At 68.0% G+C, this 209,999-nt stretch carries 190 protein-coding genes, 1 tRNA gene, 1 pseudogene and 1 riboswitch; of the genes and pseudogenes, 107 read left to right on the top strand and 85 right to left on the bottom strand.

The window, feature by feature from the left end; translation table 11 throughout:
• Positions 1–41: 41 nt before the first annotated feature.
• The 4 genes from ACV22W_RS20050 to ACV22W_RS20035 are packed head-to-tail and all read right to left on the bottom strand — an operon-like array spanning position 42 to position 4,744.
• Entirely contained in the window at positions 42–1,742 is a 1,701-nt protein-coding gene (locus ACV22W_RS20050) for a lactate permease LctP family transporter (RefSeq protein WP_448021237.1), read from the bottom strand.
• A 49-nt stretch (positions 1,743–1,791) separates the two neighbouring features.
• Positions 1,792–3,237, bottom strand: coding sequence for a LutB/LldF family L-lactate oxidation iron-sulfur protein (locus ACV22W_RS20045; RefSeq protein ID WP_448021235.1), 1,446 nt, complete (start codon positions 3,235–3,237; stop codon positions 1,792–1,794).
• Positions 3,234–3,947 (bottom strand): LutC/YkgG family protein, encoded by a 714-nt coding sequence (locus tag ACV22W_RS20040; protein WP_448021233.1) that lies wholly within the window; start codon positions 3,945–3,947, stop codon positions 3,234–3,236. The genes ACV22W_RS20045 and ACV22W_RS20040 overlap by 4 nt, the downstream gene beginning before the upstream one ends.
• Entirely contained in the window at positions 3,944–4,744 is an 801-nt protein-coding gene (locus ACV22W_RS20035) for a (Fe-S)-binding protein (RefSeq protein WP_448021231.1), read from the bottom strand. Before ACV22W_RS20035 ends, ACV22W_RS20040 begins: the two co-directional genes overlap by 4 nt.
• Positions 4,745–4,876: 132 nt before the next feature.
• Here ACV22W_RS20035 and ACV22W_RS20030 point away from each other — a divergent pair, with 132 nt between their 5' ends.
• The 5 genes from ACV22W_RS20030 to ACV22W_RS20010 all read left to right on the top strand — a co-directional run bounded on the left by ACV22W_RS20030 (position 4,877) and on the right by ACV22W_RS20010 (position 10,301).
• Complete coding sequence (locus ACV22W_RS20030) at positions 4,877–5,593, top strand: FadR/GntR family transcriptional regulator (protein WP_448021229.1); 717 nt, start codon at positions 4,877–4,879, stop codon at positions 5,591–5,593.
• 225 nt (positions 5,594–5,818) lie between these two features.
• The gene (locus ACV22W_RS20025) at positions 5,819–7,444 is read left to right on the top strand and encodes a phospholipase D-like domain-containing protein (protein ID WP_448021227.1); all 1,626 of its coding nucleotides are present in this window, start codon (positions 5,819–5,821) and stop codon (positions 7,442–7,444) included.
• Positions 7,445–7,664: 220 nt separating this feature from the next.
• Positions 7,665–8,438: a class II aldolase/adducin family protein gene (locus tag ACV22W_RS20020; RefSeq protein WP_166893983.1), complete on the top strand. Its 774-nt coding sequence runs from the start codon at positions 7,665–7,667 to the stop codon at positions 8,436–8,438.
• A gap of 362 nt (positions 8,439–8,800) precedes the next feature.
• Complete coding sequence (locus ACV22W_RS20015) at positions 8,801–9,235, top strand: CHRD domain-containing protein (RefSeq protein WP_448021225.1); 435 nt, start codon at positions 8,801–8,803, stop codon at positions 9,233–9,235.
• A 103-nt stretch (positions 9,236–9,338) separates the two neighbouring features.
• The gene (locus ACV22W_RS20010; RefSeq protein WP_448021223.1) at positions 9,339–10,301 is read left to right on the top strand and encodes an alpha/beta hydrolase; all 963 of its coding nucleotides are present in this window, start codon (positions 9,339–9,341) and stop codon (positions 10,299–10,301) included.
• On the opposite strand, the gene ACV22W_RS20005 is transcribed toward ACV22W_RS20010, so the two are convergent.
• Complete coding sequence (locus ACV22W_RS20005; protein ID WP_448021221.1) at positions 10,271–11,113, bottom strand: EcsC family protein; 843 nt, start codon at positions 11,111–11,113, stop codon at positions 10,271–10,273. The genes ACV22W_RS20010 and ACV22W_RS20005 overlap by 31 nt on opposite strands.
• A 107-nt stretch (positions 11,114–11,220) precedes the next feature.
• On the opposite strand from ACV22W_RS20005, the gene ACV22W_RS20000 reads away from it, so the two are divergent.
• Positions 11,221–12,816 carry an MDR family MFS transporter gene (locus tag ACV22W_RS20000; protein WP_448021219.1) on the top strand — a complete coding sequence of 532 codons (1,596 nt, stop codon included), beginning with the start codon at positions 11,221–11,223 and terminating at the stop codon, positions 12,814–12,816.
• A gap of 33 nt (positions 12,817–12,849) precedes the next feature.
• A complete protein-coding gene (locus ACV22W_RS19995) occupies positions 12,850–13,296 on the top strand; it encodes a MarR family winged helix-turn-helix transcriptional regulator (RefSeq protein WP_059607688.1) in 447 nt (148 codons plus the stop codon).
• A 120-nt stretch (positions 13,297–13,416) separates the two neighbouring features.
• Here ACV22W_RS19995 and ACV22W_RS19990 read toward each other — a convergent pair whose 3' ends face one another.
• Both ACV22W_RS19990 and ACV22W_RS19985 read right to left on the bottom strand, forming a co-directional pair.
• Positions 13,417–13,998 (bottom strand): DJ-1/PfpI family protein, encoded by a 582-nt coding sequence (locus tag ACV22W_RS19990; RefSeq protein WP_014896064.1) that lies wholly within the window; start codon positions 13,996–13,998, stop codon positions 13,417–13,419.
• A 163-nt stretch (positions 13,999–14,161) separates the two neighbouring features.
• Positions 14,162–15,442, bottom strand: a complete 1,281-nt coding sequence (locus tag ACV22W_RS19985; RefSeq protein ID WP_448021217.1) for an amino acid deaminase — start codon at positions 15,440–15,442, stop codon at positions 14,162–14,164.
• A gap of 119 nt (positions 15,443–15,561) precedes the next feature.
• Between ACV22W_RS19985 and ACV22W_RS19980 the strand changes: the two genes are divergently transcribed.
• From ACV22W_RS19980 to ACV22W_RS19970, 3 genes are all read left to right on the top strand, one after another.
• Complete coding sequence (locus tag ACV22W_RS19980; RefSeq protein WP_448021215.1) at positions 15,562–16,494, top strand: MurR/RpiR family transcriptional regulator; 933 nt, start codon at positions 15,562–15,564, stop codon at positions 16,492–16,494.
• A gap of 2 nt (positions 16,495–16,496) precedes the next feature.
• Positions 16,497–17,978: an N-acyl-D-amino-acid deacylase family protein gene (locus tag ACV22W_RS19975; protein WP_448021213.1), complete on the top strand. Its 1,482-nt coding sequence runs from the start codon at positions 16,497–16,499 to the stop codon at positions 17,976–17,978.
• Positions 17,979–18,101: 123 nt separating this feature from the next.
• Positions 18,102–18,488: a RidA family protein gene (locus tag ACV22W_RS19970; protein ID WP_006751946.1), complete on the top strand. Its 387-nt coding sequence runs from the start codon at positions 18,102–18,104 to the stop codon at positions 18,486–18,488.
• 84 nt (positions 18,489–18,572) lie between these two features.
• Here ACV22W_RS19970 and queF read toward each other — a convergent pair whose 3' ends face one another.
• Positions 18,573–19,397: an NADPH-dependent 7-cyano-7-deazaguanine reductase QueF gene (gene queF, locus ACV22W_RS19965; protein ID WP_448021212.1), complete on the bottom strand. Its 825-nt coding sequence runs from the start codon at positions 19,395–19,397 to the stop codon at positions 18,573–18,575.
• Between the two features lie 12 nt (positions 19,398–19,409).
• On the bottom strand, positions 19,410–20,933 hold the full coding sequence (gene ilvA, locus ACV22W_RS19960; protein WP_448021210.1) for a threonine ammonia-lyase, biosynthetic: 1,524 nt from the start codon (positions 20,931–20,933) through the stop codon (positions 19,410–19,412).
• Between the two features lie 576 nt (positions 20,934–21,509).
• On the opposite strand from ilvA, the gene ACV22W_RS19955 reads away from it, so the two are divergent.
• From ACV22W_RS19955 to ACV22W_RS19870, 18 genes are all read left to right on the top strand, one after another.
• Entirely contained in the window at positions 21,510–25,526 is a 4,017-nt protein-coding gene (locus tag ACV22W_RS19955) for a DUF3683 domain-containing protein (protein ID WP_448021208.1), read from the top strand.
• A gap of 87 nt (positions 25,527–25,613) precedes the next feature.
• On the top strand, positions 25,614–26,057 hold the full coding sequence (locus ACV22W_RS19950; RefSeq protein ID WP_044846840.1) for an HIT family protein: 444 nt from the start codon (positions 25,614–25,616) through the stop codon (positions 26,055–26,057).
• Positions 26,054–26,467: a gamma-butyrobetaine hydroxylase-like domain-containing protein gene (locus ACV22W_RS19945; RefSeq protein ID WP_011886002.1), complete on the top strand. Its 414-nt coding sequence runs from the start codon at positions 26,054–26,056 to the stop codon at positions 26,465–26,467. The genes ACV22W_RS19950 and ACV22W_RS19945 overlap by 4 nt, the downstream gene beginning before the upstream one ends.
• Before the next feature lie 52 nt (positions 26,468–26,519).
• A complete protein-coding gene (gene ubiE / locus ACV22W_RS19940) occupies positions 26,520–27,251 on the top strand; it encodes a bifunctional demethylmenaquinone methyltransferase/2-methoxy-6-polyprenyl-1,4-benzoquinol methylase UbiE (protein WP_059528209.1) in 732 nt (243 codons plus the stop codon).
• Positions 27,252–27,292: 41 nt separating this feature from the next.
• Positions 27,293–28,327, top strand: coding sequence for a TIM44-like domain-containing protein (locus ACV22W_RS19935; RefSeq protein ID WP_448021206.1), 1,035 nt, complete (start codon positions 27,293–27,295; stop codon positions 28,325–28,327).
• A 164-nt stretch (positions 28,328–28,491) separates the two neighbouring features.
• Positions 28,492–29,118 (top strand): ubiquinone biosynthesis accessory factor UbiJ, encoded by a 627-nt coding sequence (locus tag ACV22W_RS19930; protein WP_448021204.1) that lies wholly within the window; start codon positions 28,492–28,494, stop codon positions 29,116–29,118.
• A 12-nt stretch (positions 29,119–29,130) separates the two neighbouring features.
• Positions 29,131–30,708, top strand: coding sequence for a ubiquinone biosynthesis regulatory protein kinase UbiB (gene ubiB / locus ACV22W_RS19925; protein WP_448021202.1), 1,578 nt, complete (start codon positions 29,131–29,133; stop codon positions 30,706–30,708).
• A gap of 17 nt (positions 30,709–30,725) precedes the next feature.
• Positions 30,726–31,352, top strand: a complete 627-nt coding sequence (locus ACV22W_RS19920; protein WP_448021200.1) for a methyltransferase domain-containing protein — start codon at positions 30,726–30,728, stop codon at positions 31,350–31,352.
• 95 nt (positions 31,353–31,447) lie between these two features.
• Positions 31,448–31,789, top strand: coding sequence for an FmdB family zinc ribbon protein (locus ACV22W_RS19915; RefSeq protein ID WP_448021198.1), 342 nt, complete (start codon positions 31,448–31,450; stop codon positions 31,787–31,789).
• A gap of 61 nt (positions 31,790–31,850) precedes the next feature.
• Positions 31,851–32,501 carry a DUF502 domain-containing protein gene (locus ACV22W_RS19910; RefSeq protein ID WP_006477842.1) on the top strand — a complete coding sequence of 217 codons (651 nt, stop codon included), beginning with the start codon at positions 31,851–31,853 and terminating at the stop codon, positions 32,499–32,501.
• Positions 32,502–32,568: 67 nt separating this feature from the next.
• Positions 32,569–34,371, top strand: coding sequence for an aspartate--tRNA ligase (gene aspS / locus ACV22W_RS19905; RefSeq protein WP_059528194.1), 1,803 nt, complete (start codon positions 32,569–32,571; stop codon positions 34,369–34,371).
• A 156-nt stretch (positions 34,372–34,527) separates the two neighbouring features.
• Entirely contained in the window at positions 34,528–35,022 is a 495-nt protein-coding gene (gene nudB / locus ACV22W_RS19900; RefSeq protein ID WP_448021196.1) for a dihydroneopterin triphosphate diphosphatase, read from the top strand.
• Entirely contained in the window at positions 35,019–36,293 is a 1,275-nt protein-coding gene (clsB, locus tag ACV22W_RS19895; RefSeq protein WP_448021194.1) for a cardiolipin synthase ClsB, read from the top strand. The genes nudB and clsB overlap by 4 nt, the downstream gene beginning before the upstream one ends.
• 199 nt (positions 36,294–36,492) lie before the next feature.
• The gene (locus ACV22W_RS19890) at positions 36,493–37,092 is read left to right on the top strand and encodes a TetR/AcrR family transcriptional regulator (RefSeq protein WP_006751498.1); all 600 of its coding nucleotides are present in this window, start codon (positions 36,493–36,495) and stop codon (positions 37,090–37,092) included.
• Between the two features lie 58 nt (positions 37,093–37,150).
• Positions 37,151–38,938 (top strand): acyl-CoA dehydrogenase C-terminal domain-containing protein, encoded by a 1,788-nt coding sequence (locus tag ACV22W_RS19885; RefSeq protein WP_448021193.1) that lies wholly within the window; start codon positions 37,151–37,153, stop codon positions 38,936–38,938.
• Positions 38,939–39,051: 113 nt separating this feature from the next.
• On the top strand, positions 39,052–41,487 hold the full coding sequence (locus tag ACV22W_RS19880) for a 3-hydroxyacyl-CoA dehydrogenase/enoyl-CoA hydratase family protein (RefSeq protein WP_448021192.1): 2,436 nt from the start codon (positions 39,052–39,054) through the stop codon (positions 41,485–41,487).
• A 76-nt stretch (positions 41,488–41,563) separates the two neighbouring features.
• Complete coding sequence (locus ACV22W_RS19875) at positions 41,564–42,763, top strand: acetyl-CoA C-acyltransferase (RefSeq protein WP_448021190.1); 1,200 nt, start codon at positions 41,564–41,566, stop codon at positions 42,761–42,763.
• Positions 42,764–42,853: 90 nt separating this feature from the next.
• Positions 42,854–43,621, top strand: a complete 768-nt coding sequence (locus ACV22W_RS19870) for an enoyl-CoA hydratase (protein ID WP_448021189.1) — start codon at positions 42,854–42,856, stop codon at positions 43,619–43,621.
• 22 nt (positions 43,622–43,643) lie between these two features.
• Here ACV22W_RS19870 and fdhD read toward each other — a convergent pair whose 3' ends face one another.
• The gene (fdhD, locus tag ACV22W_RS19865) at positions 43,644–44,474 is read right to left on the bottom strand and encodes a formate dehydrogenase accessory sulfurtransferase FdhD (protein ID WP_448021187.1); all 831 of its coding nucleotides are present in this window, start codon (positions 44,472–44,474) and stop codon (positions 43,644–43,646) included.
• 113 nt (positions 44,475–44,587) lie between these two features.
• On the opposite strand from fdhD, the gene ACV22W_RS19860 reads away from it, so the two are divergent.
• Positions 44,588–45,070: a nitrate reductase associated protein gene (locus tag ACV22W_RS19860; protein WP_059528173.1), complete on the top strand. Its 483-nt coding sequence runs from the start codon at positions 44,588–44,590 to the stop codon at positions 45,068–45,070.
• Between the two features lie 32 nt (positions 45,071–45,102).
• Here ACV22W_RS19860 and ACV22W_RS19855 read toward each other — a convergent pair whose 3' ends face one another.
• Positions 45,103–45,498 carry an acyl-CoA thioesterase gene (locus tag ACV22W_RS19855; RefSeq protein ID WP_059528170.1) on the bottom strand — a complete coding sequence of 132 codons (396 nt, stop codon included), beginning with the start codon at positions 45,496–45,498 and terminating at the stop codon, positions 45,103–45,105.
• Between the two features lie 176 nt (positions 45,499–45,674).
• Here ACV22W_RS19855 and ACV22W_RS19850 point away from each other — a divergent pair, with 176 nt between their 5' ends.
• On the top strand, positions 45,675–47,546 hold the full coding sequence (locus ACV22W_RS19850) for an ABCB family ABC transporter ATP-binding protein/permease (RefSeq protein WP_448021185.1): 1,872 nt from the start codon (positions 45,675–45,677) through the stop codon (positions 47,544–47,546).
• Between the two features lie 212 nt (positions 47,547–47,758).
• On the opposite strand, the gene murU is transcribed toward ACV22W_RS19850, so the two are convergent.
• Both murU and ACV22W_RS19840 read right to left on the bottom strand, forming a co-directional pair.
• Positions 47,759–48,481, bottom strand: a complete 723-nt coding sequence (gene murU, locus ACV22W_RS19845; RefSeq protein WP_448021183.1) for an N-acetylmuramate alpha-1-phosphate uridylyltransferase MurU — start codon at positions 48,479–48,481, stop codon at positions 47,759–47,761.
• 22 nt (positions 48,482–48,503) lie between these two features.
• Positions 48,504–49,553, bottom strand: coding sequence for an aminoglycoside phosphotransferase family protein (locus tag ACV22W_RS19840; protein WP_448021181.1), 1,050 nt, complete (start codon positions 49,551–49,553; stop codon positions 48,504–48,506).
• A gap of 223 nt (positions 49,554–49,776) precedes the next feature.
• Here ACV22W_RS19840 and ACV22W_RS19835 point away from each other — a divergent pair, with 223 nt between their 5' ends.
• Genes ACV22W_RS19835 through rsmA form a run of 4 tightly spaced genes read left to right on the top strand, consistent with a single transcriptional unit; the run spans position 49,777 to position 55,435 of the window.
• Positions 49,777–52,137, top strand: coding sequence for an LPS-assembly protein LptD (locus ACV22W_RS19835; protein WP_448021180.1), 2,361 nt, complete (start codon positions 49,777–49,779; stop codon positions 52,135–52,137).
• Between the two features lie 52 nt (positions 52,138–52,189).
• Positions 52,190–53,548 carry a peptidylprolyl isomerase gene (locus tag ACV22W_RS19830; RefSeq protein ID WP_448021178.1) on the top strand — a complete coding sequence of 453 codons (1,359 nt, stop codon included), beginning with the start codon at positions 52,190–52,192 and terminating at the stop codon, positions 53,546–53,548.
• A gap of 11 nt (positions 53,549–53,559) precedes the next feature.
• Positions 53,560–54,549, top strand: a complete 990-nt coding sequence (gene pdxA / locus ACV22W_RS19825; RefSeq protein ID WP_448021177.1) for a 4-hydroxythreonine-4-phosphate dehydrogenase PdxA — start codon at positions 53,560–53,562, stop codon at positions 54,547–54,549.
• Positions 54,550–54,604: 55 nt separating this feature from the next.
• Positions 54,605–55,435 (top strand): 16S rRNA (adenine(1518)-N(6)/adenine(1519)-N(6))-dimethyltransferase RsmA, encoded by an 831-nt coding sequence (gene rsmA / locus ACV22W_RS19820; RefSeq protein ID WP_448021176.1) that lies wholly within the window; start codon positions 54,605–54,607, stop codon positions 55,433–55,435.
• Between the two features lie 124 nt (positions 55,436–55,559).
• Here the strand turns inward: rsmA and ACV22W_RS19815 are convergent, their stop codons facing one another.
• Positions 55,560–56,495, bottom strand: a complete 936-nt coding sequence (locus ACV22W_RS19815; RefSeq protein WP_448021174.1) for a DMT family transporter — start codon at positions 56,493–56,495, stop codon at positions 55,560–55,562.
• 359 nt (positions 56,496–56,854) lie between these two features.
• Here ACV22W_RS19815 and gloA point away from each other — a divergent pair, with 359 nt between their 5' ends.
• Positions 56,855–57,244 (top strand): lactoylglutathione lyase, encoded by a 390-nt coding sequence (gloA, locus tag ACV22W_RS19810; RefSeq protein ID WP_448021173.1) that lies wholly within the window; start codon positions 56,855–56,857, stop codon positions 57,242–57,244.
• Positions 57,245–57,352: 108 nt separating this feature from the next.
• Here gloA and ACV22W_RS19805 read toward each other — a convergent pair whose 3' ends face one another.
• From ACV22W_RS19805 to glyQ, 5 genes are read right to left on the bottom strand one after another with little or no spacing between them, the layout of a single operon-like run.
• Entirely contained in the window at positions 57,353–58,261 is a 909-nt protein-coding gene (locus ACV22W_RS19805; protein WP_448021171.1) for a M48 family metallopeptidase, read from the bottom strand.
• Positions 58,262–58,307: 46 nt separating this feature from the next.
• Positions 58,308–59,072 carry a lysophospholipid acyltransferase family protein gene (locus ACV22W_RS19800; RefSeq protein WP_448021170.1) on the bottom strand — a complete coding sequence of 255 codons (765 nt, stop codon included), beginning with the start codon at positions 59,070–59,072 and terminating at the stop codon, positions 58,308–58,310.
• 43 nt (positions 59,073–59,115) lie between these two features.
• Positions 59,116–59,679: a D-glycero-beta-D-manno-heptose 1,7-bisphosphate 7-phosphatase gene (gene gmhB / locus ACV22W_RS19795; RefSeq protein ID WP_059528142.1), complete on the bottom strand. Its 564-nt coding sequence runs from the start codon at positions 59,677–59,679 to the stop codon at positions 59,116–59,118.
• Positions 59,680–59,689: 10 nt separating this feature from the next.
• Complete coding sequence (gene glyS, locus ACV22W_RS19790) at positions 59,690–61,789, bottom strand: glycine--tRNA ligase subunit beta (RefSeq protein WP_448021169.1); 2,100 nt, start codon at positions 61,787–61,789, stop codon at positions 59,690–59,692.
• A gap of 22 nt (positions 61,790–61,811) precedes the next feature.
• A complete protein-coding gene (gene glyQ / locus ACV22W_RS19785) occupies positions 61,812–62,816 on the bottom strand; it encodes a glycine--tRNA ligase subunit alpha (RefSeq protein ID WP_080294533.1) in 1,005 nt (334 codons plus the stop codon).
• A 343-nt stretch (positions 62,817–63,159) separates the two neighbouring features.
• On the opposite strand from glyQ, the gene ACV22W_RS19780 reads away from it, so the two are divergent.
• The gene (locus ACV22W_RS19780) at positions 63,160–64,797 is read left to right on the top strand and encodes a hypothetical protein (RefSeq protein WP_448021167.1); all 1,638 of its coding nucleotides are present in this window, start codon (positions 63,160–63,162) and stop codon (positions 64,795–64,797) included.
• Positions 64,798–64,834: 37 nt separating this feature from the next.
• Here the strand turns inward: ACV22W_RS19780 and lnt are convergent, their stop codons facing one another.
• The 8 genes from lnt to ACV22W_RS19740 form a co-directional block, all read right to left on the bottom strand.
• Positions 64,835–66,526 carry an apolipoprotein N-acyltransferase gene (gene lnt, locus ACV22W_RS19775; protein ID WP_448021165.1) on the bottom strand — a complete coding sequence of 564 codons (1,692 nt, stop codon included), beginning with the start codon at positions 66,524–66,526 and terminating at the stop codon, positions 64,835–64,837.
• A 52-nt stretch (positions 66,527–66,578) separates the two neighbouring features.
• A complete protein-coding gene (locus tag ACV22W_RS19770) occupies positions 66,579–67,466 on the bottom strand; it encodes an HlyC/CorC family transporter (protein ID WP_059447841.1) in 888 nt (295 codons plus the stop codon).
• A 285-nt stretch (positions 67,467–67,751) separates the two neighbouring features.
• Complete coding sequence (locus ACV22W_RS19765) at positions 67,752–67,901, bottom strand: hypothetical protein (RefSeq protein ID WP_179949148.1); 150 nt, start codon at positions 67,899–67,901, stop codon at positions 67,752–67,754.
• Positions 67,902–67,953: 52 nt separating this feature from the next.
• A complete protein-coding gene (locus ACV22W_RS19760) occupies positions 67,954–68,586 on the bottom strand; it encodes a gamma-glutamylcyclotransferase (RefSeq protein WP_448021163.1) in 633 nt (210 codons plus the stop codon).
• Positions 68,587–68,599: 13 nt separating this feature from the next.
• Positions 68,600–69,385, bottom strand: a complete 786-nt coding sequence (gene ybeY, locus ACV22W_RS19755; RefSeq protein ID WP_448021161.1) for an rRNA maturation RNase YbeY — start codon at positions 69,383–69,385, stop codon at positions 68,600–68,602.
• A gap of 151 nt (positions 69,386–69,536) precedes the next feature.
• Positions 69,537–70,583, bottom strand: a complete 1,047-nt coding sequence (locus tag ACV22W_RS19750; protein ID WP_059820376.1) for a PhoH family protein — start codon at positions 70,581–70,583, stop codon at positions 69,537–69,539.
• 33 nt (positions 70,584–70,616) lie between these two features.
• On the bottom strand, positions 70,617–71,990 hold the full coding sequence (gene miaB, locus ACV22W_RS19745; protein ID WP_448021160.1) for a tRNA (N6-isopentenyl adenosine(37)-C2)-methylthiotransferase MiaB: 1,374 nt from the start codon (positions 71,988–71,990) through the stop codon (positions 70,617–70,619).
• Between the two features lie 272 nt (positions 71,991–72,262).
• The gene (locus ACV22W_RS19740) at positions 72,263–73,195 is read right to left on the bottom strand and encodes a LysR family transcriptional regulator (protein ID WP_448021158.1); all 933 of its coding nucleotides are present in this window, start codon (positions 73,193–73,195) and stop codon (positions 72,263–72,265) included.
• 147 nt (positions 73,196–73,342) lie between these two features.
• Between ACV22W_RS19740 and ACV22W_RS19735 the strand changes: the two genes are divergently transcribed.
• The 3 genes from ACV22W_RS19735 to ribB all read left to right on the top strand — a co-directional run bounded on the left by ACV22W_RS19735 (position 73,343) and on the right by ribB (position 76,573).
• Complete coding sequence (locus ACV22W_RS19735; RefSeq protein ID WP_448021156.1) at positions 73,343–74,518, top strand: MFS transporter; 1,176 nt, start codon at positions 73,343–73,345, stop codon at positions 74,516–74,518.
• Positions 74,519–74,729: 211 nt separating this feature from the next.
• A complete protein-coding gene (locus tag ACV22W_RS19730; protein ID WP_448021154.1) occupies positions 74,730–75,413 on the top strand; it encodes a helix-turn-helix domain-containing protein in 684 nt (227 codons plus the stop codon).
• Positions 75,414–75,595: 182 nt separating this feature from the next.
• Positions 75,596–75,744: riboswitch (FMN riboswitch) on the top strand.
• Positions 75,745–75,862: 118 nt separating this feature from the next.
• Complete coding sequence (gene ribB / locus ACV22W_RS19725) at positions 75,863–76,573, top strand: 3,4-dihydroxy-2-butanone-4-phosphate synthase (protein WP_448021152.1); 711 nt, start codon at positions 75,863–75,865, stop codon at positions 76,571–76,573.
• A 90-nt stretch (positions 76,574–76,663) separates the two neighbouring features.
• Here ribB and ACV22W_RS19720 read toward each other — a convergent pair whose 3' ends face one another.
• On the bottom strand, positions 76,664–77,350 hold the full coding sequence (locus tag ACV22W_RS19720; protein ID WP_448021150.1) for an HAD family hydrolase: 687 nt from the start codon (positions 77,348–77,350) through the stop codon (positions 76,664–76,666).
• Between ACV22W_RS19720 and ACV22W_RS19715 the strand changes: the two genes are divergently transcribed.
• The gene (locus tag ACV22W_RS19715; protein ID WP_448021148.1) at positions 77,349–77,528 is read left to right on the top strand and encodes a hypothetical protein; all 180 of its coding nucleotides are present in this window, start codon (positions 77,349–77,351) and stop codon (positions 77,526–77,528) included. The two genes, ACV22W_RS19720 and ACV22W_RS19715, sit on opposite strands and share 2 nt — an antisense overlap.
• A gap of 71 nt (positions 77,529–77,599) precedes the next feature.
• Here ACV22W_RS19715 and ACV22W_RS19710 read toward each other — a convergent pair whose 3' ends face one another.
• The 3 genes from ACV22W_RS19710 to glpD form a co-directional block, all read right to left on the bottom strand.
• On the bottom strand, positions 77,600–78,316 hold the full coding sequence (locus ACV22W_RS19710) for an MIP/aquaporin family protein (protein ID WP_448021146.1): 717 nt from the start codon (positions 78,314–78,316) through the stop codon (positions 77,600–77,602).
• A gap of 96 nt (positions 78,317–78,412) precedes the next feature.
• Positions 78,413–79,915 (bottom strand): glycerol kinase GlpK, encoded by a 1,503-nt coding sequence (gene glpK, locus ACV22W_RS19705; RefSeq protein WP_059465737.1) that lies wholly within the window; start codon positions 79,913–79,915, stop codon positions 78,413–78,415.
• Between the two features lie 105 nt (positions 79,916–80,020).
• Positions 80,021–81,544, bottom strand: coding sequence for a glycerol-3-phosphate dehydrogenase (gene glpD, locus ACV22W_RS19700; RefSeq protein ID WP_448021144.1), 1,524 nt, complete (start codon positions 81,542–81,544; stop codon positions 80,021–80,023).
• 162 nt (positions 81,545–81,706) lie between these two features.
• On the opposite strand from glpD, the gene ACV22W_RS19695 reads away from it, so the two are divergent.
• A complete protein-coding gene (locus ACV22W_RS19695; RefSeq protein ID WP_448021142.1) occupies positions 81,707–82,075 on the top strand; it encodes a hypothetical protein in 369 nt (122 codons plus the stop codon).
• Positions 82,076–82,163: 88 nt separating this feature from the next.
• Here ACV22W_RS19695 and ACV22W_RS19690 read toward each other — a convergent pair whose 3' ends face one another.
• Complete coding sequence (locus tag ACV22W_RS19690; RefSeq protein ID WP_040144790.1) at positions 82,164–82,361, bottom strand: hypothetical protein; 198 nt, start codon at positions 82,359–82,361, stop codon at positions 82,164–82,166.
• Between the two features lie 302 nt (positions 82,362–82,663).
• Entirely contained in the window at positions 82,664–83,443 is a 780-nt protein-coding gene (locus ACV22W_RS19685) for a DeoR/GlpR family DNA-binding transcription regulator (protein ID WP_044846783.1), read from the bottom strand.
• Between the two features lie 223 nt (positions 83,444–83,666).
• Between ACV22W_RS19685 and ACV22W_RS19680 the strand changes: the two genes are divergently transcribed.
• The 3 genes from ACV22W_RS19680 to ACV22W_RS19670 all read left to right on the top strand — a co-directional run bounded on the left by ACV22W_RS19680 (position 83,667) and on the right by ACV22W_RS19670 (position 87,011).
• On the top strand, positions 83,667–85,307 hold the full coding sequence (locus ACV22W_RS19680; protein ID WP_448021141.1) for a gamma-glutamyltransferase family protein: 1,641 nt from the start codon (positions 83,667–83,669) through the stop codon (positions 85,305–85,307).
• A gap of 295 nt (positions 85,308–85,602) precedes the next feature.
• Positions 85,603–86,430, top strand: coding sequence for a ferritin-like domain-containing protein (locus tag ACV22W_RS19675; RefSeq protein ID WP_448021140.1), 828 nt, complete (start codon positions 85,603–85,605; stop codon positions 86,428–86,430).
• A 71-nt stretch (positions 86,431–86,501) separates the two neighbouring features.
• Complete coding sequence (locus ACV22W_RS19670; RefSeq protein ID WP_448021138.1) at positions 86,502–87,011, top strand: hypothetical protein; 510 nt, start codon at positions 86,502–86,504, stop codon at positions 87,009–87,011.
• Here the strand turns inward: ACV22W_RS19670 and ACV22W_RS19665 are convergent.
• The 3 genes from ACV22W_RS19665 to ACV22W_RS19655 all read right to left on the bottom strand — a co-directional run bounded on the left by ACV22W_RS19665 (position 87,005) and on the right by ACV22W_RS19655 (position 90,664).
• Positions 87,005–88,453: a DEAD/DEAH box helicase gene (locus ACV22W_RS19665; protein WP_448021136.1), complete on the bottom strand. Its 1,449-nt coding sequence runs from the start codon at positions 88,451–88,453 to the stop codon at positions 87,005–87,007. The genes ACV22W_RS19670 and ACV22W_RS19665 overlap by 7 nt on opposite strands.
• A gap of 128 nt (positions 88,454–88,581) precedes the next feature.
• Entirely contained in the window at positions 88,582–89,880 is a 1,299-nt protein-coding gene (locus ACV22W_RS19660) for a c-type cytochrome (RefSeq protein WP_059528091.1), read from the bottom strand.
• 19 nt (positions 89,881–89,899) lie between these two features.
• Entirely contained in the window at positions 89,900–90,664 is a 765-nt protein-coding gene (locus ACV22W_RS19655; protein WP_059528087.1) for a c-type cytochrome, read from the bottom strand.
• A gap of 377 nt (positions 90,665–91,041) precedes the next feature.
• Between ACV22W_RS19655 and ACV22W_RS19650 the strand changes: the two genes are divergently transcribed.
• The gene (locus tag ACV22W_RS19650; RefSeq protein ID WP_448021135.1) at positions 91,042–91,974 is read left to right on the top strand and encodes a copper resistance D family protein; all 933 of its coding nucleotides are present in this window, start codon (positions 91,042–91,044) and stop codon (positions 91,972–91,974) included.
• 136 nt (positions 91,975–92,110) lie between these two features.
• Here the strand turns inward: ACV22W_RS19650 and dgoD are convergent, their stop codons facing one another.
• Positions 92,111–93,259, bottom strand: coding sequence for a galactonate dehydratase (gene dgoD / locus ACV22W_RS19645; protein ID WP_448021133.1), 1,149 nt, complete (start codon positions 93,257–93,259; stop codon positions 92,111–92,113).
• Positions 93,260–93,378: 119 nt separating this feature from the next.
• Between dgoD and ACV22W_RS19640 the strand changes: the two genes are divergently transcribed.
• On the top strand, positions 93,379–94,098 hold the full coding sequence (locus tag ACV22W_RS19640) for a FadR/GntR family transcriptional regulator (RefSeq protein ID WP_448021131.1): 720 nt from the start codon (positions 93,379–93,381) through the stop codon (positions 94,096–94,098).
• 21 nt (positions 94,099–94,119) lie between these two features.
• On the opposite strand, the gene ACV22W_RS19635 is transcribed toward ACV22W_RS19640, so the two are convergent.
• A complete protein-coding gene (locus ACV22W_RS19635; RefSeq protein WP_059528077.1) occupies positions 94,120–94,365 on the bottom strand; it encodes a DUF1272 domain-containing protein in 246 nt (81 codons plus the stop codon).
• 156 nt (positions 94,366–94,521) lie between these two features.
• Between ACV22W_RS19635 and ACV22W_RS19630 the strand changes: the two genes are divergently transcribed.
• The gene (locus ACV22W_RS19630) at positions 94,522–94,869 is read left to right on the top strand and encodes a GFA family protein (protein WP_448021129.1); all 348 of its coding nucleotides are present in this window, start codon (positions 94,522–94,524) and stop codon (positions 94,867–94,869) included.
• A gap of 34 nt (positions 94,870–94,903) precedes the next feature.
• Here ACV22W_RS19630 and ACV22W_RS19625 read toward each other — a convergent pair whose 3' ends face one another.
• Positions 94,904–98,011 (bottom strand): transglycosylase domain-containing protein, encoded by a 3,108-nt coding sequence (locus tag ACV22W_RS19625; protein WP_448021127.1) that lies wholly within the window; start codon positions 98,009–98,011, stop codon positions 94,904–94,906.
• A gap of 400 nt (positions 98,012–98,411) precedes the next feature.
• Here ACV22W_RS19625 and ACV22W_RS19620 point away from each other — a divergent pair, with 400 nt between their 5' ends.
• From ACV22W_RS19620 to ACV22W_RS19610, 3 genes are all read left to right on the top strand, one after another.
• The gene (locus ACV22W_RS19620; RefSeq protein ID WP_448021126.1) at positions 98,412–98,804 is read left to right on the top strand and encodes an MAPEG family protein; all 393 of its coding nucleotides are present in this window, start codon (positions 98,412–98,414) and stop codon (positions 98,802–98,804) included.
• A 63-nt stretch (positions 98,805–98,867) separates the two neighbouring features.
• Positions 98,868–99,122, top strand: a complete 255-nt coding sequence (locus ACV22W_RS19615) for a hypothetical protein (RefSeq protein WP_448021124.1) — start codon at positions 98,868–98,870, stop codon at positions 99,120–99,122.
• Positions 99,119–99,403 (top strand): PAAR domain-containing protein, encoded by a 285-nt coding sequence (locus ACV22W_RS19610; protein WP_011657840.1) that lies wholly within the window; start codon positions 99,119–99,121, stop codon positions 99,401–99,403. Before ACV22W_RS19615 ends, ACV22W_RS19610 begins: the two co-directional genes overlap by 4 nt.
• A 9-nt stretch (positions 99,404–99,412) precedes the next feature.
• Here the strand turns inward: ACV22W_RS19610 and ACV22W_RS19605 are convergent, their stop codons facing one another.
• Complete coding sequence (locus ACV22W_RS19605) at positions 99,413–99,724, bottom strand: cupin (RefSeq protein ID WP_448021122.1); 312 nt, start codon at positions 99,722–99,724, stop codon at positions 99,413–99,415.
• Between the two features lie 94 nt (positions 99,725–99,818).
• Positions 99,819–100,502: a DJ-1/PfpI family protein gene (locus tag ACV22W_RS19600; RefSeq protein ID WP_448021120.1), complete on the bottom strand. Its 684-nt coding sequence runs from the start codon at positions 100,500–100,502 to the stop codon at positions 99,819–99,821.
• Positions 100,503–100,618: 116 nt separating this feature from the next.
• Here ACV22W_RS19600 and ACV22W_RS19595 point away from each other — a divergent pair, with 116 nt between their 5' ends.
• Positions 100,619–101,587 (top strand): GlxA family transcriptional regulator, encoded by a 969-nt coding sequence (locus ACV22W_RS19595; RefSeq protein WP_059528054.1) that lies wholly within the window; start codon positions 100,619–100,621, stop codon positions 101,585–101,587.
• 196 nt (positions 101,588–101,783) lie between these two features.
• Positions 101,784–102,758 carry a LysR family transcriptional regulator gene (locus ACV22W_RS19590; RefSeq protein ID WP_448021119.1) on the top strand — a complete coding sequence of 325 codons (975 nt, stop codon included), beginning with the start codon at positions 101,784–101,786 and terminating at the stop codon, positions 102,756–102,758.
• 111 nt (positions 102,759–102,869) lie between these two features.
• Here the strand turns inward: ACV22W_RS19590 and ACV22W_RS19585 are convergent.
• The 4 genes from ACV22W_RS19585 to ACV22W_RS19570 form a co-directional block, all read right to left on the bottom strand.
• Positions 102,870–102,946: transfer RNA gene (locus ACV22W_RS19585), tRNA-Met, on the bottom strand.
• A gap of 110 nt (positions 102,947–103,056) precedes the next feature.
• On the bottom strand, positions 103,057–104,715 hold the full coding sequence (locus tag ACV22W_RS19580) for an MFS transporter (RefSeq protein WP_448021118.1): 1,659 nt from the start codon (positions 104,713–104,715) through the stop codon (positions 103,057–103,059).
• Between the two features lie 222 nt (positions 104,716–104,937).
• Positions 104,938–106,491 carry a sensor histidine kinase gene (locus ACV22W_RS19575; protein WP_059690627.1) on the bottom strand — a complete coding sequence of 518 codons (1,554 nt, stop codon included), beginning with the start codon at positions 106,489–106,491 and terminating at the stop codon, positions 104,938–104,940.
• Positions 106,492–106,508: 17 nt separating this feature from the next.
• A complete protein-coding gene (locus ACV22W_RS19570; protein WP_059528042.1) occupies positions 106,509–107,237 on the bottom strand; it encodes a response regulator transcription factor in 729 nt (242 codons plus the stop codon).
• Between the two features lie 190 nt (positions 107,238–107,427).
• On the opposite strand from ACV22W_RS19570, the gene recA reads away from it, so the two are divergent.
• The 9 genes from recA to ACV22W_RS19525 all read left to right on the top strand — a co-directional run bounded on the left by recA (position 107,428) and on the right by ACV22W_RS19525 (position 116,560).
• A complete protein-coding gene (recA, locus tag ACV22W_RS19565; RefSeq protein ID WP_059465716.1) occupies positions 107,428–108,501 on the top strand; it encodes a recombinase RecA in 1,074 nt (357 codons plus the stop codon).
• Entirely contained in the window at positions 108,501–109,370 is an 870-nt protein-coding gene (gene recX / locus ACV22W_RS19560; RefSeq protein ID WP_448021117.1) for a recombination regulator RecX, read from the top strand. Before recA ends, recX begins: the two co-directional genes overlap by 1 nt.
• Positions 109,371–109,516: 146 nt before the next feature.
• Complete coding sequence (locus ACV22W_RS19555) at positions 109,517–110,125, top strand: DUF2889 domain-containing protein (RefSeq protein ID WP_059528036.1); 609 nt, start codon at positions 109,517–109,519, stop codon at positions 110,123–110,125.
• A gap of 68 nt (positions 110,126–110,193) precedes the next feature.
• Complete coding sequence (gene sucC / locus ACV22W_RS19550; protein WP_059528034.1) at positions 110,194–111,360, top strand: ADP-forming succinate--CoA ligase subunit beta; 1,167 nt, start codon at positions 110,194–110,196, stop codon at positions 111,358–111,360.
• A gap of 64 nt (positions 111,361–111,424) precedes the next feature.
• A complete protein-coding gene (sucD, locus tag ACV22W_RS19545; RefSeq protein WP_010090788.1) occupies positions 111,425–112,306 on the top strand; it encodes a succinate--CoA ligase subunit alpha in 882 nt (293 codons plus the stop codon).
• Positions 112,307–112,465: 159 nt separating this feature from the next.
• On the top strand, positions 112,466–113,170 hold the full coding sequence (locus ACV22W_RS19540; RefSeq protein WP_448021116.1) for a TerC family protein: 705 nt from the start codon (positions 112,466–112,468) through the stop codon (positions 113,168–113,170).
• Between the two features lie 97 nt (positions 113,171–113,267).
• Positions 113,268–113,864: a pilin gene (locus ACV22W_RS19535; protein WP_448021114.1), complete on the top strand. Its 597-nt coding sequence runs from the start codon at positions 113,268–113,270 to the stop codon at positions 113,862–113,864.
• A gap of 156 nt (positions 113,865–114,020) precedes the next feature.
• Complete coding sequence (locus tag ACV22W_RS19530) at positions 114,021–115,799, top strand: PglL family O-oligosaccharyltransferase (protein ID WP_448021113.1); 1,779 nt, start codon at positions 114,021–114,023, stop codon at positions 115,797–115,799.
• 410 nt (positions 115,800–116,209) lie between these two features.
• Positions 116,210–116,560, top strand: a complete 351-nt coding sequence (locus tag ACV22W_RS19525) for a TonB family protein (protein ID WP_448021112.1) — start codon at positions 116,210–116,212, stop codon at positions 116,558–116,560.
• 130 nt (positions 116,561–116,690) lie between these two features.
• Here ACV22W_RS19525 and ACV22W_RS19520 read toward each other — a convergent pair whose 3' ends face one another.
• From ACV22W_RS19520 to moaC, 4 genes are all read right to left on the bottom strand, one after another.
• Positions 116,691–117,851: a WD40/YVTN/BNR-like repeat-containing protein gene (locus tag ACV22W_RS19520; RefSeq protein WP_448021241.1), complete on the bottom strand. Its 1,161-nt coding sequence runs from the start codon at positions 117,849–117,851 to the stop codon at positions 116,691–116,693.
• 76 nt (positions 117,852–117,927) lie between these two features.
• A complete protein-coding gene (locus tag ACV22W_RS19515; protein ID WP_448021110.1) occupies positions 117,928–118,836 on the bottom strand; it encodes a hypothetical protein in 909 nt (302 codons plus the stop codon).
• Positions 118,829–121,516: a type VI secretion system Vgr family protein gene (locus ACV22W_RS19510; protein ID WP_448021109.1), complete on the bottom strand. Its 2,688-nt coding sequence runs from the start codon at positions 121,514–121,516 to the stop codon at positions 118,829–118,831. The genes ACV22W_RS19515 and ACV22W_RS19510 overlap by 8 nt, the downstream gene beginning before the upstream one ends.
• 216 nt (positions 121,517–121,732) lie before the next feature.
• The gene (gene moaC, locus ACV22W_RS19505) at positions 121,733–122,221 is read right to left on the bottom strand and encodes a cyclic pyranopterin monophosphate synthase MoaC (RefSeq protein WP_448021108.1); all 489 of its coding nucleotides are present in this window, start codon (positions 122,219–122,221) and stop codon (positions 121,733–121,735) included.
• Between the two features lie 275 nt (positions 122,222–122,496).
• Between moaC and ACV22W_RS19500 the strand changes: the two genes are divergently transcribed.
• A complete protein-coding gene (locus ACV22W_RS19500; protein WP_448021107.1) occupies positions 122,497–124,191 on the top strand; it encodes a M48 family metalloprotease in 1,695 nt (564 codons plus the stop codon).
• A 31-nt stretch (positions 124,192–124,222) separates the two neighbouring features.
• Here ACV22W_RS19500 and ACV22W_RS19495 read toward each other — a convergent pair whose 3' ends face one another.
• From ACV22W_RS19495 to ACV22W_RS19470, 6 genes are all read right to left on the bottom strand, one after another.
• A complete protein-coding gene (locus tag ACV22W_RS19495) occupies positions 124,223–124,828 on the bottom strand; it encodes a DUF2946 family protein (protein ID WP_448021105.1) in 606 nt (201 codons plus the stop codon).
• On the bottom strand, positions 124,821–125,858 hold the full coding sequence (locus ACV22W_RS19490; protein WP_448021103.1) for a hydrolase: 1,038 nt from the start codon (positions 125,856–125,858) through the stop codon (positions 124,821–124,823). Before ACV22W_RS19490 ends, ACV22W_RS19495 begins: the two co-directional genes overlap by 8 nt.
• Before the next feature lie 33 nt (positions 125,859–125,891).
• Positions 125,892–126,338: a nuclear transport factor 2 family protein gene (locus ACV22W_RS19485; RefSeq protein WP_006749968.1), complete on the bottom strand. Its 447-nt coding sequence runs from the start codon at positions 126,336–126,338 to the stop codon at positions 125,892–125,894.
• 115 nt (positions 126,339–126,453) lie between these two features.
• Positions 126,454–127,491: a lipopolysaccharide heptosyltransferase II gene (gene waaF / locus ACV22W_RS19480; RefSeq protein WP_059527997.1), complete on the bottom strand. Its 1,038-nt coding sequence runs from the start codon at positions 127,489–127,491 to the stop codon at positions 126,454–126,456.
• Positions 127,492–127,628: 137 nt separating this feature from the next.
• Positions 127,629–127,823, bottom strand: coding sequence for a zinc-finger domain-containing protein (locus ACV22W_RS19475; protein WP_006749970.1), 195 nt, complete (start codon positions 127,821–127,823; stop codon positions 127,629–127,631).
• Positions 127,824–127,873: 50 nt separating this feature from the next.
• Entirely contained in the window at positions 127,874–128,797 is a 924-nt protein-coding gene (locus tag ACV22W_RS19470) for a branched-chain amino acid transaminase (RefSeq protein ID WP_124613662.1), read from the bottom strand.
• Between the two features lie 204 nt (positions 128,798–129,001).
• On the opposite strand from ACV22W_RS19470, the gene ACV22W_RS19465 reads away from it, so the two are divergent.
• The 3 genes from ACV22W_RS19465 to ACV22W_RS19455 all read left to right on the top strand — a co-directional run bounded on the left by ACV22W_RS19465 (position 129,002) and on the right by ACV22W_RS19455 (position 131,554).
• Entirely contained in the window at positions 129,002–129,757 is a 756-nt protein-coding gene (locus tag ACV22W_RS19465) for an AzlC family ABC transporter permease (protein WP_448021101.1), read from the top strand.
• The gene (locus tag ACV22W_RS19460) at positions 129,754–130,077 is read left to right on the top strand and encodes an AzlD domain-containing protein (RefSeq protein ID WP_448021099.1); all 324 of its coding nucleotides are present in this window, start codon (positions 129,754–129,756) and stop codon (positions 130,075–130,077) included. Before ACV22W_RS19465 ends, ACV22W_RS19460 begins: the two co-directional genes overlap by 4 nt.
• Positions 130,078–130,357: 280 nt before the next feature.
• The gene (locus tag ACV22W_RS19455; protein ID WP_448021097.1) at positions 130,358–131,554 is read left to right on the top strand and encodes a phosphoglycerate kinase; all 1,197 of its coding nucleotides are present in this window, start codon (positions 130,358–130,360) and stop codon (positions 131,552–131,554) included.
• A 157-nt stretch (positions 131,555–131,711) separates the two neighbouring features.
• Here the strand turns inward: ACV22W_RS19455 and ACV22W_RS19450 are convergent, their stop codons facing one another.
• A complete protein-coding gene (locus tag ACV22W_RS19450) occupies positions 131,712–131,840 on the bottom strand; it encodes a hypothetical protein (protein ID WP_256097633.1) in 129 nt (42 codons plus the stop codon).
• Here ACV22W_RS19450 and pyk point away from each other — a divergent pair.
• The 6 genes from pyk (at position 131,839) to ACV22W_RS19420 (ending at position 138,643) form a co-directional block, all read left to right on the top strand.
• Positions 131,839–133,275: a pyruvate kinase gene (pyk, locus tag ACV22W_RS19445; protein WP_059447904.1), complete on the top strand. Its 1,437-nt coding sequence runs from the start codon at positions 131,839–131,841 to the stop codon at positions 133,273–133,275. The two genes, ACV22W_RS19450 and pyk, sit on opposite strands and share 2 nt — an antisense overlap.
• Before the next feature lie 309 nt (positions 133,276–133,584).
• On the top strand, positions 133,585–134,649 hold the full coding sequence (gene fba, locus ACV22W_RS19440) for a class II fructose-bisphosphate aldolase (RefSeq protein WP_014896168.1): 1,065 nt from the start codon (positions 133,585–133,587) through the stop codon (positions 134,647–134,649).
• A 239-nt stretch (positions 134,650–134,888) separates the two neighbouring features.
• On the top strand, positions 134,889–135,779 hold the full coding sequence (locus tag ACV22W_RS19435; protein ID WP_059820348.1) for a phosphoribosylaminoimidazolesuccinocarboxamide synthase: 891 nt from the start codon (positions 134,889–134,891) through the stop codon (positions 135,777–135,779).
• A 17-nt stretch (positions 135,780–135,796) separates the two neighbouring features.
• Positions 135,797–136,318, top strand: a complete 522-nt coding sequence (gene purE, locus ACV22W_RS19430) for a 5-(carboxyamino)imidazole ribonucleotide mutase (RefSeq protein ID WP_012364611.1) — start codon at positions 135,797–135,799, stop codon at positions 136,316–136,318.
• Between the two features lie 88 nt (positions 136,319–136,406).
• On the top strand, positions 136,407–137,603 hold the full coding sequence (locus tag ACV22W_RS19425) for a 5-(carboxyamino)imidazole ribonucleotide synthase (protein WP_059701768.1): 1,197 nt from the start codon (positions 136,407–136,409) through the stop codon (positions 137,601–137,603).
• A gap of 11 nt (positions 137,604–137,614) precedes the next feature.
• Complete coding sequence (locus ACV22W_RS19420) at positions 137,615–138,643, top strand: L-threonylcarbamoyladenylate synthase (RefSeq protein ID WP_175911275.1); 1,029 nt, start codon at positions 137,615–137,617, stop codon at positions 138,641–138,643.
• Positions 138,644–138,730: 87 nt separating this feature from the next.
• Here the strand turns inward: ACV22W_RS19420 and ACV22W_RS19415 are convergent, their stop codons facing one another.
• From ACV22W_RS19415 to dacB, 3 genes are all read right to left on the bottom strand, one after another.
• Positions 138,731–139,873 (bottom strand): SGNH/GDSL hydrolase family protein, encoded by a 1,143-nt coding sequence (locus tag ACV22W_RS19415; protein ID WP_448021095.1) that lies wholly within the window; start codon positions 139,871–139,873, stop codon positions 138,731–138,733.
• A gap of 94 nt (positions 139,874–139,967) precedes the next feature.
• Positions 139,968–140,882, bottom strand: coding sequence for a sterol desaturase family protein (locus ACV22W_RS19410; RefSeq protein ID WP_448021094.1), 915 nt, complete (start codon positions 140,880–140,882; stop codon positions 139,968–139,970).
• A 416-nt stretch (positions 140,883–141,298) separates the two neighbouring features.
• Positions 141,299–142,831 (bottom strand): D-alanyl-D-alanine carboxypeptidase/D-alanyl-D-alanine endopeptidase, encoded by a 1,533-nt coding sequence (dacB, locus tag ACV22W_RS19405; RefSeq protein ID WP_448021092.1) that lies wholly within the window; start codon positions 142,829–142,831, stop codon positions 141,299–141,301.
• Positions 142,832–143,014: 183 nt separating this feature from the next.
• On the opposite strand from dacB, the gene ACV22W_RS19400 reads away from it, so the two are divergent.
• The 6 genes from ACV22W_RS19400 to ACV22W_RS19375 all read left to right on the top strand — a co-directional run bounded on the left by ACV22W_RS19400 (position 143,015) and on the right by ACV22W_RS19375 (position 148,376).
• Entirely contained in the window at positions 143,015–143,677 is a 663-nt protein-coding gene (locus tag ACV22W_RS19400; protein WP_040141750.1) for a response regulator, read from the top strand.
• A gap of 3 nt (positions 143,678–143,680) precedes the next feature.
• Positions 143,681–145,027, top strand: coding sequence for an ATP-binding protein (locus ACV22W_RS19395; protein WP_448021090.1), 1,347 nt, complete (start codon positions 143,681–143,683; stop codon positions 145,025–145,027).
• 101 nt (positions 145,028–145,128) lie between these two features.
• Positions 145,129–146,613, top strand: coding sequence for a DegQ family serine endoprotease (locus tag ACV22W_RS19390; RefSeq protein ID WP_448021088.1), 1,485 nt, complete (start codon positions 145,129–145,131; stop codon positions 146,611–146,613).
• A 94-nt stretch (positions 146,614–146,707) separates the two neighbouring features.
• Positions 146,708–147,145, top strand: a complete 438-nt coding sequence (locus ACV22W_RS19385) for a carboxypeptidase-like regulatory domain-containing protein (protein WP_448021086.1) — start codon at positions 146,708–146,710, stop codon at positions 147,143–147,145.
• 132 nt (positions 147,146–147,277) lie between these two features.
• Positions 147,278–147,637 (top strand): DUF427 domain-containing protein, encoded by a 360-nt coding sequence (locus ACV22W_RS19380; RefSeq protein ID WP_448021084.1) that lies wholly within the window; start codon positions 147,278–147,280, stop codon positions 147,635–147,637.
• Positions 147,638–147,665: 28 nt separating this feature from the next.
• Complete coding sequence (locus ACV22W_RS19375) at positions 147,666–148,376, top strand: CoxG family protein (protein ID WP_448021082.1); 711 nt, start codon at positions 147,666–147,668, stop codon at positions 148,374–148,376.
• Positions 148,377–148,429: 53 nt separating this feature from the next.
• On the opposite strand, the gene ACV22W_RS19370 is transcribed toward ACV22W_RS19375, so the two are convergent.
• Positions 148,430–149,431 (bottom strand): helix-turn-helix domain-containing protein, encoded by a 1,002-nt coding sequence (locus ACV22W_RS19370; RefSeq protein WP_448021080.1) that lies wholly within the window; start codon positions 149,429–149,431, stop codon positions 148,430–148,432.
• Between the two features lie 152 nt (positions 149,432–149,583).
• On the opposite strand from ACV22W_RS19370, the gene ACV22W_RS19365 reads away from it, so the two are divergent.
• A complete protein-coding gene (locus tag ACV22W_RS19365) occupies positions 149,584–150,237 on the top strand; it encodes a cysteine hydrolase family protein (RefSeq protein ID WP_448021078.1) in 654 nt (217 codons plus the stop codon).
• Positions 150,238–150,355: 118 nt separating this feature from the next.
• Here ACV22W_RS19365 and ACV22W_RS19360 read toward each other — a convergent pair whose 3' ends face one another.
• On the bottom strand, positions 150,356–150,997 hold the full coding sequence (locus tag ACV22W_RS19360) for a TetR family transcriptional regulator (protein ID WP_448014016.1): 642 nt from the start codon (positions 150,995–150,997) through the stop codon (positions 150,356–150,358).
• Between the two features lie 396 nt (positions 150,998–151,393).
• Between ACV22W_RS19360 and ACV22W_RS19355 the strand changes: the two genes are divergently transcribed.
• Genes ACV22W_RS19355 through ACV22W_RS19345 form a run of 3 tightly spaced genes read left to right on the top strand, consistent with a single transcriptional unit; the run spans position 151,394 to position 157,410 of the window.
• Positions 151,394–152,671: an efflux RND transporter periplasmic adaptor subunit gene (locus ACV22W_RS19355; RefSeq protein ID WP_448021076.1), complete on the top strand. Its 1,278-nt coding sequence runs from the start codon at positions 151,394–151,396 to the stop codon at positions 152,669–152,671.
• Between the two features lie 15 nt (positions 152,672–152,686).
• On the top strand, positions 152,687–155,887 hold the full coding sequence (gene bpeB / locus ACV22W_RS19350) for an efflux RND transporter permease BpeB (RefSeq protein WP_448021074.1): 3,201 nt from the start codon (positions 152,687–152,689) through the stop codon (positions 155,885–155,887).
• The gene (locus ACV22W_RS19345; protein WP_448021072.1) at positions 155,887–157,410 is read left to right on the top strand and encodes an efflux transporter outer membrane subunit; all 1,524 of its coding nucleotides are present in this window, start codon (positions 155,887–155,889) and stop codon (positions 157,408–157,410) included. The genes bpeB and ACV22W_RS19345 overlap by 1 nt, the downstream gene beginning before the upstream one ends.
• Before the next feature lie 261 nt (positions 157,411–157,671).
• Here the strand turns inward: ACV22W_RS19345 and ACV22W_RS19340 are convergent, their stop codons facing one another.
• Positions 157,672–159,048: a nucleobase:cation symporter-2 family protein gene (locus ACV22W_RS19340; RefSeq protein WP_059527937.1), complete on the bottom strand. Its 1,377-nt coding sequence runs from the start codon at positions 159,046–159,048 to the stop codon at positions 157,672–157,674.
• A 450-nt stretch (positions 159,049–159,498) separates the two neighbouring features.
• Here ACV22W_RS19340 and ACV22W_RS19335 point away from each other — a divergent pair, with 450 nt between their 5' ends.
• From ACV22W_RS19335 to fghA, 3 genes are read left to right on the top strand one after another with little or no spacing between them, the layout of a single operon-like run.
• A complete protein-coding gene (locus tag ACV22W_RS19335) occupies positions 159,499–160,935 on the top strand; it encodes a xylulokinase (RefSeq protein WP_448021071.1) in 1,437 nt (478 codons plus the stop codon).
• The gene (locus tag ACV22W_RS19330) at positions 160,898–161,167 is read left to right on the top strand and encodes a hypothetical protein (RefSeq protein WP_448021069.1); all 270 of its coding nucleotides are present in this window, start codon (positions 160,898–160,900) and stop codon (positions 161,165–161,167) included. Before ACV22W_RS19335 ends, ACV22W_RS19330 begins: the two co-directional genes overlap by 38 nt.
• 15 nt (positions 161,168–161,182) lie before the next feature.
• Positions 161,183–162,031 (top strand): S-formylglutathione hydrolase, encoded by an 849-nt coding sequence (fghA, locus tag ACV22W_RS19325; protein ID WP_448021068.1) that lies wholly within the window; start codon positions 161,183–161,185, stop codon positions 162,029–162,031.
• Positions 162,032–162,134: 103 nt separating this feature from the next.
• Here fghA and ACV22W_RS19320 read toward each other — a convergent pair whose 3' ends face one another.
• From ACV22W_RS19320 to ACV22W_RS19305, 4 genes are read right to left on the bottom strand one after another with little or no spacing between them, the layout of a single operon-like run.
• Positions 162,135–162,917 (bottom strand): metal ABC transporter permease, encoded by a 783-nt coding sequence (locus ACV22W_RS19320; RefSeq protein ID WP_448021067.1) that lies wholly within the window; start codon positions 162,915–162,917, stop codon positions 162,135–162,137.
• Positions 162,910–163,800, bottom strand: coding sequence for an ABC transporter ATP-binding protein (locus ACV22W_RS19315; RefSeq protein WP_448021065.1), 891 nt, complete (start codon positions 163,798–163,800; stop codon positions 162,910–162,912). Before ACV22W_RS19315 ends, ACV22W_RS19320 begins: the two co-directional genes overlap by 8 nt.
• A gap of 13 nt (positions 163,801–163,813) precedes the next feature.
• Entirely contained in the window at positions 163,814–164,728 is a 915-nt protein-coding gene (locus ACV22W_RS19310) for a metal ABC transporter solute-binding protein, Zn/Mn family (RefSeq protein ID WP_448021063.1), read from the bottom strand.
• A 48-nt stretch (positions 164,729–164,776) separates the two neighbouring features.
• Positions 164,777–165,238 carry a Fur family transcriptional regulator gene (locus tag ACV22W_RS19305; RefSeq protein ID WP_059527909.1) on the bottom strand — a complete coding sequence of 154 codons (462 nt, stop codon included), beginning with the start codon at positions 165,236–165,238 and terminating at the stop codon, positions 164,777–164,779.
• A 328-nt stretch (positions 165,239–165,566) separates the two neighbouring features.
• On the opposite strand from ACV22W_RS19305, the gene ACV22W_RS19300 reads away from it, so the two are divergent.
• The 9 genes and pseudogenes from ACV22W_RS19300 to ACV22W_RS19260 all read left to right on the top strand — a co-directional run.
• Positions 165,567–166,343, top strand: a complete 777-nt coding sequence (locus ACV22W_RS19300; protein WP_448021061.1) for an L-iditol 2-dehydrogenase — start codon at positions 165,567–165,569, stop codon at positions 166,341–166,343.
• 72 nt (positions 166,344–166,415) lie between these two features.
• A complete protein-coding gene (locus tag ACV22W_RS19295; RefSeq protein WP_448021240.1) occupies positions 166,416–167,372 on the top strand; it encodes a sugar kinase in 957 nt (318 codons plus the stop codon).
• Positions 167,360–168,712: a D-tagatose-bisphosphate aldolase, class II, non-catalytic subunit gene (locus tag ACV22W_RS19290; RefSeq protein WP_448021059.1), complete on the top strand. Its 1,353-nt coding sequence runs from the start codon at positions 167,360–167,362 to the stop codon at positions 168,710–168,712. The genes ACV22W_RS19295 and ACV22W_RS19290 overlap by 13 nt, the downstream gene beginning before the upstream one ends.
• A gap of 68 nt (positions 168,713–168,780) precedes the next feature.
• Positions 168,781–170,106: an ABC transporter substrate-binding protein gene (locus ACV22W_RS19285; RefSeq protein ID WP_448021057.1), complete on the top strand. Its 1,326-nt coding sequence runs from the start codon at positions 168,781–168,783 to the stop codon at positions 170,104–170,106.
• 102 nt (positions 170,107–170,208) lie between these two features.
• The gene (locus ACV22W_RS19280) at positions 170,209–171,153 is read left to right on the top strand and encodes a carbohydrate ABC transporter permease (RefSeq protein ID WP_448021056.1); all 945 of its coding nucleotides are present in this window, start codon (positions 170,209–170,211) and stop codon (positions 171,151–171,153) included.
• Positions 171,150–172,001 (top strand): carbohydrate ABC transporter permease, encoded by an 852-nt coding sequence (locus tag ACV22W_RS19275; RefSeq protein WP_059820330.1) that lies wholly within the window; start codon positions 171,150–171,152, stop codon positions 171,999–172,001. The genes ACV22W_RS19280 and ACV22W_RS19275 overlap by 4 nt, the downstream gene beginning before the upstream one ends.
• Entirely contained in the window at positions 171,998–172,726 is a 729-nt protein-coding gene (locus tag ACV22W_RS19270) for an HAD family hydrolase (protein ID WP_448021054.1), read from the top strand. Before ACV22W_RS19275 ends, ACV22W_RS19270 begins: the two co-directional genes overlap by 4 nt.
• A gap of 59 nt (positions 172,727–172,785) precedes the next feature.
• A complete protein-coding gene (locus ACV22W_RS19265; protein WP_059528326.1) occupies positions 172,786–173,895 on the top strand; it encodes an ABC transporter ATP-binding protein in 1,110 nt (369 codons plus the stop codon).
• Between the two features lie 98 nt (positions 173,896–173,993).
• Positions 173,994–174,179, top strand: a pseudogene (locus ACV22W_RS19260) (MFS transporter); the annotation flags it as partial.
• Between the two features lies 1 nt (position 174,180).
• Here the strand turns inward: ACV22W_RS19260 and ACV22W_RS19255 are convergent.
• The 4 genes from ACV22W_RS19255 to ACV22W_RS19240 all read right to left on the bottom strand — a co-directional run bounded on the left by ACV22W_RS19255 (position 174,181) and on the right by ACV22W_RS19240 (position 179,331).
• Positions 174,181–175,137: a sugar-binding transcriptional regulator gene (locus ACV22W_RS19255; RefSeq protein WP_059528324.1), complete on the bottom strand. Its 957-nt coding sequence runs from the start codon at positions 175,135–175,137 to the stop codon at positions 174,181–174,183.
• Positions 175,138–175,239: 102 nt separating this feature from the next.
• Positions 175,240–176,721, bottom strand: a complete 1,482-nt coding sequence (gene xylB, locus ACV22W_RS19250; protein WP_448021053.1) for a xylulokinase — start codon at positions 176,719–176,721, stop codon at positions 175,240–175,242.
• Positions 176,722–176,847: 126 nt separating this feature from the next.
• The gene (dalD, locus tag ACV22W_RS19245; protein ID WP_448021051.1) at positions 176,848–178,242 is read right to left on the bottom strand and encodes a D-arabinitol 4-dehydrogenase; all 1,395 of its coding nucleotides are present in this window, start codon (positions 178,240–178,242) and stop codon (positions 176,848–176,850) included.
• 177 nt (positions 178,243–178,419) lie between these two features.
• Positions 178,420–179,331 (bottom strand): LysR family transcriptional regulator, encoded by a 912-nt coding sequence (locus tag ACV22W_RS19240; protein WP_059690592.1) that lies wholly within the window; start codon positions 179,329–179,331, stop codon positions 178,420–178,422.
• A gap of 99 nt (positions 179,332–179,430) precedes the next feature.
• On the opposite strand from ACV22W_RS19240, the gene mdlC reads away from it, so the two are divergent.
• The 4 genes from mdlC (at position 179,431) to ACV22W_RS19220 (ending at position 185,138) form a co-directional block, all read left to right on the top strand.
• Complete coding sequence (gene mdlC, locus ACV22W_RS19235) at positions 179,431–181,047, top strand: benzoylformate decarboxylase (protein WP_448021050.1); 1,617 nt, start codon at positions 179,431–179,433, stop codon at positions 181,045–181,047.
• A gap of 29 nt (positions 181,048–181,076) precedes the next feature.
• The gene (locus tag ACV22W_RS19230; protein WP_448021048.1) at positions 181,077–182,528 is read left to right on the top strand and encodes an aldehyde dehydrogenase family protein; all 1,452 of its coding nucleotides are present in this window, start codon (positions 181,077–181,079) and stop codon (positions 182,526–182,528) included.
• A 13-nt stretch (positions 182,529–182,541) separates the two neighbouring features.
• Positions 182,542–183,486, top strand: a complete 945-nt coding sequence (locus tag ACV22W_RS19225; protein WP_448021046.1) for a ketopantoate reductase family protein — start codon at positions 182,542–182,544, stop codon at positions 183,484–183,486.
• Positions 183,487–183,746: 260 nt separating this feature from the next.
• Positions 183,747–185,138, top strand: coding sequence for an MFS transporter (locus tag ACV22W_RS19220; RefSeq protein WP_448021045.1), 1,392 nt, complete (start codon positions 183,747–183,749; stop codon positions 185,136–185,138).
• Positions 185,139–185,171: 33 nt separating this feature from the next.
• Here ACV22W_RS19220 and kynA read toward each other — a convergent pair whose 3' ends face one another.
• From kynA to kynB, 3 genes are all read right to left on the bottom strand, one after another.
• Positions 185,172–186,098: a tryptophan 2,3-dioxygenase gene (gene kynA, locus ACV22W_RS19215; protein ID WP_448021239.1), complete on the bottom strand. Its 927-nt coding sequence runs from the start codon at positions 186,096–186,098 to the stop codon at positions 185,172–185,174.
• 94 nt (positions 186,099–186,192) lie between these two features.
• Positions 186,193–187,446 carry a kynureninase gene (gene kynU, locus ACV22W_RS19210; RefSeq protein WP_059527860.1) on the bottom strand — a complete coding sequence of 418 codons (1,254 nt, stop codon included), beginning with the start codon at positions 187,444–187,446 and terminating at the stop codon, positions 186,193–186,195.
• A gap of 40 nt (positions 187,447–187,486) precedes the next feature.
• Positions 187,487–188,128 carry an arylformamidase gene (gene kynB / locus ACV22W_RS19205; RefSeq protein WP_448021043.1) on the bottom strand — a complete coding sequence of 214 codons (642 nt, stop codon included), beginning with the start codon at positions 188,126–188,128 and terminating at the stop codon, positions 187,487–187,489.
• Positions 188,129–188,258: 130 nt separating this feature from the next.
• On the opposite strand from kynB, the gene ACV22W_RS19200 reads away from it, so the two are divergent.
• On the top strand, positions 188,259–188,759 hold the full coding sequence (locus ACV22W_RS19200) for an Lrp/AsnC family transcriptional regulator (protein ID WP_044844460.1): 501 nt from the start codon (positions 188,259–188,261) through the stop codon (positions 188,757–188,759).
• Here ACV22W_RS19200 and ACV22W_RS19195 read toward each other — a convergent pair.
• The 3 genes from ACV22W_RS19195 to ACV22W_RS19185 all read right to left on the bottom strand — a co-directional run bounded on the left by ACV22W_RS19195 (position 188,746) and on the right by ACV22W_RS19185 (position 191,598).
• On the bottom strand, positions 188,746–189,255 hold the full coding sequence (locus tag ACV22W_RS19195) for a flavin reductase family protein (protein WP_059465659.1): 510 nt from the start codon (positions 189,253–189,255) through the stop codon (positions 188,746–188,748). The two genes, ACV22W_RS19200 and ACV22W_RS19195, sit on opposite strands and share 14 nt — an antisense overlap.
• Positions 189,256–189,529: 274 nt before the next feature.
• Positions 189,530–190,195, bottom strand: coding sequence for a hypothetical protein (locus ACV22W_RS19190; protein WP_059690586.1), 666 nt, complete (start codon positions 190,193–190,195; stop codon positions 189,530–189,532).
• Complete coding sequence (locus ACV22W_RS19185; protein ID WP_448021042.1) at positions 190,192–191,598, bottom strand: selenium-binding protein SBP56-related protein; 1,407 nt, start codon at positions 191,596–191,598, stop codon at positions 190,192–190,194. Before ACV22W_RS19185 ends, ACV22W_RS19190 begins: the two co-directional genes overlap by 4 nt.
• 585 nt (positions 191,599–192,183) lie before the next feature.
• Here ACV22W_RS19185 and msrA point away from each other — a divergent pair.
• The gene (gene msrA, locus ACV22W_RS19180) at positions 192,184–192,744 is read left to right on the top strand and encodes a peptide-methionine (S)-S-oxide reductase MsrA (RefSeq protein WP_059527848.1); all 561 of its coding nucleotides are present in this window, start codon (positions 192,184–192,186) and stop codon (positions 192,742–192,744) included.
• Between the two features lie 54 nt (positions 192,745–192,798).
• Here msrA and ACV22W_RS19175 read toward each other — a convergent pair whose 3' ends face one another.
• From ACV22W_RS19175 to pdxH, 3 genes are all read right to left on the bottom strand, one after another.
• Entirely contained in the window at positions 192,799–194,118 is a 1,320-nt protein-coding gene (locus ACV22W_RS19175; protein ID WP_448021040.1) for a DUF72 domain-containing protein, read from the bottom strand.
• A 23-nt stretch (positions 194,119–194,141) separates the two neighbouring features.
• Positions 194,142–195,362 carry a class I SAM-dependent methyltransferase gene (locus ACV22W_RS19170; protein WP_448021039.1) on the bottom strand — a complete coding sequence of 407 codons (1,221 nt, stop codon included), beginning with the start codon at positions 195,360–195,362 and terminating at the stop codon, positions 194,142–194,144.
• A gap of 130 nt (positions 195,363–195,492) precedes the next feature.
• The gene (gene pdxH / locus ACV22W_RS19165) at positions 195,493–196,137 is read right to left on the bottom strand and encodes a pyridoxamine 5'-phosphate oxidase (protein ID WP_059527840.1); all 645 of its coding nucleotides are present in this window, start codon (positions 196,135–196,137) and stop codon (positions 195,493–195,495) included.
• 128 nt (positions 196,138–196,265) lie between these two features.
• Between pdxH and tcdA the strand changes: the two genes are divergently transcribed.
• Entirely contained in the window at positions 196,266–197,123 is an 858-nt protein-coding gene (tcdA, locus tag ACV22W_RS19160) for a tRNA cyclic N6-threonylcarbamoyladenosine(37) synthase TcdA (protein WP_448021037.1), read from the top strand.
• 103 nt (positions 197,124–197,226) lie between these two features.
• Here the strand turns inward: tcdA and trxA are convergent, their stop codons facing one another.
• Together trxA and ACV22W_RS19150 are read right to left on the bottom strand one after the other, a co-directional pair.
• Entirely contained in the window at positions 197,227–198,075 is an 849-nt protein-coding gene (trxA, locus tag ACV22W_RS19155; protein WP_448021035.1) for a thioredoxin, read from the bottom strand.
• A gap of 52 nt (positions 198,076–198,127) precedes the next feature.
• Positions 198,128–199,009: a pirin family protein gene (locus ACV22W_RS19150; RefSeq protein WP_448021034.1), complete on the bottom strand. Its 882-nt coding sequence runs from the start codon at positions 199,007–199,009 to the stop codon at positions 198,128–198,130.
• A gap of 246 nt (positions 199,010–199,255) precedes the next feature.
• On the opposite strand from ACV22W_RS19150, the gene ACV22W_RS19145 reads away from it, so the two are divergent.
• Complete coding sequence (locus tag ACV22W_RS19145; protein ID WP_448021238.1) at positions 199,256–200,134, top strand: EamA family transporter; 879 nt, start codon at positions 199,256–199,258, stop codon at positions 200,132–200,134.
• Positions 200,135–200,179: 45 nt separating this feature from the next.
• On the opposite strand, the gene ACV22W_RS19140 is transcribed toward ACV22W_RS19145, so the two are convergent.
• Positions 200,180–201,706, bottom strand: a complete 1,527-nt coding sequence (locus ACV22W_RS19140; protein WP_448021033.1) for an N-acetylmuramoyl-L-alanine amidase — start codon at positions 201,704–201,706, stop codon at positions 200,180–200,182.
• Positions 201,688–202,239 (bottom strand): tRNA (adenosine(37)-N6)-threonylcarbamoyltransferase complex ATPase subunit type 1 TsaE, encoded by a 552-nt coding sequence (gene tsaE, locus ACV22W_RS19135; protein WP_448021032.1) that lies wholly within the window; start codon positions 202,237–202,239, stop codon positions 201,688–201,690. Before tsaE ends, ACV22W_RS19140 begins: the two co-directional genes overlap by 19 nt.
• A gap of 17 nt (positions 202,240–202,256) precedes the next feature.
• On the opposite strand from tsaE, the gene queG reads away from it, so the two are divergent.
• The 3 genes from queG to xerD all read left to right on the top strand — a co-directional run bounded on the left by queG (position 202,257) and on the right by xerD (position 204,991).
• Positions 202,257–203,492: a tRNA epoxyqueuosine(34) reductase QueG gene (queG, locus tag ACV22W_RS19130; RefSeq protein ID WP_448021031.1), complete on the top strand. Its 1,236-nt coding sequence runs from the start codon at positions 202,257–202,259 to the stop codon at positions 203,490–203,492.
• A 63-nt stretch (positions 203,493–203,555) separates the two neighbouring features.
• Positions 203,556–204,023: a methylated-DNA--[protein]-cysteine S-methyltransferase gene (locus ACV22W_RS19125; RefSeq protein WP_448021029.1), complete on the top strand. Its 468-nt coding sequence runs from the start codon at positions 203,556–203,558 to the stop codon at positions 204,021–204,023.
• Positions 204,023–204,991, top strand: coding sequence for a site-specific tyrosine recombinase XerD (gene xerD / locus ACV22W_RS19120; RefSeq protein WP_448021028.1), 969 nt, complete (start codon positions 204,023–204,025; stop codon positions 204,989–204,991). The genes ACV22W_RS19125 and xerD overlap by 1 nt, the downstream gene beginning before the upstream one ends.
• A gap of 46 nt (positions 204,992–205,037) precedes the next feature.
• On the opposite strand, the gene ACV22W_RS19115 is transcribed toward xerD, so the two are convergent.
• The gene (locus ACV22W_RS19115; protein ID WP_448021027.1) at positions 205,038–206,600 is read right to left on the bottom strand and encodes a class I adenylate-forming enzyme family protein; all 1,563 of its coding nucleotides are present in this window, start codon (positions 206,598–206,600) and stop codon (positions 205,038–205,040) included.
• A 279-nt stretch (positions 206,601–206,879) separates the two neighbouring features.
• On the opposite strand from ACV22W_RS19115, the gene ybaK reads away from it, so the two are divergent.
• Both ybaK and plsY read left to right on the top strand, forming a co-directional pair.
• On the top strand, positions 206,880–207,371 hold the full coding sequence (gene ybaK, locus ACV22W_RS19110) for a Cys-tRNA(Pro) deacylase (protein WP_059527812.1): 492 nt from the start codon (positions 206,880–206,882) through the stop codon (positions 207,369–207,371).
• 182 nt (positions 207,372–207,553) lie between these two features.
• Entirely contained in the window at positions 207,554–208,192 is a 639-nt protein-coding gene (plsY, locus tag ACV22W_RS19105) for a glycerol-3-phosphate 1-O-acyltransferase PlsY (RefSeq protein WP_059465644.1), read from the top strand.
• Between the two features lie 94 nt (positions 208,193–208,286).
• Here plsY and ACV22W_RS19100 read toward each other — a convergent pair whose 3' ends face one another.
• Positions 208,287–208,772, bottom strand: a complete 486-nt coding sequence (locus ACV22W_RS19100) for a YajQ family cyclic di-GMP-binding protein (RefSeq protein WP_006762345.1) — start codon at positions 208,770–208,772, stop codon at positions 208,287–208,289.
• 136 nt (positions 208,773–208,908) lie between these two features.
• On the opposite strand from ACV22W_RS19100, the gene murB reads away from it, so the two are divergent.
• Positions 208,909–209,958, top strand: coding sequence for a UDP-N-acetylmuramate dehydrogenase (gene murB, locus ACV22W_RS19095; protein WP_448021025.1), 1,050 nt, complete (start codon positions 208,909–208,911; stop codon positions 209,956–209,958).
• Positions 209,959–209,999 lie beyond the last annotated feature (41 nt).

Raw genomic sequence — 209,999 nt, 5'->3', positions numbered from 1 at the left:
TTTTGTTTTTCGGCGAACCGGAAAGCGGCCGAGCCGCTTGCTTACGGCACCATCCCCGGCAGCACGTAGGCCTGCACGAGCGTGATCAGGCCGACGATCACCGCGAACAGCAGGCTGTGGCGCAACGTGAAGCGGAACAGCTCCGATTCCTTGCCGACGAGGCCGGTCGCCGCGCAGGCCACCGCAATCGACTGCGGCGAGATCATCTTCGCGGTCACGCCGCCCGTGGTGTTCGCGGCGACGGCGAGCGTCTCGGGCACGCCGAGCTGGTGCGCGGTCGCTTGCTGCAGCGAGCAGAACAGGGCGTTCGACGACGTATCCGAGCCGGTCAGGAACACGCCGAGCCAGCCGAGGAAGGGCGAGAAGAACGGGAACGCGGCGCCGGTCGCGGCCAGCATCAGCGCGAGCGTCGACGACATCCCCGAGTAGTTCGCGACGAACGCGAACGCGAGCACGAGGCCGATCGAGAGGATCGGGCGCGTGAGTTCCTTCAGGGTCTCGCCGAACGTGACGAGCGCGTCGCGCGGCTTCATCCGCAACAGCGCCATCGAGATCAGCGCGGTCACGAGGATCGCGCTGCCCACCGCCGACAAGAGGTCGATCTTCAGCACCGCGTCGAGCACCTTCGGCGTCGCGGCGATCGGCGCCGTCTTCACGACGAGCTGGTCGAGCCCGGCCACATGGAACTTCAGGACGGTCGACGCGAGCGCGCCGTGCGCGGCGAACAGCGCCTTGAACGGCGCGAGGCTCCACACGGTGACGACGGCCGTCAGGATCAGGAACGGCGACCACGCGCGCACGGTCTGCGCGAGCGTGTACGGCGACGCCTGGCGGCTCGCCCCCGAGCCATTGCCGCCCGCGCCGAATCCCGCGAGCGCCGCGCCGCCGCCGGACGCGACGAGGCCGCCGGCTGTCTGCTTCGCGCTGCTCGGCTGCCAGACCTTCAGGAACGCGGCAAGCGATACGAGGCTGACGAGCGACGACGTGATGTCCGGCAGCTCGGGCCCGATATGGTTCGACGTGAAGTACTGCGTGATCGCGAAGCTGCCGCCGGCGACGAGCGCGGCCGGCCAGGTCTGCCGCACGCCGCGCAGCCCGTCCATCATGAACACGAGCCAGAACGGCACCGCGAGCGACAGCAGCGGCAACTGGCGGCCCGCCATCGCGCCGATGTGGAACGCGTCGATGCCGGTCACCTGTCCGGCGACGATGATCGGAATGCCCATCGCGCCGAATGCAACCGGCGCGGTGTTTGCAATCAGACACAGTCCGGCCGCGTGCAGCGGCTTGAAGCCGAGGCCGACGAGCAGCGCGGCCGTGATCGCGACGGGCGCGCCGAAGCCGGCCGCGCCCTCGAGGAACGCGCCGAACGAAAAGCCGATCAGCAGCATCTGCAGCCGCTGGTCGTCGGTAATCGACAGCACCGACGCACGGATGATGTCGAACTGTCCGGTCTTCACGACGATCTTGTACAGGAACACGGCCGCGACGATGATCCACGCGATCGGCCACAGGCCGTACGCGAAGCCGAAGCCGGCCGCCGCGAAGGCCTGCGGCACGGGCATGCCGTAAGCGAGGATCGCGACGCCGAGCGCCAGCAGCAGCGTGATCGCGGCGGCGACGTGCCCCTTCATCCGCAACGCGGCGAGCGCGACGAAAAAGAAGATGATCGGGATCGCGGCGACGAGCGCCGACAGCCCGAGGCTGCCGAGCGGGGTGTAGATCTGATGCCAAACCTGCATGGGTGTCTCCTCCATGGATTTCTATTGGTACGGGTTTGAAAGCGGGGGGCTATTCAGGCTGGCCGCGTGCGCGCAGCAGGTCGGACAGGCTGCGCGGCGCCGGTTCGAGCGGTGTGCGGTGTTGCGTCCAGCCCATTTGCTTGGCCGGCGTGAGCGCGCGCAGCCGCGTCGCGGCCCAGCGGAATGCGCGATACGCGCGCGGATGCGCGAACGCGCCCGACCAGAAGCGCCACACGAGGTCTTCCGCGCGGTTGTAGTTCGCGCCCTGGCCACGCAGCGGATGCGCAACGGGTTCGTCGGGCTTGCGGTTCGCCTCGGTGCGCAGCCGCACGAGCAGTTGCGGGATCGGAATCCGGACCGGGCACACCTCGCCGCACGCGCCGCACAGCGTCGATGCGGTCGGCAGGTCGGCCGTCGCGTCGAGGCCGAGCAGGTGCGGCGAGATGATCTTGCCGATCGGGCCCGGGTAGGTCGTTCCGTATGCGTGGCCGCCGATGCGCGTATAGACGGGGCAGTGATTCATGCACGCGCCGCAGCGGATGCATTGCAGCGTCGCGCGCAGCTGTTCATCCGCGTAGGCCTGTGTGCGGCCGTTGTCGAGCAGCACGAGATGCAGCTCGCGCGGGCCGTCGCGTTCGCCGTCGCGGCGCGGGCCCGAGATCAGGTTGAAGTAGGTCGTGATCGCCTGGCCTGTGGCAGAGCGCGTCAGGAGGCTCGACAGCGGCACGATGTGCTCGAGTTTCTCGACGACCTTCTCTATGCCCATGATCGCGACGTGCGTGTCGGGCACGGTGGTCGACAACCGCCCGTTGCCCTCGTTCTCGACGAGCCACAGCGTGCCCGTGTCGGCCGCCGCGAAGTTCACGCCGGACAGACCGATGTCGGCTTCCGCGAACGCGCGGCGCAGCGCGCGCCGGCCGGTCTGGATCAGTTCGTCGACGTCCTCCGTGTAGCGCGTGCCGGGGATGTGCTCCTCGAACAGCTCGGCGATGTCGCCGCGCGTCTTGTGGATAGCCGGCATCACGATGTGCGACGGCTTCTCGCCCGCGAGCTGCACGATGAACTCGCCCATGTCGGACTCGATGCAGTCGACGCCGTGATCCGCGAGGTAATGGTTCAGCTCGATTTCCTCGCTTGCCATCGACTTGCCCTTGATCACGCGGCGCGCCTTCTTCGCCTGGGCGATGCCGAGCACGATCGCGTTCGCGTCGGCGGCCGTCTCGGCCCAGTGCACGTGCACGCCGGCCGCCGTGAGCTTCGCCTCCAGCCGCTCGAGCAGCGCGGGCAGTTGCGCGAGCGCGTGCTGCCGCACGGCTTCGCCGAGATCGCGCAGCTGCTGCAGCTCGGTGTCGTCGGGGAACTGGGTCGCGCGCTTGCCTTGCAGGAAGTCCATCGCGCCGCGAAAGCTCCGGCGCAGTGCGGGATCGTCGAGCGCGGCGCGCGCGCGGGCCTTGAAGTCGCCGGGGGCGACGAATTGCAGCGGTTGGTCGCTCATCGCGGCAGGTCCTGGCAGGCGGTTGCGGTCGGTTCGGTGACGATCACGACCCAGAGGTTGCGCGGCCCGTGTGCGCCATACGCGAGTGTCTGCTGGATGTCGGAGGTTTTCGACGGGCCCGACACCAGCACGACGTTGGCCGGCATGCCGGCGTGCCAGCGTTCCGCGTGCACGGCCGCGTGGAGGTCCGCGTGCAGCGTGTTCGCATGGACGAGCGCGACGTGCAGCGGCGGCACCAGCGACACCGTGCGCGGCGTGCCGGCATCGGGCGCGAGCACGACGGTGCCGGTCGCCGCGATGCCCGAGCGCGCGACGGTGAAGCCCGCGTCGATCGTGTCGAACAGCTCGGCTTTCCACGCGTCGATCGGCCGGTCGAACGGCACCGGTGCGACCGCGTCGGGCAGCGCGCGCGCGAGGGCAGCGGATTCGGCGCGGGCCGGGTCGAGCAGCAGACGGCGCACGCCGGCGTCGGCGAGCCGTGCGGCAAGCTGCGCGGGCCACGCATCGGCGGTGGCGCACCAGACGTCGGCGTGCGACGCGGCGAGCGCGGCCTGCATCGTCTGCACGAGCGCATGGGAATCGGGGGTGACCGGTGCGCGGCGCGCCGCGTAATGCGTGTCGATGCGCGCATCGAGGGCGGGCGCGGCGTTCGCGGCGACGCCGGGCGCGGCGGCGCGCAGGCGCGCGAGGATGGCGTCGCGCGCGCTCATTGCGCGTCTCCGCGCAGCGAGCCGGCGCCTGCCGTGCGGCGCCACAGGAAGCTTGCGAGATGCTCGACGGGCAGCGTCGCGCCGGCCTTGGTCGCAGCGTGGCCGATGTTCAGCAGGCAGCCGCAGTCCGCCGACACGAGCCGGTCGCAGCCCGTCGCGCAGGCTGATGCGACCTTGTCGCGCACCATCGCGCCGGAGATGTCTGGGTGCTTCAGCGAGAACGTGCCGCCGAAGCCGCAGCATTCCGATTCGCGTTCGTGTTCGATGCGCGTGACGCCCGGCAGCGCGTCGACGAGCGCGACGCCGTGCACGCGCGTGCCCATCTCGCGGCGGGCCGCGCACGACGTGTGCAGCACCACGCGCTCGTCCGGGCCGGCGTTCGTGTCGATGCGGTCGAGCCGCACGTCGAGCACATGGACGAGGAATTCGGCGAGTTCGTAGGTGCGCTCCGCGATCGCACGCGCCTTCGGGCCTTGCACGGGATCGTCGGCGAACAGGGCCGGCCAATGGTGCCGGATCATGCCCGCGCACGAGCCGGACGGCACGATCACGGGCCACGGCTCGGCGAACAGATCGAGCTGCGCGGCCGCGACGCGGCGAGCCTCGTCGGGATTGCCGCTGCTGTAGGCCGGCTGCCCGCAGCAGCTCTGGCCGCGCGGATAGTGGACGGTCAGGCCTTCGCGTTCCAGCAGGCGGACCGCGTCGAGCCCGGCTTCGGGGACGAACAGGTCGACCAGGCAGGTCGCGAACAGATAGACGTGCGCGGGTGTGGCGGCGGGGTAGTGCCTTTCGTTCATGTCTCGCTCCAGGTTGCCGGCCCGGCAAGCGAATGCGGGACGACGATTTCGCTGCATAATTCCTGCGACGGCGCCGTAGCTCAAATTGGTTGGGCCAATCGGCGTGGCGGGTAGTCCGATGGAGAGACGGCGATGGCGGCGATGACGGCACGGGGCCGGACCGAAGTGGTGATGCGCAAGATCGAGACGGCGCTGCTCGACGGCACCTGGCCGGCTGGCGTGCGGCTGCCGGCCGAGCGCGTGCTCGCGCAGCAGTACGGCGTGGCGCGCAATACGGTGCGCGAGGCGACGCAGCGGCTCGTCGCGCGCGGGCTGCTGCAGAGCCGGCGCGGCGCGGGCGTGTACGTGACGGACCAGTTGCGCTCGGGCATCGCATCGCCGTGGGGCCAACTGGTCGCCGACCACCCGGCGCTGCGCGACGACATACTCGAATTCCGTCGCGTGCTCGAAGGCGCGACGGCGTATTTCGCCGCGCTGCGCGCGGATGCGAACGACCGGCGCCGGATCCGTACGCTGCTGCGCGAGCTCGAGACCGCGCACGCGAACGACGACGCGGCCGTCGAGGCATCGACTGACGCGAAGCTGCACGAGGCGATCGCGCTGGCGTCGCACAACACGATGTTCCTGCACCTGCACACGAGCGTGATCGGGATGCTGCGCGAGCACATCTCGATCAACGTCACGGGGATGACGACGCACGACGAGCAGGCGTCCGAGCAGCTGTTGCTGCAGCACCGGGTAGTCTGCGAGGCGATCTGCGCACACCGGCCCGAGGAGGCGCGCACCGCGATGCAGACCCATATCGACTATGTGCGCAGCCACTTCGAGGGAAGCGGCGATATGCCGTGAAATTGGTTGGACCATGGGTGCCACGTGCCCGTCTGGCGGCCCAGCCGGGGCTGCCGTTTCAGGATGCCCTCGCTGGCGGCGCGCGTAGCGGTTGCACGGCGCCGCATGCGCGAGCCGCGCGATTGACCGGTTCATCGGGCGCCCACTAGAATCGATTGGAACCACCCGTCAGCCGCATGCTGCGGCGATTGCGGACCTGTTGATCCGCCTGTCGAGGAAGTTTCCGTGCTTACGTCTTTGATCCGGCGCGCGCCGGCCGCGCTGTCCTGGCGCGCCGCCTGCCGCCCGGCCCGCGCGCTCGCCGTCTGCGCGCTGCTGTCGCTGGTCGCCGCCTGCGCGACGCATCCGCCGGCCACCACGCTCGATCGCCCCGTCTCGCACGCATTGCCGACCAATACCGCGACGCCTCTGCGCAACGCGCTGGCCGCACCGGAAGCCGCGCATCCGGGGCAATCGGGCTTCCGGCTGCTGCCTGACGGCGCGACCGCGCTGCAGATGCGCATCGCGCTCGCGCGCGCGGCGACGCAGACGCTCGACATGCAGTACTACATCGCGACCGAGGACACGACCGGCAAGCTGCTGCTCGGCGCGGCGCTGTATGCGGCCGATCGCGGCGTGCGTGTGCGGATGCTGGTCGACGACCTGAATTTCCGCGACATCGACCGCGTCATGGCCGCATTGAATACGCACCCGAAGATCGAGATTCGCGTGTTCAACCCGTTCGGCGCGTCGCGGTACGGGATGGTCGAGCGCACGGCCAACTCCCTGACGCGGATCGACAGCTTTACGCGGCGGATGCACAACAAGGCGATGATCGCGGACAACCAGATCGCGATCGTCGGCGGCCGCAACCTCGGCGACGAATACTTCAGCGCGAGCCCGACGCTGCAGTTCCGCGACCTCGACGTGCTCGCGGCCGGCCCCGTGACGAACGAGATCTCGACGAGCTTCGACGACTACTGGGCAAGCGCGAGCAGCTATCCGCTGCGGGTGCTGAATCATCAGAAGTTTGATCCGAAGGATCTCGACGCGATGCGCGACGAGTTGCGCGACCACTGGCGCAAGAACGCCGACCCGTACAACGCGAAGCCGCTGAACGCGACGCCGCTCGCGCAGCAGATCGCGCGCGACGAGCTCGAGCTGGTGTGGGCGCCGGCCGAGTTCAAGGTCGACGCACCGGACAAGGTCACGCGGCCGGCCGGCGCGTACGTGAGCCCGCCGATGCAGCGCCTCGTCGAGCTGACGCGCGCCGCGCAGCAGGAGTTCCTCGCGTTTTCGCCGTACTTCGTTCCGCACGACGCGGGCGTGAAGATCCTCGGCGACACGGCCGCGCGCGGCGTGCGCGTCGCGATCCTGACCAATTCGCTCGCCGCGACCGACGCGGTCGCCGTGCAGGCCGGCTACGCGCCGTACCGCGTGCCGCTGCTGCAGCACGGCGTCGAACTGTACGAATTCAAGGCGCGGCCGAACCCGCCGCGCGCGGGCCTGTTCGGTTCCCGCTCGCGTGCGAGCCTGCATGCGAAGGCGTACGTGATCGACCGCAAGATCCTCGTGATCGGGTCGCTGAATCTCGATCCGCGTTCAGCGTACCTGAACACGGAACTCGCGCTCGTGATCCACAGCCCGAAGATCGCGCAGCAGGCCGCGGCGATCTTCGGGCGCGTGACGCAGCCCGACGAAAGCTACCGCGTGAGCCTCGCGACGCCGGCGGGCGGCGGCACGCCCGAACTCGAGTGGACAGGCGCCGACAACGGCGAGCCGGCCACCTATCACGTCGATCCGCATGCGGGGCTGCTGCGCAACCTGATGACCGGCCTCTTCATGCTGCTGCCGGTCGACGACCAGTTGTAAGGGCCGGAACGGCTCGGGCCAAACCCGCGATACCGGTGCGCGGGGAAAGGTGATATGGTTGTGCGCGCAACGATATGTGTATCGTGACGGGTGCCGCCGGACGGCTCGTGCAACGTGGGCCGCGGCGGTGCCGAACGACGCGGCGCACGCACCTGCGCGCCGCGTGCGCCGCCAAAAGACGAGGGGCGATGCGCGAGCCGCCCGCAACCGGAGTGCCCCCATGCAACGAGTACCAAACCAGCCGTTCACGCGTCCCGCCCGCTTCTCCGAAGCCGAATGGCAGGCGCGCGTGCAGCTCGCGGCCGCCTACCGGATCTTCGATCATCTCGGCTGGACCGAGCTGATCTACAACCATATCTCGCTGCGCGTGCCGGGCGAGGACGGCCATTTCCTGATCAATCCGTTCGGGCTCCATTACCGCGAGGTATGCGCGTCGAACCTCGTGAAGATCGACATCGACGGCAATGTGATCGGCCATTCCGACTGGCCGATCAATCCGGCCGGCTTCACGTTCCACAGCGCGATCCATGCGGCGCTGCCCGACGCGCACTGCGTGATGCACGTGCACACGACGCCGACGATGGCCGTGTGCTGCTCGCGCGACGGGCTGTCGTTCTCGAACTTTTATTCGGCGCAGTTGTACGGGAAAGTCGCGTATCACGATTTCGAGGGCATCACGGTGCATCTCGAGGAAGGGCGGCGCATCGTCGAGAGCGCCGGCGGGCGGCCCGTGCTGCTGCTGCGCAACCACGGGCCCGTGACGATCGGGGCGACGCTCGCGCAGACCTTCTCGTTGATGTGGCTGCTCAATCGCGCGTGCGAAGTGCAGGTCGCGACCCACGCGATCGGAGACGCACTGCCGATCGCGCCGCCGGTGCTCGAGGGCTGCGTGCGCGATTCGCTGAATTTCGATCCGAAGCACGGCGCGGGGCAGGACGCATTCGACGCGTTGCAGCGCATCGTCGATCGGATCGATCCGGGCTATCGCGCGTGAGGGCGCGGGGGCGGCACGACGTCGGACTCGATCGCCGCGGCGACAATTGATTCGTGATGCTTGACGGCCCGAGCAGCGATATTTACCCGACGCGTGCGTGCATGCCGCCCGGGCACAGGCAAAAAAAACGCGGCCGGATGGCCGCGTGAATACTCGCAGACTCCTTCGGACGAAGGAAACAAGCAACTGTGAGACGAAGTGTAGCGAAAGGCCGCGCGCGGATTCAGGGCTCCCGTTGCAAAGGTCTCTTCCAGGTTCCGTCAGGCTGGCGAGCGACGCTGCAGTGCCGGATCGACGGCGATCGACTACCATCATGGAACGTCCCCGTCCGGGTGGCGTATCCCGTCGTACAAGGAGGATTCATGCCGAAGCTGCGTTTGCTCCAGGTGGCGTTGCTGGCGGGTGTGCTGGCCGCCGGCAGTGCCGCCGCCGAAACGGTGCGCCTGTCCGCCAGCCTGCAGCCGTCGAGCGAAGTGCCGCCCACCGCGACCAAGGGCGCCGGCGCCGTCGCTGCGACTTACGACACGGCCACCCACATGCTGCAGTGGACGGTGACTTACGAACACCTCACGGGACCGGCCACCGCCGCGCATTTTCACGGGCCCGCGCCGGTCGGCCAGAACGCCGGCGTGCAGGTGCCGATCCCGAAGGACGCGCTCGCGAGCCCGATCAAGGGTTCGAAGGAGCTGACCGACTCGCAGGTGACCGACCTGATGGCCGGCAAGTGGTACTTCAACGTGCACACGAAGGAGCATCCGTCCGGCGAGATCCGCGGCCAGATGATGCCGGCGAGCTGAGGCCGGCGAGCCGCGCGCCGGCGTTTGATATAGAGGCTCCCGTCGAGCGGCGCGGCGACGATCGCACGTACCATCGTCACACTGTGACGATGGAGTGTGTTGGATGAGTTGGCAAAGCAAGTTCGCGTGCTGGCTGCTGCGCCGGCAGTTTCGTCCCGAGACCACGCGCCCGGTGCTCGACCCTGCCCGCGCGCGGCGCTTTACCGATCTGAGGATGATCGTGCCGCGTCGCGCACCGTCGGGCTACCGGCTGCGCGAATGCTACGGTCCCGGCGACGCGCCGCTGCGCGGCGAATGGCTCGAACGCACCGATGCGACCGCCGCTCGCGGGCCCGGCCGCACGCTGCTGTACTTCCACGGCGGCGGCTACTACTTCTGTTCGACGAAAACCCATCGGCCGCTCGTGTTCGGCCTCACGAAGCGCGCGGGCGTGCGCTCGTTCTCGCTCGACTACCGGCTCGCGCCCGAGAACCGCTTCCCGGCCGCGCTCGACGACGCGCTGGCCGCGTACCGGCAATTGCTCGCGCTCGGCACGCCGCCCGAGTCGATCGTGTTCGGCGGCGATTCGGCGGGCGGCGGCCTCGCGCTCGCGACGCTCGTCGCGCTGCGCGATCGCGGCGAACCGTTGCCGGCCGGCGCGATCCTTTTCTCGCCGTGGACCGACCTGGCCGGCACCGGCGACACGATGCGCAGCAACGACGGCCTCGACCCGATGTTCTCGGCCGCGGCGCTGCCGAGGGCGGCGAAGCTGTATCTGGGAGACGAATCGGCGACGCATCCGTATGCGTCGCCGCTCTATGCGGACTTCGCCGGGCTGCCGCCGCTCTTCATCCAGGCCGGCAGCACCGAGGTGCTCCTCGACGATTCGCGCCGCGTCGCCGACAACGCGAAGGCGGCCGGCGTGCCGGTGGAGATCGAGGTGTGGCCCGACATGCCGCACGTGTGGCAGCTCTACACGCCGATGGTGCCGGAGTCGCGCGACGCGCTCGACCGTGCGGCCGCATTCCTGCGCCGCGTCGCCGTCGAGCGGGCGGTTCAGCGCGTGGGCGAGCCGTCGATCGCCTGATACGCGACCTTCACGGCGACCGGGCCGTACTTGCGCTCGAGCCGGCGCACGGTGAAGTGGCCGTGCGCCATCTGCTGGAAGTGGTCGATGAACAGCGTGTTGACGGTCGCCCCGAGCACCGCGCCGATCGCCGGGATCGACTTCGCGGCCATCTGCTCGGTGACCTGCACCGAGAAACGTGATGCCACCGTCTGCACGAGCTTGAACACCGCCGCCGAGCTGTGCGCGGTGATCCCTTTCGTCGTGATGTCCGACGACGCCTTCGAAATCGCCTGCGCGAGCGCGCCGCGCAGCACGAAATAGCCGAGATCGGCGTCTTCTTCCCGCTTGTCCGCGTTGCCGCCCATGCCGAGCACGGCCAGGCACTGCAACTGCGTATCCACCGAGCCCAGGTCCTCGCCCTCGCTGCGCGCGATGTCGCACACCGAGCGGAAGATCAGCGTGGTCGTCACCGGCAGCTCGACCGGCAGCGCGAGGAAGCCGAACGCGCCGCCCGCCGCGCCGGTCGTCGCGACCGCGAGCTTGTGCAGCAGGTTGCTCGGCTTGTCCGGCTCGGCATCGGGCGTCTGCGGCTTGCCGAGCGTGCGCAGCGCGATGTTCAGGCACTTGCGCAGCGCAAGCTGTGTCGCGTCGTTGATCTTGCCGGTCGCGAAGTCGGGCAACCGCGCGATCATCTTCTCGACCGGCGCGCCCAGCACACCCGTCAGCTTCATGGTCAGCGACGGGCTATCCAGCACCTGCTTCGCTCGCCGCAATGCGTCCTGGTCGTCCGGCGACAGCGTCGCGGCAGGCGTGATTGAAATCGGTTCCATCGTTCTCCCTGGCGGCCACAGGCCCCAAATCCATCGCCAGCCTAGATTACTCCGGCGTGCTAGAATTTTGAGATTGTTTGACTCGTCAAAAGTTGCATCAACAAAAAATGGCCGTCCATACTGCCGCCCACCATTCGAGCGGGCAAGTCCTGCCGTTCCGCGAATCGCTGCTGGCGATGATCGGGATTTCGTTCGTCACCATGCTCGTCGCGCTCGACCAGACGGTCGTCGGCACCGCGTTGCCGACCATCGTCGCCGAGCTCAAGGGGTTCGACCTGTATGCGTGGGTCGCGACCTCGTACCTGCTCAGTTCCGTGATCACCGTGCCGATCTTCGGCCGGCTCGGCGATTATTACGGCCGCAAGCCGTTCGTGACCGTGTCGATCGTCGTGTTCACCGGCGCGTCGGTGCTGTGCGGGATGGCCAACGACATGCTGTTCCTGGTGCTCGCGCGCGGCCTGCAGGGGATCGGCGGCGGGATGCTGGTCGGCACCGCGTTCGCGTGCATTCCCGATCTGTTCCCCGATTCCGTCGTGCGGCTGCGCTGGCAGGTATTGATGAGCTCCGCGTTCGGCATCGCGAACGCGGTCGGGCCGTCGCTCGGCGGGATCCTGACCCAGTCGTTCGGCTGGCGCTCCGTGTTCTACGTGAACCTGCCGGTCGGCCTGCTGTCGCTGTTCTTCGTGTGGCGCTACCTGCCGCATCTGCGCCATGTCGAGCACGACCGCAAGATGCGGCTCGACTGGCCCGGCGCGCTGCTGATCGCGCTGTCGCTCGGCGCGCTGCAGCTGTTCGTCGAATGGCTGCCGAAGTACGGCGTCATGAGCTGGGCGTCGCTGCTGCTGATCGTCGCGGTCGGCGCCGGCGTCGGCTTGTGGCATTGGGAAAAGCGCTGCGCGCAGCCGATTCTGCCGTTCGACATGTTCGGCAACCGCGCGCTGTCGGCGCTGTTCGTGCTCGCGATCCTCGCCGGCTTCTCGATGTTCTCGCTGCTGTTCTACGCGCCGCTGCTGTTCCAGGGCGGCTTCGGCATGTCGCCGAAGGAGGCGGGGCTCGTGATCACGCCGCTCGTCGTGTTCATCACGATCGGCAGCATCATGAACGGCCGCGTCGTCACGCGCATCCGCAATCCGAATACGATGCTGCACGTCGGTTTCGTGCTGTTCGCGATCGCATGCGCGGGCATCGTCGTGTCGACGCACACGACGCCGACCTGGGTGCTGATGGCGCTGATGGTCGCCGGCGGCATCGGCCTCGGCTTCGTGCTGCCGAACCTCACCGTGTTCGCGCAGCAGACGGCCGGCCGCGAGCACCTCGGCATCGCGACGGCGCTGCTGCAGTCGCTGCGGATGGTCGGCGGGATGATCGGCACCGCGCTGACGGGCACGCTGGTCAACCAGATGTATTCGAGCGGCGTGCGCGATGCGTTGTCGGGCGACCACGCGCTGCAGTGGCACGCGCAACTCGCCGATCCGCAGATCCTGATCGACCGCGCCGCGCAGGGCAGTCTCGTCGCGGAGCTGACCCGCGCCGGGCATAATGGCGCGCTGCTGCTGGAAGCGGCCCGCGAATCGCTGGTCGGCGCGATTCACCTGGGGGTCGCGATGGCGGCCGTCGTCGCCGTGGTGTCGGTGTGGCAGTGTCGCCGCGTGCCGCCGATCGCGCTGCGGCACAAGATCGAACCGCATGTCGCGGCCGATTGAACGAGCACCGATTGAACGAGTAGGCATCAGCGCATGGAAGAACAGGACCGCGTCGCGATCTTGCAGCAATTCGGACGCACGTATCGCGCGTTCATGAGCGCGTTCGAAACGCACGTCGGGCAGCCGATGCCGCGCTGGCGCATCATGGTCGCGCTGCACACGATGGGCGGGCATTCGTCGCAGAAGAAGCTGGTCGAGGTGCTGCGCATCGATCCGGGCGCGCTCACGCGCCAGCTGAAATCGCTCGACGCGCTCGGCTGGATCGAGCGCGCGTCCGACGCCCGCGACAACCGCGTGACCAACGTCACGCTGACCGAAGACGGCCGCGCCGCGTTCGACGCGTGCCTGCCGCGCCGCAAGGCGTTTCTCGACCAGACGATGGCGCAACTGCCGGACGACGTGCTGACCGCGCTGTCGGGTGCGCTGGCGATGCTGGAGTCGCGGATCGCGGAAGTCGGCTCGACGCCGGCGCAGCACTGAAGGGCAGGGCGGAAGCGGCACGACGGGGCGCGCCCCGTCGACCGATCCTGATCGGCACGGCATGCGGGTCGCACGAACCCGTTGCCGACCGGCGTTTCACTTCATTTCATTCAACTTCGTTCACAGCTCGATGCGCGTGCCCAGCAGCGCGAGGAACTGAGCGAGCCATGCCGGATGCGCGGGCCACGCGGGCGCGGTGACGAACGGTGCGTCGGTCACGGCCGCATCGACGGGGATGTCCGCGTACTCGCCGCCCGCGAGCTTTACTTCCGGCGCGCAGGCCGGGTAGGCCGAGATGCGCTTGCCGCGGATCACGTCGGCGGCCGCGAGCAGCTGCGCCGCATGGCAGATCGCGGCGATCGGCTTGCCGGCTTCGGCGAACGCGCGCACCAGCGCGATCACCTTCGCATCCAGACGCAGGTATTCGGGCGCGCGGCCGCCCGCGATCGCGAGCGCGTCGTAGGCCGACGCATCGACGTCGTCGAACGTCGCGTTCAGCGTGAAGTTGTGGCCGGGCTTCTCGGTGTAGGTCTGGTCACCCTCGAAATCGTGGATCGCGGTCTTGACCTTGTCGCCCGCGCGCTTGCCCGGGCAGACTGCATCGACGTGATGGCCGACGGCCTGCAGCGCCTGGAACGGCACCATCGTTTCGTAGTCTTCGGCGAAATCGCCGGTCAGGAACAGGATCTTCTTCGCGGCCATGGCTTTCTCCATTGAACAGCGTTGAGGGTCCGTTCGCGCCGCATGCGGCAGACGGTGCTGCGGCGGCGAAGCGGCCCCGAGGACGAAAGCGCAGTGTACTCCGGCCGCTTGAAGCGCGCGTGACGGCCGCCCCGCGCGGCGGCGGGGCGAGGCGCGCGGGGCGTCAGAAGAAGGTTTCGACGACTTCCGTCACGCGGAACTGCGGATCGAGGACGAGCAGCTGGCGCCACTTGTCGAACGTCAGGCACGGGTGCGAGATGTCGAACGCGACCATGTCGCCGACCTTCACGTCCGCGCCCGGCGGGATCTGCAGATACGCGTGCTGGTCCATCATCCCGGTGACGGCCCAGCCTTCGCTCGCGGCGACATCGCGCGGTGCGCTGTCGCGGCCCGGGCGGAAGTGGCGCGCCGGCTCGGGCAGGCCCGCGTCGAACGCCGCATCGCGCTTGCCGAGCGCGATGATCGCGCGGTCCTGCTCGGGCACCGACTGCACGTACGCCCACAGCTGCAGCGCCGGCAGCAGCCCTTCGCCCATCCTGCGGGCGATCGGGTTGCGCGCGAACACGTCGGTCTGCGCCTTCTTGTAGATGCCGACGTCGTGCGTCAGGTAGCAGCCCGGACGCAGCACGACTTCCGCGAAACCGGCGTCGGACGCCTTCGCGAATTCCTCCGCGACCACGTCGTACCACGCCGAACCGGCGCCCGACAGGATCGCCGGCGTGCGCGCGAAACGGCCGGCTTCGGCCAGCTCCCGTGTGAGTGCGACCGCGTCCTGCAGGAACGCGCGGATCTCGCCTTCCTCCTTCAGCACGCCTTCGTAGAGTTCGATGCCGGCCAGCTTCAGCGTGTCCGGATAGCGCGCGATCGCGTCGAGCACGGCCTGGCGTTGCGCGGCGTCGCGCACACCCGCGCGGCCGCCCGGCACGCCGAGCTCGAGCAGGACGTTCAGCGTTTTCTTCGCGTCGCCGAAGAAGCGGCCGAGCTGGTCGACGCCGTCGGCCGAATCGACGAGGCAGAAGAATTCGAACTCGGGATCGGACAGCAGCTGCGCGATGATCGCCATGTTCTGGCGGCCGACCAGCTGGTTCGCGAGCAGCACGCGCCGCACGCCGCCGTGATACGCGGCCTGCGTCTGGTGCGCGGTCGCGAGCGTGATGCCCCACGCGCCGGCGTCGAGCTGGCGGCGGAACAGTTGCGGCGCCATCGTCGTCTTGCCGTGCGGCGCGAACTTCACCCCGTACTGCTGGACGAACGCCTGCATCCAGTTCAGATTGTGTTCGATGCGATCCGCGTACAGCACGGCGGCCGGCAGGCTGACGTCTTCCGCGAGCAGGTTCCACTCGAGGCGGCCCGCGTCGTCGAGCGGCACGCTCGCGCTCGGCAGGTTGCCGAGGCCCTTGCCCAACGGATTGATTGTCGGTTCCTGATAGTTTGTAACTTTCATGTCATCCCGCTCCATCATCACTATGCATTGCACTGAAGTTGACATGCAGATGGTACAGAAAGTAGCATCGGCGCGGTAATGTTATTTAGTAACATGAGACGCCAGATCCCTTTCAGCAGATGAATTCGTCCGCCACTCCGTCCGCTCCGTTCGCAGCCGAATCGGCTTCGGTCGCCCAGCCGGTCCTCGACATCGTCGCGCGGATCGCCGAATGCGCGCCCGAGTTGCGCGAGGCCGAACGCAAGGTCGCCGCATTCATCCTCGCCGATCTCGCGCGCGCCGCGCATGCGAGCATCGGCGCGCTCGCGCGCGACGCGGGGGTCAGCGCCGCGACGGTCACGCGCTTCGCGAAGGCCGTCGGCTGCCGCGACGTGCGCGAACTGAAGGTGCTCGTCGCGCAGGCGGCGGCCGTCGGCCAGCGCTTTCTCGTGCCGGCCGACGAGCATCCCGAGGAAGACGCGAGCCCCGCATCGGTCGTCTACGACGAAATCCGCGTGGCGCTCGCGCACAATCACCAGCTGCTGCGCAACACGTCGTTCGACGCGGCGGCCGACCTGCTCGCCGGCGCGAAGATGATCTACGTGTACGGGCAGGGCGGCGGCTCGACTGCACTCGCCGACGAATTGCGCTTCCGGCTCGTGCGCTTCGGCCGGCCGGTCGCGAGCTACCAGGACAGCCTGCTGCAGCGGATGGTGGCGGCGACGCTGTCGCGCGACGGCGTGGTCGTCGCGCTGTCGGTGAGCGGGCGCGTGCCCGAGCTGCTCGAGAGCTGCCGTCTCGCGAAGCGCTACGGCGCGAAGCTGATCGCGATCACCGCGCCGGCTTCGCCGCTCGCGAAGCTTGCCGACCATCTGATCCCGGTCGTCGCGTTCGAAACCGATTTCATTTACAAGCCTTCGACGTCGCGCTACGCGATGATGATGGCGATCGACGTGCTCGTCACCGGAGTCGCACTGCGGCTCGGCGATGCGGGCCGAGAATCGCTGCGCCGCATCAAGCATGCGCTCGATGCGCACCGCGGCGGCGGAGACCGTCAACCGGTAGGAGACTGACCATGCATTCGCATCCCGAAGCCGCCGATACGCTGATCGTCGGCGCGCAGCTGTACGACGGCACCGGCGCGCCGCCCGTCACGCGCGACGTCGCGATCCGCAACGGCGTGATCGCGGCGATCGGCAATCTGTCGAACTGGCTCGCCGAGACCGTCGTCGATGCGAACGGCCGCGCGCTCGCGCCGGGCTTCGTCGACGTGCACACGCACGACGACACGCACGTGATCCGCGCGCCGGAGATGCTGCCGAAGATCTCGCAGGGCGTGACGACCGTGATCGTCGGCAATTGCGGGATCAGCGCGTCGCCGGTGACGCTCGCGGGCGATCCGCCGGACCCGATGAACCTGCTCGGCGATCGCGACGCGTTCCGCTATCCGACCTTCGCCGCCTATGTCGCGGCCGTCAACGACGCGCGTCCGGCCGTCAACGTCGCGGCGCTCGTCGGGCACACCGCGCTGCGCAACAACCAGATGGACCGCCTCGACCGCGCGGCGACCGACGGCGAAATCGCCGGAATGCGCACGCAGCTCGAGGAGGCGCTCGCGAACGGCGCGCTCGGGCTGTCGTCGGGCCTCGCGTACGGCTCCGCGTTCGCGGCGCCGGCCGAGGAGGTGATGGCGCTCGCCGAACCGCTCGCGAATGCGGGCGCGCTGTACACGACGCACATGCGCACCGAGTTCGACGCGATCCTCGACGCGATGGACGAGGCTTATCGTGTCGGCCGTCACGCGCAGGTGCCGGTCGTGATCTCGCACCTGAAATGCGCGGGCCCGTCGAACTGGGGGCGCAGCACCGAGGTGCTCGCGTCGCTCGAAGGCGCGCGCCGCTACCAGCCGGTCGGCTGCGACTGCTATCCGTACAGCCGCAGCTCGTCGACGCTCGACCTGAAGCAGGTGACGGGCGACATCGACATCACGATCACGTGGTCGGAGCCGCATCCGGAAGTCGCGGGCAAGCTGCTGAAGGCGATCGCGGCCGACTGGGGCGTGACCGAGCAGGAAGCCGCGCAGCGGATCCGCCCGGCCGGCGCCGTGTACCACAACATGTCCGAGGACGACGTGCGGCGGATCCTGTCGCATCCGGCGACGATGGTCGGCTCGGACGGCCTGCCGAACGATCCGCTGCCGCACCCGCGGCTGTGGGGCGCATTCCCGCGCGTGCTCGGCCATTACGTGCGCGACACGAACCTGCTGCCGCTCGAGGAAGCGATCCGCAAGATGACGACGCTGTCCGCGCGCCGCTACGGGATCGCGCGGCGCGGCGAAGTGCACGTCGGCTACCACGCGGATCTCGTGCTGTTCGATCCGGCGCGCGTGATCGATGCCGCGACGTTCGAGAAGCCGCAGCAGCCCGCGCACGGGATCGATGCGGTGTGGGTGAACGGCGTGCTGACCTACGAGAATGGCCAGCCGACCGGCGCGCGCGCCGGTGGTTTCGTCGCGCGCGGAGAGCGCGTGCCGGCGAGTGCCGACGCCGCGTTCTGAACGCGGTCCCGATCCGATTTGCCGCGTGCGCCATGTCGGCGCGCGCATCCGCAACCGTGCGTTGCATGGGACCGGCGCTGGCGCTTGCGCGCCGATGCCGGTCGACAATCAAGGAGTGAAACGATGAAGCGATATGGCGTGGGCGAAGCGAAGGGCACCGGCGGCCAGGTGATGCCGTTTGCACGCGCGGTCGAGGCCGATGGCTGGCTGTACGTGTCGGGCCAGACGCCGATGGTGAACGGCGAGGTCGTCGAAGGCGGGATTGTCACGCAGTCGAAGCAGACGATCGAGAACGTGATCGCGATCCTGAAGGAAGCCGGCTACGGCCTCGAACACGTCGTGCGCTGCGGCGTGTGGCTCGACGACGCACGCGATTTCGCGTCGTTCAACAAGGTGTTCGTGTCGTACTTCGGCGAGCATCCGCCGGCACGCGCGTGCGTGCAGTCGAGCATGGTCATCGACTGCAAGGTCGAGGTCGATTGCATCGCTTACAAGGCGCCGGCGAAGTAACGCGCCCGCGCAATCCGCTGCGCACAGTGAAACAGCCCCGTCGGCGCGAGCCGGCGGGGCTGTTTCGTTTCGGGCAGGCCGGTGTTACTGCCGTGCGGTCCGCGCGTTGTCCGGCATCGGCTGGTTGTAGTTCGTGCGGAACGGATTGATGTCGAGCCCGCCGCGGCGCGTATAGCGCGCATACACCGCGAGCTTCACCGGTTTGCAGGCATGCAGGATGTCGAGGAAGATCCGCTCGACGCACTGCTCGTGAAAGCCCGTGTGGTTGCGGAACGAGATGATGTAGCGCAGCAGCCCCGCGTGATCGATCTGCGGCCCGACGTAGTGAATTTGCACGCTGCCCCAGTCGGGCTGGCCGGTGACCGGGCAGTTCGAGCGCAGCAGGTCGGACACGAGCGTTTCCTCGACCGGCGCTTCGTCCTCGGCGGCCGACAGCAGCGACGGATCGGGTTCGTACACGTCGGTGTCGAGGTCGAGCCGGTCGAGCGACAGCCCGTCGAGCTCTTCCATCTCGAGCTTGCCGAAATCGTGCGGCGACACGAGCTGCACCGACACGCTCGCGCCGCACGCGGCCGACACGTCGCGTTTCAGCACGTCGCGCACCGCGTCGACCGAGTCGAACTTCGATTGCGCGAACGAGCCGAGATACAGCTTGAACGACTTCGATTCGACGATGTTCGGCGATTCGGCCGGCACGAAGAAGGTCGCGACCGCGAGCTGCGGCTTGCCGCGCGCGTTGAGCCACGACAGCTCGTACGCGTTCCAGATGTCGGTGCCGAAGAACGGCGGCGCCGACATGATGCCGAGCTGCTCGCGCGCCCCGGCGCGCGGGATCGGGAACAGCAGCGACGCGTCGTACTGCGCTGCGTAGACGGTCGCCTTGCCGAGCGGGGAATGTTCAGGATTCATTGCACGAAGCCTTTACGACAGGAAGAGGCGGTAAGCCGGATTGGCGCTCTCCTCGACGTACGGATAGCCGAGCGCCGCGAGGAAGCGTTCGAATTCGGCGCGATCGGCCTGCGGCACCTGCAGCCCGACGAGGATCGAGCTGTAGTCCGCGCCCTGGTTGCGGTAGTGGAACAGGCTGATGTTCCAGTCCGGCGCCATCGACGACAGGAACTTCATCAGCGCGCCCGGCCGCTCCGGGAATTCGAAGCGGAACAGGCGTTCGTCGAGCGCGAGCGGCGAGCGGCCGCCCACCATGTAGCGGATGTGTTCCTTCGACAACTCGTCGTGCGTGAGGTCGACGGTCCTGAAGCCGTGCGACTCGAAGTTCGCGGCGATCTCGGCCGATTCGCCGCGCCGCTTGATCTGCACGCCGACGAAGATGTGCGCGGATTGCGCATCGGCGATCCGGTAGTTGAACTCGGTCACGTTGCGATCGCCGACGAGCGAGCAGAAGCGCTTGAAGCTGCCGCGCTCCTCGGGGATCGTGACGGCGAACACGGCTTCACGCGCCTCGCCGACTTCCGCGCGCTCGGCGACGAAGCGCATCCGGTCGAAGTTCATGTTCGCGCCGGACGTGACCGCGACGAGCGTCTGGTTCTCGATGCCTTCGCGTTCCGCATAGCGTTTCGCGCCCGCGACCGCGAGCGCGCCGGACGGTTCGAGCACGCTGCGCGTATCCTGGAACACGTCCTTGATCGCCGCGCACAGCGCGTCGGTGTCGACCGTCAGCACGCCGTCGATGAATTCGCGGCAGAGCCGGAAGGTTTCCTCGCCGACGAGCTTCACCGCGGTGCCGTCCGCGAACAGGCCGACCTCGCTCAGCTCGACGCGCTCGCCCTTCTGCAGCGACTGCGCCATCGCGCACGAATCCTCGGCCTGCACGCCGAACACCTTGATTTCCGGCCGCACCGCCTTGACGTACGCCGCCACGCCGGCCGCGAGCCCGCCACCGCCGATCGGCACGAAGATTGCGTGAATCGGCCCCTGGTGCTGACGCAGGATTTCCATCGCGATCGTGCCCTGGCCGGCGATCACGTACGGATCGTCGAACGGGTGGACGAACGTGAGGTCGCGCTCCGCCTGCACCTTGACCGCGTGCGCGTACGCATCGCTGTACGACTCGCCCGCCTGAATCACCTCGACGCTCGGGCCGCCGTGCGCGCGTACCGCGTCGACCTTTACCTGCGGCGTCGTGACGGGCACGACGATCACGGCCTTGACGCCCATCCGTGCCGCCGAGAACGCGACGCCCTGCGCATGATTGCCGGCCGATGCCGTGATCACGCCGCGCGCGAGCGCGTCGGCCGGAATGTGCGCCATCTTGTTGTATGCGCCGCGCAGCTTGAAGGAGAACACCGGCTGGTTGTCCTCGCGCTTCAGGTATACGGGGTTGCGCAGTCGGGCCGACAGGTTGCGGGCGGGTTCGAGTTCCGTCTCGAACGCGACGTCGTAGACGCGCGCGGTAAGGATTTTCTTCAGGTAATCGTGGGATGCCATGGGCGCTCGCGTGCAGTGCGGAAGCAGACGATAAAAGATCAATGATAGCGCCAAGGGTCCGTCCGCACGCAAGCGGCATGCCGGGCGCACGGTCGCGGAACCGCGCCGGCGGGCGTGTTTGCCGCGCGGAGCGTCCGTTTTTTACCGGTTTAACTGAATCGTTACCGACCGGACGGACGGCGAATGCGAGCGCGAAATCGCGCCGAAGCAGGCCCGGCGCGGGTTGCGGCGAAAGCCCCACGACCTGTCCGGCGTCTCACGGGCGGGCCGATCATGGGTTAGAATTCCGTTTTGAATCAAGGATCGGAAGATGCAGAGGCACCCTCGGATCGCCCCGTTGAAGCCGACGCCGCGCGCAGCCAGCCCCGCGGCGGAGCGGCATGCGCGCCGCGCGCGATCGTGCTGATGGCTCCGAGTGCCGCCAGGCCACGCCGGCCCGGAACGGTGAGTCCAGACCCGCTCCGGCCCCATGCGAGATAGTCGCGCGCCTGGCACCAGAACAGATTTCCCCAAGATTGCGCCTACGCGCTTGCCGACGCCCGTGCACGGTGTATCGGCCCTCCGAGTCGTCCGAACATGAACGCACCACAAGTTTTCGATCCGCATGGCGCGGCCGCCGCCGTCGCCGCCGACCCCGCGCCCCGTCTGCGCGAGATTCCCTACAACTACACGTCCTTCTCCGACCGCGAGATCGTGATCCGCCTGCTCGGCGAGGAGGCGTGGTCGGTGCTCGACGAACTGCGCGCCGAACGCCGCACGGGCCGCTCGGCACGGATGCTGTACGAAGTGCTCGGCGATATCTGGGTCGTGCGCCGCAATCCGTACCTGCAGGATGACCTGCTCGACAACCCGAAGCGCCGCGCACTGCTGATCGAGGCACTGAACCACCGCCTGACCGAGATCGGCAAGCGCCGTCGCGCCGACCTGACCGAGCACCGCGACGACGCGGGCCGCGAACGTGCCGGACGCGTCGAGATGCTGGAAGCCGCCGCGCAGCGCGCGGTCGACGAGTTCGCCGACGAATTCGACAAGATGGCCGACCTGCGCCGCCGTGCGACCAAGGCGCTCGGTCGCTGCACGCAGAAGGACAACATCCGCTTCGACGGGCTGTCGCGCGTGTCGCACGTGACCGACGCGACCGACTGGCGCGTCGAATACCCGTTCGTCGTGCTGACCCCCGATACCGAAGCCGAAATCGCGGGCCTGATCAAGGCGTGCTTCGAGCTCGGCCTGACCGTGATCCCGCGCGGCGGCGGCACCGGCTACACGGGTGGCGCCGTGCCGCTCACGCCGTTTTCCGCGGTGATCAACACCGAGAAGCTCGAACAGCTCGGCGCGGTCGAGCTCACCGAATTGCCGGGCGTCGCGCACAAGGTGCCGACGATCTTCTCCGGCGCGGGCGTCGTCACGCGCCGCGTGACGGAAGCGGCCGAAGCGGCCGGCTACGTGTTCGCGGTCGATCCGACCTCGCTGGACGCATCGTGCATCGGCGGCAACGTCGCGATGAACGCGGGCGGCAAGAAGGCCGTGCTGTGGGGCACCGCGCTCGACAACCTGGCCTGGTGGCGGATGGTCGATCCGGACGGCAACTGGCTCGAAGTCACGCGCCACGAACACAACCAGGGCAAGATCCACGACATCGCGGTCGCGCGTTTCGAGCTGAAGTGGTTCGACGGCGCGTACGCGCCGGGCGAGAAGCTGCTGAAGAGCGAGATGCTCGAGATCGAAGGCCGCCGATTCCGCAAGGAAGGCCTCGGCAAGGACGTCACCGACAAGTTCCTCGCCGGGCTGCCGGGTGTGCAGAAGGAAGGCTGCGACGGGCTGATCACGTCCGCGCGCTGGGTGCTGCACAAGATGCCCGCGCACACGCGCACCGTCTGTCTCGAATTCTTCGGCCAGGCGCGCGAGGCGATCCCGAGCATCGTCGAGATCAAGGATTACCTGTTCGAGACGTCGAAGCAGGGCGGCGCGATTCTCGCGGGCCTCGAGCACCTCGACGAGCGCTACCTGCGCGCGGTCGGCTACGCGACCAAGAGCAAGCGCAACGCATTCCCCAAGATGGTGCTGATCGGCGACATCGTCGGCGATGACGCCGATGCGGTCGCGCACGCGACGTCCGAAGTGATCCGGATGGCGAACGGCAAGAGCGGCGAAGGCTTCGTCGCGATCAGCGCGGAGGCGCGCAAGCGCTTCTGGCTCGACCGCAGCCGCACGGCCGCGATCGCGAAGCACACCAACGCGTTCAAGATCAACGAGGACGTCGTCATCCCGCTGAACCGGATGGGCGAGTACACCGACGGCATCGAGCGGATCAACATCGAGCTGTCGCTGAAGAACAAGCTGCAGCTGGTCGACGCGCTCGAAGCGTTCTTCCGCGCCGGCAACCTGCCGCTCGGCAAGACCGACGACGCGAACGAAATCCCGAGCGCCGAACTGCTCGAGGATCGCGTGCAGCAGGCGCTGGAGCTGCTCAAGCGCGTGCGTGCGCGCTGGGAATTCGTGCGCGACCGGCTCGACCAGCCGCTGCGCGAGGCACAGCACTATCTCGTGCAGCTCGGCTACGAGGCGCTCGCCGAGAAGTTCGCCGATCGCGCGGACGATCAGCCGGGCGCGACCGTGTTCCACGTCACGCAGGATCGCACGGTCCGCATCTCGTGGAAGCAGGAGATCCGCGCGGAGCTGCGCGCGATCTTCAACGGCGGCGCGTTCAAGCAGATCCTCGACGAGGCGCAGGCGATCCACAAGCAGGTGCTGCGCGGTCGCGTGTTCGTCGCGCTGCACATGCATGCCGGCGACGGCAACGTCCACACGAACCTGCCGGTCAACTCCGACAACTACGAGATGCTGCAGGACGCGCACGCGGCGGTCGCGCGCATCATGACGCTTGCACGCTCGCTCGACGGCGTGATTTCCGGCGAACACGGGATCGGCATCACGAAGCTCGAGTTCCTGACCGACGACGAGATCGCCGAATTCCGCGCGTATAAGCAGCGTGTCGATCCGAGCGGCCGCTTCAACAAGGGCAAGCTGCTCGACGGCGCCGACCTGCGCAACGCATACACGCCGAGCTTCGGGCTGATGGGCTACGAGTCGCTGATCATGCAGCAGTCCGACATCGGCGCGATCGCCGATTCGGTGAAGGACTGCCTGCGCTGCGGCAAGTGCAAGCCGGTGTGCGCGACGCACGTGCCGCGCGCGAACCTGCTGTACAGCCCGCGCAACAAGATTCTCGCGACCTCGCTGCTGGTCGAGGCGTTCCTGTACGAGGAACAGACGCGCCGCGGCGTGTCGATCAAGCACTGGGACGAGTTCAACGATGTGGCCGACCACTGCACGGTGTGCCACAAGTGCGCGACGCCGTGCCCGGTGAAGATCGACTTCGGCGACGTCACGATGAACATGCGCAACCTGTTGCGCAAGATGGGCAAGAAGAAATTCAACGCCGGCAATGCGGCCGGCATGTTCTTCCTGAACGCGACCAATCCGCAGACGATCAACGCCGCGCGCAGCGTGATGATGGGCGTCGGCTACAAGGTGCAGCGCTTCGCGAACGACATGCTGAAGAAGGTCGTGACGAAGCAGACCCAGCATCCGCCGGCGACGGTCGGCAAGCCGCCCGTGGTCGAGCAGGTGATCCACTTCGTCAACAAGAAGATGCCGGGCAACCTGCCGAAGAAGACGGCGCGCGCGCTGCTCGACATCGAGGACAACAAGATCGTGCCGATCATCCGCAACCCGAAATCGACGACCGTCGATTCGGAAGCGGTGTTCTACTTCCCGGGCTGCGGCTCCGAGCGCCTGTTCTCGCAGGTCGGGCTCGCCACGCAGGCGATGCTGTGGGAGGCGGGCGTGCAGACCGTGCTGCCGCCGGGCTACCTGTGCTGCGGCTATCCGCAGCGCGGCTCGGGCCAGTACGACAAGGCCGAGAAGATCGTCACCGACAACCGCGTGCTGTTCCACCGGGTCGCGAACACGCTGAACTACCTCGACATCAAGACGGTGGTCGTGTCGTGCGGCACCTGCTACGACCAGCTCGCGGGCTACGAATTCGACAAGATCTTCCCGGGCTGCCGGATCATCGACATCCACGAGTTCCTGCTAGAGAAGGGGATGAAGCTCGATGGCGTAACGGGTACCCGCTACATGTATCACGACCCGTGCCACACGCCGATCAAGACGATGGATCCGGTGAAGCTCGTCAACGAGCTGATGGGCACGGAGAAGGACGGCTACAAGATCGAGAAGAACGAGCGCTGCTGCGGCGAATCGGGCACGCTCGCGGTCACGCGTCCGGACGTGTCCACGCAGGTCCGCTTCCGCAAGGAAGAGGAAATCCGCAAGGGTGCCGCGAAGCTGCGCAGCATCCCGGTCGTGGCCGGCGACACGCCGGCGCCGGCCGCGAACGGCCCGGACGTGAAAATCCTGACGAGCTGCCCGTCGTGCTTGCAGGGCCTGTCGCGCTACAACGAGGATGCGAACCTCGAGGCCGACTACATCGTGGTCGAGATCGCGCGCCAGGTGCTCGGCGAGAACTGGATGGCCGATTATGTCGCACACGCGAACAATGGCGGGATCGAGCGCGTGCTGGTCTAATGCGGGCATGACGACCGCCCGGCCGGGCGAGGGATGAGAGCGGGCGCCTGCGCTGAAGCGCCGGCGCCCGTCCACATGGGAGCGACGATGGAATGCGTGTTTTGCCGTGAAGACGGCGGCGAGGTGCTCTGGCAGGACGATGCGCTGCGCGTCGTGCTTGCGACGGGCGAGCACGACTACCCGGGCTTCTGCCGGGTGATCTGGGGCACGCACGTGGCCGAGTTCTCCGATCTCGGCGAGCCCGAGCGGGCACATCTGATGCGCGTGGTGTACGCGGTGGAGCGGGCCGTGCGCCGCGTGATGCAGCCGAACAAGGTGAATCTCGCGAGCCTCGGCAACATGGTGCCGCACGTGCACTGGCACGTGATCCCGCGCTTCTCCAACGACGCCCATTTCCCGCAGCCCGTCTGGGCGCCGCGCCAGCGCAGCGTGTCCGAGGCGCTGCTGCGCACGCGCGCGGCGCAGGCCTCGCTGCTGCACAATGCGGTGCGCGAGGAAATTCAACGCATGACCGATTCGAGGCAGCCATGAGCGGTTTGACTTCCACGACGCCGATTCCGTCCGGCGTCGTCGTGCACGCGGTGTCGCGCGTGCTCGAATTGCAGTACCCCAACGGCGAGAGCTACCGGATTCCGTTCGAGCTGATGCGCGTTTATTCGCCGTCGGCCGAGGTGCGCGGCCACGGGCCTGGCCAGGAGACGCTGCAGACCGGCAAGCGCGAAGTGACGATCACCGCGCTCGAGGGCGTGGGCAACTATGCGCTGCAGCCGACGTTCTCGGACGGCCATTCGACCGGCATCTACTCGTGGGATCTGCTGTACGAACTGGCGACACAGCAGGACGCGCTGTGGCGCGACTATTTCGACAAACTGAAGGCGGCGGGCGTCGAGCGCGACGCGCCGATGCAGGCGGCGCCCGCGCCGCACGGCCACTGCCACTGAAATCGACGGCGCCCGCTCGGCGCCGTCTTGCCATTTACTGAGGATCAACGCGATGAGCAAAACCCACTTCGGCTTCGAAAGCGTCGAGGAAACTGAAAAAGCGAAGAAAGTGGCGGGCGTGTTCCATTCGGTCGCGAGCAACTACGATCTGATGAACGACCTGATGTCGGCCGGCATGCACCGCGCGTGGAAGGCGTTCACGATCGCGCAGGCGAACGTGCGCCCCGGCTTCAAGGTGCTCGACATCGCGGCCGGCACGGGTGACCTGACCAAGGCGTTCGCCAAGGCGGCGGGCCCGACGGGCGAAGTCTGGCACACCGACATCAACGAATCGATGCTGCGCGTCGGCCGCGACCGATTGCTCGACAAGGGCATCGTGACGCCGTCGCTGTTGTGCGACGCCGAGAAAATCCCGTTTCCCGACAACTACTTCGATGTGGTCACGGTCGCGTTCGGGCTGCGCAACATGACGCACAAGGACGCCGCGCTGGCCGAGATGCGCCGCGTGGCGAAGCCCGGCGGCCGCGTGATGGTGCTGGAATTCTCGAAAGTCTGGGATCCGCTGAAAAAAGCGTACGATCTGTATTCTTTCAAAGTATTACCGTGGCTTGGCGACAAGTTCGCGAAAGATGCCGAAAGTTACAAGTATCTTGCTGAATCTATCCGGATGCACCCCGATCAGGACACGCTGAAGACGATGATGGAACAAGCGGGCCTCGACGCTGTCAAATATTACAATTTGTCAGGTGGCGTGGTAGCGTTACACCTAGGAACCAAGTACTAAGGGGTTCTTTCCATACATTCGCCTTACATCTGGAGAAGCTGATGTCCGAATCGCGTTCGTTGTTCAACCGTAGCAAGCCGTCGAAGCCGTGGGCTCGACGGGTCGGCACGCTGCTGATGGTCGGCCTGCTCACGGCCGGCACGTTCGCATCGCTCGACGCTGAAGCCAAGCGCATGGGCGGCGGGCGCAGCATCGGCCGTCAAAGCTCCACCGTTACGCAGCGCCAGGCCACGCCGCCCGCTCAGCAGCCGATGCAGCAGGCCGCGCCGGCGCAGGCGCAGCGCACGAATCCCGCCGCACCGGCTCCGGCCGCGCAGCCGAACCGCTCGCGCTGGCTCGGGCCGATCGCCGGTCTCGCGGCCGGTCTCGGCATCGCGGCGCTGCTGTCGCACTTCGGCCTGGGCGGCGCGTTCGCGAGCATGATGGCGAACGTCATCGTGATCGCCCTGCTCGCGATGGTCGGCATCTGGCTGATCCGCAAGTTCATGAACCGTCGCCGTCCGCACGAACCGGCGTACTCGGTGGGCGGTTCGGCATCGTCGTCGGGCGGCTACTCGCAGAGCCCGTCGTTCCAGCAAGGCAGCACCGGCAACAACTATGCCGGCAGCGGCAGCAGCTATGCGAACGAAGCGCAAGGCGTGTTCGGAGGCGGCGCGGCCGCCGCCGGCGCGGCGGGCGCGATGGCGGCCGCGCCGCTGCAGGTGCCGGCCGGCTTCGACACCGAAGCGTTCCTGCGCAGCGCGAAGGTCTACTTCGTGCGCCTGCAGGCAGCCTGGGACCAGGGCAACCTGGCCGACATTCGCGAGTTCACGACGCCGGAAATGTTCGCCGAGATCAAGATCGACCTCGACTCGCGCGGCAACGAGGCGAACCAGACCGATGTCGTGCAGCTCGACGCGGAACTGGTCGCGATCGAGGATCGCGGCATCGAGCAGTCGGCGAGCGTGCGCTTCCACGGGCTGATCCGCGAATCCGCGAATGCGTCGGCGGCACCGTTCGACGAGGTGTGGAACCTGTCGAAGTCGGGCAGTCAGGGCTGGCTGCTCGCGGGTATCCAGCAGCTCAACACGCACTGAACGTGACCGGGCGGCCGGCTTGCCGGCTGCCCGGGCGACGGCCGCCGCACTGCGACCGCTTGCCGCCCGGGTGTGCGGTTGGCCGCGGTCTGCCGACGATCCGACGTTACAATAGAAACCCGCGTGGGCGCCCGGCCCGCGCGGGTTTTTTCTTTCCCAGCCCGATGACCTTTGCCGCCAAGCCTTTTGCTGCTGCTGTCAATCACCTGCTCGCGCGCGAATCGTGGGCGCGCGACCGCCTGATCCCCTACACGGGCAAGACCGCCCGGCTCGACGTGCCGCCCGTCACGCTCACGCTGCTCGTGCAGCCCGACGGCTATCTGTCCGCTGTGGAAGCGCACGATGCGCAACACGTCGACGTGTCGATCGCGCTTGCGGGCGACACCGTCGCAGCATTCCTGCAGGGCGGCCAGGCGGCCGTGATGAAGCACGTGAAGATCGAGGGCGACGCGGAGTTCGCGACGCAGATCGCGAAGCTGGCCGAGCACCTGCGTTGGGAAGCTGAGGAAGATCTCGCGAAGCTGGTCGGCGACGCGGCGGCGCACCGGATCGCGACGGTCATGCGCGACGCCGGCGCGCGCGCGCGCCGCACCGGCCGCAACGTGCTCGATTCCGTCGTCGAATACTGGCTCGACGAAAACCCGCAAGTCGTCCGGCGCACGGTGCTCGGCGGCTTCGACGCCGAACTGGCGCGTGCGCGCGATGCGCTCGCGCGGGTCGAGAAACGGGTCGAGCGACTCGAACAAAAAATCGGCGCGCGCACGGGCTCAGGCCCGCGCGGCGCGCACTGAGGGCCGCAGGGCATGCGCATTTTCCGTTTCATCAAGATTGTCTACACCGTCATCCGCTTCGGCCTCGACGAAGTGATGCTGTCCCGGATCGACGACCGGCGCGTGAAACTGCTGTTGCGGATCACGACGATCGGCCGCCGCTATTCCGATCCGCCCGCCGTGCGGCTGCGTCACGCGCTCGAAAGCCTCGGCCCGATCTTCGTGAAGTTCGGCCAGGTGCTGTCGACGCGCCGCGACCTGCTGTCGGTCGATTTCGCGAACGAACTCGCGAAGCTGCAGGACCAGGTGCCGCCTTTTGATTCGGCGGTCGCGATCGCGATCATCGAGAAGTCGCTCGGCGCGCCAGTCGACGAGCTGTTCGACGAATTCGAGCGCGAGCCGATCGCGAGCGCGTCGATCGCGCAGGTGCATTTCGCGAAGCTGAAGCAGGGCCCGCACGCGGGCAAGGCCGTCGCGGTCAAGGTGCTGCGCCCGAACATGCTGCCGGTGATCGATTCGGACCTCGCGCTGATGCGCGACATCGCGACGTGGACGGAGCGCATGTGGGCCGACGGCCGGCGCCTGAAGCCGCGCGAAGTCGTCGCCGAATTCGACAAGTACCTGCACGACGAGCTGGACCTGATGCGCGAGGCCGCGAACGGCAGCCAGCTGCGCCGCAACTTCGCGGGCCTCGATCTGCTGCTCGTGCCCGAGATGTTCTGGGATTTCTCGACGTCGCAGGTTCTCGTGATGGAGCGCATGACCGGCGTGCCGATCAGCCAGGTCGAGACGCTGCGCTCGGCCGGCGTCGACATCAAGAAGCTCGCGCGCGAAGGCGTCGAAATCTTTTTCACGCAGGTGTTCCGCGACGGTTTCTTTCATGCGGACATGCACCCGGGCAACATTCAGGTGAGCCTCGATCCGAACACGTTCGGCCGCTATATCGCGCTCGATTTCGGGATCGTCGGCGCGCTGTCGGATTTCGACAAGAACTACCTCGCGCAGAATTTCCTCGCGTTCTTCAAGCGCGATTACCACCGCGTCGCGACGCTGCACCTCGAATCGGGCTGGGTGCCGCCCGAGACGCGCGTCGAGGAACTCGAAAGCGCGATCCGCGCGGTGTGCGAACCATATTTCGACCGCGCGCTGAAGGACATCTCGCTTGGCCAGGTGCTGATGCGCCTGTTCTCGACGTCGCGCCGGTTCAACGTCGAGATCCAGCCGCAGCTCGTGCTGTTGCAGAAGACGATGCTGAACGTCGAGGGGCTCGGCCGTTCGCTCGATCCCGACCTCGACCTGTGGAAGACGGCGAAGCCGTATCTCGAGCGCTGGATGACCGAGCAGATCGGCCTGCGCGGCTGGTACGAGCGCTTCAAGGTCGAGGCGCCGCAATGGAGCAAGACGCTGCCGCAACTGCCGCGCCTGATCCACCACGCGATGGCGGCGCGCCACGACGCGCCGCGCGCGGCGAGCGAAGACCTGATGCGTCAGATCCTTATCGAGCAGAAACGTACCAACCGGCTGCTGCAGGCATTGCTGATCTTCGGGCTTGCCGTCGGCGTCGGGGCGCTCGTCGCGCGCGTGCTGCTCGCGCTCGCGTACGGCACATGAACGAAGGAAGCCGCGCGATGTCCGAACCGAAACGACCGTCCGCACCGAGCGCCGCCGAGTTTACGACGCGCGACCCCGGCAACGCCGCATTCTGGGACGAGCGTTTCGCGCGCGGCGTGACGCCATGGGAGTTCGGCGGTGTGCCCGACGGGTTTCGTGCGTTTGCACAGCGCCTCGGGCCGTGTGCGGTGCTGATTCCCGGCTGCGGCAGTGCGCAGGAGGCCGGCTGGCTCGCGCAGGCCGGCTGGCCCGTGCGCGCGATCGATTTCTCGGCGCAGGCGGTGGCGACGGCGAAGGCGCGGCTTGGCGCGCATGCGGACGTCGTCGAGCAGGCTGATTTCTTCGCATACCGGCCGCCGTTCGACGTGCAGTGGGTATACGAGCGCGCGTTCCTGTGCGCGCTGCCGCCGAGCCTGCGCGCCGGCTATGCGGCGCGGATGGCCGAATTGTTGCCGGCCGGAGCGTTGCTGGCCGGCTATTTCTTCGTAACGGCGAAACCGAAGGGGCCGCCGTTCGGCATCGAGCGAGCCGAACTCGATGCGCTGCTCGCGCCGCACTTCGAACTGATCGAGGATCTGCCGGTGACCGATTCGCTGGCCGTGTTCGAAGGGCACGAGCGCTGGCTCACGTGGCGCCGTCGCTGAAGCCAGGGCGTCGCGGCCGTTGCCGGAGCGCGCCGGGGTTTCGGCTATAATTCAAGGTTTTGCAAGCCGTTTCCAGTTTCTGCGGGAAAAATATCATGCCGATCTACGCCTATCGATGCGAAGCGTGCGGTTTCGCGAAGGACGTGCTCCAGAAGATGAGCGACGCGCCGCTGTCGCAGTGCCCCGAATGCGGGAAGGATGCTTTTCGCAAGCAGGTCACCGCCGCCGGCTTCCAGCTGAAGGGCTCCGGCTGGTATGTCACCGATTTCCGCGGTGGCTCGGGCGGCACCAGCGCGCCGGCGACGGCGTCCGGCGACACGCCGGCAGCACCGGCCGCTGCGGCGCCGGCGGCAGCCGCGCCCGCTGCCGCGAGCTCCGAAAGTACGACGACGAGCGCCGCGCCCGCCCCGGCTGCGGCGCCCGCCGCCGGCAGTTGACCGTCGCGGCCCGGCCGGGCCACGACCAACCCGCGCTTCCGGCGCGGTTCATTGACGGCAGATGATGAAAAAGACGACCCTGAAAACGGTGTTCCTGACCGGCCTGCTGGTTCTCGTCCCGCTCGCGATCACGCTGTGGGTGCTCGGCCTCATCATCGGCACGATGGACCAGACGCTGCTGCTGCTGCCCGAATCGTGGCAGCCGGAGCGGATGCTCGGCTTCCACCTGCCGGGGATCGGCGCGGTGCTGACGCTCGCGTTCATCTTCGTCGTCGGGCTCGCCACGCAGAACTTCATCGGCCAGAAGCTCGTCACGTGGTGGAACGCGGTCGTGCGTCACATCCCGGTCGTCGGGCCGATCTACACGAGCGTCAAGCAGGTGTCGGACACGCTGCTGTCGAGCAGCGGCAATGCATTCCGCAAGGCGCTGCTGATCGAATACCCGCGGCGCGGCTCGTATACGATCGCGTTTCTGACGGGCACGCCCGGCGGCGACGTGGTCAACCATCTGACGGAAGAGTACGTGAGCGTGTACGTGCCCACGACGCCGAACCCGACGTCGGGCTTCTTCCTGATGCTGCCGAAGAGCGAAGTCATCGAACTCGACATGTCGGTCGATGCCGCGCTCAAGTACATCGTCTCGATGGGCGTCGTGGCGCCTTCGGCGCCGGCTCCGGCGCCCGCCCGCCGTCCCGTCGAGCCGCCGCTGTAAGTAAAGAATCATCGCCCGGGCCGCGCGTTGCGGCACCCGTTGATCAAACCGAACGAAAGCAAACATCATGTCGATGCGTACTGAATACTGCGGTCTCGTGACCGAACACCTGCTGGGCCAAACCGTGTCGCTGTGCGGCTGGGTGCAGCGCCGCCGCGATCACGGCGGTGTGATCTTCATCGACCTGCGCGATCGTGAAGGCCTCGTGCAGGTGGTGTGCGACCCGGATCGCGCGGAAATGTTCGCGACCGCCGAAGGCGTGCGCAACGAGTTCTGCGTGCAGATCAAGGGTCTCGTGCGCAACCGTCCGGAAGGCACGGTCAACGCCGGCCTGAAGAGCGGCAAGATCGAAGTGCTGTGCCATGAGCTGATCGTGCTGAACGCGTCGATCACGCCGCCGTTCCAGCTCGACGACGACAACCTGTCGGAAACGACGCGCCTCACGCACCGCGTGCTCGACCTGCGCCGTCCGCAGATGCAGCACAACCTGCGCCTGCGCTACCGCGTCGCGATCGAAGCACGCAAGTACCTCGACGAGCAGGGCTTCATCGACATCGAAACGCCGATGCTGACCAAGAGCACGCCGGAAGGCGCACGCGACTACCTCGTGCCGTCGCGCGTGAACGCAGGCCAGTTCTTCGCGCTGCCGCAGTCGCCGCAGCTGTTCAAGCAGCTGCTGATGGTCGCGAACTTCGACCGTTACTACCAGATCACCAAGTGCTTCCGCGACGAGGACCTCCGTGCCGATCGTCAGCCGGAATTCACGCAGATCGACTGCGAGACGTCGTTCCTCGGCGAGCAGGAAATCCGCGACCTGTTCGAAGACATGATCCGTCACATCTTCAAGACGACGATCGACGTCGAACTCGACGCGAAATTCCCGGTGATGCCGTACTCGGAAGCGATGGCGCGTTTCGGTTCGGACAAGCCGGACCTGCGCGTGCAACTCGAATTCACCGAGCTGACCGACGCGATGAAGGACGTCGACTTCAAGGTGTTCAGCACGCCGGCCAACGCGAAGGACGGCCGTGTCGCGGCGCTGCGCGTGCCGAAGGGCGGCGAGCTGTCGCGTGGCGACATCGACGGTTACACGGAATTCGTGCGCATCTACGGCGCGAAGGGCCTCGCATGGATCAAGGTCAACGAGAAGGCGAAGGGCCGCGACGGCCTGCAAAGCCCGATCGTCAAGAACCTGCACGACGCGTCGATCGCGGCGATCCTCGAGCGCACCGGCGCTGAAGACGGCGACATCATCTTCTTCGCGGCCGACCGCGCGAAGGTCGTCAACGACAGCCTCGGCGCACTGCGCCTGAAGATCGGCCATTCGGAATTCGGCAAGGCGAACGGCCTCGTCCAGGCCGGCTGGAAGCCGCTGTGGGTCGTCGACTTCCCGATGTTCGAATACGACGACGAAGACGCGCGCTACGTCGCCGCGCACCACCCGTTCACGAGCCCGAAGGACGAGCATCTCGAGTACCTCGAGACGGATCCGGGCCGTTGCCTCGCGAAGGCATACGACATGGTGCTGAACGGCTGGGAAATCGGCGGCGGCTCGGTGCGTATCCACCGTGAGGAAGTGCAGAGCAAGGTGTTCCGCGCGCTGAAGATCGGCGCGGAAGAAGCGCAACTGAAGTTCGGCTTCCTGCTGGACGCGCTGCAGTACGGCGCGCCGCCGCACGGCGGTATCGCATTCGGCCTCGACCGCATCGTCACGATGATGGCCGGCGCCGACTCGATTCGCGACGTGATCGCGTTCCCGAAGACGCAGCGTGCGCAGGATCTGCTCACGCAGGCGCCGAGCCCGGTCGACGAGCGTCAGCTGCGCGAGCTGCACATCCGTCTGCGTCAGCCGGAACAGCCGAAGGCGTAACGGGTGCCACAGGTCGTGTGCGCGGCGACGCGCGCACGACATCCAGCGAAAAAGGCGCCGTGGTGCGCCTTTTTCGTTTTTTGCGGTACAGTCGCAGCACTTGCCGCACGTTCCGGCACAGGCCCGGCGCCCGGCCCTGTGCCGCATGAAACAAAGATGACGAAGCCGCTGAAAATCCCCGAATCCGTTCTCGTCGTGATCTACACGCCCGAACTCGACGTGCTGGTGATCAAGCGTGCCGACCAGCCCGATTTCTGGCAATCGGTGACCGGATCGAAGGACGCGCTCGACGAGCCGCTCGCGCTCACGGCCGCGCGCGAAGTCGCCGAGGAAACCGGCATCTCGGTCGGTACGCACGACGTGCCGGTTACCGCGCTGGTCGACTGGCACCACCGAATCGAATACACCATCTATCCGCAATACCTGCATCGCTATGCGCCGGGCGTCACGCGCAACGTCGAGCACTGGTTCGGCCTGTGTGTGCCGCGCCGCGTCGACGTGACGCTGTCGCCGCGCGAGCATGTCGACCATGCGTGGTTGCCGTACCGCGAAGCGGCCGCGCGCTGCTTCTCGCCGTCGAATGCCGAGGCGATCCTGCAATTGCCCGTGCGCGTGTCGCTCGCGCGGGTGCCGCACGGCTCGTCCGCATGAATGCGGAAACCCGCAAGCGCTTCGCGCAATTGCGGCAGATGTTCCTGCAGGAGCGCGGCTCCGCGTCGCGGCTTGCGTTCACGGCCGGCAACACGGTGCGGCTCTGCGAGACCGGCAGCGAATTCTTCCACGCGCTGATCGAACGGATCGATGCGGCGCGCGAGCAGGTGATGCTCGAAACCTACATCTTTTGCGATGACGCGGCCGGTCGGCCGGTGTCGGATGCGCTGATCCGCGCGGCGCAGCGCGGCGTGCGCGTGCGCGTGATCACCGACGGCGTCGGCACCGCGCGCCTGCCGCTGTTCGATGCGTGGGCCGAGGCCGGTGTCGAGCACTGCATCTACAACCGCTACCTGTTCGGCCGCTTCGGCTTCTCGCGCACCCACCGCAAGCTCGCGGTGATCGATCATGCGGTCGCGTTCTGCGGCGGCATCAACATCGTCGACGACTACGCGCAGGGCAGCGCGACGCTGCCGTTCCCGCGCTGGGATTTCGCGGTCGAGATGGCCGGGCCGGCGGTGTCGGACGTGCGCGCCGCATTCGAACTGCAGTGGCACCGCATCCAGTTCGGCCACAAGCCGTACGCGCAGTACGCGGCCGGGTTGCACGGCGGCGAGGCGTTCCCGGACATGTTCCGGCGCTGGATGCGCAGCCACCGGTGGATCAAGGCCGGTGCGCTGAGGGTCGTGACGGAGCCGAGCGTCGCGTTCGTCGCGCGCGACAACGTCGTGAACCGCCGCGCGATCGAGAAGGCGTATCTCGCCGCGATCGGCCGGGCGCGCCACCGGATCCTGCTCGCGAATCCGTATTTCATGCCGGGCCGCAAGCTGCGCCGCGCGCTGACGGGCGCTGCACGCCGCGGCGTCGACGTGCGGATCCTGATCGGTCGCAACGAGTTCACGGCGCTCGATACGGCCGTGCCGTTCCTGTATCACGCGCTGCTGCGCGCGGGCGTGCGCGTGGCGGAATACGACAAGACGATCCTGCACGGCAAGGTCGCGGTGATCGACGACAACTGGGCGACCGTCGGCTCGTCGAACCTCGACGCGTTGAGCCTGATGCTGAACAATGAGGCGAACGTCGTCTTGGTGCGCTACGATGCGGTCACCAACGAACTGCGCGATGCGATCACGGCCGCCTTCACCGAAGGCCGTGAAATCGACGCCGCCCGGTATGCCGCACGGCCGCGCATCGAGCGTATGCTGAACTGGCTCGCGTACAACACGTACCGCATCGTGATGAAGGCGCTGACGGTCGGTGGTTACGACTGATACGGACTAAGCATCCGCTTCAAAAATCTGTCCGCACGTTCGTGCGGAAAAGCCGCTCCGGTCCCGCCGGAATCGCGCAAAATAGCGGCTCGGTTAGACACCGGTTTCTAATAATTTCCTTGTTTCGCGAGCGGCCGCACTCAATAATAGTACGGCCGTTCGATTTTATTCGAACCCCCGAACGGTTACAGAAATAGCTATGCGAAAAGGCGAACAGACGCGTGCCGCGATACTCGAAGCTGCTTTGGACCTCGCCAGCCGTGACGGGCTGGAGGGGCTGACGATCGGCCTGCTGGCCGAGCGCATGCAGATGAGCAAGAGTGGTGTGTTCGCGCACTTCGGATCGCGCGAAGACCTGCAGGTCGAGGTCGTCCGCGAGTATCACCATCGTTTCGAAAACGAGGTGTTCTTTCCGAGCCTGCGCGAGCCGCGAGGCTTGCCGCGCCTTCGGGCGATGCTGGCCCGCTGGACGGAGAAGCGCATCCAGGAGGTGACGACCGGATGCATCTACATCAGCGGCGCCGTCGAGTACGACGACCGGCCTGACAGCCCCGTGCGCGAGCAGTTGATCGCGAGCGTGACGGCCTGGCGTGCCGCGATGCTGCGTGCCATTTCGCAGGCGAAGGAAGAAGGCCATCTGCGTGCGGACACCGATCCGGACCTGATGCTCTTCGAGTTGTACAGCTTCACGCTCGGCCTGCATCACGACGCACGATTCCTGCACTCGCCGGATGCCGTGCGCCTCACGTGGGCCGCGCTGGAAAAAACGATCGTTTCGTATCAGAGCGAGAGCCGTTAGCGGCGCGTGATCCGCCCGCCAGGAGCTCGAGCCGTTTTGCCCACCTTTGGAGAGAGTCATGGGACAGTACGCCGCGCCGCTGCGCGACATGCAATTCGTGTTGCACGAGCTTCTGAACGTCGAAGCCGAGGTCAAGCAAATGCCGCGGCATGCGGACCTCGACGCCGACACGATCAACCAGGTCCTCGAGGAGGCGGGCAAGTTCTGCTCCGAGGTACTGTTCCCGCTGAACCAGGTCGGCGACCGTGAAGGCTGCACGTATGAAGGCGACGGCGTCGTGAAGACCCCGACCGGCTTCAAGGAAGCGTATCGGCAGTACGTCGAGGCCGGCTGGCCTGCGCTCGGCTGCGATCCGGACTACGGCGGCCAGGGCCTGCCCGCGTTCGTGAACAACGCGCTCTACGAAATGCTGAACTCGGCGAACCAGGCATGGACGATGTATCCGGGCCTGTCGCACGGCGCCTACGAATGCCTGCACGCGCACGGCGCGCCGGAACTCCAGAAGCAGTATCTGCCGAAGCTCGTGTCGGGCGAATGGACGGGCACGATGTGCCTGACCGAGCCGCACTGCGGCACCGACCTCGGCATCCTGCGCACCAAGGCCGAGCCGAACGGCGACGGCTCGTACTCGATCAGCGGCACGAAGATCTTCATCTCGAGCGGCGAGCACGACATGTCGAAGAACATCGTCCACCTCGTGCTCGCGCGCCTGCCCGACGCGCCGCAAGGCACGAAGGGGATCTCGCTGTTCATCGTGCCGAAGTTCGTTCCGGACGCCGCGGGCGAGCCGGGCGAGCGCAACGGCATCAAGTGCGGCTCGATCGAACACAAGATGGGCATCCACGGCAACTCGACGTGCGTGATGAACCTCGACAACGCGAAGGGCTGGATGGTCGGCGAGCCGAACAAGGGCCTCAACGCGATGTTCGTGATGATGAACGCCGCGCGCCTGGGCGTCGGCATGCAGGGCCTGGGCCTCACGGAAGTCGCGTACCAGAACTCGCTGACGTACGCGAAGGAGCGCCTGCAGATGCGCTCGCTGACGGGCCCGAAGGCACCGGAAAAGCCGGCCGACCCGATCATCGTGCACCCGGACGTGCGTCGCATGCTGCTCACGCAGAAGGCCTACGCGGAAGGCGCGCGCGCATTCACGTACTGGTCCGCGCTGCAGATCGACAAGGAGCTGTCGCACGGTGACGAAGCGGTGCGCAAGGAAGCGGCCGACCTCGTCGCGCTGCTCACGCCGATCATCAAGGCGTTCCTGACCGACAACGCGTTCGAGTCGACCAACCACGCAATGCAGATCTACGGCGGCCACGGCTTCATCTCCGAGTGGGGTATGGAGCAGTACGTGCGCGACGCGCGGATCAACATGATCTACGAAGGCACGAACTCGATCCAGTCGCTCGACCTGCTGGGCCGCAAGGTGCTCGGCGACATGGGCGCGAAGCTGAAGAAGTTCGGCAAGCTCGTCACCGAATTCGCGGAAGCCGAAGGCGTGAAGCCCGAGATGGCCGAGTTCATCAACCCGCTCGCCGACATCGGCGACAAGGTGCAGAAGCTGACGATGGAAATCGGCATGAAGGCCATGCAGAACCCGGATGAAGTCGGCGCAGCCGCCGTGCCGTACCTGCGCACCGTCGGCCATCTCGTGTTCTCGTACTTCTGGGCGCGCATGGCGCGTCTCGCCCTCGACAAGGAAGCGTCGGGCGACCCGTTCTACAAGTCGAAGCTCGCGACCGCACGCTTCTATTTTGCGCGCCTGCTGCCCGAGACGGCGGCGACGATCCGCGCCGCGCGCGCCGGTTCGAAGACGCTGATGGAAGTCGACGAATCGCTGTTCTGACGCGAGTCCGGGCGGTGCGCGCCGCGCGCCGCCCGAACGCAACGGTTCCTGGTACTCACTTCGCCGTGCAGCCCTCACAACCCGCGCTGCACGACATTATCCGGAGACATCCCGTGAGCAATTTCCTGATTCGCAAGGTCGCCGTGCTGGGCGCCGGCGTGATGGGCGCGCAGATCGCCGCGCACCTCGTCAACGCGCGCGTGCCGGTGCTGCTGTTCGACCTGCCGGCCAAGGAAGGCCCGAAAAACGCGATCGCGCTGAAGGCGATCGAGAACCTGAAGAAGCTGTCGCCCGCGCCGTTCGGCGTGAAGGACGATGCGAAATACCTCGAAGCCGCGAACTACGAAGACGACATCGCGAAGCTCGCCGAATGCGACGTCGTGATCGAGGCGATCGCCGAGCGAATGGACTGGAAGCACGACCTGTACAAGAAGGTCGCGCCGCACATCGCGCCGAACGCGATCTTCGCGACCAACACGTCGGGCCTGTCGATCACGAAGCTGTCCGAAGGTTTCTCGGACGAGCTGAAGTCGCGCTTCTGCGGCGTGCACTTCTTCAACCCGCCGCGCTACATGCACCTCGTCGAGCTGATCCCGACCGCGCACACGCGTCCGGAGATCCTCGACCAGCTTGAGACCTTCCTGACGAGCATCGTCGGCAAGGGTGTCGTGCGCGCGAAGGACACGCCGAACTTCATCGCGAACCGCGTCGGCATCTTCTCGATCCTCGCGGTGATCACCGAGGCCGCGAAGTTCGGCCTGCGCTTCGACGAAGTCGATGACCTGACGGGCAGCCGCCTCGGCCGCGCGAAGTCGGCGACGTTCCGCACCGCGGACGTGGTCGGCCTCGACACGATGGCGCACGTGATCAAGACGATGCAGGACAACCTCGCCGACGATCCGTTCTTCCCGGTCTACCAGACGCCTGCCGTGCTCGCCGAACTGGTGAAGCAGGGCGCGCTCGGCCAGAAGACCGGCGGCGGCTTCTACAAGAAGGAAGGCAAGGCGATCAAGGTGCTCGACGCGAAGACGGGCACTTACGTCGATTCGGGCGCGAAGGCGGACGAAACCGTCGGCCGCATCCTGAAGCGCCCGCCGGCGGAACGCCTGAAGCTGCTGCGCGAGACGGACCATCCGCACGCGCAGTTCCTGTGGTCGATCTTCCGTGACGTGTTCCACTACATCGGCGTGCATCTCGAGTCGATCGCCGACAACGCGCGCGACGTCGACCTCGCGATCCGCTGGGGCTTCGGCTGGAACGAAGGCCCGTTCGAAGGCTGGCAGGCTGCCGGCTGGAAGCAGGTCGCCGAGTGGGTGCAGGAAGACATCGCGGCCGGCAAGGCGCTCGCGAACGTGCCGCTGCCGTCGTGGGTGCTCGAAGGCGCGGTTGCGGAGAAGGGCGGCGTGCACACGGCCGAAGGCTCGTGGGCGCCGGCGTCGAAGCGCTTCGTGCCGCGCTCCGACCTGGCCGTCTACGGCAAGCAGGTGTTCCGCGCGCCGCTCGTCGGCGAAGCAGGCGCCGACCCGAAGACGTACGGCAAAACGCTGTTCGAAACCGACGCCGTGCGTGCATGGGTCGACGATCGCGCAGGCGAGGACGACGTCGTGATCGTGTCGTTCAAGTCGAAGATGAACACGATCGGACCGAGTGTGATCGACGGCCTCGTGCAGGCGATCGAACTCGCGGAGAAGGACTACAAGGGCGTGGTGATCTGGCAGCCGACGTCGCTGAAGCTCGGCACGCCGGGCGGCCCGTTCTCGGCCGGTGCGAACCTCGAAGAGGCGATGCCCGCGTTCATGATGGGCGGCGCGAAGGGTATCGAGCCGTTCGTGAAGAAGTTCCAGGAAGGCATGCTGCGCGTGAAGTACGCGAACGTGCCGGTCGTCGCGGCCGTGTCGGGCATCGCGCTCGGCGGCGGGTGCGAGCTGATGCTGCACAGCGCGAAGCGTGTCGTGCACATCGAGAGCTACATCGGTCTCGTCGAAGTCGGCGTCGGCCTCGTGCCGGCGGGCGGCGGCCTGAAGGAAGCGGCGCTGCGCGCGGCGGATGCGGCAACGGCCGCGAACGCGACCACCGACATCCTGAAGTTCGTCACGAAGTCGTTCGAGAACGCGGCGATGGCGAAGGTATCGTCGTCGGCGCACGATGCCCGTGCGATGGGCTACCTGAAGCCGTCGGACACGATCATCTTCAACGTGTTCGAGCTGCTCGACACCGCGAAGAAGGAAGCACGCGCGCTGGCGGCCGTCGGCTACCGTGCGCCGCTGCGCGCGAAGGACGTGCCGGTCGCGGGCCGTTCGGCGATCGCGACGATCAAGGCATCGCTCGTCAACATGCGTGACGGCCGCTTCATCAGCGACCACGACTACCTGATCGCGAGCCGCATCGCCGAAGCCGTGTGCGGCGGCGACGTCGAAGCCGGCAGCCTCGTCGACGAGCAGTGGCTGCTCGCACTCGAGCGCCGCGCGTTCGTCGAGCTGCTCGGCACGCAGAAGACGCAGGAACGGATCATGGGCATGTTGCAGACCGGCAAGCCGGTGCGTAACTGAGCGAGTGCGATGCATGGGGCCAGAGCAAGTGCTGAAGCGCCAACTCTGGTCGACACGCCAAGGCAAGGAGTCTGAAATGAGCAAACAACTGCAAGACGCATACATCGTCGCCGCCAGCCGCACCCCGATCGGCAAGGCCCCGCGCGGTGTCTTCAAGAACACGCGCCCCGACGAGCTGCTGGTTCACGCGATCAGGTCGGCGGTCGCGCAGGTGCCCGGCCTCGACACGAAGGTGATCGAGGACGCGATCATCGGCTGCGCGATTCCGGAAGCCGAGCAGGGCCTGAACGTCGCCCGCATGGGCGCGCTGCTCGCGGGCCTGCCGCAGACGGTCGGCGGCGTGACGGTCAACCGCTTCTGCGCGTCGGGCATCACGGCGCTGGCGATGGCGGCGGACCGCATCCGCGTCGGCGAATCGGACGCGCTGCTCGCGGGCGGCTGCGAATCGATGAGCATGGTGCCGATGATGGGCAACAAGCCGTCGATGTCGCCGCACATCTTCGATCGCAGCGAGGATTTCGGCATTGCATACGGGATGGGCCTGACGGCCGAGCGCGTCGCCGAGCAGTGGAAGGTGAGCCGCGAAGACCAGGACGCGTTCTCGGTCGAGTCGCACCGCAAGGCGCTCGCCGCGCAGCAGGCCGGCGAGTTCGGCGACGAAATCGCTGCGTACACGATCACCGAGCGTTTCCCGAACCTCGCGACGGGCGAAGTCGACGTGAAGACGCGCGAGATCGCGCTCGACGAAGGTCCGCGCGCGGACACGTCGCTCGAAGGCCTCGCGAAGCTGCGCACGGTGTTCGCGAACAAGGGCTCGGTCACGGCCGGCAACAGCTCGCAGACGTCGGACGGCGCGGGCGCGCTGCTGGTCGTGTCGGAGAAGGTGCTCAAGGAATTCAACCTGACGCCGCTCGCGCGCTTCGTGAGCTTCGCGGTGCGCGGCGTGCCGCCGGAGATCATGGGCATCGGCCCGAAGGAAGCGATCCCGGCCGCGCTGAAGGCCGCGGGCCTGAAGCAGGACGATCTCGACTGGATCGAGCTGAACGAGGCGTTCGCCGCGCAGTCGCTGGCGGTGATCCGCGATCTCGGCCTCGACCCGTCGAAGGTCAACCCGGTCGGCGGCGCGATCGCGCTCGGCCACCCGCTCGGCGCGACCGGCGCGATCCGCGCGTCGACCGTCGTGCACGGCCTGCGCCGCCGCAACCTGAAGTACGGGATGGTCACGATGTGCGTCGGCACCGGCATGGGTGCGGCCGGCATCATCGAACGCCTGTAAGCGGAGCGGGACAGTAGCAATCACGGTGCGCGAGCCACGAGCTTGCGCACCGTTTTTCATTCCGGAAGAGGAAAGTCAAAGGAGACGGTTGTGGCCGAAATTCAAGTGGAACGCGCCGACGGCGTGATGACGATCACGATCGCGCGCCCGGCGAAGAAGAACGCGCTGACGGCGGCGATGTACCAGGCGATGGCCGATGCGCTCGCCGACGCGCAGGAAGACAAGGCGATCCGCGTGATTCTGCTGCGCGGCAGCGACGGCAACTTCAGCGCGGGGAACGATCTCGAGGATTTCCTGAAGGCGCCGCCGAAGGACGAGAATGCGTCGGTATTCCAGTTTCTCGCGCGGATCAGCAGCGCGACCAAGCCGATCGTCGCCGCGGTGCCGGGCATCGCGGTCGGTGTCGGCGTGACGATGCTGCTGCACTGCGATCTCGTCTACGCGGCGGACACCGCGACATTCTCGCTGCCGTTCGCGCAGCTCGGGCTGTGCCCGGAAGCCGCATCGAGCGTGCTGCTGCCGCGCCTGGCCGGCCATCAGGTCGCCGCTGAAAAGCTGCTGCTCGGCGAAGCGTTCGACGCGCTGGAAGCGCACCGCATCGGCATCGTCAATCGCGTGCTGCCGGCCGCCGAGCTCGACGCATTTGCGGCGAAGCAGGCCGCGAAGCTCGCGGCGCTGCCGGCGTCGTCGCTGCGCGTGACGAAGGCGTTGCTGAAGGAGACGGGCGGGGTGGCCGTTGCCGCGCGGATGAACGAGGAAGCCGGCCACTTCTCCGCGATGCTGCGCGCGCCGGAAGCCCGCGAGGCGATGACCGCGTTCTTCGAGAAGCGCAAGCCGGATTTCCGTCAGTTCGACTGACGGAGCGGCCGGGCGGCCTGCATCAGGCCGTGCCGTAATCGACGTGGCCGGTTTCACGGCAGAAGCAGACCAGCCGCAGGCCGGCCGCCTTCGCGATCTCGATCGCGAGCGACGACGGCGCGGAGATCGTCGCGACCATCGGGATCCCGACCCGCGCCGACTTGCGCACGAGCTCGTAGCTCGCGCGGCTCGACAGGAACACGAAGCCGTCGGTCGCGTCGGCGCGCGACAGCACGAGCGAGCCGATCAGCTTGTCGAGTGCGTTGTGGCGGCCGACATCCTCGAACGCCATCCGGATCGCGCCTGTTGCGTCGCACCACGCGGCCGCGTGCAGGCCGCCGGTGAGCTGCGTGAGCGCCTGGTGCACCGGCAGCGCGTGGGCCGCGCGCGCGAGCGCGTCGGGCGCGAGGCGCGCGAGAAAGCCGGTGTCGGGCACCCGTTCGGGCGCGAGGTCGAGCAGGTCGATGCTCTCGATCCCGCACACGCCGCAGCCGGTACGCCCCGCGAGCGCGCGGCGACGGTCCTTCAGCGCGGCGAAGGCCTGCTGGACGACCTCCAGATGCACCTCCGCGTGCGGCAGCGATGCATTGGCGTGCAGGATCACCTCGATGTCCTTGATGTCGCTGCCGCGTTCGACGATCCCTTCCGAGATCGCGAAGCCGACCGCGAACGCCTCGAGGTCGCGCGGCGTGCACATCATCACCGCGTGCGAGATGCCGTTGAAGACCAGCGCGACCGGCCATTCCTGGCCGACGTAATCGTGCGCGGTTTCGACGGCGCCGCCGCGCGTGCGGCGCACGGACAGCTCGATCGCGCCGCGCGGTTCTTCTGTTTCAGTCGGATTCACGAGCACTCCCGTTGATTCGTGGCAGGGCGGCGACGATCGTGTCCGCCGCTCGCGCGCAGAGGTTCTAAAATACCTCAGGCAGGCCGGCCGCGCCGGCATCCGCCACTCAGGTAACGACCATGGGACTCAGCGACGCTCCGCTGCTATTCAATTTCGAACACGATTCGTCGGAAAACCTGACGTACATCCCGATGATCGTGCGTTTCAATCTCGACCGTTTCGGTCTGCGGATTTCACTGGAGCAATGGCAACTCCTGCCGCTCGAGGACCGCAAGCTGCTCGCACGCTTCCCGGCCGACGACGACACCGCGATCGAGCCCAATTTCGATCACGCGCTGTTCGAAATGCTGCGCACGCACGCCGACCTCGAACCGTCGTGGTTCCAGCCCGACGAGCAGCCGAGCTGGCGCGCGACCGATTCGGTGCCGGACGCGCTCGTGCAGCAGAGTGCGCTGGCCGGGCTGCCGGCGCCCGCGCTCGCGCAGTGGCAGCGGCTCGCGCCGTTCCAGCGCTACGTGCTGATGAAGCTGTCGCGCAAGCCGAAGCTCAATCACGACTTCCTGCCCGCGATGCGGGAGTTCGGGCTGACGGCCACGCACTGACGGGCCGCGTGCGGCGCCGCGGCGCGCGCCGGTCAGAGCGGCGGCAGTGGCCGCGGCTTGCGGTCGGGGCCGGTCGCGACGTAGGTGAGCGTTGCTTCGGTGACCTTCACGATTTCGCCCATCAGGCGCATGCGCTGCGCGTACACCTCGACGTCGACCGTCACCGACGTGTTGCCGGTGCGCATGATGGTGGCGTAGAAGCTCAGCAAATCGCCGACGAACACCGGCTGCTTGAACACGAATGAATTGACCGCGACCGTCGCGACGCGGCCGTTCGCGCGCTGGCTCGCGGGGATCGAGCCGGCGATATCGACCTGCGACATGATCCAGCCGCCGAACACGTCGCCGTGGACGTTCGCGTCGTGCGGTTGCGGGACGACGCGCAGCGCGGGCTGCTTTTGCGGAAGTTCGAGGGTCGAATCGGTCATGGCGGGGGCTTTCATCCTGTAATAAATGTGCCGCCGCGTGCAGGCCGGCCGGCGAGGCCGCCGGCAGCGGCGCGTAGCGGCTTCTGCGACAATACAACGTTCGCAAATTGTACGAGAAAGCGGGCGACCCGGCCGCCGCCGCAATGCGTGCCGCACCGCCGCCGATCCTTCCCCCCATGCGCCGATATTCCGCTTCCGGCGAGCCCGCGCCGGCTCCGACCGGGCCCCGCAACGACTGGCAGACCATCCGGTCGCTGCTGCCGTACCTGGCCACCTATAAATGGCGCGTCGCGCTCGCACTCGGCTGCCTGATCGGCGCGAAGGTCGCGAACCTCGGCGTGCCGGTCGTGATGAAGCGCATCGTCGATCATCTGTCGGCCGTGCAGCAACTCACCGCGCTCGGCCGCGCGGAGCAGTCGGCCGGCATCGTGCTGGCGGGCGGCGTCGGCCTGCTGGTCATCGCCTATGCGCTCGTGCGGCTGTCGACGTCGCTCTTCACCGAGCTGCGCGAGATCCTGTTCTCGAAGGTCACCGAGAGCGCGGTGCGCCAGCTCGCGCTGCAGGTGTTCCGGCATCTGCACGGGCTGTCGCTGCGCTTCCATCTCGAACGCCAGACAGGCGGCATGTCGCGCGACATCGAGCGCGGCACGCGCGGCATCCAGCAGCTGATTTCCTATTCGCTGTACAGCATCCTGCCGACGCTCGTCGAGGTCGGGCTCGTGCTCGGCTTCTTCGTGGTCAAGTACGAGGCGTACTACGCGTACGTGACGTTCGCGGCGCTCGTCACGTACATCGTGTTCACCGTGAAGGTCACCAACTGGCGCACGCATTTTCGCCGCACGATGAACGAACTCGATTCGCGCGCGAACTCGCGGGCGATCGATTCGCTGATCAACTACGAGACGGTGAAGTACTTCGGCAACGAGGAGTGGGAGGCGCAGCGCTACGACGAGAACCTGAAGCGCTACCGCAAGGCAGCGATCCGCTCGCAGAATTCGCTGTCGGTGCTGAACTTCGGCCAGCAGGCGATCATCGGCACCGGGCTCGTGTTCATCCTGTGGCGCGCGACGCAGGGCGTGCTGGCCGGCAAGCTGACGCTCGGCGATCTCGTGCTGATCAACACGTTCATGCTGCAGTTGTACATCCCGCTGAATTTTCTCGGCGTCGTATATCGCGAACTGAAGCAGAGCCTCACCGACATGGACCGCATGTTCGGACTGCTGTCGGCCGCGAAGGAAGTCGCGGATGCGCCCGACGCGCGGCCGCTCGCGGTGGCCGGCGCGCAGGTCCGCTTCGAGCACGTGAACTTCGCGTACGAAGCGTCGCGGCAGATCCTGCACGACGTGACGTTTACGATCGACGCGGGCACGACGACCGCGGTGGTCGGGCACAGCGGGTCAGGCAAGTCGACGCTGTCGCGGCTGCTGTTCCGCTTCTACGATCTCGACCGGCAGGCGGGCGGTGCGATCCGGATCGACGGCCAGGACATTCGCGACGTCACGCAGGACTCGCTGCGCGCATCGATCGGGATCGTGCCGCAGGACACCGTGCTCTTCAACGACTCGATCTACTACAACATCGCATACGGCCGCCCGACCGCGAGCCGCGACGAAGTGATCGCGGCCGCGCGCGCCGCGCACATCCACGACTTCATCGAGAGCTTGCCGAAGGGCTATGACACGCCGGTCGGCGAGCGCGGGCTGAAGCTGTCGGGCGGCGAGAAGCAGCGCGTCGCGATTGCGCGCACGCTGTTGAAGGATCCACCGGTGCTGCTGTTCGACGAGGCGACGTCGGCGCTCGATTCGCGCTCGGAGCGCGCGATCCAGCACGAGCTCGAGCAGATCGCGCGGCACCGCACGACGCTCGTGATCGCGCACCGGCTGTCGACGGTCGTGCATGCGCAGCAGATTCTCGTGATGGACCATGGGCGGATCGTCGAGCGCGGCACGCACGACGAACTCGTGCGCGCGGACGGGCTGTATGCGCAGATGTGGGCGCTGCAGCAGCAGCGCGCGGCGGCGGGCGGAGAAGCGGCCGAGGCCGCGTGAGCGTGGATGCCGCGCCGGGCGGCGCGGGAACGGTTGGTTCGCCGGCCGTTCGGCATCGGGCGGCGCTGTGCCGCCGTCACCGCCGGGCGCTCCGGCGCAGCGTTCGCGGCATTTGATTCAGGAGCGGCCTGTCGGCGATCGGCCGGGCCGTCATCGGCCTTGCGGGCCCTTGGCCGCCGCGCCCTGTGGCTCGACGGCCAGCCGCGAAACGATCAGCCTGCGGCGGCACGCAGCCGCGCATCCAGTTCGCCCAGCTGCGCGGGCGTGCCGACGTTCTCCCAGATACCTTCATACAATTCTCCGCTCGCGCGGCCGGCCTCGATGGTCGCCTTGAAATACGGCGTCAGCGGCCGATGCGTGCCGGGCACGATGTCGCGAAACATCCGCGTGTCGTACACGGCGATGCTGCCGAACGTGACGCGCGGGGCGCCGGCGAGCGCCAGCCGGCCGTCGTCGTGGAGCACGAAATCGCCGTCCGGATGGAACGGCGGGTTCGGCACCATCACGAGATGCATCGCAGGCGCGTCGAGCGCGGCCATCCGCGCGGCGCGGGCGGCAAGCGTCCGGTAGTCGAATGCGCAGTACACGTCGCCCGCGACCGCCGCGAACACCGTCGGCCGGCCGTCGCGCTCGAGCAGCGGCAGCGCCTGTGCGATGCCGCCGGCGGTTTCCAGCGCGTCGCCTTCGGCCGAATACGCGAGCCGCACACCCCAGCGCGAGCCGTCGCCGAGCGTCGCCTCGAGCTGTTCGCCGAGCCATGCGTGGTTGATCACGATCGTCTCGATGCGCGCGCGCGCGAGCGCCTCGATCTGCCAGACGATCAGCGGTTTGCCGCCGACTTCGAGCAGCGGCTTCGGGCGGGTGTCGGTCAGCGGGCGCATCCGTTCGCCGCGCCCGGCGGCGAAGATCATCGCCGTGGTCAGGGTAGTGCTCATGTTCGGCTGAATGTGAGGGCGGTCAGAACGTATAGCCGACGTCTGCCGCGCCCTTGCCCTCGAGCTCGTCGAGCAGCTTCGCGAACGGCACGAGCGGGCGGTAGCGCAGCGCGACCTTGCGCGCGTACGCGAGGAAGCGCGGCAGATCGTTCAGGTAATGCGGCTTGCCGTCTCGGTAGTTGATCCGTGCGAACAGGCCGAGGATCTTGATGTGGCGCTGCAGCCCCATCCACTCGAGCTGGCGGTAGAACTCGCCGAAGTCCGGATCGACCGGCAGTCCGGCCTTCTTCGCCTTTTCCCAGTAATACGCGAAGCAGTCGAGCTCGAACTCCTCGTCCCAGCTGATGAACGCGTCGCGCAGCAGCGACACGACGTCGTACGTCAGCGGCCCGTACACGGCGTCCTGGAAGTCGAGCACGCCGGGGTTCGGCTCGCAGACCATCAGGTTGCGCGGCATGAAATCGCGCAGCATGAAGCCCTGCGGCTGCGCATGGGCGCTCGCGACCAGCAGTGCGAAGGTGCGGTCGAGCGTGCCGCGCATTGCGTCGGTGACGGGCTTGCCGAGGTGCCGGCCGACGAACCATTCGGGCAGCAGCTCCATCTCGCGGCGCAGGAATGCCTCGTCGAACGGCGGTAGCACGTCGGGCTTCGAGTTCAGCTGGAAGCGGATCAGCGCGTCGAGCGCGTCGCGCATCAACGGGCGCGCCGCGACCGGGTCGGCCGGATCGAGCACCGAGATGTACGACGTGCGGCCGAGGTCGGTGACGAGCATGAAGCCCGCGTCGAAATCGTGGGCCAGCACGTCCGGCACGTGGTCGCCGGCCGCGGCGAGCAACTGCGCGACCTGAACGAATTCGCGACACTTCTCGGGCGGCGGCGCGTCGACCGCGATCAGCGAGCCGCCGGGGCGCGTGGTCGACGCGACCCGGAAATAGCGGCGGAAACTGGCATCCGACGACGCGGGTGCGAGGGTCGACAGGTCGAGGGCGAAGCGCTCGGCGAGCGGGCGCAGCCACGCGGTCAGTGCGTCGAGGCGGGCGTCGGGCTGGGATGCGGCGGATGGGGGTGTCATGAAACTCGGCGGAGGGGGGAACGTCTTGCCATATAATACCCCACGACTTTTTTGACGCGCCCCGCGTCAGCTTCCGCCGTGCAGGCTTGCCGCCTGTCGCGCCGTCCGCCCGATCGCCTCCCCGGTTTGCGCTCAGCCGCAGTCGCGGTGCGACGGCGCGGCCCGCCGCGCGCGAATGTGCCGTGCAGGAGCGGTTGACAAGGGGCGATTCGCCAAACGATAGATGCCGCCCAAACCGCTATTCCCGAATGTCTTCCCCGGTGACGGGGCGCCGCGCAAACGGCGGCTCGCGCTCGCGCTGCTGGCCGTGCCCGGCCTCGTGCCGGCCGTGTCGTACGCGCAGCTGTCGGGCGCGGCCGCGCAGCCGCAGCCGCTCGACTCGCCGTGGGACCTGCGTCTCGCCCCGCAGCTCGAAGATCATCCGCTGAAGGACGGCGCGAAGCCGGCCGCCTTCGTGATTGCCGACCGTACGAGCGGCACGGCCGATCAGGACCTCGCCGCAAAGGGCTCGGCCGAGCTGCGCCGCGGCGACGCGGTCGTGAAGGCGGACGCGATCCACTACGATCAGGATACCGACATGGCCGATGCGTACGGCCAGGTCAAGGTGATCAATGGTGGCACGTCGTTCGCGGGCCCCGAGGCGCATCTGAAGGTCGAGGCGAACCAGGGCTTCATGACGGCGCCGAAGTACCACTTCAACGTGACGGGCGGGTCCGGCAGCGCGGAGCGCGTCGACCTGCTCGACAGCGAGCGCTCGGTGTTCGTCAACGGCACCTACACCGCGTGCCAGTGCTCGACGAACCCCGCGTGGTACATCAAGGGCAGCCGTTTCGACTTCGACACGGGTGCCGACGAAGGCACCGCGCGCAACGGCGTGCTGTTCTTCCAGGGCGTGCCGATCTTCGCGAGCCCGTGGATGACGTTCCCGCTGTCGGGCGAGCGGCGCAGCGGCCTCTTGCCGCCGACGTTCTCGATGAACTCGAACAACGGGTTCGAGCTGTCGCTGCCGTACTACTTCAACATCGCGCCGAACCGCGACCTGACGATCACGCCGCGCATCATCTCTCGGCGCGGCGTGCAGACGGAAGCGACGTTCCGCTACCTGTCGCCGTCGTATTCGGGAACGTTTACGGCCAATTACCTGCCGGACGACCGGCTCGCGCACCGCAACCGCTACGCGATCTACTGGCAGCACCAGCAGAACTTCGGTGGCGGTTTCGGCGGCTACGTCTACTACAACAAGGTCTCGGACAATACGTATCCCGAAGACCTTGGGTCGATGAACCAGTTCGTCAACGGGACACAGACGCTGTACCAGCAGGAAGCCGGCCTCACGTACAACAACGGCCCGTGGTCGGTGCTCGCGCGTTACCAGCACTGGCAGACGCTGCCGCCGTCGATCGCGCCGTACAGCCGCGAGCCGCAGCTGAACGTGAAGTACACGAAGTACAACGTCGGCGGCTTCGACTTCGGCGCGGAAGCCGACTATTCGCGGTTCCGCATCACGACCGCCGATGCGACCGAAGGCGACCGGATCGTCTTCAACCCGTACATCGCATACGGTGTGTACGGCCCGGGCTACTTCGTCGTGCCGAAGGTCCAGTATCACTTCGCCTCGTACGACCTGAACCACCTGTCGGCGAGCTCGCTGAACCGCCCGAAGCACTTCACCGAGTCGATCCCGACCGTGAGCTTCGATACGGGCCTGATCTTCGACCGCTCGGTGCGCCTGTTCGGCCAGGACTTCATCCAGACCCTCGAGCCGCGCCTGTACTACGTGTACACACCGTATCGAGACCAGTCGAACGCGCCGCTGTTCGACACCGCGGAATCGGACTTCGGGCTCGCGGAGATCTACCAGCCGAACACGTTCGTGGGCAACGACCGGATCGCCGATGCGAACCGGATCACGGCCGGCCTGACGTCGCGCTTCATCGATCCGCGCACCGGCGACGAGCGTGCGCGTTTCGTGATCGCGCAGCAGTACTATTTCGCCGACCAGCGCGTGACGCTGAACTCCGGCCAGAGCGCGGTGCAGGCGCGCCACTCCGACCTGATCGTGGGCGCAGCGCTGAAGCTCGGTTCCGGCTTCATGTCGGAGACGGCGTTCCAGTACAACCAGAACAACAACCAGCTCGTGAAGTCGAGCATCGGTTTCGGGTTCAGCCCGGGCGAGCGCCGCGTGATCAACGTCGGCTACCGCTATACGCGTGCGAACACGACGCTCGACAACCAGCCGATCAACCAGTTCCTGGTGTCCGCCCAATGGCCGCTCACGCGCCGCCTGTATGCGATCGGCCGCTTCAACTACGACCTGGCCGCCGACCGGGTCGTCGACGGTCTGCTCGGCTTACAATACGACGCGGATTGCTGGGCGCTCGGAGTCGGGGTGCAGCGGTTTGCGAACGGCATCAACTCGTCGGGGCAGCAGAACTCGTCGACGCGATTCATGGCGCAACTGACGCTCAAGGGCTTGTCGACGGTCGACAACGGGCTCGTATCCGCATTCCGCGCCGGAGTGCCGGGCTATACGCCGTTGCCGCCGCCGCCGCCGCCGATGTCCCGCTTCAGCAACTACGAGTAACGCCGGCTTTGTCTGCACCGGTCAGCACGATTTCAATGGAGTATCAGTGGCAATGAAGAAAAACCTTCGTTTCGCGGCAGTCGTGTCCAGCCTCGCCGCGTCCGCCGCGCTGCTCGCCGCCGCGCCGGCCGCGGCGCAGGCGCTCGGTTCGCAAGGCGCGCAGCTCGCCGACGAAGTCGTCGCGGTCGTCAACAACGACGTGATCACGGGCCGCGAACTCGATCAGCGCGTCGGCCTGATCTCGCGCCGGCTGCAGCAGCAGAACGCACCCGTGCCGCCGGCCGACCAGCTGCGCGCGCAGGTGCTGAACCAGATGGTGCTCGAACGCATCCAGGTGCAGAAGGCCAAGGATGACGGGATCCGAATCGACGACGCAACCGTGCAGTCCACGCTGCAGCGCCTCGCGCAGGCGAACGGGATGACGCTCGAGCAGTATCGCGCGCGGATCGTGGCGCAAGGCGTGCCCTGGAGCGTGTTCACGAGCGACGCCCGCACCGAGCTGATGCTGTCGAAGCTGCGCGAGCGCGAGGTCGACGGCAAGATCACCGTGTCGGACGCCGAGGTGGCGAACTACATCGCGAGCCAGCGCGGGCCGAACGCATCGCAGCAGCAGGACCTGCGCTTCCAGCACATCTTCATCAAGGCACCGACCAACGCGCCGCAGGCCGACATCGAAGCCGCGCAGAAGAAGGCAGAAGCGCTGCTGCAGCAGGCCACGTCGGGCGCCGATTTCGAAAAGCTCGCGAAGAACAATTCGGAAGCGAACGACGCGAAGAAGGGTGGCGACCTCGGCTTCAAGGCACCCGGCGCGCTGCCGGCCGACGTCGTCGACGCCGCATCGAAGCTGCGTCCGGGCCAGGTCAACCCGACGCTGATCCGCGTGCCGGACGGCTTCGAGATCGTGCGTCTCGTCGACCGCCGCCAGAGCCAGGGCGCAACCGCCGCGGCACCGAAGATCGTCCAGACGCACGTGCGCCACATCCTGTTGCGTGTCGGAGAAGGCAAGTCGGAAGGCCAGGCGCGCCAGCAACTGCAGGACATCCGCCGCCAGGTCGAGGCGGGCGGCGATTTCGCGAAGTTCGCGCGCACCTACTCGCAGGACGGTTCGGCGTCGCAGGGTGGCGATCTCGGCTGGATCAGCCCGGGCGAGACCGTGCCGGAATTCGAGCGCGCGATGAACAATCTGCAGGACGGCCAGATCAGCCAGCCGATTCGTACCGAGTACGGCTACCACCTGATCCAGGTGATGGAGCGCCGCGAAGCGGAAGGCTCGGTGCAGCAGCAGATGGATATCGCGCGCCAGGCGATCGGTCAGCGCAAGGCCGAGCAGGCGTATGCCGACTGGCTGCGCGAGCTGCGCGATTCGTCGTACGTGCAGTACAAGATCGGCGGCGTCGGCCCGGCGAACTGAGCGAGCTTCACATGACGGCATCCGCGCTGCAGATCGCGATCACGACCGGCGAACCCGCGGGTGTCGGCCCGGAACTGACCGTGCAGGCGTTGCAGGATGCCGCGCGGCGCTGGCCGGGCGCGCATTTCACCGTGCTCGGCGACGCCGCGCTGCTCGACGCGCGCGCGGCGGCTGTCGGTGTCGACCGGGCAGTGCTCTCCGGCGGCGGGCCGGTGTCGGTCGAGCACCATCCGCTCGCCGTGCCCGCGCAGGCAGGCAAGCTCGATGCGGCCAACGGCCGCTACGTGCTCGCGCTGCTCGATGCCGCGATCGACGGCGCGTCGGCGGGCCGGTTCGACGCGATCGTCACCGCGCCACTGCAGAAGAGCACGATCAACGATGCCGGCGTGCCGTTTACCGGCCATACCGAATACCTTGCGGAACGCACGCACACGCCACGTGTCGTGATGATGCTGGCGGGCACGGGCGAGCGGCCGCTGCGCGTCGCGCTCGCGACCACGCACCTGCCGCTGAAGGACGTGTCGGCCGCGCTGACGACCGATGGGCTCGTCGAGACGCTGGCGATCGTCGATCGCGACCTGCGGCGTGACTTCGGCCTCGCCGCGCCGCGCATCCTCGTGACGGGACTGAACCCGCACGCGGGCGAGAACGGCTATCTCGGGCGCGAGGAGATCGACGTGATCTCGCCGGCGCTCGCGCGCGCGCAAGCGCAGGGCATCGACGCGCGCGGCCCGTATCCGGCCGATACGCTGTTCCAGCCGCGCTATCTCGAGGACGCCGATTGCGTGCTCGCGATGTTCCACGATCAGGGCTTGCCCGTGCTGAAGTATGCGACCTTCGGCGAGGGCATCAACGTCACGCTCGGGCTGCCGATCATCCGCACGTCGGTCGATCACGGCACCGCGCTGGATCTGGCCGGCACGGGCCGCGCGGATCCGGGCAGCATGGTCGCCGCGCTCGACACGGCCGTCACGATGGCACGGCATCGCCGCGTGGCCTGACGCGCACGGCCCCAGCCCTGACTTCATTCGTCGTATTTTTCGTTTTTCTCAGTCGATGTCGAACAGCAGACAGCACCAAGGCCACTTCGCGCGCAAGCGCTTCGGGCAGAACTTCCTCGTCGATCACGGCGTGATCGACTCGATCGTCGCGACGATCGGCCCCGCGCGCGGCCAGCGAATGGTCGAGATCGGCCCCGGCCTCGGCGCGCTGACCGAGCCGCTGATCGCGCGTCTCGCGACGCCCGAGTCGCCGCTGCACGCGGTCGAGCTCGACCGCGACCTGATCGGGCGCCTGAAGCAGCGCTTCGGCGCACTGCTGGAGCTGCACGAGGGCGACGCGCTCGCGTTCGACTTCGGCTCGCTCGCGGCGCCCCGCGACAAGCCGTCGCTGCGGATCGTCGGCAACCTGCCGTACAACATTTCCAGCCCGCTGCTGTTTCACCTGATGACGTTCGCCGGTGTGGTCATCGACCAGCATTTCATGCTGCAGAACGAGGTCGTCGAACGGATGGTCGCGGAGCCGGGCACGAAGGCGTTCTCGCGGTTGTCGGTGATGCTGCAGTACCGCTACGTGATGGACAAGATGCTCGACGTGCCGCCGGAGTCGTTCCAGCCGCCGCCGAAGGTCGATTCGGCGATCGTCCGGATGATTCCGTACGAGCCGCACGAACTGCCGGACGTCGATCCCGTGCTGCTCGGCGAAGTGGTCACGGCTGCGTTCTCGCAGCGTCGGAAGATGCTGCGCAACACGCTCGGCGACTACCGCGAGACGATCGATTTCGACGGGCTCGGCTTCGACCTCGCGCGACGCGCGGAGGATGTGAGCGTGGCCGAATATGTCGCCGTCGCGCAGGCGCTTGCGAAGGTGCGCAAGGCCGCGGAGTAGCAGGACCACGCGGGCACAACGCGCGTGGCGTCCGCCGGCTCGAGATTCATGAGGCTGCCCTGACGGGCAGCCTTTTTGTTGTTCCGCGCACTTCGCGTCGAGGGCGGGCCTCGGCCGGGCGGCGTTACGCGCGCCCGCGCGGCGGCGCGTTGACGAGCGCGATCCCGGTCAGCACCAGCGCGGCCGCGGACATGAAGCGCCAGCCGACCGATTCGCCGAGCAGCAGCACGCCGAACGCGACGCCGAACAAGGGCGACAGGAACGTGAATACCGACAGCCGCGACGCGCTGTAGCGCGTCAGCAGCCAGAACCACGACAGATAGCTGACGAACGCGACGATCACCGACTGGTACGCGAGGCTCGCGAGCGCGATCGGCGTGACCTGCGCGAACGACGTCTGGCCGAGCAGCGCGGCGAGCGCGATCAGCACGACGGCCGACACCGCGAGCTGGTAGAACAGCGTCTTGCTCGCGCTGGTCCGCGCGAGCGACGTCGAGCGCACGACGACCGTCGTCGCGGCCCACATCGCGCCGCCGAGGATGCCGAGCGCGTCGCCGGCGAGCCCGGCCAATACCGATGCGCCGGGCGCGCGCGGCTTGAGGAAGCCGTCCGCGAACGCGAGCGCGATGCCGGCGAACGCGAGCCCGACGCCGGCCCACTGGACGCGCTGCAGCCGCTCGCCCGGCGCGAACAGGTGCAGGCCGAGCGCCGTGAAGCACGGGGCCGTGTACAGGAAGATCGCCATGTGCGACGCGCTCGTCAGCGTCAGCCCGAAGAACACGCAGACGAACTCGCCGGCGAACAGCGCACCCGCCGCGATGCCCGCGCCGAGCGTGCCGTCCGCGCGGAACAGCGGCGTGCCGCGCGAGCGGGCCCAGCCCCACAGCAGGAGCGCGGCGATCACCGAGCGCAGCCCGGCCTGGAACATCGGCGGGATCGCGGCGTTCGTGCTCTTGATCGCGACCTGCTGGAAGCCCCAGATCGCGCACAGCAGCAACATCACACCGATGGCGCGCGTGTCGAGCGGCCGGCGCGCGGGCGTGCCGGCGAGCGCGGTCATCGACGGACCTCGCCGATGCGGCGGGAAGGGGGCACGGACATGGGCAGCGGTGGACGGAGGTCGCGTCCGGCGCGCTCGATTCGGCGGTTTCGCACGGCAGGCTGTGTGGCTGAATGAGGTGGTGGTCGCGTTCAAGCGGTGGACGGCATGCCCGCTTTTGGTGCGAGGTGGGAGGATGTTACCCGATCGGTGGACTTGCAGGGTGCCGTCGGGTGCGGTGATGACTGCCGCCGCACGGGCATCGGGCGCGCCCTCAGGAAGCCCGGTAGCGGCCGACCGCGGACGGGGCGCCGGCGGCGGGATTCACCCGACTCCGGTAGAATTTCCGCTTCTGGAAAGTCCCCACAGGAGTACAACACATGCGTTTGCTGCATACGATGCTGCGAGTCGGCGATCTCGACCGCTCGATCAAGTTCTACACCGAATTGCTCGGCATGAAGCTGCTGCGTCGCGAGGATTATCCGGAAGGCAAGTTCACGCTCGCGTTCGTCGGCTATGAAGCGGAAAGCACGGGCACCGTGATCGAGCTGACCCATAACTGGGATACGTCGTCCTACGATCTCGGCAATGGCTTCGGCCACCTGGCGGTGGAAGTCGACGACGCGTACTCGGCCTGCGACAAGATCAAGGCGCAAGGCGGCAAGGTGACCCGCGAAGCGGGGCCGATGAAGCACGGCACGACCGTGATCGCTTTCGTCGAGGATCCGGACGGCTACAAGATCGAGTTCATCCAGAAGAAGGCGCACTGAGCGCGGGATGAGCGGCGCGCGACGCACGATGGGCGTGGCGGGCAAGAAAAACGGGCGATGCGGAGGAATCCGCATCGCCCGTTCGTATTTTCGGTGCGGCCGATCGCGTTACAGCGATGGCAGCAGCTCGGGCGGGTGATGCTTGAGCGTGTGCCGCGCTTCGCGGAATTCCGGAAAGATCGATTCGACGGTCTGCCAGAAGGCCGGGCTGTGGTTCATTTCGCGCAGGTGCGACAGCTCGTGCGCGACGACGTAGTCGATGATCGACATCGGGAAATGGATCAGCCGCCAGTTCAGCCGGATCTTGCCGTCGCTCGAGCAGCTGCCCCAGCGTGTCGCGGCCGACGACAGCGCATACATCGAATACGTGACGCCGAGCATTTCCGCATAGACGACGAGGCGTTCGCCGAAAATCCGCTTCGCTTCGCCCTGCAGCCAGCCCTGCACGCGATCCTTGATCTGCTGCATGTCGGCTTGCGCCGGCAGCGGCAGCGACAGCCGCTGCGCATCGGCGTCGAAGGCGAGCGCACCGGCGCCGAGCGCGATCGTGATCGTCTTGCCGAGATACGGCAGCTGCGCGCCGTCGCGCCAGTCGATCTGCGGCAGCGCGCGCTGCTCGGTGCGGGTTTTCCACTCCGTGAGCTTCGCGAAGATCCAGCGCTGCTTCTCGGCGATGGCGGCTTCGATGTCGGCGAGCGTGACCCAGCGCGGCGCGGTGATCGACAGCCCGCTGCCGTCGATCGTGAAGCCGATCGTGCGGCGCGCGGAGCGCTTCAGCCGATATTCGAGCACACGGCTGTCGAGTGCGAATGTGCGGACGCGGGAGCGATCGGGCGCAGGGCCCGGATCGAGCGGCGCCGTGGGCACCGCGGGAGCAGCAGCCGCTTCAGGCGGCGAGGGCGGTGCGGCGGGCGCCGACGGTGCCGGCGATGCCGCCGGCCCGTCGAAGAGCGGCAGGTCCATCTGGCGATGATCGAGGGCCACGACGGCAGGCCGTGGCCGCGGACGCTTTTTCATCAGTTCGCTTCGTTTCGTCGTTCGCAACGGCTGCAATCCGGGTGATTCAGACGCGCGCGGCATCGCGCGCGCCGGCATTGCCCGGCTGGCGATAGGAGTCGGGATCGATGCGGCGCATTTCCGCTTCGATCCATGCTTCGACCTGCGAGTTCAATACGTCGGGCGTCTTGCCGTCGACGGGAATCGGCTTGCCGATCGACACGGTGACGACGCCCGGGAATTTCGTGAACGAATTGCGCGGCCACACGCGACCTGCATTGTGCGCGATCGGCACGACCGGCGTGCCGGTTTCGATCGCGAAGCGCGCGCCGCCCGTCTTGTACTTGCCCTGCTTGCCGACCGGCGTGCGTGTGCCTTCCGGGAACATGATCATCCAGGCACCTTGAGACAGGCGCTTCTTGCCCTGACGGATCACCGACGCGAACGCGTTCTTGCCTTCCTTGCGGTTGATGTTGACCATGTGCAGCAGCCCGAGCGCCCAGCCGAAGAACGGCACGTACAGCAGTTCGCGCTTGAACACGTAGCAGAGCGGCTTCGGCATCAGCGCCGGAAACGCGAGCGTCTCCCACGCGGACTGGTGCTTCGACAGCAGCACGGCCGGGCCGTCGGGCAGGTTTTCCATCCCTTCGATGCGGTAGCGGATGCCGTTCAGCCAGCGCACGACCCACAGCGTCGACTTGCACCAGCCGGCCGCCATCCAGTAGCGCGCGTCGGGACGCATGAACGGGAACGCGATGAAGCACGCGGTGGCGTAAGGCACCGTGTACACGATGAAGTAGATCAGCAGCAGCAGGGAGCGGACGAAGCGCATCGGCGTGGGTCTGACAGTAGGGAGGATGCGCGCGGCGGCCGCATCACTCGTGTTCGTGTGAAAGGAAGTCGAGCGCGAACGCGCGCAGGTCGTCGTGGACCTTCGTGCCGTCCGGCAGATTGCCCGCGGCGAGCGTCTTTTTGCCCTTGCCGGTCAGCACGAGGTGCGGCTTGAAGCCGACCGCGACGCCGGCCTGCAGGTCGCGCAGGGAATCGCCGACGGCCGGTGTGTGACCGGGGTCGACCTCGAAGCGCTCCGCGATCATCTGCATCATGCCGGGCTTTGGCTTGCGGCAGTCGCAGTGATCTTCCGACACGTGCGGGCAGAAGAACACGGCGTCGATGCGCGCGCCGACGGCGGCCGCCGCGCGATGCATCTTCAGGTGCATCGCGTTGAGCGCCGCCATGTCGAACAGCCCGCGGCCGATGCCGGACTGGTTGGTCGCGACGACCACGCGATAGCCCGCGTGGTTGAGTCGTGCGATCGCCTCGAGGCTGCCGGGCAGCGCGATCCACTCGTCGGGCGTCTTGATGAACGCGTCCGAATCGACGTTGATCACGCCGTCCCGGTCGAGGACGACGAGCTTGCGGTTGGGGCTGGTCGGCATCGTTCGGCCCTTATGCGGCGAGCTTCGAGATGTCGGCGACGCAGTTCATCTGCTGATGCAGCGCGGACAGCAGCGCGAGACGGTTCGCGCGCAGCGCGGGGTCCTCGGCGTTGACCATCACGTCGTTGAAGAACGTGTCGACTGGCGCGCGCAGCGCGGCGAGCGCCGACAGCGCGCCCGTGTACGCACGCGCCTCGAGCTGCGACTGCACGTGTGGCGTCACGGCCGCGAGCTGTTCGTGCAGCGCCTTTTCGGCGGCCTCGACGAGCAGCGTCGGCTGCACTGCACCGTTCGCGCCGCCTTCCGACTTCTTCAGGATGTTCGAGATCCGCTTGTTCGCGGCCGCGAGCGCTTCGGCTTCCGCGAGGCGCGTGAATTCGCGCACCGCGTCGAGGCGCGCGACGAGATCGTCGACGCGCGTCGGGTTCAGGCTCAGCACCGCGTCGACTTCGCCGGCCGTGTAGCCGCGCTCGCGCAGCAGGCCGCGCAGGCGGTCCATGAAGAACGCGAAGATCGCGTCGGTCGATTCCGCGACGCCCGGCACGCCTTCGAAGCGTGCGTGGGCCGTGCGCAGCAGCGACACGAGATCGAGCGGCAGCTGCTTCTCGACCAGCAGGCGCAGCACGCCGAGCGCGTGACGGCGCAGCGCGAACGGATCCTTCTCGCCGGTCGGCGCGAGGCCGATGCCCCAGATGCCGACGATCGTCTCGAGCTTGTCGGCCAGCGCGACGGCGGTGGACACCGGCGTGGTCGGCAGCGCGTCGCCGGAGAAGCGCGGCTGGTAGTGCTCGGCGCAGGCGAGCGCGACGTCGTCGGGCTCACCGTCGTGGCGTGCGTAGTACGTGCCCATCGTGCCCTGCAGTTCCGGGAACTCGCCGACCATGTCGGTCAGCAGGTCGGCCTTCGCGAGGCGCGCGGCGCGCTTCGCGTGCGTGGCGTCGGCGCCGATCGCGGGCGCGATCTCGCCGGCCAGCGTTTCGAGGCGCTCGACGCGCGCGAGCGCCGAACCGAGCTTGTTGTGATAGACGACGTTCGCGAGCAGCGGCACGCGGTCGGCGAGCGGCTTCTTCTTGTCCTGCTCGAAGAAGAACTTCGCATCGGCGAGGCGCGGGCGCACGACGCGCTCGTTGCCCTCGACGATCTCGCCCGGCGTCTTCGTCTCGATGTTCGACACGATCAGGAAGCGCGAGCGCAGCTTGCCGGCGATGTCGGTCAGCGCGAAATACTTCTGGTTGGTCTGCATCGTGAGGATCAGGCATTCCTGCGGAACCTGCAGGAATTCGTCCTCGAAGCGGCACGGATAGACGACCGGCCATTCGACCAGCGACGTCACTTCGTCGAGCAGCGATTCGGGCATCACGACGGTGTCGCCGTTCGCGTGCTCGTTCAGCTGCGTGCGAATCGTTTCGCGGCGATCGGCGAAGTGCGCGATCACGCGGCCCTTGTCGCGCAGCGTGTCGGCATACGCGCGTGCGTGCTGGATCGCGACGAGGCCGTCGGACAGGAAGCGGTGGCCGAGCGTGGTGTCGCCGGCATCGACGCCGAACGCCGTGACGGGCACGATCCGATCGTCGTGCAGCACGGTCAGGCGGTGCACCGGGCGCACGAACTTGACGTCGGAGCCGTCCGGGCGCTGGTAGGTCATGACCTTCGGGATCGGCAGCTTCTCGAGGGTTTCGTCGAGCGCGGCCTGCAGCCCGTCGGCGAGCGTCGCGCCGGCGGCCGAGTAGTTGACGAAGAACGCCTCGGCCTTGCCGTCCTGCGCGCGCTCGAGATCGGCGATCGACAGGTTCGGATGGCCGAGCGCCGCGAGCTTCTTCGCGAGCGGGGCGGTCGGCTTGCCTTCGGCATCGAGGGCGACCGACACGGGCAGCACCTTTTCGCGGACCTGCTTTTCAGGCGCGACGGCGCGCACGTTCTGCACGACGACCGCGAGGCGGCGCGGCGTGGCGTAGCGTTCGAATACGAGGTCGCCTTCGACGAGGTCGCGCGCCGCGAGGCGTTGCGCGAGACCTTCGGCGAATGCGTCGCCGAGGCGCGCGAGGGCCTTCGGCGGCAGCTCTTCGGTCAGCAGTTCGACGAGCAGGGGGGCGGGATGATTGTGCGTCATGTCTGGAATAAATCTCGTCTCGTCAGTCCTGATCGATCTTGCGTTCGACCTTGAGCGGCGGCGCCCATGCCGGCTGGGCGGCGTCCTGGGCGTCGGTGGTGAGGCCCGGCACGCCCGGCGGGTTGCCGAGCATCGGGAAGCCGAGCTTCTCGCGCGAGTCGTAGTAAGCCTGCGCGACGAGACGCGACAGCGCGCGGATGCGGCCGATGTACGCCGCACGTTCCGTCACCGAGATCGCGCCGCGCGCGTCGAGCAGGTTGAACGTGTGGCCGGCCTTCAGCACGAGTTCGTACGCGGGCAGCGCGAGCTGCGCGTCGATCATCTTCTTCGCTTCCGCTTCGTAGCTGTTGAAGAACGTGAACAGCAGGTCGACGTTCGCGTGCTCGAAGTTGTAGGTCGACTGCTCGACCTCGTTCTGGTGGTAGACGTCGCCGTACGACAGGCGGCGCAGCTCGGGGCCGTTCGGGCCCTGCTCTTCCCACTCGGTCCACACGAGGTCGTACACGTTCTCGACCTTCTGCAGGTACATTGCGAGGCGCTCGAGGCCGTAGGTGATCTCGCCGAGCACCGGCTTGCAGTCGAGGCCGCCGACCTGCTGGAAATACGTGAACTGCGTGACTTCCATCCCGTTCAGCCACACTTCCCAGCCGAGACCCCACGCGCCGAGCGTCGGATTTTCCCAGTCGTCCTCGACGAAGCGCACGTCGTTCTGCTTCAGGTCGAAGCCGAGCGCTTCCAGCGAACCGAGGTACAGGTCGAGGATGTTTTCCGGCGCCGGCTTGAGCACGACCTGGTACTGGTAGTAATGCTGCAGGCGGTTCGGGTTCTCGCCGTAGCGGCCGTCCTTCGGGCGGCGCGACGGCTGCACGTAGGCGGCGCGCCACGGCTCGGGGCCGACCGCGCGCAGGAACGTGTGAACGTGCGACGTGCCCGCGCCGACTTCCATGTCGATGGGCTGGAGCAGGGCGCAACCCTGCTTGTCCCAGTAGGACTGCAGCGTCAGGATGATTTGCTGAAACGTAAGCATGAAGAGCCTTCGTGGCGCTGGCGCTCCGTTGCGGGCGGCGCTCCGGGCGGGCCCGGAGGGTCGGCTCGCGCGGCGGCGCGGCTTGTTAGTGTGCTGAAACGTGCAATTTTACCGGATCGGCGGGCGGATGCGGCCGGAACGCGGACGAAGGGGCTGCCGGCGTGTTCCGGAGAGCCGCGGGGCGCCCGTGCGCGGGTTGCCGGCGCGCGCGGTGTGCTCGCGCGTGCGGCGTCGCGATGCGCTTGTCGCACCGCCTGCCGCGCCGCCATGCGCGGGCGTTAAGATGCGCGTATCACGGTGCGCGCGACGCCTGCCGCGCGACCGATTTTCCACTACGGACCGCATGGACGATTCGAACGATCTCCTCATTCCACTGATGCCGCCGCTGCTCGCGCTGCTCGGACAGGCCGCCGACGCGCAAGCGCGCGGCGAGCACGACGCGCACGCACTCTGGCTCGCCGCCGCCGGCCATCTGCACGCGGTCGACATGGCCGCGCTCTCGCAGCTCACCGTGACGCTCGTCGCGCGGCAGCGCACGGCCGACGCGCTCGCGCTGGCCGAGTGCGCGGTGCGCATTCATGCGGACGCCGGTGCCCGTTTCAATCACGGCTACGCACTGCAGATGGTCGGCCGTCATGCGGATGCCGTCGCGCCATACCGCGCCGCTTATGCGCTCGATCCGCGCTGGCCGTCGCTGCGCAACAACCTGGCGATCGCGCTGCGGCTGTCGGGCGGCGATCGCCGCGAGGAAATCGCGCTGCTCGGCGCGGCCGTGGAAGCCGACCCGCACGACGTGCAGGCGTGGATCAACCTGATCGTCGCGCGGCTCGCCTCGCTCGACCTCGACGGCGCGCTCGCGTGCGCGGCGCGGCTCGCGGAGATCGCGCCCGACAATGCGCTCGCGCTGAACAACATCGCGATGGCGATGAAGGAGGCGCAGCGCTGGGACGACGCCGAGCGCTACGCCGCGCGTGCATGCGAGCTGGCGCCCGACGACGCGTCGTTCCGCTTCAACCTCGCGATCATCCAGCTCGTGCGCGGCAACTACGCGGCCGGCTGGCGCGGCCACGAGGCGCGCTGGGACGGCGCCGGCGAGCTGCGCGGGCGCCGGCCGGCGCTGCCCGGCCCGCGCTGGCAGGGCGAGCCGCTCGCGGGGAAGACGCTGCTCGTCTGGGGCGAGCAGGGGCTCGGCGACGTGCTGCAGTTCGCGCGCTTTGTCGCGCCGCTCGCGGAGCGCGTGCACCGCGAGGGCGGCCGGCTCGCATGGAACGCGTTTCCGCAAGTGGGCACGTTGATGCGGCGCAGCCTCGGCTCGCACGCAGACGCATTCAGCGCGGGCGGCGGCGTCGACGAGCTGCCTGCCTTCGACTATGAAGTGCCGCTCATCGGCCTGCCGCTGATGCTCGGGATGGAGACGTCGACGCTCGGCGCGTCGGTGCCGTACCTGCATGCCGATCCGCACGCGCGCGACGCATGGCGGGCGCGGCTCGCGGGCGACGGCCGGCTGAAGGTCGGGCTCGTGTGGACGGGCAGCGCGGGGCACCAGCGCAATCCGTTCCGGCGCGTCGGGCTCGAACGCTATGCGGATGCGTTTCGCGGTACCGACGGCGTCACGTTCCATTCGCTGCAGCCGGGGGCGGACGCGGATGTCGCCGCGGCGCGCGCGGCCGGTTTCGCGATCGAGGACTTCACCGCCGAACTGAAGAGTTTCGACGACACGGCCGCGTTCATCGGCGCGCTGGATCTGGTGATCACGGTGTGCACGTCGGTCGCGCACCTGTCGGGCGCGCTCGGCGCGCGCACCTGGGTGCTGCTCGACGTGAATCCGCACTGGCCGTGGCTGCTCGAGCGCACCGACAGCCCGTGGTATCCGACCGCGACGCTGTACCGGCAGCCGACGTTCGGCGCATGGGCGCCGGTGATGGAGGCGCTCGGGCGGGACCTGCGCGGCCTGGCCGCGGACACGCAGCGGAGCGGCTGAGCGGCCGCTGCACCGCGTGCGACGGCCGCCCGATGCGTCAGGTGTTGCGGTCGTCGCCGGCCTTCGCGCCGTTGCGGCGGCGCAGGCCCGGCCCGAACGTGAAGCCGAACGCGAGCAGCACCAGCGACACCGCAAGCACGATGTTGTTGCCGCTCGTCACGTAAGGCGTGAAGCCGCTCGTGCCTTCGATGCGCACGTCGAGCGAGCCGATCGTGAACGGCTTCAGCTGGCCGAGCACGCGGCCGTGCGCGTCGATCGCGGCCGTCATCCCCGTGTTGGTCGAGCGCAGCATCGGCCGGCCCGTTTCGAGCGCGCGCATCCGCGCGATCTGCAGATGCTGGTCGAGCGCGATCGTGTCGCCGAACCACGCGAGGTTCGTCACGTTGACGAGCACGCCGGGCGGCTGCGGGTTGTCGCGGATCGTCGCGGCGATTTCCTCGCCGAACAAGTCCTCGTAGCAGATGTCGGCCATCACCGGCTGGTTGTGCACGAGGAACGGTTTCTGCACCGGCGCGCCGCGCGCGAAGTCGCCGAGCGGCATCTTCATCAGGTCGACGAACCAACGGAAGCCCCACGGGATGAATTCGCCGAAGGGCACGAGATGGTGCTTGTCGTAGTGATAGATGTCGCGCGAATGCGGCGTTACGCCGTACAGGCTGTTCGTGTAGTCGACGTAATGACCGTCCGGCGTCACCGACGCGCCGACCGCGCCGAACAGCACGGCCGAGCCCGTCGTGTCGCTGAACTTGCGGATCGCGACGGCGAACGGCTCGGGCAGCTCCTGGATCATCACCGCGATCGCGGTCTCCGGCGTGACAATCAGGTCGGCCGGCTTCTCGACGATCATCTGCGTGTACATCTTGATCGCCGCGTCGATGCCTTCCTGCTCGAACTTGATGTCCTGCTTCACGTTGCCCTGCAGCAGCCGCACCGTGAGCGGCGCGTTCGCGGGCACGGTCCACGTGGCCTGCGACAGCCCGATGCCGGCAGCGACGAGCGCGACGGCGATGCCGGCCGGCGCGACGACGCGCACGCGCGCATTGCCGGCGCCGCCGGATTCGGATGCGGGCGACCGTCGCGCGGCGACGAGCGCCTGCACGACCAGCGCGGCGAACAGCGCGAGCACCCATGCGATCCCGTATACACCGACGACCGGTGCGAAGCCCGCGAACGGGCCGTCGACCTGCGGATAGCCGCTCGCGAGCCACGGAAAGCCGGTAAACACGGTGCCGCGCAACCATTCGCCGAGCGCCCATGCGCTCGCGAAGGCGAACGCGCCGTGCCAGGTCGGGGAGAACGGCCGCGGATCGGGTTCGCGGCGATGCCATGCATGGCCCGCACAGAACGACCAGAGCCCCGCCGAGAACGCCGGGTACAGAGACAGGTAGAGCGAGAACAGCACCAGCGCGCCGCCCGCGAGCGGCGCGGCCATTTCGCCGTATACGTGCATGCTGATGTACAGCCACCAGATGCCGCTGATGAAGTTGCCGAAGCCGAACGCGCCGCCGGTGAGCGCGGCGCCGCGCCAGCTCGACGTGCGCGTCAGCTGCGCGAAAAACCAGACGAATACGACGAGCTGAAGCCAGCCGCCTTGCGGGGTCGGTGCGAAGCTGAGCGTATTGGCCGCGCCGGCGAGCAGTGCGGCCGGATAGTGCCAGCGCGGCAGCGTGCGGCCGGGGGCCGGCGCAAAAAGGCCGCCAGCCGGGCGGGACGGGATCGGATCGTCCATGTGAAGCGAAAGAGGGCGAGCGGTTGAAGGAGACGCGGCCGGCGCGAGACGGTCAGTCCTCGTGCGAGGTTTCGGCGCGGCGGCTCGCGAGCGGGTTGCGGCGCACCAGCAGCACGTGGACCTGGCGCGCATCGCCGCGCTGGATCTCGAACACGAGGTTGCCGAGCTGCAGCTTCTCGCCGCGGTGCGGCACGCGGCCGAAGTGATGGGTGATCAGCCCGCCGATCGTGTCGACCTCGTCGTCGGGGAAATCGGTGCCGAACGTTTCGTTGAACTGTTCGATCTCGGTGAGGGCGCGCACGCGGTAGCGGCCGTCCGGCCCCGAGATGATGTTGCCGGCTTCCTCGTCGAAGTCGTATTCGTCCTCGATGTCGCCGACGATCTGTTCGAGCACGTCCTCGATCGTGATCAGGCCCGCGACGCCACCGTATTCGTCGACGACGATCGCGAGGTGGTTGCGGTTCACGCGGAAGTCGTGCAGCAGCACGTTCAGGCGCTTCGATTCGGGAATGAACACGGCGGGACGCAGCATGCCGCGCACGTCGAATTCCTCTTCGGCATAGAAGCGCAGCAGGTCCTTCGCGAGCAGCACGCCGATCACGTTGTCGCGGTTCTCCTCGTACACGGGGTAGCGCGAGTGTGCCTTCTCGAGAACGAACGGGATGAAGTCTTCGGGCTTGTCGGCGATGTTGATCGCGTCCATCTGCGCGCGCGGCACCATGATGTCGCGGGCGCACAGGTCGGACACCTGGAACACGCCTTCGATCATCGACAGCGAATCGGCGTCGATCAGGTTGCGTTCGTGGGCGTCCTGGAGGATTTCCAGCAGCTCGGTCCGGGATTCCGGCTCGGGCGAGATGAAGTCGGTCAGGCGCTCGAGCAGCGAGCGCTTTTCTTGCGGTTTGTCGGTGAGCTTACGACTGGGATACGAATCGTTCATGGTGGTGCGCCCGGGTCATGCCGGAGCGCGCGGTCACGGAGTAGGCAAGGATACACCAAGGGCATGGCGCGGCCGTGTCACACCGGCCGTCCGGCCAGGGGCACGCGGCGCGCGCGAGCCCCGCTAGGGAACGGCCGCGCTTGGTGCGGCGCCGTCCTTCGTCTCCATCCTATCTCAGAAAGTGGCGGCGGGGCAGCGGCGGCAAAAAAGCGGGCGACCGGCCGGTCTGTCGGTGTCAGCGGCATTTCGTCGCGTGCGGGACACGCCGGGCCGACGTTCCGACCCTCAGAAGCGCATGCCGGCAGAGCAGCCGCCGGCGGCCGCGCCGTTGGTCGCGGCGCCGCCACAGCCGAGGATGCCGCAGCCGGACAGCGCCACGCTCGCGGCAACGAGCAGCGCGGCCAACGTGATGCGCGATTTGCGTGACGGTTTCATGGGCGCGGGGCCTCCTTCGCGTGCACGGGCGCGGCGGCCGGCCTGTCGAGCCTCATCGGCATCGCGCGAGCAGCCCTTCCAGTGCGCGATCGGGGATGCCGCTCGCGCGCAGCGCATCCACGGTGCGGCTCACGTAGTCGAGCGTCGTGCCATAGCGGCCGGCCGCGCAGCTGAACACCTCCTTGACGACGGGGTCGGTCAGCTTGCCGGTGTAAGTGGGCACGTCGCGGCGCATCACGAAGGCGAGTGCGTTCACGCGTTCGCCGGTCTCGAGCGAGCACGGCAGCCATGCGGGCCGGTACGACCCCATCGGCATTTCGCGTTTCCACAACGTCTCGAGATGCGGCTGCGCGGTCGGGCCCGCGAGCCGGAATGCAATGCCCGAGCACGAGCCGCCACGATCGAGCGCGAGCACGAGGCCCGGACGTTCGGGCGTGCCGCGGTTCACGCGCGACCACAGGTAGAGCCCGCGATGATAGCCGTGCACCTTGCCGCGCACGGCGGCGATGGTCGGCAGCCCGGGGTTCCAGATCAGCGAGCCATAGCCGAACAGCCAGAGATCCTGCCGGCCGTCCCAGTCGCGCATCGTGTGCGCGAGCGACGCGGCGAGTTCGTCTTCCGTCAGCAGCCGTCCCTCGCCGATCGACGGCGGGTAGGCGGGCGGCAGCATCGCGGCGTGGTGCATGGTGCGGACGGCTTTACTGGTACGGGTTCGGAAAGCCCAGTTTCGCGAGGATGTCGACTTCGAGCGCTTCCATTTCGGCGGCGTCCTCGTCGCTCGTCTCGTGATCGTAGCCCTGCGCGTGCAGCGCGCCGTGCACCAGCAGGTGCGCGTAGTGGGCCGCGAGCGGCTTGCCCTGGTCGTGCGCTTCCTTCTCGACGACAGGGCAGCACAGCACCAGGTCGCCGATCACGGTGCCGTCGGGCGCCGGGTCGTACGCGAAGGTCAGCACGTTGGTCGGGTAGTCCTTGTGGCGGTAGCCGGCGTTCAGCGTGCGGCCTTCTTCCTCGCCGACGAAGCGCACGGTGAGCTGCGCGCTCGCGAACAGCGCCGGCTCGATCCATTCGGCGATGAGCTTGCGCTTGGGCAGCGTCTTGCGGATGTCGCCGGTGATTTCGTCACCGTACTGCACGGACAGGTCGAGCTCCAGCTCGCGCACCTCGTCCGCCATTTCCGCCATTTCCTCGTCGCGCGGCGCGGGTTCGGCACCCACGTGCAGCGTCACGCTGTCGTAGTGCTCGGGCTGCAGCGCAAGCTTCGCGCGCATCGCCGGATCGTTGTGCTGCGCGACGATCGCGACGGCCGCCTCGCCCGAACTGCCCGACAGGTCGAACATCAGGCTGCGGCCATCGGGGAAGTCGATTCGGAGTCCTTGCGCGCTGACGGTCCGGGCCTTGCCCTTCGCATCGAACAGCGAGAGACGGGGGGAATCGGGCGCGGCGGACTGGTCGCGCCCGGACTTGCGAGAACGGGAAGATTTCATGACGGGTGCGGCGATTGGAACGCGTTGAGGATACACCAAACGGCCGATCGCTCCCGAATTCGAAACGGCCGCGCGCGGGCGAAAAAAAGCCCGGCGCGCCGTCGGGCGGGCCGGGCCATCGGCCGATGCGGCGCGCGGGCGCCGCCGGTTGTTACGCGTCCCGGTGTTGCGCGTGGAAGTCGTCGTACGCCTCGACGATGCGGGCGACGAGCGGATGCCGCACCACGTCCGCGCTCGTGAAGCGCGTGAGCGCGATGCCGCGCACGCCGCCGAGCACCTGCTGCGCCTCGACGAGGCCGCTCTTGTGCCCGCGCGGCAGGTCGACCTGGCTCGTGTCGCCGGTGACGACGGCCTTCGAGCCGAAGCCGATCCGCGTGAGGAACATCTTCATCTGCTCGGGCGTCGTGTTCTGCGCCTCGTCGAGGATGATGAACGCGTGGTTCAGCGTGCGGCCGCGCATGTATGCGAGCGGCGCGATCTCGATCATCTGGCGCTCGAACATCTTCGCGGTCTTGTCGAAGCCAAGCAGGTCGTAGAGCGCATCGTACAGCGGCCGCAGGTACGGGTCGACCTTCTGCGCGAGATCGCCCGGCAGGAAGCCGAGCCGCTCGCCGGCCTCGACGGCCGGGCGCGTCAGCACGATCCGCTTGACCTGGTCGCGCTCCAGTGCGTCGACCGCGCACGCGACCGCGAGGTAGGTCTTGCCGGTGCCGGCCGGCCCGATGCCGAAAGTCACGTCGTGCGACAGGATCTGCTTCAGGTATTCGCGCTGCGCGGGCGTGCGGCCGCGCAGGTCTGCGCGCCGCGTATAGAGCTTCGGCGCGGGTTCTTCGTCCGGCATGTCCGCGTCGAGCTGCACGACGGGCTCGTCGAACGGATGGTCGGGGTCGCCGCGAAAGCGCACGTCGATCGTGTCCTGGCGGCCGTTGCCGGACGTGTGGCGCACTTCGACCAGCGCGAGCTGGATATCGTCGACCGACAGCGGATCGCGCGCGCGGTTGTAGAAGTTCTCGAGCGCCGCGAGCGCGAGCTTCGCGCCGCGCCCGCGGATCGTGATCCGGTGGCCGCGCCGCGCGAGCGTGACGTCGAGCGCCTGTTCGATCTGCCGCAGGTTCTCGTCGAGCGGGCCGCAGAGGTTGGCGAGGCGCGCGTTGTCGTCGCGCGGCGCGGTGAATTCCAGTGCTTGGACGGTCTTCAAAGTAGCGTCGGGCTCCTGTTGAACGTCAGTCGGTCAGTGGGTGGCCGCGCTCGCGTCGTCGCTCACGAGCAGCAGCTCGCCGCGCAGCGAGTGCGGGTACGCATGGTTGATCTTCACGTCGATCATCTGGCCGATAAGGCGCGGGTGCGACGCGAGCGGCGCCGGGAAATTCACGACCCGGTTGTTCTCGGTGCGGCCCGACAGTTCGTTCGGGTCCTTGCGCGACGGGCCTTCGACGAGGATCCGCTCGACCTTCCCGACCATCGACCGGCTGATGCGCGCGACGTTTTCCTCGATGGTCGCCTGCAGATGTTGCAGGCGTTTGAGCTTGACCTCGCGCGGCGTGTCGTCGTGCAGGTTCGCGGCCGGCGTGCCGGGGCGCGGGCTGTAGATGAACGAGAAGCTGGTGTCGTAGCTCATCTCGTGCACGAGCGCCATCATCTTGTCGAAATCTTCCTCGGTCTCGCCGGGGAAGCCGACGATCATGTCGGTCGACAGCGACAGGTCCGGGCGGATCGCGCGCAGCTTGCGGATCACCGACTTGTATTCGAGCACGGTGTAGCCGCGCTTCATCGCCATCAGGATGCGGTCGGAGCCGTGCTGGACGGGCAGGTGCAGGTGGCTCACGAGCTTCGGCACTTTCGCGTAAGTGTCGATCAGGCGCTGCGTGAATTCCTTCGGGTGCGACGTCGTGTAGCGGATCCGCTCGATGCCGGGGATGTCGGCGACGTATTCGATCAGCGTCGCGAAATCGGCGATTTCGGTCGAACCGGCCGTCAGCGCGCCGCGATATGCGTTCACGTTCTGGCCGAGCAGCGTGACTTCGCGCACGCCCTGGTCGGCGAGGCCGGCCACTTCGGTCAGCACGTCGTCGAGCGGACGGGACACTTCATCGCCGCGCGTGTACGGCACGACGCAGTAGCTGCAGTACTTCGAGCAGCCTTCCATGATCGACACGAACGCGCTCGGCCCCTCGACGCGCGCGGGCGGCAGGTGGTCGAACTTCTCGATCTCGGGGAAGGTGATGTCGACCTGCGCGCGGCCGCTTTCACGGCGCGCGTCGATCATTTGCGGCAGGCGGTGCAAGGTCTGCGGGCCGAACACGAGGTCGACGTACGGCGCGCGCGACACGATCGACGCGCCTTCCTGGCTGGCGACGCAGCCGCCGACGCCGATCAGCAGGCCCGGCTTCGCTTCCTTCAGCTCGCGCACGCGGCCGAGGTCGGAGAACACCTTTTCCTGCGCCTTCTCACGCACCGAGCACGTGTTGAACAGGATGATGTCCGCGTCTTCCGGGGTATCGGTCTTTTCGAGGCCTTCGGCCGCATTGAGCACGTCCACCATCTTGTCCGAGTCGTACTCGTTCATCTGGCAGCCGAAGGTCTTTACGTAAACTTTCTTGGTCATGGGGATTCGCCGTTCGCAGTGGTTGACCTGGGGGCGTCGTCAAGGGTGAATCGGGACGGCTGCTGCTGGCGCAGCGTCTCGTGCCGGTGCCGCGTGGCGGGCCGGGCGCGCGATGCGCGTCGAGCGAGCATTTCGCGAATATTCGCGAACGCGTGAAAAGCCGTCGGGAAAGCTTTCCATTATAGCTTTACGCGCCGTCCCGGGCGGGCGGCCGGTTGCGGCCGCGCGACGCCGCCGCGGTGCTCCGCCCCGATATGGCGGCGCGGCACGCTTCAGCGACACGCGTTTAGCAGGTCGTCGAGCGCCGCTTCCTCGCGCGCGAAGCGCTCGGCGAGGAAGTCGAGCAGCACGCGCACGCGCGGCGCCATGTAGCGCTTGCCGTGATAGAGCGCGTGCAGCGGCGCGTCCTGGTGCCGCCAGTCGGGCAGCAGCACGCGCAGCCGGCCGGCGCGCACGTCGTCGGCGATGTCCCACAGCGACTTCAGCGCGATGCCGTGGCCGCGCAGCGTCCATTCGCGGGTGAGGCCGCCGTCGTTGGTCTCGAACGCGGTCGAAACCGGCACCGTGTGGGTCCGCACCTCGTCGCCGCGCGTGAAGCGCCACGTGTTCATCGGGCCCGACGCGATCGTGATCACGTTGCAGGGAAATCGGGCCAGATCGTGCGGATCGGCCGGCACGCCGTGGCGCTCGACGAACGACGGCGCCGCGCACAGCACCCGCCGGTTCGCGGCGAGCCGGCGTGCGATCAGCGCGCCGTCGGGCGGGGCGGCGAAGCGGATCGCGAGGTCGATCTCGTCCTGCCACAGGTTCGACGACGAATCGGACGCCGTCAGCGAGAAGGTGACGCCCGGATGCAGCGTGGTGAATTCGTCGAGCCAGTCGAGCAGCTGATTGCGGCCGAAATCGGACGTCGACGACAGCCGCACCTTGCCGGCCACCACGTTGCGGCCTTCCTGCAGCAGCGCGTGCGCGTCGTCGAGTGCCTGCAGCGCCTGGCGGCAGCAGTTCAGGTAGAGCCGGCCTTCGTCGGTGAGGCGCAGCTGCCGCGTCGAGCGCTCGAACAGCCGCGTCGCGATCTTCGCCTCGAGTTTCGCAAGGCGCGCGCTCGCGGCGGCCGGCGTCAGGTTCAGCTTGCGCCCCGCCGCGGACAGGCTGCCCAGTTCCGCCGCCTCGACGAACAGCCGGATGTCGCCCAGTCGATCCATCGGATTTTCCAGAATTTTTTGAAAATGGTTCAAATGCCACGCCAATTATCAAAGATAGGCTTATTCGGGACAATGCGCGCACATCCCGCTTCTTGTGCGGTGCGGTACGGACCGGATGCCGCGTCCGCCGCCTTTTCGGAGAACGTCATGCCCATTCCGTTACTGGCGCTCGCGATCAGCGCCTTCGCCATCGGTACCACCGAATTCATCATCATGGGACTCCTGCCCGAAGTCGCGCACGACCTCGCCGTGTCGCTGCCGTCGGCCGGCCTGCTGGTCACGGGCTACGCGCTCGGCGTCGCGGTCGGCGCGCCGCTGCTCGCGGTGCTGACGAGCCGCATGCCGCGCAAGGCCGCGCTGCAACTGCTGATGGCGATCTTCATCGTCGGCAACGTGCTGTGCGCGACCGCGTCCGGCTACGCGATGCTGATGGTCGCGCGCGTCGTCACGTCGTTCGCGCACGGCTCGTTCTTCGGGATCGGCGCGGTGGTGGCCGCGTCGCTCGTGCCGGCCGACAAGCGCGCGAGCGCGATCGCGCTGATGTTCACGGGCCTCACGCTGTCGAACGTGCTCGGCGTGCCGTTCGGCACTTTCGTCGGCCAGCTGCTCGGCTGGCGCGCGTCGTTCTGGATCGTCGCCGCGCTCGGCGTGCTGTCGCTCGGCGGCGTCGCGCTGCTGGTGCCGAACCGCCACGACAGCGGGCCCGCCGGACTCGGCCACGAAGTGCGGGTGCTGAAGGAGCCGCAGGTCTGGCTCGCGCTCCTGATGACCGTGCTCGGCTTCGGCGGCGTGTTCGTCGTGTTCACGTACATCGCGCCGATTCTCGAAACCGTCACCGGTTATTCGCCGCGCGCGGTCGCGGTGATCCTCGTGCTGTTCGGCGCGGGTCTGACGGTCGGCAACACGCTCGGCGGCAGGCTCGCCGATCGCGCGCTGATGCCGTCGCTGATCGCGATCCTGGTCGCACTGATGACCGTGATGGCCGTGTTCGCGAAGACGAGCCACCTGCCGGTCGCGGCCGCGGTGACCGTATTCGTCTGGGGGATCGCCGCGTTCGCGACGGTGCCGCCGCTGCAGGCGCGCGTGGTCGAGAAGGCCGCGAGCGCGCCGCATCTCGCGTCGACGCTTAACATCGGCGCGTTCAACGTCGGCAACGCGGGCGGCGCGTGGCTCGGCGGCCTCGCGCTGGGGCACGGCTTCGCGCTCGATGCGTTGCCGTGGGTCGCCGTCGCGGTGACGTTCGCCGCGCTCGTCGTCACGTGGCTCGCGATGCGGCTCGATGCGCGCGCACCGGCGCGCGGCGCGGCATCGGCCGCGCATTGAGCAGTGCATCGGGCGGCGGGTGCCGGCGCTATGGCGACAGGAAAAGGTTCGCGAGAAACGCATTCCTCCGCGATGCTGATAACGGTGTGAAGATAACTTCGTTGGCCGGCCCGGGGCCGGGTGATAGCGTCTCGATACGCGCCGTTCGTGGCGCAACCCGATTCCGGCTTACCCCATTCGCAGGGCCGCGCGGCGGCCCGGAGGCCATGTTATGTCTTCACCCCTGGCGCTGGTGCGCGACGTGTCTTCCTTCGAGTCCGGCAATGCCGCCGACGCGCGGACGTCCGCGTCGCTCGACGTCCTCGAGCAGGTCGTCGGCGTGAATCTCGCGCGCTTGCGCGCCGAGCGGCAGTTGTCGCTGGATGCGCTCGCGCGGCTGTCCGGCGTGTCGCGCGCGATGCTCGCGCAGATCGAATCCGCGCGCAGCGTGCCGTCGATCAAGGTGCTCTGCAAGATCGCCGCGGCGCTGAAGGTATCGGTGGCCGCATTCCTGCGCCGCCACGCGGTGAACGGCTTCGAGCACCTGGCGGCCGAGCGCGCGGCGCGCGTCGTCAGTTCGAACGGCCGCTTCTCGGCGCGCGCGCTGTATCCGGAAGGCGAGCCGGCCGCGGCCGAATTCCACGAGTTGCGGATCGCGCCGCTGCACACGGAACCCGGCACGCGGCGCGCGCCCGGCACGACGCTCAACCTGGTCGTCAGCGAAGGCACGCTCGAAGTCAGCGTGCACGATCGGCGCCAGCTGCTCGCGACCGGCGATGCAATCGTGTTCGACGCCGACCAGCCGTACAGCCTGCGCAATCCCGGCGACAGCGAGGCGCGCGCGTTCCGCGTGACGGTGAGCCCGGAGGTGCCGCCGCGCTGGCTCGTGCCCGACGCCGCGCACGCGGCCGGCTGAGCGCGGGTCGCCTGGCCGGCGCCGGTTCCGTTCGGGATGGCGCGCTGGCCGGGTGCCGGCCGTTCGGACGATGCCGTTAGACGTAGTCGTCAGTAAGGTTTCAGGTGTGGTTCGCTGCGCGGTGCGCGCGGCTGATGTATGCTTGGCCCGCCGGTTCCGGGGTAGACCCCGGCCGGTAATCAGTGCGTCTTCAGGGCGGGGCGAAATTCCCCACCGGCGGTAGGCTGGCGAAAGCCGGCGAGCCCGCGAGCGCCCGCGCAGCCGCGCGGGGTCAGCAGATCTGGTCGAATGCCAGAGCCGACGGTCACAGTCCGGATGAGAGAAGATGTGCAGATAGTCATGTCCGTCAGGGCCGCTTTGCCACGCGTGCGAAGCGGGTTGCCGTTCTGTCTGTTTGCAATGCCCTGAAACGTTTTTCGCCCAAATCGTAATTGCGAGGAGCGTTTCACATGTCCTTCATGTCCGTTTCGCCGGCACCCGCCGACGCCTTTGCCGATCTCCCGTTGCTCGATTCCGAACCGGTGCCGCCGCGCATCGCCGCCGCGCTCGACGCGCTGCGCGCGGGCCGCGCGGTCGTGTTGCAGGACGATCACGACCGTGAAAACGAGGCCGACCTGATCGTCGCCGCCGAGCGCATCACACTCGAGACGATGGCGCTCCTGATCCGCGAGTGCAGCGGCATCGTGTGCCTGTGCCTGACCGACGACAAGGTCCGTGCGCTCGAGCTGCCGCCGATGGTGCAGACCAACGAGAGCCGCAACGGCACCGCGTTCACCGTGTCGATCGAGGCGCGCGAAGGCGTGCACACCGGCGTGTCCGCGGCCGACCGCGTGACGACGATCCGCGCGGCGATCGCCGACGATGCGAAGCCGTACGACATCGTGCGCCCCGGCCACGTGTTTCCGTTGCGTGCGCAACCGGGCGGCGTGCTGGCGCGCCGCGGTCACACGGAAGGGACGGTCGATCTGTCGATCCTCGCTGGCCTGAAGCCGGCGGGCGTGCTGTGCGAGCTGATGAATCCGGACGGCACGATGACGCGCGGCGACGACGTCGAGCGTTTCGCGCAACTGCACGGGTTGCCGATGCTGACGATCGCGGAGCTCGTCGAATTCCGTGAGGCGCTGGCGGCCGCGCGCGAGCGCTGCTGCGAGCCGGCCTGACGGCCGGAATGGCGGGCGCGCCGATGCGCCCGCCGCACGGCGTGCGCATCGAGCCGCACACCGGTCATGGCGATCCGGCGCGGTCGTCCGTCAGGACTGCACGTCGCCGAATTCGCCGCGCAGGCCGGCCGCGACGAGCGCCGGCAGTTCATCCATCCTGCGCATGATCCGCGTGATGCCCATCGCGCGCAGCGCGTCCGCGTAGTTGTCGGGGATGTGGCTCGCGCCGACGAACGCGATCGTCTTCATACCCGCCGCGCGTGCGGCGTTCAGGCCCGACACGCTGTCCTCGACGACGACGCAGCGCGCCGGCTCGACGCCGAGCGTCCGCGCGGCGTGCAGGTACACGTCGGGGTAGGGTTTCGGCCGCGCGACCTGCTCGGAGCTGAACACGCGATCGCCGAAGATTTCGGTGAGCGAGGCGCGCTTCAGCGAGCTGCGCACGCGCACGAGCCGGCTGTTCGACACCACCGCGGCCGGCAGGCCGACCTTCAGCAGCGCGTCGCGCACGCCGGTGATCGGCGCGAGCGATTGTGCGAGACCCGTCTCGATGTTGCGCTCGACGGTCTCGATGAAGTTGTCGGGCATCCGGATGCCGAAATGCGCTTCGAGCCCGGCGAGAAAGCGCGACGTCTGCTGGCCGAAGGCGGACTTCGCGGCGTCTTCGAAATCGAGGTGAGGGAAGGTGGCGGACAGCGTGTCGAACAGCACGCGGTCGGCAATGACTTCGCTGTCGACGAGGACGCCGTCGCAGTCGCAGATAAGGTGATCGAGCATGATGGTGAAGAAGCGAGGTGTCGGCGACGCCGAGCATCCCGCCATGATACGTGCTTTCGAAGATGCGCCGCGAACCGCTCGGCGCCTGCATCCCGTCCCGATTTGCCCCGCCGTTGGCCGAGGTGTCGTCGCGGCCTCGGCCGGCGCGAGCGAGGCGGGTTCGTCGTCGATCGTGTGACGAAAGGGGAGGGTGGAGGCACGCGGCAGTTGCTGCCGCGCGCCCGGGCTCATGCTCGATTGAAGACGTGATCAGGCCATCGCGTGCAGATGCAGATACAGGCCGGCCGCCGCGGCGCCGCCGAGCAGCGGGCCGACCACCGGCACCCATGCATAGCGCCAGTCGCTGTCGCGCTTGCCGGGAATCGGCAGCAGCGCGTGCATGATGCGCGGCGACAGGTCGCGCGCCGGGCTCATCGCATAGCCGGTCGGGCCGCCGAGCGAGATGCCGATGCCGAGCACGAGCAGGCCGACGGGCAGCGCGTCGAGCGCGCCGAGACCGACTTGCGGCGACGCGAGGTACAGCACGCCGAGGATCAGCACGAACGTGCAGATGGCTTCGGTCAGCACGTTGTGCGTGGTGCTGCGGATGGCGGGCGCGGTGCAGAACACCGCGAGCTTCAGGTCCGCATCGACTTCCTTCGCGAAGTGCTGGCGATACGCGAGCCACACGAGCAGCGCGCCGGCCATCCCGCCGAGCATCTGCGCGAGGATGTAGCCGCCGACCTTCGACCATGCGAACTTGCCCGCGAGCGCGAGGCTGATCGTGACGATCGGGTTCAGGTGCGCGCCGCTGAACGACGCGGTCACGTAGACGGCGACGAACACCGCCATCGCCCAGCCCATGACGATCACGATGAGGTCCGCGCCTTTGCCCTTGGTCTTCGCAAGCAGCACGTTGGCAACCGCGCCGTTGCCGAGCAGCACGAGGATCGCCGTGCCGATGAATTCCGCAATGTAAGGTGACATGTTGTCTCTCGTAGATGACGGCGGACTCGCGCGCCGCGCGGTCCGCCGGTGTTGTTTTATTTCGTTCGGATTGCTTCTGGTTCTGGCTGCTGCGGGTTACTGCGTGTCGTCGGCCCACGCCTTGGCGGCGCGCACCGCGCGTTGCCAGCCGGCCATGCAGCGCTCGACCTGCTCCTTCGGCATCGACGGCGAGAAGCGGCGATCGAGCTGCCACTGGCTGCGCACTTCGTCGAGGTTCTTCCAGTAGCCGATCGCGAGGCCCGCGAGATAGGCCGCGCCGAGCGCGGTCGTCTCGGTGATCTGCGGGCGCACTGCGTCGACGCCGAGCAGGTCGGCCTGGAACTGCATCAGCAGATTGTTCGCGCTCGCGCCGCCGTCGACGCGCAGCTCGCCGATGCTGATGCCCGAGTCGGCTTCCATCGCGGCCAGCACGTCGAGCGACTGGTAAGCGATCGCGTCGAGTGCCGCGCGCGCGAGGTGCGCGGAGGTCGTGCCGCGCGTGACGCCGAACACCGAACCGCGCGCCCGCGCGTTCCAGTGCGGCGCGCCGAGGCCCGCGAACGCCGGCACGAGATAGACGCCGTCGGTATGCGGCACGCTCGCGGCGAGCGCTTCGATCTCGGCGGCCGTCTTGATGATGCCGACGCCGTCGCGCAGCCACTGCACGACCGCGCCCGCGATGAAGATGCTGCCTTCGAGCGCGTACTGCACGTCGTCGCCGATCTGCCAGGCGATCGTCGTGACGAGGTTGTTCTTCGACTCGATCGGCTTGTCGCCGGTGTTCATCATCAGGAAGCAGCCGGTGCCGTAGGTGTTCTTCACCATGCCCGACGTCGTGCACATCTGCCCGAACAGCGCCGCGTGCTGGTCGCCTGCGATGCCCGCGAGCGGGATCTTCGACGCGAACACCGTGGTTTTCGTATGGCCGTAGATTTCCGACGACGCCTTCACTTCCGGCAGCATGCTGCGCGGGATGTCGAGCAGCTCGAGCAGCTCGCTGTCCCACTCGCGCGTGTGGATGTTGAACAGCATCGTGCGCGACGCGTTGGTCACGTCGGTCACGTGCAGTTCGTGCTTCGTGAAGTTCCACACGAGCCAGCTGTCGACGGTGCCGAAGGCGAGCTTGCCCTGGCGCGCCTTGTCGCGCGCGCCCGGCACGTTGTCGAGGATCCAGCGGATCTTGGTCGCGGAGAAGTACGAATCGATCGGCAGGCCGGTCTTCGCGCGCACCTTCGCTTCGAGGCCCTGCTTCTTCAGCGAATCGCAGAAGTCGGCGGTGCGGCGGTCCTGCCACACGATCGCGTTGTAGACGGGCTGGCCCGTTTCGCGATCCCAGACGATCGTCGTCTCGCGCTGGTTGGTGATGCCGATTGCAGCGATCGACGTGCCGTTCAGGCCCGTGCGCGTGACCGCTTCGGCGGCGACGCCGGCTTGCGTCGACCAGATTTCCTGCGGGTCGTGCTCGACCCAGCCGGGTTGCGGGTAGATCTGTTCGAATTCCTTCTGGGCGATCGATACGATGTTGCCCTGGCGATCGAACAGCATCGCGCGGGAGCTCGTCGTGCCCTGGTCAAGCGCGAGGATGTACTGATCCTGCATGTCTCTCATCTCCATCCGTGGATTGGCGTAGTTGTGATGCGCGCCGCATGTTACGCGGCGCGTCGGTGAATCAACGTCGGTCAGACAATTGCAACTGCAAACGAATCACGCGTGCGGCGCATGCGCGGCGGCGAACCACGCGTCGACCGCAGCCGTCACCGCGTCGAGCGTGCCTGGCGTGACGTGCAGGCCGAGCTTCGAGCGGCGCCACAGCACGTCCTGCGCGCAGGTCGCCCATTCGACGTCGCGCAGGTAGCGCAGTTCGGCGTCGTGGATGCCCGGCGCGATTTCGGCGCCGAGGTCGGCGAGCGACGTCGCGCCGTCGACCACGCGTTCCGCGCGCGTGCCGTACGCCCGCGCGTAGCGGCGCGCGAGCGCGGCGGGCAGCCACGGATGGCGCTTCGCGAACGCGTCGGCGAACACGTCGAACTTCGCGTTCGCGATGTCGCCGCCGGGCAGCGGCGCGCCGGCCGTCCAGGTTTTCGCATCGCGGCCGAGCGCGCTGCACAGCAGGTCGCCGGCTTCTTCCGCGAGCTTGCGGAAGGTCGTGATCTTGCCGCCGAACACCGACAGCAGCGGCGCGCCGGCGCCGTCGTCCATCTCGAGGCGGTAGTCGCGCGTGACGGCCGACGCGTTCGCCGCGTTTTCGTCCTCGAGCAGCGGGCGCACGCCCGAATAGGTCCAGTGCACGTCGGCGGGCGAGATCTTGCGCTTGAAGTAGCGGTTGATCGAATCGCACAGATACTGCGTCTCGTCGCGATCGATCGCGACCTTCGCGGGATCGTTCGTGTATTCGACGTCGGTCGTGCCGATCAGCGTGAAGTCGTGCTCGTACGGGATCGCGAAGATGATCCGCTTGTCCGGGTTCTGGAAGATGTACGCGTGATCGTGATCGAACAGGCGGCGCGTGATGATGTGGCTGCCTTTCACGAGGCGCACGCTGTGTTGCGCGCCGCGGCCGAGCGCGCCGTGCAGCACCTCCCCGACCCACGGGCCGGCCGCGTTCGCGACCGCGCGCGCATGCACGACGCGGATCGAGCCGTCCGCGTGACGCAGCCGTGCTTCCCATTCGTCGCCGCGGCGTTCCGCCGACACGAGCTTCGTGCGCGTGAGGATCTCGGCGCCGCGCTCCTTCGCATCGAGCGCGTTCAGCACGACGAGGCGCGCGTCGTCGACCCAGCCGTCCGAATACACGAAGCCGCGCTTGATCGAGTCGATCAGCGGTGCGCCGGCCGCATGGCGTCGCATGTCGATGCCGCGCGAGCCCGGCAGCAGTTCGCGTTTCGCGAGGTGATCGTAGAGGAACAGGCCGATGCGGATCAGCCAGGCCGGCCGCAGGTTCGGCATGTGGGGCATCACGAAGCGCAGCGGCCACATGATGTGCGGCGCCGCGCGCAGCAGCGTTTCACGCTCCTGGAGCGCTTTGCGGACGAGGCCGAATTCGTTGTATTCGAGGTAGCGCAGGCCACCGTGAATCAGCTTCGTGCTGGACGACGACGTGTGCGACGCGAGGTCGTCCTGCTCGCAGAGCAGCACCGACAGGCCGCGGCCGGCCGCATCGCGCGCGATGCCCGCGCCGTTGATGCCGCCGCCGACGACGAGCAGATCGTAGCGATTCGGTTGGGTCACCTGCTGTCCTTATCGTCTGATGGAAATGGGCGAACACGAAATGTTCGAATTCGAAATTTAACGAACGAAATCGAAAAAGTAAAGTTCGAAAAAGCGGGGCCAGTAGCGCGCGGCGCGATCCCGGACGATACTGGCGGAATCGACCGTTTCGCGAGGTGAATCATGCGTATTGGGATGTGGGCCGGTGCGTGCGCCGTCGTTCTGGCAGGATGCAGCGCCGGTATGCCGCCGCTGGCCGGGAACTGGCGTGCGCCGTCGTTCGTCGACCTGCAGACATCGTGCGGCGGCACCGCGCGCGACTGGGGCGCGGACGCGCAGCCGGTCTACTCGACGCTGTACGACGCGTACGTGGCGAAGCGGTATCGCGGGCTGACGCAGGCGAACTATTGCGCGTTCGTAAACGAACTTTCGACGCACTACGCGGCACCCGACGCGGCGGGGCGCGCCGGATGGGTCGCATATTTCAACGGCGCTCGCGCGCAGGCGGTCAGCTGGCGAGCCGCGGTCGATCCGACGCTACGCGGCGGCTGACGCGGGAAAGCTGCGGAAGGCGGGAAGACCGGAAATGCGGCGCGGCCGGAAATCCGGCCGGCACGCTCGGGTCAGGAACAGCGAAGCTTCAGGAATAGCGGTATTTGATGGATCGCAGTGCGGCGTCGCCGGTCTCGGTCACGCAGTATTTGCGTCCCGATCCCAGCCCTTCCAGCCGCACGAGCTGCTGTTCGAGCAGCGCGTCGAGTTCATCCCGATCCATGTCGCCCTGGTCAGGGGCGTCCTTCACAAGCAGTAGCGTGGCGAATTCATGCGGACTCAGCATCGTTCTCTCCATGGCAATCGGTCTGCCCGCGCGGCCGGCGCGAACGCCGGTGCGCGATACCCCGCGGGGTATGGCTTGGGGGGAAAGCTGTATTCGCCGGCCTTGGGATTCGCACACGCCTTGGCACGGGCGTATCGGGCGAACGGGCCGGGGAACTGGAGTCTAGTCGAGCGCGCGGGCAACGACAAATCGTGCCCCGTTAATTTTCAGTTTGACAGGCACACGTGCCGCAAGCGGTTCGGTCGGCACGCCAACTTCTTGATTTCACTTGAAGTTTCGGGTGCGGTGCAGCATCGCAAGCGTCATTCCGCGACGTACACCTGGGTGCCCGCGTTCGCCACCGCATCGGCCATCTCCGGCGGCAGCGGCTTGTCGGTGAAGAGCGCATGCACCTGGCTCAGGTGTCCCTGGCGCACCAGCGCCGGGCGCCCGACCTTCGAATGGTCGGCGACGAGGTAGACCGTGCGCGCATGCTGCATGATCGCCTCGGCGACGCGCACCTCGCGCGTGTCGAAGTCGCGCAGCGTGCCGTCGGCCTCGATCGCCGACGTGCCGATGATCGCGTAGTCGACCTTGAACTGGCGGATGAAGTCGATCGCGAGTTCGCCGACGATGCCCTTGTCCCACGGCCGCACGATGCCGCCCGTGATCAGCACCTCGCAGTCGGGGTAGCCGCTCATCATCGACGCGACGTTCAGGTTGTTCGTGATCACGTGGAGCCCGTGATGGCGGTTCAGCGCGCGCGCAACCTCCTCGGTCGTGGTGCCGAGGTTGATGAACAGCGATGCCTGGTCGGGGATGTGCGACGCGGCGAGCGCCGCGATGCGCCGCTTCTCGTCGTGGAACATCCGCTGGCGCGCGGTGTACGACACGTTTTCCGAGCTGGTCGGCAGGCTCGCGCCGCCGTGATAGCGGCGCAGCAGGTTCAGGTCGGCGAGCCAGTTCACGTCGCGGCGGATCGTCTGCGGCGTGACCGCAAAGTGCGCGGCGAGATCGTCGACGGTCACGAAGCCGTCGCGCTGCACCCATTCGAGCAGTTCCTGCTGGCGCGCGTTGAGGGTGAGGCGGGGATCTCGGGTCATGGCTCGGCGGTCGGGTCGTGAGGCGGAGCGGGTATTGTAAGGGCGGGAAGGGCGTTCGACCGGCCTGCGGCGTATCGCTGCGCGGAATTCATGCGGAAAGTACATGGATTCATGTGACAAATGAATTTGTGCGATCACGCGGATCGCGCTGCAATGGCGGACTGTCCGCGCGCGCCGGTCGTGCGCCCGGCGCGTTCATTCAGCTTTCGACGAGGTGGAACCGATGACTGGCTTCAACTGGCACAACCCGTATCCGACGACCCGCATTCCGGTATTCGCGCGCAACGTCGTGTCGACGTCGCACCCGCTCGCGGCGCAGGCCGGGCTGCGGATGCTGTGGAAGGGCGGCAATGCCGTGGATGCGGCGCTGGCCGCGGCGGCCGCGATCACGGTGGTGGAGCCCGTGTCGTGCGGGCTCGGCGGCGATGCGTTCGCGCTCGTGTGGGACGGCGAGCGGCTGTCCGGGTTGAATGCGTCGGGCGTCGCGCCGGCCGCGTGGAACCCCGGCTATTTCCGCCAGCGCCACGGCGAGGACGCACGCGGCATCGCGAACAAGCCGACGCGCGGCTGGGACACCGTCACGGTGCCGGGCGTGATCGCGGGCTGGGAGGCGCTGCACGCGAAGTTCGGTTCGCTGCCGTTCGCGGACCTGCTCGAGCCGGCGATCGAGATCGCCGAGCGCGGCTATTCGGTGTCGCCGATCGTCGCGCACAAGTGGGCCGCCGCGGTGCCCGAACTGCGGGGGCTGCCGGGCTTCGCCGATACCTTCATGCCGCGCGGGCGCGCGCCGCTCGTCGGCGAGCGCATGTGCCTGCCGGGTCACGCGCGGACGCTGCGCATCCTCGCGAAGGACGGTCCGCGCGCGTTCTACGAGGGCGCGCTCGCCGGGCAGATCGCGGCATTCGCGCGCGAAGGCGGCGGCGCGCTGACCGAAGCCGACCTGCGCGCGTACCGGCCGGAATGGGTCGAGCCGATCGGCAAGCGCTTCGGGCGGCACACGATTCACGAGATCCCGCCGAACGGGCAGGGCATCGCCGCGCTGATCGCGCTCGGGATCGCGGAGCATGCGGGCGTGGCCGAATGTCCGGTCGATTCGGCCGACTCGCAACACCTGCAGATCGAGGCGATGAAGCTCGCGTTCGCGGATGTCTATCGCTACGTCGCGGATCCGCGCGCGATGGACGTGACGCCCGCGCAGATGCTCGACGACGCATATCTCGCGGAACGCGCGAAGCTGATCGATCGCGCACGCGCGACGCACTTCGCTGCCGGCCGGCCGCATTCGGGCGGCACGATCTATCTGTCGGCGGCGGACGAGCGCGGGATGATGGTGAGCTTCATTCAGTCGAACTACATGGGTTTCGGTTCGGGGCTCGTCGTGCCGGGTACGGGCATTGCGTTGCAGAACCGCGGGCACGGCTTCTCGATGGACCCGGCGTCGCCGAACGTCGTCGCGGGCGGCAAGCGGCCGTTTCATACGATCATCCCGGCGTTCGTCACCGAGGAAGTCGACGGCCGCACCGAGGCCGTGATGAGCTTCGGCGTGATGGGCGGCGACATGCAGCCGCAGGGCCACCTGCAGACCGTCGTGCGCATGCTCGGCTACGGGCAGCAGCCGCAGGCCGCCTGCGACGCGCCGCGCTGGAAGGTCAATCGTGACTTCACGCTCGACGTCGAGTCGGCGATGAATCGCGACACGGTCGACGCGCTCGCCGCGCGCGGTCATACGATCAAGTCGATCGACGATCCTTATATGGATTTCGGCTCGGGGCAGTTCGTGTGGCGGCTCGATCGCGACGATCCCGAGCGCGGCTACGTGGCCGCGAGCGACAGCCGTCGCGATGGTCTCGCGGCCGGTTTCTGACGGAACGCTTCCAGTCTTGCGCTCGACGGGCGGCCGGATGGCCGCCCGTTTTGCTTGATGCAGCGCCACCGGTTCGAACAACCCGTCTAACGAACCGCAACATGCGCGGTGGAACTGCGCCCGTCGGATATGGTCAGTGCTCTGAAGCACGAACATAAAAGTCCGGATAAGATGCCAGCATGGTTCGGCCGGACCAACTCACTAAAAATGCAAGCAAAACGTCGCCTGCGGGCGCGCCGGGCCTGTGCCGAAGATCGGGGCCGGCCGGCCGCGCGACGACTGGGAGCGCACCACCATGCCTACTGAAACGACGCATGTCATGCCGTGGCGTATCGAGGACATCGACCTGAACCGGATCGATCGTCAGCGCGCCGCCGCGAACGAGGATCTGCTGCTGTTGCTCTGCGCGTCGTCGTTCATCGAAAGCGGCTCGGATCTCTACACGAGCAACCTGAGCGAGTTCTTCAACGATGATCCGGAAGTGTCCGCGTGGCTCAACACGGCGTGGGAGCACGAGGAACTGCAGCACGGGCGCGCGCTGAAGGCGTACATCGCGCACGTGTGGCCCGAGTTCGACTGGGATACCGCGTTCGCGAATTTCTTCGCCGAGTACTCGAAGACCTGCTCGGTCGACGCGTTCGAGAAGACCCGCGCGCTCGAGATGGTCGCGCGCTGCGTCGTCGAGACGGGCACGGCCACGCTCTATCGCGCGATCAACGAATGCTCGGACGAGCCGGTGCTGAAGGAAATCACCGACAACATCCGCTCGGACGAGGTGCGCCACTACAAGCACTTCTTCAAGTTCTTCAAGAAGTACAACAAGCTCGAAGGCAACGGCCGGCTCGCGGTGCTCGGCGCGCTGACGCGCCGCGTGCTGGAAATCAAGAACGAGGATTCGGAGATCGCGCTGCGCCACGTGTTCGCGATCCGCTACCCGGATCGCATCGGCGACAACCAGTACAACCGCGAACGCGTCGCGCGCATCAGCTCGCTCGTGCGACGCAACCTGTCGGCCGACATGTGCGTGAAGATGCTGCTCAAGCCGCTCGACCTGCCCGCGAAGATCCAGCCGAGTGTCCACTATCCGCTGACGAAGATCACGCGGCACGTGTTCATGCGCTGATCGTCACCGCGCGGTCCGGCGGCGCGCGTATGCTTCGGCATCATCGTCTGCTTTTCACCGGGGCCGCCATCATGACCGATACCCATCGCCACGCGCTCGAACAATGGACGTTCGACGCGTGGCCGCCGGCCGTCGTTTCGCTGTTCGACGGCACCGTGCTCGAACGCCATGCCGACTTCGCCGCATCGCTGATCGTCGCGACCGACGATGGCCAGTTGCGCACGACGCTGCTCAGCGTCGGCGAGATTCATGCACGCGACGCGCACACGCTGCTGCTTGCGCTATGGCCGCAATCGCGCGCGGCGCGCGCGCTGGCGCAACGGCGCGCGGCCGCGTTGACGCTCGTCGCGGACGGCGCATTCTTTCAGGCACAACTGAGGATCGAGCCGCTCGAAGGGGACTTCGGCGGACTGGCCGGGTTCGCCGCGACGATCGCGCATGGCGATGCGCAGCGGGTCGGCTATGCGCGTCTCGCGACGGGCGTCACGTTCGCGCTGGAAGGGCAGGCGCGCGCCGAGGTGCTCGCGCGCTGGCAGCGCCAGGTCGAGCACCTGCGGCGCGCGGCCGCGCGGCTTCAGTGACCGCGCTGGCCGCTGCGCGACGAACGGTTGCGGTTCGAGTGCGCGGCGTTGCCGTTCGCCGGACGTGCGCCGTTGCCGCCTGACGGGCGACTGCCGCCGGCGTTACCGCTCGCGCCGCCGGCCGTGCGCGGCTTGGCCGCCTTCGCGGCCTTCGGCTGCGCAGTGCCGTCGCGCTTCGCGGCCGGCTGGCCGGAGCCGCCGGCACGCGGCTGGCGATTGCCGCCGCCACCGCCGTTGCCGCCGTTGCCGCCGCGCGGCTGCTGCCCACGGCGTTGCTGGATCGGCTCCGGCTTCGCGTTCGGATCGGGTTCGAAGCCCGCGATCACCTCCTGCGGAATCTCGCGCTTGATCAGCCGCTCGATGTCGCGCAGCAACTGCTTCTCGTCGACGCACACGAGCGACACGGCTTCGCCCGTTGCGCCCGCGCGGCCCGTGCGGCCGATCCGGTGCACGTAATCCTCCGGCACGTTCGGCAGGTCGAAGTTGACGACGTGCGGCAGCTGGTCGATGTCGATCCCGCGTGCGGCGATGTCGGTCGCGACCAGCACCTGCAGCGTGCTGTTCTTGAATTCCGCGAGCGCGCGCGTGCGAGCCGACTGGCTCTTGTTGCCGTGGATCGCCATCGCGCTGATGCCGTCCTTCGTCAGCTGTTCCGCGAGCCGGTTCGCACCATGCTTGGTGCGCGTGAACACGAGCACCTGGAACCAGTTGTGTTCGCGGATCAGATGCGTGAGCAGCTCGCGCTTGCGATCGCGGTCGACCGGGTGGATCTTCTGCGCGACGCTCTCGGCGGTGGTATTGCGGCGTGCGACCTCGATCAGCGCCGGCGAATCGAGCAGGCTGTCGGCGAGCGACTTGATCTCGTCGGAGAAGGTGGCCGAGAACAGCAGGTTCTGGCGCTGCGGCGGCAGCTTCGCGAGCACGCGCTTGATGTCGTGGATGAAGCCCATGTCGAGCATCCGGTCGGCTTCGTCGAGCACGAGGATGTCGAGATCCGACAGATCGATCGTCTTCTGCTGCATGTGGTCGAGCAGACGCCCCGGCGTCGCGACGACGATGTCGACGCCGCGCTTGAGCGCATCGATCTGCGGATTGATGCTGACGCCGCCGAACATCACGGTCGAGCGCAGCTTCAGGTATTTGCTGTACGCACGCACGCTTTCCTCGACCTGGGCGGCGAGTTCGCGCGTCGGCGTGAGGATCAGCGCGCGCACCGCGCGCTTCGCGCCGCGATGCTCGGCATAGAACGTGTGCAGGCGCTGCAGGATCGGCAGCGTGAAGCCGGCGGTCTTGCCGGTGCCGGTCTGTGCGCCGGCGAGCAGGTCGCCGCCGCCCAGGACGGCCGGGATCGCCTGCTGCTGGATGGGAGTCGGCGACGTGTAGCCGAGCTCGTTGACCGCCTTGACGAGCGGTTCGGCCAAGCCGAGAGATTCGAAAGACATAGATACCACTCTTGAGTTTTATGATCGGCGACGCCTCGCGCGGCCCGCGCGGGGAACGGCGTCGCAAAAAGCAAAGGGGCGCGGCTGCGGTTTCCCGCAGCCGCGCCCCCGTGTGTGTCGCGCGTTATTTAGTCAAGCGGCGCGGAACGCAGGTCGCTCACCTGTTGCGGCGAGATCGGCGTACCGTTGTTGCCCCACGACATCCGGATATACGTGACGACCGCCGCGACTTCCTGGTTCGACAGCGACTGCGCGAACGGCGGCATCCCGTACGGACGCGGATTCTTGAACGTGCTCGGCGGATAACCGCCATTCAGCACCATGCGGATCGGGTTGACCGCCGATTCCATCACGATCGAATGGTTGCCCGCGAGCGGCGGATACGCCGGCGGCTTGCCCGCGCCGGTTTCGGCGTGGCAGGTCGCGCAGTTGTCCGCGTAGATCTTCTTGCCCTGGTCGAACAGCGCGTTGCCGAATTGCTTCGACGGCTCGTACTGCATGTTCTTCGGCGCTTCAGCCTTCTGCGGGATCGACTTCAGGTACGTCGACATCGCGCGCGTATCTTCGTCGCTCATGTACTGCAGGCTGTTGTGCACGACGTCGGCCATCGGGCCGAACACCGCGCCCTTGTTCGACACGCCGGCCTGCAGCAGGTCCGACAGTTCCTGCACGTGCCAGTCGCCGAGGCCGAGTTCCTTGTCGTTCGTCAGCGACGGCGCATACCAGTTCTGCAGCGGGATCAGGCCGCCCGCGAAGGCCGCCGAGCTCACCGGGCCGCCCATCATGTTGATCGACGTGTGGCACATCGAGCAGTGGCCGAGGCCTTCGACGAGGTACGCGCCACGGTTCCACTCGACCGACTTGGTCGGATCCGGCTTGTATTCGCCTTCCTTGAAGAACAGCGTGCGCCAGCCGATCAGCAGGTTGCGGTTGTTGAACGGGAACTTCAGTTCGTGAGGACGGCTCGGCACCGAGACGGGCGGGACCGAACGCAGGTACGCGTAGATCGCGTCCGAGTCGGCGCGCGTGACCTTCGTGTAGCTCGCGAACGGGAAGCCCGGGTAGAGCAGGCTGCCGTCCTTCGAACGGCCGGTGTGCATCGCGCGGTAGAAGTCGTCCGACGTCCACTTGCCGATACCGTCCTTGTCGTCCGGCGTGATGTTCGGCGTGTACATCGTGCCGAACGGCGTCGCCATCGGCAGGCCGCCCGCGAACGACTTGCCGCCGCGCACGGTGTGGCACGCGATACAGTCGCCGACGCGCGCGAGGTATTCGCCCTTCTTGATCAGCGCGGCCTGGTCGGCCGGCGTGGCCGCGACGGCAGCGTTGCCGTGCAGCGTGTCGTTGCCCGGCCAGAGGACCGGCACGAGGGCGGCAGCCGCGACGATCGCGACGGCCGAGAGTGCAAACAGGGACTTGCGTTTCATTGTGTCTGTCTCCCTTGCCTTATTGCGGTTCGCTGCCGCAGGCGAGCGGAGTCTTCATCGAACGCGCCGGTGCCGGCACGGGGTTGGCGGGCGCCGGTTGCGCGGCGAGCCACGCGGTCACGGCCGTCACGTCTTCGTCCGACAGCTTCGACGCGATCTCGTGCATGCAATCCGGTGCCTTCGCGTGGCGGTTGCCCGAGCGCCATGCGCCGAGCTGTGCACTCAGGTAATCGGCGTGCAGGCCGACGAGGCCCGGGATCGCCGGCTGCATGCCGGTCAGCCCCGCGCCGTGGCAGGCCACGCAGGCCGGCAGCTTGCGCGACGGATCGCCTTGCGTGACGAGCTGCTTGCCGCGCGCGAGCGTGGCGGCCGGCAGCGTCGGCTTGGCCGGCGTCGGGTACGGCGGACGCTCGGCCGAGAAGTGCTCGGCGATCTCTTTCAGGTAATCGTCGTTCAGGTACGTCAGCAGATAGTTCATCGGCGGGTACTTGCGCCGGCCATCACGGAAGTTGACGAGCTGGTTGTACAGGTACTCCGCCGGCTTGCCGGCAAGCCGCGGGAAATAGTCGTTGTCCGTACCCTGGCCGTGAACGCCATGGCATGCGGTACAGCCGCGCACACGCTCGGCCATCGTATCGGGTGCCTTGAGCGGCGCCTGCTGGGCGTGCGCTTGCTCCGTGGGCTTGGTCTGCGCTTGAGCAGCGCTCGTAAGGCCCGCGCCACCGATCAGGAGAACGGCAAGCAACGGACGGAAGAGGCGTCTTGAAGACACACGAGACTCCATGTTTATTCGTCGGGGACCTGTCCGGGCTACGATCGGCTCGGCGCATGGACGGCAGGACAGCCGGGCTGCTGCGACGCGGCATTCTATCATCGATGGGTAATGACGGCTATTTGGCAAAAGGACATCGGTTCCTGCCTGTTTGCGACTTGCGACAATTTGACGCGCTTCGTGCACGGGTTGTGTGAACCGGCGTGCGCTTTGACCATCGAAGACCGTACACTCGCGGGTCGCGCGGCGCCGCCTCCGCCGCAGACCCAGTCATTTCTCCCGTTTCCGGATTCATCGATGACGTTCCCTACCGTGCCGTTGCCGTCTTCCCGCTGTCGTTCCATTTGCCGCCGCGTTGCGGGCCGGCCGTTCCCGGGAGGGCGCGCGCGATGAGGATCGACAGCTTGTGGATCGGACAGGTCGCGCTGGCGGCATTGATGGACGCGACGTTCGCGATGGCCGTCGGCTCGGCGCTGCTCAAGGCGTGGCTCGGCAAGGACGGCGCGCGACCGGTCGTCGCGCCGTCGCATCCCGCATGGCTGCGCGCGCAACATTCGCTGGTCGCGGCGGCGCTGGCGCTCGTGCTCGCCGATCTCGGCTGGCTCGTGTACGAAGCCGCGTCGATGAGCGGCGCGGGGCTCGGCGGCGCGTTCGCCGCGATTCCCGTCATGCTCTCGCAGACGCACACGGGCTTCGCATGGAGCGTCGCGTTCGCCGGCGCCGTCGTGCTCGCGATCGTCGCGCTGGCAAAGCCGGAGGGCCCGGTCGCGCACGCGGTGCTGTGGCTCGCGGTGATCGTGGTCGCGGCCGGCAAGGCGTCGCTCGGCCATGCGGCCGACACCGGCCCGCTGTCCGCGGCGGTCGGCGTGCAGACGCTGCACTTGCTCGCCACCGCGGTGTGGGGCGGCCTCGTGCTCGCGGGCGGGCTCGCTGTGCTGCCGGTGCTCGGGTCGTCGGTCGCGCGTGGCGCGCTGATCCGGATCGGCCAGCGGCTGTCACGTACGTCGACGATCGCGGTCGTGTTCGTGCTGGGCACGGGCGTGCTCAATGCGCTGCGCGGGCTCGGCGGCTCGTTCGCGCCGCTCGACGGCAGCACGTGGGGACACGTGCTGCTGCTCAAGCTGCTGCTCGTCGCGCTCGCGCTCGTGCTCGGCGGGTTGAACCGCTTCTCCGCGCTGCCGCGCCTGCGCCGTACCGCGTCGACCGAAGACGCGCACACGTTCCGCAACATCCTGCATCTCGAGGCGCTGACGATGATCGGTGTGTTCGTCGCGGCCGCCGTGCTGTCGTTTACCGTGCCGGGGTTCGCGGCGCTCGGCTGACGGCCGGGGCGGTGCGGTGCCGGGTGCCCGCGCGCGTCGCATGCTGCAGATGCACAAACGGCCGCCTGTCGGGCGGCCGTCGCGAAACCGTTGCACGGCATGCGCGCCGCGCAACGCGCTTCATCTCACTCGCTCATCACCACTCGGCGACGCTGCCGTCCGCGTGACGCCACACAGGGTTGCGCCAGCGATGCCCCGTCTTCGCCATCTCGCGCACCTTCTCCTCGTTGACGTCGATGCCGAGCCCCGGGCCCTGCGGGATCGCGACGAAGCCGTCTTCGTAGCGGAATACCTCGGGATTGCGCAGGTAGTCGAGCAGGTCGTTGCCCTGGTTGTAGTGAATGCCGAGGCTCTGTTCCTGGATGAACGCGTTGTAGCTCACCGCATCGAGCTGCAGGCAGGCGGCCAGCGCGATCGGGCCGAGCGGGCAGTGCAGCGCGAGCGCGACGTCGTAGCTTTCCGCGAGCGTCGCGATCTTGCGGCACTCGGTGATGCCGCCCGCGTGCGACGCATCGGGCTGGATGATGTCGACGTAACCGCCCGCGAGGATGTGCTTGAAGTCCCAGCGCGAGTAGAGCCGCTCGCCGAGCGCGATCGGCGTGTTGGTCTGGTTGACGATGTCGCGCAGCGCCTCTGCGTTCTCCGACAGCACCGGCTCCTCGATGAACATCAGCTTGTACGGATCGAGCTCCTTCGCGAGCACCTTCGCCATCGGCTTGTGCACGCGGCCGTGGAAATCGACGCCGATCCCGACGTGCGGGCCGACCGCGTCGCGCACCGCCGCGACGTTCGCGATCACCTGCTCGACCTTGTCGTAGGTGTCGACGATTTGCAGCTCCTCGGAGCCGTTCATCTTCACGGCCTTGAAGCCGCGCTCGACCACTGCGCGCGCGTTGTTCGCGACGTCGCTCGGCCGGTCGCCGCCGATCCACGAATACACCTTGATGCGGTCGCGCACCTGGCCGCCGAGCAGCGCGTGCACGGGCACGCCGTGATGCTTGCCCTTGATGTCCCACAACGCCTGGTCGACACCCGCGATCGCGCTCATCGTGATCGGGCCGCCGCGGTAGAAGCCGGCGCGATACATCACCTGCCAATGATCCTCGATCAGCAGCGGATCCTTGCCGATGAGGTAGTCGGCAAGTTCGTGCACGGCCGCTTCGACCGTGTGCGCGCGGCCCTCGACGACCGGTTCGCCCCAGCCGATGATCCCTTCGTCGGTTTCGATCTTGAGGAACAGCCAGCGCGGCGGGACGACGAAGGTTTCGAGGCGGGTGATTTTCATGTCGCGAGTCTCCAGGGGTGACCGGCGCGGACATGCCGATGCGGCGCCGGTCGAATGCGTGACGGTTATCCTAGCGTAGCCCGATAAAAAATAGTATTAATAGCACTATTGTGCAGATAGTGGGCAGCCGCGGCGTTGCCCATCACCGGAGAACGATCATTCAACGCGACCTGCATGGACAGACGGCCTTCCGGCTGGCGACGGCGATCCTGCGCGGCGACTATCCGCCCGAATCGCTGCTGCCGCGGGAGCCGGACCTGATGGAGATGTTCGGCGTGAGCCGCACGGTGCTGCGCGAGGCGCTGCGCACGCTGACGTCGAAGGGGTTGGTCGAATCGCGGCCGAAGGTCGGCACGCGCGTGCGGCCGCGCCGCGCATGGAACCTGCTCGACGCAGACCTGCTCGACTGGTACGCGCGCGTCGCGCCGCCGCTCGCGTTCGCGCTGAAGCTGCAGGAGATGCGCGAGATGATCGAGCCGCATGCGGCCGCGCTGGCCGCGCGCGCACACGGGCCGGACGCCTTCGACGCGATCGAGGACGCGGTACGCGCGATGGCCGCCGCGCGCAACATCGACGAATGGGTGCGCGCCGACCTGCGCTTTCACCTGAGCGTGCTGGAGGCCGGCGGCAACGAGCTGCTGGTGCCGCTCGGCGCGCTGATCGATCGCACGCTCGAGGCGCAGCTGCATCTGAACGCGCGCCGGGCGCATGTGTTCAATGCGTCGCTCGCCGAGCACACGGCCGTCAGCGACGCGATTCGCGTGCGCGACGAGGACGGCGCGCGCCGCGCGATGGCGTCGCTGCTCGCGGTGACGCGCGCGCGGATCGAGATGTCATGACGGGAAGGGCGGTGCGGGCCGTCAGTGGTTCGCGCAGCCGCCCGGCTTCAGCACGCGTTGCGTCGACGCCGGATATTTCGCGAGCAGGCTCGCCGGACGGCGCGGCCGCACCACCAGGTCGCCGCCGCAGTTCGGGCAGCGGCCCTTCAGCACGTCGTCCGCGCAGGTCGCGCAGAACGTGCATTCGAAGGTGCAAATGCGTGCGTCCGGCGAATCGGGCGGCAGGTCCTTGTCGCAGCATTCGCAGCCGGGGCGCAGTTCGAGCATGGCGGTTTTCCTCGTGGGTCGGAGCGGGTCGGGACGAGCGTCGCCGCACATTGCGCGCGACGCGGGTGCGCGCTACTGTACTCGCTTGAACCGGCCCGGCCAACGGCGTCCCGCCGGGATGCCGTCGTCGCGCACGGGCCGCCCCGGGAGACACCCATGCTTTATCGTGGAAGCTGTCACTGCGGCGACGTGAAGTTCGAGGTGGAAGGCGACCTGCAGGGCGTGCTGGCCTGCAACTGCTCGATCTGCCGGCGCAAGGGCGCGCTGATGTGGTTCGTGCCGCGCGATCAAATGAAGCTCCTCACGCCCGAAGAACATCTCGCGACCTATACATTCAACAAGCACGTGATCCGCCATCGCTTCTGCAAGCGCTGCGGGATTCATGCGTTCGGCGAGGGGACCCATCCGGACGGCACCGCGATTGCCGCGATCAACGTGCGATGCCTCGAGGATGTCGATATCGACGCGCTGCCGGTCACGCACTACGACGGCCGCTCGCACTGAGCGGCGCGTCTCGCGTGAGCGCATGGGCCCGCCGTCAGGACGGCTCGACCGGCGCGGCCTCGGGTGCCGGCGTTTCCGCCTGCGGCGCCGGGCCCGCCGTGCCCGTGCCGGCCGTGACAGGACGCTCGATCAGCGGCGCGAGTGCCGGCGCCATCGACTTCAGCAACTGCACGGCCATCGCGCTCGTGAAGTCATAGCGTGCCGCATACGGCTCGTGCGCGGTCGCCGTCAGCACGCCGAAGAAGCGGTCGCCGAGCACGAACACGAACGTGCCGCTGCGGTTGACCTTGCGCGACTCGATCAGCCGCGCGCCGCGCGCGTAGACGTTGAAGCGCTGATCGCCCGTCCCGGTCTTGCCGTACACCTCGAGCGTCTTGCCGTCGGGCAGCGTGAAGCCGCCCGCGAGACGCCGCGCGGTGCCGTTGAGCACGACGTCGCGCAGCAGCGTGCGCGCCACGTTGACGATCTCCGGCGACAGCATCGGCCGCGGCTGCGCGGCCGCGCGCACGAAGCGCGTTTCGTACGGCGTGCCCTTCGCGAAGTCGAGGCGCGTGATCGTCTCGGTCGGCGCCTTCTGGCCGCCGTTCGCGATCAGGCCGATCAGTTTCGCGAGCGCGTCGGGCTGGTCGCCCGATGCGCCGATCGCGGCCGCATATGACGGCGTGACTTCCGCGAACGGGTAGCCGAGTGCACGCCACGCTTTCGTGATCTCCCCGTACGCGCGCAGCTCGACCATGTGGCGAATGCGCCGGTCCTGGGTCGCGTGGTAGCGCGTCTTGTACAGCCACGAGTACGTGTAGAAGCGCGCATCGCGGCTATCGCGCTGAACGTCGCCGAGCGGCGCGTTAGGGTGGGCGCGCAGATAGTTGAGCGTCCACAGCGCGAGCGGGTGGACGCTCGCGATATAGCCGCGATCGTTGAGGTTGAACCGGTCGATCGCGTACTTCGCGTAGAGCGCGGCGAGATCGTCGTCCGACAGCGTCGCGGCCGGCGTGCCCTTCAGCTGCGCGCGCATCCGCGCGCTGAACCAGGCGAGCGATTCGTTCGGCGCGACGCTGCGCAGCACCGTCGCGATCTTCGGCGGCGACTTGCGCACGTCCTGCAGCATCAGCGCGAGCGCGTCGTCGGGCGCCTTGCCCGCATAGCGCGTGTAGTAGCGCTTCACGTAGACCTTGCTTTCGCCGTCGACGAACTGCTCGAGGTAATGCTTGCGCTGCGCCGGATCGCCGAGCCATGACGATGACGGGCCGGCCGCCTGCAGCATCTCGTAATGGACGATGTCGCGCATCAGCCGCACGAACACGAGGTTGACCGAGTGCTCGAACGCCGCATGCAGCGTCAGGATGCGGCCGTTGTCCGACTTCTCGAAGTTCGAGAACACCTGCGCGCCGCCGCCCGTGTAGAACACGTCGGGGCTCGCCGAGTACTTGCGTTCGACCGCCGCGTCGAGCATCGCCTGCAGCGAGCGATCGCGCGTATGCGACAGGTAATCGAGCGCCCAGCGCGACAGCCCGTCGATCGGGTCGGGCTTCACCTTCGCGAGTTGCGCGTTCGACAGGTTGCCGTAGCGCGCGTGCAGGTCGGAGACGATCTGCAGGTAGGTGATCAGCGTGCGCAGCTTCGCGGTCGAGCCGAGGTTGATGCGGCCGCCGCGGTTCACGTCGAACGGCTGATTCACGCTGTCGGTCTGCACGCGCAGCATGTTCGCGCCGTTGCGGTGCTCGTACAGCGTGAAGCTGTACGTGAGGTGCGAAGGGTCGTCCTTCGGCGCGAGCATCTCGAAGCCGTACAGGCCGGCGGCCTGCGCGCCGTCGCGGGTCGACGCCCGCGCGAGCCGTTCTGCGACCGCCTGCTGCACGCCGTTGTCGAGCGTGCTGGTTGCTTCGAGGTCGAGCTGGTCGAGCTGGTACAGGTCGCTGATTCCGAGTGCCGACAGCAGCGACGCACGCGCGGACGACACGGCCTTGCGCGACACGTACGACTGCACGTGCGCGGCGGCCGGCGGCGCGCTGCGCACGATCTGCGCGGCGAGCGCCGCATCGCGCAGCGCGGGCGAGATCACGCCGCCGTTCGACAGGAGCCGCAGGTAGCTGTCGGTCAGTTTCTGCAGCGCCGGGTAGCCGCGATTCAGGAAGTACGACGGCGCGCGCTGGGCGATGATCAGCGACAGCACTTCGCGGAACGTCTTGCCCTGTTCGTCGACGTTGTCGCCGGTCGTCGGCGCGGACAGGATCCGGTTCACGTCGTTGAAGTCGCGGCCGTACCACGCGGCGAGACCGTCGCCGATGCCGGTGATTTCACCCACGTGCGGCCGCGCGGCGAGCGGCACCGAGTTCAGGTAGCGCACCAGGATCGCGCGCCGCGCGAGCATCGTCTGCGGGCCGTTCAGATACGCGAGGACCGACGCGGACGCGATCTGCCTCAGCTTCTCCGGCGGCGTCGCGGTACGGCCGTCGGGCGAATGACGGAACTTCTCGATCTGCGTCGCGAGCGTGCTGCCGCCCGGACGCGCCTGGTGATGGTTGACGACGTGCATCGCCTGGTCGGCGAGCGCGCGGCTGAAGCGCCCCCAGTCGATCGCCGGGTTGCGGTTCGGCTGGTTCGCGTCGAGCAGGTAGCGATCCTCGATGAACAGCAGCGAATCCGCGATCACGCGCGGCACGGTGTCGAAGTCGGCGTAGACGCGCTGCGGGAACACGGTCGCGAACAGCGGCGAGCCGGTCGAGTCGAACAGCATCAGCCCGGCCTGGTCTTTCTCTTCGTAAGGCAGGAACAGGCCGTGATCGGCGAGCGACAGCATCCGGTCCGAATCGCGCGCCTGCTTGCCGACGACGAAACCGCGCGCGAGCAGATGCTGCTGGAACGCGGGAATCATCGAGTAGCCGAGGCGCTGGTCGTACGGCCCGTTGGCGGGGAAACGGATGTGGTCGCTTGCGCCGGCCTCGACGGTGTAGCCGACGTCGCGGGTGAGCTCGGACAGGTAGTGCGCCTGCAGGCGCGACGTCGCGATCTCCGTCATCACGAGCCGCGCGACGATCGCGATTGCGATCACCAACGCGGCCAGCAAGGACCACTTGATCCACGTCCAGACCGAGGCACTACCGGTCACGCGCGGCAGGATGCGATTCAGCGGCCGATTCATGGCGGCGTCTCCCTGAAGGCGCAGGCTCGGGCCGCACCTCATTAAGGATTAGTGTAGTCCTCCGCAGCCGGCTGCCAAGGGCGGTTCACTACCGAGATGCGCCCACGCAACGCACATGCCTGTGTCATGCGGCAATCGGCGTTGCATCGAGGTGGTGCGTGACGCCGTGGAGTAACGTTTGCGCGTGCCGCTTGCGCGCCGGGGACGACGACGGGTGGCCGCGCCGGGCGCTCACGCACCGGCCTTGTGCGTTGCCGTCTCGTCGCAAATCGGGTCCGATCCCGTCCGGATCCATGGGCGTTTCATGAAGGCGCTACGGGTTTCCGCAATAGCCGGGGTGTACGTGCCGCGGGTACGATCGCCGGATGTGCGGCGCATGTCCGCTTTCACCGAGGGTCCCATGTCGATCCATCCCGTCGCGCTCGTTTGCACGACGATCCTGGGGTTGCTGTTGTTCGGGCTCGGCCTGACCGTGTCGGTTGCGCGCTTCCGGCACGCTACCGGTTCCGGGTGTGCGTCCGATCCGACCGACGGATTGCACAAGGTCGTGCGCGCGCACGGCAATACGGCCGAATACGCACCGTTTCTCGCGGTGCTGTTTCTCTATTTCGGCGCACACGACCCGTCGCGCGCGATCGTCTCGTTGATCGTCGCGACAACGGCGAGCCGCTGTCTGCTCGTGATCGGACTGCTTGTGTGGCCGACGATGGGCAGGCCGAATCCCCTGCGTTTCATCGGCGCGTTCGGCACGTATCTGTGCGGCGCCGCGCTTTGCGTCGCGCTGGTCGTTTGAGTGCGTCGCCATCGCCATAACCGCTTCGCGGGATGGTGCGGGAGCCCGGCCTTCGACGAAGCAGTGGATCAGGTGCCGCACGCGATCGTGGCCATCCGCTCGCGTATCCGGTCGACGTCCGTGAAGCGCTTCGGCGTGCATGACATGGTGTCGGTGTACAACGACAGCGCGAACGCCGCGCTGAACGACGTGCATTCGACGATCGGCCGCGCGGTGATATCCTCGCGAAACGCCCGCGACCGACGGGCGGATACCGACTGCCCGCGCGCGGCCCGACGCCGCGTTGCGCGGCGTATCCGAGGGAGAGCCGAAGCATGAGCCGCAAATTCATCCTGAAGGGCGACACGACCGACCATGGCGGTGTCGTGCTCGACGGAATCGCCAATTCGTCGTTCGACGGCCGCGAACTCGCCTATCTCGGCGCGCCGGTGTTCTGCGCCGCATGCAAGACCCAGGGCGTGATCGTGTCCGACGGCGGCGAACGGACGATGACCGTGATGGGCAAGGTCGTCGCGCTCGAACACGACCTGTGCCAGTGCCTGTGCACGCCGCAGCCGAAACTGATCCCGTCGCAGGGGACGGGCACCATCTCGGGCTGAGGCCCGTCGTCAGACGCTGCCCTCGGTTTCGATCACGAGAATGCGCGCCTCGCCGAGCGGGTGCGCGACGTGTTCGGTGCCGATCGTCGCGTGGAATACGTCTCCCGTCTCGAGCACCGTCGCGTGCTCGACACCTGCTGCGCGGTAACGCATCTCGACACGGCCGTCGAGCACCGCGAAAACCTCCTCGCCGTCATTCACATGCCAACGGTATGGCCGATCGGTCCAGTGCAGGCGGACCGTGATGCCGTTCAGGTTCGCGATGTCCAGCGCCCCCCACGGGCGTTGCGCGGTGAATGCGGTGCTGCGGATGATGTTCATCGATAGGTCCGGTCCGTCAATGCGAATGCTGCGGAGTCGGGCAGGCTGCGTGACTGTGCGGCCCGCCCGCCCTTCGGTTTTCGTGTGCTTGTCTTCAGCGGGACATCGCGCGCAACGCCGCGTCGATCGTCTGCCTGCGCTTCTCCAGCCCTGCCGCCGAGCGCTCGGTCACGCGCTTCAGCACCGACGCCGGTGCCGTATCCGGCGAGCCCGCATCGAACGGCGGCGCGGGCGCGTATTCGAGCGCCAGCTGGATCGACTGCGCCTCTTCGTCGCCGACGAGTTCGGCGGCGATCGTCAACGCGAAGTCGATGCCGGCCGTCACGCCGCCGCCGGTGATCAGGTTGCCGTCGCGCACCACGCGCTCGCGCACGGGCACCGCACCCAGCGGGGCGAGCAGCGAATGAAATGCCCAGTGCGTCGTCGCGCGGCGGCCGCGCAGCAGGCCGGCCACGCCGAGCAGCAGCGCCCCCGTGCAGACCGACGTCACGTAGCGCGCGGCCGCCGCGCGCTGCTGCACGAACGCGATCGTTTCGGCATCGAGCAGCAGGTCGTTGATGCCGATCCCGCCGGGCACGCAGATCACGTCGAGCGGCGGGCAATCGCCGAACGTGCAGGTCGGCGCGAGCGCGAGGCCGCTGCTCGACGTGACGGTGTCGCGCGATTTCCAGATCAGATGGACGGTCGCGTCGGGCAACGACGCGAGCACGTCGTGCGGGCCGGTGAGATCGAGTTGCTGGACGCCGGGAAACACGAGAAGGCCGATATGCAGGGTCATGCGAACGCTCCGAAGGGAAGGGGATGCGCCACGGCCGGCGCACGATGGACAGATCGATTCTAGGCGCGTAGTGTTTGGCGAAATTGCCATATCACCCACGTTTTCAGCCAATCGCCATGCCTGCCGCTCCGCGCTCGATCATCGTCCTCGCGTTCCCCCGTGCGCAGTTGCTCGACGTGACCGGGCCGCTGCAGGTGTTCGCATCCGTCAACGAACTCGCGCAGGAGCGCGGGCAGCCCGTGCCGTATGCGCCGCGTGTCGTCGCCGCGGAGGCGGGGCCGATCGAGACGTCCTCGGGCCTCGTGGTGATGGCCGATTCGCTGCGCTCGGCCGGGCGGCCCGATACGGTGATCGTGGCCGGCGGCAAGGGCGTGCACGCCGCTTCGCGGGACGCGCGGACGGTGCGCTGGGTCCGGCAGCAGGCGCAGCGCGCGAGACGTGTCGCATCGGTCTGCACCGGCGCGTTCCTGCTCGCCGAGGCGGGCCTGCTCGACGGGCGGCGCGCGGTCACGCACTGGGCGCGCTGCGACGAATTCGCGGCGCGCTATCCGAACGTTCGCGTCGAGCCCGATCCGATCTTCATCCGCGAAGGCGCGCTGTGGACGTCGGCCGGCGTGACGGCCGGCATCGACCTCGCGCTCGCGCTGGTCGAGGAGGATCTCGGGCGCGCGATCGCGCTCGACGCCGCGCGCGAGCTCGTCGTGTTCCTGAAGCGGCCGGGCGGGCAGGCGCAGTTCAGCGCGATGTTGTCGATGCAACGTACCGACGACCGCTTCGGCGAACTCCATGCGTGGATCGCAGAGCACCTGACGGCCGACCTGTCGGTGCCGGCGCTTGCCGAGCGCGTCAGCATGAGCGAGCGCAGCTTCGTGCGTCACTACCGCGCGGGTACCGGCCGCACGCCCGCGCGCGCGGTCGAGCAGATTCGCGTCGAGGCCGCGCAGCGTCTGCTCGGCGAAACCGCGTGGCCCGTCAAGCGGATCGCCACGCGGTGCGGTTTCGGCTCGGAAGAGACGCTGCGGCGCAGTTTCGTTCGCGTGCTCGGCGTGTCGCCGCAGGGCTATCGCGAACGGTTCGTGCGGTAACGTGCCGGTGAGCGGTGAGCGCGTCGCGCATGGCGACCGGGGATGGAGCCGTCGCGTCTGGAACTGCACGGATCCGGGTCACTTTCCAGTCCGAAATGCTGCGACTATTCAGAAGTGGAAAACAATAGGCGGGGGCTTGTGCCGCGCGGGTTGCGCGCTCTATTCTGTTCCGTTGGCGATTCGAAGGGGGCGCAGCATGGACCGCATTCAGGCAATGGAAGTTTTCACCCGCGTGGTCGACGCGAACAGCTTCACGCGCGCGGCCGACACGCTCGCGATGCCGCGCGCGTCGGTGACGACCATCATCCAGAATCTCGAGGCGCTGCTCGGCGTGCGTCTGATGCACCGGACGACGCGCCGGCTGTCGCTGACGCCGGAGGGCGCCGCGTATTACGAGCATTGCATGAAGATCATCTCGGAGATCGCGGAAGCCGACGCGAGTTTCCAGACCGGCAACCGCAAGCCGAGCGGCGTGCTGCGCGTCCATATGCCGAGTTCGCTCGGGCGGCGCGTCGTGTTGCCGGCGCTGTCGATCTTCCGGCAGCGCTATCCGGACATCACGCTCGATCTCGGCTTGTCGGACCGTTACGTGGATCCGGTCGAGGAGGGCATCGACTGCATGATCCGGGTCGGGCCGCTCGAGGATTCGTCGATGGTCGCGCGGCGGATCGGGATGCTCAAGCGCGTGACCTGCGCGTCGCCCGACTATCTCGCGCGCCACGGCGAGCCCCAGGAGATCGCCGACCTGGCCGATCATCATGCGGTGAATTTCCGCGCGAGCCACGGTGCACGGGCGATTCCCTGGGTGTTCATGATCGAGGGCAAGCCGGTCGAGGTGCGGATGAACGGCAGTGTCACCGTCAACGATTCGGATGCGTACGTGACGTGCGGGCTCGAAGGGTTCGGGATGATCCAGCCGACGCTGTTCATGGTGCTGCCGCACCTGCGCGACGGCTCGCTGGTCGAGGTGCTGCCCGACTGCAATCCGAAGCCCAAGCCGATCTCGATCGTGTATCCGCACAACCGGCATTTGTCGCAGAAGGTGCGCGTGTTCGCGGACTGGATCGCGGAGCTGTTCGAGTCGACGCCGGCGCTGGAGGGCGGGGAGAACTGGCGGGGGAAGGTGCGGGCGGGGGTGCCCGATGCGCAGCGCGGGGCGGTGGTGGCGTAACGCGCAGGACGCGCACGCCTGACGGACAAAGGCGGTGCGCGAATCCGCGCCCGCCCGGATGAAGCAATGAAAAAAGCCGCTGATCCTTTCGGAACAGCGGCTTTTCGCATTTGGTGGCGAATCAGGGACTCGAACCCCGGACCTGCGGATTATGATTCCGTCGCTCTAACCGACTGAGCTAATTCGCCGAAGACTTGAATTATGTAGATGTACCGCCGGGCTGTCAACACCTTTTTTCACTTTCCTGAAAAAAGATGCCGGCACCGGTGGCGGGCGGGGTGCTGCCCGCCATCCGGCCTCAATCCTGCGCGTAGATGTTCGAGTTCTTCGTGTCCTTGACGAACAGCAGACCGATCACGAACGTGACCAGCGCAATCACGATCGGATACCAGAGCCCCGAATAGATGTCGCCCTTCGCCGCGACGATCGCGAACGCGGTCGCCGGCAGGAAGCCGCCGAACCAGCCGTTGCCGATGTGATACGGCAGCGACATCGACGTGTAGCGGATACGCGTCGGGAACATCTCGACCAGCATCGCCGCGATCGGGCCGTAGACCATCGTCACGTAGATCACGAGGATCGTCAGGATCACGATCGTCATCGGCCAGTTGAGCTGCGACGGGTCGGCCTTCGCCGGGTAGCCGGCCGCCTTCAGCGTCGACGCGAGCGTCTTGTCGAATGCCGCGCCCTGCGCCTTCGCATCGGCCGCCTTGCCGTCGAACGCAGGGATCACCGTATCGCCGACCTTGATCTGCGCGGTCGCGCCAGCCGGCGCCGCGACGTTCTCGTAGTTCAGACCGGCCTTCGCGAGCGCACTCTTCACGATGTCGCAGGAGCTCGTGAACTTCGACGTGCCCACCGGGTTGAACTGGAACGAGCAGGTGGCCGGATCGGCGAGGACCGTGATCGGCGCCTTCTGCGTCGCGAGTTCGAGCTGCGGGTTCGCGTAGTGCGTGAGCGCCTTGAACAGCGGGAAGTAGGTAAGCGCCGCGATCAGGCAGCCCGCGAGGATGATCGGCTTGCGGCCGATCTTGTCCGACAGCGACCCGAAGAACAGGAAGAACGGCGTGCCGATCAGGAGCGCGATCGCGATCAGGATGTTCGCGCTGGCGCCGTCGACCTTCAGCGTCTGCGTGAGGAAGAACAGTGCGTAGAACTGGCCCGTGTACCACACGACGGCCTGGCCGGCGGTCAGGCCGACGAGCGCGAGGATCACGATCTTCAGGTTCTTCCACTGGCCGAATGCTTCGGTCAGCGGCGCCTTCGACGTCTTGCCTTCCGCCTTGATGCGCAGGAACACCGGCGATTCGTTCAGCTGCAACCGGATCCACACCGACACCGCGAGCAGCAGGATCGACGCGACGAACGGCACGCGCCAGCCCCAGTTGCCGAACGCTTCCTCGCCGATGAACGTGCGCACGCCGAGGATCACGAGCAGCGACAGGAACAGGCCGAGCGTCGCGGTCGTCTGGATCCATGCCGTATAGAAGCCGCGACGGTTCGCCGGCGCATGTTCGGCGACGTAGGTCGCCGCGCCGCCGTACTCGCCGCCGAGCGCGAGGCCCTGCAGCAGCCGCATCGCGATGAAGATCACGGGCGCCGCGATACCGATCGATGTGTAGCCGGGCAGGAAGCCGACCACGAAGGTCGAGATGCCCATGATCACGATCGTCACGAGGAACGTGTGCTTGCGGCCGACGAGGTCGCCGAGCCGGCCGAACACGATCGCGCCGAACGGACGCACGGCGAAGCCTGCCGCGAAGCCGAGCAGCGTGAAGATGAATGCGGCGGTCGGATTGACCCCGGAGAAGAAGCTCTTGCTGATGTAGGCCGCGAGTGATCCGGCCAGATAAAAGTCGTACCACTCGAACACGGTGCCGAGCGACGACGCGAAGATCACCTTCTTCTCTTCGCCCGTCATCGGCGAGTGCGAAATTTGCTCGCCTAACGTTGCCATGAATCGTCTCCAAGTCCCTTGATATAGATATGCGGCCGCCTTGGGTGGGCGGGCCTGTCGACGATTATTGGCACGGAAACTTACGGCGCACTGACTCGCGGGCACAAAACGACTGCGCGTTAACCCGCGCCGAATCGGTCGTTTCGCGTTTCGATCGTGTCGCGATCGGGTGGTAAAGCGCCGGTTTCGATGCGGTCGCGGGGTGGTAAGGACTCGCGCGTATCAGGATTGATCCGGCGCGGTGTCCGACAGCGGCAGGCTGATGCGCACGAGCGTGCCGGCGAGGCGCGGTGCGCTTTGGTATACATGATCGTCGAGCGTCAGCGTGCCGCCGTGCTGGGCGGCGATCTCGCGCACGATCGCGAGTCCGAGGCCGCTGCCGTCGCCTTCGCGGCCGAGGATCCGGTAGAAACGTTCGACCACGCGGTCGCGTTCCGCTGCCGGGATGCCGGGCCCGGTGTCCTCGACTTCGAGATGCACGCGCCGCGCCGCACGCTCGGCCCGCACGCGCACGGTGATGCGGCCGCCTTCGGGCGTGTAGCGGATGGCGTTGTCGACCAGGTTGCCGAGCATCTCGCGCAGCATCACGGGATTGCCGTCGACCTCGAGCGGCGCATCGTCCTCCGGGCCTTCGTAGCCGAGGTCCATGCGCTTCGCGAGCGCGGCCTGCACCCAGTCGCGCACCGTGCGGCGTGCAAGCGCGGCGATCTCGACCGGCTCGAACGTCAGCCCGCTCGCGCGGTTCTCGGCGCGCGCGAGCGCGAGCAGTTGCGTGACGAGCCGCGCGGCCTGCTCGGAACTCGTCGCGATCTGTTCGAGCGAACGCTGCACGTCGGGCGGCACGGGGTGGCGCAACGCGAATTCGGCCTGCGTGCGCAGCCCCGCGAGCGGCGTCTTCATCTGGTGCGCGGCGTCGGCGATGAAGCGTTTCTGCAGCGCCATGTTCTGTTCGAGGCGCGCGAGCAGGTCGTTGAACGACGTGACGAGCGGCTCGATCTCGGGCGGTGCGCGCTGCGCCTCGACGGGCGACAGGTCGTCGGGCCGCCGTGCGCGGATGTGCGCCTGCAACGCGTTGAGCGGCGCGAGCCCGCGCGACAGCCCGAACCAGACGAGCAGGATCGCGAGCGGCAGGATCACGAACTGCGGCAGGATCACGCCCTTGATGATGTCGTTCGCGAGCGCGTTGCGCTTGTCGAGCGTCTCGCCGACCTGCACGAGCACGGGCTGCGTGCCGTTCGACTCGGGCAGCGCGACGGTCGTATATGCGACGCGCACGTCGTTGCCGCGCAGCAGGTCGTCGCGGAACACGACGACGCCCGGCGGCGGGCGGTCCTCGTCGCGCGGCAGCGGCATGTCGGCCTCGCCCGCGACCAGCTCGCCGCGCGTGCCGAGCACCTGGAAGTACACGCTGTCGACGTTGTCCGCGCGCAGGAAGTCGCGCGTCTGCTGCGGCAGCGTCAGCTCGGCGACGCCGTTGACCGGATGGATCTGCCGCGCGAGCACGTACGCGTTGGTCTCGAGCGCGCGGTCGAACGGGCCGTTCGCGATCGTCTTCGCGACGAGATAGGTGACGGCGATGCTCATCGGCCACAGCAGCAGGAGCGGCGCGAGCATCCAGTCGAGGATTTCGCCGAACAGCGAGCGCGGCCGCGCGGCCTCGGGCGTGTCGGTTTCGTCGGGCGGCGCGAACGGGTTCTCGTAGCGCGCGTCGCGCGCGGCGTCGGCGGCGGACGGTTGATCGCCGGTCGGATGGCGGGAGTGGGCCGGCGTGGCCATCGCGGCGACGGCCGGGCTCAGCGCAGCGGCGTGCCGGCCGCCGCGGACTGGGGCGCGGGCGAGTCGGCCGGCGCCGCGGGCGCGACTTTCTCGAGGCAGTAGCCGAGGCCGCGCACGGTGGAAATCCGCACGCCGCTCGGCTCGATCTTCTTGCGCAGCCGGTGGACGTACACTTCGATCGCGTTGTTGCTGACTTCCTCGCCCCATTCGCACAGATGGTCGACGAGCTGCTCCTTCGACACGAGCCGGCCGATGCGCTGCAGCAGCACTTCGAGCAGCCCGAGCTCGCGCGCGGACAGATCGAGCACGCGGTCGTTCGCATATGCGATGCGGCCGACCTGGTCGAACGCGAGCGAGCCGTGGCGCACGACGGTCGGGCCGCCGCCCGCGCCGCGCCGGGTCAGCGCGCGCACGCGCGCCTCGAGCTCGTTGAGCGCGAACGGCTTGGCCATGTAGTCGTCCGCACCGAGGTCGAGCCCCTTCACGCGCTCGTCGACGCTGTCGGCGGCGGTCAGGATCAGCACGGGGAGATTGGAATTGCGCGCGCGCAAGCGCTTCAGCACGTCGAGCCCGGACATCTTGGGCAGCCCGAGATCGAGGATCAGCAGGTCGAAGGACTGCATCGACAGCGCGGTATCGGCCTCGACGCCGCTCTTCACGTGGTCGACGGCATAGCCCGATTGGCGGAGTGACCGGGTGAGGCCGTCCGCGAGTATGCTGTCGTCTTCGGCGATGAGAATTCGCATGTTGCTGACCGATGGCCGGCGGGGCGTTCGCGCCGGCGCGGCTGTCTCCGAAGTTATCCGTGTACAACGCAGCCTGCATTGCGGGCTTGCATAAAACACTGTTTTTTTATACAGTGTCTGCATTCGTGGGCAGCGCTTGAAAGCGGGCGCGCCTCTGACAGACGCTGCTCATCATAGCAAAGGACGATTCATGGAAGATAGCAAGAAGGGCTCCGGGATGACCGCCGAGAAGAGCAAGGCGCTGGCGGCCGCACTCGCGCAGATCGAGAAGCAGTTCGGCAAGGGATCGATCATGCGGATGGGCGACGGCGAAGCGGCCGAAGACATCCAGGTCGTCTCCACGGGCTCGCTGGGTCTCGATATCGCGCTCGGCGTCGGCGGCCTGCCGCGCGGCCGCGTGGTCGAGATCTACGGTCCGGAATCGTCCGGTAAAACCACGCTCACGCTGCAGGTCATCGCCGAACTGCAGAAGCTGGGCGGCACGGCAGCCTTCATCGACGCCGAGCACGCGCTCGACGTTCAATATGCGGCGAAGCTCGGCGTGAACGTGCCGGAGCTGCTGATCTCGCAGCCGGACACCGGCGAGCAGGCGCTCGAAATCACCGACGCGCTGGTGCGCTCGGGTTCGATCGACATGATCGTCATCGACTCGGTCGCGGCGCTCGTGCCGAAGGCCGAAATCGAAGGCGAAATGGGCGATTCGCTGCCGGGCCTGCAGGCTCGCCTGATGTCGCAGGCACTGCGCAAGCTGACGGGCACGATCAAGCGCACGAACTGCCTCGTGATCTTCATCAACCAGATCCGGATGAAGATCGGCGTGATGTTCGGCAACCCGGAAACCACGACGGGCGGCAACGCGCTCAAGTTCTACTCGTCGGTGCGTCTGGATATTCGCCGCATCGGTTCGATCAAGAAGAACGACGAGGTGATCGGCAACGAAACCCGCGTGAAGGTCGTCAAGAACAAGGTGTCGCCGCCGTTCCGCGAAGCGATCTTCGACATCCTGTACGGCGAAGGCATTTCGCGTCAGGGCGAGATCATCGATCTCGGCGTGCAGGCGAAAATCGTCGACAAGGCAGGCGCCTGGTACAGCTACAACGGCGAGAAGATCGGCCAGGGCAAGGACAACGCGCGTGAATTCCTGCGCGAGAATCCGGAAATCGCGCGCGAGATCGAAAACCGCATTCGCGAATCGCTCGGCGTTGCCGCCATGCCGGATGGTGCAGGGCTCGACGAAGCCGAGGCGATGGACGAAGAAGAGTGATGGTCGGGCGCCGAGGTCAGGCTGGCGAACCGGAACCGAGCGACGCGCCCGATACGGCGGGTCGCTCCGGCCGGCAAGCCGAATCCTCGGGGGCCAACCGGCGGAGCGCGGGCAGTCGTGCCGCGACCCGCACCGCGACGAGGGCATCCGAGGATGCCCTCGTTTCGTTTGAGATGACCGCGCCGGTCGATCCGTTCGACCACGACGAATCGTTCGACGCGCACGATCGGTCGCGCCGTCGCGTGTCCGGTGTCAGCTTTCCGGGCGAGCACGCGGCCGATGCGTCTGCGTCGGTCAAGGAAGATGTGTATACCCGCAGTAGCCAGCATCCGCGTCGCACGCGCCGTGCGTCCGGCGGTTCCGCCGGCACTGCTTCAGGTGACGCATCCGGTGCCGCCGAGCGCAAGTCGTCGAAACCGCCGCGTTCGCTGAAGGGCCGCGCGCTCGGCTATTTGTCTAGGCGCGAGTACAGCCGGGCCGAACTCGCGCGCAAGCTCGCACCGTACGTCGGTGAGGACGAATCCGTCGAGCCGGTGCTCGATGCACTGGAAAAGGAGGGCTGGCTGTCCGACGCGCGCTTTGCCGAGAGTCTCGTGCATCGCCGCGCATCGCGCGTCGGCGTCGCGCGCATCGTCAGCGAGCTGAAGCGTCATGCGGTCGGCGACAGTCTCGTCGAGGAAGTGAATGCGCAATTGCGCGAGACCGAGTGGGCACGCGCGCAGGCCGTCTGGCGCAAGAAATTCGGTGCACTGCCGCAAACGCCCGCCGAGCGCGCGAAGCAGGCGCGCTTCCTTGCAGCGCGCGGCTTCTCGAGCTCGACCATCGTGAAGTTGCTGAAGGTCGGCGACGATTTCCCGATCGACGACTGACCGGTTCGGTCACGCGCGCTGCGCGCGATTTTGCTGCAATGCAACCGTTTCCGGACAGGCGGGAATACCCGCCGTCGCGGCCGGATGCCTCAAATACCCAATATGCTAAAATCCACGGGTTTTCCTCTTCGGCCTCAACCTCCAGCATGCCGCTATCCGAGCCCGTGCCCCGTCAGTTGCGACATCGACGCGCAATCCGAGCGGAAGCCTACGAGCGCGGCGACGGCTTGTGGGACATCGAAGCCTGCCTGACCGACCACAAGCCGCGCGATGTCGCGCTTGCGTCGGGCATCCGGCCCCAAGGCCTGCCGATCCACGAACTCTGGCTGCGCGTGACTATCGATCGTGACCTCAATGTCGTCGACGCCGAAGCGTCTTCGGAGTGGGTTCCCTATCCCGGTCACTGTCAATCCGCCCCTCCCGCCTACCGGGCCCTCATCGGGCTCAATCTCTTCCGCAATTTCCGCCGCAACGCGAACCGGCTGCTCGCCGGCGTCGCCGGCTGTTCCCATCTCACCGAACTGTGCGCCGTGCTGCCGACGGCAGCGATCCAGGCGTTCGCCGGTGACGTATGGAACGTGCGCGAGGAGGGAGGCGAAGGGCCGGACCATGACGGCGAGCACGCCGAACCGCCTTTCCAGCTCGGCCGCTGCCGGGCATTGCGGTTCGACGGCGAGGTCGTGCGGCAGTACTACCCGCGCTGGTATGGCACGAACCGGCCGGACTTGCCCGGTGAGGGCAGCACGAAGGAATGAACGGAAATCATTCGAAGAAGCGTCTTAAGCGACATTTCATCCAACTCTCAGACTGAAGGGAATCACGCATGAAGATTCACGAGTACCAGGGTAAGGAAATCCTGCGGAAATTCGGAGTCGCGGTACCGCGCGGCAAGCCGGCGTTCTCGGTTGAAGAGGCCGTCAAGGTGGCAGAAGAGCTGGGCGGCCCGGTTTGGGTCGTCAAGGCTCAGATTCACGCGGGCGGCCGTGGCAAGGGCGGCGGCGTGAAGGTGGCGAAGTCGATCGAGCAGGTCCGCGAATACGCGAACCAGATCCTCGGCATGCAGCTCGTCACGCACCAGACCGGTCCGGAAGGCCAGAAGGTCAACCGTCTGATGATCGAAGAAGGCGCCGACATCAAGCAGGAACTGTACGTCAGCCTCGTCGTTGATCGCGTGTCGCAAAAGATCGTTCTGATGGGTTCGAGCGAAGGCGGCATGGACATCGAAGAAGTTGCCGAAAAGCACCCGGAACTGATCCACAAGGTCATCGTCGAGCCGTCGACGGGCCTGCTCGACGCGCAGGCCGACGACCTCGCCGCGAAGATCGGCGTGCCGGCTGCTTCGATTCCGCAAGCGCGCGCCATCCTGCAGGGCCTGTACAAGGCATTCTGGGAAACCGACGCGTCGCTGGCTGAAATCAACCCGCTGAACGTCTCCGGCGACGGCAAGGTCATCGCACTCGACGCGAAGTTCAACTTCGACTCGAACGCGCTGTTCCGCCACCCGGAAATCGTCGCGTATCGCGACCTGGACGAAGAAGATCCGGCTGAAATCGAAGCGTCGAAGTTCGACCTCGCGTACATCTCGCTCGACGGCAACATCGGCTGTCTCGTGAACGGCGCAGGCCTCGCGATGGCGACGATGGACACGATCAAGCTGTTCGGCGGCGAGCCGGCGAACTTCCTGGACGTCGGCGGTGGCGCGACGACCGAGAAGGTCACCGAAGCGTTCAAGCTGATGCTGAAGAACCCGGACCTGAAGGCGATCCTCGTGAACATCTTCGGCGGCATCATGCGCTGCGACGTGATCGCGGAAGGCGTGATCGCCGGTTCGAAGGCCGTGAACCTGAACGTGCCGCTCGTCGTGCGCATGAAGGGCACGAACGAGGACCTCGGCAAGAAGATGCTGGCCGATTCGGGCCTGCCGATCATCTCGGCGGACAGCATGGAAGAGGCTGCGCAGAAGGTCGTCGCGGCTGCCGAAGGCAAGTAACGCTATCGAATACGCATGGCGGCGCGGCAGATACGCGACGCCAATCGAACAGAGGTCAAAATACATGTCGATTCTGATCAACAAGGACACGAAGGTCATCACGCAGGGCATTACCGGCAAAACCGGTCAGTTCCATACGCGCGCCTGCCGTGAATATGCAAACGGCCGCGAAGCATTCGTCGCGGGCGTGAACCCGAAGAAGGCCGGCGAAGACTTCGAAGGCATTCCGATCTACGCGAGCGTCAAGGAAGCGAAGGCAGAAACCGGCGCGACCGTGTCGGTCATCTACGTTCCGCCGGCAGGCGCGGCCGCTGCGATCTGGGAAGCGGTCGAAGCCGACCTGGATCTCGCGATCTGCATCACGGAAGGCATTCCCGTGCGCGACATGATCGAAGTGAAGGACCGCATGCGTCGCGAAGGCCGCAAGACGCTGCTGCTCGGGCCGAACTGCCCTGGCACGATCACGCCGGACGAACTGAAGATCGGCATCATGCCGGGTCACATCCACCGCAAGGGCCGCATCGGCGTCGTGTCGCGTTCGGGCACGCTGACGTATGAAGCGGTTGCTCAGCTGACGGCACTGGGCCTCGGCCAGTCGTCGGCAGTCGGTATCGGCGGCGACCCGATCAACGGTCTGAAGCACATCGACGTGATGAAGATGTTCAACGACGATCCGGATACGGACGCGGTCGTGATGATCGGCGAAATCGGCGGTCCGGACGAAGCCAACGCCGCTCAGTGGATCAAGGACAACATGAAGAAGCCGGTCGTCGGCTTCATCGCTGGCGTCACGGCGCCTCCGGGCAAGCGCATGGGCCACGCCGGCGCGCTGATCTCGGGCGGTGCGGATACGGCCGAAGCGAAGCTGGAAATCATGGAAGCGTGCGGCATCACCGTCACGCGCAACCCGTCGGAAATGGGCCGCCTGCTGAAGAAGGCGCTGTAATTTCCGCGTGGTTCGTCCTGCAAAAAACGCCGGCCTTGCCGGCGTTTTTTTGTTATGCTCGCGCAATGAATTTGTAAGCCCCGGGCATGCACGATGCATGGCCCGGCGTTCACCCGGCGCGCCTGTCCGCCAGCCGTTGCCCCGCACCCGATACCGCTCATGCTTGAATTCCTGACGTCGCTCCACTGGGGCGCCGTGTTTCAGATCGTCATCATCGACATCCTCCTCGGCGGCGACAACGCCGTCGTGATCGCGCTCGCGTGCCGCAACCTGCCGGCCAACCAGCGGCTGCGCGGCGTCGTGTGGGGCACCGCCGGCGCGATCCTGCTGCGCGTCGCGCTGATCGCGTTCGCGGTCGTGCTGCTCGACGTGCCGTTCCTGAAGTTCGGCGGCGGCCTGCTGTTGTTGTGGATCGGGGTCAAGCTGATGGCACCCGACGCCGACGCGCACGACAACGTGAAGCCGGCCGACCGGCTGTGGGACGCGGTGAAGACGATCGTGATCGCCGACGCCGTGATGAGCCTCGACAACGTGATCGCGATCGCCGGCGCGGCCGAGCAGGCCGATCCGTCGCACCGGCTGGCACTGGTGATCTTCGGGCTCGTCGTCAGCGTGCCGATCATCGTGTGGGGCAGCACGCTGGTGCTGAAGCTGCTCGATCGGTTTCCGATCGTCGTGGCGCTTGGCGCCGGGCTGCTGGGCTGGATCGCCGGCGGGCTGATGGTGCACGACCCGGTCGGCGACCGCTGGCCGGTGCTCGATACGCCGGCGGCGATCTACGGCGCGAGCATCGCGGGCGCGCTGTTCGTCGTCGTCGCCGGTTTTACGCTCCGGCGCCGGCGCAGCGCCGCGCACGCGCATTGACGTTAGCCGTCCGGCCGACTGCCGGGGCCGCGGCCCGCTGGCTACGATCGAAACGCCTGCCTGATTCGGCAGGCGTTTTTCGTTTCCGGAGCCAGTCATGTTCGAAGCCTTTTCCGTTTCCCTGTTCCGTCGCATCGCCGCCGATCTGCGGCGCGCGAGCCGGCCGGTGCCGCGCTGGCGGCCGGCCGGCTTCACGCTGATCGAGCTGATGATCGTGCTCGCGATCGTCGGCGTGATCGCGGCCTATGCGATTCCCGCATACCAGGATTACCTCGCTCGGTCGCGTGTCGGCGAGGGCCTCGCGCTCGCATCGTCCGCGCGGCTCGCGGTTGCCGACAACGCCGCGAGCGGCGCGGGTCTCGACGGCGGCTACAGCCCGCCGGCTGCCACCCGCAACGTCGAATCCGTCGCCATCGACGGTGACACCGGCCAGATCACGGTGACGTTCACCCCCCGCGTCGCAGCGGCCGGCGCAAATACGCTCGTCCTGGTGCCGTCCGCCCCGGACAAGGCCGACACACCGACCGCGCGCGTGCCGTTGAAAAAGGGCGCGATGCAGGCGGGTGCGATCGCGTGGGAGTGTTTTGCCGCCGGCAAGTCTGCGTCGTCGCTCCCGGCGCCGGGTGCGGGCCCATTGCCGGCGGAAGCCGCGACGTTGCCCGCGCAATATGCGCCGGCGGAGTGCCGCGCGTAGTGCCGGGGGCATGCCGGCAAGTCCGTGGCCGCGTGCGTGGCGCGGCGCCCGCCGGCCGGCTGCGCCCGCTCCAAGGCATGAGTGATGGCACGACGGGCCCGCACAGAGGGGGGAAAGTTTTGTATAGTGCGCCGGTTGCTGACATCCGGTTCGCTCATGCCTTCTACTTTTTCCCGTTCGTTGCCGCTCGTTGCGCTGGCTGTCGCCCTGATCGTGCCGTATTCGATCACGAATCACACTTATCCGATCCCGACCTTCTATTCCGAGTTTGCAGCGCTGGTGCTGTATCTGCTGGTGGGGCTCTCCGTCGTGCTGCTTGCACGCACGGGCCGCCCGGCGGAGCCGTTCGCCGCGCCGGCCGCGTTCGTCGCGCCGCTCGGTTTCGCGGCGGTGCTGATCGCGCAGGTCGCGCTCATGCCGCTGAAGGTGCCGTCGATGAACTGGCTGGCGGTCGGCTATCTGGCCGCCGCGCTGGTCGCGATGCAGGCTGGCTACACGCTCGCGCGCGAGGGGCTCGCCGAAGCCGCCGCGCGAATGATGTCCGGCGCGCTGCTGCTCGGCGGGATGCTCGCGGTCGCGAGCCAGGTCGTGCAGTTGTTCCATCTCGAATCCGCGGTGTCGCCGTTCGTCGTGGTGTACAACATCGCGGTCGATCGCCGTCCGTACGGCAACATGGCGCAGGCGAACCACCTGGCGACCTACATTGCGTTCGCGCTCGCGGGCGCGTTGTATCTCGTGCAAACGCGCCGGCTCGCGATATGGGCGTGGCTCGCGCTGTCGATCGTGCTGTCGGTCGGGCTCGCGCTGACGGTGTCGCGCGGCCCGTGGCTGCAGGTCGCCGTGCTGGTCGTCGCGGGCTTCTGGATGGCGTGGCTCGAATCACGCCGCGCACCGGGCAATCGCCGCGCGTGGGTGATCCCGGTCGCGCTCGCGGTGGCCTTCGTCGCGGTAAACGTCGCGGTGCGCTGGGCCAACGTGCATTTCCATCTGGGGCTCGCCGAGTCGGCGGCCGACCGGATGCGCGACGCGGGGCAGATCGCGCCGCGCCTCGCGCTGTGGAAGTACGGGCTCGCGATGTTCCGCGAGCATCCGGTGCTCGGCGTCGGCTGGGGCGAGTTCCCGTCGCACCAGTTCGCGCTCGTGCGCACGCTCGGCGGTGTCGAAATCGCGAACAACTCGCACGACATCTTCATCGACCTGCTCGCGAAGTCCGGCCTCGTCGGTCTCGGCGTGCTCGTCGTCGCGCTCGTGACGTGGTTCGTGCGCGCCGTGCGCGCGCCGCAGTCGAGCACGCGCGTGTTCGGCCTCGCGCTGATCGGCATCCTGTTGATGCATGCGCTCGTCGAATATCCGCAGCAGTACATGTTCTTCCTGCTGCCGGCGATGTTCGTGATCGGCCTGCTCGAGGTGAAGCCGCTGCGCATCCTGCCGGGCCGCGCGGCGTTCGGGCTGTTCGCGGTGCTGTCGTTCGGCGGCGTGCTGGCGGCGGTGCCCGTGCTGCGCGACTACCAGCGCGCGGAAGTGCTGTATTACGGTAGCGATCCGGCCGCACAGTACCGCGATGCGCCGTCGCTGCTGTTCGGCGCGTGGGGCGACTACGGGGCGGCCACGCTGCTGGCGATTTCGCCGGACAACCTGCCGCTCAAGCTCGTCGCGCATGAGCGCGCGATCGCGCTGCTGCCCGGCGAGACGGTGCTGCGCCGCTATGCGGTGCTGCAGGCGCTGGCCGGTCGCGAAGCCGACGCGCTCGATACGGTCTCGCGCCTGCATGTGTTCGCGAAGGAGTTGAAGGATTGGCCGCAGCAACTCGCGTCGCTGTACAAGCTCTGCGATCAGCAGCCGGAGCTGAAAGCGTTCAAGGCGGCCGTCGTCGCGAAGTACGGGGAAGTCCCGGCCAACGCGGACGACGACGACTCGGATGACGATTCCGAGTGACGCCGCGCGGCGCCGGGCGGGGAATCCCGGTGCTGGTCGGATCGCGGTGAGGCAGGCGAGCGGCGGCGGCCCGGGACGGTGCGGCGATTGCTTCGCACGGAGAATGGATGGCCGCCGAATCCGGCGCGATTCGCGTCAATCATTGTCAAATCGCCGCCATACGCGAGGCGGCACGTGCACAATGCGCGAAAGCGTTCGCATGCAAGGTCGCCCGGTGTGGGCCGCCCGGCGCGAGCGCAGCGCCCGGATCTCCGGGAACCGCCAAGCAGGATCGCGATCGGTCAGCCTTCGGTCGCGCGGCCGTCACGGGGCGCCGGTCCGAGGGCTGCGGCGCAATGCGGTGCAGCCCGGACGAAACCGGCCGGCGTGCGGCGCTCCTCCAGAACAGTGTTGAAGAACGATATTCGACCATGACTATTCGCTCGACCTACCTGATCCTGCCCGCTGTCGCCATGCTGTTTTCCGGCTGCGCGATGATGTCGTCGTCGCAGGACAGCAAGCTGACGTGCCACATTCCGCATGCCGTCTATCCGGATAGCGCGAAGCCGCTCACGCGCCCCGTCACCGTGCTCGTGCGCGCGCTGATGACGACGTCGGGCGAAGCGCAGAACGTCACGATCACGACGAGTAGTCGCAACACGGCCGCGGATCGCGCGGCAGTCGAAGCGATGACGCACGCCACCTGTACGCAGACGGGCGCGACCGCGAATCCGTTCTTGCTGACACAACCGTTCGTGTTCGAGCCGCGTCGCGGTGAGTGACGGGCGGCACCGGGGCCGGTGATGTGTATGCGACCAAGGCCGTCGTGCGCGAGACAGGTCGCTGCGGTTCGCGATCTTGACGATCGAGCGGCCGCAGCGAGGGCCAGCCATCGAGGCGCCCGGCGTGCGGTCAGAATTGCCGTTTCTTGAGCGTATAGGCGACCAGCGAATACAGCGTATTCGTTTGGGCGTTGAAATATCCGCCCTGAGCCGCCTTCTCCTTGCTCACGTTCCAGGTCTTTCCCGCGTCGCTGCTGACGAACGTGAGATCGAGCGGCGCGCCGTTGCGGCTTGGGTCGGTTGCGTAGACGAGCAGTAATCCGTCTCGACCGACGCTCAGACTATCGAGCGTCAGCGTGTCGTCAAACGAATGCAACTGGCGAATCTGCTCGGGTGCGTTGTTCGTCCAGGTCGAAATGGCGCCGACACGTTGTCCCTTGTCGTCGGGATGATGGAAGTCGCGCGGTTCGCCGAGGCGCGACAGTGCGTAAAGCGCATAGTGATTCGACGCGACCGGTGACGACGATAGGCTGACGATCACCTGTTCAGGCAAGACGGTATCCAGGGCGAACTTGGATTCCTCCCAACCGAGCCGATAGACGACGCTTCCGGCGGAAGCGTGCTCGGACTTCTTGACGTAGTACGCCACGCGCAAGGTACCGTCTGGGCCGAGGTCGATGGCGTCAAAGGTCCGGCGAGGTTTGTCGGCCTCCGAGGCACTCGGCGGCAGTTCGATTTCCCGCCACGATTGGCCGCCGTCGGACGTGCGCCACACGTGCGGGCCCCAGCCGATCGCATAGCCGCGCTGCGGATCGAGAAACAGCAGGCGACCGATGTTCCGATCTTCGGGCCACGCGAGTTGGAGCCAGTCGCGTCCGCCGTTGGACGACTTCCAGAGCTTGGTCACTTGCGGCGTCAGACCGTCGGCAGGCTGAGGCGACTTGTAGTCCATCCAGCCGGTGCTGATGAATTCGACCGACCAGTCCTTGGCGTGCCACCAGGCGGCGTTCTGGCCCACCTGCTTGAAATGGCGCGTCATGTCACCGTTCACCGGGCCACGCCAGAATTCAACCGACGTCCGGTTCAGCGTTTCGCGACTGTCGTTCATCCAGGCTTCGGCCGGCTCGGCCTTTTCCTTGTCTTTCCATTCCGCGTACGGCTTGAAGGTAATCTCCGGATCGCTGATTTTCAACGTGATCGCATCGTTTCCCGATATCACGAAGTCGCCTGCGCCGTAGGGCGTGCTGTTCTTCATGAAATTGTTGGAAACGACCTGCCAGTCATTCGACATATATGAGTACCCGACGATCAAAACAATGAGCATGACTGCCGCACCCAGCGACAGCTTCAGGAATTTTCTCGTCATTTCATTTCGACATCAATTTTTCGAGTGCCTTTGCAACAGGGTCGACGACATTTTCGTTGACGGCGTCACGTCCTTTTTTTGCGAATTCCACGGTATTGTCGATGTACTGTTTGCCCACGCCGACTCCACTGTCGAATGCCTGGTAGAACGTTCTGAGATCGCCCCATTCTTGAATGTTGGGTTGCTTCAGGATATGGAACATATCGGACGGCCCGAGCCCGGCCAGACCGCCGTCGAGATAGGCGAGAGGATGGGTCTTGAACGCGTATGTCTTGAAATTGTAGTCGTCCAGTTCAAGCGAGTACTGCGGTACGTTCATCGTGCACGTACCGCTGTTCGGCTTCTTGCCCCTGATGGCAATGGTGTCGCCGCGCATATTCTGCTGCAAACCCTGTTCCAGATAATGCTGCAGGAACCAGCGTGCGCTTGCCAGCCACGCCTTGCCTTTGTCGCTCAATTCCGGAAGCAGGTATTTTCCGTAATTGGAGCAGTAGTAGTAACCGTAGCTGACGTAGTATCCCGGCGGCTTATGCCCGCATCCGATATGGCGCATCATGAAATTGCCATGGCGTGACCAATCGGAATCGGTGCTTTCGACTTCTATCAGCCTCTCCCGCCGATGCAGCAGCTCACGGGCGACTTTCGTGTCTTTCCACGGATCCCATGATGTGGCGAATTTCTTGACGGTCGCCCATGCACTCGACATGCTGACTTTTTCAACCGTTTCCCAGTACTCGCCATGAAGAGGCCGGTAGTAGTACGGACAAGTTCCGATAATGGAATCTGCCGCCGGCGTCACATGCATGTCGCAGACGTTGATCTGCACCTTCGGCCGATCCTTGTACCCCGTCGGCGTCAGCATCCCCGCGCCGGTACCCAGCACGTTGTCCTTCTGTTGAACGTCAGCCATTCGATTTCCCTAAGAACTTGACGATGACGTCATGCGGCACGTGGCTCTGCGTGAGCCCCGTCTCGCCTGCCGCGTTGGTGACGCCTTCCGAGATCAGCGCGCCGTTCGAGAACATCTGGTATCGGGTGTTCGCGACCGGAATGTCGGTGCCGGCCCAGTGCGCGATGAACGCCTGGTCGTAGTTGCCGCTCGAGTTCGGCAACGTCGGCAGGGTTTGCGACAGGTGCGTGGGGCCGTCGAACACGTGCTGCGCGCCCTTGATGTCGATCTTGCCGGGTGCGTGCACCTCGATGTTGCCGTCCGCGATGCGGATGTAGGCGCCGCCGGACGTCAGCAGGATTTCCTTCGCCGCCGCGCCTTCGATCGACTGCGTGGCCGCCACCAGTTTCAGCGCCTTCTGCGCAGTCAGTTCGATGTTGTCCGCGTGCGCCTGGATTTCCACCTTGCCCTTGCCGGCGAACAGCTTCATGCCTGCGTTCTGCGCGAACAGGCTGATCCGGTCGAGGACGCTCGCGATCAGCGACTTCCCGGCAGCGACGTGCGTGCTTTGTCCGCTGACGAGGTTGACGTGCCGGTCCGCGGCGAACTGCACGGATTGCTGCGTCGACAGCGCGATGCCGGCCGGGCTGCCGAACAGCATCACGGGTTCCTTGAACGCATTGGCGCTGCCGGTTCCGCCGCCGCCGGTTCGCCCGCCCGACGCGTTGCCGCTCACGCTGTTCTGCGTCGCGTCGCTGAACTGCTTCAGCGCCGAGTGGCCGGCGTCGAGCGACTCGCCCTGATGCTGCGCGCTGACCTCCGACATCGCTTCCATCAGGCCTTCCGCCCTGACGAGCTGCTCTTGCGTTTCCTTCACGTCGAGCGGCTGGCTCGCCGGCTGTTTCGGATGCGTCGTGACGTACAGGCCGCGGTTCGCGCGAACCGCGCCGAATGCGTCGGAGCGCAAGTCGAAGCCGCTGCCGAGATAGCTGCCGCGGTCGTTGCCCGTATGGTCGATCAGATAGCCCAGGTGCAGGTGCGTGTTTGCCTGGCTGCTGTACAGGTGCACGCGGTTCTGCGACGTCGCGTCGTCGAGCACCAGCTGGTTGAAGCCCGCGCCTGAATATTCCCTGGACCGGTATCCGGACAGGATCCCGTTGCTGTGCCATTGCGGACGGGTCGCGCCGTTGTACAGCTTTCCGACGACGATCGGCCGATCGCAGTCGCCGCCGAGGAAATCGACCAGCACTTCCTCGCCGCTGCGATGGGGGTGAACGGCGCCATAGCCATTGCCCGAATCCGACGCGGCGGCGCGCAGCCAGCACGAGGCCTTCTCGTCGCCGTCGTTGAGACGATCCCAGTGGAAGCGGACCTTGATGCGGTTGAGTTCGTCGGTATGGACTTCCTCGCCTTGCGGCGCGACGACGATCGCCGATTGCAGATGCATCGGCGGCTTCGGATGCTCGAACGGGCTGCGGAACGGCACCGTGGTGCGCTGCGCTTCGATGCTGACCTGGAAAATGCCCTCGCTGCCGTCCGGATGCCGGACGTGCGGCAGGTCCGCGCCGCCGGCCCGCACGAGATCGTCGATTTCGGTCTGCAGGCTATGCGGGAACCTGGCCTGTCGATCGCCGACGGGCAGGTTGTTGGCGATGCGCCAGACCGTCTCGATCACGGCGAAGCGGCGCTGGCCGGCATCGTCCTTGTCGTGTTCGGGGTGATCGGCGAGCTCGAACGTGCGTCCCGAGTCCATGCGCCGGACGCCGCCGATGCCGTGAAAGCGCTTCGCAAGCGACTCCTGCTCCTCCATCCAGATCTTCGACAATTGGTCGCCGCGAGACTGTTCGGGGTACGTGTAGGCGCCGGTGTATTCGTAGACTTCGAGCTGCTGCGGCAGGTCGCCCTGGTTCGCGATTGTCGGCGTGTGGGTTGCCTTCGGATTCGACGCAGTGGGCGGCTGTTTGTAGTCGAACGTGCGCGTCGTGCGCTCGACGCTGCGCAGCGTGCGCGTGCCGGAGAACTGGACGAGCGTGTCGGCCTCGTCGCGTGCGCCGGCGTGATGAAAGCGCAGGGTTTGCGGCGACAGCGCGGGCAGCGCGTCGATCGTGTCGACGACGACGAGCCTGTGCGACTTGCCGTCTTGCGCCTGCTCCCAGAAACCGTACAGGCCTTCCGATTCCAGCAGGCGGTGCACGAAGTTCCAGTCGTCCTCGTATTGCATGCAGAACGAGCGCGACGGCAGCGGCCGGCGGAGCCTGAAGTCGAAGCAGCCCTTGGCTTGCGGGTGCTGGTTCAGGACGTCGGCGATGATCTCGTCGGCGGGTTTGTCCTGCCAGATGCGCTGGTCGCGGCGGAACTTCAGGAAGTGCAGGAACGACGCGAAGACGATCTGGTAGTGCGTGAGGCCGCTGTCCGACCCGAGCCGGCGGGCCGCGTGCACATACCCGTGGTGCGGCGCGTACGACTTGTCGGCCTGCTGGATCCGCAGCGTGACGGGCTGCGCGATCAGCTTCTTGAGCTCGATATCGTCGGACACCGACACGGCGTCGACGGTGAACTCGAAATGACGCCCGAGCCGCGATCGTCCGTTGACGCGATGGGGCAGCAGGACGTCACGGCCGAGCGGCGTCTCCAGCTTGACGAGTCGTTCGTCCTGGATCGGCCCGGCCTGCAGCGCGTTTCTCAATGCTTGCGAATTCATCACCCGTGCTCGCTTTTTTTGTGCTGGGTCGCACGCTCTCCCGTGCGGAATCCGGTAATTGTATGAGATAAACGGCAGCTATCTCGAATTTGCCTTTCAACGATATTTCAAATATGGTCAGCGCGTTGGCCTGACAGGGGAGGCCGCGCACGTCATGCAGTCGAACGACGGTCGGGCGTGGGTCGTACCGGGCCCGACCGACCGCCCCTGGGCCGCTCAGCCCGCCGTGTCCTCCGCCTTCCAGTCCCCCGACTTCCCGCCGCGTTTCTCCCTGACGCTCACGTCGGTGATCACCATCCCGCGATCCACCGCCTTGCACATGTCGTACACGGTCAACAGCCCGACCTGCACGGCAGTCAGCGCTTCCATCTCGACGCCGGTGCGCCCGAACGTCTCGACCTGCGCGACGCAGTGCACGCCCGGCAGCGTGTCGTCGAGTTCGAAGTCGACGGCCACGCGCGTCAGCGCGAGCGGGTGACACAGCGGAATGAGCTCGGCGGTGCGCTTCGCGCCCTGGATCGCGGCGATGCGCGCGACGCCGAGCACGTCGCCTTTCTTCGCCTTGCCGTCGCGGATCAGCGCGAACGTCGCCGGCAGCATCCGGATCGTGCCGCGCGCGATCGCGATGCGTTGCGTTTCCTCTTTGCCGCCGACGTCGACCATGTGTGCGTGGCCCGCGGCGTCGAAATGGGTGAGTCCTGACATGTCTTGCTCCAGTGGAACGGGGTGCGCGCGCGAGCACGCCCCTCGATCCGGCTTCGCGATCGGCCGGGGGCGCCGAATCCCATATCCGCACCCCGGTCCGATCCAACGTTTCAACGGGCGCCTATCATAGCAGTGGCCCTTGCGACGCCGAGCGCGCAGATGGCGCATATGCCGCGCGGGACAGTCGCGATGTCGCCGGTACAATGATCCGAATATTCAGACCAAACGCCGCGATGCGCGCCCGGCGCGCGGGACGGCGTCGTTTTCATCCTGCCATGCGTGTCAAACAGTTGCTTGCCGTGACGATGTCGGCGGCGCTCGTGCTGCCGCCGAGCGGCCATGCACAGCGCACGTCCGCACTGCCGCTCGAGCCGGCGGCAGGCGCGTCGCCGTCTATTTCCACGGTGCCGTCCGGCATCGCGACCGGCGTATTCGGCACTTACGGCGGCGCGGAGAGCCGGTTTTCCGGCGCCGATGGCGCATCCGCGCCCGTCGCGAGCCTGCGCGCACCGCTGCGCGCGCTGGAGCTGCCCGACCTCGGCGACGGCTCCGGCGGTTCGCTCACGCCGCGGGCCGAACGGCGTCTTGGCGAGCGCGTGATGCGCGAGGTGCGGCGCGATCCGGACTATCTCGACGACTGGCTCGCGCGCGACTACCTGAACGCGATCGCGAAGCGGCTCGCGGCCGCGGCGGCCGCGCGCTACATCGGCGGCGACATGCCGGACTTCGAACTGTTCCCGGTGCGCGATCCGCAGATCAACGCGTTCTCGATGCCGGGCGGCTTCATCGGCATCAACAGCGGGCTGGTCATCACGACGCAGACGGAATCCGAACTCGCATCGGTGGTCGGTCACGAGATGGGCCACGTGCTGCAGCGGCACATCGCGCGGATGATCGGTGCGAACGAGAAGACCGGCTACACGGCGCTCGCGACGATGCTGCTCGGCGTGCTGGCGGGCGTGCTCGCGCGCAGCGGCGATCTCGGCAGCGCGATCGCGATGGGCGGGCAGGCGTACGCGGTCGACAACCAGTTGCGCTTCTCGCGGTCGGCGGAGCGCGAGGCCGATCGCGTCGGGTTCCAGCTGCTCGCCGGCGCCGGCTACGACCCCTACGGGATGCCGGGCTTCTTCGAACGGCTCGAGCGCGCGTCGATGGGCGACGCGGGCGTGCCGGCCTATGCGCGTACGCACCCGCTGACGGGCGAACGGATCGCCGACATGGAAGATCGCGCACGCCGCGCGCCATATCGGCAGCCGCGCCAGTCGGCCGAATATGGCTTCGTGCGCGCGCGGTTGCGCATTCTGCAGAACCGCGCGCCGAACGACATCGCGGCTGAGGCGCGCCGGATGCAGCTCGAGCTCGACGATCGCACGGCGCCGAACGTCGCGGCGAACGAGTACGGGATCGCGCTCGCGAACATGCTGCTCGGCCAGTACGACGCGGCCGACAAGGCGCTCGTGTCGGCCCGTGCCGCGTTCGACGCGCGCGAGCGGCGCGCGGACGATCCCGAGACGAGTTCACCGAGCCTCGACGTGCTCGCCGCCGACATCGCGCGCCGCGCGGGCCGGACCGGCGACGCGGTGCGGCTCGCGGCGCTCGCGCAGCGGCGCTGGCCGGCGTCGCACGCGGCGATCGTCGCGCACCTGCAGGCGCTGATCGCCGCGCGCCGCTTCGCCGAAGCACAGACGCTCGCGCGCACGGAGGCGCAAGCGGATCCCGAGCAGCCGGACTGGTGGGACTATCTCGCGAAGGCGAGCGACGGCCGGGGCGACGTGCTCGCGCGGCGCCGCGCGCTCGCGGAGAAGCTGGCGCTCGACGGCGCGTGGCCGTCGGCGATACGCCAGTTGAAGGAGGCGCGCGATGCGAAGGACGTGTCGTTCTATGACCAGTCGATCATCGGCGCGCGGCTGCTGGAATTCGAGGCGCGCTACAAGGAAGAGCGCGAGGACGAAAAGAACGGCCGCGGATAACGGCCGTCAGGCGGGCAGGGCGGGTTGCGCGTCAGCCGTCGACGCTACCGTTGCCGCCATCCGATGCGGCGTGGCGCGCCCGCTGCGCGGGACTCGCGACGAAGCCGAACGTCGCCGGCACGTCGGCGCAGGCGAGATTGCCGAGCGGCAGCGTGCGCCCGTCGTGCCAGCGCAGCACGGGTGGCGTGGCGTCGAAGTCCGCGTGATCGGCGAACAGGCCGAGGTCGTGGTCGTGCAGCGCCGCGACGCGCGGCGGCGAGCCGGCCGCGCGAAACAGCACGCCGCCCGCGTCGTCGAGCCACGCGGCGTCCGGTTCGAACGGCGCGCCGGTCTGGTCGGCCAGCGCGAGTTGCCCGTCGCGTTCGGCGAGGCGCACGACCCACGGCGTATAGGCGAGCTCGACGTATACGCGCTGCGGCCCGTTCTGGAAGAACCACTGGCCGTGCGCGTCGCAGTCGTAGTTGCGCCCGATGAACGCGTTCAGTGCTGCATGCCGTACCGGCGAGCCGAGCGCTCCCGCGGCCTGCGCGGCGTCGTCGCGCAGCCGCCATTCGCCGCGCCGGTCGAGCAGCAGCCAGCCGGTGCAGTGCGGCACGTTCGGCCACTTGGCGAGGGCCTGCCTGACGATGTCATCCATGGTCGACGAATTTCGAGCAATAGCCGAACACTCGCGCCGACAGCCAGTCGAGGCGGCCGGGGAACGGCCCGGTCATGAATCCCGCGTGGCCGCCGTCCGCGGGCTGGTCGAGCTCGATGGCCGGCGACACGTCGGCGGCGCTCGGCAGCGCGGATTCGGGAAGGAACGGGTCGTTACGGGCGTTGAGGATCAGCGTCGGCACGTCGATCGCGGGCAGCAGCGGGCGCGTCGTGGCCTGGGTCCAGTAGTCGTCGGCGTTCGCGAAGCCGTGCAGCGGCGCGGTCACGACTTCGTCGAAGTCGCGCATCGTCACGGCCCGCAGCATCGCGTCGCGGTCGAACAGCCCCGGATACTGGTCGAGCTTCGCGAGCGCCTTGCGTTTCAGCGTCTTCAGGAAGCTGCGCGTATAGACCATCGCGAAGCCCTGCGATAGCGCGCGACCGCCCGCGTGCACGTCGATCGGCGTCGAGATCGCGGCGGCCGCGTGCACGATCGACGTGTCGCTGCGGTGCTCGCCGAGCCAGCGCAGCAGCACGTTACCGCCGAGCGACACGCCGGTCGCGACGACCGGCCCGCGATGCTGCGCGGCGAGCCGGCGCAGGATCCAGTCGACCTCCGCGCTGTCGGCGAGATGGTAGAAGCGCGGCTGCCGGTTGAGCTCGCCGCTGCAGCTGCGAAAGTGCGGGACGACCGCGTGCCAGCCCTTCGCGCGCGCGGCCGCCATCATCGCCAGCGCGTAATGCGAGCCGGAACTGCCTTCGAGGCCGTGGAACAGCACGAACAGCGGTGCGTCGGGCGCCGGGGCGGCACTGTCGAGATGCGCGACCCAGTCGAGATCGATGAAGTCGTGGTCGGGGGTTTCCCATCGCTCTCGTCGGTACGCGACCGCCGGACGCCGTGCGAACAGCGCGGGCACGATGGTTTGGGCATGGCTGTTCGGCAGCCAGCGCGGTGCGCGATAGCGCAATGAATCGTCGTCGGGGGCCGGGGCCCCGGTCAGCGGCGAGGTGGGCGGAGAAGCCGTACTCATGATCGCCCCGCTAATGCGTTGCTTCGTTCTTCGTCAGTGCAGCGGACCCTGCCCGTGACGGATCTTCGCGGCGAATTGTCCGGCCGCTTGTTCGGGAATCGGGCTCGCGTGAATATGCGCGATGCGCCACTCGCCGCGTTCGTGAATCATCACGTACGTGGCGAAAACCATGTCCGGTTCGGCCGTCAGGTCGGCCTGCTGATGCGCTTCGGCGATCGTGTAGACGACGGTGCCGAGACTATCGTATACGCGGATGTCGAGCGGCTCGATCGTCACGGGACGCGTCGCGAGGCGGTTCGCCAGCCCGCTGCGGATCTGGTCGAGGCCGTGCAGATGCTCGCCGTCGGCCCAGACGCAGCTGGCGAAGTCCTCGTCGATCCACAACCCCAGCAGCGCGTCGAGATTGGCATCGGCGACGGCCTGGTAGTAAGCGTTCAGCGTATCGGCAGCGGCTTCGAAAAGGCGGGCAAAACGTGGCATCGGGGTTATCTCTCGCGCGCGTCGCGCGCCGTATTCAGCACGGCGGCCCGGATGGAGCCGCCGTACACCGGTGAATCGGATTGCCCGGCGCGTCGTGCGACGCCGCCGGTCAGGGTCAGCGCTGCCCGACGAGCATGCCGCGCAAATCGCCGAATACCTGCTCGGGACCGAGTTGGCGCAGGCAGTTCAGATGGCCGAGCGGGCACTCGCGTTCGAAGCAGGGACTGCATTCGAGATGCAGCCATTGTACCTTCGCCAGCTCCGACAGCGGAGGGGTGTGGCGCGGATCCGTCGAGCCGTACAGCGCGACGAGCGGCCGGCGCAACGCGGCCGCGACGTGCATCAGCCCCGAATCGTTGGTCACGACCGCGTTCGCGCGCGCGATCAGCGCGCACGCCTCGGACAGCGATGTCTGCCCGCACAGGTTGCGCACGTTCGGCGCGTGGTCGGCGATCGCCTGCGCGGCGGCGGCGTCCTTCTGCGAGCCGAGCGCGACGATCTGCGTGTACGGGAACGACTGGTGGACGATCGTCGCGAGCGTCGCGAAATGCTCGGGCGGCCAGCGCTTGGCCGGGCCGTATTCCGCGCCGGGGCAGAACACGACGAGCGGCTTGCGCGTATCGAGATTGAAACGTGCGGACACGCGCGCCGTCTCGTTCAGGTCGGCGTCGAGGCGCGGCGCGGGCAGCGTCTTCATCGACTCGGGCAGCTTGGCGCCCGGCGCATACGCGAGCGCCGCGTAGTGGGTCGTCATCGGCGGACGCTCGGCCGACTTGTCCGGGTTCGCGTGCCGCACGTTCAGCAGGCCGTAGCGGTGCTCGCCCGTGTAGCCGATCCGCAGCGGGATGTTCGCGAGCCACGGGATGACCGCGGACTTCAGCGAATTCGGCAGCACGTACGCCGCGTCGTAGCCGACGTCACGCAGGTCGGTCGCGAGCTGCCAGCGGCGCAGCAGCTGCAGCTTGCCGTGCGCGAGGTCGGTCGCGTAGACATCGTGGATCTCGGGCATCCGCTCGAGCACGGGCGCGACCCAGGTGGGCGCGACGGCATCGATCGCGATGCGGGGATGGAGCTTTTTCAGCAGCGCAAAAAGCGGCTGCGCCATCAATGCGTCACCGATCCAGTTCGGTGCGATAACCAGCGCTCGACGCATCAGGTCGACTTCCGATGTCGTAATGAAGCACGGCGCGCATGCACCGCGTTCGGGTTGTCAGAACAGGAAAAGGGCGGCGCGCCGGAGTTCCGGCTGCGCCGCCTCGCGTGCGGCGGGCCCGCGGGCCCGGCCAGGGCTCAATGGCCCTTGACCACCTCGCCGTCGCGCAGCTTGTAGCGCGTGCCGCAGTACGGGCAGCGTGCCTCGCCGTGCGACACGTCGATGAAGACGCGCGGGTGCGCGCTCCAGCGCGCCATGGCCGGGTTCGGGCAGTAGGCGGGGAGATCCTTGGCCGTCAGCTCGACCAGCGGCATTTCCTTGATTTCACTCATGAGACTTTCTCTTATCACTCTTTTGTGGGGCGGTCGGTGGCGCAGCGCGCTCAGACCTTTGTCAGCCAGTGCGCGTACTTCGCGTTCTTGCCCGACACGATATCGAAAAATGCCGACTGGAGCTTTTCCGTGACCGGGCCGCGCGCGCCGCTGCCGATCGTGCGGTTGTCGAGCTCGCGGATCGGCGTGACTTCGGCGGCCGTGCCCGTGAAGAACGCTTCGTCGGCCGTGTAGACCTCGTCGCGCGTGATGCGCTTCTCGATCACCTCGATCCCGGCGTCCTTCGCGAGCGTGATGATCGTGTCGCGCGTGATGCCGTCGAGGCACGACGCCAGGTCCGGCGTGTACAGCTTGCCGTTGTTCACCAGGAAGAAGTTCTCGCCGGAGCCTTCCGACACGTAGCCGTCGACGTCGAGCAGCAGCGCTTCGTCGTAGCCGTCGGCGGTCGCTTCCTGGTTCGCGAGGATCGAGTTCACGTACCAGCCCGACGCCTTCGCGCGCACCATGGACACGTTCACGTGGTGGCGCGTGAACGACGACGTCTTCACGCGGATGCCCTTCGCGAGGCCGTCCTCGCCGAGGTACGCGCCCCACGGCCATGCGGCGATCGCGACGTGGATCGTGTTGCCCTTCGCCGACACGCCGAGCTTTTCCGAGCCGACCCAGATGATCGGACGCAGGTAGCACGACTCGAGCTTGTTCTCGCGCACGACTTCGAGCTGCGCGGCTTCGAGCGTTTCGCGGTCGAACGGCACGTCCATCTGGAAGATCTTCGCCGAATTCAGCAGACGTTTGGTGTGCTCGCGCAGACGGAAGATCGCGGTGCTGCCGTCGGCCGTCTTGTACGCACGCACGCCCTCGAAGACGCCCATGCCGTAGTGCAGCGTATGGGTCAGGACGTGGATCTTGGCGTCGCGCCAGTCGATCAGCTTGCCGTCCATCCAGATCTTGCCGTCGCGGTCGGCCATTGACATAGGATTCTCCTGGGAAGCAGTTGTGCAGCGGGTTGTGTGCAGCATTGAGCCGGAAAGACGCTTATTTTAGCTTCATTTGAAGGCGATCCGGTCGGTCGGCACGGGGCCGGCGCTATAATCGCCCGGTACCGATTCCAATAACGACGGGTCGTACCGGCAGGAGGCGCCGGCGGCCCGACGAACGCCCGCCGCGGCCCGCTTCCCATGCTCGCTCGATTCTCCGCCACCGACCGCTTCGCGCTGATCCAGGGCGCGCGCGACTATTCCCCGACACTGATGGCGATCCTGTCCTGGGGGCTCGTCACCGGAGTCGCGATGAGCAAGTCGGTGATGACGCTCGGGCAGGCGAGCGCGATGTCGATCTTCGTCTACGCGGGCTCGTCGCAGCTCGCGGTGCTGCCGCTCCTCGTCGCGAAGCTGCCGATCTGGACGATCCTGCTCACGGCCACGATGGTCAACCTGCGCTTCGTGATCTTCAGCGCCGGGCTTGCGCCCCATTTTTCCTACCTGCCGCTGTGGCGGCGCATTGCGATCGGCTATTTCAACGGCGACGTGATCTACCTGCTGTTCCAGAAACAGGGCTTCGCGTACGGCCACGTGCCGGGCAAGGAGGCGTATTTCTGGGGGATGGCGCTCGCGAGCTGGGCGTCGTGGCAGGTGTCGTCGCTCGCCGGCATCCTGCTCGCGAGCTTCTTTCCCGCGAGCTGGGGGCTGGAGCTGGCCGGCACGCTCGCGCTGCTTCCGATCATGGTGTCCGCGGTCGCGAACCGCTCGACGCTCGCGGCCGTGGTGGTGGCGGGCATCGTGTCGCTGATTGCGTTCGACCTGCCGTACCGGCTCGCGCTGCCGATCGCGGTGCTGGCCGCGCTCGCGGCCGGGTGCACGGCCGATTTCTTCGTCGAACGCGCCGACTGGCGCCGCATCCGCACCGAAACCGTGCACGAAAGGGAAATCGAATGAGCGCGACGGAAATCTGGATCGTGATCGTCGGGATGACGATCGTCACGGCCGTCACGCGCGCGCTATTCCTGATCGGCGGCGAACGCACCGTGCTGCCTGAGCGCGCGCAGCGCGCGCTGCGCTACGCGCCGGCCGCCGCGCTCGTCGCGGTCGTGCTGCCCGACGTGCTCGAAACGCCGGCCGGGCTGTCGTTCGCGCTGTCCAACCATCCGTTTTACGCCGCACTTGCCGGTCTCGGCTGGTTTTTGTGGCGGCGCAGCATGCTCGGCACGATCATCGTCGGGATGCTCGCCTTCACCGCGCTGCGGCTGATCTTCTGACGAATCGTCGTGGCCGCCCGCCGGGCGCCGGCCGCTGGCGAACTCGTATTGCTGCGTTGCGGAAATGTGTCGACGGCCGCGCGCGATCCCAAATAGGCGGAATTCGCCGCCGCACGGGTCAGTCTGCCGGATGGATCGGCTAGAATGCCCGTTCGAGATTTTTTACCCGTGCGCGTCATGCGAACCGCCAGCCACGGCCGCATCCGGCGCCCTTTCGCGGCAGCCCGCGCACGTCCAGCGTGAACCCCCTTTCCCCATCCACTACTTCAATCTGTTCAACATGAGCCAAGTCAAGCGTCTTACCGACCTGATCGCCGCCGGCCAGCTCGCCGGCAAGCGGGTGTTCATCCGCGCCGACCTGAACGTCCCGCAGGACGATCACGGCAACATCACCGAAGACACGCGCGTGCGCGCGTCCGTGCCGGCCATCCAGGCCGCGCTCGACGCCGGCGCGGCCGTGATGGTCACGTCGCACCTCGGTCGTCCGACCGAAGGCGAATTCAAGCCGGAAGACTCGCTCGCGCCGGTCGCGAAGCGTCTCGCCGAACTGCTCGGCCGCGACGTGCCGCTCGTTCCGAACTGGGTCGAGAACGGCGTGAACGTCGCGCCGGGCCAGGTCGTGCTGCTCGAGAACTGCCGCGTAAACAAGGGTGAGAAGAAGAATTCGGACGAACTCGCGCAGAAGATGGCGAAGCTCTGCGACGTCTACGTGAACGACGCGTTCGGCACCGCGCACCGCGCGGAAGCGACCACCCACGGGATCGCGAAGTATGCGCCGGTCGCGTGCGCGGGCCCGCTGCTGGCCGCCGAACTCGATGCGCTCGGCAAGGCGCTCGGCAACCCGGCTCGCCCGCTGGTCGCGATCGTCGCCGGTTCGAAGGTGTCGACCAAGCTGACGATTCTCAAGTCGCTCGCCGGCAAGGTCGACCAGCTGATCGTCGGCGGCGGCATCGCGAACACGTTCATGCTCGCGGCCGGCCTGTCGATCGGCAAGTCGCTCGCGGAAGCCGATCTCGTCGCCGAGGCGAAGGCGATCATCGACGAGGCGCGCGAGCGCGGCGCGTCGGTGCCGATCCCGACCGACGTCGTGACGGCCAAGGAATTCTCGCCGACGGCCGCGGCCACGGTGAAGCAGGTCGCCGACATCGAAGCCGACGACATGATTCTCGACATCGGCCCGGATACGGCCAAGGCGCTCGCCAGCCAGCTCGAGAAGGCCGGCACGATCGTCTGGAACGGCCCGGTCGGCGTGTTCGAGTTCGACCAGTTCGGCAACGGCACCAAGACGCTCGCCGAAGCGATCGCCAAATCGTCCGCGTTCTCGATCGCGGGCGGCGGCGACACGCTCGCGGCCATCGCGAAGTACGGCATCCATGACCAGGTCAGCTACATCTCGACGGGCGGCGGCGCCTTCCTCGAGTTCCTCGAGGGGAAGAAGCTGCCGGCAGTGGAAGTGCTCGAAACGCGGGCGGCCTGAGCGTGGCGGCGCGCGCAGGGGTGACGAGGGCCGCGCGCTCCGCGAAGGCGGAGCAGCCGGCCGGCGCGGGCAAGCGCAAACGCGCGCCCGCGCGGGCGAACTCGACTCCGCGCGCACCGGCGGCCGCTGGCGACGCGGTCGTGCAGCACCACGAGATTCAGAACAAAGCGATGCCGGGCGCAAGCACCGGCACGCCCCCCGGAACGGCCGCCGCTGGGCCCGCCGATTCCGGCTCTCGCAGCGTTTCACCCAGCGCATCCACCTTGATCCAGATGAGGAGTTTCATGCAGCGCGCCACCAAGATAGTCGCCACGATCGGCCCGGCTTCCAGTTCGCCGGAGATTCTGCTGCAGATGATGCAGGCGGGCCTCGACGTCGTGCGGCTCAACTTTTCGCACGGCACGGCCGACGATCACCGCCAGCGCGCCGAGATGGTGCGCGAGGCCGCCCGCAAGGTCGGCCGCGAGATCGCGATCATGGCCGACCTCCAGGGCCCTAAGATCCGCGTCGGCAAGTTCGAGAACGGCAAGACGACCCTCGTGCCGGGCCAGGCCTTCATCCTCGACGCGGGCTGCGAACTCGGCAACGACGAGCGCGTCGGCCTCGACTACAAGGAGCTGCCGCGCGACCTGAAGCCGGGCGACCTGCTGCTGCTGAACGACGGCCTGATCGTGTTGACCGTCGAGCGCGTGCTCGGCGACGAGATCCACACGATCGTCAAGGTGGGCGGCGAGCTGTCGAACAACAAGGGGATCAATCGCCAGGGCGGCGGTCTGTCGGCGCCCGCGCTGACCGCGAAGGACATGGAAGACATCCGCACGGCGATGTCGCTCGGCGCGGATCTGGTCGCGGTGTCGTTCCCGAAGAATGCGACGGACATGGAAATGGCGCGCCAGCTTGCGAACATCGCGGGCGCGCCGTACGGCATCAAGCCGAAGATGATCGCGAAGATCGAGCGCGCGGAGGCGATTCCGGCGCTGCAGAGCATTCTTGACGCGTCCGACGGCATCATGGTCGCGCGCGGCGACCTCGCGGTGGAAGTCGGCAACGCGGCCGTGCCGGCGCTGCAGAAGCGGATGATCCGGATGGCGCGCGAGTCGAACAAGCTCGTGATCACCGCGACGCAGATGATGGAATCGATGATCCACGCGCCGGTGCCGACCCGCGCGGAAGTGTCGGACGTCGCGAACGCGGTGCTCGACGGCACCGACGCGGTGATGCTGTCGGCCGAGACGGCCGCCGGCAAGTACCCGGTCGTCACGATCGAGACGATGGCGGCCGTGTGCGTCGAGGCGGAAAAGTCCGAGCACGTCGAGCTGGACAAGGATTTCCTCGACCGCACGTTTACGCGGATCGATCAGTCGATCGCGATGGGCGCGCTGTTCACCGCGTATCACCTCGGCGCGAAGGCAATCGTCGCGCTGACCGAATCGGGCGCGACCGCGCTGTGGATGTCGCGTCACTACACGCACGTGCCGATCTTCGCGCTGACGCCGCGCGTCGGCAGCGAGCGCACGATGGCGCTGTACCGCAACGTGACGCCGCTGCACGTCGACTTCAACAGCGACCGCGACTCGGCGCTGCAGGCGGCGCTCGAGATCGTCGTCAAGCAGGGCTACGTGCAGCACGGCGACATGGTCGTGCTGACCGTCGGCGAGCCGATGGGGCAGGCGGGCGGCACCAACACGCTGAAGATCGTGCGGGTCGGCGAGCATTACTGAGCGCCGGGCATGCAACGGGCCGGCCCGTTGGCCGGACCACCGGCCGCCCGAGCCGATCGGGCACCGTTTTTGACGAAAGCCGCGCGGGGTCTGATGCCCCGCGCGGCTTTTTTTTGTTTTTTGGCCGGATTGTGCCGTGCGAAGGTAACAAATTGCGAGTACACGCCACCGGCCGGTCGGAATCGGAGGCGCTTCGCGATAAAATGCGGCTATTCGACGCTCAGCCGCGCCGTGCCGCCCCGTTTTCGACGGGGCCGAGCGCCGCGCCGGCGTCAGGGCGCACCGGTTTTCATTCCAAGGAGTTCCACAATGCCTCTCGTATCAATGCGTCAATTGCTGGACCACGCGGCAGAGCACGGTTACGGCCTGCCGGCCTTCAACGTGAACAACCTGGAGCAGGTCCAGGCGATCATGGCGGCGGCGGATCAGGTCGGAGCGCCCGTGATCATGCAGGCATCGGCCGGCGCGCGTAAGTACGCGGGCGAGCCCTTCCTGCGCCACCTGATCGAAGCGGCGGTCGAGTCGTATCCGCACATCCCGGTCGTGATGCACCAGGACCACGGCCAGTCGCCGGCCGTGTGCATGGGCGCGATCCGCAGCGGCTTCACCAGCGTGATGATGGACGGTTCGCTCGAAGCCGACGGCAAGACGGTCGCCTCGTACGAATACAACGTCGACGTGTCGCGCAAGGTCGTCGAGATGGCGCACTCGATCGGCGTGACGGTCGAAGCCGAACTCGGCGTGCTCGGCTCGCTCGAGACGATGAAGGGTGACAAGGAAGACGGCCACGGCGCGGAAGGCACGATGACCCGCGAGCAACTGCTGACCGATCCGGAGCAGGCCGCCGACTTCGTGAAGCTCACGCAGTGCGACGCGCTCGCGATCGCGATCGGTACGTCGCACGGCGCGTACAAGTTCTCGAAGAAGCCGACGGGCGACATCCTGTCGATCCAGCGCATCAAGGAAATCCACGCACGCATCCCGAACACGCATCTGGTGATGCACGGTTCGTCGTCGGTGCCGCAGGAACTGCTGGCCGAGATCCGCGAATTCGGCGGCGACATGAAGGAAACCTACGGCGTGCCGGTCGAGGAAATCCAGGAAGGCATCAAGCACGGCGTGCGCAAGATCAACATCGACACCGACCTGCGTCTCGCGATCACCGGCGCGATCCGCCGCTACCTGTTCGAGAACCCGGGCAAGTTCGATCCGCGCGACTACCTGAAGCCCGCGCGCGAAGCGGCGAAGCAGGTGTGCGTCGACCGCTACCTCGCGTTCGGCTGCGAAGGCCAGGCCGCGAAGATCAAGCCGGTGTCGCTCGACAAGATCGCCGAGCAGTACAAGTCCGGCGCGCTTGCGCAGGTCGTGCGCTGAGACTGTAGTACGATTGCCCCGCCCGGTCTTGCCGCCGGGCCGGGGCTGGCCGCCCCGGAGCGCCGGATTCGATCCGGCCCTCGTGGCGGCCGTTCCGTCCGGCCGAACAAGGGCCGGCCGGCAGCCGGCGGGGGCCTGAGCGCCCGCCGGTTCGCCGACGCATTGCAAGACCGCCGTTCCCGCCTGCCGCGGGGAACGGCGTTTCCCTTTTTGTTTGGCTCCTTATCTGCGAAAAGACGATGTCTACCCTTTACGAATCCACGCTCCGCTCGCTGCCGCTCCTCGGTCGCGGCAAGGTCCGCGACAACTACGCGGTCGGCAACGACAAGCTCCTGATCGTCACGACGGATCGCCTGTCGGCATTCGACGTGATCATGGGCGAGCCGATTCCGAACAAGGGCCGCGTGCTGAACCAGATGGCGAACTTCTGGTTCGACAAGCTCGCGCACATCGTGCCGAACCACCTCACGGGCGACGCGCCGGAAGCGGTCGTTTCGGCTGACGAGGTCGAGCAGGTCAAGGGCCGCGGCGTGGTCGTCAAGCGCCTCGAGCCGATCATGATCGAGGCGGTCGTGCGCGGCTACCTGGCCGGCAGCGGCTGGAAGGAATACCAGGAGTCGGGCGCCGTGTGCGGCGTGAAGCTGCCGGAAGGCCTGCAGAACGCGCAGAAGCTGCCCGAGCCGATCTTCACGCCGGCCGCGAAGGCCGAGCTCGGCGAGCACGACGAGAACATTACGTTCGAGGAAACCGAGCGCCGCATCGGCACCGAGCTGGCCGCGACGATCCGCGACATCTCGATCCGCCTGTACAAGGAAGCGGCCGACTACGCGGCGACGCGCGGCATCATCATCGCCGACACGAAGTTTGAATTCGGCCTCGACAATCACGGCAAGCTGTACCTGATGGACGAAGTGCTGACGGCCGATTCGTCGCGCTTCTGGCCGGCCGACCAGTACCAGGTCGGCACCAACCCGCCGTCGTTCGACAAGCAGTTCGTGCGCGACTGGCTCGAGGCGCAGCCGTGGGGCAAGACCGCGCCGGCACCGGCACTGCCGGCCGACGTCGTCGAGAAGACGGCCGCAAAGTACCAGGAAGCGCTCGAGCGCATCACCGGCCAGCCGCTCGCCTGAAGGAAGGAACGCACGAAATGAGTGAAGTCCAGACTGCCCACACGCACAGCGCGCCGCTCGTCGGCGTGCTGATGGGTTCGAGTTCCGACTGGGACGTGATGAAGAACGCGGTCGCGATCCTGCAGGAATTCGGCGTGCCGTACGAAGCGAAGGTCGTGTCCGCGCACCGGATGCCCGACGAGATGTTCGACTACGCGGAGAAGGCGCGCGAGCGCGGGCTGCGCGCGATCATCGCGGGCGCCGGCGGTGCCGCGCACCTGCCCGGCATGCTGGCCGCGAAAACCACGGTGCCGGTGCTCGGCGTGCCGGTCGCGAGCAAGTACCTGAAGGGCGTCGATTCGCTGCACTCGATCGTGCAGATGCCGAAGGGCGTGCCGGTCGCGACGTTCGCGATCGGCGAGGCCGGCGCCGCGAACGCCGCGCTGTTCGCGGTGTCGATTCTGTCCGGCACGTCGGTCGACTACGCGAACCGCCTCGCCGCGTTCCGCGTGCGCCAGAACGAAGCCGCGCACGCGATGGTGCTGCCGCCGCTCGCATGACGGCGCACCGGCGGCCGCACTGGCGTTCCAGCGGCCGCCTGATCCTCATCACTGCGGCGGGCAGCGCCCGCCGCGACCGACCACTGACATGACCGCAACTCCTGATTCCGTTTCCCCGATCCTGCCCGGCGCGTGGCTGGGCATGGTCGGCGGCGGCCAGCTCGGCCGCATGTTCTGCTTTGCCGCCCAGTCGATGGGCTATCGCGTCGCCGTGCTCGATCCCGATCCGACGAGCCCCGCCGGCGCGGTCGCCGACCGTCACCTGCGCGCGGCCTACGACGACGAAGCCGCGCTCGCCGAACTGGCGGACCTGTGCGATGCCGTGTCGACGGAATTCGAGAACGTGCCGGCCGCGAGCCTCGATTTCCTCGCGCGCACGACGTTCGTCGCGCCGGCCGGCCGCTGCGTCGCGGTCGCGCAGGACCGGATCGCGGAGAAGCGTTTCATCGAGGCGTCGGGCGTGCCGGTCGCACCGCACGTCGTGATCGAATCGGCAGCGGCGCTCGCCGCGCTCGACGATGCCGCGCTCGACGCGGTGCTGCCGGGCATCCTGAAGACGGCGCGCCTCGGTTACGACGGCAAGGGCCAGGTGCGCGTGAACACCGCGCGGGAAGCGCGCGACGCGCATGCGTCGCTCGGCGGCGTGCCGTGCGTGCTGGAGAAGCGCCTGCCGCTGAAATACGAAGTGTCCGCGCTGATCGCGCGCGGCGCGGACGGCCGCTCGGCCGCATTCCCGCTCGCGCAGAACGTGCATCACAACGGCATCCTCGCGCTGACCGTCGTGCCGGCACCGGCCGCCGATGCCGCGCGCGTCGAGGAGGCGCAGCAGGCAGCCGTCCGGATCGCCGATACGCTCGGCTACGTCGGCGTGCTCTGCGTCGAATTCTTCGTGCTGGAAGACGGCTCGTTCGTCGCGAACGAAATGGCGCCGCGCCCGCACAACTCGGGTCACTACACGGTCGATGCGTGCGCAACGAGCCAGTTCGAGCAGCAGGTGCGCGCGATGACGCGCATGCCGCTCGGCAATCCGCGCCAGCATTCGCCGGCCGCGATGCTGAACATCCTCGGCGACGTGTGGTTCCCGAACGGCGCCGCGGCCGAGGCCGTCACGCCGCCGTGGGACACGGTCGCCGCGATGCCGGCTGCGCACCTGCACCTGTACGGCAAGGAAGAAGCGCGCGTCGGCCGCAAGATGGGCCACGTGAACTTCACGGCCGAGACGCGCGACGATGCCGTTGCCGCCGCCACCGCGTGCGCGCAGCTGCTGCGCGTGCCGCTCGACTGAGGCGCCAGCCGATGTCCATCGATCTCCCGAACTCCGTGACGCCCGCGCAGATCGACGCGGCTGCCGCGCTGCTCGACGCGGGGCAACTCGTCGCGTTCCCGACCGAAACCGTGTACGGGCTCGGCGGCGACGCGGCGAATCCCGAGGCCGTCGCACGCATCTACGCGGCGAAGGGGCGTCCGGCGAACCATCCGGTGATCGTGCACCTGCCGCCCGGCGGCGATCCCGGTTACTGGGTCGAAGACCTGCCGGCCGACGCGCGGGCGCTGATCGATGAATTCTGGCCGGGCCCGCTGACGCTGATCCTGAAGCGCCATGCGCGCATTCCGGACGCCGTGAGCGGCGGCCAGGATTCGGTCGGCCTGCGCTGTCCGTCGCATCCGGTCGCGCAGGCGCTGCTGGCCGCGTTCAGCGCGCGGCGCGGCGGCCACGGCGGCGTCGCCGCGCCGTCCGCGAATCGCTTCGGTCACGTGAGCCCGACCACCGCCCAACACGTGCGCGACGAATTCGGCGACACCGTGCACGTGCTCGATGGCGGCCCGTCGGAAGTCGGCATCGAATCGACGATCCTCGACCTGTCGCGCGGCTTCCCGGCGCTGCTGCGCCCGGGCCACGTGACGCCGCAGCAGATCGCCGACGTGCTCGGCCGCGCGCCGCGCCTGCCCGACGGCAGCGACGCGACCGCACCGCGCGCGTCGGGCACGCTGAAGGCGCATTACGCGCCGCGCACGCCGCTCGCGCTGCTGCCGTTCGATGCGCTCGAGCCGCTGCTCGCGGCCGCACAGACCGATGGCGAACGTGTCGCGCTCGTCGCACGCGCGTCGCGCGCGGGACGCTGGGCGCAGGCCGATGGCGTGCATTTCGTCGCGGCGCCGGAAGATCCTCAGGCGTATGCGCGCGACCTGTACGGCATGCTGCGCGCGCTCGACCGCGCGCAGGTCGCCCGCATCCTCGTCGAGAAACTGCCCGAGACCGTCGAATGGATCGCGGTCAACGATCGCCTCGGTCGTGCGGCCGCCGCGTTCGAAGCGCGCGACTGACGCAGCCGTTCGTATCCGCTCGTGAAATGAAAGACGCCCGACCGGCGAACCGGTCGGGCGTTTTCGTTTGCGCGCGTGGCGTTCGGCTTACTTGCCGACGCCCGTGGCCGCGATCTGCTGCTCGACGTACTGCGCGAACAGCGCGTGCAGGCGCGTCGTCGGGTGGACCGTGTCGGCGAACATGTAGGTCTGGTCCGCGTTGGCGGTCGTGTAGGTCTGCGGCGAGCAGAACAGCGACGAGCCGAAGGCGGTCGCGTCCGCGACGCCGTACTGGGTCGCCGCCGCGACCATCGCCTTCAGGTTGCATGCGGTGTCGGTGTTCGACACGCTGAAGCCGTTCGCCTGGTAGTTGGCCGCGATGCCGTCCTGCCACTTGAACGCATCGACCACCGCGTACTTCGTCGTGTCGACCTTCAGCGCGGCGAGCGTGCCGACCAGCGTCTGGTTGAACAGCCCCGACAGCTGCGTGAACGCGGCTTGCGTCTGCGGGCCGCCTTGCAGCGCGAGCGGCGTGCCGCCGATGTCCGGCACCGTCGCGACGAACACGTGCGACGCGCCGGCCGCGACGATCTGCTGGACGATGCCGCCGAGCTGCTGCGCGGCGAGGCCGATCGCCTGCGCGGCCGCGAGCTGCGCGGCCGGCGTGTTGCCCTGCGCCTGCGCGACCTGTGCCTGATAGAAGATGTCGTTGGCGCCGCCGTTGATCAGCACGATCTGGCCGGCGTTGAAGCTGCCGTGCTGCGTCAGGTATTGCTTGACCTGGTCGGCGATCGGGGTCGTCGTGGCCTGCGCGTAGTCGGCGTTCGGCACGCTCGAGGCGGCGTGGCCGATACCCGGTTGCAGCGTCACGCGCGAGCCGCCCTGCGCGTAGCCGAGGCCGCCCGTGGCCTGCAGCGGAATGCCGAAGCCGCCCTGGTTCGCGGGCTGCAGTGTGTCGCCGTAGTACTGCGCGACGTCCTGCGTCCACACCTGGCCGGGGTTGGTCGTGAAGCGGCCGCCGCCGAAGCCGAGCTTGATCTGCGAGTAGGTGCCGGCGTCCGACAGGCTGTCGCCGAACGACACGACCTGCATCTTCACGCCGGACGGCGGCGTGTTCGACGCGCTGCTGTTGTTGTCGTCGCCGCCGCCGCACGCGGCGAGCAGGGCGAGCGCGGCGCCCGCGATCGCGACCTGCGCGGTGCGCAGCAGGCGTTGACGGGTGCGCGACGGGAATTGTCGTTGTGACTGCATCGTTCGATCTCCTCGTAGATATGGCCCGATGTGTTTCTCATCTGCCGCGCGCCGGCTCGGATCCGGGCTGCGCGACGGCCGTTGGCTGAAACGGTTATTGGTCGCGCACGGCCGCAAGCGGCACGGTGCGCGGATCGCGATTCGCGGCCTCGGCGATCTGCGCATGATAAGCGCTCGCCCATTCGGGCGGGCCGAAAATCGCGCGCAGCTTGTTGCGCCATCCGTCGATGCGCAACGCGTCGGCCGCCATCGACACCCACTCGTGAAACGTCGCGACGAGCGGATTGTTCGAGCCGAGCGGCTCGACGATTCCGTATTGCGGCGGATCGTCGGGCGATTCTTCGACGTAGCTGCCGAACAGGCGGTCCCAGATCACGAGCACACCTGCGTAATTGCGGTCGATGTAGCGCGGGTTGCGTGCGTGGTGCGCGCGATGAATCGACGGCGTGTTGAACACGTATTCGAGCCAGCCGAGCTTGCCGATCGCCTGCGTGTGCACGAAGAACTGGAACGCGAGGTTGATCAGCACGATGCCGACGATCTGCTGCGGCGGAAAGCCGAGGAACGCGAGCGGCAGCCAGAACGCCCACATGCCCGCGACGGGATACATCAGGCTCTGCCGGAACGCGGTCGAGAAATTCATCCGCTCGGACGAGTGATGCACGACGTGCGCGGCCCACAGCCAGCGCACGCGATGGCTCGCGCGATGGAACACGTAGTAGAGGAAGTCCTGACCGACGAACAGCACGGCGAACGACAGCCAGCCGTCGTGCCATGTGAACAGCCGGAAATGTGCGTAGCAGTACGCATAAACGGGGATCACGAGCAACCACGCAAGCTTGTCGGCGCCTTGGTGCATCAGTGCGAGCGCCGCGTTGCACAGCGTGTCGCGCCACGCATAGACATGGTCCTGCGCACGCGTGCGGGCGAGGTGCCAGGCTTCCCACGCGATGCAGAGCAGGAAGACGGGCGCCAGCGCGAGCAGAAGCAATTCGACGTCGAATCGCATGGACGTGTCTCCTCCTTTCCCCTGCAAGCCGTGAGGCCGGGCGTACGGCCCGTTGTAGATATCGGTCAGGCCAACAGCCTACGCAATCGCCACGCGCTAGGCGAGGGGGCAGCGTAGAGGGTTCCCTCAGAGCGCCCCCAAACCTGTCGCTTCGCGTCAGGCCCCCCGAGGGGGCAAGAAAACTTGGGGCGGGCCGGCGTTTTCTTGAGGACAGGGTTTCTACGGAAGTCATGCGCAACAGGGCCGCGCGGTGCGGCCCCGTTTTTGGGGTACGGCTGCCGGCCCGTGCGCGGTGCGCCGGCGGCCGAGGCCGTTTCAAACCGCGCGGGGCGAAACCCCGGGGGCGGGGCGTCTTGCCGTGATCGACGCAAGCGGACAGCCGGACATGCGTGCGCCGCGTCGCGGCGAGTGCGTCGTCAGTGCGCGCCCGCGTAGATCCACTCGAGCAGCGTGTCGTGCGCGGCGCGCGCGGCTTCCGCGTGATCGTCGTTGATGAAGCTGACGACGATGTAGCTCTGGCCGTCGGCGCCCGCGACGTAGCCCGCGATCGCGCGCACGTCGCGCAGCGTGCCGGTCTTGATGTGCGCGTTGCCGAGCACGCCGGCGTTGGTCAGGCGGTTCTTCATCGTGCCGTCGATGCCGGCGATCGGCAGCGAATCGATGAACGCCTGCGCGACGGGGCTCGCGTTCGCGGCCTGCAGCAGCGCGGCGAGCGACTGCGCGCTCACGTGCTCCTCGCGCGACAGGCCCGAGCCGTTCTCGAGGTCGAGGTCGGGCATCGCGACGCCGCTCTTCTGCAGGAACGCGTGAATCACGCGGCTCGACTGCTCGGGGGTTGCTGGCGGCTTGCCGGCGGCCGCGCCGATCGTCAGGAACAGGTTGCGCGCCATCACGTTGTTGCTGAACTTGTTGATGTCGTAGACGATGCTGCCGAGCACGGGGCTGTGATGGACGGCGAGCGGGCGCGCGGCGGTCGGCACCTTGCCTTCGCTGACGGGGCCCGCGATCGTGCCGCCGTCCTGCTGCCACAGCGCGAGGAAGCCGCGCGCGAAGAACGTCGTGTGATCGAGGATCGCGAGGTTGGTCGTGTGCGCGCCGCAGCGCAGCGGATAGTCGCCCGCGAACGACGCAGTCATGATCCCGCCGCCGGCCGACAGCGTCGGGCGCGCGGCAGCGGCAGCCGCGCCGCACGACCCGGTGCCTTCGTACAGCTGGTTGTCGATCGACAGGTTCGCGAGCGGCGGCAGCACGTCGACGGCGATCTTGCCGTCGTCGCCCGGCGTGACCGTGAACGACACGGCCTTGAACGCATACAGCAGCGGATCGGGGCCGACGTTGTACGGTGCGCTCGCGTCATCGTCGAACGACGGCAGGTCGCGCGTCGACGCGGCGAAATAGCTCTTGTCGAGCACGAGGCCGCCGGCGACGCGCTTGACACCGGCCTTGCGGATCTTGTCGACGAGGTCGATCAGTTCCTCCGGTACGAGCTTCGGATCGCCGGTGCCCTTGATGTACAGGTTGCCCTGCAGCGTGCCGTCCGGATCGACCGGGCCGTCCGCATACGCGGTCGTGCGCCAGCGGTAGTCCGGGCCGAGGATCGACAGGCCCGAGAAGGTCGTGACGAGCTTCATCGTCGACGCGGGCATCATCGGTCGGTTCGCATTCCATGCGATCAGCGGCTCGGGGTCGCCGACGCGCTCGACGACGACGCTCATCGCCGATGCCGGCACCTTCGCGCGCTGCAGCGCGACGAGCACGGACGCCGGCAGGCCGGCCGCCCGCGCGGCGGGCGACACGACGGCGGTCTTGCGTGCTTCCTTGTGGGGTTTCTTGCGCGCCTGCGCGGACGGTGCGAACGCAAGGGCCGTGCAGGTGGCGACGACCGCGGCCGCGCGCAGGAACGGGCGGGCGCGAGGGGCGAACCGGGCGGAAAGATCGTAAATCGGCATGGGCGAAAACGGGAAAAGCACGGGATTCGGGCAGGGCGCGCGCGGCGCCGGAGCGCACATTGTAGAGACAAGTGCGCACACGTCCCTTGCAATCCGCCTTTCTGTTGCATTGCACGGGGCGCACGCGTTTCGCGGCGCTACAATGGTCGCCATGTTTCACTCGCCCGATGGGTTCCAGCTCCGATGCGGATTCTGCTTGTTGAAGACGATCGAATGATTGCCGAGGGCGTACGCAAGGCGTTGCGCGCCGACGGCTTCGCGGTCGACTGGGTGCAGGACGGCGACGCCGCGCTCACGGCGCTCGGCGGCGAGACGTACGACCTGCTGCTGCTCGACCTCGGCCTGCCGAAGCGCGACGGCATCGACGTGCTGCGCACTTTGCGCGCGCGCGGGCTGTCGCTGCCGGTGCTGATCGTCACCGCGCGCGATGCGGTGGCCGATCGCGTGAAGGGGCTCGACGCGGGCGCCGACGACTACCTCGTCAAGCCGTTCGATCTCGACGAACTGGGCGCGCGGATGCGCGCGCTGATCCGCCGCCAGGCGGGGCGCAGCGAGTCGCTGATCCGTCACGGCGCGCTGACGCTCGATCCCGCGTCGCACCAGGTGACGCTCGACGGCGCGCCCGTCGCGCTGTCCGCGCGCGAGTTCGCGCTGCTCGAGGCGCTGCTCGCGCGGCCCGGTGCGGTGCTGTCGAAGAGCCAGCTCGAGGAAAAGATGTACGGCTGGGGCGAGGAGATCGGCAGCAACACGGTCGAGGTCTACATCCACGCGCTGCGCAAGAAGCTCGGCTCGGACCTGATCCGCAACGTGCGCGGGCTCGGCTACATGGTCGTCAAGGAAAGCTGACGCGTGAGGTCGATTCGTCATCAATTGCTGATCTGGCTGCTCGCGATCGTCGTCGCGGGCGTGGGCGCCGCGGGCTGGCTCATCTACCGGCAGGCGCTCGCCGAGGCGAACGAGCTGTTCGACTACCAGCTGCAGGAAATCGCCGCGGCGCTGCCATCCGAGCCGTTCTCGCAGGTGTTCGGTTCGCGCACCAACGGCGACGAAGGCATCGTGATCCAGATCTGGAACCGCAACGGCGTGCTGATGTACTTCTCGCATCCGCGTGCGCCGATCGCGCCGCGCGCGGAGCTCGGCTTCTCGACCGAGCGCACCGATCGCGGCGAATGGCGCGTGTACGGCGCGATCGTCGGCGACAACGTCGTGCAGCTCGCGCAGCCGCTGTCGGTGCGCAACCGGCTCGCCGCGAACGTGGCGCTGCGCACGCTGTGGCCGCTGATCGTGCTGCTGCCGTTCCTCGGCGCGGCGGTCTGGGTGATCGTCGGGCGCGGGCTCGCGCCGCTCGGCCGCGTGACGCGCGCGGTCGAGGCGCGCCGGCCCGAAGCGCTCGATCCGTTGCCCGATGCGCGTCTGCCGCTCGAGGTGCAGCCGCTCGTGCGTGCGCTGAACGGGCTGCTCGCGCGGCTGTCGGCGGCGCTCGATACGCAGAAGGCCTTCGTCGCCGATGCCGCGCACGAACTGCGCACGCCGCTCGCGGCCGTGCAGATCCAGGCGCAGCTCGTCGCGCGCGCGAAGGACGACACGTCGCGCCGCGAGGCGGTCGCCGATCTGCAGGCCGGTGTCACGCGCGCGACGCGCCTCGCCGAGCAGTTGCTCGCGCTTGCGCGCGCCGAACCGGACGGCGCGACGATGCGCGAGCCGGTCGACCTGCAGGCGCTGCTCGTGGAATGCGTGGCCGCGCATGCACCGCTCGCGCAACGGCACAGCATCGATCTCGGCTTCGAGGAGAGCAGCGCGGCGACCGTCGTCGCGGATGTCGGCGCGCTGCGCGTGATGTTCGGCAACCTGCTCGACAACGCGGTGAAGTACACGCCGGACGGCGGCCGCATCGACGTATCGCTGACTCGCGACGCGGGCGGCCGCGTATGCGTGCAGATCGGCGACAGCGGCCCCGGCATCCCGGCCGACGAGCGCGAGCGCGTGTTCGACCGCTTCTACCGCGACAGTTCCGCGCGGGCGCGCGCCGACGTGTCGGGCAGCGGGCTCGGGCTGGCGATCGTCAAGCGCGTCGCGGCGCAGCAGGGCGCGACGGTGACGCTCGGCGACGCGGCCGCGGGCGGCCTGCTCGTGAGCGTCGTGTTCCGCGACGCCGAGATGCCGGCGCAGGTGCCGCAGACATCCGAATCCGTGTGACGAACGGCGGCCAGCGGTGGCCTAAGCCCCGTTTAAGGTCGATTAAGCCTCCTTTAAGTCAGGGTCGTTACGCTGCGTCCTAACAAAGAGGAGGTCCTACGATGAACACCCGATTCCTTGCACGCGGCGCCGTCGCGGTCGCCGTGGCGGCTGCCCTGTCCGCCGGCTATGTCGCAGGCACTCGCCGCGCCGATCCGCAGATCATCACGCCCGCGCAGGCCGCCGCGCTGATGCCGGCCGAGGCCGCGGCGAAGACCGGCATTCCCGATTTCTCCGGGCTGGTCGAAACCTACGGCCCGGCGGTCGTGAACATCAGCGCGAAGCACGTCGTGAAGCAGGTGTCGCGGCGCGTGCAGCAGCCGCAGCTGCCGATGGATCCGAGCGATCCGTTCTACCAGTTCTTCAAGCACTTCTACGGCCAGGTGCCGGGCATGGGCGGCGACACGCAGCCGGACGACCAGCCGAGCGCGAGCCTTGGTTCGGGATTCATCGTCAGCGCGGACGGGTACATCCTCACCAACGCCCACGTGATCGACGGCGCGAACGTCGTCACGGTCAAGCTGACCGACAAGCGCGAGTACAAGGCGAAGGTTGTCGGCGCCGACAAGCAGTCCGACGTCGCGGTGTTGAAGATCGACGCGAGCGGCCTGCCGACGGTGAAGATCGGTGACCCGGCACAGAGCAAGGTCGGCCAGTGGGTCGTCGCGATCGGTTCGCCGTACGGCTTCGACAACACGGTCACGTCCGGCATCATCAGCGCGAAATCGCGCTCGCTGCCCGACGAGAACTACACGCCGTTCATCCAGACCGACGTGCCGGTCAACCCAGGCAACTCGGGCGGTCCGCTGTTCAACCTGCAGGGCGAGGTGATCGGCATCAACTCGATGATCTATTCGCAGACGGGCGGCTTCCAGGGCCTGTCGTTCGCGATCCCGATCAACGAGGCGATCAAGGTCAAGGACGAGCTCGTGAAGACGGGCCACGTGAGCCGCGGCCGCCTTGGCGTCGCCGTGCAGGGGTTGAACCAGACGCTCGCGAGCTCGTTCGGATTGCAGAAGCCGGACGGCGCGCTCGTCAGTTCGGTCGACCCGAACGGCCCGGCCGCGAAAGCGGGCTTGCAGCCGGGCGACGTGATCCTCGCGGTCAACGGCTCGCCGGTTGCCGACTCCACGTCGCTGCCCGCACAGATCGCGAACCTGAAGCCGGGCTCGAAGGTCGATCTGCAGGTGTGGCGCGACAAGTCGAAGAAGTCGATCAGCGTGACGCTCGGCGCGATGTCCGATGCGAAGCTGGCCTCCAACGACGGCGGTCCCGTCGAGCAGGGGCGCCTCGGCGTCGCGGTGCGTCCGCTCACGCCGCAGGAGCGCAGCGCCACCAGCCTGTCGCACGGGCTGATCGTGCAGCAGGCCGGCGGCCCGGCAGCCAGCGCGGGCATCCAGCCCGGCGACGTGATCCTCGCGGTGAACGGCCGGCCGGTCACGAGCCCCGAGCAGTTGCGCGACGCGGTCAAGGGAGCGGGCAACAGTCTTGCTCTCCTGATCCAGCGCGATAATGCACAGATCTTCGTGCCGGTCGACCTGAGCTGACCGGCGGCCGCTGCGGGTCGGCTTCGCCGGCCTTGGCGGGCGCTGCCGGCGTTCGGCCCGTGGTGCTGTGTTCCGACCCGAAAAGGAGGGAGCCATGCAATATCTACGCAACGTGTCCCGATTTGCCGTCGCCGCGGCGCTGGCCGCCGGCTTTGCCGTCGCCGCGCCCGGCGCGTACGCACAATCGGACGGCTTGCCCGCGGCGAGCCAGCAGGGCGATGTCAGCTACGTGTCGGGCGGCATCGGCAAGGATCAATCGACGGCATTCGAGCAGAACGAAGCAGCGTGGCCGCTCGCACTGCGCTTCACCGGCAAGGGCGGCGAATATCTGGCCGACGTCCATGTGCGGATCGTCGACGGCAAGGGCACCGAGCTGCTGACGACGGACGCGCGCGGGCCGTACATGCTCGTGAAGCTGCCGCCTGGGCGGTACACCGTGCATGCGTCGTACCAGGGCAGCGATGAATCGCGCGCGGTCACGGTCGGTGCGAAGGGCGGGGCGAAGGCCGCGTTCCAGTGGAGTGCGCAGTAGCGTATCGGGCGCGGCCAGGCCGCGCAATCGGAGGCGGTTTCGCCCATAATGAGAGCCACGGCATCTGTGCCGTGGCTTTTTCGTTTCCTGCGCCCGGCTTGCCCGCCGGGGCCGCCGTCCGGAGGAGAAACGATGTCCGATGCTGCCGACCCTCGCCTCGAAATCGTGCCGAACCGCCATCGCGTGCGTGTGATCCATCGCGGCATCACGTATGCCGATTCGCACGGCGCGCTGACCGTGCGCGAAACGGGCCTGCCGGACATCCATTACTTGCCGCGCGGCGACGTCAACATGCACCGGCTCGTGAAGTCGAGTGTCACGACGGATTGTCCGCTGAGGGGCCGTGCCGTGTATTTCAACCTGCAGACGGAAGACGGCGTGATCGAGAACGCCGCATGGAGTTACGAGGAGCCGGGGGAGACCGCGTCCGCGCTGGCGCACTACGTCGCCTTCGATGTCGCGCGGGTCGACAGTCTCATCGAGACGTCCTGATGCGGCGCGGGTTCATCGGGGAGGCATCATGGAACTGAACGACACGTTACGCGTACCGCTCCCGCCGGCCGTCGTGCGGGAGGCCCTCGAGGATCTCGCGTTGCTGCGGGCGAGCTTCGACCATTGCGAGTCGTTCGTGAAGCATGCGCACGGCGAGTTCGCGCTGACCATCACGGTGCCGCTCGGCCCGCTGCGTGCGCGCTACGACGTGCGTGCGCATTCGGCGAGCGAGCAGGGCGACGCGGAAGGCCAGCCGCGCCGCGTACTCAACTTCAAGGCGCGGGCCGACGGCCTCGGCGCGCTGCGCGGGCAGGTCGAACTGGTGCTGCGGCCGGACGATGACGACGCGGCCGCGACGCGCATCGAATACGTGGTGTGGGCGACGGCGAGCGGGCCGCTCGCCGAACTGCCGGCGCGGCAGATCGAGAATGCGCTGCACGCGTGGACCGACGATTTCTTCCGCGAATTCTGCGCGGTCGTGCAGGCGAAGCACGGTCTCGTGCCGAACCGCGCGCGTTCGAGCCCGCAGCGTCGCCAGCACGTGTTTCTGCGGCCCGCGTCGCTGGTGGCCGCGGCGAAGCGTCCGCTGCCGCCGCACCTCGGCGGCGCGCTGAGCGGCCGCATCGCGAGTGCCGTGCATCATCGCGAATCCGGCCCGCTGCCCATTTGGGCGTGGGCGGCGATCGTCGTGTTCGTCGCGCTGCTGCTGTATGCGGCGCGCTGGATCAACGGCGTCTGAGCGGCCGGCGTGCCACCGTGCTGCCCGGTCGAGCGCCGGCGGCGCGGCGGTCATTAGCGCCGCGCATCGGGCCCGGTGCCGCGAAATTCCTTCCGATAGGCCGACGGCGACGTGCCGAGCGCGCCCGCGAAATGCTGGCGCAGCGACACGCTCGAGCCGTACCCGGCCGCCTGTGCGATCGCGTCGATCGAGTGTCCCGTGGTTTCCAGCAGATGTTGCGCGCGCGTGAGCCGTTCGGCCTGCAGCCACGCGGTGACGGTCGTGCCCGTCGCCTGGCGGAAGTGGCGCGTGAACGTGCGCCGGCTCATCAGCGCGCGTTCGGCGAGCGAATCCACACTGTGCGCGATGTCCAGATGCGCGCGCACCCAGTCGAGCAGACCCGCGAGCCGCGCGTCGCGCGGATGCGCGGCGACCGGCTGCGGCACGTATTGCGCTTGCCCGCCCTGGCGGTGCGGCGGGATCACGAGACGGCGCGCGATCTGGTTCGCGGCGTCCGAGCCGAAGCGCCGCCGAACGACGTGCAGGCAGCAGTCGAGCCCCGCGGCCGTGCCGGCCGATGTCATCAGGTTGCCGTCGTCGACGTACAGCACGTCGGGGTCGAGCTTCACGCGCGGAAAGCGCTGCGCGAAGTCGTCGGCCCACGCCCAGTGCGTCGTGGCCGGGCGCCCGTCGAGCAGCCCGGCCGCGGCGAGCACGTACGCGCCGAGGCACAGGCCGACGACCTGCGCGCCGCGTGCGGCGGCCGCGCGGACCGCATCGACCAGCGCGTCAGGCGGTGCTTCGTCGGGGTCGCGCCATGCCGGGACGATGACGATGTCCGCGTCGTCGAGCGCCTCGAGCCCGTGCGGCGCGGTGATCGTGAAGCCGCCCGTCGTCGACAGCGGGCCGCGCTCGGCCGAGCACACGCGGAACTCGAACGCGGGCATCGCGGCCGCATCGCGTTCCTGGCCGAACACGACGGACGGCACCGACAGATGGAACGGGCTGATGCCGTCGTACGCGATCACGGCGACGATGGTCGGGGCACGGGCAACGGACGACGCGGCGGCGCGCATGACGGGCTCCGGAATTGCGATGGCCCGATTTTATCGAAGAATGGCTATCGGGCCACTGTCCGCCTGCGCGATGCGATCCGACAATGCATCGCATCGCGCTGCTGGCCGCCCCGTTCCGGAGCGGGGCGGCGCCGCCGAAACCGGAGCCTCCCATGTCGAATGCCCAATTGCCTTCCGCTTCCCGCCGTGCGCTGATCGTGATCGATGTCCAGAACGAATACGTGACCGGCAACCTGCCGATCGAATATCCGCCCGTCGACGCATCGCTGGCGAACATTGGCCGCGCGATCGACGCCGCGCACGCGGCCGGCGTGCCCGTGATCGTCGTGCAGCACGTCGCGCCGGCGGGTGCGCCGATCTTCGCGCCGGGCACGGACGGCGTCGCGCTGCATCCGGTCGTCGCCGACCGGCCGTATGCGCACCTGATCGTGAAGGCGCAGGCCAGTTCGTTCGCCGGCACCGATCTCGCCGCATGGCTCGACGCGCGCGGCATCGACACGCTCGCGGTCGCCGGCTACATGACGCACAACTGCAATGCGTCGACGGTCTATCACGCGGCGCACGCGGGGCTCGCCGTCGAGTATCTGGAGGACGCGACCGGCGCGTTGCCGTACGAGAACGAAGCGGGTGCGGCGAGTGCCGAAGAGATTCACCGCGCGTACACGGTGGTGTTTCAGTCGAGTTTCGCGGCCGTGATGTCGACCGATGCATGGATCGCGGGACTCGGCGGCGCGGCGATGCAGGCGCGCGATTCGGTGGCCGCGTCGAACCGGCGGGCCCGCGCGCGACGCGCGAAGGCGGCCTGAGCGATTCTGGAGAGCAGGGGAGCGATCGGGCGGAGCGGCGCTGCCGCCCGCGCGTGGCCGGATCGACCGGCCGGTCGCGATGCCACGGCGCGCGGCGCGCCGGCGGAGGGGCCGCCGCTCAGTCGCCCGTCTTCAGCATCGCCGGGCTGTAACGCATCATGTCGAAGCAGCCGTCGACGAGCTGTTCCGCATGCTGCTCGGCGTCGATCTCGTCGGGCAGCATCAGCATGTCACGCACGAAACCGCTGACGAGCGTGTGCAGCATCAGCGTCGCACGCCATGTGTCGAGCCGCTCGGGCAGCAGCTTGAGCCGCACGGCGCCCGCGAGATCGGCATCGATCGCGTGCAGCGCCTCGCTCATCCCCGCGCGGTTGCGCTGCAGCAGCGGCTCCATGTCCGCGACGTACTCGCACTTCATGAACAGGATGCTGAACACACGCCGCAACTGCGAGTCGCGCTGCACGCCGAGCAGGCACCAGATCAGGATCCTGCGGATTTTCTCCAGCGGATTGCCGCCGGGCGCGTCGAGCGGCATCCGCTTGAGCTCGTCGATCGGCAGGAACACGCGGTCGAACATCGCGTCGAACAGCTCGCTCTTGTTCGCGAAATGCCAGTAGATCGCGCCGCGTGTCACGCCGGCGTGCTGGGCGATGTCCGCGAGCGACGTGTGCGACACGCCCTTCTCGAAGAACACGTGTTCGGCGGCGTCGAGAATGCGGTTGCGCGTCTCGAGCGCCTCCTCCTTGGTGCGTCTGACCATGTGCAGGCCTGAATGGATCGATCGTAGGTGAATATAGGGTCCGTAACCCTCGTCGTCGCTGTGCGGACGGGCTATGCTTGCGACTGGTAATAATTCGTAAGACCTAGCGGTTGGCGAAGGGCGAGCGGGCTTTTTACATACATTCGTGAATGTATATACAATACCACCCTACGATCGAATGACCAAAGTGGCAATCAGTTAATATCCCACTCTGCTGATTCCCGCCAAAGTACCAGTCCGCAGTTCGCGGCATCTCGTCGGCATGGAGGTCTCGTGCCGATGCTGTATCCAGCAGTCCAGTAATTCAGGTGTTCGATCTGCGCCGCGAGGCGCATCCGTGTTGCGCTCCCGTCGGGTGCTGCACTTATTCCATTGGTTACACACAGAGGTCGCTCCATGCGCGTCGAACGGGTTCCATACCGCTTGATCACTGTCGCGGCAGCCGCGGTTTTCCTGGCTGCATGCGGAAAAAAAGAATCGGCACCGCCGCCGCAAACGCCGGAAGTCGGCGTCGTCACCGTCCAGCCGCAAGCCGTGCCCATCTTCAGCGAACTGCCGGGCCGTACCAGCGCATTCCTCGTCGCGCAGGTCCGCGCGCGGGTCGACGGCATCGTGCTGCGCCGTGAATTCACCGAAGGCACCGACGTCAAGGCTGGCCAGCGTCTCTACAAGATCGATCCGGCACCGTACATCGCGGCATTGAACAGCGCGAAGGCGACGCTCGCGAAGGCGCAGGCGAACCTCGTCACGCAGAACGCACTGGTCGCGCGCTACAAGGTGCTCGTGGCCGCGAACGCGGTCAGCAAGCAGGACTACGACAACGCGGTGGCCACCCAGGGGCAGGCCGCGGCGGACGTCGCGGCCGGCAAGGCGGCGGTCGATACCGCACAGATCAACCTCGGCTACACGGACGTGGTCTCGCCGATCACGGGCCGCGTCGGCATTTCGCAAGTGACGCCGGGCGCTTACGTGCAGGCGAGCCAGGCGACGCTGATGTCGACGGTGCAGCAGCTCGACCCCGTGTATGTCGACCTCACGCAATCGAGCCTCGATGGGCTGAAGCTGCGCCAGGACGTGCAGAGCGGCCGCCTGAAGACGAGCGGCCCGGGCGCGGCGAAGGTGTCGCTGATCCTCGAGGACGGCAAGACGTATTCGGAAGCCGGCAAGCTGCAGTTCTCCGACGTGACGGTCGACCAGGCAACCGGCTCCGTGACGATCCGCGCGGTCTTCCCGAACCCGGGCCGCGTGCTGCTGCCGGGGATGTTCGTGCGCGCGCGGATCGAGGAAGGCGTGAACGAGAACGCATTCCTGGTGCCGCAGATCGGTGTCACGCATGACCAGAAGGGCCAGGCGATCGCGATGGTGGTGAACGCGAGCAACAAGGTCGAGCCGCGTCAGCTGAAGACGTCGGGCATGCGCGGCCAGAACTGGATCGTCGAAGGCGGTCTGCAGGCGGGCGATCACGTGATCGTGCAGGGCGTCGAGAAGGTGCGTCCGGGCGCGACCGTGAAGTCGGTCGAGGCACAACTCGCACCGGCGGCAGGCGCCGCATCGGGTGTCGCCGCTGCCACCGCCGCGCCGGCTGCCGCCGGTTCCGGCGCCGCCGCCGCGTCCGGTGCCGCCGCATCGGGCGCCGCGCCGGCGAGTGCTGCCGCTGCTTCGAGCGCGCAATAACAGGGAGCCTGTTTCATGGCAAAGTTTTTTATCGATCGCCCGATCTTCGCGTGGGTGATCGCCATCATCCTGATGCTGGCCGGGGTCGCCGCGATCTTCACGCTGCCGATCGCGCAGTATCCGACGATCGCGCCGCCATCGATCCAGATCACCGCGAACTACCCGGGCGCTTCCGCGAAGACGGTGGAAGACACGGTGACGCAGGTGATCGAGCAGCAGATGAGCGGTCTCGACAACTTCCTGTACATGTCGTCGACCAGTGACGACTCGGGCAACGCGACGATCACGCTGACGTTCGCGCCGGGCACCAACGCCGACATCGCGCAGGTCCAGGTGCAGAACAAGCTGTCGCTCGCGACGCCGGTTCTGCCGCAGGTCGTGCAACAGCTCGGCCTGTCGGTGACGAAGTCGAGCAGCAGCTTCCTGCTGGTGCTCGCCTTCAACTCCGAAGACGGCAGCATGAACAAGTACGACCTCGCGAACTTCGTGGCGTCGCACGTGAAGGATCCGATCAGCCGGCTGAACGGCGTCGGCACCGTCACGCTGTTCGGCTCGCAGTACGCGATGCGGATCTGGCTCGACCCGACCCGCCTGACGAACTACGGCCTCACGCCGGTCGACGTGAGCTCGGCGATCACCGCGCAGAACGTGCAGATCGCGGGCGGCCAGATCGGCGGCACGCCGGCCAAGCCGGGCACCGTGCTGCAGGCGACGATCACCGAATCGACGCTGCTGCAGACGCCCGAGCAGTTCGGCAACATCCTGCTGAAGGTCAACCAGGACGGCTCGCAGGTTCGCCTGAAGGACGTCGCGCAGATCGGCCTCGGCGGCGAAAACTACAACTTCGACACGAAGTACAACGGTCAGCCGACCGCGGCACTCGGTATCCAGCTCGCGACCAACGCGAACGCGCTCGCGACCGCGAAAGCCGTGCGCGCGAAGATCGACGAGCTCGCACCGTTCTTCCCGCACGGCCTCGTCGTGAAGTATCCGTACGACACGACCCCGTTCGTGAAGCTGTCGATCGAGGAAGTGGTCAAGACGCTGCTCGAAGGTATCGTGCTCGTGTTCCTCGTGATGTATCTGTTCCTGCAGAACCTGCGGGCGACGATCATCCCGACGATCGCGGTGCCGGTGGTGCTGCTCGGCACGTTCGCGATCATGTCGCTGGTGGGCTTCTCGATCAACACGCTGTCGATGTTCGGCCTCGTGCTCGCGATCGGCCTGCTGGTCGACGATGCGATCGTGGTGGTCGAGAACGTCGAGCGCGTGATGGCGGAAGAGGGCCTGTCACCGAAGGAGGCGACCCGCAAGGCGATGGGCCAGATCACCGGCGCACTCGTCGGCGTGGCGCTGGTGCTGTCGGCGGTGTTCGTGCCGGTCGCGTTCTCCGGCGGTTCGGTCGGCGCGATCTATCGTCAGTTCTCGCTGACGATCGTGTCGGCGATGGTGCTGTCGGTGCTGGTCGCGTTGATTCTGACGCCCGCACTGTGCGCGACGATCCTCAAGCCGATCCCGCAAGGGCATCACGAAGAGAAGAAGGGCTTCTTCGGCTGGTTCAACCGCACGTTCAACAACAGCCGCGACAAGTACCACGTCGGCGTGCACCACGTGATCAAGCGTTCGGGCCGCTGGCTCATCATCTACCTGGTCGTGATCGTCGCGGTCGGCCTGCTGTTCGTGCGCCTGCCGAAGTCGTTCCTGCCGGATGAAGACCAGGGCCTGATGTTCGTGATCGTGCAGACGCCGTCGGGCTCGACGCAGGAAACGACCGCGAAGACGCTCGCGAACATTTCCGACTACCTGCTGAAGGACGAGAAGGAAATCGTCGAGTCGGCGTTCACGGTCAACGGCTTCAGCTTCGCGGGCCGCGGCCAGAACTCCGGTCTCGTGTTCGTGAAGCTGAAGGACTACTCGCAGCGTCAGCATGCGAACCAGAAGGTCCAGGCGCTGATCGGGCGGATGTTCGGTCGCTACGCAGGCTACAAGGACGCGATCGTGATCCCGTTCAACCCGCCGTCGATTCCCGAACTCGGTACGGCCGCGGGCTTCGACTTCGAGCTGACGGACAACGCCGGTCTCGGCCACGACGCGCTGATGGCCGCGCGTAACCAGCTGCTCGGGATGGCCTCGAAGGATCCGACGCTGCAGGGCGTGCGCCCGAACGGCCTGAACGACACGCCGCAGTACAAGGTCGATATCGACCGAGAGAAGGCGAATGCGCTCGGCGTGACGGCGGATGCGATCGACCAGACGTTCTCGATCGCGTGGGCGTCGAAGTACGTGAACAACTTCCTCGACACCGACGGCCGGATCAAGAAGGTGTACGTGCAGGCCGACGCGCCGTTCCGGATGACGCCGGAGGACATGAACATCTGGTACGTGCGCAACGGGTCGGGCGGGATGGTGCCGTTCAGCGCGTTCGCGACCGGCCACTGGACGTACGGTTCGCCGAAGCTCGAGCGCTACAACGGCGTGTCGGCGATGGAAATCCAGGGTCAGGCCGCGCCGGGCAAGTCGACCGGCCAGGCGATGACCGCGATGGAAGGGCTTGCGAAGAAGCTGCCGGTCGGTATCGGCTATTCGTGGACCGGCCTGTCGTTCCAGGAAATCCAGTCCGGTTCGCAGGCGCCGATCCTGTATGCGATCTCGATCCTCGTCGTGTTCCTGTGTCTCGCGGCGCTGTATGAAAGCTGGTCGATCCCGTTCTCGGTGATCATGGTGGTGCCGCTCGGCGTGATCGGCGCACTGCTCGCGGCGACGATGCGCGGCCTCGAGAACGACGTGTTCTTCCAGGTCGGCCTGCTGACCACCGTGGGCTTGTCCGCGAAGAACGCGATCCTGATCGTGGAGTTCGCGCGCGAACTGCAGATGACGGAGAAGATGGGGCCGATCGAGGCCGCGCTGGAAGCAGCACGCCTGCGGCTGCGTCCTATCCTGATGACGTCGCTCGCGTTCATTCTCGGCGTGATGCCGCTCGCGATCAGCAACGGCGCCGGTTCGGCGAGCCAGCACGCGATCGGCACGGGCGTGATCGGCGGGATGATCACGGCGACGTTCCTCGCGATCTTCATGATCCCGATGTTCTTCGTGAAGATTCGCGCGATCTTCAGCGGCGAGAAGGAAGACGTCGACCAGGCGCTGCGTCTCGCTCAGGAGCACTCGCACCACGAAGAGAAGCCGGGCAACGGCGACGAAGGCAACAAGGGACAGTGATGATGCAAAAACACGCTTTGACTGCAATCGCGGTCGCGCTCTTTGCCACGGGCTGCACGATGGCGCCGCATTACACGCGGCCCGACGCGCCCGTCGCGCAGGCGTACCCGGCCGGCGGCGTCTATGCGACGCAGCCGGGCGCTGCCGGCGCGCGCAGCGCGAACGGCCAGGCGGCGACCGCCATCGGCTGGCGCGAATTCTTCGTCGATCCGCGCCTGCAGCGGCTCATCGAGATCGCGCTGAAGAACAACCGCGACCTGCGCGTGTCGGTGCTGAACATCGAGGCGGCGCGCGCGCAGTACCAGATCACGCGCGCGGGCCTGTTCCCGACGCTCGACGGCACGGGCACGGGCAGCATCCAGCGCGTGCCGCAGGGCCTGTCGCAGACCGGGGCGCCGTATATTTCGCGCGCCTACAACGTCGGCGTTTCCGCGTCGTGGGAACTCGACCTGTTCGGTCGCGTGCAGAGCCTGAAGGACCAGGCGCTCGCGCAGTACCTGTCGACGTCGTATGCGCGGCAGGCGGCCGAGATCTCGCTCGTGTCGCAGGTCGCTGACCAGTACCTGACGCTGCTGTCCACCGATGATCTGCTGCAGGTCACGGAGAACACGCTGAAGACGGCACAGGCGTCGTACGACCTGACGAAGCTGCAGTTCGACAACGGCACGGGCTCCGAGCTCGAGCTGCGTCAGGCGCAGACGGTCGTCGAGACGGCGCTCGCGAACCAGCAGGCGCAGGCGCGTGCACGTGCGCAGGCGCTGAACGCGCTGGTGCTGCTGATCGGCGAGCCGCTGCCGGACGATCTGCCGGCGGGCATGCCGCTCGACGCGCAGAACCTGCTGACGGACGTGCCGGCCGGTCTGCCTTCCGACTTGCTGACGCGTCGTCCGGACGTGATGCAGGCCGAGCAGACACTGCTGGCCGCGAACGCGAACATCGGCGCGGCACGCGCGGCGTTCTTCCCGCGCATCTCGCTGACCGGCGCGTTCGGCACCGGCAGCCCGACGCTCGGCGGCCTGTTCAAGGCCGGCACGGCGGCGTGGTCGTTCGCGCCGCAGATCACGATGCCGATCTTCGAAGGCGGGCAGAACATCGCGAACCTGAACCTCGCGAACGTGCAGAAGCGCATCGAAATCGCCAACTACGAGAAGGCGATCCAGTCGGCGTTCCGCGAAGTGTCGGACGGGCTGGCGGCACGCGGCACGTACGATCAGCAGATCGCCGCGCTCGAGCGCAACGAGCACGCGCAGCAGCGTCGCTTCGACCTGTCGGACCTGCGCTACAAGAACGGTGTCGATAGCTATCTGTCGGTGCTGACCGCGCAGACCGACCTGTACTCGGCGCAGCAGTCGCTGATCAGCGCACGTCTGGCACGCTGGACGAACCTGGTCACGCTGTACCGCGCATTGGGCGGCGGCTGGATCCAGCGCGCCGGCGAGACGCCGCGCGCACCGGACGAAACGGTCGACTACGACAAGGCGGCCGCACCGGCGCCTGCGTCGGCAGCGGCGACGAACGGGTAAGCACGAAGGCGGGCAGGGGCGGGCGACCGCTCCGGTTCGCTGAAGTCGCGGTCTCCGGGATGCGACGACGCCACGGACGAAAGTCCGTGGCGTTTTTTTTTTTTGCGACCGGTTTGGGTAAGCCGCGACTGCGGATCGTCATCGCCGGCACCACCGCTATCGTCGCCCAATCACTCGCCGCAAAGCAAAACGCCACGGCAAGCCGTGGCGTTTTTCCTCTCCCGTATCGCGCCATGCTCCGGCGCATCCGGGTCGGATCGATCAGTGATGCGCGTCGGCCGGGCGTCCGTCGAAGTCGTGCCCTGCGCGGCGGATTTCGCAACGTGCATCCTTCTCGCCCTTCACGCCGTTGAACACGATGTTCAGGATCACGGCGGAGGCGGACGCAAGCAGGATGCCGCTGTGCAGGATCGGTGCGAGCGCGGGCGGCAGCTTCGAGAAGAAGTGCGGTGACACGACCGGCACGAGGCCCATCCCGACGCTCACGGCGACGATGAACAGGTTGTGCGAGTTGTTCACGAAGTCGACCTTCGACAGCACCTTGATGCCGTTCGCGGCCACCATCCCGAACATCACGATGCCTGCGCCGCCGAGCACGAACGGCGGCACCGAGGCGACGACCTGCGCCATCTTCGGGAACAGGCCGAGCAGCACCAGGATCACGCCGCCCGTCGCGCAGACGTACCGGCTCTTCACGCCCGTCACGCCGATCAGGCCGACGTTCTGCGAGAACGACGTATGCGGAAACGAGTTGAAGATGCCGCCGATCAGCGTGCCGAGGCCGTCGACGCGCAGGCCGCGCACGAGGCGCTCCTGGTTGACCGGACGATCGACCATGTCGCCGACCGCGAGGAACATGCCGGTCGATTCGATGAACGTGACGAACATCACCGTGACCATCGTCGCGATCGACAGTGGGTCGAAGTGCGGCAGGCCGAAGTGGAACGGCATCACGAAGCCGACCCACGGTGCGTGCGCGACGCCGTCGGTATTCACGCGGCCGATCGCGAACGCGATCACGAAGCCGGCGACGATGCCGAGCAGCACCGAGATGTTCGCGAGGAAGCCGCGGCCGAACTTGTTGATCAGCAGGATCAGCGTGAGCACGAGCAGCGACAGGCCGAGGTAGACGGGGCTGCCGTATTCCGGATTGCCGACGCCGCCCGCCGCCCAGTTGATCCCGACTTCCATCAGCGACAGCCCGATCACCGCGATCACGGTGCCGACGACGACCGGTGGGAAGAACCGCAACAGCTTGCCGATCATCGGCGCGAGCACGATGCCGATGATGCCGGCCGCGATGGTCGAGCCGAAGATGTCGAGTATGCCGAGGCCGGGGTTGGTGCCGATCGCGATCATCGGGCCGACGGCCGCGAACGTGCAGCCCATGATGACGGGCAGGCGGATCCCGAAGATCCACAGGCCGAGCGTCTGGATCAGCGTGGCGATGCCGCACGAAAACAGATCGGCGCTGATCAGGAACGCGATCTGGTCTTTCGGCAGCTTCAGCGCGCCGCCGACGATAAGCGGCACGGCGACGGCGCCGGCGTACATGACGAGGACGTGCTGGAGACCAAGCGTTACAAGCTTGCCGGTCGGCAGCACCTCATCGCACGGATGGACCGTGTTCGATTGCATCTGTCTCACTCCATGATCTTGTTTTCGGGGTGATACGAAGTTATGCGGAATGGAACATCGCAACAAGAGCGCTGGGTTCTATTCCGTTCTTTGCTGGTTCGATATGCCATTTCGGCATGAAACAGGGTGTCGATCATCGGGAAACGCCGCTGGAGTGAGGTTCCCCGGTTTTATAGCCCTTCAAAATAGTGCGGGCCCCCATGTCAAATATCGGCGGCTTTATGGTGTGTATCGCGACAGCGGCATAGTGGAAAAAACGACCGGCGGAAAATCGTGCCGGGTTAACCCGCTGGCGGCCGTTTTGGCACGCGATGTGCAGCCAGGTGAAACCGGTCGTCCGCGGCTTCGTTTTATCGCGTCGCCAGGGCGTCAAAATCGCCGCGCAAATCGGGCCGCATGTCGCAATGCCGCTATCATCGACATCCGTTCACTCGAATACGCCAACCCGTCATGCGCCTGCTCGGAATCGATCTCGGTACCGGCTCCGTCAAACTCGTCACGCTCGATGCCGATGGCGTCGAGCGCGCGGTTGCGAGCGAACCCTATGCGTTGTCGTCGCCGCAGCCCGGCTGGGCCGAAATTGCCCCCGACGTGTGGTGGCAGGCGCTCGTGCGCGCCGCTGCGCGGCTGCCGGCCGGCGAGCGCGCGCAGGTCACGGCGATCGGCTTCTCCGGCCAGATGCATGGCGTCGTGGTGATCGATGCGGCCGGGCAGCCGGTGCGGCCCGCGCTGTTGTGGCCCGATACGCGTGCGGCGCGCGAAGCGGACGCGGCCGACTGGCCGAGCGCGCCGAATCCGGTCGCGCCCGGCATGGCGGGCCCCCTGTTGCGCTGGGTGGCCGCACACGAACCGCAGGCGTTGCGGGACGCACGCTGGGCCGTGCAGCCGAAGGACTGGCTGCGCGTCGCGCTGGGCGGCGAGGTCGCGGCCGACCCGAGCGACGCATGCGCGACCGCGCTCGCGACGCCGGACGGCGCGTGGGATACGGCGCTGATCGACACGCTCGGCTTGCCCGTTGACCGGTTCGCGCCGGTGCGGGCGTCGGGTGCGCGCTGCGGCGTGCTCGATGCGAAGGCGGCGGCGGCACTCAGGCTGCCGGCCAGCGTGCCGCTCGCGACGGGGGCGGCCGATACCGCGTGCGCGGCGCTCGGCAGCGGGCTCGTCGTGGCCGGCGACGCGCTGCTGACCACCGGCAGCGGCGGCCAGATCGTCGTGCTCGCGGATGCGTTGCCGCCCGCACGGCGCGGGCTGCACCGTTATCGCACGGCGGCTGGCGGCGGCTATTACACGATGGCCGCGATGCAGAACGTCGGGCTCGCGCTCGAAGCCGTGCGCGGCTGGCTCGGTTATCCGCGCTGGCCGGATGCGTACGACGACGCGTTCGCTCAGCCGGCGTCGGAGCGGCTCTGCTTCCTGCCGTACCTGACGGGCGAGCGTTCGCCGTGGATGAATCCCGACGCGCGCGGCGGCTGGCTCGGTCTCGGCCTCGGCGACACGCGCGGCGCGATGATGCGCGCCGCGTTCGAGGGCGTTGCGTTCGCGTTGCGTGCGGGGCTCGATGCGATCCGCGATGCGAATCGGGCCGATCCGGTGACGACGCTGCGCCTCGCCGGTGGCGGCTCGGTCGATCCGCGCTGGCGCCAGCTGCTCGCGGATGCGCTCGGTGCGTCGCTCGACGCGGTCGATTGCCCGAATGCCGCGACGCGCGGTGCCGCGCTGCTCGCGGGCGTCGCGATCGGACACTGGCGCGACGACGCGCTGCGCATGCTGGCGCCGACCGCGTCGCCCGTCGCCGCACCGCACGACGATCGCGCGCTGGGCGCGCGCCACGCGCGTTTCGTCGATCTGTATGCGCGAACGGATGCGTGGTTCACGACCGGCGTTTAAACTCGGGCACGTGTCCTGTCGGGACAGCGGTGACGCGTCGCGGCAAGCCGGCGGCTGTTTCACGCACGCGCCGGGCGGCGGGATCGGGGATCATGACGGGCACGCCACGGTATCGCCGTGTTGCGCGGCGCGGCTCGACCTGATCACGCACGCGCTGGCGCTCGAGACGCTCCATGGCACCGCCGACCCGATGAAGAAGGGCGAATCGATTCGCCCGATCGTGCTGTATTGAACGGAAGGGAACCCCATGCTCGAACTCGTTTCTTCGCATGCTTGCCACGGTGGCGAGCAACGCTTCTATCGCCACGATTCGAAGGCGATCGGCCTGCCGATGAAGTTCTCGGTGTACCTGCCGCCGCAAGCGGCGCACGGTCGCGTGCCGGCGCTGTTCTATCTCGCGGGGCTCACGTGCACCGAGGAGACGTTTGCGATCAAGGGCGGCGCGCAGCAGTACGCGGCGCAGCACGGCCTCGCGCTCGTGATGCCCGATACGAGCCCGCGCGGCGCGGGCGTGCCGGGCGAGGCCGATGCGTGGGATTTCGGCGTCGGCGCGGGCTTCTATGTCGACGCGACGCAAGCGCCGTGGTCGACGCATTACCGGATGGAGTCGTACGTGACGGGCGAGTTGCGCGAGCTAGTCGCGACCGAACTGCCGATCGACGGCGCGCGGCTCGGGATCTTCGGCCACTCGATGGGCGGGCACGGCGCGCTGACGCTCGCGCTGCGTCACCCCGACCTGTACCGGTCGGTGTCGGCGTTCGCGCCGATTGCCGCGCCGACGCGTTGCCCGTGGGGCGAAAAGGCGTTCTCGGGGTACCTCGGCGATGATCGCGAAGCGTGGAAGCAGCACGACGCGAGCGAACTCGTCGCGCGCGCGGATGCGCCGAAGTTCGCGGACGGCATCCTCGTCGATCAGGGCTTGGCCGACCAGTTCCTCGCGAACCAACTGAACCCCGACGTCTTCGAAGCCGCGTGCGCGAAGGCCGGCCAGCCGCTGACGCTGCGCCGTCATGCGGGCTACGACCACGGTTACTACTTCATCTCGACGTTCATCGCCGATCACGTTGCGCATCATGCGCGAGTGCTCGCACTGTAAGCGGGGTGCGGCACGCGTGACCCGCGGCGCGCGTCGCACGCGCATGCAAAAACGCCGGCGACCTTTCGGCTACGCCGGCGTTTTGGTTTTCGCCACTCGACGATCAGCGTCGCCGCAACAGGCTCGCGCCATACACGAGCGCGGACAGCGCGGTGATCCAGAAGCTCGTCGGCCAGTCGGTGTGATACGCGAGCGCGATCCCGGCCCACGCTTCGAACAGCGCGAACAGCGCGGCGAGCAGCACGCCGGTCGACAGTCGCGTCGACAGATTCTGCGCGGCCGCGGCCGGCCCGACCAGCAGCGTGAACACGAGCAGCACGCCGACGATCTGCGTCGCCGCGGCCACCGCGAGCGCGCATACCGCGAGGAACAGCATCGACACCGTGCGCAGCGACACGCCCTTGGCTTCGGCCAGTTCGGGCTGCAGCGACGCGAACAGCAGCGGCCGCGCGATCAGCGCGAGCGCGACGAGGCTCACCGCGCCGATGCCGGCCAGCACCGCGAGCGTGTCGTGGCTGACGGCGAGCACGTTGCCGAACAGCAGTGCGGTGACCTGCGTCGCGAACGACGTGTAGAAGTGCAGGAACAGCAGGCCGAACCCGAGCGCGCCCGACAGGATCACGCCGATCGCGACGTCGCGGCCCGCGAGCCGTTCGCCGAGCGCGCCCATGCCGATCCCGGCCGCGAGCGTGAAACCGACCATCCCCCAGATCGGCGAGATGCCGAGCAGCACCGCGCCCGTCGCGCCGGTGAAGCCGACGTGCGACAGCGCGTGGCCGGCGAAGGTTTGTCCGCGCAGCACCAGGAAGTAGCCGACGATGCCCGCGAGCACCGCGACGATCCCCGACGCGGCGAACGCGTTGATCATGAAGTCGTATTCAAACATCGTGCGAATGCCCGGGATGAGCGTGTCCGTGGTGGTGATGGCCGTGGCCGCCGCCACCGCCGTGCGAGTGGCCGTCGTCGTTCTCGTGTTCGTGATCGTGCTTTTCGATTTCGACGTCACCCGACATCACGAAGATCTTGCCGTTCACGCGCATCACGTCGATCGGCGAGCCGTAGAGCCGCGACAGCACCGGCCTGGTGATGACCTCGTCGACGGTGCCGAGCGCCGCGACGCCGTTGCCGAGATACAGCACGCGGTCGAGCGCGTTCAGGAGCGGATTCAGTTCGTGCGCGGAAAACAGCACGGTAATGCCGAGTTCGCGCTGCACCTTGCGCACGAGTTCGACGACGCCGCGCTGGTGGTTTGGATCGAGGCTGATCAGCGGTTCGTCGAGCAGCAGCAGCTTCGGGCTGCCGAGCAGGCACTGCGCGAGCAGCAGGCGCTGCCGTTCGCCGCCCGACAGCTCCGACAGCGGCCGGCGCGCGAGCGCCGGGCCGCCGACGAGGTCGAGCACGCGGTCGACGTCACGCCGCGTCGCGGCATTCGTGTGCGGCAGCCCCCAGCGGTGGCCGTCGGCGGCCATCGCGACGAAGTCGTAGCCGCGCATCCGGCGATTCGCGAGGCCGCTCCTGATCTGCGGCATGTAGCCGATCGACGCGTTGCCGCGCGCGACCGGCACGCCGCCGACCGACAGCGTGCCGCCCGTGACGGGCACGAGACCGAGCACCGCGCGCATCAGCGTCGTCTTGCCCGCGCCGTTCGGCCCGAGCACGCCGACGAATTCGCCGGGTTCGATCGAGAAACTCACGTCGCGAAGGATCGTGCGTCCGCCGAGTTCGAGCGTGACGCGATCGAGAGCGAGTGCGTGGGGAGTGTCGGTCATGGCGTCGCGTGGGTCACTTCTTGCTGGCGGAAAGCGCGGCCGCGAGCGCGTCGAGCTGGCCGGCCATCCATTGCTGGAAGGTCTTGCCGGCCGGCTGCGTCTCGGTGACGCTCACGCCCGGCACGCCGCTGTCGCGCGCGACCTTCAGCAGGCGCCTGGTCATCGGCGCTTCGGCCTGGCTGTTGTAGATCAGCACGCGCACCTGCTTCTTGCGCAGGTCGTTCTCGAACGCGGCGACGTCCTGCGCGCTGGCTTCGGTGTCGTTCATCGTCGCGAGCTGGAAGCGCTGGTTGCGCATGTCGAGGCCGATCGCGTCGGACATGTAGCCGAACACCGGCTCGGTGGCCGTCACCGGCACGCCCTTGTATTGCGCGCGCAGCGCGGCGACCTTGTCGTCGACGGGCTTCAGCGACGCGATGAATTTCTGCAGGTTCGCGTCGTAGTCGGCCTTGTTCGCCGGATCGGCGCGGCCCAGCTCGGCCGCGATCGCGCGCGCGGCGGCCGGCATGGTCGCCGGGTCGTACCACAGGTGCGGGTTGTCGCCGGCCTTCTTGCCGACGAGATCCGCGACGGCGATCGTCGCGCGCTTCACCTGCTTCGACGCGCCGAGCAGCTTGCCCATCCACGGATCGTAGTCCGCGCCGTTGTAGATCACCACCTGCGCGTGCTGCAGCGCGCGCGCGGTCTTCGGGCTCGCTTCGAACAGGTGCGGATCCTGGTCGGGATTGCTGAGGATGCTGGTCACCGCGACGTGGCGGCCGCCGATCTGCGATGCGACGTCGCCATAGAAATTCTCGGCGGCGACCACGTTGACGGTCGCGGCCTGCGCGAAGGCAGGTGCGGCGATCGACAGCGCGGCGGCCGCGGCGGCGAACAGACGGGCAAGCGGCAGGGCGCGCCGCGGCGCGCGCTTCAGGGCAATGGACATGAAACTCCTCGTTGGAAGGGGCGGCGCGTGCGCCGCGCGTGTGCGGTGTCAGCGTTGCGCGGGCTTGCCCTTGCAGTGCCCGCACAGGCCGTTCAGCTCGACGACTTGGTGGTGGACTTCGAACCCGTGCGCGGGCGCGCTCGCGGACAGCTGTTTCGCGAGGTCGCTGCCCGGAATCTCGACGGTCTCGCCGCACGAGTCGCAGATCAGGAACTGGCCTTCGTGCGGCACGCCGATCTCGCAGCACGCGAAGAACGCGTTCTTCGATTCGATCCGGTGGATGAAGCCGTGCTCGACGAGGAAATCCAGCGCGCGATAGACGGTCGTCGGCGGCACGCGGCCGCGCTGCGGCTCGAGCTCGGCGAGCAGGTCGTACGCGCCGATCGGGCGCTGCGCGGCCAGCACGCGTTCGTAGACCTGGCGGCGCAGCGGCGTCCACGCGAGCCCGTGCTCGGCGGCGAATGCGTCGGCCCGGGACAGCCGGGCGTCGATGGGCGATGAGGTGGCCATGGCGTGAAGCAGGCAATGAAACGAAGTATCGCGATGATATAACGTATCTTCTCGCCGTGCAGCCCGAATTCCACCTCGCGCACCGGCTCCGTCCCCTTCATCGCCGTTTCAGCCGCGCCGCACCCAGCGCGCCGCGCGTTGCCAGGCGCGGCTCTCCCGGTGGCGCTCGGGGCGTCCGTGCCGCAGCGCATCATCGAAAGCCGCCGTGCCGCCTTGACAGCATGAATCGCGTATCCGATCATTCGACCAACAACAGAGCAATTGATCGGTCGGCGAGCGTTCGCTCACCTCGCTGCCTTCGCACAGCAGAACGAACCGGAGACAACCAGTGAGACTGGAAGACAAGGTCGCGATCCTGACGGGCGCGGCAAGCGGCATCGGCGAAGCGGTCGCGCAGCGCTACCTGGACGAAGGCGCGCGCTGCGTGCTGGTCGACGTGAAGCCGGCAAGCGGTTCGCTTGCACGGCTGATCGAGGCGAACCCCGGCCGCGCGGTGGCCGTCACCGCGGACGTCACGCGCCGCGACGACATCGAGCGCATCGTCGCGACCGCCATCGAGCGCTTCGGCGGCGTCGACATCCTGTTCAACAACGCGGCGCTGTTCGACATGCGCCCGATCCTCGACGAATCCTGGGACGTGTTCGACCGGCTGTTCGCGGTCAACGTGAAAGGGCTGTTCTTCCTGATGCAGGCCGTCGCGCAGCGGATGGTCGAGCAGGACCGCGGCGGCAAGATCGTCAACATGTCATCGCAGGCGGGGCGGCGCGGCGAGGCACTCGTTTCGCACTACTGTGCAACCAAGGCCGCGGTGATCAGCTACACGCAGTCGGCCGCGCTCGCGCTCGCGCCGCACCGGATCAACGTCAACGGCATCGCGCCGGGCGTGGTCGACACGCCGATGTGGGAGCAGGTCGATGCGCTGTTCGCGCGCTATGAGAACCGGCCGCTCGGCGAGAAGAAGCGGCTCGTGGGCGAAGCCGTGCCGCTCGGCCGGATGGGCGTGCCGGGCGACCTGACCGGCGCCGCGCTGTTCCTCGCGTCGGCCGACGCCGACTACATCACCGCCCAGACGCTGAACGTCGACGGCGGCAACTGGATGAGCTGACATGGCGCCGCTCGCACGCGCAACCCGGGCGTCCGCGCCGCGCGCGGCCGCCGCCGCACGAGGGCACGCATGATGGCCGAGATCGTCGTCGCCGGCGAACTGCTGGCCGAATTCGTCGCCGCCGAGCGCGGCCAGGGCTTCGACACGCCGGGCCTGTTCGCGGGGCCGTTTCCGAGCGGCGCGCCGGCGATCTTCGCCGACCAGGCCGCGCGGCTCGGCGCGCGCGTCGCGTATGCGGGCTGCGTCGGGCGCGATGCGTTCGGCGACGCGATCGTCGCGCGGCTCGAGCACGACGGCGTCGACGTCGCGCGCATTCGTCGTGTCGCGCGTCCCACCGGCACCGCGTTCGTCGCGTATCGCGACGACGGCTCGCGCAGCTTCGTGTTCAGCCTGTCGACCAGCGCGGCCGCGTGCGTCGATGCATCCGACGTCGACACCGCGATGTTCGACGGCTGCCGCTACTTCCACGTGATGGGCTCGTCGCTGACGAGCGAATCGGCGATCGCGGCGGTCCAGCGCGGCGTGATCGAAGCGGCGCGCGTCGGCGCGAAGGTGTCGTTCGACCCGAACGTGCGGCCCGAGATGCTCAGCTTCCGTCCGATGCGCGCGGCGCTCGACGCGATGCTCGCCGCGTGTCATCTGTTTCTGCCGAGCGAGGCCGACCTGCCGTTCTTCTGCGGGCCGCAACCGGCCGAGCGCGCGATCGCGGGGCTGCTCGCGACGCATCCGCTGCTCGAGCGCGTCGTGCTCAAGCGCGGCGCGGCCGGCAGCGCCGCGTTCGACCGTGCGAGCCGTGTGGACGTGCCGGCGTGGCCGGTCGACGAACTCGATCCGACCGGCGCCGGCGACTGCTTCGGCGGCACGTTGGTCGCGAGCCTCGTCGCCGGCCTGCCGATCGACGTCGCGCTGCGCCGCGCGAACGCGGCCGGCGCGATCGCGGTCACGCGGCGCGGCCCGATGGAGGGCAACAGCAGCGCGACTGAAATCGACCGCTTCCTGACCGAACGAGGTGTCGCATGTCCGGCCTGACCCCCGTCGCCGAACGCCCGCGCAACGCGCACGCCGACACCGTGCTGCGGATGATCTTCGACGCGAACCGCGCGGATGCGCAGCGCGGCATCTATTCGGTCTGCAGCGCGCACCGGCTCGTGCTGGAGGCCGCGTGCGAGGCCGCGCGCGCGGACGGCTCGCCGCTCCTGATCGAGGCGACCTGCAACCAGGTGAACCATCTCGGCGGCTACACGGGCATGACGCCCGCCGATTTCCGGCGCGACGTCGATGCGATCGCGCAGCGCTGCGGGCTCGCGCCGTCGGCGCTCGTGCTCGGCGGCGACCATCTGGGCCCGAACCCGTGGCGGCACCGCCGCGCGGCCGATGCGATGCGCGAAGCGGCCGCGATGGTCGCCGCATACGTCGAAGCCGGCTTCGAAAAGATCCACCTCGACGCGAGCATGGCGTGCGCGGACGATCCGGCGCGGCTCGACGACCGGACGATCGCCGCCCGCGCGGCCGAGCTGTGCCGCGCGGCCGAAGACGCGGCGGCGCGCGCCGGCGTCGCACCCGTCTACGTGATCGGCACCGAGGTGCCGACGCCGGGCGGCGAAGTGGCTGGCGACACGGGCGGCGATGCGATCGCGCGGATCACGGTCACGCGCAGCGACAGCATCGCCGCGACGCTGGACGCGCATCGCGGCGCATTCGCGGCGGCCGGGCTCGACGACGCATGGGCGCGCGTGGTCGCGATCGTCGCGCAGCCGGGCGTCGATTTCGACGATCGCCACGTGCTCGACTACGACAGCGCGAAGGCCGCATCGCTCGGCGCGAGCATCCTGCGCACGCCGCGCCTCGTGTTCGAAGCGCATTCGACCGACTACCAGACCGAAGGCGCGCTCGCCGCGCTCGTGCGCGACCACTTCGCGGTGCTGAAGGTCGGGCCCGCGCTGACCTTCGCGTTGCGCGAGGCGCTGTTCGCGCTCACCTTCATCGAGGATGCGCTGATCGACGACGTCGCGCAGCGCTCGCGGTTGCGCGACGTCGTCGACGCCGCGATGCGCGCGCAGCCCGAGCACTGGGCGCCGTATTACCGCGGCGACGAAACCGAGCAGCGGCTCGCGCGCCAGTTCAGCTACAGCGACCGGATCCGCTATTACTGGCTGCAGCCGGCCGTCGCGGCGGCGGTCGAGCAGTTGTTCGACAACCTTGCGCGGCAGCCCGTACCCGAGACGCTCGTCGCGCAGTGGCTGCCGGACGTGTACGCCGCGTGCCGCGCGGGCGGCCTCGCGAGAGAGCCGCGCGCATGGGTGCGCCACCGGATACGCGACGTGATCGCGCACTATGCGCGCGCGTGCGGGATGCAGCGGCCGGCGTGACGGGCCGCGAAGGAAGCGACGCAATACGCAACACCGACGACAGTTCGAACAATCACAGGAGACATGCCATGCAACGAAAGATGCTCGATGCCGCCGCACGCTGCTTCGCCGGAGCCGCGCTCGCGACGGCCGCGTGCGCGGCGTCCGCCGGCACGCTGACGATCGCGACGCTGAACAACCCGGACATGATCGAGTTGAAGAAGCTGTCGCCGGCGTTCGAGAAGGCGAACCCGGACATCAAGCTGAACTGGGTGATCCTCGAGGAAAACGTGCTGCGCCAGCGCGCGACCACCGACATCACGACCGGCAGCGGCCAGTTCGACGTGATGGCGATCGGCACGTACGAGACGCCGCAGTGGGGCAAGCGCGGCTGGCTCGCGCCGATGACGGGCCTGCCCGCCGACTACGACCTGAACGACATCGTGAAGACGGCGCGCGACAGCCTGTCGTACAACGGCCAGTTGTATGCGCTGCCGTTCTACGTCGAAAGCTCGATGACGTTCTACCGCAAGGACCTGTTCGCGGCGAAGGGGCTGAAGATGCCCGACCAGCCGACCTACGACCAGATCGCCGAATTCGCGGACAAGCTCACCGACAAGGCGAAGGGCACCTACGGCATCTGCCTGCGCGGCAAGGCCGGGTGGGGCGAGAACATGGCGTACGTGTCGACGGTCGTGAACACGTTCGGCGGGCGCTGGTTCGACGAGAACTGGAACGCGCAGCTGACGTCGCCGGAATGGAAGAAGGCGATCAATTTCTACGTGAACCTGCTGAAGAAAGACGGCCCGCCGGGAGCGAGCTCGAACGGCTTCAACGAGAACCTGACCCTGACCGCATCGGGCAAGTGCGCGATGTGGATCGATGCGACGGTCGCGGCCGGGATGCTCTATAACAAACAGCAGTCGCAGGTCGCCGACAAGGTCGGCTTCGCGGCCGCGCCGGTCGCCGCCACGCCGAAGGGCTCGCACTGGTTGTGGGCATGGGCGCTGGCCGTGCCGAAGACGTCAAAGCAGCAGGACGCCGCGCGCAAGTTCATCGCGTGGGCGACGTCGAAGCAGTACATCGAGATGGTCGGCAAGGACGAAGGCTGGGCGTCGGTGCCGCCGGGCACGCGCGCGTCGACCTACCAGCGCCCCGAGTACAAGGCCGCCGCGCCGTTCTCGGACTTCGTGCTGAAGGCGATCGAGACGGCCGACCCGAACGATCCGTCGCTGAAGAAGGTGCCGTACACGGGCGTGCAGTACGTCGGGATTCCTGAATTCCAGTCGTTCGGCACGGTGGTCGGGCAGGCGATCGCGGGTGCGGTGGCCGGCCAGATGACGGTCGACCAGGCGCTCGCCGCCGGGCAGGCCGCCGCCGATCGCGCGGTGCGTCAGGCCGGCTACAAGAAGTAACGCGGCTCGCACCGTGCGCGCCGCCGCGCACGCTGCACGTCGCCGAAGCAGACAGGCCGGGCGGCCGTTCGCGCCCGCGCCTCAACCGGAGGGACTCCGATCATGCGTCATTTGCGTCTTCCCCTGAGCCACGCGCCGTCGGTCGGCGACGCGTCGCCGCCGCCGGGCGCGCCGCGCCGCGCGCGCGGCGCCAGCTGGCTCGTGTCGCCGTCCGTCGCGGTGCTGCTGCTGTGGATGTCGATCCCGCTCGCGATGACGATCTGGTATTCGTTCTCGCGCTACAACCTGCTGAATCCGGACGTGAAGGGTTTTGCCGGGCTCGACAACTACCGCTTCCTCGCGACCGATCCGTCGTTCCTGCCCGCGATCTGGCACACGCTCGTGCTGATCGGCGCGGTGCTCGCGATCACCGTGGTCGGCGGCGTGCTGATGGCCGTGCTGTTCGACCGCAAGTTCTACGGGCAGGGCGTGGCGCGCCTGCTCGTGATCGCGCCGTTCTTCGTGATGCCGACGGTCGCCGCGCTGATCTGGAAGAACATGATCCTGCATCCGGTGTACGGGCTCGTCGCTAACGCGATGCGCGCGCTCGGGATGACGCCGATCGACTGGTTCGCCGACTACCCGCTCACCGCCGTGATCATCATCGTCGCGTGGCAGTGGCTGCCGTTCGCGTTCCTGATCCTGTTCACCGCGATCCAGTCGCTCGACCAGGAGCAGAAGGAAGCCGCGCGCATCGACGGCGCGGGCGCGATCGCGATGTTCTTCTACATCACGCTCCCGCACCTGAAGCGCGCGATCGCCGTGGTCGTGATGATGGAGACGATCTTCCTGCTGTCGATCTTCGCGGAGATCTACACGACGACGGGCGGCGGCCCCGGCAACGCAACGACCAACCTGTCGTACCTGATCTATGCGCTCGGCCTGCAGCAGTTCGACGTCGGCCTCGCATCCGCGGGCGGGATCATCGCCGTCGTGGTCGCGAACGTCGTGTCGTTCTTCCTGGTGCGGATGCTCGCGCGCAACCTGAAAGGGGAGTACGAGAAATGAGCGACCTGACTTTCGAAGGCCGGCGCGCGCCGGCCGCGTTCGACCTCGTGCGGCGTGCGCTGCCCGGCGCGCTCGCGTGGCTGCTCGCGCTGCTGCTGTTCTTCCCGATCTTCTGGATGGCGATCACCGCGTTCAAGACCGAGCAGCAGGCATACGCGTCGTCGCTGTTCTTCATGCCGACGCTCGACAGCTTCCGCGAGGTGTTCGCGCGCAGCAACTACTTCGCATTCGCGTGGAATTCGGTGCTGATCTCGGCCGGCGTCACGGTGATCTCGCTGCTGCTCGCCGTGCCCGCGGCCTATGCGATGGCGTTCTTCCCGAACCACCGCACGCAGAAGGTGCTGCTGTGGATGCTGTCGACCAAGATGATGCCGTCGGTCGGCGTGCTCGTGCCGATCTACCTGCTGTGGAAGAACGCGGGGCTGCTCGATACCGTGTCGGGCCTCGTGATCGTGTACACGCTGATCAACCTGCCGATCGCGGTCTGGATGACCTTCACGTATTTCAACGAGATCCCGAAGGACATCCTCGAAGCCGGACGCATCGACGGCGCGTCGACGTGGCAGGAGATCGTCTACCTGCTGATGCCGATGGCGCTGCCGGGTCTCGCGTCCACCGCGCTCCTGCTCGTGATCCTGTCGTGGAACGAGGCGTTCTGGAGCATCAACCTGTCGAGCTCGAACGCCGCGCCGCTGACCGTGTTCATCGCGTCGTACTCGAGCCCCGAGGGGCTGTTCTGGGCGAAGCTTTCCGCGGCTTCCCTATTGGCCGTCGCGCCGATCCTGATCGTCGGCTGGCTGTCGCAGAAGCAGCTCGTGCGCGGGCTCACCTTCGGAGCGGTCAAATGAGCGCGGCCGGCGAGGGCGCGGGCGGAAAAGGCGCGGTCGGCCACGGGACGAACGTGCTGATCTGCGATTGCGACGGCGTGCTGATCGACAGCGAGGCCGTCGCCGCCGACGTGATCGTGCGCGAGCTGGATGCGCGCTGGCCGGGCGTCGACGCGCGGCCGGCGGTGATGCCGCTGCTCGGGCTGCGCATCGAACGCGTGCTGGCCGGCGCGAGCGAGGCAGTCGGCCGCACGCTGACGGCGGGTGACGTCGACGCGATCCGCCGCGCAGTCGAGGCGGCGGCCGTCAACGCGCCGATGGTCGCCGGCATCGACACGGCACTCGCCGCGATCGGCCTGACGACGGCATGCGCGAGCAACAGCTACCGCGCATACGTCGAGGCGGCGCTCACCCGCACCGGCCTCGCGCGCTTCTTCGGCGACCGGCTGTTCTGCGCGGACGCCGTCGCCAGGCCGAAGCCCGCGCCCGACGTGTATCTCGCGGCCGCACGCGCGCTCGGCGCGGTGCCCGCGCAATGCCTCGTCGTCGAGGACAGCGTGACCGGCATCACCGCGGCCGCCGCGGCCGGCATGACCGTGCTCGGCTTCATCGGCGGCGGGCATGCGTCGGCCGCGCAGATCGACGCGCTGCGCGGGATCGGCGCGCGTCACGTATTCGACGACATGCACGAGCTGCCCGGCTACGTCGCGCGCTGGCAGGCGACCGGCGCCGTGCTGCCGAACTAGTACCACGAACGATCGCGCCGCATCGAACGCGGCGCATCACGAACGAACGGAGACAGATCATGGCAAGCGTGCTCCTGCGCAACATCGCGAAGCGCTACGACGACACCGAAGTGCTGCGCAACGTGAACCTCGACATCGCCGACGGCGAATTCGTCGTGTTCGTCGGGCCGAGCGGCTGCGGCAAATCCACGCTGATGCGGATGATCGCCGGGCTCGAGGACATCTCGAGCGGCGACCTGCTGATCGACGGCGCGAAGGTCAACGACGTGCCGAGCGCGAAGCGCGGCATCGCGATGGTGTTCCAGTCGTATGCGCTGTACCCGCACATGACGCTGTACGACAACATGGCGTTCGGCCTGAAGCTCGCCGGCGCGAAGAAGCCCGAGATCGACCAGGCGGTGAAGCAGGCCGCGAAGATCCTGCACATCGATCACCTGCTCGATCGCAAGCCGAAGCAGCTGTCGGGCGGCCAGCGGCAGCGCGTCGCGATCGGCCGCGCGATCACGCGCAAGCCGAAGGTGTTCCTGTTCGACGAGCCGTTGTCGAACCTCGACGCTGCGCTGCGCGTGAAGATGCGGCTGGAATTCGCGCGGCTGCACGACGAGCTGAAGACGACGATGATCTACGTGACGCACGACCAGGTCGAGGCAATGACGCTCGCCGACAAGATCGTCGTGCTGTCGGGCGGCGCGGTGCAGCAGGTCGGCACGCCGAACGCGCTGTACCACGCGCCGGCCAACCAGTTCGTCGCGGGCTTCATCGGCTCGCCGAAGATGAATTTCCTGACGGGCACGGTCGAGTCGACCGATGCGACCGGCGTGCTGGTGCGCTTCGGCAGCGGCGAGACGCAGCGCGTCGCGGTCGATGCGGCAGGGCTGCAGCGCGGGGCGGCGGTGACCGTCGGCGTGCGGCCCGAGCATCTGATGGTGGCGCAGGCGGCAACTGGCGTCGCCGCGCGGACGATGGCCGTCGAATCGCTCGGCGATGCCGCGTATCTGTACGCGGAGTCGGCGGTCGCGCCGGACGGGCTGATCGCGCGGATTCCGCCGCTCGACACGTACCGCACCGGCGAGGCGCTGCACGTGCATGCGCAGGCCGAGCACTGCCACCTGTTCGACGAACACGGGCAGGCGCTGCGGCGGCTGAGCCCGCACGCGAAGGCGGCGTGACGGCCGGGCGCGGTCAGATGCGCAGATGCTCGACCATGTAATCGACGAAGGCGCGCAGTTTCGGCGTCGGCTGGCGCACTGATGGCCACGGGACGCCGTTCGTACCCGGTGTCGCATCGCGGGTCGGCATCGCGCTGACGGGTGCATGGATCGGCGCCGCGTAGCGGCGGCTGACACTCGCGAGCACCGTACCGTTCGCGCGTGCGGCGGCGACGCTCGGCGCCGGGTCCGGCATGGCGACCGTGTATGCGGCCGCCGCGCTGTGGGGGCTCGCGTTCGGCGGCGTCAGGCCGCCTTCGCCTCGAGTGCCGCGCGCGCGCAGGTCTCGTCGGTGACGAGCCCGGACAGCCAGCCGCCGCGCAACGCGGCGATCACGGCGTCGCGCTTCTTCGGGCCGCCGGCGAACGCGATCGTCGGGCGCTTCGGCGGCGCGTCGAGCGCGACGCTCGTCACGCGCGCGCTGGTCGACACGTCGACCAGCTTGCCCTGGGCATCGATTGGCACGCCGAGCAGTTCGGCCACGGCGCCGAGCGCGGTCATCTCGTCGCGTTCCTGTTCGGTGATGAAGCCGTCCTCATAGAGCGGGCAGTGCGGGCCGATGTTGCCGATCCCGACGAACGCGACGTCGGCCTGCGCCGACAGCGCATCGACGATCCGGTACAGCCGGTGATTGCACCATTGCGCGCGCTCGGCGTCGCTGTCGGCGAACAGCGGCGCGGGCAGCAGGAAGTGCTTCCCGCCGGTTTTTTCGGAGATGTACTGCGCGACGTCGTAGCGGTTCGACGAGCCGTCGGCCGCGATCGCGCCGACCATCGACACGAGCCGGTGCTGCGGCCGCTCGATCTGCGCGATCTGCGCGACCGCGGCCTTCAGCGTCCGGCCGCTGCTGACGGCAATCACCATCGGCCGCGTCTCGTTCAGGTAGCGCTCCATCACCTGCGCGCCGGCGACCGCGAGCTTGCGGTCGATGGCTTCGGGCGCATCGGCATCGACGGGCACGACTTCGCACATCGCGAGCCCGTAGCGCTTCGACAGCTGCGCACCGAGGTCGAGACAATCGGCGAGCTGATGATCGACGCGCACGCGGATCAGGTTCTTCTCGACCGCGAACGCGACGAGGCGCTGCGCGACCGGGCGCGACACCTGCAGCTTCTCGGCGATTTCGTTCTGCGTGTCGCCCGCGACGTAGTAGAGCCACGCGGCACGCGTGGCGAGATCGAGTTTTTCTGAGGACTTGGACACGATAGCGGTTCGGTTCGGATCTGGGTCGGCCGCCGGGCGGCGCAACGGCGTCCACTGTAACGCATGCCGGATGCGCGGCCGCCGGCCGCTGCGCGTCGCCGCTTACGCGAGCCGCGCGCGCGACGGTTCGTAAAGCGGGCGCACGTGGCGATACAGCGCGCGGAACGCGTCGAGGCGCTCGCGCAGCAGCGCATGACGGCCGGCATCCGGCGCGTATTCGGCGCGCACCGGCGGCTTGGTCAGCACGGCATGCGGATCGCCGCCGACGGCGAGCCAGCCCAGGCGCGCGGCGCCGAGCGCCGCACCGGTTTCGCCGCCGCCGTGCTGGCACGTGCGCACGTTCAGCGCGTCGGCGATCAGCTGCGCCCAGAACGCGCTGCGCGCGCCGCCGCCGATCAGCGACAGGCGGTCGGTTTCGACGCCGGCCGCATGCAGCGCGTCGAGGCCGTCCGCGAGGCCGAGCGTCACGCCCTCTAGCACCGCGTACCCGAGGTGCGCGCGCTCGGTCGCATGCGTCATCCCGAAGAACACGCCCTGCGCAAAGGGATCGTTGTGCGGCGTGCGCTCGCCGGACAGGTACGGCAGGAACAGCGGCGCCGTCGCGAGCGCGTCCGCGTCGAGCGCCTCGATTTCGGCGAGCAGCGCCGGCTCGTCCGTGCCGGTCAGCTTGCAGACCCAGCGCAGGCAGCTCGCGGCCGACAGCACGACGCTCATCAGTTGCCAGCGATCGGGGATCGCGTGGCAGAACGCATGCACGGCCGATGCGGAGTTCGGCATGAAGCGGTCGCCGACCACGCTCAGCACGCCCGACGTGCCGAGCGACACGAAGCCGTCGCCCGCGTGGATCGCGCCGATGCCGAGCGCGCTCGTCGCGTTGTCGCCGCCGCCGCCCGCCACCACGACGGCCTCAGACAGCCCGAGCTCGCGCGCCAGATCCGCGCGCAGCGTGCCGGACGGCGCGTTGCCTTCGACGATGCGCGGCATCTGCGCCCGCGTCATGTCGCACGCGGCGAGCAGCGCGTCGGACCAGTCGCGACGCGCGACGTCGAGCCACAGCGTGCCGGCCGCGTCGGACGGGTCGGACACCTTCGCGCCGGTGAGACGGAAACGCAGGTAGTCCTTCGGCATCAGCACGCACGCGGTCGCCGCGAACACGTCGGGCTCGTGCTTCGCGACCCACAGCAGTTTCGGCGCGGTGAAGCCGGGCATCGCCAGGTTGCCGGCGAGCGCGTGCAGATCGGGGGCGCGTTCGGTGAGCAGCGCGCATTCGTCGGCGCTGCGCATGTCGTTCCACAGGATCGCGGGGCGCAGCACGCGGTCGTCGCGGCCGAGCAGCACCGCGCCGTGCATCTGGCCCGACAGGCCGATCCCGCGCACCTGCGCGAATGCGTGCGGATGCCGCTCGCGCAGCGCCGCGAGCGCGGCGAGCGTGCCGCGCCACCAGTCGTCCGGATGCTGTTCCGCCCAGCGCGGATGCGGCCGCGACACGCTGAACGGCGTGCCCGCGGTGCCGACCACCGTGCCGTCCGGGGCAAGCAGCAGCACCTTCACTTCCGAGGTGCCGAGGTCGATGCCGAGATACATGAGCGATCCGTTCCGTCAGTGAGGAGCCGCTACTTTAGCTGCACGCATGCGCACCTGCCAACGCAGGTTCGCCCGGATGCGCGGCCGCTCGCGGCGGCCGGTTGCGAGGCTGCCGGCCGTCGCGCGTCAGCGCTGCGCGAGCCATGCGTCGACGCGTGCGAGCCCGGCGCGCAGCGCGTCGAACAGCGCCGCGTTGCCGGCGAGCGAGCCCCACAGCGCGCGGCTCGCGCACAGCGCGACGACCGGGTCGTCGGCTTCGACGATCGCGCGCGCGGCGCCGTCGTCCATCACGCCATCCTGGTACGCATACGGCAGCAAGCCGCGCGCCCAGCGTTCGAGAAAGCGCAGGAACAGCGCCGGCAACACGGCGGTGGCGACCGGCGCCGCGCCGCGTGTGAGCGATTCGGCGAGCGTCGGCGCGATGAAGCCGGGAATCTTCGAGAAGCCGTCGGCCGCGACGCGCTGGTTCGTGTCGAGCACGTACGGGTTGCCGAAGCGTTCGAGCACGACGTCGCGGTAGCGTTCGAGATCGAGCGGGCTCGGGCTGAGACACGGGATCACGTCCTGGGTCACGTAGTCGTGCGCGAACCGGCGGATCGCCGCGTCGTGCGTGCCCTCGTGGATGTACGTGTAGCCCGCGAGCGTGCCGGCCCACGCGATGCAGCTGTGCGTCGCGTTGAGGATGCGGATCTTCGCTTCCTCGTACGGGTGCACGTCGTCGACCAGCTCCGCGCCGGCCAGCTCCCAGCGCGGCCGGCCGGCCGCGAAGCGGTCCTCGATCACCCACTGGATGAACGATTCGCCCATCACCGGGCATGCGTCGTCGACGCCGGTGGCCGCGCGCACGCGTTCGCGCACGTCGGCGGTCGGGCGCGGCGTGATGCGGTCGACCATCGCGCTCGGCGTCGCGACGTTCGCATCGAACCACGCGAGCAGGCCGTCCTCGCCGCGCCGTTCGAGAAATTCGCGCATGCCCGCGCGAAAGCGCGCGCCGTTGTTGCGCAGGTTGTCGCAGCTCTGCAGCGTGAGCGGGCCCGCGCCGCGCTTCACGCGCTCGGCGAGCAGCGCCGCGAGTGCGCCGTACAGCGTCGTGCGCGCGCCCTGCAGGTCGGCCGCGAGATCGGCGTTCGCGAGGTCGAGCCGGTTGTGTTCGTCGAGGTAGTAGCCGCCTTCGGTCACGGTGAACGACACGATCCGGCATGCCGGATCGGCGCCGGCGTCGATCAACGCGGCAAGGTCGATCGACCACGGCAGCACGCGCGCGATCGCGCGGACCGTCTCGTATGCGCGTTCGCCCTGCGGCGTGACGGTTTCGAGCGTGTACGCGCCGTGCTGCGCGGCGAGCGCGTCCATCGTCGCGCGCATGTCGTCGCGGATGTTGCCGACGCTCAGCAACCACCGTTCGTCGGCCGGCACGGCCGCGTTCACGCGATGCAGATACCACGCCTGGTGCGCGCGGTGGAACGAGCCCGCGCCGATGTGCAGCAGCACGGGCGCGCGGGCGGAGGACGATTCGCTCATCCGGTGTCTCCTGTTCGTGCCAGTCTTTCCTGTTGAATACGATCATTTGCTCTTTGTGTGAGCGAATGATCGTATTCGGGCGAACGAAAGTCAAGGCGGGGACACGGCATTTCGATGGTGCGCTGCGGCGGCGCGCGGGGCTGCGCGAATGCGGGGCGCGAAGGGGGGAGAGCGCTGTCAGCGACCTTCGCGCGTGAGCGCGACGAGTTCGTCGAGCAGCTTGCCGGCCGGGCCCGGCAGGATTCCGTGGCGGCGCCGGAATGCGGTGAGCGTGCGCACCGCGACGACCTCGCGTACCGGCAGCGTGTCGATCGTGCCGGCGCGCTGTTCGGCGCCGTACATCGGTTCGGCCATCCAGCTCAGGAAGCCGGCATGCGCGACGAGGCTCTTCAGCGTCGTGACCGAGCGCGTCTCGACCGCGATGTCGGGAAGGGCAAGCCCGTGCGCGTCGAAGGTCGCGCGCATGTGGTCGAATGGCGCGGTGCCGCGCGGCGGAATCGCCCAGCGCGCGTGCAGCGTATCGGCGAGCGTCGGTGCGCGGCCGAGCGCGCGCAGCGGATGGTGCGGTGCCGCAACGATATGGCTGCGATCTTCCCAGCGGCACTCCGGAATCGCGACGATCTCGTCGGTGTCGGGCCCGTGCGCGGACAGCGCGAGATCGATCTCGTGCTTGTTCAGCCCTTCCGCGAGCCGATCCCACACGCCTTCGAGAATCTCGACACGCAGGTTCGGCCAGCGGTCGAGCACGCGGCCGACCGCGACCGGCAGCACGAGGCTCGCGATGCTGCCCACCGTGCCGACCTTGATCGTGCCCTTCGCGAAGCCGCGCATCGCGTCGAGCTCCTCGCGCGCGTGCTCGGCCTCGTGCTGCAGCAGCGTCGCGTGCGGCAGCAGCGCCTCGCCGAACGCCGTCAGCTGCACGCCTTTCGAATGGCGCTCGAACAGCGGCGCGCCGACCTGGTCCTCGAGCCGCTTCAGGATCCGGCTCAGCGCCGGCTGGGTCACGTGCAACGCGTCGGCGGCGCGGCCGAGGCTGCCGCACGCGACGATGGTCGTGAATGCCCGCAATTGTCGGAGATCGAAAGTCATGCCGAACCGTAATGGCTTTTCGCAAAAAATACAGTATCCGTGAATGACTCGCGCTTCGATACTGTGGAAACCGCCAAGCCACCAAGGAGACGCCCGAGCATGTCCTGCACCCCGTCCCATTCCGCCGCACCGGCCGCCCCGATCACCGTTCGCGATGCCGTCATCGACCTGTTTCGCCAGTTCGGCATCGATCGCGTGTTCGGCAATCCGGGCTCGACCGAGCTGCCGATGTTTCGCGATTTCCCCGCCGATTTCCGCTACGTGCTCGGCCTGCAGGAGGCCGTCGTGGTCGGCATGGCGGACGGTCATGCGCAGGCCACCGGCAACGCGGCGGTCGTCAACCTGCATTCGGCGGCCGGCGTCGGCAACGCGATGGGCAACCTGTTCACCGCGTTCAGGAACCGCGCGCCGCTGATCGTCACCGCGGGCCAGCAGGCGCGCGCGATCCTGCCGTTCGATCCGTTTCTCGGTGCGACGCAGGCCGCCGAGCTGCCGAAGCCGTACGTGAAATGGAGCATCGAGCCGGCGCGTGCGCAGGACGTGCCGGCCGCGATCGCGCGGGCGTACCGGATCGCGATGCAGGAGCCGCGCGGGCCGGTGTTCGTGTCGATTCCGGTCGACGACTGGGACCAGCCGGCCGAGCTGCTGCCGCGCCGCGACGTGAGCAGCGTCGTGCGGCCCGATCCGGATGCGCTCGCGCGGCTCGGCGACGCGCTCGATGCCGCGCGGCGTCCCGCGCTGGTGGTCGGCGCGGCCGTCGATCGGGCCGGTGCGTGGGACGACGTCGTGCGGCTCGCCGAGCGGCACCGGGCCAGCGTGTACGTCGCGCCGATGTCGGGGCGCTGCAGCTTTCCCGAGGATCATCCGCTGTTCGCCGGCTTCCTGCCCGCGATCCGCGAGAAGATCGTCGCGCGGCTTGATGGGCACGACCTCGTGTTCGCGTTCGGTGCGCCTGCGTTCACCTATCACATCGAGGGCCGCGGCCCGCACGTGCCGCCGGGCGCCACGCTCGTGCAGCTCGTCGACGATCCCGGCATCGCCGCGTGGACACCGTCGGGCGACGCGGTCGTCGGCAACCTGCGGCTCGCGGCACGCGACCTGCTGGCGCGGCCTGCGCCGCCCGAGCGGCCGATGCCCGCGCCGCGACCGCCGCGCCCGCGCGCCGAAGCGCCGGCCGCCGGCGAGCGGATGTCGGTGGCATTCGCGCTGCAGACGCTCGCCGACGTGCGCGACGCGCACGACATCGTCGTCGAGGAAGCGCCGAGCGCGCGGCCGGTGATGCAGGCGCACCTGCCGTTCACGTGCAGCGGCACGTTCTACACGATGGACAGCGGCGGGCTCGGCTACGGGATGCCGGCCGCGGTCGGCGTCGCGCTCGCGCGGCCGGGGCGGCGCGTGATCGGGCTGATCGGCGACGGGTCGAGCCTCTATTCGATCCAGGCATTGTGGAGCGCCGCGCAGCTGAAGCTGCCGATCACGTTCGTGATCCTGAACAATCGGCGCTACGCGGCGCTGCAGGATTTCGCGCCCGTGTTCGGCTTCGGCCCCGACGATCCGGTGCAGGGCACCGATCTGCCCGATCTGGATTTCGTCGCGCTCGCGCAGGGGATGGGGTGCCGCGGCATCCGCGTCGCCGATGCCGCGCGCCTGCGCGACACGCTGACCGATGCGCTGCGGGCCGATACGCCCGTCGTCGTCGACGTCGAGGTTGCCTGACGCGCGTTGCGCGTCGTTCCGGAGAATCCATGCAAACCGTATCGATGCTGATCGGCGGCGAACGCCGCCATTCGTCCAGCGGCGCGACCTTCGTGCGCCGTAACCCGCTCGACGGCGACGTCGCGTCGGCCGCGCCCGCGGGCACGGTCGACGATGCGCGCGCGGCGGCCGACGCGGCCGCTCGCGCGTTTCCCGAATGGGCCGCGCTCGGCCCCGGCGCGCGCCGCGCGCTGCTGCTGAAGGCTGCCGCCGCGCTCGAAGCGAAGCACGAGCAGTTCGTCGCCGCGATGGCGGCCGAAACCGGCGCGTCGGCGCTGTGGGCAGGCTTCAACGTGCACCTTGCCGCCAGCGGGCTCGTCGAGGCCGCGTCGCTGACCACGCAGGTCGGTGGCGAGCTGATCCCGTCCGACGTGCCCGGCTCGCTCGCGATGGGCGTGCGGCAGCCGGCCGGCGTGGTGCTCGGCATCGCGCCGTGGAACGCACCGGTGATCCTCGCGACGCGTGCGCTCGCGCTACCGCTCGCTTGCGGCAACACGGTCGTGCTGAAGGGCTCCGAGCTGTGCCCCGTCACGCACGGGCTGATCGTCGAGGCGCTGCAGGAGGCCGGGCTGCCGCCGGGCGTCGTCAACTTCGTGACGAACGCGCCCAAGGATGCGGGCGCCGTCGTCGACGCGTTGATCGCCCATCCGGCCGTGCGCCGCGTGAATTTCACAGGCTCGACGCGCGTCGGGCGGATCGTCGCCGAAGCGTGCGCGCGTCATCTGAAGCCGTCGGTGCTCGAACTCGGCGGCAAGGCGCCGTTCGTCGTGCTCGACGATGCGGATCTCGATGCGGCGGTCGCCGCGGCCGCATTCGGCGCATTCGCGAATTCCGGGCAGATCTGCATGTCGACCGAGCGGATCGTCGTCGACGCGTCGATCGCCGACGCATTCGTCGCGAAGCTTGCCGCCAAGGCCGCGTCGCTGCCGCTCGGCGATCCGCGCCAAGGGCCGGTCGTGCTCGGTTCGCTGATCGACATGAAGGCCGTCGAGCGCTGCAACGCGCTGATCGACGATGCGCTCGCGCATGGCGCGACGCTGTTGTGCGGCGGCAAGTCGGACAGCACGCTGTTCCCGGCGACGCTGCTCGATCACGTGACGCCCGCGATGCGGATCTACGCGGAGGAATCGTTCGGGCCGGTGAAGGGCATCGTGCGGGTCGATGGCGAGGCGGCCGCGATCCGCTGCGCGAACGACAACGCATTCGGGCTGGCGTCGGCCGTGTTCAGCCGCGACGTCGCCCGCGCGATTAGGGTCGCGGCGAGCATCGAATCGGGCATCTGCCACGTGAACGGCCCGACCGTGCACGACGAGGCGCAAATGCCGTTCGGCGGCGTGAAGGACAGCGGCTTCGGCCACTTCGGCGGCACGGCCGGCATCGCCGCGTTCACGGACCTGCGCTGGATCACGGTGCAGACCGCGCCGCGCCAGTATCCATTCTGAGAGGCCGCCGACGATGAAGATTGCGATTCTCGGCGCCGGTGCGATGGGCTCGCTGTTCGGCGCGCTGCTGGCCGAGCACGGCGAGGCCGTCACGCTGATCGACGTGAACGATGCGCATCTCGATGCGATCCGCCGCGACGGGCTGCGCATCGACGACGATCGCGGCGAACGCCGCATCCGCGCGCTGCAGGCCGTCCGGCCGGAAACGGTGAATGCGCAAGCAAGCGCATCGCCCGACGACCCGTTCGATCTGCTGATCGTTTTCACGAAATCGCTGCACACGCGTGCGGCGCTCGACGGCGTGCGCGCATTGCTGACGTCGCGTACGTACGTGCTGACGCTGCAGAACGGCCTCGGCAACGTCGAGACGCTGAACGCGTTCGTGCCGCTCGAACGGATTCTGGTCGGCGTCACGACGTGGCCGGCCGACTTCGCCGGCGCCGGGCACGTGCGCTCGCACGGTGCCGGCGCGATCCGCATGATGACGGCCGATGGCGCGGCGCGCCCGTTCGCGGCGGCCGTGGCCGACGCGCTGTCGCGTGCCGGGCTCGCGTGTTCGCTCGATGCCGACGTGTGGGCCGCGATCTGGGAAAAGGTCGCGTTCAACGCGGCGCTCAACACGCTGTGCGCGGCGACGGGCTGCACGGTCGACCAGCTCGGCCGTGAACCCGACGGCCCACGGCTCGCGCTGGCGATCGCTGCGGAGACGGCCGCCGTCGCGCGCGCGAAAGGCATCGCGGTGGACGGCGAGCGCATCGCGCGCAACGTCGAGCATGCGATTTACGCGCATCGCGGCCATCGGCCGTCGATGCTGCAGGACGTGCTCGCGGGCCGCCGCACCGAGATCGACGCGATCAGCGGCACGGTCGTCGCGGCCGCGCGCGAGACGGGTATCGCGGTGCCGCATACCGATACGCTGCTCGCGCTCGTCAGGCTGATCGACGCGCGGCGCGACTGAGCAACACGCCGGCGGCGGGCTCGCGCCGCATGACGATACGGGCGCGCCGCATGCAGGCGATGTCGCCGGATCGGATTGGATTGGACGAGACGGGGCCGGCGCCGATGCACGGATGCCGACCGACCGCGCAACACGAGATCCGGGCACGCGCAAGCGCCAGCCCGGGCAACTGGAGACGCCATGAAAGTCATCGAATGCCGTTGTCTTGCCGCGCGCCGTGCGCGCACGTTGCCGCCGACGCGTGGCGCACGGGAGGTCGCATGAGCACGCGCGACGGATTGCAGCCGCCCCCGGTCGACATCGGCGCGACGCTCGACGACGGACCGTTCACGACGATGCAGCGTTGCGTGGTGGTGCTTGCCGCACTCGCGATCGTGCTCGACGGTTTCGACGGACAGTTGATCGGTTTCGCAATTCCCGTGCTGATCCGCGAATGGGGGATCACGCGCGCCGCGTTCGCGCCGGCGGTCGCCGCCGGGCTGATCGGGATGGGCATCGGCAGCGCGTGCGCGGGCATCGTCGCGGACCGTTTCGGGCGCCGCCAGGCCGTGATCGGCAGCGTGTTCCTGTTCGGCATCGCGACCTGCGCGATCGGCTTCGCGCCGGATGTCGCGACGATCGCGATGCTGCGCTTCTGCGCGGGGCTCGGGATCGGTGGCGCGCTGCCGACGGCCACGACGATGACGGCCGAATACACGCCCGCGCGGCGCCGCACGATGATGGTGACGGCGACGATCGTCTGCGTGCCGCTCGGCGGCATGCTGGCCGGGCTGTTCGCGCACGAAGTGCTGCCGCGCTACGGCTGGCGCGGGCTGTTCTTCGCCGGCGGCGCGCTGCCGCTCGTGCTCGGCTTCGTGCTCGTGCGCGCGTTGCCCGAATCGCCGCGCTTCCTGGCGCGCCGCCCCGCGCGCTGGCCGGAACTCGGCGCGCTGCTCGCGCGCATGCAGCGGCCGGTCGCGCCCGGCACCGCGTTCACCGATCTGCGCGATGCACGCGCGCCCGGCGCACGAGGCGGGTTCGGCGCACTGTTCGCCGGCGGCCAGGCGCGTGACACGATCGCGCTGTGGTGCGCGTTCTTCATGTGCCTGCTCGCCGTGTATGCGGCGTTCAGCTGGCTGCCGACGATGCTCGCCGCGAGCGGGCTGAGCGTGTCGGTCGCGGGCGCCGGGCTCACCGCGTACAACCTCGGCGGCGTGATCGGCGCGCTGCTGTGCGCGTGGGCGATCGCGCATGCGGGTTCGCGCTGGCCGCTCGCGCTGTGCAGCATCGGTGGCGCGGCGAGCGCGGTGTGGCTGATGGGTGTCGACGCGGGGCGGCACACGGGCTGGCTGATCGTCGGGCTCGGCGTGCACGGGTTGTTCGTCAACGCGGTGCAGTCGACGATGTATGCGCTGTGCGCGTACATCTACCCGACGGTGGTGCGCGCGACCGGCACCGCGAGCGCGCTCGCGTTCGGCCGGCTTGGCGCGATCCTCAGCGCGTTCGCGGGCGCGATGGTGATCACCGCGGGCGGTGCGACGGCGTACCTGACGATGCTGGCCGCTGCGATGAGTGTGGTGTGCGTCGCGCTGCTCGCGATGCGGCGGCACATTCCGCGGCTCACGCGCGAACGCGCGCTGCCGCACGACGGGGAGGAACTGGCCCGCACGTAGTCGTGACGCGCGGGCGCATGACGCGCGAGCGCGTTACAGCGTGGTGCGCACGTGCCAGAGCTCGGGGAACAGCACGACGTCGAGCATCTTGCGCAGATACGGCGCGCCGCTCGTGCCGCCGGTGCCCTGCTTGAAGCCGATGATGCGCTCGACGGTCGTCACGTGACGGAAGCGCCACTGGCGGAACGCGTCCTCGAGATCGACGAGCTCCTCGGCCATCTCGTAGAGCTCCCAGTGCTGCTGCGGGTGACGGTAGACCTCGAGCCACGCGGCCTCGACGGTTTCGTCGTGCCGCATCGGCTGCGTCCAGTCGCGCTCGAGCCGCTCGGGTGCGATCGGGAAACCGCGCCGCGCGAGCAGGCGCACGACCTCGTCATAGAATGACGGCGCCTCGAGCGTCGCGCGCACCTGTTCGAGGATGTCGGGCCGGTGCACATGCGGCTGCAGCATCTGCACGTTCTTGTTGCCGAGCAGGAATTCGAGCTGCCGGTACTGATACGACTGGAAGCCCGACGACTGACCGAGGTACGGCCGCATCGCCGAATACTCGGACGGCGTCATCGTCGACAGTACGTTCCACGCCTGCACGAGCTGCTCGAGAATGCGCGACACGCGCGCGAGCATCTTGAACGCGGGCGGCAGCGCGTCGCCGCGCACCGCGTCGAGCGCGCCGCGCAATTCGAACAACGCGAGCTTCATCCACAGCTCGCTCGTCTGATGCTGGATGATGAACAGCATCTCGTTGTGATCGGGCGACAGCGGATGCTGCGCGTCGAGGATCGAATTCAGCGACAGGTAGTCGCCGTAGCTCATCGATTTCGAGAAATCGAGCTGCGCGTTGTGCCAGCCGGCTTCGCCCGAGGCATCGCCCGGCACGTGCGGTGCTTCGTGTGCCGGTTGGGTCGCGCGTGCGCCCGAGAACGGGCAGCCCGCCGGCGCATCGTCGCCGGGTGGCTGCATATGACCAGAATTCACGACTCTCTCCAGAATTGAATGACGGGGGCGCGGCGCGCAATCCGCATGTCGCCGCGGCGCGCGCCGGGCAAAAAGCCGGTCAGGTCACCGCGCCGCGCTCGGCGAACTCGGGTGCCTTCCACGCATCGGTGGCCAGGATGTCGCGCAGCGTCTCGACGGCATCCCACACGTCGACGAAGCGCGTATAGAGCGGCGTGAAGCCGAAGCGCAGCACATACGGCTCGCGGTAGTCGCCGATCACGCCGCGCGCGATCAGCGCCTGCATCACCTCGTAGCCGTGCGGATGCTCGAAGCTCGCCTGCGAGCCGCGCTGGTGATGCGCGCGCGGCGTGACGAGTTTCAGCGACAGGCCCGCGCAGCGTGCCTCGACGAGCGCGATGAACGCATCGGTCAGCGCGAGCGACTTGCGGCGGATCGCGTGCATGTCGGTCTGCAGGAACACGTCGAGCCCGCATTCGACCATCGACATCGACACCATCGGCTGCGTGCCGCAGAGGAAGCGCGCGATGCCCGGATCGGGCGCGAAGTCCGGCTGCATCGCGAACGGCGCGCGATGGCCCCACCAGCCCGACAGCGGCTGCGAGAAGTGCGCGTGATGACGGTGCGGCACCCACACGAATGCGGGCGAACCGGGGCCGCCGTTCAGATACTTGTACGTGCAGCCGACCGCGCCGTCCGCGCGCGCGCCGTTCAGGTCGACCGGCACCGCGCCGGCCGAATGCGCGAGATCCCACAGCATCAGCGCGCCCGCGTCGTGCACGAGCTGCGTGACGGCCGGCATGTCGTGCATGTAGCCGGTGCGGTAGTTCACGTGGGTGATCATCGCGACGGCCGTGTCCGCGCCGAGCGCGTCGGGCAGGTCCGCCGGATCGTCGATCAGGCGCAGCTCATAGCCGCCGCCGAGCTGTTCGATCAACCCTTGCGCGATGTACAGGTCGGTCGGGAAGTTCGAGCGCTCCGACACGATCACGCGGCGTTCCGGCGCGCGCTCGGCTTGATGGCGCAGCATCGCCGACAGCAGCTTGAACAGGTTGATCGAGATGGTGTCGGTCACGACGGTCTCGCCGGGCGCGCCGCCGATCAGCGTCGCGAGCTTGTCGCCGAGGCGGCGCGGCAGCGCGAACCAGCCGGCGGTGTTCCAGCTGCGGATCAGGCCTTCGCCCCATTCGGCGCCGATCACCTGTTGCGCGCGGGCGGCCGACGCGCGCGGCTGCGCGCCGAGCGAGTTGCCGTCGAGATAGATCACGCCGTCGGGCAGCGCGAACTGGTCGCGCAGCGGGGCGAGCGGGTCGTCGCGGTCGAGGGCGAGCGCGTCTTCACGGGTCTTGATCATGATGTCGGGTCAGTGGTTCTCGGGTCGGTGGTTCGGTGAATCAGGCGGATCGGCCGGGCAGCGCGCGCAGCACCGCGCGCACGGGGCTCGCGTCGAGCGTCGCGAACTTCAGCGGCAGCGCGATCAGTTCGTAGTCGCCGGGCGGCACGTCGTCGAGCACGATCCCTTCGAGGATCGCCATCCGGTGCGCGCGCACGCGGTGATGCGCATCCATGGTCTTCGATTCCTGCGGGTCGAGCGACGGCGTGTCGATGCCGATCAGCTTCACGCCGCGCGCGGCGAGCAGGTCGACGGTGTCGGGTGCGACCGCGCAGAAGGCGCTGTCCCATTGCTCGACGCTTGCGCGCGCATAGGTGCGCAGCAGCACGCGCGGCGGCACGCCGTCCAGCGCGGCGTCGATGTCGGCCGGGCGCACGACCGGCGACGCGCCGATGCAGTGGATCACGCGGCACGGGCCGAGATAGGTGTCGAGCGGCACCGCGCCGATCGGTGCGCCGTCGGCGTCGTAGTGGAGCGGCGCGTCGCAGTGCGCGCCCGTGTGCGGCGACAGCGTCAGGCGCGCGACGTTGACCGGCGAGCCGGCCTCCATCCGCCATACGCGTTCGACGGAAACCGGCGTGTCGCCCGGCCACACGGGGGTGGCGGGGCTGACGGGCGGGGAGATGTCCCAGAGTGTGTCCATGGCATGACGAAGCTGTGAATCGATGCTTCGAATGATAGGTGGACGCTCGCAGAAAGTGCTTGCGAAATAAACATGGACAATCCGCCCGATTGGCAGATAATTCGACTCAGAGGGAAAACGGGGACCAAAAATGCACGCGATCACGCTCGATGCCACCGACTGCCGGATTCTGGCGGTACTGCAGGAGGAGGGCAGAATCAGCAATCTCGACCTGGCGGAACGGATCTCGCTCTCGCCGTCCGCCTGTCTGCGCCGGATGCGCCTGCTCGAGGAGCAGGGCGTGATCGAGCACTATCGCGCGTGCCTGAGCCGCGAGAAGCTCGGCTTCGAGCTCGAGGCGTTCGTGCAGGTGTCGATGCGCAACGAAGAGAATCAATGGCACGAGCGCTTCGCGGAAGCGCTGCGCGAATGGCCGGAGGTGGTCGGCGCGTTCGTCGTGACGGGCGAGAGCCACTATCTGCTGCGGGTGCTCGCGCACAACCTCAAGCACTACTCGGATTTCGTGCTGAACCGGCTCTACAAGGCGCCGGGCGTGATGGACATCCGTTCGAACATCGTGCTGCAGACGCTGAAGGACGAAGCGGGCGCGCCGGTCGGGCTGGCGCGCATGGGGGCGATCAAAGCGGTGTGAGGCCGTGGAAGCCGCCGCCGTGGAACACGAGCGGCGCTGCGGCATCCGACGCGGCCCGCACGCCGCAGCGTTCCACTTCGCCGACGAAGATCACGTGGTCGCCTTCGTCGTAGCGGCTGCGGTTATGGCATTCGAACCACGCGAGCGCACCGTCGAGCACCGGCATGCCCGAGTTGCCGGCCGCGTGCGCGATCCCTTCGAAGCGGTCGCCTTTGTAAGTCGAGAAGCGCTTGCACAGGTCGAGCTGCGACGCCGCGAGCACGTTCACCACGTAATGGCTGTTGTTGCGGAACACCGGGGTCGACGCCGATTTGTGCGCGAGGCTCCACAGCACGAGCGGCGGGTCGAGCGAGACCGAGTTGAACGAGCTTGCGGTGATGCCGATCAGCTGCCCGGACGGCGCACGCGTCGTGATGACCGTGACGCCGGTCGCGAACTGCCCGAGCGCCTGGCGAAAGGCGGCGGAGTCGAAATCCGGCGGGGTGGCGTGGTTCATCGGACGGCCATCCGGAACGAAACGGACGGGCGCGGCGCACGGCGGATGCAACGGGCGCGGCGGATGAAAGGCGACAAGGCCAGGGCGGTCGGTTGGGAAGTGGTGCGCATGGCCCGATTTTAGCGGAATCGCGACCGCCGGACCCGTGCGCACGGCGCATCGCGGGGCGAGCGTGAGGTAGCGAACACTGTCGCGCGACGCCGGCGTCGTGCTGGAACGGTCGGTTTCGCACCTCTCAGTGCGCGTCACACGAGGCCGTTCCGCGAGCCGGGCGCTAGGCCGTCGCCGCCAGCCCGAGCGACAGCGCACCCGTCAGGATCAGGCTGGACGCCCACACCGCATCGAGATTGAACCAGCTCCGCGCGACGAACTTCAGCCCGAGATAGCGGTACACGAGCCACGCGAGCACGCCGCCTGCGCCGATCATCGCGGCTGCGTGCACGGCCGCGACGACGAGCGCCATTCCGAGATGCGCATCGACGAGCGTGGCCGCCGCGCGATGGCCGGCGTCCCGGTCGAGCCCGCAGAGCCCGAGGTAAATCGGCACCAGCATCAGCCCCGCGCCGTGCGCGAGCGCAACCGCGAACGACCACAGGCCGAGCCGCGCGGGCGGAATCCGCGCGAGCGCACGCGGATGCCGCCGCCGGATCAGCAGCACCACGCCGAAGCCGATCACGAGCGCGCTCGCGCCGATCCGGATCGCCGACTGCCACGCAAGCAGCGCGGCAAGCAGCCCGAACGGCAGCATCACCATGAATACCGCGAGCGCGTGGCCGAGCGCGAGATAGCCGAGCGCGGCGACGAGCGCGCCGTCGCGGCGCGTCATCAGCGCGTTCGACACCGCGAGCGGCCAGCCCATCGCCGGGTTGAGCCCGTGATAGACGCCGCTCGCGAGCACGGCAGCCCACAGCGCGAGCGGCGCGGAGAGGCCGGCGCTCAACGCTTGACCGACGGATAGCAGAACGAGTCGGTCGAGCAGTCGCCGCCTTCGAGCCGGATCTGGTGCGCGCGATAGCCGTCGGGGAACTCGACCCAATAGTCGTCGGCGAGCGTCAGCCCGCCGTCCGGCCCCGCATGCGCGAGCACCTGCGCGGCCGGCACGCCGTCCGGATAGAACTGGTCGTCCCAGGTCGAGTAGAGCGAGTTGGTCCAGTACACGCGCCGGCCGTCGCGGCTGATTTCCACCATCTGCGGGCCGCCGGCGAACGCGTGGCCATTCGTGTGCCGTGCGCGGCGCACGATCCCGCCGATACGCACCGACCCCGCGAGCACCGGGTGATGCGGATCCGATACGTCGTACTGGCGCATCTCGCCGGTGCCCCAGCACGACACGTACAGGAAGCGGTCGTCGAGCGACAGGTCGATGTCGGTCACGAGCGGCGGCACCGCGCCGAAACTCTTGAGCAGCGGCGGCAGTTCGTCGGCCGCGGCCGGTTCGGGCGGAATCGTCGCGGTCTTCTTCACATGAAACTGGCCGTCCTCGCGCCACCAGGTCCAGATCGATCCTTCGAGACTGGTCGTGTCGACCACGACGCCGACGAAACCGTATTCGCGTACCGGATCGTGCGCGGGCCGCACCTCGAGCGCCATCTGGTGCTGCGCGCCGAGATCGATCGTCTGCACGTTGCGCCGCGCGCGCAGGTCCCAGAAATGCAGCCGGTGGCCGTAGCGGTTCGCGAGCAGGTCTTCCGGCACGATGCCGTTCTCGAATTGCGGCGGCAGCGCCCATTCGCTCGACACCATGTAGTCGCGCGGCAGGTTCCACCAGAAGTCGTAATGCTTGTCCTGCGGGCCACGGTCGATCTCCCAGCGGCCGAGCACGTCGAACGTCTCGCAGTCCATGATGAAGATGCCGGGCGCGCCGTCGGTGCCGTCCTTGCCCGCACCGCCGAGCGTGCTCACGTAAATGCCTTCGGGGCCGCAATGAACCGTATGCGGCCGCGAATAGCCGGTCTTCGCGAACACCTCGTCGGGCTCGATGATCTTGTGGATGCGCGCCTGCGTCGGGTGCGGCTTCGTGTCGATCACGTAGATCCGCGACGAACGCAGGCCCGGGATGATCAGGAAGCGGCGTTCGAGGAACGCATGGCCGGTCAGTGGCGACAGCGACGACGAACACGCATTCCAGCCGAAGTGGTGGAATTCGTCGCCGGTGTTCGGCATCGTCACCGTGTGCACGATCTTGCCGTAGGTCGCCGAGCCGGGTTTCACGTCGATCACGGCGAGCGCGTCGGGTCTGGAAAAATCGGGGCTCAGCAACAACGTATAGGCGAATTCCTCCGCCGGCGCCTGCATCGCCAGTTCCGGCGAAGCGTGAAATGTCGGGTCAGGCCGCATGCTCATCGTAGTGCCTCTTTCGGTCGTATCGGATCACGGGCGCACGGAAGTTCGCTGCGAACGTGCGGGTCGAACGGATTGCGTGACGGGAACGCACTGGCGGCCTCGCGCGATTGGAGGACGCGCGGCGCGGTGCATCAGGTCGGGAAACCAGGGAAACGCGGTGTGCCGGACCGCCGCGCATGCGGCGCAACGGGCGCACGGCGGCGCGAGGGCGCGGTGAAAGCGACGGCGTGCGGAGCGCCGATGTTCGAGCCCGCGATGCGGGCGATTTCTGCTGAGGCGTGCATATCGATGTTCCGGCGGATGATGTGGGCATCAGGACGGGCGTGCATCGGACGCTGCGCGCAGCCGGACGGTGTGCCGTCGCGGCGAAGCGTGCCTAAGTGTAGACGAGAAACGCGCGGCCGGTGGTGCGCGGCAGGCATGCGATTCTGCCGGATTCGCGCACGAGTGAGATACTTGAACGCTGCCGCTGCGCACCGGGCAACCGGGCCGCAGCTTGGCAGCGGCCGGACAGCGGCGATACGGACCGGCGATGCCGGCGCGCGCCCGCGTGCCGCCCGTCGTCATCAACGAGGTAATGATTTCATGGTGAACGAGATGCTTGAAACCGCGACTGTAGGCGGCGGGTGCTTCTGGTGCACGGAGGCCGTTTTTCTCGACGTCGACGGCGTGACGGCCGTCCAGTCGGGCTACGCAGGCGGCCATACGCGCAATCCCGGCTATCGTGACGTATGCGACGGCGACACTGGTCACGCGGAGGTCGTGAACGTGACGTTCGATCCGGCGCGCATCGGCTATCGCGAGATCCTCGAGATCTTCTTCGCGACGCACGATCCGACCCAGCTGAACCGGCAGGGCAACGACGTCGGCACGCAATACCGTTCGGTCGTGTTCACACATTCGGACGCGCAGCGGGACGTCGCGCTCGACGTGATCCGCGAACTGGAGCGCGAGCAGGTGTTCGGGCAGCCGATCGTCACGCAGGTCGTGCCGCTCGACGACAACTACTGGCCGGCCGAGGACTATCACCAGAACTATTACGCGCGCAATCCGGGGCAGGGCTACTGCTCGGTCGTGATCGGCCCGAAGCTCGCGAAATTCCGCCAGAAGTTCTCGCACCGGCTGAAGTCGCTGCGCGGTGCGTAATCGGTTCGCCGGTGCGGTTCGCCGGCGCACAAACGGCGCCCGCACCCGCGATGCTTACGCCGCCTCGCTGCGCCAGTGCGCGCACGCGGCGGCGATCTCGCGCGCGAGCGCGAGGCACGACAGCGGCGCGGAGCCTTCCGCCTTGTTGTTGATCGTGATGATCACGGGCTGTCCGGCCAGCGCGTAGCGCGCGGCCAGTTCGGCGAGCGCCGAGCGCGTGGCCGGATCTTCGTCGACGAGCTTGTCGAACGGCTCGTATTTTGCTTTTGCCTGTTCGTACTTGAAGCCGCCATGCAGGCTCCAGCGCACGATCAGCGGGCCCGGCGCATCGCCGTCGAGCAGCGCGAGCGCGGCCGCCTGGCGCAGCGGGTCGGGCATTCGCGCATGCAGGCCGACGCAGTAGCGCACGCCGAGCGCCGCGAGCGCGCGGATGAAGCGCGGCGTGAGCAGGCTGGCGTCGCGGATCTCGATCGCGTAGCGCGTGCCGTCGGCGTCCGGCGGCAGCGTCGGCAGCGCCGCGAAGAACGCCGACAGCCGGTCGATCAGCGCGGCCGGTTCGGCGAGCAGTTGATCGGGCATTGGAGAAAACTGGAACACCAGCACGCCGGCCTTCCTGCCGAGCCCTTCGAGGCACGGCTGCACGAATTCGCGAGTGGCGAGCTGCGCGTCGAGAAAGGTCGGATTCGGGCCCGACGGCTCGCCGCGCCGGCCGCGCACGACCGCATCGGTGACGGACGCCGGCGCCTTCACGACGAAGCGGAAGTCGTCCGGCACCTGTTGCGCGTAGCGCAGGTAGTCGGCCACCGACAGCGGCCCGTAGAACGACCGGTCGAGGCTCACGCTCTTCAGCAGCGGATGTGCGCCGTACGCCTCGAGCCCCTCGCGAGACAGCTTCGTCTGCGCGAAATCGCCGTCGTAGACGATGCCGTCCCAGCCGGGGAAATACCACGACGACGTGCCGAGCCGCACGTTCGGCGGCAGGGCGGCCGCCGCGTCGGCGACTTCCGCGGAAACCGGTGCGGGCGGCACGCCGCGCCGGCGCCGGCCCTTCTTCGCGGGCGTGGCCGGCGGCGACGGTTCGTCCCACAGCAAGCCGGAAGCAGGCGACGGTTCCGGTTCCTCGTCGACGGGAAGGCGGGGCGATGCACGGCCGGCGCGCGCAGGCGACTTTGCCGGTCGCGCCGTGTCGTGTTCGCCAGGCGTCACGCGATCGCCGGCATCTGGAGGGTTATCGTCGTCCGCAGGCGCGGCCGCGCGCGCGTCGTCCGGCGACGCGCCGAACAGGTCGAACTGCCCGTCGGCGTGCGACTCGTCCGGTTCGTCGCGCTGCTGTCGTTGCGGCGGCGTGCTGCGCCGCGTCCTCCCGTCACCCATGCATGCCCAGCGTGAAGTGCCGCCTAGCGCGGCAGCGTGTGTTCGTACATGTAGCGCCGCGACCACGGCAGCGTTTTTGCGCTGCGTCCGGCCTTGCGGCACACGATCTGGAAGATCGACACGTCGTCGTGCTCGAACGCATACGCGCAACCGGCGAGATACACGCGCCAGATGCGGAATTTTTCGTCGTCGACGAGCGTGCGCGCCTCTTCCGCCTTCGCCTCGAAGTTTTCGGTCCAGATCTCGAGCGTGCGCGCATAGTGCCGCCGCAGGCTTTCGACGTCAATCGCCTCGAGCCCGCCGCGCTGCGCCGCTTCGAGTGCGAGGCTGATGTGCGGCAGCTCGCCGTCCGGGAACACGTAGCGGTCGATGAATTCGCCGCCGCCGAGCGCCGTTTCACCGCTTTCCGCGTCGGTCGACGTGATCCCGTGGTTCATCGCGATGCCGTCGTCGGTGAGCAGATCGTGCACGCGCGAGAAATAGAGCGGCAGGTTCTTGCGGCCGACGTGCTCGAACATCCCGACGCTCGTGATGCGGTCGAACTGTCCCTCGATCTCGCGGTAGTCCTGCAGGCGGATCTCGATCTTGTCCTCGAGCCCGGCGGCTTTCACGCGCGCCGTCGCGAGATCGAACTGGTTCTGCGACAGCGTCACGCCCAGGCACGTCGCGCCGAACTTCTGCGCGGCGCGCAGCACGAGCGCGCCCCAGCCGCAGCCGATGTCGAGCAGGCGCTGGCCGGGCTCCAGCCGGATCTTCGTCAGGATATGGTCGATCTTCTTGATCTGTGCGGTCGCGAGATCCTCGTCGCCGTTCTCGAAGTACGCGCACGAGTACACCATGTTCTCGTCCAGCCACAGCTGGTAGAACGCGTTCGAGACGTCATAGTGATACTGGATCGCCTTCCTGTCGGTGTTTTTCGTGTGATTGAAGTAGCGCTTCACGCGCGCGAGCTTGCTTGCGCTGGTGACCGTGCTGCGAGCGAGCGAGTAGCTGATGTTGATGATGTCCGACAGCCTGCCCTCGATGTCGATCTTGCCCTTCACGTACGCCTCGCCGAGATTGTCGAGGCTCGGTTCGAGCAGCAGCGGCAACGCCGACGCGCTGTTGACCTTCAGCGTGACCTGCGGCGCGCTGAAGGTGCCGAAATCGAGTTGATCGCCGTTCCACAGCACGAGTCGCGCCGGTATGTTCGCTTTCGCCCGTACTTCGTCCGCCCACTGTGCCAGCTTCTTTTCCCAGAACATTTGGATTCTCCGTTTGTTCGTTGAATCGAATACAGCCAAGTATCTTGACCGGCGCCCATGCCTTGCGACGTGGGCGCCCGGATGCAACACGAGACACGGCCGGCGCGCGCCGGCACCGCGGTAGCCGTGCTTACGGCGACAGGCGCGAGATCGTCCAGCCCGACCCTGCCGCGGCGTCGCGCGTATAGAGCAGGCGGTCGTGCAGCCGCGACGGGCGGCCCTGCCAGAACTCGATCGCGTCGGGCACGACGCGGTAACCGCCCCAGTGCGGCGGGCGCGGCGGGTTCTCGCCGTAGCGTTCGGTCACGGCTTTTTCGCGCGCTTCGAGCGTCGCGCGGCTGTCGATCACGGCACTCTGCTCGGACGCCCACGCGCCGATGCGCGAACCGAGCGGACGCGACGCGAAATAGCGGTCGCTTTCGTCGGCGCTGGTTTTCTCGATCCGCCCTTCGATGCGCACTTGGCGCTCGAGCTCGATCCAGTAGAACAGCAGCGCCGCATGCGGATTGGCGGCGAGATCGCGGCCCTTGCGGCTTTCGTAATTGGTAAAGAAGACGAACCCGCGTTCGTCGACACCCTTGATGAGCACGATTCGGGCCGACGGCCGGCCGTCGTCGCCGACGGTGGCGAGCGTCATCGTGTTGGGCTCGGGGAGCTTGGCGGCGAGCGCCTCCTTGAACCAGCGATCGAACTGGGCGAAAGGGTTGGGGGCGGCATCGGCTTCGTCGAGCGAAGCACGCGAATAATTGATGCGGAGATCGGCGAGAGTCGTCATGTTATGCAAACGCTTCAATCTGGGGCCAGTATAGCGAACGCGCGAGAATCGTGCGTGCACAGGGACGCGTGTCGGCGGGGAGTTCAGGCAAAATAGAGGGCTGCACGACTTACGTTTTCCTTGCTGCCATGTCCGCTGCCGACACTGCCCCGCACAGTTCCTCTGATCTTACCCCGAGCCCGACAATCCAGCTTGACGTGGATCGCGAGCGCCGCTTCGGCGGCATCGCGCGCTTGTACGGCGCCCCCGCGCTCGCCGCATTCGAACGCGCGCACGTCGCCGTGATCGGCATCGGCGGCGTCGGGTCGTGGACGGCCGAGGCGCTCGCGCGCAGCGCGATCGGCACGCTGACGCTGATCGACCTCGACAACGTCGCGGAAAGCAATACGAACCGGCAGATCCATGCGCTCGACGGCAATTTCGGCAAGCCGAAGGTCGACGCGATGGCCGAGCGGATCGCGCTGATCGATCCCGCGTGCCGGGTGAACCGGATCGAGGATTTCGCGGAACCCGACAACTTCGACGCGCTGCTCGGCGGCGGCTTCGACTACGTGGTCGACGCGATCGACAGCGTGCGCACGAAGGTCGCGCTGATCGCATGGTGCGTCGCAAAAGGGCAGCCGCTCGTCACGGTCGGCGGCGCGGGCGGGCAGCTCGACCCGACGCGCATCCGCATCGACGATCTCGCGCTGACGATCCAGGATCCGCTGCTGTCGAAGGTGCGCGCGCAGTTGCGCAAGCAGCACGGCTTTCCGCGCGGGCCGAAGGCGCGTTTCAAGGTGAGCGCCGTGTATTCGGACGAGCCGCTGATCTATCCGGAAGCAGCCGCATGCGACATCGAGGACGGCGCGGAGCCGTCCGCCGCCGCGCATGTCGCGGGACTCAACTGCGCGGGGTTCGGTTCGAGCGTATGCGTGACCGCGAGCTTCGGCTTCGCGGCCGCCGCGCATGCGCTGCGGGCGATCGCGGCGCGCGCCGCGGACTGATCGGCGAGCAGGTCGACGCGCAGAAGAATGTCGCGGCGCGGCAGATCCGCCATGCCGCGACAAGGCGATTCGGCCAGGCCATCGCGACCCGGCCGGTCGTTCGTCAGTTGAGCGCCATGCTCAGCTTGCGCCGCCATGCGGCGACGAGTTCAGGGCGATCGCCCGCCAGCTCGAACACCGAGATCATCGTGCGGCGGCCGAGGTCGTCGCCATACGCGCGGTCGTGCAACACGATTTCCAGCAACTGCTCGAGCGCGCCTTCGTATGCGCGTCGCGCGATCAGGCTTTGCGCGAGGTCGAAGCGTGCGTCGAGATCGGCGGGATTCGCCGCGATGCGCGCTTCGAGCGCGTCGGTCGGCGGCAGGTCGGCCGTCGCGTCGAGCGCATCGAAACGGGTCTTGATCGCCTGGTAGCGCGGATCGCCGCTCTGTATCGTCTGCGGCGACAGGCGCTCGGCCTCGGCGCGCGCGGCGTCCACCTGGTTGTTCGCGAGGAGCAGTTCGATCAGGTCGAGCCGCGCGTCGTCGAAGCCGGGGTTCAGCGCGAGCGCCGCTTCGAGGTGGGTCAGCGCATCGTCGTAGCGTGATTCGGCGATCGCGTATTGCGCGGCGCGGCGCTCGGCTTCGTCGGGCGCCGGCAGCAGCCGGTCGAGGAACGCGCGCAACTGGCCTTCCGGCAGCACGCCGATGAACTGGTCGACGGGACGCCCGTCGGCGAACGCGATCACGTGCGGGATGCTGCGCGTCTGGAAGTGCGCGGCGAGTTCCTGGTTCTCGTCGACGTTCACCTTCACGAGCTTCCAGCGGCCTTCGTAGTCGGCTTCGAGCTTTTCGAGCAGCGGACCGAGCGTCTTGCAGGGCCCGCACCACGGCGCCCAGAAGTCGACCAGCACGGGCGTGTCCAGCGACGCCTCGATGACGTCTTTCTCGAAAGTGGCAAGCGTGGTGTCCATGTCGTTCTCTTCCGTTCGAATGTCGTCAGGATGGGGGCAGCTTGCCCCTTTTTCAACGCGGCTTCGATTCGGGCAGCGGAATCCACTCGGTTTCGCCAGGCACCTTGCCCATTTCCTGGTTCGTCCACGCCTGTTTCGCGCGCTCGATCGCGTCGCGGCTGCTGGCGACGAAGTTCCATTCGATGAAGCGCTCGCCGTCGATCTTCGCGCCGCCCAGCAGCATCGCGCGTGCGCCGCCGCCGCTCGCGAGCGTGACGGTGGCGCCGGGCGCGAGCACGGCCATCTGTTCGGCCGGCACCGTCGTGCCGTCGATCGTGAGGTCGCCGTCGACCACGTAGACCGCGCGCTCCTCGTGCGACGCGTCGAGTTCGAGGCGGCCGCCGGCCGCGAATTCGGCGGCCACGTACAGCGTGCGCGAGAACGTCGTAACGGGCGAGCGCAGGCCGAACGCGTCGCCGGCGATCACCGTCAGCGACACGCCGTTCTCGTCGCGCTTGGGCAGCGTGTCGGCCGCATGGTGCTCGAACGATGGCTCGGTGGTCTCGTGGGCGACGGGCAGCGCGACCCAGGTCTGGATCCCGTGCACCGTATGGCCGCTCGCGCGTTGAGCGTCGGGCGTGCGCTCCGAATGGACGATGCCGCGACCGGCCGTCATCCAGTTCACGTCGCCCGGCACGATCTCCTGCAGCGATCCGAGGCTGTCGCGGTGCAGGATCGCGCCGTCGAACAGATAGGTGACGGTGGCGAGTCCGATGTGCGGGTGCGGGCGCACGTCGAGCCCGGTGCCGGCCGGCAGCGTCGCGGGCCCCATGTGATCGAAGAAGATGAACGGACCGACGAGGCGCGCGGCAAGCGCGGGCAGCATGCGGCGCACCTGCAGGTTGCCGATGTCGCGAACATGCGGCTTGAGCAGGGCTTTGATCGAATCGGTCATGGCGGGCCTCGTGGGCAACGGCTGGAATGCCGGTCATTGTACTGGCGGCGCGGTGGCGGCGCGCGTGGCGGGGCGCGGGCGGAATGTTTCCCCCGCGATGCGGACGTGCGGGCACGCGTCGTGCGGTCGCCATGTCGTCGCCCATCGCCGATTCCATGCGCGCCGCGCGGGTATCGGGCCGCACGGCGAAATTCGGTAGACTGATCGGCTTCAGGAAACCATCCGACAATTGAGGAGACGCCGATGATGGCCCCGAAGGACTTGCTGCTCGCGCTGGTCGTGATCCTGGCGTGGGGCGTGAACTTCGTCGTGATCAAGGTCGGCCTGCACGGCATGCCGCCGATGCTGCTCGGCGCACTGCGCTTCACGCTCGCGGCGGTGCCCGCGGTGTTCTTCGTGCGCCGGCCGCAGATTCCGTGGCGGATGCTGATCCTGTACGGCGCGACGATCCAGCTCGGCCAGTTCGTGTTCCTGTTCACCGGCATGTACGTCGGCATGCCGGCCGGCCTCGCGTCGCTCGTGCTGCAGTCGCAGGCATTCTTCACGCTCGTGTTCGCGATGCTGTTCCTCGGCGAGCGGTTGCGCGTGCAGAACCTGATCGGGCTCGCGATCGCCGCGGGCGGGCTCGTAGTGATCGCGGCGCAGGGCGGCCGCGCGATGACGCTCGCAGGCTTCCTGCTGACCATCTGCTCGGCCGCGATGTGGGCGTTCGGCAATATCGTCACGAAGAAGGTCGGCAAGGCCAATCTGGTGTCGCTCGTCGTGTGGGCGAGCCTCGTGCCGCCCGTGCCGTTCTTCCTGCTGTCGCTCTGGTTCGAGGGGCCGCAGCGGATCGGGGCCGCGCTGGCCGGGCTCGACGGCGCGTCGATCTTCGCGGTCGTCTATCTCGCGTTCGTCGCGACGCTCGTCGGCTACGGCCTGTGGAGCCGCCTGATGTCGCGCTATCCGGCCGCGCAGGTCGCGCAGTTCTCGCTGCTGGTGCCGGTCGTCGGGCTGGCGTCGTCGGCGCTGTTGCTCGACGAGCATCTGACGGACGCGCAGCTGATCGGCGCCGCGCTCGTGATGGGCGGGCTCGCGGTGAACGTGTTCGGCGAAAAGCTGGTGCGCCGCTTCGCGGCGTCGTGACGCGCCGGCACGCAGCGCGTGCCGGCGGCGGGGAAGGGCGGCCGGTCAGGCCATCCGGCTCTTCGCGAGCGGCGGATTCGCGGCGAAGTAACGCTTGATGCCGCGGAAGATCGCGTCAGCCATCTCGTCGCGATAGCTGTCGTCGTTGAGCCGGCGTTCTTCGTCAGGGTTGCTGATGAACGCGGTCTCGACGAGGATCGACGGAATGTCGGGCGCCTTCAGCACCGCGAACCCGGCCTGCTCGACCGAGCCCTTGTGCAGCTTGTTGATGCCGCCCACCTCCTTCAGCACGTAGTTGCCGTAGCGCAGCGAATCGCGGATCTGCGCGGTCGTCGACATGTCGAACAGCGCGCGGCTGACTGCCGCGTCCTGTGTCTTGATGTTGATGCCGCCGATCAGGTCGGACGAGTTCTCCTTGTTCGCGAGCCAGCGTGCCGCGGCGCTCGACGCGCCGTGATCGGACAGCGCGAACACCGACGAGCCGCGCGCCGACGGTGTCGTGAATGCATCCGCGTGGATCGACACGAACAGGTCGGCGCCGACGCGGCGCGCCTTCTGTACGCGCACGTTCAGCGGCACGAAGAAATCCGCGTCGCGCGTCATCATCGCGCGCATGTTCGGCGCGCCGTCGATCTTCGCGCGCAGCTTCTTCGCGATGTCGAGCGCGATGTGTTTCTCGTACGTGCCACCGCCGCCGATCGCGCCCGGATCCTCACCGCCGTGTCCCGGATCGATCGCGACCGTCAGCAGGCGCACGGTGCCGCCCTTGCCCGATTTCGGCGCGGTGAACTTGTAGGTGTCGCCGTCGTCTTCGCTGTCGTCGCGGCGTGCGATGACGGGCGGCGGCTTGACGGCCGGCTTCGCGGGCGCGGAAGGCGTCGCGGCGGCCGGCGGCGTGCGCGGGGTGGCCGGCGTGTTCTGCGCGAAGCGCTGGAAGAATGCGTCGCTGTTGTCGCCCGCGGCGGCCGGCGGCGCGGCGGGGCCCGCGAGCGCGGTCGGCGGCTGCACCTGCTGCGCGCGCGCGCTGTCGTTGAGCGCCTGTTCCTTGCGTTCCGTCTGCGCGATCAGGTCGGTCAGCGGATCGGGCGCGACTGCCGGATACAGGTCGAACACGAGCCGGTACTTGTAGGTCCCGACTGGCGGCAGCGTGAACACCTGCGGCTTCACCGAGCCTTTCAGGTCGAACACCATCCGCACGACGTGCGGTTGATACTGGCCGACGCGCACCGACTGGATCTGCGGGTCGTTCGGCGCGATCTTCGACACGAGGTCGCGCAGCGCCTGGTCGAGATCGAGCCCGTTCAGGTCGACGACGAGCCGGTCGGGACCCTGCAACAGCTGTTGGCTATTCTGCAGCGGCTGGTCGGATTCGATCGTGACGCGGGTGTAATCGCGCGCGGGCCACACGCGCACGCCGAGCACCGACGATGCGTGCGCGAGCCGCGGCGCGGCGAGACCGAGCACCAGCGTCGACGCGCCCGCGCGCAGGATCTGACGGCGCCGCCAGTTGTGCGTCGCGATGGCCGCCGATTCGATCGAGCGGAACGGTTTGATCAACATCTTTCGAGACATGCCTTTCCTGAAGCGCTGAACGCCCGGACGGTGAGGGCGCGGCCGTCGCCATCCACGTCGAGCGAGAAAACCAGATCGGGCACGCCGAGCAGGGTGCCCGCCTGTTGCGGCCATTCGACGAGGCAGATCGCGCTGGAATTGAAATATTCGCGAAAGCCGGCGTCGGACCATTCGGCCGGATCGTTGAATCGATACAGATCGAAGTGATAGACCTCAAGTTCCCCATCGTCGCGTGCGAATGCGTACGGTTCGACGAGCGTGTAGGTCGGGCTGCGCACGCGCCCCGGGTGGCCGAGGCCGCGCAGGATCGCGCGCACGAGGGTCGTTTTGCCCGCGCCGAGGTCGCCGATCAGCTGGATCTGCAGCCCGTTGAACGCGTGTGCATGGGAGAGTTCGCTGCGTGCCGCGTCGAGCGCGTGCGCGAAGCGGGTGCCGAAGGCCTCGGTCGCCGCTTCGTCGGCGAGTGCGATCACGCGCTCCGCGAGCGGGACGGGCAGCGTGTCGGCATGAGGCGTATGGGACGTGGCTGGCATTCTCGTAAAATAGTGCGATGAACCGATTACCGGAACTCGCCGCATCCGACAGTCCTTCGACACGTGCCGAAGGCGCGACGCCGTGCGCGCTCGATGATGCGACGTTGACAGCGCTCGCCGCTCGCATCAGGGCGTGGGGGCGCGAATTGGGTTTCGGGGCGATCGGCATCAGCGATACCGATCTCTCGGATGCCGAAGCAGGCCTCGCCGCCTGGCTGGAAGCCGGGTACCACGGCGAAATGGATTATATGGCGAAACACGGGATGAAACGCGCGCGGCCGGCCGAACTTGTGGCCGGTACGCGACGCGTGATCTCGGCACGACTCGCCTATCTGCCGGCCGAAACGCTCGCCTCCGACGCACCCGACGCGCCATCCGGCGCGCTCGTGCCGCACGACTGGCGCGCACGCGAGCGCGCGCGTCTCGACGATCCGCAGGCGGCCGTCGTCTCGATCTATGCGCGCGGCCGCGACTATCACAAGGTGCTGCGCAACCGGCTACAGACGCTCGCGGAGCGCATCGAGCGCGAGATCGGCGCATTCGGCTACCGCGTGTTCACCGATTCGGCGCCGGTGCTCGAGGTCGAACTCGCGCAGAAGGCCGGCGTCGGCTGGCGCGGCAAGCACACGTTGTTGCTGCAGCGCGACGCGGGTTCGCTGTTCTTCCTCGGCGAGATCTACGTCGACGTGCCGTTGCCGACCGACGCGCAAACCGCGCCCGACGTCGCGCCCGAGACGCCCGGCGCGCACTGCGGCAGTTGCACGCGTTGCATCGGCGCGTGCCCGACCGGCGCGATCGTCGAACCGTACCGCGTCGACGCGCGCCGTTGCATCTCCTACCTGACGATCGAACTGAAAGGCAGCATTCCGGAGCCGCTGCGGCCGATGATCGGCAACCGCGTTTATGGCTGCGACGACTGCCAGCTCGTGTGCCCGTGGAACAAGTTCGCGCAGGCCGCGCCCGTCGCCGATTTCGACGTGCGGCACGGGCTCGACCGCGCAACGCTCGTCGAGCTGTTCGGCTGGGATGCCGACGCGTTCGACACGCGCATGCAGGGCAGTGCGATCCGGCGCATCGGATACGAAAGCTGGCTGCGCAATCTCGCGGTCGGGCTCGGCAATGCGTTGCGGGCACCGGCCGGTCGGCTCGCGCCCGATGCGCGCGACGCGATCGTCGCCGCGTTGCGTGCACGGGCCGACGATCCGTCGCCGATCGTGCGCGAGCATGTCGAATGGGCGCTGCGTGCCGCATGAAGGCGGCGTAAAGTGTCGTCGGCGCGCGGCGGCGCCGCGCGTTTCACCGGTGAGGAGAAGCTCATGTTCAACGCAGTCATCGACGCACCGTTCGGCAAGGTCGGCATTCGCACCGATGCCGCGGTGGTGCGCGAGATCGTCTATCTGCCCGAGTCGGTCAAATCGGTCGATCCGGACTCGCCGCTCGCGCAGCGCGCGGTCAAGCAGATCGAACGTTATTTCGAGCGCGCGTCGGCGCGTTTCGACCTGCCGCTTGCCGACGTCGGCAGTGCGTTCCAGCATCGCGTATGGAACGTGATCAGCGACATTCCGCCCGGCATGGTGCTGACCTACGGGCAGGTCGCGAAGCGGATCGGCAGCGCGCCGCGCGCGGTCGGCCAGGCGTGCGGCGCGAACTATTTCCCGCTCGTGATTCCGTGCCATCGTGTCGTGGCGGCAGGCGGCCTCGGCGGCTTCGCGAACCACGACGACAATGGCTATTACCAGAAAGTGAAGCGCTGGCTGCTGGCGCACGAAGGCGTGCCGTACTGATGAGTGAACCCTTGCTTTTCCCCGATCCCGACCCCGCGCCCCACGCCGATGGCAACGAGGCCGCGGCATCGCCCGCGCTGCTCGCGAGCCGCGCGTCGATCGACGTGTTCTGCGACGCGCTGTGGCTCGAACACGGGCTCGCGCGCAACACGCTCGATGCGTACCGCCGCGATCTGATGCTGTTTTCGCACTGGCTGGCCGCGACGCACGACGCGTCGCTCGACTCGGTCGACGAAGCGATGGTGACCGGCTACATTGCCGCGCGCAGCGACGGCAAGGCGACGTCGTCGAACCGGCGGTTGTCGGTGTTCCGTCGCTATTACGGCTGGGCCGTGCGCGAGCATCGCGCGAGCGCGGACCCGACGCTGCGGATCACGTCGGCGAAACAGGCCGCGCGGTTTCCGTCGACGCTGTCCGAGGCGCAGGTCGAAGCGCTGCTCGGCGCGCCCGACATCGGCACGCCGCTCGGCCTGCGCGATCGCACGATGCTGGAGCTGATGTACGCGAGCGGGCTGCGCGTGAGCGAACTCGTCACGCTGAAGACCGTCGAGGTCGGGCTCAACGAGGGCGTCGTGCGGGTGATGGGCAAGGGTTCGAAGGAACGGCTCGTGCCGTTCGGCGAAGTCGCGCACGGCTGGATCGAGCGCTACCTGCGCGACGCGCGGCCCGCGCTGCTCGGCGCGCGCGCGGCCGACGCGCTGTTCGTGACCGGACGCGGCGACGGGATGACGCGCCAGCAGTTCTGGAACATCATCAAGCGCCACGCGCAGCAGGCCGACGTGCGCGCGCACCTGTCGCCGCACACGCTGCGGCACGCATTCGCGACGCACCTGCTGAACCACGGCGCCGACCTGCGCGTCGTGCAGTTGCTGCTCGGCCACAGCGACATCTCGACCACGCAGATCTACACGCACGTCGCGCGCGAGCGGCTGAAGACGCTGCACGCGCAGCACCACCCGCGCGGCTAGCGCGGCGCGCACCGGCCACACGCGGGATGCAGCCCGCGCCCGCGCGTCACGCGAATTCGCGCAGCTTGTGCTTCAGCACCTTGCCCGTCGATGCGGCGGGCAGCGCATCGAGCACGCGGATGCGCGCGGGGCGCTTGTAAGGCGCGAGCCGTTCCGCGCACCACGCCTGCAGCGTGGCCTCGGTCGCGGTCGCGCCCGGCACCAGCTCGACGAATGCGAGCACTTCCTCGTTGCCCTCGACCGCGCGGCCGACGACGGCCGCCTGCACGACGTCCGGGTGCGCGTTCAGCACCTGTTCGACTTCGACGGGATACACGTTGAAGCCCGAGCGGATGATCAGCTCCTTGCTGCGGCCCGCGATCGTCACCGAGCCGTCGGCTTCCTGGCGCGCGAGATCGCCGGTGCTCAGCCAGCCGTCGGGCGACACGGCCGCGCGTGTGGCATCCGCGTTGCGGTAGTAGCCGAGCATCACGTTCGGCCCGCGCACACGGATTTCCCCCACTTCGCCCTGCGGCACGTCGGCGCCGTCCGGTGCGACGATCCGCATCTCGACGCCCGGGATCGGCATGCCGACCGAGCAGTCGGCACGCGGTGCGTCGAGCGGCGTCTGCGTGATCGTCGGGCTGCTCTCGGTCATTCCGTAGCCGTTGTGCAGCGGCACGCCGTACACGTGCTCGACGCGCGCCTTCAGATCGGCGTCGAGCGGCGAGCCGCCCGAATACGCGAAACGCAGCCGCGGCGCGTGCCACGCGTGCGCGTGCGTGTGCAGGTGCTCGAGCAGCTTCGCGTGCATCGCGGGCACGCCCTGGAAGATCGTCACGCCTTCGTCGGCGAGCGCCACGCGCACGGCCTCCGGCGAGAAGCGCGGCGCGAGCCGCAGCGTCGCCCCCGCGTACAGGCTGCCGAGGCAAACCGACGCGAGCCCGTACACGTGCGACACGGGCAGCACCGTGTAGACGAGGTCGTCCGGCGACACGTGGCGCAGCGCGCTCGACGTCGCCGCGACGAACAGCAGGTTGCGGTGCGACAGCATCACGCCTTTCGGCGTACCCGTCGTGCCGGTCGTGTAGATCAGCGCCGCGCATTGCGCGGCGCCATCGGCCGCTACCGGTTCGTCGGGCGCGCTCGGGTCGACGTGGTACGACCACGCGCCGATGTCGACCGGCAGCGCGTCGGCCGGCGTCGCGTCGTGGCGCGCCGCGTGTGCGCGCGCATCGGGCGATGCCTCCGTCGCGAATGCGATCAGCTTCGGCCGCGCATGCGCGGCGATCGCATCGAGTTCGCCGGCCGACAGCCGCGCGTTCGACACGAGCGCCCATGCGTCGACGCGCGCCGCCGCGAGCAGCAGCACGATCTGCGCGATGCTGTTTTCCGCGACGATCATCACGCGATCGCCGCCATGCACGCCGAGGCGCGCGAGCCGCTCGGCGGCCGCATCGACCGCTCGCGACAGCTCGCCGTACGACAGGCGGCGCGCGTCCTCGATCAGCGCCGGATGCGCGGGCGCTTGAGCGGCCCAGCGGGCGGGCACGTCGGCGATGCGCTCGGGCAACGCGGCGAGCAATGCCGGCACGTCGAGCGGCGCGGATGAACGGACAGGCGAGGACATGGCGTCTCCAGAAGAAGGGCCGGGCGGCGGCGCGGCAAGTTTTGCGAACGATCGTGCCATGACGGCGGGCGCGCCACAATCGGCCAATCGGGCAATAGCACTTCGCGATGTGCGCAATGATGATGGACGGGCGCGCCGCGGCGACGGGTGCTCGCCCGGGACACCGGTGCAAAAGGGCCGCGAGTATACCGCCGGTGCGCGGCATGCCGCCCCGAACACGGGACGGTGCGATCGTGTGCTGACGCCCGCCCGCCGGTCGTTCGCCATTAAAATGCCGCCATGAGCAAATCCAGACACGTGTCCGAGACACCCGCGACCCAGCTGCTGCGCCGCCACGGCGTCGCCTTCGGCGAGCATCCGTACGATTACGTCGAGCACGGCGGCACCGGCGAGTCGGCGCGCCAGCTCGGCGTCGACGAACACAGCGTCGTGAAGACGCTCGTGATGGAGGACGAGCACGCGAAGCCGCTGATCGTGCTGATGCACGGCGACCGCACGGTGTCGACCAAGAACCTCGCGCGGCAGATCGGCGCGAAGCGTGTCGAGCCGTGCAAGCCCGACGTCGCGAACCGCCATTCCGGCTATCTGGTCGGCGGTACGTCGCCGTTCGGCACGCGCAAGACGATGCCCGTGTACGTCGAGTCGACCATCCTCGAATTGCCGACGATTTACCTGAACGGCGGCCGCCGCGGCTATCTCGTCAGCCTCGCGCCGACGGTGCTCACGACGCTGCTCGGCGCGACGCCCGTGCAGTGCGCGAGCGTCGACTGAGGGTTTCACCTTCGTGGCAGGCCGTGCTCGTTCGGTAGAATGGGCGCCGTTTCGGCCGGTCGGCCCGTACGGCCGGCCGCCACGGCCTGCCGGCGGTTCGCCGCGACGGCGCCCGCCGCAACCGGCCGGCATGCCGTGCCCGGCCGCCCCTTCACCGATACGTTGAAAGAAGAGTTCTCCGCATGCAGATCCTGCTCGCCGCACTTGTTGCCTACCTGATCGGTTCGGTGTCGTTTGCCGTCGTCGTCAGCGCCGCGATGGGCCTGGCCGATCCCCGTTCGTACGGGTCGAAGAATCCCGGCGCGACCAATGTGCTGCGCAGCGGCAACAAGAAGGCCGCGATCCTGACGCTCGTCGGCGACGCGTTCAAGGGCTGGCTCGCCGTCTGGCTCGCGCGGCACTTCGGGCTGTCCGACGTCGCCGTCGCGTGGGTCGCGATCGCCGTGTTCCTCGGCCACCTGTATCCGGTGTTCTTCCGCTTTCAGGGCGGCAAGGGCGTCGCGACCGCGGCCGGCGTGCTGCTCGCCGTGCATCCGGTGCTCGGCCTGGCGACCGCGCTGACCTGGCTGATCGTCGCGTTCTTCTTCCGCTATTCGTCGCTCGCGGCGCTGGTGGCGGCCGTGTTCGCGCCGGTGTTCGACGTGTTCCTGTTCGGCACCGGCCACAACCCGGTCGCGTGGGCCGTGCTCGCGATGAGCGTGCTGCTCGTGTGGCGTCACCGCGGCAACATCTCGAAGCTGCTGGCGGGGCAGGAAAGCCGGATCGGCGACAAGAAGAAGGCCGCGTCCGACGGCGGCGCGCAGGACGGCGGGAAGGCCTGAGGAAGAGGGTGGCTGTTGCCGTCCGCCGGGGCGCCCAGCATGCGGGGCCCGGCGGCGCGGCGTGACGGGTTGACTGCGCGGCCGACCGCGTCGATCAGTCGCGGAAGTTGTTGAAGTCGAGCGGGGTGTCGGTCACGTCCTTGCGCAGCATCGCGATCACGCTCTGCAGATCGTCGCGCTTCGTGCCGGCCACACGCACCGCGTCGCCCTGGATGCTCGCCTGCACCTTGATCTTGCTGTCTTTCACGAGCCTGACGATCTTCTTCGCGAGGTCGCCCGTCACGCCCTTCTTCACGGTGACGATCTGCTTGACCTTGTCGCCGCCGATCTTCTCGACCTTGCCGTAGTCGAGGAAGCGCACGTCGACGTTGCGCTTCGCGAGCTTGTTGATCAGCACGTCCTTGACCTGGCCGAGCTTGAAATCGTCGTCGGCGAACAGCGTCAGCTCGCGCTCCTTCTGCTCGACGCGCGCGTCGGAGCCCTTGAAGTCGAAGCGCGTCGAAATTTCCTTGTTCGACTGCTCGATGGCGTTCTTCACTTCGATCATGTTCGCTTCGGAAACGACGTCGAACGATGGCATGGCATTCTCCCTTGAGATGCGGGCGCCAGGCTTGCGCGCGGGCACTCGCTATAATTGCGGACTGTTTGCCATTTTACCGATGCCCCTCCGTTTGCCCAAGGCCGGCCGTGAGCCCGCCCGGCGGACGTGACCGCGAATGCCGATGCCTCCTGACGATTCCGCCCTGTCGCTGCTCCCCGACCATCCGCTTGCCGCGCACAATACGTTCGGCATCGCCGCGAAGGCGCGCTTTGCCGCGCGCATCACGCAGGCGGCGCAGTTCGAGGCGCTGCACCGCGACCCGCGCGTCGCGTCGCTGCCGCAGCTCGTGCTCGGCGGCGGCAGCAACGTCGTGTTCACGCGCGATTTCGACGGCGTCGTGCTGCTCGACGAGATCGCCGGCCGCCGCGTCGTGCGCGAGGACGACGACGCATGGTACGTCGAGGCCGGCGGCGGCGAGATCTGGCACGCGTTCGTCGCGTGGACGCTCGAGCACGGGATGCCTGGCCTCGAGAACCTTGCGCTGATCCCGGGCACCGTCGGCGCCGCGCCGATCCAGAACATCGGCGCGTACGGCCTCGAGATGAAGACGTATTTCGACTCTCTGGTCGCCGTCGAGCTCGCGACGGGGCGCAGCGAGCGCTTCGACGCCGCGCGCTGCGCGTTCGGCTATCGCGACAGCTTCTTCAAGCGGGAAGGGCGCGGCCGCTTCGCAATCGTGGCGGTGACGTTCCGGCTGCCCAAGCGCTGGACGCCGCGGCTCGGCTACGCTGATGTCACGCGCGAGCTCGACGCGCGCGGCATTGCGCCGGACGCGGCAACGCCGCGCGATGTGTTCGACGCGGTCGTCGCGATCCGCCGTGCGAAGCTGCCCGATCCGCTCGAGCTCGGCAACGCGGGCAGTTTCTTCAAGAATCCGGTGATCGACGCCGCGCAGTTCGACGCGCTGCGCGCGCGCGCGCCGGAGGTGGTGTCGTATCCGCAGCCGGACGGGCAGGTGAAGCTCGCGGCCGGCTGGCTGATCGACCGCTGCGGCTGGAAGGGGCGCGCGCTCGGCGCGGCGGCCGTGCACGACCGACAGGCGCTCGTGCTGGTGAATCGCGGCGGCGCGACTGGGGCCGAGGTCCTCGCGCTGGCGCGCGCGATCCAGGACGACGTGCGCGAGCGGTTCGGCGTCGAGCTCGAACCCGAGCCGGTGTGCCTGTAACGCGGCGCTTCGTCCCGCGCATTTCATTCGCTCTCGCCCCG

Source organism: Burkholderia sp. AW49-1 (genome assembly GCF_053427845.1).
This window is presented reverse-complemented; position numbering and strand designations above follow the sequence as displayed.

Excerpts from the sequence above, each read along its gene's own strand:
- xylB (WP_448021053.1), bottom strand. The coding sequence starts at position 176,721 with ATGTATCTCGGCATCGACCTCGGCACCTCGGAAGTGAAGGTGCTGCTG.
- ACV22W_RS19490 (WP_448021103.1), bottom strand. The coding sequence starts at position 125,858 with ATGAGTACGGCTTCTCCGCCCACCTCGCCGCTGACCGGGGCCCCGGCC.
- ACV22W_RS19920 (WP_448021200.1), top strand. The coding sequence starts at position 30,726 with ATGTCCGAACCGAAACGACCGTCCGCACCGAGCGCCGCCGAGTTTACG.
- ACV22W_RS19605 (WP_448021122.1), bottom strand. The coding sequence starts at position 99,724 with ATGAACATCATCCGCAGCACCGCATTCACCGCGCAACGCCCGTGGGGG.
- ACV22W_RS19765 (WP_179949148.1), bottom strand. The coding sequence starts at position 67,901 with ATGAAACCGTCACGCAAATCGCGCATCACGTTGGCCGCGCTGCTCGTT.
- ACV22W_RS19200 (WP_044844460.1), top strand. The coding sequence starts at position 188,259 with ATGCACGCGATCACGCTCGATGCCACCGACTGCCGGATTCTGGCGGTA.
- ACV22W_RS19805 (WP_448021171.1), bottom strand. The coding sequence starts at position 58,261 with ATGAAAAAGCGTCCGCGGCCACGGCCTGCCGTCGTGGCCCTCGATCAT.
- ACV22W_RS19380 (WP_448021084.1), top strand. The coding sequence starts at position 147,278 with ATGTCCGATGCTGCCGACCCTCGCCTCGAAATCGTGCCGAACCGCCAT.
- ACV22W_RS19315 (WP_448021065.1), bottom strand. The coding sequence starts at position 163,800 with ATGACCGACACTCCCCACGCACTCGCTCTCGATCGCGTCACGCTCGAA.
- ACV22W_RS19465 (WP_448021101.1), top strand. The coding sequence starts at position 129,002 with ATGCTCGCTCGATTCTCCGCCACCGACCGCTTCGCGCTGATCCAGGGC.
- bpeB (WP_448021074.1), top strand. The coding sequence starts at position 152,687 with ATGGCAAAGTTTTTTATCGATCGCCCGATCTTCGCGTGGGTGATCGCC.
- ACV22W_RS19115 (WP_448021027.1), bottom strand. The coding sequence starts at position 206,600 with ATGTCCTCGCCTGTCCGTTCATCCGCGCCGCTCGACGTGCCGGCATTG.
- ACV22W_RS19800 (WP_448021170.1), bottom strand. The coding sequence starts at position 59,072 with ATGCGCTTCGTCCGCTCCCTGCTGCTGCTGATCTACTTCATCGTGTAC.
- ACV22W_RS19145 (WP_448021238.1), top strand. The coding sequence starts at position 199,256 with ATGGCCCCGAAGGACTTGCTGCTCGCGCTGGTCGTGATCCTGGCGTGG.
- aspS (WP_059528194.1), top strand. The coding sequence starts at position 32,569 with ATGTCGATGCGTACTGAATACTGCGGTCTCGTGACCGAACACCTGCTG.
- ACV22W_RS19530 (WP_448021113.1), top strand. The coding sequence starts at position 114,021 with ATGCCTTCTACTTTTTCCCGTTCGTTGCCGCTCGTTGCGCTGGCTGTC.
- ACV22W_RS19390 (WP_448021088.1), top strand. The coding sequence starts at position 145,129 with ATGAACACCCGATTCCTTGCACGCGGCGCCGTCGCGGTCGCCGTGGCG.
- ACV22W_RS20015 (WP_448021225.1), top strand. The coding sequence starts at position 8,801 with ATGCCGAAGCTGCGTTTGCTCCAGGTGGCGTTGCTGGCGGGTGTGCTG.
- ACV22W_RS19930 (WP_448021204.1), top strand. The coding sequence starts at position 28,492 with ATGACCTTTGCCGCCAAGCCTTTTGCTGCTGCTGTCAATCACCTGCTC.
- gloA (WP_448021173.1), top strand. The coding sequence starts at position 56,855 with ATGCGTTTGCTGCATACGATGCTGCGAGTCGGCGATCTCGACCGCTCG.
- ACV22W_RS19305 (WP_059527909.1), bottom strand. The coding sequence starts at position 165,238 with ATGGCCACCTCATCGCCCATCGACGCCCGGCTGTCCCGGGCCGACGCA.
- ACV22W_RS19770 (WP_059447841.1), bottom strand. The coding sequence starts at position 67,466 with ATGAACGATTCGTATCCCAGTCGTAAGCTCACCGACAAACCGCAAGAA.
- murB (WP_448021025.1), top strand. The coding sequence starts at position 208,909 with ATGCCGATGCCTCCTGACGATTCCGCCCTGTCGCTGCTCCCCGACCAT.
- glpK (WP_059465737.1), bottom strand. The coding sequence starts at position 79,915 with ATGCAGGATCAGTACATCCTCGCGCTTGACCAGGGCACGACGAGCTCC.
- ACV22W_RS19365 (WP_448021078.1), top strand. The coding sequence starts at position 149,584 with ATGTCGAATGCCCAATTGCCTTCCGCTTCCCGCCGTGCGCTGATCGTG.
- ACV22W_RS19285 (WP_448021057.1), top strand. The coding sequence starts at position 168,781 with ATGCAACGAAAGATGCTCGATGCCGCCGCACGCTGCTTCGCCGGAGCC.
- ACV22W_RS19735 (WP_448021156.1), top strand. The coding sequence starts at position 73,343 with ATGCCCATTCCGTTACTGGCGCTCGCGATCAGCGCCTTCGCCATCGGT.
- ACV22W_RS19220 (WP_448021045.1), top strand. The coding sequence starts at position 183,747 with ATGAGCACGCGCGACGGATTGCAGCCGCCCCCGGTCGACATCGGCGCG.
- clsB (WP_448021194.1), top strand. The coding sequence starts at position 35,019 with ATGAATGCGGAAACCCGCAAGCGCTTCGCGCAATTGCGGCAGATGTTC.
- ACV22W_RS19400 (WP_040141750.1), top strand. The coding sequence starts at position 143,015 with ATGCGGATTCTGCTTGTTGAAGACGATCGAATGATTGCCGAGGGCGTA.
- ACV22W_RS19455 (WP_448021097.1), top strand. The coding sequence starts at position 130,358 with ATGAGCCAAGTCAAGCGTCTTACCGACCTGATCGCCGCCGGCCAGCTC.
- purE (WP_012364611.1), top strand. The coding sequence starts at position 135,797 with ATGAGTGAAGTCCAGACTGCCCACACGCACAGCGCGCCGCTCGTCGGC.
- ACV22W_RS19275 (WP_059820330.1), top strand. The coding sequence starts at position 171,150 with ATGAGCGACCTGACTTTCGAAGGCCGGCGCGCGCCGGCCGCGTTCGAC.
- ACV22W_RS19995 (WP_059607688.1), top strand. The coding sequence starts at position 12,850 with ATGGAAGAACAGGACCGCGTCGCGATCTTGCAGCAATTCGGACGCACG.
- pdxA (WP_448021177.1), top strand. The coding sequence starts at position 53,560 with ATGACGGCATCCGCGCTGCAGATCGCGATCACGACCGGCGAACCCGCG.
- ACV22W_RS19955 (WP_448021208.1), top strand. The coding sequence starts at position 21,510 with ATGAACGCACCACAAGTTTTCGATCCGCATGGCGCGGCCGCCGCCGTC.
- ACV22W_RS19830 (WP_448021178.1), top strand. The coding sequence starts at position 52,190 with ATGAAGAAAAACCTTCGTTTCGCGGCAGTCGTGTCCAGCCTCGCCGCG.
- ACV22W_RS19690 (WP_040144790.1), bottom strand. The coding sequence starts at position 82,361 with ATGCTGAGTCCGCATGAATTCGCCACGCTACTGCTTGTGAAGGACGCC.
- ilvA (WP_448021210.1), bottom strand. The coding sequence starts at position 20,933 with ATGGCATCCCACGATTACCTGAAGAAAATCCTTACCGCGCGCGTCTAC.
- ACV22W_RS19540 (WP_448021116.1), top strand. The coding sequence starts at position 112,466 with ATGCTTGAATTCCTGACGTCGCTCCACTGGGGCGCCGTGTTTCAGATC.
- tcdA (WP_448021037.1), top strand. The coding sequence starts at position 196,266 with ATGTCCGCTGCCGACACTGCCCCGCACAGTTCCTCTGATCTTACCCCG.
- ACV22W_RS19345 (WP_448021072.1), top strand. The coding sequence starts at position 155,887 with ATGATGCAAAAACACGCTTTGACTGCAATCGCGGTCGCGCTCTTTGCC.
- msrA (WP_059527848.1), top strand. The coding sequence starts at position 192,184 with ATGGTGAACGAGATGCTTGAAACCGCGACTGTAGGCGGCGGGTGCTTC.
- ubiB (WP_448021202.1), top strand. The coding sequence starts at position 29,131 with ATGCGCATTTTCCGTTTCATCAAGATTGTCTACACCGTCATCCGCTTC.
- dacB (WP_448021092.1), bottom strand. The coding sequence starts at position 142,831 with ATGCCGATTTACGATCTTTCCGCCCGGTTCGCCCCTCGCGCCCGCCCG.
- ACV22W_RS19150 (WP_448021034.1), bottom strand. The coding sequence starts at position 199,009 with ATGACCGATTCGATCAAAGCCCTGCTCAAGCCGCATGTTCGCGACATC.
- ACV22W_RS19280 (WP_448021056.1), top strand. The coding sequence starts at position 170,209 with ATGCGTCATTTGCGTCTTCCCCTGAGCCACGCGCCGTCGGTCGGCGAC.
- ACV22W_RS19710 (WP_448021146.1), bottom strand. The coding sequence starts at position 78,316 with ATGTCACCTTACATTGCGGAATTCATCGGCACGGCGATCCTCGTGCTG.
- ACV22W_RS19620 (WP_448021126.1), top strand. The coding sequence starts at position 98,412 with ATGTCGATCCATCCCGTCGCGCTCGTTTGCACGACGATCCTGGGGTTG.
- ACV22W_RS19915 (WP_448021198.1), top strand. The coding sequence starts at position 31,448 with ATGCCGATCTACGCCTATCGATGCGAAGCGTGCGGTTTCGCGAAGGAC.
- ybaK (WP_059527812.1), top strand. The coding sequence starts at position 206,880 with ATGAGCAAATCCAGACACGTGTCCGAGACACCCGCGACCCAGCTGCTG.
- murU (WP_448021183.1), bottom strand. The coding sequence starts at position 48,481 with ATGAGCACTACCCTGACCACGGCGATGATCTTCGCCGCCGGGCGCGGC.
- ACV22W_RS19835 (WP_448021180.1), top strand. The coding sequence starts at position 49,777 with ATGCCGCCCAAACCGCTATTCCCGAATGTCTTCCCCGGTGACGGGGCG.
- ACV22W_RS19600 (WP_448021120.1), bottom strand. The coding sequence starts at position 100,502 with ATGACCCTGCATATCGGCCTTCTCGTGTTTCCCGGCGTCCAGCAACTC.
- ACV22W_RS19100 (WP_006762345.1), bottom strand. The coding sequence starts at position 208,772 with ATGCCATCGTTCGACGTCGTTTCCGAAGCGAACATGATCGAAGTGAAG.
- ACV22W_RS19580 (WP_448021118.1), bottom strand. The coding sequence starts at position 104,715 with ATGGCAACGTTAGGCGAGCAAATTTCGCACTCGCCGATGACGGGCGAA.
- ACV22W_RS19330 (WP_448021069.1), top strand. The coding sequence starts at position 160,898 with ATGCGCGAACGGATGCGTGGTTCACGACCGGCGTTTAAACTCGGGCAC.
- waaF (WP_059527997.1), bottom strand. The coding sequence starts at position 127,491 with ATGCGTCGAGCGCTGGTTATCGCACCGAACTGGATCGGTGACGCATTG.
- queG (WP_448021031.1), top strand. The coding sequence starts at position 202,257 with ATGAACCGATTACCGGAACTCGCCGCATCCGACAGTCCTTCGACACGT.
- lnt (WP_448021165.1), bottom strand. The coding sequence starts at position 66,526 with ATGGACGATCCGATCCCGTCCCGCCCGGCTGGCGGCCTTTTTGCGCCG.
- ACV22W_RS19535 (WP_448021114.1), top strand. The coding sequence starts at position 113,268 with ATGTTCGAAGCCTTTTCCGTTTCCCTGTTCCGTCGCATCGCCGCCGAT.
- ACV22W_RS19510 (WP_448021109.1), bottom strand. The coding sequence starts at position 121,516 with ATGAATTCGCAAGCATTGAGAAACGCGCTGCAGGCCGGGCCGATCCAG.
- ACV22W_RS19310 (WP_448021063.1), bottom strand. The coding sequence starts at position 164,728 with ATGTCCATTGCCCTGAAGCGCGCGCCGCGGCGCGCCCTGCCGCTTGCC.
- ACV22W_RS20050 (WP_448021237.1), bottom strand. The coding sequence starts at position 1,742 with ATGCAGGTTTGGCATCAGATCTACACCCCGCTCGGCAGCCTCGGGCTG.
- ACV22W_RS19520 (WP_448021241.1), bottom strand. The coding sequence starts at position 117,851 with ATGTCGAATGACTGGCAGGTCGTTTCCAACAATTTCATGAAGAACAGC.
- ACV22W_RS19175 (WP_448021040.1), bottom strand. The coding sequence starts at position 194,118 with ATGGGTGACGGGAGGACGCGGCGCAGCACGCCGCCGCAACGACAGCAG.
- sucD (WP_010090788.1), top strand. The coding sequence starts at position 111,425 with ATGTCGATTCTGATCAACAAGGACACGAAGGTCATCACGCAGGGCATT.
- ACV22W_RS19595 (WP_059528054.1), top strand. The coding sequence starts at position 100,619 with ATGCCTGCCGCTCCGCGCTCGATCATCGTCCTCGCGTTCCCCCGTGCG.
- ACV22W_RS19675 (WP_448021140.1), top strand. The coding sequence starts at position 85,603 with ATGCCTACTGAAACGACGCATGTCATGCCGTGGCGTATCGAGGACATC.
- rsmA (WP_448021176.1), top strand. The coding sequence starts at position 54,605 with ATGTCGAACAGCAGACAGCACCAAGGCCACTTCGCGCGCAAGCGCTTC.
- ACV22W_RS19470 (WP_124613662.1), bottom strand. The coding sequence starts at position 128,797 with ATGTCAATGGCCGACCGCGACGGCAAGATCTGGATGGACGGCAAGCTG.
- ACV22W_RS19575 (WP_059690627.1), bottom strand. The coding sequence starts at position 106,491 with ATGGCCACGCCGGCCCACTCCCGCCATCCGACCGGCGATCAACCGTCC.
- ACV22W_RS19720 (WP_448021150.1), bottom strand. The coding sequence starts at position 77,350 with ATGCTCGATCACCTTATCTGCGACTGCGACGGCGTCCTCGTCGACAGC.
- ACV22W_RS19500 (WP_448021107.1), top strand. The coding sequence starts at position 122,497 with ATGCGTGTCAAACAGTTGCTTGCCGTGACGATGTCGGCGGCGCTCGTG.
- ACV22W_RS19410 (WP_448021094.1), bottom strand. The coding sequence starts at position 140,882 with ATGCGATTCGACGTCGAATTGCTTCTGCTCGCGCTGGCGCCCGTCTTC.
- dalD (WP_448021051.1), bottom strand. The coding sequence starts at position 178,242 with ATGAGCGAATCGTCCTCCGCCCGCGCGCCCGTGCTGCTGCACATCGGC.
- ACV22W_RS19680 (WP_448021141.1), top strand. The coding sequence starts at position 83,667 with ATGACTGGCTTCAACTGGCACAACCCGTATCCGACGACCCGCATTCCG.
- ACV22W_RS19360 (WP_448014016.1), bottom strand. The coding sequence starts at position 150,997 with ATGGTCAGACGCACCAAGGAGGAGGCGCTCGAGACGCGCAACCGCATT.
- ACV22W_RS19975 (WP_448021213.1), top strand. The coding sequence starts at position 16,497 with ATGCATTCGCATCCCGAAGCCGCCGATACGCTGATCGTCGGCGCGCAG.
- plsY (WP_059465644.1), top strand. The coding sequence starts at position 207,554 with ATGCAGATCCTGCTCGCCGCACTTGTTGCCTACCTGATCGGTTCGGTG.
- ACV22W_RS19910 (WP_006477842.1), top strand. The coding sequence starts at position 31,851 with ATGATGAAAAAGACGACCCTGAAAACGGTGTTCCTGACCGGCCTGCTG.
- ACV22W_RS19695 (WP_448021142.1), top strand. The coding sequence starts at position 81,707 with ATGCGTATTGGGATGTGGGCCGGTGCGTGCGCCGTCGTTCTGGCAGGA.
- ACV22W_RS19230 (WP_448021048.1), top strand. The coding sequence starts at position 181,077 with ATGCAAACCGTATCGATGCTGATCGGCGGCGAACGCCGCCATTCGTCC.
- ACV22W_RS19945 (WP_011886002.1), top strand. The coding sequence starts at position 26,054 with ATGAGCGGTTTGACTTCCACGACGCCGATTCCGTCCGGCGTCGTCGTG.
- ACV22W_RS19290 (WP_448021059.1), top strand. The coding sequence starts at position 167,360 with ATGTCCGGCCTGACCCCCGTCGCCGAACGCCCGCGCAACGCGCACGCC.
- ACV22W_RS19630 (WP_448021129.1), top strand. The coding sequence starts at position 94,522 with ATGCTTTATCGTGGAAGCTGTCACTGCGGCGACGTGAAGTTCGAGGTG.
- ACV22W_RS19665 (WP_448021136.1), bottom strand. The coding sequence starts at position 88,453 with ATGTCTTTCGAATCTCTCGGCTTGGCCGAACCGCTCGTCAAGGCGGTC.
- ACV22W_RS19885 (WP_448021193.1), top strand. The coding sequence starts at position 37,151 with ATGGGACAGTACGCCGCGCCGCTGCGCGACATGCAATTCGTGTTGCAC.
- ACV22W_RS19970 (WP_006751946.1), top strand. The coding sequence starts at position 18,102 with ATGAAGCGATATGGCGTGGGCGAAGCGAAGGGCACCGGCGGCCAGGTG.
- ACV22W_RS19265 (WP_059528326.1), top strand. The coding sequence starts at position 172,786 with ATGGCAAGCGTGCTCCTGCGCAACATCGCGAAGCGCTACGACGACACC.
- ACV22W_RS19655 (WP_059528087.1), bottom strand. The coding sequence starts at position 90,664 with ATGGAGTCTCGTGTGTCTTCAAGACGCCTCTTCCGTCCGTTGCTTGCC.
- ACV22W_RS19950 (WP_044846840.1), top strand. The coding sequence starts at position 25,614 with ATGGAATGCGTGTTTTGCCGTGAAGACGGCGGCGAGGTGCTCTGGCAG.
- kynU (WP_059527860.1), bottom strand. The coding sequence starts at position 187,446 with ATGATCAAGACCCGTGAAGACGCGCTCGCCCTCGACCGCGACGACCCG.
- ACV22W_RS19475 (WP_006749970.1), bottom strand. The coding sequence starts at position 127,823 with ATGAGTGAAATCAAGGAAATGCCGCTGGTCGAGCTGACGGCCAAGGAT.
- pdxH (WP_059527840.1), bottom strand. The coding sequence starts at position 196,137 with ATGACGACTCTCGCCGATCTCCGCATCAATTATTCGCGTGCTTCGCTC.
- glyS (WP_448021169.1), bottom strand. The coding sequence starts at position 61,789 with ATGACGCACAATCATCCCGCCCCCCTGCTCGTCGAACTGCTGACCGAA.
- ACV22W_RS19935 (WP_448021206.1), top strand. The coding sequence starts at position 27,293 with ATGTCCGAATCGCGTTCGTTGTTCAACCGTAGCAAGCCGTCGAAGCCG.
- ACV22W_RS20010 (WP_448021223.1), top strand. The coding sequence starts at position 9,339 with ATGAGTTGGCAAAGCAAGTTCGCGTGCTGGCTGCTGCGCCGGCAGTTT.
- ACV22W_RS19485 (WP_006749968.1), bottom strand. The coding sequence starts at position 126,338 with ATGCCACGTTTTGCCCGCCTTTTCGAAGCCGCTGCCGATACGCTGAAC.
- pyk (WP_059447904.1), top strand. The coding sequence starts at position 131,839 with ATGCAGCGCGCCACCAAGATAGTCGCCACGATCGGCCCGGCTTCCAGT.
- kynB (WP_448021043.1), bottom strand. The coding sequence starts at position 188,128 with ATGGACACACTCTGGGACATCTCCCCGCCCGTCAGCCCCGCCACCCCC.
- ACV22W_RS19740 (WP_448021158.1), bottom strand. The coding sequence starts at position 73,195 with ATGGATCGACTGGGCGACATCCGGCTGTTCGTCGAGGCGGCGGAACTG.
- queF (WP_448021212.1), bottom strand. The coding sequence starts at position 19,397 with ATGAATCCTGAACATTCCCCGCTCGGCAAGGCGACCGTCTACGCAGCG.
- recA (WP_059465716.1), top strand. The coding sequence starts at position 107,428 with ATGGAAGATAGCAAGAAGGGCTCCGGGATGACCGCCGAGAAGAGCAAG.
- ACV22W_RS19225 (WP_448021046.1), top strand. The coding sequence starts at position 182,542 with ATGAAGATTGCGATTCTCGGCGCCGGTGCGATGGGCTCGCTGTTCGGC.
- ACV22W_RS19625 (WP_448021127.1), bottom strand. The coding sequence starts at position 98,011 with ATGAATCGGCCGCTGAATCGCATCCTGCCGCGCGTGACCGGTAGTGCC.
- ACV22W_RS19375 (WP_448021082.1), top strand. The coding sequence starts at position 147,666 with ATGGAACTGAACGACACGTTACGCGTACCGCTCCCGCCGGCCGTCGTG.
- ACV22W_RS19815 (WP_448021174.1), bottom strand. The coding sequence starts at position 56,495 with ATGACCGCGCTCGCCGGCACGCCCGCGCGCCGGCCGCTCGACACGCGC.
- trxA (WP_448021035.1), bottom strand. The coding sequence starts at position 198,075 with ATGGACACCACGCTTGCCACTTTCGAGAAAGACGTCATCGAGGCGTCG.
- ACV22W_RS19420 (WP_175911275.1), top strand. The coding sequence starts at position 137,615 with ATGTCCATCGATCTCCCGAACTCCGTGACGCCCGCGCAGATCGACGCG.
- ACV22W_RS19730 (WP_448021154.1), top strand. The coding sequence starts at position 74,730 with ATGTCTTCACCCCTGGCGCTGGTGCGCGACGTGTCTTCCTTCGAGTCC.
- ACV22W_RS19570 (WP_059528042.1), bottom strand. The coding sequence starts at position 107,237 with ATGCGAATTCTCATCGCCGAAGACGACAGCATACTCGCGGACGGCCTC.
- mdlC (WP_448021050.1), top strand. The coding sequence starts at position 179,431 with ATGTCCTGCACCCCGTCCCATTCCGCCGCACCGGCCGCCCCGATCACC.
- sucC (WP_059528034.1), top strand. The coding sequence starts at position 110,194 with ATGAAGATTCACGAGTACCAGGGTAAGGAAATCCTGCGGAAATTCGGA.
- ACV22W_RS19890 (WP_006751498.1), top strand. The coding sequence starts at position 36,493 with ATGCGAAAAGGCGAACAGACGCGTGCCGCGATACTCGAAGCTGCTTTG.
- ACV22W_RS19170 (WP_448021039.1), bottom strand. The coding sequence starts at position 195,362 with ATGTTCTGGGAAAAGAAGCTGGCACAGTGGGCGGACGAAGTACGGGCG.
- ACV22W_RS19340 (WP_059527937.1), bottom strand. The coding sequence starts at position 159,048 with ATGCAATCGAACACGGTCCATCCGTGCGATGAGGTGCTGCCGACCGGC.
- ACV22W_RS20045 (WP_448021235.1), bottom strand. The coding sequence starts at position 3,237 with ATGAGCGACCAACCGCTGCAATTCGTCGCCCCCGGCGACTTCAAGGCC.
- fghA (WP_448021068.1), top strand. The coding sequence starts at position 161,183 with ATGCTCGAACTCGTTTCTTCGCATGCTTGCCACGGTGGCGAGCAACGC.
- ACV22W_RS19780 (WP_448021167.1), top strand. The coding sequence starts at position 63,160 with ATGGACGATTCGAACGATCTCCTCATTCCACTGATGCCGCCGCTGCTC.
- ACV22W_RS19355 (WP_448021076.1), top strand. The coding sequence starts at position 151,394 with ATGCGCGTCGAACGGGTTCCATACCGCTTGATCACTGTCGCGGCAGCC.
- ubiE (WP_059528209.1), top strand. The coding sequence starts at position 26,520 with ATGAGCAAAACCCACTTCGGCTTCGAAAGCGTCGAGGAAACTGAAAAA.
- ACV22W_RS20030 (WP_448021229.1), top strand. The coding sequence starts at position 4,877 with ATGGCGGCGATGACGGCACGGGGCCGGACCGAAGTGGTGATGCGCAAG.
- dgoD (WP_448021133.1), bottom strand. The coding sequence starts at position 93,259 with ATGAAAATCACCCGCCTCGAAACCTTCGTCGTCCCGCCGCGCTGGCTG.
- ACV22W_RS20020 (WP_166893983.1), top strand. The coding sequence starts at position 7,665 with ATGCAACGAGTACCAAACCAGCCGTTCACGCGTCCCGCCCGCTTCTCC.
- ACV22W_RS19610 (WP_011657840.1), top strand. The coding sequence starts at position 99,119 with ATGAGCCGCAAATTCATCCTGAAGGGCGACACGACCGACCATGGCGGT.
- ACV22W_RS19875 (WP_448021190.1), top strand. The coding sequence starts at position 41,564 with ATGAGCAAACAACTGCAAGACGCATACATCGTCGCCGCCAGCCGCACC.
- ACV22W_RS19495 (WP_448021105.1), bottom strand. The coding sequence starts at position 124,828 with ATGGATGACATCGTCAGGCAGGCCCTCGCCAAGTGGCCGAACGTGCCG.
- ACV22W_RS19850 (WP_448021185.1), top strand. The coding sequence starts at position 45,675 with ATGCGCCGATATTCCGCTTCCGGCGAGCCCGCGCCGGCTCCGACCGGG.
- ACV22W_RS19270 (WP_448021054.1), top strand. The coding sequence starts at position 171,998 with ATGAGCGCGGCCGGCGAGGGCGCGGGCGGAAAAGGCGCGGTCGGCCAC.
- ACV22W_RS20040 (WP_448021233.1), bottom strand. The coding sequence starts at position 3,947 with ATGAGCGCGCGCGACGCCATCCTCGCGCGCCTGCGCGCCGCCGCGCCC.
- ACV22W_RS19760 (WP_448021163.1), bottom strand. The coding sequence starts at position 68,586 with ATGCACCACGCCGCGATGCTGCCGCCCGCCTACCCGCCGTCGATCGGC.
- miaB (WP_448021160.1), bottom strand. The coding sequence starts at position 71,990 with ATGACCAAGAAAGTTTACGTAAAGACCTTCGGCTGCCAGATGAACGAG.
- ACV22W_RS19195 (WP_059465659.1), bottom strand. The coding sequence starts at position 189,255 with ATGAACCACGCCACCCCGCCGGATTTCGACTCCGCCGCCTTTCGCCAG.
- ACV22W_RS20035 (WP_448021231.1), bottom strand. The coding sequence starts at position 4,744 with ATGAACGAAAGGCACTACCCCGCCGCCACACCCGCGCACGTCTATCTG.
- xerD (WP_448021028.1), top strand. The coding sequence starts at position 204,023 with ATGAGTGAACCCTTGCTTTTCCCCGATCCCGACCCCGCGCCCCACGCC.
- gmhB (WP_059528142.1), bottom strand. The coding sequence starts at position 59,679 with ATGCCGACCAGCCCCAACCGCAAGCTCGTCGTCCTCGACCGGGACGGC.
- ACV22W_RS19385 (WP_448021086.1), top strand. The coding sequence starts at position 146,708 with ATGCAATATCTACGCAACGTGTCCCGATTTGCCGTCGCCGCGGCGCTG.
- kynA (WP_448021239.1), bottom strand. The coding sequence starts at position 186,098 with ATGCAGCCACCCGGCGACGATGCGCCGGCGGGCTGCCCGTTCTCGGGC.
- ACV22W_RS19460 (WP_448021099.1), top strand. The coding sequence starts at position 129,754 with ATGAGCGCGACGGAAATCTGGATCGTGATCGTCGGGATGACGATCGTC.
- ACV22W_RS19240 (WP_059690592.1), bottom strand. The coding sequence starts at position 179,331 with ATGACTTTCGATCTCCGACAATTGCGGGCATTCACGACCATCGTCGCG.
- ACV22W_RS19140 (WP_448021033.1), bottom strand. The coding sequence starts at position 201,706 with ATGTCTCGAAAGATGTTGATCAAACCGTTCCGCTCGATCGAATCGGCG.
- ACV22W_RS19555 (WP_059528036.1), top strand. The coding sequence starts at position 109,517 with ATGCCGCTATCCGAGCCCGTGCCCCGTCAGTTGCGACATCGACGCGCA.
- glyQ (WP_080294533.1), bottom strand. The coding sequence starts at position 62,816 with ATGCTTACGTTTCAGCAAATCATCCTGACGCTGCAGTCCTACTGGGAC.
- ACV22W_RS19670 (WP_448021138.1), top strand. The coding sequence starts at position 86,502 with ATGACCGATACCCATCGCCACGCGCTCGAACAATGGACGTTCGACGCG.
- ACV22W_RS19980 (WP_448021215.1), top strand. The coding sequence starts at position 15,562 with ATGAATTCGTCCGCCACTCCGTCCGCTCCGTTCGCAGCCGAATCGGCT.
- ACV22W_RS19435 (WP_059820348.1), top strand. The coding sequence starts at position 134,889 with ATGTCTACCCTTTACGAATCCACGCTCCGCTCGCTGCCGCTCCTCGGT.
- ACV22W_RS19295 (WP_448021240.1), top strand. The coding sequence starts at position 166,416 with ATGGCCGAGATCGTCGTCGCCGGCGAACTGCTGGCCGAATTCGTCGCC.
- ACV22W_RS19590 (WP_448021119.1), top strand. The coding sequence starts at position 101,784 with ATGGACCGCATTCAGGCAATGGAAGTTTTCACCCGCGTGGTCGACGCG.
- ACV22W_RS19855 (WP_059528170.1), bottom strand. The coding sequence starts at position 45,498 with ATGACCGATTCGACCCTCGAACTTCCGCAAAAGCAGCCCGCGCTGCGC.
- ACV22W_RS19525 (WP_448021112.1), top strand. The coding sequence starts at position 116,210 with ATGACTATTCGCTCGACCTACCTGATCCTGCCCGCTGTCGCCATGCTG.
- ACV22W_RS19650 (WP_448021135.1), top strand. The coding sequence starts at position 91,042 with ATGAGGATCGACAGCTTGTGGATCGGACAGGTCGCGCTGGCGGCATTG.
- ACV22W_RS19515 (WP_448021110.1), bottom strand. The coding sequence starts at position 118,836 with ATGGCTGACGTTCAACAGAAGGACAACGTGCTGGGTACCGGCGCGGGG.
- ACV22W_RS19125 (WP_448021029.1), top strand. The coding sequence starts at position 203,556 with ATGTTCAACGCAGTCATCGACGCACCGTTCGGCAAGGTCGGCATTCGC.
- moaC (WP_448021108.1), bottom strand. The coding sequence starts at position 122,221 with ATGTCAGGACTCACCCATTTCGACGCCGCGGGCCACGCACACATGGTC.
- ACV22W_RS19320 (WP_448021067.1), bottom strand. The coding sequence starts at position 162,917 with ATGTTTGAATACGACTTCATGATCAACGCGTTCGCCGCGTCGGGGATC.
- ACV22W_RS19370 (WP_448021080.1), bottom strand. The coding sequence starts at position 149,431 with ATGCGCGCCGCCGCGTCGTCCGTTGCCCGTGCCCCGACCATCGTCGCC.
- ACV22W_RS19635 (WP_059528077.1), bottom strand. The coding sequence starts at position 94,365 with ATGCTCGAACTGCGCCCCGGCTGCGAATGCTGCGACAAGGACCTGCCG.
- ACV22W_RS19415 (WP_448021095.1), bottom strand. The coding sequence starts at position 139,873 with ATGCAGTCACAACGACAATTCCCGTCGCGCACCCGTCAACGCCTGCTG.
- ACV22W_RS19985 (WP_448021217.1), bottom strand. The coding sequence starts at position 15,442 with ATGAAAGTTACAAACTATCAGGAACCGACAATCAATCCGTTGGGCAAG.
- ACV22W_RS19185 (WP_448021042.1), bottom strand. The coding sequence starts at position 191,598 with ATGAGCATGCGGCCTGACCCGACATTTCACGCTTCGCCGGAACTGGCG.
- fba (WP_014896168.1), top strand. The coding sequence starts at position 133,585 with ATGCCTCTCGTATCAATGCGTCAATTGCTGGACCACGCGGCAGAGCAC.
- ACV22W_RS19335 (WP_448021071.1), top strand. The coding sequence starts at position 159,499 with ATGCGCCTGCTCGGAATCGATCTCGGTACCGGCTCCGTCAAACTCGTC.
- ACV22W_RS19450 (WP_256097633.1), bottom strand. The coding sequence starts at position 131,840 with ATGAAACTCCTCATCTGGATCAAGGTGGATGCGCTGGGTGAAACGCTG.
- ACV22W_RS19840 (WP_448021181.1), bottom strand. The coding sequence starts at position 49,553 with ATGACACCCCCATCCGCCGCATCCCAGCCCGACGCCCGCCTCGACGCA.
- recX (WP_448021117.1), top strand. The coding sequence starts at position 108,501 with ATGGTCGGGCGCCGAGGTCAGGCTGGCGAACCGGAACCGAGCGACGCG.
- ribB (WP_448021152.1), top strand. The coding sequence starts at position 75,863 with ATGTCCTTCATGTCCGTTTCGCCGGCACCCGCCGACGCCTTTGCCGAT.
- ACV22W_RS19990 (WP_014896064.1), bottom strand. The coding sequence starts at position 13,998 with ATGGCCGCGAAGAAGATCCTGTTCCTGACCGGCGATTTCGCCGAAGAC.
- ACV22W_RS20005 (WP_448021221.1), bottom strand. The coding sequence starts at position 11,113 with ATGGAACCGATTTCAATCACGCCTGCCGCGACGCTGTCGCCGGACGAC.
- ACV22W_RS19685 (WP_044846783.1), bottom strand. The coding sequence starts at position 83,443 with ATGACCCGAGATCCCCGCCTCACCCTCAACGCGCGCCAGCAGGAACTG.
- ybeY (WP_448021161.1), bottom strand. The coding sequence starts at position 69,385 with ATGAAATCTTCCCGTTCTCGCAAGTCCGGGCGCGACCAGTCCGCCGCG.
- ACV22W_RS19715 (WP_448021148.1), top strand. The coding sequence starts at position 77,349 with ATGATGGTGAAGAAGCGAGGTGTCGGCGACGCCGAGCATCCCGCCATG.
- ACV22W_RS19860 (WP_059528173.1), top strand. The coding sequence starts at position 44,588 with ATGGGACTCAGCGACGCTCCGCTGCTATTCAATTTCGAACACGATTCG.
- ACV22W_RS20000 (WP_448021219.1), top strand. The coding sequence starts at position 11,221 with ATGGCCGTCCATACTGCCGCCCACCATTCGAGCGGGCAAGTCCTGCCG.
- ACV22W_RS19660 (WP_059528091.1), bottom strand. The coding sequence starts at position 89,880 with ATGAAACGCAAGTCCCTGTTTGCACTCTCGGCCGTCGCGATCGTCGCG.
- nudB (WP_448021196.1), top strand. The coding sequence starts at position 34,528 with ATGACGAAGCCGCTGAAAATCCCCGAATCCGTTCTCGTCGTGATCTAC.
- tsaE (WP_448021032.1), bottom strand. The coding sequence starts at position 202,239 with ATGCCAGCCACGTCCCATACGCCTCATGCCGACACGCTGCCCGTCCCG.
- ACV22W_RS19425 (WP_059701768.1), top strand. The coding sequence starts at position 136,407 with ATGACCGCAACTCCTGATTCCGTTTCCCCGATCCTGCCCGGCGCGTGG.